Consider the following 230,686-nt stretch of genomic DNA (forward strand, 5'->3'; position numbering starts at 1 on the left):
GCAGCTTTTTTTTAATTGCACATTATTTTCTTTTTCTACCTAGACCCATTGCATTTTCCATTTTTTTAATCATTTTACTTGCAACATGATTAGCTTTAGAAGCGCCATTATCTAAGATTTCATCTAATTCAGTTGAATTAATAATTTCTTTATAACGTTCTTGCAGTGGTTTTAAACCTGCTACGACAACGTCTGCAACGTCTTGTTTAAATTCACCATAATTCTTTCCGACATATTTATTCTCTAATTCTGAGATTGATTCGCTAGTAAATGCTGAGTAAATGCTTAATAAGTTAGAAATTCCAGGTTTATTTTCTTTATCATATTTCACGATACCCTCTGAATCTGTCACTGCACTTTTAATTTTCTTTTCAATTACCTTAGGTTCATCTAATACAAAGATTGTTGCCTTTTGATTTTCATCCGATTTACTCATTTTTTTAGTTGGATCAGCAAGACTCATGATTCTTGCTGCATCTTTACTAATTCTTACTTCTGGTATTGTAAAGATATCGTTGTATTTCTTGTTAAATCGTTCAGCAAGGTCTCTTGTTAACTCTAAATGTTGTTTTTGATCATCTCCTACAGGAACCAAATGCGTTCCGTATAAAAGAATATCTGCTGCCATCAATGGTGGGTATGTTAATAAAGCTGCTGATACGCCTTCTTTACCAGATGATTTGTCTTTAAATTGCGTCATGCGTTCTAATTCGCCGATGTAGGAAATACATTGCATCATCCATCCAGCTTGAGCGTGTGCAGGTACTTCAGATTGAATAAAGATAGTAGATTTTTCAGGATCTAAACCAGCAGCAACGTAAATTGCTGATAGACTTTGTATGTTTTTTCGAAGAGCTAATCTGTCTTGAGGAACAGTTATTGCATGTTGATCCACAATACAGAAATAGCAGTTATAGTCATTTTGTAATTCAATAAATTGTTTTACTGCACCTAAATAATTACCTAATGTAATACCACCACTTGATGTAGGTTGAATACCACTAAAAATTGTTTGCATGTTATTTACCTCCTATTTGCCTTGAAAAAATAAAAAAGCGGCACAATCTCTCTATTAAATAGAGACGATTATACCGCGGTACCACTCTAGTTATTCCAATTCAGGGAATCACTCACGCATGAAAACATGCTCTCTTTTATCGTTAGAGTTACGTCGAAGCCTACTTTTGATAAACTGTTCGGTTCGAAGCTCGGAAGTCCATTCCATCAGATTACATGGCTTGTTTACACCATCCACAAGCTCTCTATACATGCAAATTCTGTGTACTACTCTTCGTCATAGCAATACTATTCTTACTATTGATAATATCTTAATTATATTCAATTTTCAAGACGTTGATACATGATTAAGAAATAATAATGAAAGTAAATGCAACAGATAAAACGATTAATGTAATGGCTGCCATTAATAACGGTTTAGTAGAAGTAAATGAATAACGTCTATATAACATCTCTTTCTTTACAGTTAATGTTTCGTCACCAGTCATTTTGGCAATTTTTTCTTCACTTAAGCCAAATACTTTTCTAATCCCATATCGAGTAATGTTGAAAAAACCACTTTGTACAATAAGTAGAAAACCACCTATTACAAATAATGTTAGTCCAATATAGAAAATAATGTTTGTCAAATGAAGGAAAAAATCTGCTGTTCCTTGAATGAAAGTTAGGATTATCGCTAAAATAATCGATGAAAATAGTGATAAAGTATAGTGTTTGGACATGTTTGTTAATGCTCCTCCTTCAAATAGAAAAAAATATTGTACGCTGTATATTGTTATACTATAATAATATTGTAAGCCATTACAAATTAACTTTACAATGAAAATAATAAATAGTTAACATTTTTATGAGTATTCAGCTAATTTTAACAAATTATTAAATTTTGTTTGTCAAAATTGTTGTAAAAATCAATTAAAAATGTATAATAAAATTTGTAGAAAATAATCGATACTTATCGAAAATTCTACTACAAAATGTCAGAATTGTATATTAATTGCTAACAATATAAGCCAACATGGAATAGCACCTAGGAGGTTTACAGCATGAACCATAAGAGTAAAATTGAGCAAATGTAATTTCATTTGAGGTTATGACATATGTAATGGAAGGATTATATAGAGTAGATAAAAATAATCAACCAATAGATGAAGTGGCAATCAATATGGGTAAGTATGGACGGAAAACCTATACTTTCCATATACGTGATAATGCTAAATGGTCTAATGGTGATTTAGTGTCTGTAAAAGATTTTGAATATTCTTTGAAAAAATCTATTGACCCAGAACACGGTTCAGAATACGCTTACATTATGTGTGATTTTCAAAATGCTGTTGCAATTAAACAAAAGAAAATACCTAATGTTCAGCTAGGTGTTAAAGCAATTGATGACAAAACGTTTCAAGTACAGTTAGAAAGTCCAGTACCTTATATCTTAAAACTTGTTACTTTCCCAACTTTTTACCCGCAAAAAGAAAAGTTTATCGAGGAACAAGGTAAAAAATATGAATTAGAAGCCAATACAGGGACTTACAATGGGCCATTCTCATTAAGCGAATGGAAACACGATGTAAGTTTTAAGTTGACTAATAATGATCAATATTGGGATAAAAGTACTGTTAAAGTTAAAAAAGCTATACAACAATACCGTAAAAGATATCCAAGCAGCTGTAGACTTATACGAAACAGGTAATTTAGATGGTTCAAATTTAGCCACCGAGTTTATAAAAAAATATAAAGACTCTAGTGAGCTTAAACATGAAAACACAATAACTGTATTCTTTTGAAAAGGTTGGGAATTATCGAATTCGAAAGTACGTACAGCATAATGGAAGACCGACCATGCAATTGCTCTGATTGATCAAAGGGGACGGGCGTTTGTAGAAATGAATATTTGAATGGAATTGTCAAGCACCAGTTTGGTGGAAATTAAACATATAAATAGGTCGATAAGTAATCATGTTTTAAATGAAAGAAGTAGTTCTGGAGAGTATATGGTAAGTCCGCATACTCTCCTTTTATAGAAAGAATTGTCAAAAAAAACAAAAACTTTTTAAAATTTACAAGGGGGTGCTGTTGTGGGACGTTACGTGCTACAAAGATTTATTTACATGTTTGTCACACTATTTTTAATTTGTACTGTTACATTTTTCTTGATGAAGTTATTACCAGGTTCTCCTCTACGAAATGCGGAGAAACTTACACCTGAACAAAAGCAAATCATTTTTCATAAGTATGGGCTAGATAAGCCAGTACCAGTTCAATATGCGAACTATATGAAAAATCTAGCAAAAGGTGATTTAGGAGTTTCATATAGATACGACAATCGTCCAGTAACGGACATGATTGTTAATCGTATTGGTCCATCTGCTCAATTAGGAGCACAAGCATTATTATTAGGTACATTTATGGGGTTAATTTTTGGAATTATCGCAGCACTTAAAAATAATACAATTTATGATTATAGTGCAACTGTTCTAGCTGTTTTGGGAATTTCAATTCCATCATTCGTATTTGGGGCAATTCTACAGTTATATCTAGCAGTAAAATTCCCAATCTTCCCAGTAGCATATTGGGAAAGCTTTGCACATACGATCTTGCCGACAATTGCATTGTCAGTATTCGTAACAGCAAACGTTGCTCGATTCTCTAGAACTGAGTTAATCGAGGTAATGAACTCTGAATATATCGTAACTGCGAAAGCAAAAGGTATTTCAAAAGTAGGAGTTATCATCAAACACGCATTACGTAATGCATTGATTCCAGTTGTAACAATTTTAGGGCCAATGGCTGTAAACTTAATGACTGGTACATTAGTTATCGAAAATATGTATGCTGTACCTGGACTAGGTTCTCAATTTGTTAACTCAATCGTAACAAATGACTACACAGTTATCATGGGTACTACCATCTTCTATAGTGCTTTATTATTAGTAGTAATTTTCTTAGTAGATATTTTATATGGAGTTATTGATCCACGAATTCGTTTAGCGGGAGGTAATAAATAATGAGTAACAACACAGCAAAAAAAATACCATCAGATTTATTCCAACCTGCCGAATTGGATTTAACGAATGCTGAAAAAATTTCTAGACCATCTGATTCATTTTGGAAGGATGCTAGAAGACGTTTTCTTAAAAACAAGGGTGCAATGTTAGGATTTACCATTTTAGGTATTTTATTAATATTCGTACTTTTCGGACCAGCGATGAGTGGTCACAAATATGATGAACAGGATTTAAAAAGAGCTAAATTACCACCTAAAATTTCAGTACTAGAAAATGTTAAATTCTTACCATTTGATGGTATAGACCAATATGGTGTTGATCAATATGCGAAGAAAAAGGTTACTGAGAACTTCTGGTTTGGTACAGATGATTTAGGTCGTGATCTCTTTACTAGAACATGGGCTGGTGCTCGAGTTTCAATCTTAATCGGTTTATTAGCAGCAACTGTTGATATGTTAATTGGTGTAACATTCGGTGGTGTTTCTGGATTCTACGGTGGTAGAGTCGATACGATTATGCAACGATTTGCAGAAATCTTAATGGGAATTCCATATTTAATCGTAGTAATCTTGTTTATCTTAGTATTCAAAAACCCTGGTATACTTTCAATCGCTTTAGCGATGGTAATTACCGGTTGGGTAAGTATGTCCCGTATCGTACGTGGTCAAATGTTAAAATTAAAAAATCAAGAATTCGTTTTAGCATCTAGAACATTAGGTGCATCAAATGCAAGCTTAATTGGAAAACATTTAATCCCTAATATTATGGGTCCAATCATCGTAATGATGATGTTCACGATTCCAAGTGCGATCTTTGCTGAGGCATTCCTAAGCTTCATTGGTCTAGGTATAGCACCACCAAAAGCATCTTTAGGATCATTAGTTAGTGATGGATTTAAGTCTTTACAAACTTTCCCTCATATAATGATTATTCCAGCGATTGTAATCAGTTTACTAATTTTAAGTTTCAACTTAATTGCAGATGGATTACGCGACGCTTTAGATCCTAAAATGAGTAAATAAAGACTGGAAGGGGAATGAACGATGAGTAAATTATTAGAAGTAAAAGATCTATGTGTCTCCTTTTATACTCATGCTGGTGAAGTCCAAGCAGTACGCGGAGTTTCATTTGATCTAAAAAAAGGTGAGACATTAGCAATCGTTGGTGAATCTGGTTCAGGTAAATCAGTTACATCAAAAGCTTTAATGGGGTTAATTCCAAACCCACCAGGTAAAATTAAATCAGGTGAAATTTTATTTGACGGAAAAGACCTGGCTAAACTTAGTGATAGAGAAATGCAAAATATTCGTGGTAAAGAAATTTCAATGATTTTCCAAGACCCAATGACATCATTAAATCCAACATTAACAATTGGATATCAGATCATGGAAGGTCTTCTTAAACACCAAAAGATGAGCAAAACTGAAGCGAAAAAAATTGCTTTAGAATTAATCAATCTTGTTGGTATTCCTAAAGCTGAAGAGCGTTTCAAACAATACCCTCACCAATTCTCTGGTGGTATGAGACAACGTGTTGTTATTGCGATGGCGTTAGCTTGTAATCCAAAATTATTAATTGCCGATGAGCCTACAACAGCTCTTGACGTTACAATTCAAGCTCAAATCTTAGAGCTTATGAAAGATATTCAAAGAAAAACTGATTCTGCAATTATCTTCATTACACATGATTTAGGTGTAGTAGCAAACGTTGCAGATAAAGTAGCGGTTATGTATGCAGGTAGAGTGGTTGAATTTGGAACTGTTGATGATGTGTTCTATAACCCTCAACACCCATATACTTGGGGACTTCTTGCTTCAATGCCAGATTTAGATAATGAACAAGCTCAGGAATTAGTAGCAATCCCTGGAACACCACCAGATCTATTAAATCCACCAAAAGGTGATGCGTTTGCACCTCGTAACCCAAATGCTTTAAAAATTGATTTTGAAATGGAACCTCCAATGTTCAAAGTGTCTGATACACATTACGCTGCTACATGGTTATTACATGAAGATGCACCAAAGGTATTACCACCTGAGGCGGTTCAGAAGCGTATCCGACGAATGAAAGAAGGTGAAGTAAATGTCAAATAAAGCAGAAAAATTAGTTGAAGTTAAAAATTTAAAACAATATTTTAATACAGGTAAAACAACTGTTAAAGCAATTGATGATGTTACATTTGACATTTATCGTGGTGAAACTTTTGGTTTAGTAGGTGAGTCAGGTTCTGGTAAATCTACAACTGGACGTGCAATCATTCGTTTATACAATGCGACAGACGGCCAAGTAATTTTCGACGGAGAAGATGTACATGGTAAGAAAAATCGTAAAGAGTTAAAGAAATTTAACCGTCGTATGCAAATGATTTTCCAAGACCCATACGCTTCATTAAATCCACGTATGAAAGTTGCAGATATCATTGCTGAAGGTATTGATATTCATGGATTAGCTCGTAACAAAGAAGAGCGTATGAAAATGGTTTATGATTTACTTGAAACAGTTGGTTTAAATAAAGAACATGCGAACCGTTTCCCACATGAATTCTCAGGTGGTCAACGTCAACGTATTGGTATCGCTAGAGCACTAGCAGTACAACCAGACTTTATTATTGCCGATGAGCCGATTTCAGCTCTTGACGTTTCGATTCAAGCGCAGGTTGTTAACTTAATGAGAAAGTTACAACAAGAAAAAGGATTAACATATTTATTTATTGCCCATGACTTATCAATGGTTAAGTACATTAGTGATCGTATTGGTGTAATGTACCATGGGAAAATCGTAGAATTAGCAGATAGTGATGAATTATATAATCATCCAATGCACCCATATACAAAATCATTATTATCAGCGATTCCACTTCCGGATCCTGATTATGAGCGCAATCGTAAACGTATCGTTTATGATCCGTCTCAACATGATTATACAAATGAAGAGCCAAAGTTACGTGAAGTTCGTCCAGGACACTTCGTACTTTGTTCTGAAGCAGAATTTAAAAACTATCAACAACTTTATAAGTAATATAGAAAAACCTAGTGAGTATTCACTAGGTTTTTTGTTATACAAAAATTGTACATGATAATAAACAAGAAATGTTATATTTGATGAGTACGTTGGAAGTGCTAAAAATGGCAGTAAAAAAGGAATAAGACTGGTCTTATTCCTCAGTTGGTTAATATGTTTTTTTGCGGAAATTTCCTTTGCCACCAACTTGTTTAAAATTGGCTGACATTTTGTTAGACATATCAACAAATTGGCTTTTTTTATTTCGGCCAAATATTTTTTCGCCTATAGCGTTTGTAAATACACCATTTAATGCAGTGATTCCAATCACTAATACTGCAACGATTGAAAGATCAATAAAATATTCGTACATTATATGTGCCTCCTAAAATGTAAGCGTTACTACTATTGTATTAGAAAGTGAAAGAATAATAAAGGGGTAATCGCGTTATTTAGTTTAATAATAAGTATATTAATAAGGTTTAAAATTTACTGAAAATTGTACACCTTTTGTATAAGTTTTTTTAAATTTTTTTACAAATTGGTCTATATTTCTAACCTACAATACGGTATAATGTGAACATATAGTGATAGATTAAACTTATTATAAATAACAAATTCTTATAAATAACATCATAATAACTATATAACTTTTTCATAAGGATAAAATAGTTAGGGGGAGAGCAATATGGTAATTTTATATAATTCACCAAGTTGTACGTCTTGTCGTAAAGCTAAAATGTGGTTAGAAGAGAATCATATTCCATATAAAGAGAGAAACATCTTTTCAGAGCCATTATCAATCAATGAAATTAAACAAATTTTACGCATGACTGAAAGTGGAACTGATGAAATTATTTCAACGAGATCTAAAATATTCCAAGAATTAAATGTAGATTTAGAGAGCCTTCCACTGCAAGATTTATATGAAATCATTCAAAAACATCCTGGTTTATTAAGAAGACCAATTATAATTGATGAAAAAAGATTACAAGTTGGTTATAACGAGGATGAAATTAGAAGATTTTTACCACGTTCAGTAAGAACATATCAATTACGTGAAGCTCAACGCTTAGTAAATGAGTAAAATTATAAACTGAATTGTGAAAAAAGATACAATTATTGATTTGCATTCTCAATCATATTGAACAAATATCTAGTCATAAAATAATAAAAAGCTGTAAAAAGTAACATTGATACTTTTTACAGCTTTATTTTTTTCACAATATTTAAGAAGGCTTTCTTCGATATCTTATAGAATTAAAATAAAAACCTATTAATAAAGTGACAAAAACGCAGAGGAGGCAAACGATTAATTCCAGATCGGTTCTTCCGTTAATGTACTGATAAATAATCGGTTCCTCAATTAACATCTTACTTGCTGTAATAGCAAGTACTGATGCACCAACAAAACTTAGAATTGGATAACGTTCTAATAACCAAAGAACAATCTTACTTCCCCAAATGATAATAGGGATTGAAATTGATAGTCCTAGAATAACAAGCGTTGGATTTCCATTGGAAGCTCCAGCAATTGCTAAGACATTATCAATACCCATCACTAAGTCCGCAAACACAATTGTTCGTACTGCATGGAAAACAGTATAGTTTTCTTTAACTGCAGACAAATTGTCGTCTTCTTGAATAATTAGCTTACATGCTATGTATAAAAGTAATATTCCGCCGATTAAATGAAGGAAAGGAACTTTTAAGACATAAATTGCTCCAACTGTTAATACAATTCGTAAAACGATTGCGGTAACACTACCAAAAATAATTGCGATATTACGCTGTTTTAAAGGCAGCTTCCTACACGCCAATGCGATAACAATCGCGTTATCTCCACCTAATACGATGTCAATTGTGACAATCATAAAGATGGACCATATGTACGGTAGATCAATCATGAATTCACCTCACTAAGTATTGTCTTTTAAACTGATTGTCCTAATAATAATAGGTATATGATGATTTTAAAAAAATAGGTGAATTTTATTTCCATAAATTGAATTCATATCATAAAATATAATTGTAGTTACTATTCGCATTTACTTTTTTTTCATGGTAAGATAGATAAAAATTTACCTTTAAGGCTAATTTTTTATTAAATGCTTAACTAAAATACTATTTCAATATTTTATATTTTTGTTATAAATACGTGTACTTTAATGAATGTAAGTATTCCATTTCGTCTAACGCAATTACTTGTTGTTCAATAAGGAGGGGGAAAACAATGGAAATTGAAAGAATCAATGAAAATACGTTTAAGTTCTCCATATCCTACTTAGACATTGAAGAAAGAGGATTCTCGAAGGATGAAGTCTGGTTAGATCGAGAAAGAAGTGAAGAGCTTTTCTGGGAATTAATAGACGAAGCACATTTAACAGAGGAATTCATTGCTGGTGGCCCCCTATGGATCCAGGTACAGGCACTAGACAATGGTCTTGAAGTTGTCGTCACAAAAGCTGTAATTTCTAAAGATGGCAAAAAAGTTGAAGTGAATTTAGGTGAAGGCGAAAAGAATTTAGAAATACCTTTTCTAAATGTAGATGATGATGATGATACTGAAGATGATGAAGAAGATGACGATATATTTGAAGTAATGGATGAAGAAGACTATGAACTCATTATGTACTTCAAAAGTTTAGAAGATTTTATCTCATTATCTCATGCAATTCAGCAAGAATCATTTGAAAGCTCATTGTATTCACACCAAGGTAATTACTATCTACATGTGAAGTTTGACGATAGTGCTTACGATGAACAGCAAATAGATTATTTATCATCAATGTTGCTTGAATACGGACATCGTTCCAAGGTAACTATACATGTATTAGAAGAATATGGTAAATTAATTCACCAAAGTACAGCGATACCACATTTTAAATCTATTTTTCCATTACTGTAATAGCCGATGCCTTAAGTATCGGTTTCTTTTCTTTTAAAAGGAGATTTATTATGCAATTTAGACTAAAAATTTTAATATTTTTATCAATAGTATTATGCATATTATACTTTGCTTCTCCATCGATTAAGTTTATATGGCTAATGAATTTTGCTTTTTTTGAGAAGTCTACTGTATTTCGAACAATTAGTATTTTATTCTCATTAACCGCAATAGGTGTATCAATTATCATTTTCCTCGAGAATAGAAATCCTGCAAGAACTTTAACATGGATTGTCATTTTAGCGATTTTTCCTGTCATAGGTTTCTTCTTTTATTTACTTTTTGGACAAAACTATCAAAAAAAGAGAGTATACAGAAAAAAAGCAATTAATGATCAAAATGCTTCTGAATTATTAAGACAATCCAACAATCTAGAGGTAAAAGAATTCTTAGCTACTCATAAAAGATTGGAGTATTTAATTAATATTGCGTCAAAGCAAAGTAATATACCAGTCACAATGAACACACAAACAAAAGTACTAACAAACGGAAGTGAAACATTTCCTAAAATAATCGAAGAGCTCAAAAAAGCCAAACATCATATTCATATTGAATTTTATATTGTAAGAGATGATGATATTGGACAGAAAATAAAAGAAGTACTCATCGAAAAAGCAATGAATGGGGTAAAAGTTCGATTCCTATATGATGCAGTTGGAAGTTGGAAATTATCACGAACATTCGTGAAAGATTTAAAAAAAGCTGGAGTTGAAATTTTAGCTTTTTCACCTGTGACAGTGCCGGTATTAAACGATACGATTAATTATCGTAATCATCGTAAGATTGTTGTGATTGATTCTAAAGTCGGTTTTGTCGGGGGATTAAACATCGGGGATGAATATTTAGGTAAGGATCAATATTTCGGTAAATGGAGAGACACTCATTTATATTTAAATGGTGAAGGTGTTAGGTCGCTACAGTTTGTATTTTTACAAGATTGGTATTATATGACAAATGAATTTATTGATGATCCTGAGTACTTTGAGATCCCAACCGAGAATATACAATCAACAGGGGCCATTCAACTTGTAGCTGGTGGACCTGATCGAAAACAAGAAGTCATTAAAGATTTGTTTTTTGCGATGATTACAAGTGCAAGAGATAGCATTTTAATTGCTTCACCTTACTTTGTTCCTGATGACGATCTGTTAACTGCTTTAAAAGTGGCTGCAAATGGTGGAGTGAAAGTAAAGATATTGATGCCAGACAGACCAGATAAGAAAATTGTTTTCTATGCATCTCGTTCATACTTTCCAGAATTATTGGAGGCAGGTGTAGAGATTTATGAATATAAACAAGGCTTCTTACACAGTAAAATATTAATTGTGGATGGAGAAGTTGCATCTGTCGGTACAGCCAATATGGATATGAGAAGTTTTCATTTGAATTTTGAAGTTACAGCATTTTTATATTTAGAAGAAAGCATTAAGCACTTAGTAAAAGACTTCCAGCAAGATCTATTAGATTCTGCCCCAATTCTTTTAAATGATTTTAAGAAAAGACCAATTTATAAGAGAATAATGGAATCGTTATCAAGATTAATGGCACCATTACTATAAAAAAAACTATTACAGGATGAACTTTCATTTTGTGGTGGTTTTTTTATTTTTTCTAAAGGCTCTGTTAAAAAAGTATTTTAATTTCCATTTCAGGTTTTTCGCTTTCCATGGGGTGCGACTTGAGCCTCGTGTGTCCACATGATGTGGATCATGTTGACACATGAAGTTCATCGCACGATTCTCGGAAAGCCAACAAAACGTCCTTATATTTTAGCATATGAAAATTCGATTTTAGAAATTTTGCAGGAGGAATGAAATTTATTGGGGAACTATTTAAGTAGAAAGGGGCGATAGAATGATCAATGCACTTGATAAATTTGAAAATCAAATAAATTTATTTGAAATGAAAAGTAGTACTAATTCATTCGAGATTAAAAAATTGGGACCATTTAAATGTCCGATCTGTAAAAATCAAGTCTTACTAAAGTCAGGAATGAAAAGAAGAGCCCATTTTGCTCATATTAGTGTATCTGAATGTGAAAATGCACGAAAAGAAAGTAAAGAGCACTATGATGGCAAATACGATCTTTATGAATACTTTAAAAGAATAGGAGGAAGGGTTTATATTGAAAAATATATTAATTCAATTAAACAGCGTCCTGACATTCTAGTAGAATTCAATAATTTTGTAATTTGCATAGAATACCAATGTTCTATCATTCCATTACAACAAATCATTGATCGAACTAAGTCTTATCATGATATTTCTATGAAAGTTTTATGGATTCTAGGCATGAACATGCATTTACCAAAATCTAAATTTACATATGCATTAAATTCTTTAGCAATTTATTGTTTAGGAAACCCCCAACATTCAACCCTCTGTTTTTACGATCCATCTAAAAGAATATTTGTGAAACTATCCTCACTAATAGCCTTTTCTCCAACTATATTTGTAGGCATGAAATCGAGTTGTAAAATTGAAAATTGTACTCCCTCACAATTAATTTCTCAAGTAAAAATAGATAAAAAAGATTTCGTCACCACATGGTGTGGATTAAAAAAGGGTTATCGCAAAAAACAACATTTATATTATAAGGGGAGCTTTTATCCACTCAAGGAACATTTATATACCCTTCAAATAGATTATTTACCAGCTGTTATTGGTGTACCTTTAGGGTGCAATTACTTATTAAATGAACATTGTATTGTATGGCAGGGGATATTATTTCTCAATTTTATCCATTCTAAAAAGATTGGTGAAATGATTTTTGAAAAAGACATAAGTGATTTTTTCTTTCAACAAATAGAAACAGGAATATGGAGAGTAAATGTAGTTAGTCATAAAGATATAAGTAATTTGGAGAACTGTGTAGAAAATTATATTCATTTTTTAGAGCAAATTGGAATCGTAAAACAGATAAAAAATGGTAAAATAATGAAGATAGCGGATGCTATTATTCCAAAATCATTCCAGCAAGCCCTGGATGAAGACAGTCTGGCAGCAAGTACTGCATTTGAATTGCTGTTTCACACTTTAACTGATAATCAGACACTGGAATGTTATTAATACTAATAATAATTTTAGGGGGATTTGTCATGCTAGAACAAAAAGCAGTTAAAAAATTACCAACTAGAAATGAAGTTCCAGTAGAATTAACATGGAAATTAGAAGATATTTATGAAACAAATGAAAAATGGGAGGAAGAATACAAAAAAGTATTAGAATTAATTCCTACATTTTCTGAATTTAAAGGTAAATTAGGTGAATCTTCATCAGTACTTTTAAATGCTTTAAAAAGACAAGATGAGATTTCATTCTTATTAGGAAAATTGTATACATACTCTCATATGCGTTATGACCAAGATACTACTAATTCAACATTCCAAGCATTAGATGATCGTGCGAAAAACTTATATACAAAGGCTTCAAGTGCGATGTCATTCTTTGTACCGGAATTATTAACGATTAAAGATGAGACATTAAATTCATATTTAGAAGAAAATGAAGAATTAAAACTGTACAAGCATTCATTGGAAGAAATTTTAAAACAGAAGCCTCACGTTCTTTCTGCCGAAGAAGAAGATATTTTGGCACAAGCTTCAGAAGTATTATCAGCGTCTTCAAATACTTTTGGGATGTTAAATAATGCAGATTTAAAATTCCCGACAATTGAAAATGAAAACGGTGAAGAAGTAGAGATTACGCACGGTCGTTATATTCAGTTTTTAGAAAGTAGTAATCGTAAAGTGCGTAAAGATGCTTTTGAAGCTGTTTATAACACTTATGATGCTTATAAAAACACATTCTCGAGTACTTTAGGTGGTTCTGTTAAAAAGAACAATTTTAACGCGAGAGTGAGAAAATATGATAATGCTCGTCATGCGGCATTAAGTAACAATGCAATTCCTGAAGTTGTTTATGATCAATTAGTATCGACTGTAAATGAGCACTTAGATTTATTACATCGATATGTAGCACTTCGTAAAAAGGCATTAAAATTAGATGAAATCCATATGTATGATCTATTTACGCCTTTAGTAGAAGAAGTGAAAATGGAAGTAACGTACGATGAAGCAAAGGATATCTTATTAAAAGCTTTAACGCCACTTGGCGATGAGTATATTGAAATATTAAAAGAAGCATACGAAAACCGTTGGGTAGACGTAGTAGAAAATAAAGGTAAACGTAGTGGTGCTTATTCTTCTGGAGCATATGGAACAAATCCATATATTCTAATGAACTGGCAAGATAATGTAAATAATTTATTTACTTTAGCACATGAGTTTGGCCACTCTGTTCATAGTTACTACACAAGAAAGAATCAACCATATATTTATGGAGACTACTCAATTTTCGTAGCAGAAGTAGCATCTACTTGTAATGAAGCAATTTTAAATGATTATATGTTAAAAAATACAGAAGACCCAAAACAAAGACTATATTTACTAAATCACTATCTAGAAACGTTTAGAGGTACTGTATTCCGTCAAACAATGTTTGCTGAATATGAACACGCGATTCACCAATTAGCTCAAAATGGCGAGGCTTTAACACCTGATTTATTAACTGAGACATATTATGAGTTAAACAAGAAATATTTTGGTGATGAAATTGTAATCGATGAATTAATCGGTTTAGAGTGGAGCAGAATTCCACATTTCTATTACAACTATTATGTATATCAATATGCAACTGGATTTAGCGCAGCTACTGCCCTTTCAAAACAAATCTTAGAAGAAGGCGAACCTGCAGTTGAAAGATACTTAGGATTCTTAAAGTCAGGAAGCTCTGATTATCCAATTGAAGTATTGAAAAAAGCAGGAGTTGATATGACTTCTTCACAGCCGATTGTAGAGGCTTTAAAAGTATTCGAAGAAATGTTAAATGAAATGGAAGAGTTATTGTTTAACCAAAAATAAATATATAGAAAATGGTGCAAAGTATTTGCACCATTTTTTTCTATATTGGAATAGAATGTGTCTAAAATGTGAAATGTTGTTCAAACGGTTGCCAAAAGGAATAATAAATTGTATTATAAAGGTGTGAATTACTTCACAAACACAAATACCCCTTTGTTGAACGTGAAAATTTCTCCCATCCCCTTGATGTTAATCTTAACATCAGAAAAAGGACCTAGCGAAAGCTAGGCCCTTTTTTCGTTTATACAATAGATTGAGAATCAAAATATTGATAATAGATATTTTCTGCTTGGACGATTTTCTTAACCTTTCGGAGTAGAATTAGTTTCTTTAATTCTAATTCGATTTGTTGATTCGTCTTTTCATATATTGTACTTAATTCATTGATGGTAACAAATGGTTGAAATTTGATAAACTCAAGTAAATCTGGAAGATCTCTTTTAATTAACTTCTCCCTATGCATCAATTCTAAAATCTTTACATAGGTTTGATAGCTTTCAAAACCATTAATTTTTAAACCTTCTTCTTCAATGTTTTCATTAAAGTATACGACACTTGGAATTTCGGTAATATTCATCTCTTTTGTAACTTTAATATCACATTGAAAAGCCTTTATGGAGAGAGGACTATGTAAATCCTCGATAAATTCATGAATATCTATGTTAATTTCTCTTGCGCATTGTATAAGAACTTCTTTATCTGTAATATCATAATCCAATAAAAAGTAATATTCTTGTAATTTTTTTAGATAATTAACTCCAGCTATACGTCCTTGAAGCTCAGCAGCTTTAATAGCAATCGCTGAATAATAAGGATATAGCTCTTTATTATCAATCCATAAATGATCATCACAAAGGATATCAGATCTGCTAGCTGTTTTTTCCCAAACGAAGGAAAGATGGGAGGGGCGTTTTTCCAACAGCTTTTTTGTTGTATAATATCGATTTACTGGAACATAAGTAGATGAAAAATATTGACCATACTCTAAATGAAACTTTTTTAGAAGAGTACTAAAATCCCAGCACGGCTTACACAGTGGATCTATGAATACATACAATTCAATCGATTTTTTTGTACAAGTCTGCTTAGGATGTATGATTGATTCAGTTTTATATTGTTTGTCATTCATATATTTCACCCTTATTGCCATTCCTTTTATCCGTTCTATAACAGGACTGGAATTTGTTATCTAAGATATAACAGCTATATTCTCTAATCGTATTGTAGCAACGGTACGCTAATATTTCAAATATGATGAACTATTATGTGCTATTCTTTATAGATTTAACAAAAAATCGATAAAAAAATAAAAAACCATATCAATCGATGATATGGTGTAGAATCCTAATTATGCAAAGTAAGACTCAGTTACTTTACGTACATAGTTTTGCGTTTCTTTAAATGGTGGAATCCCACCATATTTTTTTACATTTCCGCTACCAGCATTGTAAGCAGCCAAAGCAAGTTCCACATTGCCATTATATTGACGCAGATTTGCCTTAATCATTCGTGTGCCAGCTTCAATATTTTGTCTTGGGTCATATGGATTTGTAATTCCATATGCTTTAAAATTTAATGGCATGATTTGCATTAAGCCTTTTGCACCTGCATGACTTGATGCATTAGGATTATAATTTGATTCATGCTGGATAATTGAATGGACTAACTTTGGATCTACATCGTATTTCTTCGCCATTTCATTAATGATGTCATCAAACTGACTCTTCGTATAATCAGATTTACTATTAGCAGGTGAGATTACAGTAGAAAGTTGATTGATAACAGGCTGAACAGCTGTAGATATATTTTTACCCAATAACTGAACGACAGTTTCACCATAGCTTAATGTCGGTTGAGGTACATTAATGATTTGATTCAAATTACTAGAACTTGAACTAACATTATTTAATTCATTTGTAAATAATGAGCTAAATAATGAGCTAAATAATGAGTTGTTGCTATCCTGCTTTGATGATGATAACTGACTAACATTATTAAGTGCTTGAAGTTGAATTAACTTCTGGATGATATTTATATCCATTTTTATTTCTCTCCCATAAACCCTTGTTTAGCATTAAAAAAGCGTTTAATTTTATTTAAAGTTTTACGTTTTGGAATCTCATATTTACATAAAAGATTGATAAAATGTTTTTTACCAACTAATTCATCTGTTACTTCATATTCTAATTCATAATCCTCATGATTTAAATAAGTACTATGGTCTAAAACTAAGAGACCATTTTCATAAGGTAATTCTACTCGTCTTGTCGTTAAATCCCCTAATAAAGCTAAATTATCAATTTTGATATTTTCTTCATTAAGATACTCTTTTACTTCTCCATCAGGTATTTGACTAGTTTCGAGTATTTTCATTGCTTCACTTTCAGATAATTTTTGATGAATTTCTAAATGACCGATAGCTTGTCTAATTTTTAAAGTCAGTACAAAGGAATGGGACTTTTGTCGGATTCTGAGGGCTCCTCCGCTATTTTTTAATGTAAACGAAGGTGTTTCAAAATAATAGTTTGTTTGTTCAACGAACATTGAATCAGTAATATGAAATACATTTTGGAGTTTTGTAAATTCTTCTTTTGTTAATAAATTTTTAAATTCGATTTCAATCTCTTTTGCCATAATAATCTCCTTATTATATGTAGAATTTTTTCTGCTGAACTCACCAGTCGTCTAATTTATATTTGATATGTTACAATAGATAATGTCAAAAATGAATAAAATACATACATTAAAAAGGTTGAGGATTTACGATGAGAAAAATGGTTCAAATTAATGAAATAACATTTAATAATGAAAATGCGATGATGTTAATAATTGAAAATCATACTTTAAATTTGGCCAATTGTCATGAGGTTGGTACGATGATTGCAGATTCTGACCAAAGTTCATTACTGTATATAATAGAAGAAAATGAAGAATTTGTATATGTTACTATGCCAGTAGAGTATTGGCCAGAAATGAAAAAGGCATATGATCTAAAAAGTGAAGTATTTTTACAAGTAGGCGAAGCGAAAATCCCACTTGAAAATTGGCAAAACGAATTAACTTTTTTAGTTGAAAATGTTGATGGTAATTTTAATTATGGAGAAGAATTTGTGAAGCAAATTCAAAGTGTATTTTTAGAAGAGAAGTAAGTTGGTGGTGATTATATGAATGGTCAGTGGGAAAGTTTTTTAGCACCATATGAACAGGCAGTAAGTGAATTAAAAGTTAAATTAAAAGGGATTCGAAAGCAATTTGAAGAGTCTCATCAACATTCACCGATTGAATTTGTGACAGGCCGAGTCAAACCAATTCATAGTATTGTAAATAAGTCGATTCGAAAAGGAATTCCACTAGCAAAGCTAGAACTTGAATTACAAGATATCGCTGGACTGCGAATGATGTGTCAGTTTGTTGAGGATATTAAAACTGTAGTAGAACTCCTACGTACGCGAAAAGATTTTAAAATTATTGAAGAACGAGATTATATTACTAATAAAAAAGAGAGCGGTTATCGTTCATATCATGTAGTTGTCGAATATCCAGTTCAAACAATTGAAGGTGAAAAGAAAGTACTTGTAGAAATTCAAATACGTACACTAGCAATGAACTTTTGGGCAACAATTGAACATTCCTTAAATTATAAATATAAAGGCCAATACCCTGCAAACATTCTCGAGCGATTACAAAGAGCAGCTGAAGCAGCATTTTTACTTGATGAAGAGATGTCGCTAATTAGGGGAGAAATACAAGAGGCACAAGCTGTATTCTCGAAAAAAAACGACCAATAAGGGAAGGACGAGAAAATGAAATTCGCAATTATGTCAAAGGGTGACCAAGAATCGAATAGTCATACTAAGCGCATGAAGGATTATTTGGAAAGTTTTAATTTTAAGTACGATGAGGTTGAACCAGAAATTGTTATTTCAATCGGTGGTGATGGTACATTACTACATGCATTTCATCAATATACACATCTACTTGATAAGGTTTCGTTTGTAGGTGTTCACACAGGGCATCTTGGATTTTATGCGGATTGGGTTCCGTCCGAGGTAGAAAAATTAGTGATTGCAATCGCAAAAACACCTTTTCAAGTTGTAGAGTATCCTTTGTTGGAAGTCAATATTCGATACAATGATGGTAAGAAAGAATTGCGAACACTCGCTTTAAATGAATGTACTATTAAGGGACTTGAAGGTACTTTAGTAATTGATGTTGAAATAAAAGGTCAGCATTTTGAGACATTCAGAGGAGACGGACTTTGTATTTCCACACCTTCTGGAAGTACGGCATATAATAAAGCCTTAGGTGGAGCGATTATTCATCCTTCAATTGAGGCGATTCAAATTGCAGAAATGGCATCCATTAATAATCGGGTATTTCGAACAATCGGTTCACCACTCGTTTTGCCAAAGCACCATACATGTTTATTAAAACCTGTCCGTAAATCTAATTTCCAGATTACATTAGATCACAAAACGATCGTACATCAAGATGTTAAATCGATTCAATGCAGAGTTGCCCATGAAAAAGTGCGTTTTGCTCGATTCCGACCATTTCCATTTTGGAAGCGTGTCGTCGATTCTTTTGTCAAAGAATAAAGGTGAATGAAAATGAAACAATTTCAATTAAAATGGGAAGTAAAAACAGAACATAATGGCTTATTACTTAGAGAGTTTCTACATTTAATGGAACTCTCTAAACGAGCGTTGACAGATATTAAATTTCAAGGTGGGAAAATCTTAGTTAATGATGAAGAAAAAACAGTTCGTACAATTGTAAAAGAACATGACATCATAACGATCTTTTTTCCAATTGAAAAACCTAGTGAAGAACTAATTCCACAAGCCGTTCCATTTGAAATTGTATATGAAGATGATGCAGTATTAGTTGTTAATAAACCTTTTGGGATTTCCAGTATTCCATCGAGAGAACATCCATATGGTACATTAGCAAATGGAATCCTTCATTATTACAAACAAATCGGATTACAATCCACTATCCATATTGTAACCCGTCTAGATAAGGATACATCGGGTTTAATGTTGATTGCTAAAAATCGGTACGTACATTATTTATTCTCAAAAAATGAATTAAAAGATGTAAATCGTAAATATAAGGCAATCGTTCAAGGCGAAATGAAGGAAAGTACGGGCATTATAAATGCAAGGATTGCTAGAAAACGTGATAGTATTATTGAAAGAGAAGTGTCAGAAGAAGGACAAGAAGCGATAACATATTTTAAAGTCGTAGAAACGTTTAAAGATTTTTCGATTGTAGAATTACAATTGGAAACTGGTAGAACGCATCAAATTCGAGTTCATATGTCTTCTATAAACCATCCACTCATTGGGGATGATTTATACGGAGGATCTACTGACACATTGAAAAGACAAGCTCTTCATAGTTATTACTTGTCATTCATACATCCTATTAATAAAGATGAAATGTCGTTTGAAATAGTTCTACCTGAAGATTTAATAGATTGGCTAGATCAGCAGAAACAAGGAAATGAGACAATAATAGATTGTCAACAGTAAAATTTGTCTAATGTTTGGATATTTCATTGACATTATTAGAGTAATAGATTAACTTTATATTTGTAGTGTTTCTACCATGGGGATGGAAGAAACTAAAATATCTGAAGAGCGGGCGACGCTCTTACAGTAAAGTAGGTTCCGAAATGGTACCTACTTTTTGTTTTTCTATAGTTCATAAAAACTAAATTTTTCTTCTATGAATGGCATTGTAGAAGGAACTTGTGTAAATACATGTTCTGGATACGAATATGCTGTTAATTTACCTCCAAACACAGCACCTGTATCGATATTGATTGTATTATTTATCTCTCTCGGCTCCTTAATTGGAGTGTGACCGTATATAATTAGTGCCTTCCCACGATAGTCTTTTGCCCAATCTTTCCGAACAGGCATACCATTAGGGAGAACATCGCCGTTTATATCTCCATAGAGCACAAAGGTTTTTACATTATTTGAATGCTTACCAATCATGTCTTCACGAATTCCAGCATGACTAACAACTAATTTTCCATCATCTAATACTTGATACAAAGGTGAGGATTCATACAGTTTAATAAATGAGTTTTTATAGTGCTGACGTTCTTTTCCTTTAAGTGATTCTAATTCAGCAACTGTTGTTTCAAGGCCATGAAGAATTTTTACATTTCGACCTAAAAAGTAGCGGTAAAGCTTATTACAATGATTACCTGGTGAATAATGTGCTTTTTTGTATTTCATTACCAGATCGTAAACTACTCTCATGACACCTAAAGAGTTAGGTCCTCTGTCTGTTAAGTCTCCTACAAATACAAGCTTTCTTTCCTCGGGATGAAGTGGAACATCTTTTTCCCACTGATATCCTAATTTCTTTGTTAACTCAACAAATTCGTCATAACAGCCATGAATATCTCCAATTACATCATATTTACTCATTAAATCATTCCCTTTAAAAAATGCTTGAACCGGTTAATGGCCCAAGCAATGTAATTTTAAAATTAGTATATGCATTTATGTTTCGGTCATTCTTAATTAAGGCAACTCAAAGACAGTTTAAAAAAGAGAGGGTTTAAAGATCTGGGTATCCTGAAAATTTATCTGACTGTATAAAGTGAGGTAATAAAAAAGTATGCATTGATTTCCACTTCAGGTTGCTCGCTTTCCATGGGGCGGGCGCTGAGCCTCCTCGTCGCGTTCGCTCCTGTGGGGTCTCAGCTGTCCCGCATCTCCCATAGGAGTCGAGCATCCTTACGTTTCAATCTTTTTGTGATAATAAGCATACTCTAAGTGATTTTTTTGCTTCTAGTGTGAACCAATTTCGATATCAACTTACTGACAATTTACTTTATGATTCTTTCTTTTAGAATATTAATCGAAAAAAGAGGACTAAATTTTGCGATTTAGTCCTCTAATTATTTATCTAATTATATTCCTGTCATCTTCTACGATCATGTTAGCCTCGTCTTATGCTTGTCGGGACTGAACAGTCGCCTCCACATTTCTTGATGTCTAGTTCCGGCTCCTAGTCCCTCGAGGTCATAAGCCAAGGACCAGTAAAGGTTAAAAAGCAACCTCCACTGGTCCTCGTCTTATGCTTGTCGGGACTGAACAGTCGCCTCCACGTTTCTTAGTTAAACATATATTTATTTGTTCTTGATCTTACGTTTAGGATGAAGCCGATTGCTAGGAGGTTGGTTGCTAGTGAGCTTCCTCCGTAACTGATGAAAGGTAGGGTAATACCTGTTATCGGTAGTAGTCCGATTGTCATCCCGATATTTTGGAAGATTTGGAAGGTGAACATTCCAACAACACCTGCACAGATATAGCTTCCGAATTTGTCATTACTTTCTAATGCGATGTGGATCATTCGGTAGATCAGTAGGAAGAAGAATGAGATGACTACGCTGGCACCGATAAATCCATATTGTTCGCATATTACTGTGAAAATGAAATCTGTATGTGGTTCAGGGAAGTAAGCTTCTCCGTTATGGAACCCTTTACCTGTTAGCATACCTGACCCTGCAGCCATTAGAGCTTGTGTTAGTTGATAACCTTGAGTTGGATATTCATATGGCGCTAACCAGCCGTAGAATCGATTTAGTTGGTATTCTTGTAGAACGTGAGCTGTGAAAAATTCAAAATGGAATAAGAAAAGATAAACCATGAATGATCCTAGTGCAACCGTAAAACCAACTAAAGCAAGAATGTATCTCCAACGAATACCAGAAACTAATATCATTGTAGCAATAATTGCACACATAACCATTGTGTTCCCTAAATCAGGTTCTTTTGCAATTAGTAGTAATGGTGGTAATGATATCCCAATTATTTTAAATAGTAAAAATAAATCTTCTTTTTTACCACGAACTGAGTACGTTTCATTATGTTTAGAGATAATTGTTCCAAGAATAATGATCATAAATATTTTCATTAATTCTGATGGTTGGAAATTCCCTACACCGGGAATACTGTACCATGCAGTTGCACCTTTAATTGTCAATGCACCTGGAACATTCAGTTCTAATCCAAGTAGTAAAAGTAAACCAACACCATACATATACCAAATAACATTTTTATAACGATCAAAGTCAATGATCATAATGACGGCAATTCCAACAAATCCAATGACATACCATTTAATTTGTTGTGCGGCAAAGTTTATACTTCTAAGATTTTCAGGAAGGCTCGGTTGTGCACTTGTAATTGCAAGATAACTAATCGCAGCAATAGAAAATAGGATAAAAAGTAATTTAAAGTCAATTTGAAAGGGAGATGTACGGTCTTCCTTCATGTCCTCACCTCTCTATAATATGTTTTATTAGTATGCATTTTAAATAGCATTTTTAAATGCCGACAATCATCATTATAATTTATTTTTGTTATTAAAGGAATTCAAAACTATGAACTCATGATAATTTCATCATTTATTTCTATAATCTTCAAAAAAACCAGTAGATAACTTTACTATTTCCAATTGAAAGTATTTATGCTACTATTTTAGTATCTACTACTAATAACTAATATTAAAGGAGTGCGGATCTATGATTTCATTAAAAGGTAAAACATTTGTTGTAATGGGAGTTGCAAACTTCAGAAGTATTGCTTGGGGTATTGCACAGTCACTACATACGGCAGGAGCAAATCTAATTTTTACTTATGCAAATGAGAGACTTGAAAAAGGTGTTCGTGAACTAGCTGATAGTTTAGAAAATCCGAATACAATTCTTGTTCAGTGTGATGTAACAAGCGATGAAGATTTAGCTAAATGTTTTGCTTCAATTAAAGAACAAGTTGGATCAATTCACGGTGTGGCTCATTGTATCGCTTTTGCTAACAAAGAAGATTTAAAAGGTGAATTTGTTGATACAAGTCGTGCAGGATATTTATTATCACAAGATGTTAGTGCGTATTCATTAGTTGCAGTTGCACGTGAAGCAAAAGCAGTTATGGCTGAAGGTGGAAGTATTGTAACGTTAACTTACTTAGGTGGAGAGCGCGTAATGCAAAATTACAATTTAATGGGCGTTTCAAAAGCTGCATTAGAAGCTTCTGTTCGTTATTTGGCTAATGACTTAGGTAAGTACAATATTCGTGTAAATTCAATTTCTGCCGGTCCTATTCGTACACTTTCAGCTAAAGGTGTAGGAGACTTTAATACAATCTTAAAAGAAATTGAAGAAAAAGCTCCGTTACGTAGAAACGTAACGCAAGAAGAAGTTGGAGACTCTGCTGTATTCTTATTCAGTGATTTATCAAGAGGTATTACTGGTGAGAACCTTCACGTTGACTCTGGCTATCATATCATGGGATAAATGAATGAAAGGTGCCTTATTGTGATATCACAATAAAGGCACCTTTTTATATTTGTTTGAAGAAAATTGATTTGTCCATATAATTTATCTCGATGATCCTTTTATTATGGAATGAAGATTGATTTTAAGTGACGGAGACCGACTAATTTAATCTCACCTTTCGAGGTAATTAACTGAATGAAGTTTGAATCAATTGAATCTAATTTACCTATATATTCATTTCGTTCTCCACTATTGATAACAACCAATTCACCATTTAATTTGTTTAATTGGACATCTAAAGTTCTTGCTAAAGGTATATTGGAAGGGTTTACTGGAAGCAAATTATTGTTTAGCGTATACGGGGTTTGCTCTGTAAGGTATGGGATTAGCCATTTTAGGTGTTGAAGTGATATATACATTACTTTATAAACAGGTGAGTAAAATACAAAGTAATTATTCATGATTGTTGTGATGTAACCATGAAAAGAATGAGAATTTGTAACTTTTATTTCTACAAATATCCCTTTCGCAGCTGTTAATACTTTTCTAAGCGATAATTCGTCTTTTTCATGCTCTAACTCTTGTAGTGAAGGGACCGTACCATATGACTCCTTATTCAAACTCTCACTTACATTTTGAATGTGAAGAAGGGGGATATAAAGGAAATTCTCTCCATTGAACAGGACTAATAAGTCGTTTCCTACTTCTAATAAAATGCCTTCTACAATGTTTTTACCGGAAACTTCAATTGTAACTTGCATGTTGAGAAAATGTTTAAAGCTTGCCATTATTTTCTCCTTTCTTGAAAGATAAACCGTAAGAATCATTCATTTGTTTCTTATTTGAAGATTGATTTTCTCAAGTTTTATTGTGAACTGTGTTTGCTTTAAAATATGGCTTCCTGAAAAGTGAAGGTTCCCATATTAGATTTCATAAAGGGCGCGCGGTAAGCCCCATTGGTTCAAAGATGCGCCTTAGGGCACTCACGTGTCCCGCTACTGCCATATGAGTCTCGAACTTACTACTTTAAATAACTTGTTTTCCATCTAAGCCTGTCTAAACACAGCAATTTTTAAAAAAGTTTTCATTACATATCAACAATAATCATTGATTAAGCATAAAATAAACAAAGTATGACATATTAAAGGACTTAGTCATTTTAGTGCCTGTCTGAAATGAAAGATTAGTAAAGATTGATCATCATTTCTTATTGTTTATTTTGAAGCAATCTTCACCATTTTTATTAATGGAAGTACCACTCAAAATTAAGTATCTTGTAAAACAAATAGTATATATCATATGAAAGTTAAATGATCTAATCAAATACTTTTACTTAGATCGATAGAACGTCGTTAAGTATGATTGTAGTTGCTTTAACATAATTAGAATGGTATGTGAGAATAAATGTTAAAAAAAAGGGTCGTTTTATAAGAATAAAACGACCGATCTAAACATTATTTTCTTCTTCTTAATGTTTGGCTTGTCGTATTACTTCTTTCATAAACTTCGAATTTTTCTCCGAAACTTACACTTTTAATATGATAAGTAGCAATATAAACTAGTTCATCGTTGAAAGAAATTTCAACATAATCATTGTTTGCATCAAGAAGAATACCTTCTACTTTGTCATGGCCACCACGATTGATTTTTACCCATTGTCTAACTTGTGAATTTAATAAGTCCACGAAGCTTTCATTTGGTAAAAGCTCAATTGTATTAAACATTTCATTATAGTTAAGTTTACCTTTTGCAAATGAAGTTACGCTTTTTAAATGAGAGTATGGGAAGTAAATTACGCCTTCAGCCTCTGTAAAAAGAGCAATATGTGTTCCATATGCACCAAGTAGTAAACCTTCTTTTGATTCGTGACCTCCTCGACCAATTCTAACTCCTTTACCTACGAATACTGAGAATAACTCTTTATTCACTTTTTCATCGCTCCTTGTTTTTTCTGTGCGGTTACAATGTATTTATATGTGCCCTGTCAATTGTTTGTACTAGGATATTTGTCCAATTTCTACAAATATGTATAAAATTAGTCAATTGTCGATGGGGAAATAAACTAGAAAACGTATATGAATGCTTATTTGCACAAAAAAAATCTAACATGAGAGCTATTGTCCTCACATATATTTTATAAGAGCACACATGTGAGGGAGGAACAGCTATGGCAAGAAAAGAATCACAAGAAGGAGTAAAACCTTTGTTATATATTGCTCAACCTGACCTTGAAGAAGCCAAGCTAAATATACAACATTCCTATGTAGTCAAAGTAAATAAGCAGGAAAAGAAAGCGAAAAAAAACGATTATGTAGAGTCACATTATGAAGAAGTAGTTGATGAAGTTGAAGAAATTGAAGAAATTGAAGAAATTGAGGATGCTCAGGATGGATTAGAGAGTCCAGAAAATCAAGTGCAAGAAGATAAAGGTTGGGTAAAAAAACCTTTTAAAGCAATGACGAATGAAGAAAAAGTGTATTTCATGGTTAATAAACCACATTATATTCCTAAGGTTGAATGTCGCATCCGTACAAAAAACGATTTGTATATTGGATATATCTTAGCGTATAACGAAGGAAAAGTTGCTGTGAAGATCACTTCAAGTATCAATAATATTGAAATTCCATTAAATGAGATTGTCAGTATTCAAATGGTTGGTATATAGACACTTAAAAAGGTGGTAGATATAATAATCTACCACCCATAGTTTTTTAGTTTACATGAATTATAAATTGTTAACGTGAACGTCACGTAAGCATTGGATTGCAATAAAAGCATCTAAATCAACAGTGATACATGTGTTAGAAGCAACGAAGAAATCAGCATCAACTAGGTCACAGAAATCTTCGCGATCTTTGTTGTTGTTTTTGTTTTTGTCGTCGTCTCTGTCAGCTCCAACTAGTGCTCTTAATACTGCACAGTCATCGTCTACACTTTCAACACGGAAAACAACTGAATCTTGACAATTATTTCGTCTGTTTTTGTCATTTTTGTCATTGTCATCGTTTCTATTGTTGTCTCTGTCTCTGTCTCTGTCCCTCATGTTGTGTAGAAATGCAGGTACTCTAAATAGCTCACCATTTGGTAAAAATAGTAAGAATGGGCGAGTATTTGCAAGTGGTACATTTGGATTAGCGCCTAAGAAAGGAACATCACAACCTGTTGGGCAAGTGTTTGTTGCACAATCTTGTAATTCATTTATGAATTTTACTACGTCGCTAACGCAATTGTTGTCTCTATTCTTTTTGTGGTTGTTGTCTTTGCAACTCATCTTTTTCACTCCTTATCATTTAAGATGGATATTACATTAATATGATATTAAGGAGGAGAGAATCGGTTACTGTTGATTTTTGCTTTTTAAAGAAATGGGCTTAGTGAATTGATCTTGTGGAAGTGAAGTAAGGGTTTAGGATGAATAAATAGGTTTAAACATGGATCATTACAAGTAGAGTGAGGCTGTTAAGATGATTAGTATGACGTGGTTACTATTAGTGCTCCTTACTTTAGCCAGTTTTCGACTGACCAGATTAGTAGTTCATGATAAGATTACATCGTTTATTAGAAGGCCATTTATTGATGAAATCACGATAGAAGAAGAGGGTATTCCCGTCACTTATACAAAGATTAAAGGTAAGGGAATTCAATATTTTATTGGAGAGCTCCTTAGTTGTACATGGTGTAGCGGAATATGGTGTACTGCCTTGCTACTACTAATATATGTTCTGTTCCCAGGAGTGGGAGAAGTCATCATCATCTTATTATCAATTGCAGGTGCAGCTGGTGTAATTGAAGCATTGGTTAATAGATTAAGTTTATGATATTTGTCTGAACGATTATCTTATTCCTTCATATACTATCAAGAAAAAACTTTTTTAGGAGGGAAGCTATGTACAATCGTCAACAAGGACAACAATTAACAAGTCAACAATGGCAACAACTTCAACAACAGCAATGGCAACAACAAATGCAACAAATGAATCAGCAACAATATGCAAATCCGTATGCACAACAAGGTCAGCCGACAGGTTATGTAAAAAAATCCGGCTGTGGTTGTGGGCGAAGATCTCCTCGTTAAACTCAAACAATCATAAAAAAAGGGTGAGCTATAGAAGGCTCACCCTATACTTTTTTCTATTTTATTTAATGGTTTTCGTTAAAAAGCGTTTAATTAATCTTGATGGATATGCTTTTTTTCCTCTTCTTTTTTGAAGAATAGATAAGTATAATAATTTTCTTGCTCTCGTACAGGCTACATATAATAAACGACGTTCTTCTTCTAATTGATCCATCGAACCATTTTTTAATGATTCCAAAGCATAATCATGTGGGAAGCCACCATCGACAGCACCTAAGATGTAAACAAAATCATATTCTAAACCTTTAGAACGATGTGCCGTTAGAAGGGATATACTACCTGACTGGTTATTTTTTTGTTGTTTATATTCCTTGAACTTTGCAGCGATATGAAACGCGTGCTGGGTTAGTTCTCGAACCGTTCTAAAGTTTCTGCTGACTACTTTCAAATCCCTTAAATCATCAGAAGGTCGTTCAATTTTATTCGATTCATTTCCACGTTTTTTAATATAATCAGTAAACGCTGGACTTTCCTCAATTCTTTCGATTGCTTCAAGAGGAGAAGTCGTTTTTAAATGACGAAGAACTTTTATTAGTTTCTCAATTTTTTTAAGCTGAAACGGTGCAGCGCTATTAATTGTAGTAAACGCTTCTAAGAATGAAAGGTTTTGTAAAACACTATTCATTTTTGCCTCTTGAAATGCTTGCTGCTTAAGAAAAAATACGGGTAATATTTCTTTTAATGCAGCTTGATGGTCTTCATCTTCTATTAATAATAAGAATGAAATCATCTTTCTAATAATAGGACGATCATAAAATGAATCTCCATCTTGATCGATCGTAAACGGTAAACTCGTCGCAATTAACCGTTCAAATAGTGCTCTAGAAGCAGTATTCGTACGATATAAGATAGCAAATTGTGAAGGGTTCGCACCATTTTTAATTTTTTCTTTAATATCATTCACAATCATCGTAGCTTCTTCTTCTTCATCAAATGGGAAGAAGAAAGATGGAACCTGGTCATGATCATATTGCGCATGCATTGATTTAACAAATCGATTCTTATTTGGTTTGATTACTTCATTTGCAAGTGAAACAATCCCATGAGATGAACGATAATTTTCATTTAAATGATAAATTTTTGATCCTGGAAAATGATCTTTAAATTCTAAAATAAAGCTCGGGTCGCTACCACGGAATGCATAAATAGACTGATCATCATCACCAACAGCAGTAACATTTTGTGTATGCTGAAAAAGGATTTTTAAGATTGAAAATTGTATTTTATTAATATCTTGAAATTCATCTACTAACAGACATTTAAAGCGATTTTGATATTGAGCTAGTAATTCAGGATAATGATTAAGCATTTCAAAGCATCCTAGAAGCATGTCGTCAAAATCAAATTGTCCGTTTTCCTTTTTTATTTCTTCATATCCTTCATAAAGTGATGCAACTTGTTCTTCCCAAGCATCGGTTGGACGAATTTCGTGGGGATAAACACATGAATTTTTCCATAATCCAATTTGTTGAATCGCTTGATCATAAGCAAAAGATTTTTCATCAATTTCAAGTCTACGACCAACTTGTTTCAACATGATTTCTTTTTGAAAATCAGATTTGATAAGTCTTGAAGAGTCCCACTTGTCACGATCAAAGCGTAATAGCATCTTGTAAAAAATACTATGAAACGTACCAATTTCCATTTGTTGAATCGAGTATCCAAGATTTCTCATACGTTCTTTCATTTCTAATGAGGCTTTTGAAGTAAAGGTAACTAGCATCATTTCATGTGGCTTGATTCCTAAATTCATTAAATGCATTGCTCGAGTCGTAATAACTCGAGTCTTTCCACTACCAGCTCCAGCGAGTACAAGTAAAGGAGAACCAGTGTGAGTAACTGCATTCCATTGCTGTTCATCTAATATTATTTGATTCATTACATGTTTAGTTGCTTTTTGATCAGCACTCTCATAAGGTGGAATATGATAAAAAGGTAATCTAGCAGTAAATGTATTTTCTTCACTTTTTTCAATAGTTGCCAAAGAAGATATAGCTCTTTTTTTTGGAAGTTTAATGACACTACCTTCTATATTTGTATCAATCATTGTAGTGTTGTTGGAGTTTGTTTGAATCGATTTTTCTAATTCAAAACTTTGTTGTTTACATTCTAGGTTTTGCTCTTTATTTGTATGATAAAAATAAGGAGTTTCATAGATTGATAAAGTTAAAAATATGTTTTGTTGACAGTGTACACATTTAACTTCTCCACGAATACTAGCTTGATAAATCTCCTCATATCTTGACCTGGGGAAATCTGGTAAATAGATTGTTTGATTTTGATAGTTTGCAGTTTTCATCTTGTTCCCCCTAAAAATTAAAAGCAGACTCATCTATGTTACCAAAAAGTATTGTATACGAAAAGTGAATTCATTTAATTGGAAAAAAGTATATTTAACAGAGGAAAGAGAAGAGGGATGACATGGGATATATTCCACCTTTACATTACTCGGCTTATCATCACTATATTTCACAAAAAAATGGATATTTACATATACCTTTTATGTTTACAGAAGTCCAGAAAATAAACAGATTCAAAGAGGATCAAAAGCTGTATGCAAAAAAAGTTACTAATCATTATCAAAAAATGAAATCTGATGTTGTTTTAAATAGTTTACAGGATGATACTGCACAAAAAGTAATCAGTGAATTGACTGGTATTGGAAGAATGATTAATGTGTTGATTTGAGGATTGCCAATAATCTATTAGGAATGAGCATAAAAAAGCTATGATTCAAATAAGAATCATAGCTTTTTATCTAATTAGATTAATGTTATTTTCATTTCTGCATGAGGAATTCCTGCTTCATAAAAAATCTCAGATGAAATATGATATCCTAATTTCTCATAAAAAGGAATCGCGGATTCTTGAGCATGTAATACCAATTGAAGAATGCCGTTTTCCTTTGCAGTTTTATGAATTAAGTGCATGATGTCATTCCCAATTTGTTTTCCACGATAGTCTTTTCTTACACATATTCGTTGTACTTTGCCATTTGAATCAATTACTCTTAGACGTCCAGCTGCAATTGGTTGTTCACCATCGTATGCAACAAAATGAAAGCATTCATTGTCTAAGCCATCAAATTCTAAGTCTTTTGAGATTTGTTGTTCAACTACAAAAACTTCAGTTCGAACCTTTAAAGCATCTTGGATTTGTTCATCCGTTTTTGCAACGATTGTTTCAATGGTCATTGTTTAGCTCCCAATTTAAATGTTTCATAAACTTCCCAAGCACCATTTTCTAATTGGTAAACTAATTTAATGCTATCAATCATTTCATTGTAAGAAAATTGAATCATACTTAATTGTCCTAGAATATCACCAAATTCAGCATCTTGAAGCTGCTGACCAATTGTAATATGTGGTACAAATGCATATTCTTTTGTTTTCGGAAATGCACCAGTATGCATTTTCTCATGAAGCTCTTTTAGAGCATCAACAGGTGTAACTTTTAAATAAATGACATTATTAACAGGTGCAAAAGAACTTACTTTATTTATTTCCAATTCAAATGGCTCAATGTTACTAGCAATCTCATTTAGTTGAGAGATGATTGTTGGAAGTTGATCGTCGTTCAGCTCAAAACCACTTCGTATTGTTACATGAGGAGAAATTAAAGTATAAGCTGGATCAAAACGTTTTCTAAACTCATTTGCCTTATCTTGAACAAATTTTGATGGAAAAATAACCACGCCACATTTCATAAAAATTACCTCCTGTTTTCGATACTTTTATAGTTAATTTTAATAAATTAACGCTTTTAATGATACCAATTTTAATTATATCAAATTTTTGAAAAATCGATAAGTTTGATGAATTATTTTGCTAAACTAATTTTTAACAAGTCTTCTAATTGCTTCTCCCAATTCGTCCAAGTGTGATCTCCATCATACTCTGCATAATGTAACTCAACTGGGCATTTCGATAAAAATTCTTTTAATTTTAAACCATCTTTTATAAAATTCACCCATTGCTTGCTAGGTGTAAACACATTGTCTTCCTGCGTTCCAACAGTTTGTAAAATTGATAAAGTTGTTGTTAAAGGTTTCTGTTCTAAAAATTGAATCACATCATCATTTACAAATGGTGACTGCATAATGACTTTTCCAAAAGTATTTGGATACGTAAAGGCAGCTTGTAATGAAACAGTGCCACCAAGTGAATCACCTATTAATGTTCTACTATGTGCAAGGCCAAGTAGTGGTAAGTGATCATCTAAATAAGGTAGTAATTCTTCAGCTAAAAAACGAATATAGCTTTTCTGACCTTCCTGAGATGGATGATAAAGTGAGAATCGTTCTTTCGGGTTTGAATATGGTATTCCAACAATAATAGTAGGTTGGATTGTGCCTTCTTTCGTTAATTTTTCGATGACACGATGAACTTTGCCTAAATTAAAGTAATCCTGACCATCTTGGGCAAGTAATAAATGATGTTTTATTAAAGGAGTATATTGACTTGAGTAATAAATAGTAATTGTAACTTCCTTTTGAATATGATTACTATAAAGGGTATGTTCTTTTCTAGTTCCATTTGTTTGAATCATAAATGTCTCCTCTTCTTTTCACTAGGATGATATAATTAGATGTTACTTCATTGAAAAAATTAAGAAAAGCAAAATGTGTTACGCTTTCATAAAAGTTTATATAAAGAGGTGAAACATGAACACAAAACAGCCAAATGCAATGATTTCATTACTAATTATTTCTATCATTGCAATTTCTACATCTGCTATTTTAGCAAAATGGACAAATGCTTCTCCGTCAGTTTTAAGTATGTATCGCCTCTGGTTTACGTGTTTCTGGATGTTACCTTTTGTTTTAAAGCGAAAAACTGAATTAAAAGCTTTAGAAAAAAAAGAATATAAGTCGTTTGCATTAGGTGGTTTAATGTTAGCCATTCATTTTATCCTTTGGTATGGATCACTTGTCTTCACATCTGTTGCAAGCTCGACAATTATCCTAGCGCTTCAACCATTAGTTGCCATGATATTAGGATTTTTTGTGTTTAAAGAACGAACTTCTATTACATCTAAAATCTGTATGATCATTGCAATTATAGGCGTGTTCCTAATTGGCTTTGGTGATATCGGTTTAAGTATGACAGCATTTAAAGGTGATATTCTTTCATTTTTAAGTGTAATTGCTGCAGTACTATATTTAATGGTTGGACAAACAACCGTAAAAAATACGTCTCATTGGGTGTATAGCTTTTTTGTTTTTGCATTTTCAGCTTTATTTTTAACAATTTATAATATCATTACATTTGATAACTTTTTTAACTATCAATCGACTGACTGGCTTATTTTTATTGCTTCTGCTATTATTCCATCTTTAGCTCATATCATTAATAATTACTTATTAAATTATGTAAATGCAACGACGATATCAATGAGTATTTTAGGCGAACCAGTTGGTGCATCAATTTTAGCCTTTTTCTTACTACAAGAAATGCTATCATCATTTCAACTTGTTGGTGGTACGATTGTAATTGTGAGTGTTGCTTTATATCTATATCAACAACAAAAAGAAACCACAGCAGTGAAAACGGAAGCAAATAATTCTTCATCAGCTTAATCCAAATAAATGTTCAGTTCAAATAAACTTTCTAATCAATATGAACAATTGATTGGAAAGTTTTTTATTTTTTGGAAGAAAATAGGTAGAATATGAAATATCAATAAATTTTTATCGCCATTATTGAACCCAATCTAAGGAGAAAAAGCAAAAAATGAAAAAAAAGAAAAAGAAACCTAGAAATCCCCTTCATTATATTTTCATCGCATATATATTGATAACCATCGTATTTTCATGCTTATATTTAATGCCATTTACAAGAATTGCTGATCTTTCATTAATTGATAGTATTTTTGTATCTACAAGTGCAATTAGTGTAACAGGATTAACAACAGTCAATCTAGTTGAAACATTTAACACATGGGGAAAGTTATTATTAATGATTCAAATGGAAATTGGCGCAATTGGAATTGTCGTATTTATTAGCTATGGATTTATGATGCTAGGGAAGAAAATTACGATTTCAAATTTACTAGTGTTATCTAAAGATCAAAATCAAAGCAGTATTAAATCAATAAGAAAACTAAGTTTGTCTGTATTATATACGTCATTGATTTTTCAAATAATTGGTGGGATCTTTTTTTATAGTCAATTTAGAGAGCATTTTCAATCGAGCAAAGAAACCTTACTTGTAACTGCATTTCATTCAATCGCAAGTTTTACAAATACTGGTTTTGATTTATTCGGTAATAGTTTATATTCGTTCCAAGAGAATGCTATTGTTTTATATGTAACAGCTGCGCTTATTTTTATTGGTGGCTTAGGTTATCCCACGATTATGGAATATATCTTTTCATTTAAAAAGAAAAAGTCCTTATTTACAAAAATAAATATGAGACTTCATTTTTCATTTGTGGTGTTAGGAACCATTTTATTTTGGTTATTAGAAAGAAATCACGCATTTATTCATTTAAGTACATTTGATAAAATAACAAATTCAATCTTTTTATCAGTTACGACTCGAAATGGCGGATTTGCAACTTTAGACATAGCGAATCTTACACTTCCTGCAATTTTGATCATATTAGTTCTTATGTATATTGGCGGAGCGTCATCAAGTGCTGCCGGGGGCATCAGATTAACAACAGTATCAGTTTTAGTCGCAAAAATGATAGCAGTTATTAAATCGCAAGAGGATACGGCAATATTTAGAACAACCGTCAAACGAAGTGTGGTTGACCGTGCCTTTGTCATTGCAATGAGCTTCTTATTATTAATCTTACTTTCAACTATTATCATTTCAACGATTGAGCCATTTGCATTAGATTTAATTTTATTAGAAGTTGTATCGGCGATTACAAATACTGGACTATCATTAGGAATTACGCCAAACATACATAGTTCTACTAAATTTATTTTGATTTTACTTATGTTTATTGGAAGAATCGGTATTTTTACAATGATTTATTTTGTACTTAGAGTTGATAAACAAAATTTAAAATATATTGAGAAAGACTTGGCAATCGGATAAGGAGGAGTCGCAATGGCAAAACAATTTTTAGTCATCGGTGCAGGTAGGTTTGGTCGTGGAATTGTAAAGGAATTAGATAGATTAGGACATGAGGTCGTTGTATGTGATAAAGAAAAATCTACTCTTGAAGAGCTTGAGGAATATACAGAATACGCCGTAATCGGAGACTTACGTGAGGAAGCACTGTTAGAGGATTTAAATGTAAATCATTTTGATGTGGTGTTTGTCGCAATTGGAAGTGATCCATTAGCTTCAATCTTAATCACACGTAGATTAAAGGAAAGAAATGTATCAAGAATTGTCTGTAAAGCAAATAACCGCGAAGTTGGGGGCATTTTAGAAAGTATTGGAGCGGATTTGGTTATCTATCCTGAAGAAGAAGCAGGTCACAAAGCAGCTAGACGTGAAGCGATGAATGGAATTATTGAGTATATTGAAATTACGAAAAAAATTGCTGCAGTTGAAACAGTGATTCCAGAGATATTGATCGGTAAGACGTTAAGAGAAATTGGTTTCTCAGTAAAGTATGAAATAACTGTCGTTTTAATTATCCGAAATGGTGAACCGATTGTTACAAATATTGGTGATGTGCGATTTGAAAGTGGGGATTACATTTTTATTGTTGGTGAAAAAACGAAAATTGAACATTTCAAAAAGAAGGTCGGCTAACTTTGAACCAATCAATATCTCACATAGGAACCTTTAAACATCATAGGTGAATATACTATTTCATCTTGATATTCAATGATTGGTGGTTAAAAAGGTGACGAATGAAAGGATCGAAGTACTTGGATCATGGATAACCGCTATTGGTACAATTGCGTCCGCAATAGGAAGTACACCTTTGAGACGTTTGCAAGGCGAAGACAAGAAAAAATGGGACTACATTAGTGAACAACTGGACTTTGGTGGAAATGCATTTCAGGCTATCGGGAATATTGTTGAGGTAGCTGGAACTGATGAGTTTACATTAGAAGTAGCTGGTGAAATTATTCAAGCATCTGGAAATGTAACCGTCTTATTTAGCATTTTGACTGAAGATAATGAAGTAAAAAAAATAAATTTAAATATCGTCGGAAATGCGCAGCAAGCATTTGGTGGTTTTTTAGCAGTTATAAATGAAATTGGGGACATCATTGAACAAGGTGGCGGTGATCCGACAAATGCCTTTGGAAATTTACTTCAGTCAATTGGTAATACCCTACAAGCAATCGGTGGATTATATGATCTTGAAATCGTTAGGGAGAAAGAAGCCCTTAGTATTGACGGTGATGGTGAAACTGAAGTAGAAGTTTCTGAAGAAAGTGTTTCTAATCCTCTTAATGAACAAATAAAATTAAATGGCGAAATCAGTGAACTATTAAAATACAGTGGAAGCTGGATCCAAGCAGCTGGATCGATCCTGACAGCCGTAGCCGAGCAAAGAGTACTTGCAAAGCAAGAAGCGGAAAAAAGAGAATTGGAAAATAAGAAAAAGAAGAAACCAAAGAAGAAAAAGAAGCGTGCCTCTAGTCATTCAGATAGTAAGAAAATACAATATACAGAATTCAAAAATAAGAGCTAACAAGCTTGAGAGGTATTGGGATGTTAGTTCTATACATATAAAGCTATTTTGAAAAGTAGCAAATTTAACAGATGTAAGATGAAAATGGGGTTATTTTATGAAGGAACTAAATGGTTTAATTCAAAAAGAAAACCTGACAATATTAGGTTCGATTATTAAAATCAATCGAATGAATCAGAATATGAGTCAGCAAGCTTTAAGTGAAGGTATTTGTGTTCCGTCGTATTTGAGTAAAATTGAAAACGGTGAAGTAGTACCTAGCTTAGAAATGATAAGGTTATTGTTTGGTGAGTTAAGTATAGTTTATCAAGACGATGTTACATTTTTACAAGAAACTCGAAATCAGCTTGAACTATTTTTTGAGGAATTAAATTTAAATGGTTTTATCAAATCAGGTGAGATTTTCAAACAGCTAGAACAAAATGAAGAGCAATTAATTCATTCACCCCTCATCATTGATTACTATATGGCGAAGCTAGCTTTTTATTGTGGAAGAAAAGAACAAGACCAATACAAGAGTGCAAAGAAGACAATCCAATACGTTGAAGGATTACTGAATCGTGTTCAAAAACATAGATTTCATTTTTATGAAGCCATTAATCTTTATATTGTTGAAAAGAACCTTAATCGCTCGAAAGATGAATTAATGCTAGCTCTGCAGTCTATGGAAACCGGTCATTTATATTATTTTTTAGCAAATGTTGAATATAAGTTAGGTAGTTATTATGGAGCGGTCATCTATGCAGAAAAAGCATTACACTATTATTTGGAAGAAGTAAATATCATTAATGTGAGCTTAACTCATCAATTTCAGGGATTATTAATCTATCAATTAGGAACGAAAGACTTATATGAGCGTTTTTTTGAAAAATCGATTAGCTATGCAAAGAAAATTAATAGAAATGACATTTTATTATCAACACAAATTCTTTACACTTACATCTTAATAAAAGAGAAAAATGCTAATGCGACTGAGCAATTAAAGCAAATTTCTAGTATTGTGTTGACTGATAAAACTCAATCCGAATTCAAAAGTTACTTGTTTTTACTGGAGTTACTGCATGCAAATTGGAAGGGGCATAAATCGGAAAAATATGTGGATGTTGGAAGTCAGAGTCCGTTTCTTCAAAGATTGTATCATACTTATGAAGAATTATTTGCGACAAATACTGTAAGTAAGGAGGCATATGAAGAGCTAAAAGAATTATATGAAAAAATCGGACATCAAAATTTATTCTGTGATTGTTTGCTAGATGAATTATGGATTTCTTATGTTGAAAATAATCGACTTTATAAGCAAGCCTACTTAAAATTGAAAAAAAGTAGAATGTGAGAAACTAATCGCAAAAAATACATTTTAAAGTAAGAATTAAGCTAAGTATTTCTCACAGACACCGCGTATCAAATAACCTTTTCGTGCTCTATAATGAGTTCGAGGGGGTGGAGACAATGATTCAAATACTAAAAAATAAGAATTTCTTTTATTTTTTTAGTGGTACATTTGCTTCCAGTATTGGCGACGTGCTCTTCAATTTTGCAATCGGACTATATATTTTACATTTAACCCATTCGGCATTTCAATTATCTTTATACGGTATGATTGGTGCAGTCACATGGTTAGTCTTAACGCCAATAGGTGGAGTTTTTACTGATCGTTGGAATCGCGTAAAGATTATTTATATGACTGAATTTATTAGAGGAATAGCTGTCTTAAGTTGTGGAATTAGTATGATTATGCTCGAAGACCAACAATTGATTCTCTATATATTATATGTAACGACATTCATCATAGCAGTAAATGGTGCGTTATTTGCACCAGCATCACAAAGTTTAGTACCATCTATTGTGAAAAATGATGAACTACTAAAAGCAAATTCATTAATGTCTTTAACTTATAGCATAAAGGATGTATTTGGAATCCTATTAGCAGGCGTAATGTATGCAATATTAGGACCAACGATTTTAGTCATCATCAATGGCGTGTCATATTTACTTTCAGGCTTTGCAGCACTTTTTATTAAAGTGATTGGAAATCAGGAACAATCAGAAAGTAAAAATAATGTGTTTACTGATTTAAAGGCTGGTATTGTCTATATCGTTTCAAAAAATAAACCGATTTTATACTTACTAGTGATGGTAAACATTATCAATCTAGCGAATGGACCAATTCAATCTGTTTTACTGCCATTTTTAATGAAAGAGTTTATTAAAGCGCCGGAAATTCATTTATCATATCTTTATTCTGCGTCAGCCCTAGGTGGGGTATGTGGTACAATTGTCATCTCAAAATTAAATATATCAAATCAACCTTTTAAACTACTAAAAGCGTCATTTGGTTTGATGTTCATTGCCGTTATCAGTCAATTTATTTTTTTCCTATTATTTAAATCAAATGTATTAATTTATCCACTATACATCGCACTATTAATCGTTGTTTTCATTGGCAGTGGAATGATCAACGTATGTATGATGATCCCCATGCTAACATATGTACAAAAAGTAGTGAACAAACAATACTATGGTAGAGTTATGGCGATCTTCTCAACATTATCAGCCATCACAGCACCAATAAGTATGATGCTAGGCGGATTTTTAATCGACCAATTTAGCATTAGCAGCTTGTATATCATGTCAACTAGCATTCTACTTATTGCAATCATATTAAGTCGATTTTTTAATGAAACTGAAAACCAAAGCGTTATGGAAGAGCGGACGATATAAAAAAAGCAAGCCTGTAGCCACAAACCATAGGCTTGCTTTCTATTAAATTGCGATCTTGTCAGATAAAATAGTTTGACTTCATAATTACCAAAATTTATAATATATTTACATTCATATCATGATTCCATAGCTCAGCTGGGAGAGCACTACCTTGACAGGGTAGGGGTCGCTGGTTCAAGTCCAGTTGGGATCATAAAAAAGAATAAGCTCAAACCTTAGAGTAACAACGGTTTGGGCTTTTTTCTTGTTTAATTTTTTGGTTTTATTTAATTGAAAATTAAGTAATGTTCACATTTTGTTCACAAGGTTATTATTTTTGAAGGCTATTATTAAAAAAGGGCAAAATATCCAGAAATTGAAAGATATAATACTAGAACATAATTTCTAAATAAATTTCTTTATATTTATTTAGTAGGAATGTCTAAAAGAATACAGACGAAGTGATAGTAGAAATTTGTAATGTTTATTTTGTAGATTTAAAGAGGAGGAAAAGGCTGAGCTATAAAGATAATGATCTAATAAAAAAATAAAAAGATATTTCTTAAAGATAAGGTTTTATAAAATTAGTTGAATATAATAATAGAAATGGAAGTCAAATTAATGATAGAGAATTACTATAATGAGGAAATTGTAATATATAGCTTAGAAAACTACTCAAATATTGGATTAATCATTAAGATAACTTCAAAACAGTTTTTAAAAATAAAAATAATCCATTTTGGGTATAAAAATGGATTATTTTTATTTTTATTTCTTAGGAGTATTATATCTCAATTGAAAGAACAGAATGATTACCCATTAATCCTTACCGCAGTTCATATAAGTGAGATATTGAATGTGTCAAAACCTACAGCATATGAAGTAATGAAATTAAAGAGCTTCCCTTTACTGGAGTTCGGTAGATGTAAGAGAGTTTTGAGAGATGAGTTTTTCACATGGTTAAAAAATCCAAACAACTGATGAGAATTGATTTCTCTTTAGTTGTATTTTTCAATCGAAAGGTTATTATTTTATTTTTTAAGTCCCAAGTCAATATAAAGAAAATAAATACATTAATGTAGTGTTGTACTAAATGCAGAATCCTTTGATATTACATAAATCAGGGAATTTTTAATTTTTATCACAAGAAGAGGAAACAAGGATTAACCATTTTGTCGAACTTGCAAAAGCCTATATCTATGAGAATTATCGTGAAGACATCTCGCTCGTACAAATCGCAAACCATGTAAATCTAAATTCATTCTACTTTAGCAAAATGTTTAAAAAGAAAACTGGTGAAACATTTAGTGATTTTGTGATGAAGGTGCGAATTGAACAAGCGAAGAAGCTAATGCAGGATGACCGACTGAACTTAAAAGAAATTAATTATGAGGTTGGATATAAGGATCCGAATTACTTTAGTAGGGTGTTTAAGAAGTATGCGAATGAATCTCCGAAACAATTTCGGAGTAAGTTGATTAATAGGTAAATAGATTAGACGACTCAGGTTTGGGTCGTTTTTTTTGTAGATGTAATTGGCCAGAAGAACTCTATAATTATTGTTGGAGTAATATTAATAGAAAGTAATTATTTCAAGTAACTCTGTAACAATATTTGTACCCACCGTTATTTAAGATTAAATCTAACTATTTTAACTTATTTATTGTGAAGTTCTTTACTTAAACTAAATGGCAGTATAGTTTAAGTGAGATACTTCACAAACCGAATTGTATTTTTATATTTGTATGTCCAAATTTCAAGCTTTAAGTATTTAGTCTGTCTTAAATATGATAAATATCATAAGAAGAACGTCTAATATAAATATGATAAATGACATAGAAAGAACGTCTAATATATTAATATTAATTGGGCTGTTAGTCATGGTATAATATCTTATCCAAATATTAACAGTTTCAATAATTATTTTGTAAAAAGGAGGTTTGACTATGGCTACAATTCTAGATAAATTAGTTGAAAATAATGAGTTTCCTGTTGTATTTATTGGTGCTGGAATTTCTAAAAGATTTTTAGTGAATTTTCCTGATTGGACTAGCTTGTTAGAAGGTTTTTGGGTAGGATTAGGGCTAACAAATTTTTATGGTGAGTTCAATAATATCAGGGTTGAAATTTCAAAATCTCAGCCAGAATATACTGATAAAGAAATCGATTATTACTCAAATATAAAAATGGGAACTCTTATTGAGGAGAAATTCAACTGGGCTTTTAATAATGGCGAGGTAGTTATTAAAGAATTTACACCTAAAGATGCTTTTAGATCTAAAATTTCACCTTTTAAAAAAGCGATATCGAATCAATTTTTAACTTATAAAATAAAAGAAGAAAAACTTCAAGAGTTTGAAGTTTTTAAAAGAATGTTACTTAAAACACAAATAATATTAACTACTAATTATGATACATTCATTGAGGATGCATATAATAGTGAAAGCGATTATGAAATTACAAAATACATTGGTCAAAAAGGGTTCTTTCAGGGAACTTACGGTTATGCAGAATTATATAAATTACACGGGTCTGTAGAAAGTCCCAACGATATTATTATTGCTGAAAATGATTATGCTAAATTTGATAATAACTCAGTATTAATAAGCGCAAAAATAATTTCAATGATGATGAATTCGCCTATTATTTTTATGGGCTATTCTTTAACAGATATAAATGTAAGAAAAATTATTAAAGAATTTACTCGCTCTTTAACTGAAGAAGAAATATTAATCCTTGAGGATAGGTTAGTTTTAATAGAATATCAAGAGGGGGAGAGTGAATTTAACGAGGAAGTAATAAATGACAAGGATCTAGGGTGCAAATTAAAAGTTATAAAAACAGATAATTATGAAAAAGTTTTTAATATTATTAGCACTATAAACCAGGGGATTGCTCCAACTGAAGTAAGGAAATATCAACATGTAATTAAACAATTAATTATAGATCGTGGGAAAAAAGGGACATTAAATTCAGTATTACTTTCACCTGAAGAACTAGATAATTTAGAAGAGCATTTACAGACAAAAAACATAACCGTTGCATTAGGTGATGCTAAATACATTTTCCAAATACCTGATTTAATTACTTATTCTTTAGATTATATATCAGATATAGATGAAATAAGTAATGAAATTCGAATGCGATTTGCTGTAAATCAAAATGCTAAATCAAGATTTCCAATTCATAAAATATTGGATAGGGAATTAATTAATTCTAGTAATTTACATCCTACTGAAAAAGAAAAATTGATTCAAAAAATCGATTCTTTTTCAAATTTTATTAAACATTACAATAAAATCGTCTCATCATCCGTGTTCAATAGGGATTCTTCTAATGTAGAAGAAATAACTAGTACTGCAGCGAAGAAAGTAAATGTGTATGAAACATTATCCTTCAATATACAGCGCTTGAATTTAGAAGATTTAAAAGTATTTTTAGTAAATGAATTAGAAGAATTGAAGCAAAAAGGGGAAATAACAATGGGAACTCAACTTCGTAGACTATTGTTACTTTATGACATAAGGAAAAACAAAAGAGGCAACGCCTAACCACAAAAAGTGATTGCCATTGCCTCTCTGCTATTGCTTTAGTATTATATGTTCATTATATAAATGTTATTATCGATAGTCAATCAAAAATAATCAATTACCGCTAATTAGTGAATTGGTTATTTTTCAACCTGTGGAAAAATATCGCAGATTCATTTAATCATTTAACAACTCTATATTCAAGTATCAACCTAATCTTGATACTGCTAAGATTACATTTGGCTAATCATCTCATTTACGTTGATTATTATGTTGTTAGTAATGAATATTTCTTTGGGTTTACTAATTGGAATTATTAAGGAACGGTGTGTTCAACTAACTGGCGCGTTAGTTACATAAGAAAACTATAAAAGTCGATTTCCTAATAAGGGGGTCGTTTTTTTATAGGTGATTCGCTCAACTGTTTATATGCAAATTTTGAAAAGCCTAACAAAATTGTCACATAAAAACATAAAATGTCATTTGAATCGATGGCTAATCACTCTATCTCCCATTTAAGATATAGAAAAAAGAGATAGGATGGTGGCTAGATTTGGATCTTTCTGAAGTTAATATTGCATTATTTAGATTAATTAATGACTTAGGAAAAGAGTATTCATATTTAAACCCAATTTTCAGTTTTATTGCTGAGTATATGGTTTTTTTACTTGCATTAGGTGTTCTTATTATCTGGTTAACACGAGACAAAAACAGTAGATTAATGATCCTATGTGCAACAATAACTTTTATTTGTGCTTTTATTATCGGTAAAATATCTGGTGCATTTCATTTAAATTATCAACCATATGTAGAATTATCAGATGTAAATAAGTTGATCGAGAAAGAAAAAGATAATTCCTTTCCAAGTGACCATACAATCCTATTCTTCTCATTTTGTATTTCATTTTGGCTTTTCAAAAGAGGTTGGTCAATCTTATGGATCTTTTTAGCTATTTTAGTTGGTATCTCCCGTATTTGGGTAGGTGTTCATTATCCTTTTGATGTTATAGCAGGTATACTAATAAGCTTTGCAACTGCAACCATTATATATTTCACATTACCCAAATTAAGTATTACAAGAAATATTTTAATGTTTAATGAAAAATTCGAGGACAAATTTTTTCAACCATTAAAAAAGTCAAAAGAAAACAAAAACTACTAATTAGGGGATAAACATGAAAAAAATTTTAGTTGTAATTACGATTATGATAATAGGATTAGTAGGGATAAAAGGTTATGATCTTATACATGGTGGATTTGAAATTAAAATAAAAAATCAGACAAATAAAGAACTATCTGGTTTATATTTGACCTACGATAATATTAAATCAGATATTAAGATACCCTTAATTGATTTAAATAAAGATTATAAACTTAACGTAAATCCCTCTAAGGATATTGGTGAAAGTTCGATGAAGCTTCATTACAAAGATAACAAAGGTAAATTACATAAAGAAACTGTTATTGGCTATTTTGAAGGTGGTTATTCTGGTGATATTTTAATTAAAATAAAATCAATTGATGCAGATGGAAAGCTTAAATTCAATATTAAAGAAGATATTTCTTTGTATTAATATGTGCAATACTTCATCATTGATAGAAACCAATTTTTAAAATACCTAATTCTACTAACTGGCGCGTTAGTTGAAGATTTCGAGTTACTTATAGTAACTCGTTTTTTTATTATAAAAATAAGAATTTTAATGCACGAAGGTTGTTTATAATAGATATAATTATTTAATTCAATTAGTGAGGTACACCATGAAAAAATTTGAAAAAATGTTATTAGGGATTAATGAAGAGGATCTTAACTGTTTCGCTAATAAAGGAGATTGGTTATATATCGCAAGTAAAAAAGATTCTAAAAAGGGCCTCTTTAGATTACCAAGTACCTTTCATTACTTTGTCTCATTAAATGGAAAGCGAATGCCTTCTGAGATTGGAGTAGTAAAGAAAATTGATTGTCATATAACTGCGAGAGAATTAGCAGAGTTAGATTTTACAAGTAGAAAAATGGATGTTTCAATCATTAATGATGAGGTTATTGCAGAGTACGAATGGTTTCTGGATAAGGTAAATGCTCAACCCGAACATACACCTATGGGAGTAACTTGGTTTGAAAGGGTCTTTCCTAAAAAAGAAAAAGAATTGAGATTTCATAAGAAATTCTTTAGTGGTTTAAGTAAAGAAGAGAAAAAAGAGTTGTTTGTAGATTAATATTTCTTCTTCAACTAACTGGCGCGTTAGTTAAAATTCACCTAGAGTAGTTCAACAAAAGGAGTATTCATCATGTTTGTATATTTAGAACTGTTTGTAGTGGTTGTTATAATCCTATTACTAACATTTTTCTTCTACTTTTCTTATAAAATTATAAGAGGAAAAAAGACAATTAATTCTTGGATTACATTGATTGGATTATCTGCGTTTATATTAATTATTATTTGGCAAGTGTTAAGTGCTCTTGGTGTTGTTCGACCATGAGATAATTATGTAACTAACGAGAGCGTTAGCTTAATAGCACTATGGACTGTTTTTATCAGTCCTATTTTTTTTGAATTAAATCGCACTTTAGTTGAATATGAGAATAAGTATACCAAACTATACTATGACTGTTAAAAATGCAGCTGAATTGTACGATGATAATAGTATTCCAGGTACTTTATCACGTTAATTGGCAGTTTAAATTAGAAAGGAAAGAAGTATGCAAAAAATAATAAATTTAATAATTTTGGCAACATTTATTACGGTTTCGTATATTACTAATTCTACTTTAATTGAAATAATGGCAAGTTTATTTGGACTAATATGTGTTTACCTAGCTGCGAAAGAAAACATTTGGACCTATCCAACAGGAATTATAAATATAATTTTGTTTTTACTAATCTTCTACGATGCAAAATTATATGCAGATATGATGTTACAAGGAATGTTTTTCATATTAAGTTTGTACGGATGGGTATATTGGTTACGTAATCGTGGTGAAAAAAACGTTCGTCCAACAACAAAACTCAAATTAAGTGGATGGATCTTCGTAATAATTATGACACCTATTTTATCATTGGCATGGGGATATTTTTTAAATGAATTCACAGATGCGAGTGTGCCCTATTTAGATTCATTTATAGCAACAACAAGTGTAGTTGCTCAAGTCCTACTTTCTTCGAAGAAATTTGAAAATTGGTATCTATGGATCCTAGTGGATATTTTATCAGTTGGACTATATGCATACAAAGGTCTTTATACGATAAGCTTTACATATTTTGTGTTTTTAATCATTTGTATTTTAGGTGTTATTAAATGGAGGAAAGAATATGACAAAGGGGTTTATTCTGGGTAAGTTTATGCCACTGCACCGCGGTCACTGTCACCTTATTCAAACAGCTGTTGATACTTGTAATGAGGTCACTGTTCTCGTATGTAGTTTGCCAACCGAACCAATCGATGGAAACATTAGATATGAGTGGGTAAAAAATGCATTTCCAACGGTCAATGTTATCCATTTTAAAGAGGTTGTTCCACAAGAACCTTTAGAACATCCTCAGTTTTGGGATATTTGGACAGAAATTGTGAATCGCCATCATCCTGCGCAAATTGATTTTGTTTTTTCTTCTGAAGATTACGGATACAAATTAGCAGAATGTGTAGGTGCAAAACATATTCAAGTAGACAAAGAGAGAAAAGTATATCCAGTTTCAGGTACACTGGTACGAAATAACCCTTTTGAGGTATGGGACTATATTCCAAATCACGTAAAACCATATTTTGTTAAACGTATTCTTATTCATGGTGGTGAAAGTTGTGGCAAGAGTACGCTAACTAACCAACTTGCAAACCACTTTGGAACGATTGGAGTACAAGAGTTTGCTAGAGAATGGATCGAAAATAATAACAATGAATTTAACTATAATGATTTAATTCTTTTTGCTGAAGAGCAACATAAACAAATTGAAGAAGGCGTTCAAATTGCCAATAAACTCATTTTTGCAGATACCGATAGTATGACGACTAAAATATATAGTGAAGAATATTTTGGTGAAGTACATCCAATTGTTGACCTATTGTCAGAGAAACCAAATTGGGACCTTGTTCTATTATTGAAACCTACAATACCATATAAAGAAGAAATTCAACGAAACTTTGGTCATAAGCGTGAGTATATGCATGAACGGTTTCGAAATATATTAATTGAAAAAGGATTACGTTTTGTTGAAATTGATAAAGTAGGTGACGAGCGATTTAAGCAATCAATAGAGGCTATTGAAAAATTTTTTGATTTTAAAAATTAAATTTAAGGGATAAACTAAACAATTATTTTTACAATTTCCTTATCCATTAATTAAACTAACTGGCACTTTAGTTAAACAATAAAAAGAGGAAGATCAATTTTCGATCATCCTCTTTTTAACTATATTGCAGACTAGTTCAACAATGGCGATACTTTATCAATAATAAAAATTAGTTTAGTATTAATTTATTAAAAAGTATTTGGAGGCAATCCAATGAGTAAAGGTTTTGAATGCAAATATTGTGGAAAATTCCATGATGAGTTACCGATGAGTTATGGAAGCTCTGTACCTGATTATGTTTATGATATTCCAGAAGAAGAGCAAGAAAATCGTGTAGAGATGAACGATGATTTATGTATAATTGATGATAAATATTTTTTTATTCGTGGAAATATTGAAATTCCTGTTATAGATGCAGATCAAACATTTATTTGGGATGTTTGGGTATCATTAAGCGAAGAGAATTTTGATAAAACAACTTATTTTTGGGAGGATCCTATTAGAGAAAAGAAGTTGGAACCAATGTTTGGATGGCTATCGACAGATATTACTTGTTATCCAGAAACAATAAATTTAAAAACAATGGTTCATACTCGGACAGTTGGCTTGCGTCCAATTATTGAGTTAGAACCCACTAAACACCCACTAGCAGTAGAGCAAAGTAAAGGTATAACTGTGGAGCGAATTATACAAATCGCAGAAGAATTATGCCAATCAAAAGAACAAGACTAATTTTCCTTATCCAACTAACTGGCGCGTTAGTTCTATAAACTTTCAGAAATAAATGTTAAGTTCCAACTTCAGTATTTGTCTAATAAGTCGAATAAAATAGTGAGCATTTTACTCTATTGGAGTTAGTTATGAAAGATAATCTAGAACTATTAATAATCTCTATCTAAAATCGAAGCATTGTAATACTTGTTCAAGAGGGGAAATATATAGTAAAAAGCCACTTACACTTAATTAAATAAGTATAAGTGGCTTTTTATTAAATTCTAAAACCTTTAACCGTATCCTGTAACTCAACAGCCATTGTACTTAATACATTTGCTGAAGCAGACATTTCTTCTATAGATGCATTTTGTTGCTCAGCTGGCGGCCGCTACAGTCTGTGATTGTCCAGATGCTTCCATAGAAATTGCAGAGTTCTTTTCAACAATATGCATGATATTTAATGAACTTGCATTGACCTCTTCAAAGATAGCAGATACTTCTTGTGTTTGTGAAGAAACTTCCTCAATCATTTTAACAATATCCCTAAAGTTTTCTCCTGATTCACTTACAAGATGTATGCCATTTTTAATTTCTTGTGAACCTTCATCCATTGATGAAATTACTTTTTTCACTTCATTTTGAATTAAGATAACAAGTTCAGAAATTTGTTTTGAAGCTGTTCTTGATTGTTCTGCAAGTTTCTTTACTTCATCAGCAACAACAGCAAAACCTTTTCCTTGTTCACCGGCTCTTGCAGCCTCAATTGCAGCATTTAAGGCTAATAGATTCGTTTGTTCGGAGATTTCAGTAATGATTGTGACAATGTTTCCTATTTCATTCGATTTTTCACCTAGTCCATTAGCTATGATTGAAGTATTGTTAACGGTGTCATTGATCATATTCATTTGTTCCACTGTTTTTTCCAATACTTTATTTCCATGAATCGCTTTTTCTGTAGTAGAAAGTGAGTTATCGGCTACTGTTTGGATAGAAGTGGCTGCTTGCTCCATACCAGAAGAAATTTCTTTTACTACGATATATGCCTCTCTACTGCTGTTCTCTTGTTGTTCAGAGCCTTCTGCAATTCCAATGATTGAATCAGTAATTTGTTCAGATGCACGACTTGTTTCTTCTGCGCTTGCAGACAGTTCTTCAGATGTTGATGCTACTAATTGAGAGTTTTCAATTACTTTTACTATAATGTCTTTTAAATTAATCGTCATCGTGTTAAAGTCTTTTGCCAACTCACCAATTTCATCTTTATTTTTAATCGTTACTAGATCAATAGAAAGATTGCCATTTGATACTTCCCTCACTTGATTAGATAGAAGGGTAAGTGGATTTTTTATATTTCTTATCATTACGATAGCAATTGTGATTAAAGCAATAATAGAAAAACTTACAATGATAATTGTTACATCAAGTACACTTTTGAATTGTACTTCAGAATCCGTTGTAATTGTTTTTGCCTCTTTTTTATGCAACTTTACTAGGGCATCTAAGTCAGTTTGCATTTTATCAAATAATTTAATACCTTCATATGAAGTTAGAATAGCGTTATTTGTATCATAATTGTTACTTAATGTAAGAACCTCTTTGTTTTTAATCAGATAGTTTTGCCATTTGATTTTTAATGAGTTGAAATGTTCTCTTTCACTATTTGTAGTTAACAGTTTTTGATAATTAGTAAAAGTTGCATCTAATAATGAGATAGTATTATCTATGCTCTGTTCATATTGTGTCTTATAAGGTAGGTCTTTCGAAATAATGTGATTTTGCGTAAGGGTCATAACATGTTCAGTTAAATAATTAATATCACCAATATCAGCAATTTTAGGTGAAACACTTTTACTTAAATTACTAGTATTATTATTTAATGAATAAGCACTATAAATTGAGAACCCACTTAAAGCGACTATGATTAATAATATTGAAACAAAAGTGAGTATCAGTTTCTTTCCAATGGTCCAGTTCATAAAAAATTCCTCTCTTTTAAAAAAGTAAAATTGTAATTCATAAAATAATATCGACCAATGTGTCGAAGGTTTGAATATAATGTCGAAAAATGTAAGGGATAAGTTTGAATTCGTATTTTCACAGATACATAACAATTAGATCCAAATAGTAAAGGGGAATATAAATTATCATTTAAATCTGTCAAAATTTTATGTAACTAACTGGCGCATTAGTTGAACAAAGAAAGCAGTTATAGGCTGCTTTTTTATTTATGGATTTGGCAGTATAGTTAAGATACTAAGTTTAATTAAGGGGATTTGAATGAAACAAATATTTAGAAAAAAAACATTAATTCATGTACTTTTCATTATATTGTTATTTACAATAGCACTAATGAACTTTGAATCTTACATATTTCAATTTATTTTATTAGTTTATTTAAATTATATATTTTTACAAAAAAAGCAAAGGAAAAAAAGATCTATACTATATTTTAATTTAACGATTATTGGTTACGTTTATATTACGAACTATTATTAAGATCTAACAAAAAATTAAGCGCCTTCTTCAACTAACTGGCGCGTTAGTTACATAACAGTTCGGCTGCCTTCGCAGTCTTCTTTGTTGTGCCTTTTGGAAGGAAGTTTAATATATAAATCGAACAGAGGTATAAATTTCCAGTGTTTATCATGTAATAAATTCCTTATGATTAAATACTGAAAAGGTTAATTTTAAAATGGAGGAAAATCTGTAATGATAAAAAGAAGTAAATTATATATTATAGGAATTTCTGCATTAATAATTCTATCAACATATATCTCACCTAGTTTATCAATAAGAAGTTACATGTTTATAAAGGGACACCCTATTGTTGCCTTTAGCAAACTGGAATATATAGGTAATGATAAAATGTATGGTAAGGGTTATTACTCTGAGGGTTGGGAAGATAGACTTACTGGAAGTGGTGTAAGTTACTTTTATGCTAAGAGATCAATTATTGGAATGTACTGGGTTTCTTCTGGTTCAGGTCCATAATTAAAGAATTTATCTTATATGTAAAAGAATATACTAAAGAAAATCCTATTTAACTAACTGGCGCGTTAGTTTAATACATACGGCTACTTTAAAAGTCTACTTGTTTTGCTAAAATAGCAGTTTAGTCGATTATTTAATGATATAATATTAAAGTGTTTTAGAATTTTTAATTAAAGTATGAGGATATTAATTTGAAAATTAAAAAGATCATTATAGTTTTTCTTGTAATTATTATAACTTTTAATTTATATGAAAAATTTTTTACTAAAAGTTTGTCAATAAAGGAAGTTGAAAAATTTGCTATACAACATAAGTTGAATACAATCGGTGTTAAAAAAATAGGTAATAAAACGTTAATATTTTACGAGCGAGAAAAGGGACTAGGTTCATATGAACTAATTAAAAAGTTCGGTAAAGTTCATCAAGTTGGTTGGACAAAGTTTCAAAATAATCCAGTAATTGTTTATGGTGAGTATGATGAAATTGAAAAAGAACAAAGTTATTTTGGTGCGATCATTACTGATACTTCTATATTAAAACGAGGTGATGAATTGATTGTAACCGATATTAATGGAAAAAAGATTACCAAGAAAATAACTCCTAATGAAAAGGTCTATTTGATTAAAAATGTAAATGAGATTGAGGATTACGAAATTCAAGATATAAATAATAAAGTTATTTTTCCATATTGAACTAACTCATGCGTTAGTTGAGGATCATGAAGGGCTGTTTCGACAGCCCTTTTTATATGTTTGACGAGCAGGATTGTTACAAGGACATATAAGATATTAATAAACAGAAAATAGACGAGGGTGTGAACAAATGGATCATTGGATAGGTTACATCTTTTGGGGGTTAATTGGTTCTGGGGTATTTCTTTTTGTATGGGGTCTTTGGAAAAAATCTTGGCAATCATTGCGAATGAGTGGATTTGCTTTAATATTACCAATGCTATATTTCGGTGGTTCTCCGAGTTGGTTGAAATACCTTGCTCTGATTCCTCTTATTCCTTTTGCACTTTCTTTTTACACCAAAAAAAGAAAAATTTAAACAAAGAAAATATCAGTCTTATCCAACTAACTGGCGCTTTAGTCGAACAAAATGAGTTGCTAATTGCAACTCATTTTTTACTTTATTAAAACTTACTTAAAAAACTATTCTATATTTATAACAAAAAAATGACATCTCCAATGGTTAGTACGTCTAAGGTTTCTAACAATTGGGGTGCATTTCAAACAACTAATGCCTAATTAGTTTGTAAATAAGTAGCTTATTTGATAAGTTTTAACTTATTTTTGAAATAATCCAGTTTGAATTCAATTCACAGTATATAATTTAAGATTGGTTTAACTCCTGAATACACTCTTGAACAAGAGTAACCCCTTGGCTAACTGCTGCCCCACCACCAAATGCAGCAGTCACTCCGATAGCTTCTAGAATTTCTTGTTCAGAACATCCTTGATCAAGACATCCTTTTGTATGATAGATGATGCAATATTCATCCTGGGCATAAAGGCTAATTCCTAGCGCAATTAATTGTTTTTGTTTTTGAGATAAAGCCCCTTCTTTAAAGCATTCTTCTGTAAAAGAATTAAATTTATTTACAAAGTGAGGAAATTTCTGAGTAAACAATCCAAGTCCTTCTTTATACTTCTTTAGTGCTGATTGTGTAGTGTTTTTTGACTCATATTTCATATAATTAAAGCCCCTTTTATATTTACTAGTTAATCAATAATATTATTAGCGTTATAAATAAAAATATTAAAGTTTTATAAGTAACTTACATCCAAATAAAAAAGAAAAGGATTACTTCAAGAATTATAGAATTAATAAAAGTGCTTTCTTTGAAATTAAACTATGGGATTAATGGAGATAGACTAAATGGATAACATTTTAAAAATAGAAACGATAAATAGTGAATCATTCAAGATATTGAACGGTGAGCCCGAGTATATAAATATTGAAGAGACAGAAAACATTAATGAAAAAAATTTAGTGAATGAATTAAAAACTATAGTAGATCAAAGTCTTAATAAAGAAGTGAGAAGAATTGGTGTATTCATTAACAAATCTTCAGAGCATTACTCAAGTTGTTCAAAGCTTTTACTTGAACTAGGATTTGAACTTTATACTTCTAAAGTTGAAGTATTGAGATTATTACAAGATATCAGTAGAACAAATTATTATAAATGGCATTCTATTGCAGATACTAAGCTTTCAGAAGATGAGTTCAAAATGCTTTGGAAACAATGTATGGCTGGTTCTGAAAATAGGACATCATCATTTTCAATAGATGAGCATCTGAATTCTGTAAAAAGTCTTTTGGGACCAAATTGGAAGAAGTCTTGTATAGCCTTCTATGAAGAGAACAAACCTATTGGAATCTCAATTCCCCATATAGAGCCTGGAACATTAGACGAAGGTAGATTATTTTATTTTGGTCTATTACCTGCAGAAAGGGGGAAAGGTAGGAGTTATCAATTTCACTATCAATCATTGTGGATTTTAAAACAAATGGGAGCTACTTTTTATAAAGGAAGTACTCATGAGACAAATATAAAAATGCAAAATGTGTTTTTTAAAAATAATTGTTCAATTAAGTCACGAACCGAATCATATTATAAATATTTAAAATAAAACAAAGTTAAATGCTTAATAGAAGATTAAAATCCTTATGCAACTAACTGGCGCGTTAGTTCAAAAAAAATAGGCTGCAATGGCAGTCTATTTTTTTTGAACTTTTATAGTAAATAAAAAGTTATATTCAAAAAAACAACTAAAAACCGATAGAGTAATAGGTGGTAAAAACTGAGGGTTATTATTTTCACAAAGATTTCACTTGTTCCACTGAAAAACTTTTTACTTATTGAATTTAAGGAGAAAAAATGAAAAAATTGAAGAGTTTTATCTTAATCGCATTAACTTTGATTCTGACCTTATCAACTGTAGCTTGCGGAAAACCGATGCAACATCAGAAAAATAATAAAGAAACGAAAAGCAGATTCTCGGTCGAACAGATTTATGATCAAACAACAAAGGTAATGAAAAAAATAAAGAGCGTTTCGTTTAAAAAGATAACTGAAGAAAACAATAATGGTTGGATACAAGAATGTGAATTGAATTCTAAAATGACGATATCACCTGAAGTAGCGCTTTATGAAACGTTTTTATTTTCGGATATCACATGTGATGAAACATGTGAAACAATAATCGAAAAAACGATTGTGGATGATCAATTTTTTTTCAAAGTAGACGGGGAATGGAATACTGACACTTCTGGTATTGACGCAATTAATCAATTGCATGAAATGGTTGAGGAAAAAAGATTTCTGATGCTTATTGATAAGCAGTACCTAAAAGATGGAATTGTAATGGAAAATGATGAGTCATATATTATCCGCATGGAAAAGGACAACAAGGAGTTAATAGATGTAATAGAAGATACCATTGCGTCACAATTACTTCTAAATAAATCAGAAGAGTACCAATATGAAGTGTCCAAATTAAAATACAAAGTTATTATTGATAAAAAGTCATATCACATCCTCGGAATTAATTCATCAATGAATCTTGTCGCTAGGAAAGGTACTGAAGAAGTTAAGATTAAACTTGTTCAAAAGTCAACAGATTTTGAATATAACAATGTAAAAAAGATTAAAGTACCAGATATTCAATAAATTCTGAAGTAGTTAATGAACTAACTGGCGCATTAGTTCAATAACAAATAGAGGATGACCATTAATCGGTCATTCTCTATTTCTCTCTATTGCAAGATAATTGTATATCAATTAATAAAGGGATAAATTTCCATTGTACATTTTAATATATTCCTTATTATAGAAATATGATGAGCGCTTGACGTTAAAAGGTGGATAGAGTAATGAAAAAATGGGAAAACGTTGCACAAGGTATTGCTATAGTAATTGTACTTACACTGATTTCATTTTACTTTGAAAAAATAGGGATCTCTTTTTGGCTCAAATACATCACTATAATTATTATAATTCCTTTAGTTATGTATGTAGTATCAAAAATCAAAGTCCTCCAGAAACCAGTATCTAAGAAAAGAGGATGGCTAACTTTTACTGTAGCATCTATATTTATAATATTTATTTCTGATTTTGTTTTAAAATAAGAAAGGAATTGAAAATGAAAGAAGTCATAGGATTAATCTTTGTTTTTATAACAGGGATAATATTTTTAGGGGTCGGTTTATTTTATTTTGAGAAATTTTATATACATTATAAAGAGTTTAATGAGAATAGAATTGATCTATTTCCTTTTATTAATGATTATTGGTTTACACGAATTTTGTTCATATGTATTGGAGTCTTTTTGATTTTCATAATTCTATATTCCTTGTTCAACTAACTGGTGCGTTAGTTCAATAAGATCACGAGTCGCTTATGCGGCTTTTTTTTGTTGAATTAACTGGCAGTATAGCTCAATAAAATTTAAATATAAACCTAACAAGAATTTAACAAATTACTACGCCAGAAGGAATATCATTATATTAAATAGTATTAGACATATATATTACGGATAATGAGGGGGTTTTTATGAAATTTAGTAATTATTTTATTAGTTCGATAACAAGTCTGGGTGTTCTAATATTTACTTTGTTATTTGGCTATTTTAATTATGGAGCATACTCCTATGGATCAATATGGGGTGGATTAATTGGTTCAATTATAGCTTTTATTGTTCTAAAGAAGTTAAATATCTACTTAACTGTTAGTGCATCAATTGTTGGTGGTTTACTAATGCTTTTAATATGTAGTTTAATAATAAAATTTTTCCCTATAAGTGTGCGCGATGTAGGTGATTTAATTATGCCATTTATTAATGCGACCCTTATTTCAATAAGTTTTATTCTTTCTATGGTTACATTGACCTTTATTAGTAAATGGAGCTCAAATTTTAGTAGCAAATAATTAATTTCAAAATATTTTTTAATACTATCTTATACAACTAACTGGCGCGTTAGTTGAATATTAAGTGCAGCCATCGGCTGCTTTTTTATTTACATTTGGCAGTTTTGTGGAATAAGAAGTGTTAAAATAAAGACATAAATACAAGCAGTTATAAGGAGCAAATGATGAAAAAGTATACTTGTCCATGTTGTGGTTTGAAAACATTTTCTGAACCGAATGGTAGTTACGAAATCTGTTTAGTATGTGCTTGGCAGGATGATGGTGTAATGAATGATAATCCTGATTACTGGGGTGGTGCTAATCAGGTATGTTTAAGACAAGCACAAAGAAACTATATTAAATTTGGGGTAAGTGAGAAAAGATTTATCGGTAGGTTAGTTAGAAAGAATTACGAAAAAGATCCTTTATGGAAACCAGTGTGGGAAAAGGAATTAACACAGGGTAAAGACAAATCATTAAGTATAAAAATTGAAGGAAATATTTTAAAAAATGGCTTCCAACAATCTATAGGCATGGATGAATTTTTAGATGAATTTGTGAAATTACTTGAAAGCAATGGATGGGCTTTTGGTGGTGACATTATAAAAGGTAAGTGAACAAATATAACGATTGCAGGTGTTAGCTCAATAGCATGGGGGGCTGTAAGGAAGCACTTGTACTATTGTAGGTTTTATTAATTTAAAGAAGATAATGGTGATAAGATTTTTACTTGCATTTTTTATTTTTTTAATAATAGGTAGTTTAATTTATAATATTCTACCACATAAATATATTTTATGGTTACTAGTTATTTACCCTACACTCTATTTTGTAATTTTTGAAATAATTTTTAAATCACGAAGGAAGGATTCTTCTTACTGATGTATAGATAGAATAGGTGCTGTAATTTTAATTGATTTATTAAACTCTTATAGAACTAACTGGCGCAATAGTTTAATAACACTCGGGAGCCGATGAACGATGATCGGCTCCTATTTTACTATTTGGAAAAATAGTAAAAAAAGGAACTAAAGAAACCGATAGAATGGTGTAAAGTAATTGATTAAAGTGATTTGTAAATTATTTATTTAAGGTGTTGTTATAATGCGTAAGAGTAACAATGTTATAAGGAATCTTTTTAAAGTCTCTAATAGTAATTCACTTCGAAAAGAAGTTATGGAATGGAATTTTATCGGTCATACATATAATGATTCATTTATATTAAAAGGTATTGATATATTTGAACATGACTGGGATGAAATTGAAACAAACGCAAAAGTAATTGACCCAATATACGGAGTTGAAAAAAGATTTTCAGTCTATAAAATTAACCCTGATGGACAAGAAATAATATTTGCGGCAGGAGAATTTTCATATAATGTGTGGGGTATATACGTAAGAAAATAGAAGGCATTAAATTTGATATTAATAAATTTCTTATACAACTAACTGGCGCTTTAGTTGCATAACATAAAGGACTGTTAACAGTCCTTTTGTTGTGTAAACGGTTAGTTTGGTTTTTGAAGGATGGTTTTTACTTTCATCGAATATATAATTTATATAAAAGGAATGTTAGGAGATAAAAATAAGTGGATAATCAAAGGGTTAGAGATTCTGGCGAAACGATTATAGATTTTCTTGATAGTGTTCTTGTGGAATGTCCTCGCTGTCAAGAATTCGCTAACATAACTGGAAATCCGATAGACCAAAGACCAAAATTAACTTGTTCTAAGTGTGGATTAATAAGTATTCCCGAAATAGTAAGTTATGGAGGAAGTTCAGGCGAGTATTGTGGATTCTCATTGTGGCTAAAGTCCAATTGTTGTGGCAATATCTTATGGGTTTATAATAAAAAACACCTTGATTATTTGGAGAGTTATGTTGGAGCAGCTTTAAGAGAAGAATTTACTAATATTAATCAAAGTTTAGTAAGTAGGCTCCCATATTGGATAAAGAAATCTCAAAATAGGGAATCAATTTTAAAGTGTATTCTTAAACTAAGACAAAAATTGAATAATTGAGATCCTTATTCAACTAACTGGCGCTTTAGTTGAAGATCACGAAAGGCTGTTCACCAGCCTTTTTATTATGCTAAATGGTAGATAAGTTTAAGTGGAAAGGTGAACCATAAACGTAATCAAAAAAGAAAGAATAGAATTGTAATAAATAATGCTTCCACGTACAACACATGTTGAAGCAGTTGTGAAACTTACATTGAAAGTGTAACCAACTAATAAACTTCTGACAAACTTAATAATCCTTTGCCAAAATCAGAATAAAACCTGATAAAAGGCACGAACAGGGCAAGACTTTTTTCCGAAAAATAATAATGATTTGCTAAAAAAATTAGAATGAAAAATGTGAAAAAGCGGGTTTTGTAGTAAGGGTTTATTTTGAATATGAAAAAATGGAACGTAAGAATGTGGATTGGAGAGGGTTAGAGTAACAGGAAATTATTATTACTGAACAACGTTAAATTAAAGCAGATGGAACCGTGAATCTATAAAAGATTCTAGCTGATCCATCTGTTTTAATTTCAATCATTTTAATTATCCGATGTAATAATTCAGGTGTTAAAGTATCCATCTTATTAAATTAAGAAAGAGCTTATTGAAGAGTATGGTTTTATTCACGTTTATTTGAATCAGTTAAATTCTCTTCCTGCAACTTTCACTTATTGAATGGCAGTATTTTCAGGCGGAATATTTATATCAAAAACATAAACTATCGACCTAGGAAGAAGATCATTATAGTCCTTTCCTTTTCTCTTGAGCTCAGCAAAACATAAACAGACAAACGCTTAAGCTCTATCGGTTACTCATTATCCATTAGTGAAACCTACGATTTGGTTAATTAATTCTCTCTAGAGAAATAAATATATGCTATGTATGATGTTAATCAAGTATTGGACTACTTCAGTCTGAAGTCATTAATTGGAAAAAAATGGTTAGGCGCAGTTGTTTCTCTTTGTGTTATTTTTAATCATAGAGACTCAATTGTATTATTTCGAGTGAGGTTTTCTTTAGTAAAATAAGAACCAAAAATTCATATTTGTGGGATAAAGTGAGGTGTTCACCATGCTTGAGGGACAAATAATCAAATTCTATCGTGAACGTCAGAGCATGATGCAGAAGGATTTAGGAATTGGAATCTGTTCGAGTACACATATTAGTAAAATTGAACGAGGATTAACAGAAGTTTCTAAAGAAACGATAAACTTTCTGTCAAAGCGCCTTTGTATTGATATGGAAACAGAAATTAAAACTTACATTGGCCTAGATTCCCTTTTAAAAAAATGGCATGAATCGATCATTTTAAAATTGAAAAGAAAGGCTAAGAGAATTAAGAAACAATTAGAGGCTATTGCTCTTCTACAAATGCCGCTTATTTATCGTTCCTATAAGCTCATACTTACAAGATATTATTTATTGATAGGGCAAGTGCATCACGCTAAATCTCTAATTGCTGAAATGGACAAATGGTCTAATCTTTCACCATATGAAAAAAACATGCTTCTTCACATTAAAGGGATCAATGCATTGATAAATAAGGAATATTATAAGGCAATTTCATATTTTCAAGGAATCGATATAACTTATTACAACAACCAAGAGTACTATTATCATTTGGCTTTTGCTTATCATTCTCTGAATTCACGAGTATTGGCTTATTATTTTGCCGAAAAGTCACTGCGCTTTTTCACCGAAGTGCGCAGTCTTACGCGAATGATTGAAGCAGAAATGCTTATGCTGGTCCAAGTAGAGCGGGACGAGTTTTACGATCCAAAAGATACGGAATATCAAAGATTAATCGAGATGACCGAAAACATTGGATTAGACCATCAAAGAGCAATGCTGACACACAATCTTGCATACCAGAAAGTTCGCCAAGGAAATTATGATAAAGCTTGTGAATATTATAAACAATCTATGGACATAAAAGACCCCCATACAGCCCTTCATATAGCCTCTCTGGAAGGCTATATAAATGCATTAACGAAACAAGGAACGAAATCAACCGAAGAATTGCTCCAATTGGTGGAAAAGGGTATTGCTCTTTCTGAAGAAATAACCGATCCAATCTATATACATTTCTTCTATTTACATAAATATAATCTTCAAAACGAAAAAGAGCTTTATTACCATTACCTTGAAAAAGAAGCATTTCCTTATTATCTGAAAATGGCACATGTTCGCTTATTGGAACATTATGCGATAAAGTTGTTCGACTATCATATGGAAAAAAGCAATGTCGAAGAAGCAAATCAATACGCAGCGTATCTCGTGGAAAAATACCGTAGAAACGATAAATTTGCTTGATTTTAACTTATCATGAGAGTTGATTGTAGCTTAGGCACTTTTCTCCTTCGGGAAATTGAGGGAAATGGGAAACCTAGTTAAATGATTCACGTAAGGAATCATTTAACTCCACAGACGGTAGCACTGAGGAACTCTATCCCTCCCCATGGAAAGTAAGTGCCTGTAGCTGAAATCGACGGACAAAATTTATAGTCAAAAACAATTTGCAAAAAAATCCTAAAGAAAAACGGAAGAGTTCACTTCATTAAACGGAACCGAAAGATTTAAAAATATGTGGTAACAACACCTATACGTTCGTTTATGGGGAGAAGATGTTTTTCACGCGGAAAAAAGCATCCTCTCTTCTTTTTTATACTTTCCAATGCTCCGTATCTACACTTCTTATCCCCGTCACACAATACCTTAATTGTCAACAAATTGATTTATAACCCCAAGTCAATCTATTGAATTATAACCGTATGTCAAAATCTATTTTAATAGTACGATTAATATAGATTTGCATTGTCGTAATTTGTCAAAATATTAAAAAATATTAAAAAGTTGTAATAAAGCAGGTCGTGCCCTCCCTTAAAACCCCATTTGTCATGCTAGTCTAGCAAATATATAATTCTGTTAAAATTCAATATTACCTATTCGTTTAATCCACAGCAAGAAACAACATAACTCTACAGAATCGGTAATTGGTCTAGGAGGTGACCCGTTCATCTTGTTAGCAATCTCTTAATTTACCCTATTCAACTATGAATCATACAGTAGGATATTTCTTAACATTTGTATCTTAATTTATATCCCACTAGGGGGATGTTTGGTAAAAAAAGAAATTGAAGACTTACTAGCTGTAACATTATCCACGGCTATCGATGCTTTACAAATTGATGAACATGCAGTTAATGATGTAAGACTCATCGAAAAACCTCTTTTATAAGTAAATGGGTCAAGCAGTTAAGCGAAAGGAGAGAAAAAGATTTTTTATGTAAATTCAATCTAAATATGGAGGTATTAAACATGAAAAAAATCACCAAAAAATTGCTTGCATTGTCGACAACTTTCATACTTACCGTAAGTTCATTTGCTGCACCAGCTGGGAATTATGTTAAGGCTTATGCAAAGGACAATATTGAGACAAGCTATAACCAGGAAGCTAAAGCAATAATAGAGAATAAAATAAGTGCAGAACTTATAAAAGAATTTGTAAATAACTCTCAAACTACCTTTCTTGTAAAATTTAAGGATCAGGTAGATGCAGTAAAGGTCGCTAATGAAGCTAAGGCTAAGAATAAGCAACTATCAAATGTAAAAAAAGAGTTAGTAGTTCGTTCATCAATCGTTTCTGAATTAAAAATTAAATCTGATTCAACACAGAGAAATTTAAAGAAGTATATAGAAAAAGAAAAGAGTAAAGGAAATGTAAAGGATTATAATTCATTTTATATCGTAAATGGTATGGCAGTTACAGCAACAGAGGAAGTTATGAGAAACATAGCGGCTATGCCGGAGGTTGAAAGTATAGAACCTAATGGAATTACAAAGTTAATTGAGCCTGCAAAAACTACTGTAGCTGCTGTTCCAGCGGCTAATAATATAGAATGGAACCTTGAAAAAATTGGAGCGCCAGATGTTTGGGGTTTAGGAATTGATGGAACAGGAATAGTTGTTGGTAGCATAGATACAGGAGTTCAGTGGGATCACCCTGCATTAAAGACAAAATATAGAGGATATGACCCAGCTAATCCAGATAATCCAAATAATGAATACAATTGGTTTGATGCAACTGCAAATAATGGTTCAGCACCATACGATGATGTTGGTCATGGAACCCATACAGTAGGTACTATGGTTGGTTCAGAACCAAATGGTACAAATAAGATCGGCGTTGCACCAGGAGCAAAGTGGATAGCTGTTAAGGCGTTTACTGAAGATGGCGGAACAGATGCTGATATAATAGAAGCTGGTGAATGGATGCTTGCTCCTAAAGATAGTAATGGAGTACCACATCCAGAAATGGCTCCTGATGTTATTAATAACTCATGGGGAGGCGCTCCTGGAGTAGATGATTGGTATAAAACTATAATAACAAACTGGAGAGCAGCAGATATATTCCCAGAATTTTCAGCAGGAAATACAACCCCTTACAATCCTGGTGGACCAGGATCAGTTGCTAATCCTGCAAACTATCCAGAATCCTTTGCAACAGGAGCAACTGACATAAACAACAAGTTAGCCAATTTCTCATTAAGGGGTCCATCACCATATGGTGGAATACAAAAGCCAGAAGTTTCAGCACCTGGAGTTAATATAAGATCCTCAGTTCCAGGAAGTGAATATGAAGGTGGATGGAATGGAACCTCCATGGCAGGTCCACATACATCAGGACTTGTAGCATTATTACTTCAAGCCAATTCATCTTTAACAGTTAATGAAATGGAAGAAATAATAAAGGAAACAGCAACTCCTTGTACTGACTCTCAATATCCTGAAACCCCTAACAATGGATATGGATATGGTGTTATTAATGCATTTAAGGCTGTAACATCAGTTATGACAGGAATATCTGAGATTAAAGGCCAAGTATCAGAAAATGCCGAGGATACAGTTCTACCAACATTTAACCATATACCTGTTAAAGAGATATTCGAAGGATTGGAACAAAAAGTAAAAATAGATGTACAGGATAATGTAAGCGTTCAGACAGTTGAGCTTCAATATAAAAATAATCCATCGGATGAGTGGACAACCGTTGCAGCTGAAAGGAAGAGTGGGGACTACAAGTCAGGAAGCTATGAAGTTGTAATTCCAGCTGATAGAGTAGTAGCAGAATCAAATCTATCTTACAGATGGAGAATAGTTGACTTTGGAAAGAACGAGATTACAAGTGATATCTATACAATACTTGTTAAACCTGCAATTACAATAGGATACTTTAATGATTTTGAAACAGAAATGACAGGATGGGAAAACTACTTGGAGGCTCCATTTAAGGATCAATGGAAGTGGGGAAAACCAACAACAGGACCTAATGCACCAGCCTCGGGAGAGAAGGTTTTAGCTACTAATCTTGAAGGAACTTATTCAGAAAATGAAATAATGCTAATAAAATCACCCCCTATTGTCCTGCCAAAAGGAAGTGCTTATTTACAGTTTAAAAATTGGTATGATGTAGAAGAAAATATTGACCGTGCATTTGTTCTAGTTAAAGGTGACGAGGATGAGAATTGGTATATATTAGCATCATATGGAGGCACTAAGACAGAAGGATATTCAAATGAGGAAATAGATCTAAGCGAATACGCAGGAAAGAAAATAAATATCGCATTTGCCTTTATATCTAATGAATCCAATAATAAGCAGGGATGGTTTATAGATGATGTTAGACTAACAAACCAATCTGTAGCACCAGGTGGCACATCAGCTTTAAGCAGCAGACCTAAAGAACAGTTTAGATTAACAAGCCAATCTGTAGCATCAGGTGCAACATCTGCTTTAATCAACAGCCCAAAAGAACAAGAAATAAATTCTGTAGAGACAAATGCTAATTTAGCAGTAATTCCACTATCAGCTACAGTGTCTATTCTTGAAAATGGTCGTTCAACAAAAACAAATCCGCAAGACGGATCATATAATTTTAAGGTTAAAGAAGGTGAGTATACATTAAGAGCTGAAAAGTATGGATACTATCCACGCGATAAGAAGGTTCAAGTAGCAGCTAACCAAGTTCTTGAAAATACAAACATTACATTGGTTCCAATGTCTAAGGGAACATTAACAGGTAAAATCACTAATTCACAAACAGGAAATCCTGTGAAAAACGCTAAAGTTTACCTAATTGAGGATGCAGCAGTAGCACCAGTTACAACTGATGCAGAGGGTAATTACTCAATAGCTGGATATGAAGGTAACTATACAGTACAGGTTATAGCAGAGAACTATTTTGATGAGAGATTTACTGTAGATATTACAAAAAATGAAAATGTTACACATGATCTTCAGCTAAAACCATTTATAAATTTTTCAGGAGAGATAGGCTATGATGATGGAACACCAGAATATTCAGTGGGTCAATGGGAAGCGGGAGGTGGCTATGCAGTAAGAATGTCACTTCCGGAGGGACAGACCTCTGCAATAGTAACCTCTGGAATATTTATGTTTGATCCAACATCAGGTGGAACTACATTTAAGGTGGCAGTTTATGACACAAGTGGAAAAGATGGCACCCCTGGAAAAATGATAGCAGGGCCATTCAATGGAAATGCTATTAGAGAAGCAGGGAAATGGACAGTCGTTGATTTATCCGCGCAACAAATAGTTGTAACAGGCGATTTTTATATGGTTTTAATACAGGATAAGATGGCTCCTGTAAGTCCACTAATTTCATTGGATAAAAATTCAATAGCAGCACAAAGATCATGGCAGTTTGTAAAAGGTGGCCCATTCACTTTAGCAAATAAAGATTTTGGAAATATGATGATTAGAGCAACAGTTAAGCTTGGGGCACTAGCTCCAGTTATAACCTCACCAGTGGATAACTCATATTTAAATAATGAAAACGCAACAATAAAAGGTATGGCAGCTCCAGGAATGGACGTTCATATATTTAGCGGTGATAAGGATATAGCAAATGGAAAGACAAATGATGATGGAAGTTTCTTAATTGATGCAGTACTTCAAGAGGGAGTTAATACTCTGAAGGCAAAAACTATTACAGGAATCGGATCTACTCCTTATTCGAAGGAATTAAAGGTTATATTAGACAAGGTAGCACCAGTTGTAGAAATTACAAGCCCACAAAATAACGCTAATATAAATGATCAGGTTATAACTGTAACAGGAGCAGCTAAAGATGATTATTTAGATTATGTTGAAGTTAACGGAACAAAGACAGACATAGATTCAAATGGAAATTGGACAGCAAAGATTATGTCCAAGGAAGGGGAAAATGTAATAAATGTTGTTGCTAGAGACAAGGCAGGAAATGAAACTGCTAAGAGCATAACAGTTAATGTAAAATACTCAATACGTGAAATTAAAAATATAATGCCATCGAGTGATGTAATAATAAAGGCAGATCAAAAATTAAAGGTTGAGTTCGACAGTGAGACTGGATTAAAAAAGGCAGTATTTACAATTAACGCTCCGATTAATGGCATAACAAGTGCAGTATCTGTGCCAATAGCAAGTTTAAGCACCTTTGAAGTAGTTATGACCGAAGTAAAAGATGCAAATGGAAATGGTACTGGACACTATGAGGGCTACTGGACAGCAACTAAGAAGCTTACATTAAACGGTGCACAAATAGTGGTAAAAGTAGAAGATATTTATGGAAATTCATTAAGTTCCACGGCAGCAGGAAAGCTATATGTGAATTCCAAACCAATTAAGAAATAATTATGAAAAAATGTCAGGTATTTTGCCTGGCACTATAACCAAGAACCGGTGACGCTTCATTATGACGTTGCTGGTTTTTTTACACTTTTATAACTCTATTCTTTAGGAATAATCAAAGAAACAGGGCTAGAGAAGGGATTTTTGATTTGGGAGTTGACCAGGCATTTGTCATAAGCGTTGACAAAATCAAGCGCGGCTTTCAATTAATCATAAAATTACATTAAAAATTAAGGATATTCACTTTCTTGTTCATTAAACTGCAACATGTGCAAAAGTATCAAATCGCTAACTAATGAAGTCACATCAGGATTGAATTCTTACTGAGTGTTATTAAAATGGAGGGGTATCGGGATGGCAACTTTATTACAACAGATATCAAAAGAGATAGAGGAAAAGAGATATGAATTAGTTGATATTAATAAACGGTATGGATTTCTTCATTACAAAACCATTCAATGTAGTCAAGAGTTAGACAATTTATTAAATCAGTTATTCAAAGTAAGGTATGTTGGTTGTAGTACAAACCCATCCTATATAAAGGTTATAATGGGGGGCCAATGACTGAAGCAATGTATTATGTAAGAGGACTCTTTGAACTATACAGGGAATAAATAATACGAACTGGCGCGTTTGTTGAAGAACATGAGTAACCTATGGGTTACTCTATTTTTATTGGGATATATAGCAGAAGAGTTTATTATGGGATGTTATAATATTATTAATTAATTAATTAATTAATTATTATTGAAATGAGGTCTAGAAATAGATGGGTGAATTGGTTCCAGTCACATCAAAGACAAAAATATATTGTTGGATATCGTTAACTCTTTTTCTACTCGGTTTACTTTCATGGATTCCTTATGTGGTATTTAACGTCCAAGAACCTTTTGGAATGTTAACATTCATTCTTAATCCAGTTGGAATTTTTATAGGTTACTATGTTAAGAATAGATTTTTAGCATTTAGCAATTTAGCTATGACCTTTAGTTTTATACCTGTTGTAATATACATTTACCTCTCAAAAGGATACATTCCAATGTGAAAAAAATAGATTCACCAAATTATTGGAATTTTAAGGAGTTTTAAATGAAGAAAATTTTAATTCTATGGATCATGATTGTTTCGGGTTTGTACACTTCATGTCATATTTTATTTGGTTTTAATGAAACTCGAATCATAAGAATTATTACTGATACAATTGGTCTGATCTTTATTGTCATTATAATTTATTATTTTGCATTAAAAATAGAAGCGAAAAATAATAAATAGTATTAGTAAAAAATATTATCGGTCAAAACATACCTTTTCAAAGTTAGAATATATACTATTTAAGAATTTTAAAAAAAATTGAAGAGACAGGTGTGGAAATCTTGGATCTAGAAAGGGAAATAAATAATATTCTTTTGGGTACTGCAGTTTGTTTTAAATCTGAATTAGAACTTTTGGAATTGGGAGAATTTATATCAAATAGGATCTTTGGTGGGCTTCATTTTGGTGGATTAGACGATCACATTTGTGAAGAGATACCTGCAATTTAAATTGATGAATTTATACTGGGATTCCAAGTCATTTTGTATGGATTTCGAGAAGAACACTATTGTTTAGACTTTTCACTTTATCCATCCAGTCCAAGAATGGTAGGTAAAGATATTTTAAACTATGATTTTATTAATAATGGCTTTAGAGAACATATGAAATTCATTTTAAAACAAATTCCAGAGTTAGATGTAATGGATGAGTGAAGGAATTTAATCTACTTTAGCTTATTCAACTAACTGGCGCGTTAGTTGAACAAGAGCACAATTTTAGGTAGTAAGTAGTGTTTTATTATTATAGGATTATAAATTAAATCTACGAAACGGTTAATAGTACCCTCAAAGTCAAAGTGGCTTTGTTAATTATTCGTAATTTATTTCAACTTTTGTGAGTCTACCTTCTTTTGTGTGTGGTATAGGATTACTGTATGCAGATTATTAGTCCTTATTAGAAAAAATAAACTCATAATTATTCAACTTTAGATTAAAGGTCATAGGTTTGAAGCTATCTTTTTTGGTAGCTACTATTTTTGGGATCTGTTTTTTCCCTAACGTCATATATTTTTTAGTACACTTCCAAAATTGACAGTGTAAAATAATTAGAATACAATAAAAAAGTGAGTAACTCACTCACGTTTTTTCGAGAAAGGAAGAAACTCAAAAATGACAAAATCTAACCTTTTACCAGATATAATTTTTCGTAAGTTTAATCAAAGAAAAAATGCAAAGAAGTTAATAATGAATACTGAAAATATGATAAATGAAGAAAAGTATGTGCCGATTGGAGGTATTGAACAATGGATTACAGTTCGGGGTGAAGATAAAAGAAACCCTGTTCTTTTGTTTATTCATGGTGGTCCTGCTTCTACTTATTCCATTTTTACTCCTTTATTAAAAACATGGGAACAACATTTTACGATTGTTCAATGGGAGCAACGAGGTGCTGGGAAAACTTTTAAAAAAAATGGGAAAGAAGGCTGTGGTACAATTACGTTTAACCAGTTAATGGAAGATGGAATTGAATTATCTAGTGTAATTTGTAATCAGCTTAAGCAAGATAAAATTATTTTAATAGGCAGTTCCGTTGGGAGTCTTATCGCCACGCTAATGATCAAAAAAAGACCAGATCTTTTTTTTGCATATGTAGGGACTGATCAAAATTGTGTTGATACTGATAAACTTGGATATCAATTGGCAATCGAAGCTTTGGAACAAACAGAGAATACTAGAAATTTAGATTTTTTGAAAAAAATAGGGCCAGATCCATCAAAATGGACAATACAAGAGTATGATAAAAGAAATCAGATACTTGTTAAGACAATTAAAAATGTCCCTAATATGATTATGGATTTGATGTTGCCAGCCATGCTTTCATCGCCGCAACATAGTATGATGGATATAGTTGATATTTTTAAAGGGATGAAATTTTCAGGGAATCAATTGTTTCACGAGTTAATGAATTTTGATTATGGAATTCTGGGAAAAGAGTTTACAATTCCTTTTTTTATTTTTCATGGGGATCATGATATCATTACTCCTACTAAAAATGCAGAACGATTTTTTCAAGAGATTAATGCTCCTTTAAAAGAATTTGTATATATAAAAAACGCAGGACATTTAGCTTGCTTTGCTAGACCAGAGCAATTTTTAATAGAATTAATTGAAAAAGTAAGACCATTAGCAATGGATAGTAAGAAGTAACATGAGTAATAATGAATAAATTGGAGTGAGTTAGTTGTTAGAAAAGAGTTCTAATCTACAAGCTGATCGAAAAGAACTGATCAAGCAAGCTGCTTTAAAAAATTTTGCTCTTAATGGATATAAAAATACCAAAACAAGCGTAATTGCATCTGAAGCAAATGTTAGTGAAGGATTAATTTTTCGTCACTTTCAATCAAAAGCAGAATTGTTTTTTCAAATTATAGAAGGTTTAATGATTGAGTCTCAAATTGAATTGAGTTCGTTGTCAACTTTTCCAGGAAGTCCTTATCAACTATTAAAAATGCTAACTGAGCAAATGTTAGATGAAAATCATAAATATTCATTTATGATTATTCAACAAGCTAGGAACGACAAGGGAATTCCAGAAAAGGTTGCTGATTTATTTGCAAAATATTCCCCTGACTATTTAATTGATTTACTTATACCAATATTTATAAAAGGTCAAGAAAATGGGGAATTCGTACAAGTAGAAGATCCACGGAAATTACTAGTATGGTACTTCAATGTAATCAATAGTTTAACGATCCAAGATCAAGTCGATCCTCAGTTTGGTTTGCCTACACCTGATTTTTTGATGAAATTGTTAATAGCTTAAGAGACACCTGATATATTCAAGGCCAAGAAAATTTGTGAGAGACTGCCCCTTAAAAGTGTTATTTTATTGAAGGATGCAAATTAAAATGATTACATTATACAGACTAGCTTGATAGCTAGTCTATTTTTTGCGCATTGCATAAATTAAAGACGAATGTAAACCTACAAGTGGGTTGAACAGAGAACGGCAGTTTATGTAGATTTATGGCATGGCGAATGCGAGAAGCTAGTGTAGCAAATTGTATAGATTTAAATTCCGTTCTTTAAAACGATTGTAAAATTAATATTTTGTTTATAAAATCCTCTACTTTAGTTAAATTCCCCCAAATCTAAAAAAGAATCTTTTTAATTCATGGTTCAAGTTACTTTCTTTTTAAACAAAACCTCTAATAGTTCTACATTTTCCTTTGTTTTCTGATACTGAACATTTTAGTTTAGAAGTCAGAAAAAATATAAATTCCCCCAATTTACTACAAATACTAGCTTAAGTAAAATTATGTATATAAATCTAATTATTAAGAATATTCTTGATTATTTGGTTTGGAAAATTGTCTGAGTAAGTGATTTCCACTAATAAATTGCTCAGTCAAAAAGGGGGCCAACATGAAGTTTAGAAAAAGGTTTTTGAAAAAAATGTCATATTTGACTGTCTTCGGACTAGTCATGTCAAATATGAATTTTGTGTTAGCAGATGAAAAACCACAGCAAAACCCGTTCACAGCAAAAAATCCAGAACCTAAATCAAGTATATTTGTAACAAATAGTAAAGGTAATCCTAATTCAGCTACTTTAACAAATGAAGAGATTGAAAGATTAAAAGAAAAAGGTATTAAAAGTATCCAGGCAGCAGTTTCTAGGGATAAGAAAAAGAAACTTGCGGATATGAAAATGCTTGCGAACTTAGAAGCTCATAAGCCAGATGAGATGGTTTCAGTTATTGTTCAACTGAAGGGACAAACTGTATCTGAAATGACAGCTGAAGAAAATGTGGGAGTTAATCAACAGTCTTTAACTGATGCAAAAGATATGGTTCAAGAAGATATTGAATCGACAAAAAGTAAAATTAAAAACAAGCTAATGGGAAGTAAATCAAAGAGTAGTCATACACCAAACTTTAAACATGAATTCGAAAACGTCTTTAAAGGTTTTAGTATTAAAAATATTAAATATGAAGATATCAACTATATTAAATCTTTGCCAGAAGTAAAAGCAGTTACATTACAACAAACATTTACTCCTGCAGTTAATCAAGAGCATGATTTGACAGGAATTAAAAATCTTTGGAACGGCTCTTCTATAGGAAAACCAATCGGATATCAAGGGGAAGGAATGGTAATTGCAATCGTTGATACTGGGGTTGACTATACTCATGAAGCGTTCCCAGATCCTAAAGATATGAGTAAAGCAAGAATTAAAAAAGGGAAATTTACTCGTCCAGATGGATCAACTTCTTTGAAAGTAGTAGACGGCTACAACTGGGCTGACCAAAATAACGATATCATCCCACGTGTGGAAGATCCGACTAATGCAACTAGCTCACATGGTGTACACGTAGCAGGGATTGCAGCTGGATCTGGCCCTGTCATTAAAGGGGTAGCACCAGAGGCACAAATTATTGCAGAAAAGGTATTCTCAGACAAACAAGCTGGTGCATTAACGGAAGATATTATTAAAGGGGTTGACCATGCCTCGGCTTTAGGAGCAGATGTTATCAATATGAGTTTAGGTTCATCTTCTTCATTCGATACAAGAGATCCTAATGATCCATTAGGAATTGCGATTAGGAATGCAACAGATGAGGGGCATATTGTAGTTGTTGCTGCAGGAAATGCTTCTAATGCATATGCAGATCGATCTGGCGGTATGGGTGAAACTATCAAAATAGGACAAACTCCCGATTTAAATAAAATTGGTAACCCAGGTGTTTATATCCAGATTCATTTACAGTCGCAGCTGCAAATAATATTGTATCAAAACATACGTATAAATTTCATACAGACGAAGTTGATTTTGATATCACTGGGGAAGGTCTTGATGACTGGAATTGGCCAGCAGATAAAAACAAAGAGTATTCTTTAGTTTCTCTAGGAAAAGACAGTAGTGGAAATGAACGTATTGGAATACCAACAGATTACGATGGTTTAGATGTAACTGGCAAGGTCGTACTAATTAAGCGCGGAACAATCAGTTTTGCAGAAAAGGTAGCTTACGCGAAACAAAAAGGTGCTGCAGGTGTAATCGTCTATAATTCAAGTCCTACTCAACCAGCTCCAGAACCTCAAGGATTTGGATCGATTCCTTTTTCATTTATTAGTTATGATAATGGAAAGGCATTAGATGATAAACTTACTTGTGGTGGCGGTGATGGCCCAGTTATTGGTCCACTTAGTACATGTGGAGGAGGACCGGTTATTGGTCCACTTGATTCTTCAACTCAGAAGTCAATCAATTTTAAAATTACTGATGAGACTGTAGGCTCAGCGTTTGCTGAATCGAACCCAGGGCAACCTACAGATTTCACATCTTGGGGAACAACGAGTGATCTATTATTAAAACCTGAGGTTATGGCTCCTGGTCACTCAATTTATTCGTCAGTTAGAACGGCAGATACAACTAAGAATAATGCGTATGAGAATGAAGATGGAACGTCTATGGCGGCTCCTTATGTGGCTGGAGCGGTTGCTGATGTTATGCAAGCTTTGATAGAAAAAGGGTATAAACCAGGAACAAGAGAGTTTGCGGGATTAACAAAGAATTTAATCATGAATACATCTATTCCAGCTAAAAGAGATTATGTCAATTCGAACAATTCGATTGACCGAATTGATTATATGACAGAATACCAACCTAGAAGGCAAGGAGCAGGTATGATTCGTCCCGATCTTGCTGTGAAATCGCCTGTTGTTGTCACAGGCTCAACTAAAACTGGCAGTATTAGTTTAAAAGAAATTGACCAAGATACAGTATTTACATTAAACGCAACGAATCTTTCAAATAAATCAGTGACGTACAAATTAAATGGAACTGTGATGACGGATGATTTAAAAGATTCGCTTAAAACAAATTCAGATAACATTCGTAGTCGATATTTAGAGGATGCAAAATTATCGTTTGATTTTAAGGAAATTACAATCCCAGCAAATTCAACTAAGACAGTGAGTGTTACATTATCTTTAACAGATGCTATAGTAAAAAACACGTTTGTTGAGGGCTATATTTATTTAACCCCGACAGATTCAAGCAACCCAACTTTAAATGTTCCATATAATGGATTTTTTGGTAAATGGGATGAACCAAAAGTTATTGATACAGCAGACACAACTGATGTATGGACTCAATCAGAATTTGGTACACAATTAGCGGTTCAAACAGGTCCTTTTTATTTTGGATACGAGCAGTTATTTGGTAAACCATCTACACCAGCTCAAATTGCATTAGGTGACAAGTTTTATGCTTTTGGTCCTGAGTTCTACCCAGTACCTGCGCTTGCATTACTTCGAAGCGCACGTAACATAAAAATTGATGTTGTTGATAAGGAACATAAACTTGTGACACACATGGCAGATGAACAATGGTTTGCAAAAGGTGATCCTTATTCAGGTGGACTTCCATCTTTACTTTCAGCGGATTGGGTTTGGTATGCACATAATCAAGGACTTCAAATGCCAGATGGGCAGTATTATTTTGCGGTTACAGCAACTGCAGATGCACCAAATGCCAAACCACAACCAACAGTTTATATTCCTATGTATAAAGATACGACAGCACCAACTTTAAATATACTAAGATCAGCGAATTATGATGAAAAAACTAATCCTGAAGTGACGAATAAAAATAGCTATACAGTTCGTTGGACGATGGATGATGGAGAAGCTGGTGATGTTGACGGTAGTGTATTTCTTGCCGTAAATGGATCTGAGCCATTTACTAATTATAAGTCAGATGTTAAACAAAATGCAGACGGCACGTATGAATTGAACGTACCAGGCCTAAATGAAGGTCTTAACATTATCAATATTGCGCCAATTGATAAAGTTGGAAATTATGGTGATAGTCATACCGTTATCGTTAATAAAACAAGTAATCATGTTTGGATTGACATGTATTCAGCAACTTTAGGCGACAACGTTCCAAGTATGTACTGGACCGCTAACGTAAAACCCGGCGACAATTTTAGTTTGAATTTTAATGCAGTTGGCCGTACAGGTGCTGTGAAAAAAATTCAAGCAGTACTTTTAAAGGATTATTTCGACAATAGTACAATCATTGGAGATCCTGTAGATCTTGATTTAAATCAAGTGATGACGGAAAAACCAGCATATGGAGAATACAGTGAGTATTCAATTAAAGGAGAGTATACCGTTCCAAATGATTTACCCGCAGGTGAGTATGTTGTGAAATATGTATGTTTAGCTGAGGGTGAAAAATGGGAGGATACAGACATTCCATCAATAGGTATTGAGACATATGTAGATACAGTGGCACCAACAATTTCAGTAAATGCGAATAAAATGAAAGCATTTGTTGAAAATAGCGGCGATCCTGTTTCTCTAATGCTTAATACGACAGTGAAAGATGAAATAGCAAATTCTAGAGGCTATAAAGTAGAAGTTGCTGTTGATGGTGGTACTCAAAAATCAATGGGTAGCGTGACAACTCTTAATCGATATGAACAAACGTTCCGATATCCAGTTGTGTTAGAAAATGGAGATCACACTATCGAACTGACAACTACCGATTATATGGGAAATGCAAGCAAAATTACGTTTGATGTAAATGTTGCATCAGATAAAGTAATTGTAAAAAATGGTGAGACAGACACTGAACTTCCGATTGATGTTGTTCCATATAAAGATGCTAGTAGAAATCCAGAAATAAAACTTAATTACAATAAGACTTACCATGTAGAAAGTTTCGATCCATGGGTTGGAGGCTATCTTGTAACACCTTATGGTAACAATAAAACATGGTCAGCAAATCCAGATTTAGCCCCAATTTTATTAGTAGGAAATCAACAAAGAGTTGCGTCAACATCTTACTATCCTGACGCTATACCAGAGTGGGACTTACCATTAGGAGATGTATATACCTTTAATAATCCTGTTGGATATGATGATCCAGGTAGTATTCCACAAGGGGAAAGTACGTTCCCAGTAACGATGATTGACTATTTAGGTCATGAGACGACTATTAATGTACCTATCATCAAAAATTCGTATATACCAAAAGTGAAATTTGATAACGCGATTATTGATACAACGGGTACTGCAACATTCTTTACTTATGATTCAACGTATGATGTAAAAGGATCCATAACTGCGGTCGGAATGAATTTCTACGCTGAATGGGTCGATTGGAATCGAGCACAATCGGGAGAAAATAATTTCTATAAAAACTTATTTGATCCAACGGCTGAATGGAGAAGTGGTCCATATGACGATGCATTTAACGAAGAAACTGGCGGTAATATCCCAGAAGGATATAACAATGAACCTGGGGAAAAAACATTCAGTATGTCTACAGGTGAGTTAAAACCAGGAGCAAACTTTTTTGAAATAGATGGTGGAAGTACAATTAGTGAGAATCCTAGTCACCCATTTGCAGGGAACCATCCATTAGTTTTCAATGTGGTAGTCTATCGACTTGGAGCAGCAGAGAGTGCAGATCAACCTTTAGCAACAAAAGCAGCTGAACAGTTGAATTGGGACAAGATAAAAGGTGGTAACATAGATCAAACGAATGTGATGACTAATCTAGTGCTTCCTTTCTATGATAAAAATAATCAAGCGGAAATTAGTTGGGAAAGCAGTGATCCGAACATCATCACAAACGATGGTAAGGTATATCGTGCAGATAAGGATACTAATATTACGCTAATAGCTACTGCAACTGTAGGTGGCGCTACTGCTATTAAGACGTTTAACGTGTCAGTAAAAGCAAAAAATCTAGATGACTCATTAGCAGTTGCTGAAGATTCTTCATCTATTACTTGGGAGGTTATTCGATCAGGAAATACTGACCAAGGTAATGTATCTGAAGCTTTATCATTACCAACTAGAGGCTCAAATGGTTCACTAATTACTTGGACATCTGATGATCAAAAGCATATTACAAATCAAGGTCGAGTGTATCTACCATTATTTGACGAGGATGATGCACAGGTGGAACTTGTTGCAAAAATCACACGAAACAGCGGTATCTTATACAAAACGTTCCATCTAAAGGTCCTAAAAGATACACAAAACGTAGAAAGAACAAAAGCACTACGTGTGTATCAAGGGTTAACAACTGAAAATTTACTTGGTGCAAATACAAGTGATATGGACGTCACAAAGGATTTAACATTCCCAACAACTTTTGGAAATGACGGTGTAGAAATTCGATGGGAGTCAGATATGCCGGACGTGATTGCAAATGATGGGAAAGTGACAAGACCAGATCAGAATCAATACGTTCCAGTATTCGCTTATATTACATTAGGTGATGCAAGACTTGGAAAAACGTTTTATTTCTTTGTAAGAAGTAAAGATGCGAATGATGAACCAGCTGTTTTGGCAGCAAAATCTTCATTAGTTTGGAATCTAATCAAGCAAAATAATACAGAGCAAAAATCAGTTACTTCTGATCTAAATTTACCGACAAAAGGTACGAATGATACAACAATTACTTGGTCTTCAAGTAATCCGTTATTCGTTAAAGAAGATGGGACTATAACAAGACCATCATTTGAGTCTGGAGATCGACCTGTCGTTTTAACTGCGACGATTACGAAGGGAACTGCGAGTACCACAAAAGAATTTGCTTTAACAGTATTAAGACAAAATGATGTGGAACCACCAGTAGTTGATCCTCCAGTAAGTATTACAACAATCAATGTAGTTGATGATAACGACACAGGTATTTCTGGAACGACAGTACCTAATGCGAGTGTAATTGTGAAGAATAAAGAACTTGTTATAGGAAACGGAAAGGCAGATGCTAGCGGAAAATATTCAATTAATATTAGCCCACAAAAAGCTGGCACAGTCTTGACGGTATCGGTACAAGGTGAAAATGGAAATCTAAGTGTTTCAACAATTGTGTTAGATCGTACTGCTCCTAATGCACCAATCATTAATACGGTTGATAATAACGATAATTTTGTAACTGGTAAAGCAGAAGCAAATGCAACTATTATCATTAAAAAACTTAACAACGTGATTGGAATTGGAAAAGCAGATGCAAAAGGCTCATATCATATAAAAGTAAGTAAACAAAAAGCAGGTACAGTTCTAACAGTAGTTGCAAAAGATGAAGCAGGAATTCAGAGCGTTGCATCAATCACTACGGTATTAGACCGAACTGCACCAAATACACCAGTCATCTCAAGCATGATTGTAAGTGCAAAAAATGGTGTAGAAATGAAAGGTAAGGCAGAAGCTTATTCAACAATTGTTGTTACAATAGGAAATAAAGCCGTTGCAAAAGTAAAAGTAACAAGTAAAGGTACATTTGTTGTCAAATTACCAAAACAAATTAAAGGTACATTGACTATTACACTTTACGCAATTGATAAATCTGGTAATAAAAGTAATTACGTGAAACGAACGATAAAAATTAAGTAATTTAATTAAATAAGTAAGACGAATATGTCACAAATGAATCACCCCTTCATTTGTGGCATATTTTCGTATTATGAATGACTAATCTCACTCTTAATCGCGAACCAATACTTAATTCTATTGGATACCATTTACACTTTACTATTTATCTTTGCTTAACCACTAATAAATATTTTCTGCTTTACTTCTTATTCAATCTTTTGTTATTACTTAAAACCTATGCATTACTCGGTTCCGATCTATCGTTTATAGTGAAATAGTTAGAGTGGACCTATATTTTGTAATACTTTTCTCCCGATATTTACGATTATATAACTGAATATTCATAATATATTGTAAAAAGTATTTTAGTGTACTATGATTAAATGTAAGCGAATACATATGCCGTTGCTTTTTCCTTCCTTTTTCGGATTGAATCCCGCTCGGTATACCTTGTTCGGGAGGAAATGAAGTGTACAGTAAGGATACTATTTACATAATTGGGGATTCAAAGACCGCATCTAATAATCCAATCATGCAGCAATTTAATGCTTTCTTTATAGGACTGGTTGTTGACCGAACGTCCCATTTAATCGTTGATGCTGATTGTTCAGCTACGATTTCTTTAACTTCATCTTTTGTGAAACAATTATTCGTTGGACATTCAATGTTAGATATGGACCCTGTCGTCAATGAGATTAATACACGTTACTTTGGTTCGTCACAGAAAGCTTTAATCGTCGCCTATAAAAATGCACAGATTAAATACAAGCAAATCATTGAGTCATAATGCTGCTTTATCTATTATCGTAGATGAAATCCAGCTATTAGCAGGGCATGTCCTTTCTAATAGTTGGATTTTCATTTTTTATAATATGATTTTTAGATTATTATGCCGTCATTAGTTTGATAGTTTAATAAGTTTTATCAGGGTTATCTAGGGCTTCACCGAAGATGATCAAGAAGTCTTCGTTTAAAATAGGGAGAGGAGCTTTAACATGAAAAAGACAAAAAAATGGGTATTAAGTTTATGTGTAACAGGTACGTTACTATCAACAATGTCATTCCAAGCATTTGCAAATTCACCGGAGGAACTTCATCCTGGTGAAACTGCATATGTAGATGTATCAGTTTCAACTCAGTGGACAACCAATGGTAGATTACAAGTTAGAGATATTGATGCACCTTCTTTAAGCAATCCAGTAGATCCGTGGAAATGGTCAGCTAATATGCAGGATAGCGAGGTTCGTCGTTGGCTGACAGGTAAACTTGAAACACAAGCGGTGTATGGATCAAAAGTAGTAATTTTACAGGAAGTTGGTGACTGGGTTCAAGTAGCAGTAGAAGGTCAGCCTACCCCGCGTAATCCTTTAGGATATCCAGGTTGGATGCCAAAGAGACAATTAACAACGGATGATCGATTAGAAAATTTAAATGATGCCCCATTTATTATGGTATCTAGTCCAACAGCTTGGTTGTATGACGGAAAAGCATTACATCATCAGTTTATGGAAGTTAGCTTTAATACACGATTACCTGTCATTAAAGATTTTGGAAATGTCGTTATGGTCGCAACGCCAGATGATGGAAATAAGTTTATTAAGAAAGAAGATGTCGCAATCTATCAAAACGAAAACGAGTTTCCGGATGCAACTCCTGAAGAATTAATCAAAACTGCGAAGAAATTCCTTGGCTTACGCTATTTATGGGCAGGAGTTTCAGGTTTTGGATTTGATTGCTCTGGATTTACATATACAATTTACAAGTCATATGGTATAACGATTCCGCGAGACTCAGGCCCTCAATCCAAAAATGGTAAGGTAGTTAATAAGGATGAGATTCAACCTGGCGATCTATTATTCTTTGCGTCTAATAATGGGACTGGTTCTGTTCATCACGTCTCAATGTATATCGGTGACGGTCTAATGATTCATGCGCCTAACGCTTCTAAGAACGTTGAAATTATTCCATTAAATACTTCAGGTTATATTGAAGAATTCTCAGGTGCTCGACGTTACTGGGCAGAATAAGAGAATAGTAAAATAGAAGAATATAAAAAGGCTCCGATTGGAGCCTTTTTATATTCTTCTGAACAACTTCAAATTAGAATTTTCCAAAAGATAACTATTCATTAATAAATATATAATCAATATTGAAGCATTACTTTAAAATCATTAAGAAGTGGGAGACATGAACTCAATTTATTTTTAATAAAAATAGTTAAATGAACCATACTAACCTCTAGAGAAACTATTAGAGGTGCTTATTTTGTTCCGATTAATTTATCAAATCATCTTAATTGGTTTATGTTCCATTCTTTTTGGATTTGCTTATAACACATTTTTAATCCCTCATAAATTGGCTTCCGGGGGAGTTACAGGGATTGCTTTTATGATTCATCATTTTTTACATGTCAATACCGGATGGATTGTTTTCATTATCAATATACCATTATTTATTTTGGGTATTAAATTTCTTGGTAAAAGATTTATACTGTATACCATTTATTCTGTTGCCGTTTTATCTTTCAGTTTGAAAGTAATTCCTATCCAACCAATAACCAATGATATTCTTCTGTCATCCATAATAGGCGGTGCTCTCTATGGAATTGCTGTGGGACTTATTATTAGGACTGGCGGTTCAACAGGCGGAACGGATATCATTAGCCTGATTCTTTCTCAAAAAAAGAATACTCAGGTTGGCTTTTTAAGTGCTTGTATGAATCTTTTGGTTGTTGGTACTTCGGGGTTTATATTTGGATGGAATATCACTTTATATACGATTATAGCTATTTATGTTGCTGGTCGAGCAGTTGATATGGTTTACACAACACAAAACAAATTAACCTTAAGGATTGTTACAGAGAAGGGAGACCAGTTAATCGAAGCCCTAATCCATTTACACCAAAGAGGGATTACAGTACATAATGCTGAAGGTGCCTACTCTCATAAACCAAAAAAAGTCCTAATAACTGTGATTACAAGATTCGAACTAAGTGAAACAAAACATGCCATCAAAGTAATAGATCCAAATGCTTTTGTAAACATTTCGCAAACACTCGAAGTGATGGGGCAGTTTAGGAAAACTTAAAGTAATAGAGCCTAGTTTCAATTTTTTATAAATGAATATGTTCAATGCCAACGAATATGTTTTTTTTTTGTTAGGTGGGCTACATTGGTAGTCCACTTTTTACTTATGCCCTCTTTAAACTTTAAATTTGAGTAGATCGTTCAAACCGAGTTTGATTATACAAAAGTAAATTAAGTGAAAAAAATGTAGTAATATTAGAGAGAGAAAATCAAATTCGATAAATAAGGGGAGAGCACAATGGATAAGAGTCAGTTTAGATGGAGCAATGAACAATTACGAAAGCATGTTAGTATACTAGATGGCATTAGCGCTCCACATATTTTATTAACAAATGCAACATATTTAAATACATATATACGTGAATGGGTTAAAGCAAATATTTGGATCTATGAAGATCGAATTGTATACGTAGGAGAAAAATTTCCAGAGCAAATTGACGGTTGTGAGGTAATTGATTGTGAAGGTCAGTTTTTAGTACCTGGATATATTGAGCCTCATTCACATCCATATCAACTTTATAATCCACTTACACTAGCAAAGTACGCGGCTCAAGCAGGTACAACAACTTTAATTAATGATAATTTAACCTTTTACCTTCAATTACAACGAGATAGTGCATTTTCATTGTTAGATGCTTTTCAAAATATAAACACAAGTATGTACTGGTGGTGTCGTTTTGATGGCCAAACTGAGACACCTAATAATGAACAAATTTTTAACAATGAAGACATTTTAGCTTGGCTTAAGCGTGAAGATATTCTTCAAGGTGGTGAACTAACAGCATGGCCAAGCCTTTTAAATGGTGATGATCAAATGTTATCTTGGGTACAAGAAACGAAGAAGTTACATAAAAAAGTGGAAGGGCATTTTCCTGGAGCTTCAGAAAAGACATTATCAAAACTAATGTTATTAGGAGCTAATTGTGACCATGAAGCAATGACAGGTCAAGAGGCATTAAATCGCTTAATGCAAGGTTACACTGTATCACTTAGAAATTCTTCTATTCGTCCAGATTTAGAGATTCTATTAAAGGAACTACTAGAGTTAGGTGTACAACAATTTGACAGATTTTTCTTTACAACGGATGGTTCACATCCTCACTTTTATGAAAACGGTATGAATGATGCAATGATCAAGGTAGCTATTGAGCAAGGTATACCTTTAGTTGATGCGTATAATATGGCAAGTTATAATATTGCTCGTTATTATAATATGGAACATCTTCATGGTTCGATTGCTACAGGTAGGGTTGCTAATATTAATGTTTTGGAAAGTAAAGAGAATCCAACACCAATAAGTGTTATTGCAAAAGGAACATGGGTAAAACGTGATGGGATAAATATGAATAACCCCTCAAACATCGAGTGGGAAAAATTTCAAATTACTCCAATACAATTTAATTGGTCTTTACATATGCATGATATGGTTAACACAAGTCAAAATGGGATTGAATTAGTAAATAATGTAATTACTAAGCCTTATATTAGCGAGATGAATTTAGGCTGTGTTGAACTTTCAATTAATCATGATGAATGTTTTCTCATGCTGATTGCTAGAGATGGTACATGGAAAATCAACACTATGGTAAAAGGCTTCGCTAACCAACTTAAAGGCTTTGCAAGTTCTTATTCTACAACTGGTGATATCATACTCATTGGAAAAAATAAAAAAGATATGATAAAAGCATTTGATAGATTGAAAGAAATTGGCGGAGGAATCGTACTAATTGGAGAAATGAAAATATTACATGAGATACCTTTACCATTGACAGGAATTATGTCTAACGCAGATATGCTCTCCTTAATACAAGAAGAGAAAATGATGATAAAGTTACTTCAGGAACGAGGTTATCGATTTGATGATCCGGCATTTACACTCTTATTCTTTTCTGCAACACATCTACCTTTTATTAGAATAACACCCAGTGGATTATATGATGTGAAAAATAGAAAAGTTTTGGTAACTCCAGATAAGAGAATAGTAACAAGTGATAAAGTGAAAAATTAACTTGAATTTCATTAAGGAAAATTAGTTAAATTGAGAGGCTGTAAACCATTGGGTTCCTTGCTTTTTGTAAAGTTTATGTCCAGTAATTTGTATAAAAGGGCATTATTTTGCTTCATTGTAAAATCTATTTGTTATAAATGATCACAAAATAAATATTATATCAAGAATATAAATAAGTTGGAAAAATCATTAGATTTGAAAGATATTTATACGTGTTTGAAAATGAACCAAAAAAATTTTTGTTTACAAATTTAAACTGTAGTAGTATATTAACCAACATAATAAAAAATTAATGACCTATGATCGCTTAATCTATTTAGAGCGGGGGAACCAAATTTGTGCAAAAGCACTTGGGGTGAATCCTTTAGTAAGGTAGGGCTACTCTTAAAAGCCCGAATCCGACAGCTAACCTCGTCAGCGTGTTAAGAGAAGGTTCCTATTTGTTCGCTAAAAGACACTAGGTATCCTTGTGTCTTTTTTGTGTTCAAAAGGATTTTCGACCATAGTCATATGGAAGAAGGGGAAAATGATAAAGAAAAAACGATAAGGAAAAACGATATTATGCAAATGATTTCAATGAGTAATTATGTATATAAGTTTACTAGTTTACAAGTTGAAATGATGAGATGTCTAGTTACCTTCTAACGTAAACTTTCATACATTAGAAAATAGCAACACAAATTAAATAACCTACGATCGCTGAGTTCAATTAAGAAACACACCAGTGCCTAATTCCAGAAATAATGACTTTCTTTTTAGATTGTTTAATGTTTGAGGGAGAAGGTTACTGGTCGAAATGTTTTATGAATTGAAGCGGGGGAACCAATTTTTTTGTGCAAATGCACTTGGGGTGAATCCTTTTTAAAGGTAGGGCTACTTTTTAGGCCCGAATCCGACAGCTAACCTCGTAAGCGTGTGAAAAGGAGGTTTCCTTAATGATGTCTTTTTTTAGGCACTGGGGATTCTCCAGTGTCTTTTTGTTGTGTCTAAATTGAAAAACAAGGGGAGAAAAAATATGAAACACCCATCTGATTATATGGAAATTGGTTTATTTATTTTAGCAATCTTTGCAATTTGGTATTCCATTTCAAACTTTAGTAGTCTAAAACGAATCTTTATTGGTAGGCCTATGAGAACTTCTGAAATCAATGCGCAGCATAATAAATTGATTTGGTTTATTGCTTTACCAATACTTGCTGCGGACCTTTATTCATCTGTCTCTTACGGACCCGAGGCAGGAATCACAGAACTAATTGGACTTGGTTCAAAAGCAAGTTGGTTTATTATACCGATTACAATCGCAACAGTGATCCTTCTAGGCATACTAATTATTTCATACATTATGGGAATATTAGCCTATCCAAATGGTGGGGGAGCGTATGCAATTGCAAAAGACAATTTTAAACAACGATGGGTATCACTCGTCGCTTCAAGTGCACTTTTAGTTGATTATATTTTAACTGTAGCAGTTTCAGTCTCTGCTGCACTTGAGGCAGTAGCTTCAGCTTATCCAAGAATCGCACATTATGAAACTGTTTTAGCAATATTTTGTGTATTTATCTTATTAGTAGTTAACCTTCGTGGAGTTGCGGAATCGGCAAAAATATTTGCATGGCCAACTTTTGGATTTATGCTTTGTATGTTACTTTTAATTTTTACTGGATTTTTTGATGAATTCCAAAATGGATTTGTTCAACATCATACACCTACATTTGGTACTGTTCCAGAAGGATTGAGTATTTTAATTGTACTAAAAGCGTTTAGTTCAGCTTGTTCTGCTTTAACTGGAATTGAAACGATATCAAATGCAGTTCCAATATTTAGAGAACCAAGACAAAAAAATGCCATTAAAACATATATAGCGCTTGGGGTCATTACTTCAGTAACATTACTTGGATATGCCTACCATTTATATGTTAATGGTATTACACCAGATCCAAACGATACAATGTTGTCACAACTGATTCAGGTATACTTTGGGCACGGAATACTGTATCAAATTATCATTTGGTTTACATTTATTATTTTAATTTTAGCAGCAAATTCTACTTTTACAGGATTCTCGCAGTTAGCGGCAATTGTAGCCGCAGATGGTTTTTTACCAAGAGGATTAATGAACCGAGGGGATCGTCTAGGTTATTCAAACGGTATTATTGCACTTGCAGCAGGAGCGAGTATTCTCATCATTGCATTCCAAGCACACACGAATTCTCTGATTCCACTATATGCAATCGGAGTATTTCTTTCATTTTACGATTGCACAATTTGGATTAACAAGAAGATGGAAACGAGTGAAAGGACCAAATTGGCAAGTAAAATTAGCCATTAATTCAGTCGGCTTATTTGTTACTTCGATTGTCACTATTATATTCGCAGTTACAAAGTTCTCAGATGGTGCATGGGTTGTATTAGTTGTTATTCCGGCTATCATATTATTTTCTCTAGCAATCTATAAACATTATCAAAATGTAGCAAATGAATTAAGAATCGATTTAAGTTCCTTCAAGCCAGAAACGAATAAAGTAGTAACGATTGTATTAGTTTCAGGAACACATCGAGTTGTTCATCATACACTTTCTTTCGCAAAAAGTATGTCTGAAGACCTGATTGCAGTGTATGTTGGCTTCGATGATGAATCCATTGAAAAGATGGAAGAAAAATGGGAAGAATGGGGAACTCCTTGTCGACTAGTTGTGCTAAAGAGCCAATATAGATCAGTATTAGAACCTTTATCAAGGTTTATTAAATTAGTTGAAGCAAAAGAGCCAAGTAATCATATCCAAATTGTCATACCGCAATTTATTCCAAAAAAATGGTGGCATAATCTTTTACACAATCAAACAGCTCTATTACTTCGATTTTGGCTAATTAGACAAAAAGAAGTTGTCATTACTACAGTGCCTTATCATTTAAGAAAGTAGAGAAAAAACAGCATGGAGTTTATTCCATGCTGTTTCTATTTACTTAAAAATACAATATCATTTCATTAGCCGTCCAAGTCCAAATAGATTGTAAAAGACTAATTTATATAATATTGCAATTCAGATGTAAGAAATTTGATAAAGTGTTTTTCTATTTTAGTAGGTTTTCTATTCTTTGTGTAAATTAACCCGAGAGAAACATTTATAGGTTCATAGTTCAAAATATCAACCTCAATAATTTTTCCTTCTAATAAATAAGTATTATTTTTTATAGCAAAGTCAGGGGCAAAAGTTATGGCCATGCCTGATGAAACTGTTCTTGACAGTTCTTCTGTTTGGTTCGAAGCAAATAATATATTCATTTTTCCAAATGTATTTTGAAAATGATGAGTGAACCATTTTATATAATCCCCGTTATAAAGCACAATTTCTTGTTGAAGAATTTCTTCTGGCGTGATTGTTCTTTTTAAGGCAAACGGTGAATCACTACTTACATAAACCTTCATGGTTCCTTCGAGAATTTTCTCTAAATGTAAATTCTCTATATTTTTTAATAAATCCTCGTATATACAAATTAAGCCGATTTCAGCTTTATTCTGTTGAATATATTCAACTGTAAGTTCAGTAATATTTTCTGACATTTCAACAGTTAAATTAGCGTATAAATTCTTAAATTCCATTAATGGTTTTAGTAAATGAGTCATGAATGCTGGAATAGTAGATACGCGAAGGTTACCAGAATGTATATCCAATATTTTTCTAGCCTCATCAATTAATTCACCATATTTTAACAAAACTTCATTTGCTTTATGAATAATGATAGAACCTTCATTTGTTTGTACGACCCCAGAGCGAGATCGTTCAAATATTTTGACCCCTAGTTCTTCTTCAATCTTTTTAATATCTTGACTAACGCCAGATTGGCTTATATGAAGATTTTGCCCAGCGGTAGAAAATGATCCCGTTTTAGCGACTTCAACAAGTACTTCTAATTTTTGTATGTGCATATTGTGACCACCTTTTTTACATAAACCCTAAATTAGTAATTATGTTTAATGATGAAAAATCCTCTAATTTTAAGTATTAAAATTTGTGAACATCTTATTACAAATCTTAATTTTACTAAGTAACTTTTGAGTTATACAATTAGTTCAAATAATTCTTAATTTTCAAAATAAATAGAAAGGATGATATTTAGACAATTTAATCTTTAAATAATGTTCTCTTAATTTCCTTAGATTTGCAAGCGTTTTCTTTTTATTCAAACTGTTACATGTGATTGTGAAAATATGTAAAAATCAACTTATTTTCAAGGATTCAAACTTTTTTTAGATTGATACTTTTAAACAGTAAATATTAAGCAAACTACTAGTTAAGATGTTGAATTGGAGCGGAATACAACTAATCACAGAAATCATAAATAGTATCCTTTTACAGATTAATTCATTTATAGAGGTGGAAAACAAATGTCAAAAAAGTTTATGTTCACAAAAACAGTACCAGTGGCACTTACATTATTGTTAAGCACTACCATCACAGATGCCGCAACATATACTACTCCATTACCAGCGACAAAAATAACAACACAAAAGAATAGTTCAGTATATAAAGAATTAAACTTTGCAGATAAGCAAGATTTTGTAGACGCACATAAAGGATTTATTGCACCACTAAACAATAAACCGATAAAAAATGCAAATGGGACAGTTATTTGGGATAGTAATCGATATTCGTTTATAAAAGAGGACAAAATTGCGGCTGCAACAGTTAACCCAAGTTTATGGAGACAAGCTCAATTACAAAATACTTCAGGTCTATTTAAGGTAGTTGATGGCGTTTATCAAGTTCGTGGACTAGATTTATCAGTCATGACGATTGTTGAAGGAAAAACAGGCTTAATTGTTTTGGATACAATGTCGACAGTTGAAACTGCTAAGGAAGCGATGGAATTATATTTTGCTCATAGACCAAAACAACCTGTAAGTGCAATTGTGATTAGTCATAGTCATGCAGATCATTTTGGTGGCATTAAAGGAGTTGCAGGGTATGCAACAGATCCTAAAAAGGTTCCAATCGTTGTGCCGAATGGATTTAATGAAGAAGCATTAAGTGAAAATGTTCTTTTAGGGAATATCATGTCCCGACGTGCAGGTTATATGTTTGGTAATCTATTACCAGCTAATGAGAAAGGATTCGTTACAGCAGGTATTGGACCAGGTTTAAGTACAGGAACGTTTAGTTATATGCAGCCAACTATTGAAATAAAGGACGATGTCCAAACAATGCAAATAGATGGTCTTACGTTTGAATTTTTATTAACTGTCCATACTGAAGCTCCTGCTGAAATGCATTATTACATCAAGGATTATAAAACACTAGTAGTAGCAGAAAATACAGGACATACATTACACAATATTTATACATTAAGGGGAGCAAAGACAAGAGATGCCCTGAAATGGACAGAAGCACTTGATCAAACAATTGATTTATATGGTAAAGAAGATATTGATGTAATGGTAACTGCACATAGCTGGCCGTTATGGGGTAAGGACCGAGTAATCGAGCAATTAACAAAACAACGCGATATATATAAATATATTCATGATCAAACGATACGCATGGCAAACTTAGGATACACAGCGGATGAAATCGCAGATAAGATTAAGCTTCCTAAGAGCTTAGATAAATATTGGGCTAATCGTGGATATTATGGGAATTTAAAACAAAATGTGAAAGCTGTATATAATTTTTATTTAGGTAATTTTAGTGGAAATCCATCAGATTTGGATCCAATTCCGGAAATAGAAGCTGGAGCTAAATATGTGAAGTATATGGGTGGAGAAAAAAATGTATTGAAATTAGCGAAACTAGACTATAGCAAAGGTGAATATAGATGGGTAGCTGAAGTTTTAAAACATGTGGTGATGTCGAACCCGAAAAATACTGAAGCAAAAAACTTACTTGCTAATGCTTACGAACAATTAGGCTATCAAGCAGAGTCTTCAGTATGGCGTAACTTCTATCTTACTGGTGCACAAGAGCTAAGAAAAGGCGTTGTAAAAGATGATTCAAAACGCGCGAATCCTATGAATTTAGATATGCTAATGAATATGCCAGTTGAAGATTTTATGAATTTCTTCTCAATCAAACTGAATGGAACAAAAGCAGAGGGTAAACAGTTTACATTTAATGTGTCATTAACAGATTTAAAAACAAATTACTCAATCAATGTAGGTAATTCAGTTCTAAACTATAAAAAAGATCAGCAAGCTACAAATCCTGACGCTACATTAACAGTTGATAAAGTAACATTCTATTTAATAGCGCTTGGCTTGGCTGACATGGATCAGATGGAAACAGCAGGTAAGATTTCTATTTCAGGAAATAAACAAAAATTTAAAGAACTATTGTCACTAATGGACAAGTTTGACCCATGGCCTAATATCGTTACACCTTAATGAAGGTGAATGCTTAGGTCATAAAATGTAATCACTTTATTGATAGGCTCTGTTCATCAAAATGCTTAAGCAGCTTGTAACGGTAACAGAGTCTTTTTTTAAAAACTATTTTTAGGAGGTCTTTTTATGCAAACAGCTGTAAAAGTATTGGAATTTCCACTTTATATTGATGGGAAATGGACACCTGCAGTAAGTGGTGAAACTTTTAATGTGAAAAATCCAGCAACTGGTGAAGTAATTGCAAAGGTTGCTAAAGCTGGAAAACAGGATACAGAAGCTGCAATTGCTTCTGCTCGTAAAGCTTATGATTCAGGTGTATGGGCAAAAAAAACACCTAAAGAACGTGCACAAATTTTAATTAATTTTGGGAATAAAATAGTAGAGAACTCTCAGGAACTAGCATTCTTGGAAGCAATTAGTTCAGGTGCAACTGTAAGAAGGATTTCAAATCTTGATATTTTATATTTAGTAGATTTACTTCAACAAACTGCTAAATTTACGATGGAATATCCGTTTGTAGAGTCATTACCAGTTATCCCATTTCCAGGACCAAGCAATAATCAGGTTTGGCGCGAATCAATTGGTGTTGTAGCAGCAATTACGCCTTGGAACCTTCCTATGCTTTTAGCGATGTGGAAAATTGCACCTGCACTTGCAATGGGAAATTCGATAGTTGTAAAACCGGCATCTAATACACCACTTTCTACGCTAAAACTTGCTCAGTTAGCAACTGAAGCTGGAGTTCCAGCAGGTGTGTTCAATGTTGTATCGGGACCTGGGGCTACAGTTGGTGAAGTATTAGCTACTCATCCACATGTAGATAAAATTGCTTTTACTGGCTCAACAGAAGTAGGTCGCCACATTATGCAAATGGCATCGGAAACAGTAAAACGAGTTACTTTGGAATTAGGTGGTAAATCACCATCGATCGTTTTACCAGATGCTGATTTAGATATCGTGATTCCAGGAAGCTTATTTGGATTCTGTCTACACTCTGGACAACTTTGTGAATCTGGCACACGTCTATTAGTACATGATTCTATTTATGATGAAGTTGTTGATCAATTAGAAAAATTGGCTACTTCGATTACGATTGGAAATCAGCTCGATATGGCAAATGGAATGGGTCCTATGGCTTCTGAGCAGCAACTTAACACAGTTTTATCATATGTTGAAGCTGGAATTAAAGAAGGTGCCCGCTTAGTATGTGGTGGAAAACGTTTAACGGGTAAAGGCTATGATCATGGCTATTTCATTGAACCAACTATTTTCGCAGATGTAGACAATAAAATGAAAATTGCTCAAGAAGAAATTTTCGGCCCTGTTCTTTGTGTGATTCGTTACTCCACGATTGAGGAAGCAATTGAAATAGCGAATGATACGATCTTTGGATTAGCTGCGGGAGTCTGGTCGAAGGACGTTAACAAAGCACTTCAAGTTTCACGTGAATTAAAAGCAGGGACTGTTTGGATTAATGACTGGCACATGCTTAGAAGTGATGCACCATTTGGTGGATATAAACAAAGCGGTTTTGGCCGCGAGCTTGGAAAATATGCATTAGATGAATACACACAAGTAAAACATGTTCATGTTTCATTAACACCGGAACTAAGTCAAAAACCATGGTATGGAATTTTACTATAAGAAAAATAGATTCATAATTTAATGTTTATAAAAAATTATAGAAAAGAGTGATCCTATGGTAACGTCATTTTTTCAGTTTTCAGTTCGAACAGTTGTAAATAGTGGTGTAGGAGCACGCTCATTGTTACCTGAAATGATTAAAGATCTTGGCGGTAAAAGAGCGGTTCTTTATGTAGATAAAGGAATTACGCAAGCTGGAATCACAGATAAAATTAAGGAATTGTTCGAGGTTGTTCCTGGAGCGGTTCAGTTAGTTGGTGTCTTTGAGGATATCGAGCAAGATGCAAAAGGGGCAATTATTAACCGAGGTGCTAAATATTTTAAAGAATGTAACGGAGATGCATTAATTGCTGTTGGTGGTGGTAGTGTTTTAGACACAGTAAAAGCAATAAAATGGATGCTTCATAATAAAGTCGATGATATTCGTAATGAACTTCTTGTTGGAAATATCATGCAATTTTGGCCTGAAGCTGAGTACATTGCAATTCCTCATGTTGCAATTCCAACTACTGCTGGAACTGGAGCAGAGGTATCACCAGTAGCTGTCGTATTGAATGAAATTGCTGGAATTAAAACAAATATACTAAATCCATTTATTAGTGCGGATATGGCAATACTAGATCCTGAACTAACTGTTGGATTACCACCAAAAATTACAGCATTTACAGGTTTTGATGCATTAACTCATGCTGTTGAAGCATATTTTTCTCCTCAATCGAATCCAATGGCAGATGCATATGCACTTCAATCGATTCGAATGATTGTAGAAAATCTTCAAACAGCCGTTCATAAAGGACAAGATATCGTTGCAAGAGCAAATATGTTAATGGCTAGTACAATGGCAATCTCTGCTTTTTGTTTAACAATCAACGCAGTTCCAGTTCATAATATTGCTCATGTGTTTGGGGCAAAATTCAATATTCCACATGGACTAGCAAATGCAGTGTTATTACCAAGTGTAATGGAAACTATGGCACCTTTCTATTTAAGAAGAATTCATGGATTTGCCGACGCACTTGGAATTAGTAACCTACCAGAAAAACCTGAAGATTGTCTGAAAGTAGTTGTTGCATTCATTCAAAACTTAAGAACGAAAGTGGGACTACCTGATACATTTGCTGATTTTAATGTGAATGTTGATAATATGGCATACATAGTCGCAATGGTTCACAGTGATCCAACTGGCTTATTTTATAAAATTCCACCAGAAGTGATTGCAAAAGTTTCAATGGAAGTTTCAGGTACTAGTTTAGGCGTTTCATAATTTTAAGTAAATGTGAGGCATCATCAATTTAAATGATGATGCCTTAAGCATATAAAAGTCTATAAATTGAAATTTTTTCTAATAACTAGGAGGAAGAATTCTAATGGATTGGAATTTAAATGAGAGATTAAGTAGAGGTGCAGAAAACTATCCAAATAAAGCAGCTGTATTGTTTGAAAATGAAAAAATAACGTATAGAGAATTAAACGAGTATGTTGATCGATTAGCATGTAATTTAGCATCTAGTGGAATTAGAAAAGGTGACAAAGTTGCACTTATTTTGGGGAACTGTCCTGAATTTATCATCACATACTATGGAATTCTTCGTGCCGGTGGTGTAGTTGTACCAATCAATCCAATATATAGTCATGAGGAAATTTCATACATACTTGCTAATAGTAAAACGAAAGCTGTCATCGCACATTCATTATTAGAAACAATGATTGTTTCTTTAATGAAGGAAATGAAGTCGATAGAAAAAGTGTATTACGTAGAAACGAATCATTTAGAATTCGCTTGGGAACAATTGATTGCAGTAGAGAAAAGTGAATATGATTTTCCGTTAATTACCGAAGAGGATCTTGCAGTCATTTTATATACTTCTGGAACGACTGGTAGGCCAAAAGGTGCAATGCTTTCACAAAGGAATCTGTGTTCAAACGCAGAATCGATTGCTCAATTAACGGAATTTACAGCAGATGATCGAATCTTAGCAGTTCTGCCTATGTTTCATATTTTTTGTATGTCCGTATGCATAAACGCTCCTATCATTTGTGGAGGTACGATTGTTATCTCAGAAAAGTTTAGTCCGATTGATGTTATTAAGACAATTATGCGTGAAAAAGTAACTCTATTTGCGGGTGTACCGACTATGTATAGCATCTTATTACAATTAGAGGGTTATTCTGCTGACCATTTTAAAACACTGCGTATCTGTTTATCAGGTGGAGCGTCTTTACCGATCCAAGTACTTCAAAGATTTGAAAAAAAGTATAAGGTCAATATTTTAGAAGGATTTGGTTGTACAGAGACAGCTCCTGTTACAGCATTCAATCCTTTAAATGGGATTAGAAAAGTAGGCTCTGTAGGAATAGATATTCCAAGCGTAATGAATAAGATTGTTGATCCAGTTGGAAATGAAGTACCAAGAGGAGAAATTGGAGAATTAGTTGTAAAAGGACCAAATGTTATGCTTGGATACTTAGGAATGCCAGACGAGACATACGCTTCAATTAAAAATGGTTGGTTTCATACTGGAGATTTAGCGAAAATGGATGAGGATGGATATATTTATATAGTTGATCGAATGAAAGATATGATTATTGTGGGTGGATATAATGTTTATCCACGTGAAGTAGAAGAAGTTCTCTATAAACATCCCGCAATTATAGAAGCGGTCGTCATTGGGGTACCTGATCCAATTTTTGGAGAACAAGTAAAAGCCTTCGTTGTTCGTAATGATCATCTACTCAGTACTGATGATTTGATTGTATTTTGTAATCAACAATTAGCAAAATATAAAGTACCTAAGGAAATAGAAATTATTAATGAAATGCCTAAAAATAGTACAGGTAAAATACTACGTAGAGAACTCCGTAAATATAGCAAGACTAACTAGATAATGATATAAACACTTCAAAAAGTAAGAGGATATTTCTCTTGCTTTTTTTGTTCATTAGAAAGCTAGACTTCAAAGGAATCGTGTAGTTTGAACTAAATGTCATTTTCACGAATAGAATTTCCACATTTAGGAAAATTAATAAAGTATTATGCTTTGAAAGGAGATGTAAGAATGAATCAATCATTAACTGAACTTGAAGTTGAAAACCTCCGTCATATTATCGGGGGACATAGTACAATTGCTACTAAATTAGAAACATATGCAGAGCAATGTGCTGATCCTGAATTAAAAGCAATGCTACAAAGAGATGCTCAATCTGCAAGACAAGCACGTCAACAACTACTATCGTTCTTAGGGTAAGGAGGAAAGACAATGTTACAGGATAAAGATATGGTCAATGATTACTTAGCAGGAATTAATGCAAGTTTAACGGGTTATGCAGGATTTATAAACGAATCAAATAATCCAGAATTAAGACAAACTTTAATTCAACTTAGAAACCAAGATGAAGCACGTCAAAGAACTTTATACAATTATGCGCTAAATAAGGGCTACTATAAACCAGCAGAACCTGCACAACCAGAAGTCGTTCAACAAATTAAATCTGAGTTATCTTCTAATCAATAATCAGATATTTAAAGAATTGTGATTCCAGTACTTTATTAATGAAAATAGGAAAAAAGTTCAAACCATATTTTGGTTTGAGCTTTTTTATTGAATCTTTTAATGACAATTGAACTATGTGGAATTTCCGTCTAATACATCTAGATTATCTTTTCATTAATTAAGAGGACTTAGATAGTTTTAATGGAATGTTTATCTAATTTAAAAAACATTTAACCATGACATAATATAGTGAGGTATCATAATGAACCAGATTCGATTTAGGCGTTAACGAAAATGCAACAAGTTCAAATGGGACAGTTTACAAATGAAAAAACAATTCTTCAGTTGTTTCCTAAATTCCTAATTTACCATTAACTGCTGATAGATATGAGCTAACAGTTGATTTCAGAAACTGTGAAAAGTTCACTTGGTATTCAATAAAAAGATCTAGAACAACTACTAATCATGTAGTTGTTCTTTTTTATTTCAAATAACATTCATGATAAATTGGCTTTGAACAAAATTCCAAATTGAACCATAAATTGAAATTTATGTATATCACTCTAGACAATCGTAAACCATAAGTTTAGTAAAATGACATCTCACATCTGACCTGATTCTTTTCTATTAGATATAGGTCAACATTCAAATGGATAAGGAGAACTTTATGAGGAAGACAATTGCTGATTTATTAATCGACTCTTTACTGCAAGCAGGTGTTAAACGAATTTATGGTATTGTGGGAGACTCACTCAATGCAGTTTTAGATTCCATTCGAAAATCTAAAAAAATAGAGTGGATTTCAGTTAGACATGAGGAAGTTGCTGCTTTTGCAGCTGGTTCAGATGCTTTATTAAGCGGAAGTATTGCTGTATGTGCAGGAAGTAGTGGACCTGGAAATCTTCATTTAATTAATGGACTGTATGACTGCCATCGAAGTCGTATACCAGTTCTTGCAATTGCAGCACATATACCTAGTGTAGAAACTGGTGGGGAGTATTTTCAACAAACAAATCCTGAGCAATTATTTAAAGAATGTAGTCATTATTGTGAGACAGTCACAAGGCCAGAGCATATGCCTCGCTTGGCTACGATTGCAATGCAACATGCCATATCTCGAAAAGGGGTGTCAGTACTTGTTTTGCCAGGTGATATTGCAGCACTAGAAGATAAGGAATCAATCCCAGAACAAGTGATTCATGTTACGACACCTGTCATTAGGCCATCTAAACTAGAGTTAGAACGACTAGCAGACTATTTAAATGATGATAAAAAAATTACGCTGCTTTGTGGAGCGGGATGTGAGGGTGCGCATTCACTATTAATGCAGCTTTGTGAAAAGTTAAAATCTCCGATGGTAATTGCACTTAGAGGGAAAGAGCATCTTGAATATGACAATCCATATAATGCCGGGTTAACTGGACTAATTGGTTATTCTTCTGGATATCATGCCATTATGGATGCTGATATATTATTAATGCTTGGAACAGATTTTCCATACAGACAGTTTTATCCAAAGGATGCAATCATTTTACAAGTAGATATAAGAGCAGAGCATCTAGGAAGAAGAGCAATGGTTACCTATGGTTTATGCGGTGATGTGTCTGAGACAATACAATCATTATTACCTCTATTAAAAGGAGAGCGAGGTTCAGACCATTTAAATAAGTATGTATCTGCATATGAAAATGTTCGAAAAGATTTAGATAGTTTTGCAGTTGGTAAACCCGGACGTAAGCCGATTCATCCACAATATTTAACAAAGGTAATTAGCGACTTAGCAAGTGAAGATGCTATCTTTACATGTGATGTTGGTACGCCTACGCTTTGGTCTGCAAGATATCTACGTATGAATGGTAAAAGAAGATTACTTGGTTCGTTTAATCATGGGACAATGGCAAATGCACTGCCTCAAGCTATTGGTGCTCAAGTTGCAAAGTCGTCAAATCAAGTGATTGCTTTATGTGGAGATGGTGGATTGTCCATGCTAATGGGAGATTTATTAACATTACATCAGCATAACTTGCCTGTAAAAGTAATCGTTTTTAATAACAGTGCTCTTAGTTTTGTAGAACTCGAAATGAAGGCAGCTGGATATTTAGAGACTGGAACTAGTCTATCAAATCCTAATTTTGCAAATGTTGCTTTGGCAATGGGAATTGAAGGCATTCATGTTGAGGATCCGGCTGAATTACAATCTGCATTACAACGTGCCTTTGATCATAATGGACCATTTTTGATAGATGTAGTTGTAAATCGTCAAGAATTAGCTATGCCGCCAAAAGTAACCTTAGAGCAGGCACATGGTTTTACATTATGGACGCTTAAAGCTGTTTTAAACGGTCATGCAGATGATGTTATAGATCTTGCGAAAACGAATTTATTAGATCGCTTTCATTTATAAATAGTAAACTTATTAGACTATCTATACTAAAATAGATAGTCTTTTTAAGAACCTAGATACAGTTCGGATAAAAAAAAGCCGATTTCCTTTACAGTAAGGAAATCGGCTTCTAGTTATTTATTAAGAAGGGGAAGTATGCAGTCTTTTGGAAATTACATTAAATTATATTAATTAATGCCTACTGCACTGAATGAATTTTTAACTGAGCTAACTTCAGCAGAAGTTGCGCCATATAAATCTGATGCTGCTTGAACTACTGCTGCACGTGCTTGGCTGAAAGTTGAAGATGCAGTTAAGTAGACAGTATTTGCGCGATAGTAAATTGCAGCTAATTTATCATTTCCAATTCCCGCTACAGTTACACCGTAATGAGTGCCACCTTTTGCTAATAGGTAAGCTTGTTTATTGATGATTCCGCTGTTTGTATGAACGCCTCCATTATCACTAGTTCCAGTATAACGTTTAGAGTAATGATCAGGGTCACCATATTTTGTAGGATCACTCATAGAACGTAAAGCATCATTTGCAATAGAAGGAGTATAGATATCTTCACCGATTTCATAATCAGGATTGCTGTTCGCATAAAACTCAACTAATGTACCAAAAATATCTGAAATTGCTTCATTTAATGCGCCAGATTCATTTTGATAAATTAAATCTGAGCTTGTATCTGTAACAGCATGTGTTAACTCATGTGCTACTACGTCAACTGAACCAGATAATGGGATAAATGTAGAGCCATCTCCATCACCGTAAACCATTTGCGTACCATTCCAAAATGCGTTATTGTATCTGCTACCATAGTGAACGCTAGATTTTAATGCGCCACCATTTCCATCATAAGAATTACGTCCGAAAACATTTTTATAATAATCATAAGTTTTACCCGCATAGTAATGAGCGTCAACAGCGGCTCTATCATATGAAGCATTTAAAAGTGTGTCAACACTTGACCATAAAGAACCAGACAGACGAGTTCGATTAGCAGCATCGTATGTGAAAACGCCATTTCCTCTCGTATTATCTTGTAAATAATAATAAGATCCAGAAAGTAACATGTTTAGCGTTTTCGAATCTCCAAGTACGCCATAACCAGTTCCAGTTGTATTTGTTCCAGTTAATGTCGCATCACCTGGTTTAGCAGCAGCGGTAACCGTTTTTTGATCTTGATTACCATGTGCTTCATCAAGATCATTGTATTTATTTAAAATTTTACCTGTTGATGCTTCTATAAAATAGTTATAATTACCAGGTTTTGGAGATAGGAAATTTAAATTTACAAGATAAGCGTATGTAGCTTCATCCCCATTAGAGTATACAACTAAATCAGCTGTCGGTAATTTTTCATATTCAGGAATAAAACCAAGATCTTCTTCTGCAATTGAGATTGACTTATTCTCGTTTACTTTCTTTTCTGATTTCAGTCCCTTTTTTGAGTCAAGATCAGGTAAAACCGTTCCAGAAAATGTAGTTAAGACACCATCTTCGTTAACAACTGCTGCTTGAGTTGAACCCCATACTGGTACACCATTATACACTTGTTGCAACTTAATTGAAGTATAACCAAGATTGTCTTTTGCTTTTGATTTCACAGTGAATGATTCAGCAGAACTTTTAGAGCCTAATTTAAATTTGTCTTTGTTGGCGTTTAAATAGTCATAAACAATCGACTCAGCACTTTTTGAAGATGGCTTTGTTAAATTACCTGATACGAATTCAGGAGATCCAACTTTCTCATTGTACTTATAATCTGATAAGACATTTTTTGGTGCTGCAAATGCAGATGAAACTGATATTGAACTAACCGCTAATCCAAAAGATAATCCAATTGCCAATGTTTTTTTGTTCACTAAAATTCCTCCTATGGTTAACATTTTTGACTCAGGACACCATCGTAACATCATAATTTACATTGTTCAAACAATTTTTAATATTATGAATATTGTAAAAGTATGTCGTAAAACAGATACATTTTACGTGTGAAAATTGTTTCATTCCATAAATAGTCACGAAGTCAAAAAGGTTAATTTGGAATGCAAGAGCTATTAGTTCTGTTTTAAGTGGGGGGAATACACAAGTGATATATCAGTGAGTGTAATAGTGTTACGCTTAAAAATGGTAATAATTTACCAATTAAATATAGCTGATATAAATTGAAGATATGATATTTAGACAGTTTCAGTATTTGAAATGTGTAAAATCAACAATTTTTGCAAATGGGTAAGTGAAGTTTTAGCATGCTTTTAATTACAATCACAACTAGTAATCGCTTTTTGTTTGGACGGTATTTAATAGAAGTTAACTATAAAATCTTAAACTTTGAAAATAAGGGTTAGAGCCATTTTAGTAGAATATATTAAAATGTTATTTTATTAAATGATTAAGTCCACTAATAGTAGATTCGCCGTTTCCAATCATTTTTAACATCATAGATTACAAAGAGAAGATAGATGCTTGTTCGTTTTTATTTTGTTTCTTCTGAATGAAGGGAGTGGTCTACAATTAAAATTGCATTAATTTGTACAGAAATGTTTCCTGTACCTCCTGTTGGTGGAGGGGCAATACAAGTACTAATTGATGGTGTTACACCTCACTTAAATGCCCACCATGAATTGACTATTTTCGGAATTATACATCCCGATCTACCAGAACGGGGAGTCGTGAATGGGGTTGAATATATCCGTGTACCAAAACAGAATTATGTATTTAATATAGGAATTGAACTTTCTAAAAAGAGAGCGAAACATGAAGTGTACGATTTAGTTCACGTTTTTAACAGGCCTCGTGATTTACTAGTTTATAAGAATTCGATGCCAGAAAGTCGCTTCGTTTTAAGTCTCCATAATGAAATGTTTAAAGAAGGTAAAATTTCTTTTGAGATGGGAAATTTAGTGATTCAAGCAGTAGATCGAATTATGACAATAAGTGAATATATAAGACAAACAGTCATTGAACGCTTTCCACACGCTAAAAATAAAATCAAAGCTGTTTATTCTGGCATCGATTTGAAAAGGTATAAACCTTATTGGGATAAAGAAGTACAGGAGAAAAGAAAAGAGTTAAGACAAAAATTTGGGGTAGAAGATAAAAAGGTTGTTTTATTCGTTGGACGATTAAGTGCAGTAAAAGGCCCAGATGTTTTAATTGAAGCAATGAAAAAAGTAATGAATAAATATAGTGATTCTGTACTAGTCATAGTTGGGAGTAAATGGTTTAGCGAAGATCGAATTGATGAATATGGCTTAAAAATTAGAGAACAAGCTGAATCATTAGGTAAGGATCAAGTGATTTTTACTGGATTTGTTCCGCCAAATGATATTCCATCACATTTTTTAATTGGAGATGTTTTTGTATGCAGCTCACAATGGCAAGAACCTTTAGCAAGGGTTCATTATGAAGCGATGGGGACAGGCTTACCAATCATTACTACAAACAGAGGTGGAAATGCAGAAATTATCGAGCATATGAAAAATGGCTATGTAATAGATGATTACACAAACCCGGATGCTTTTGTTGAAGCCATTTTGTTCTTATTTTCAAATCAGGAGGCAAAAATTAGTTTGGCAAAAGAAGGACGAGCTTTCGTGGAATCCAACTTTGAATTTTCGCATGTATCTAAGCGTTTAGAAAATTTGTATATTGCTGCGATTAATCATGATAAAGAAGCAGGAGTCTAGGAAACAGTTTTTTTCGATGTCGTAAAAACTCAATAAAACTTTTAGTATAAAAAATATTGATTAAGAAAAAAAATAATCATTCAATTGAATTGGATAGAATTAAATTTCGATATCTTTGGAATGATTTAAAGCTCAAACATCTAACCATTAGAGTTTGAGCTTTTTTATTTTAGATTTTTATTTATTATTTTTAGATCCCAGCATTCCGTAATCTTTTATTGTTAAATCAACTTTATAATGAATGTTTGCTTTACTGAAATCTTCATCCCAATGATTTTTTATTTTATTCCAAAGCCTCGGTTCTTTAATTCTTAACTGATTTCCGAATCCAGCAACATCTACCTTTAATTCCTTCTGAGTTTTTTTCATTACATTTTCAACAATTCTTTGAACTTCTATTTCAGCTGCTTTTTCTATATGTTTAACATTTTTATTATTGAATGCATCTTTTAGATGTGGATTCCAATATTCTGCAATTCTGCCTTCAGATTCGATTGTTACATCGAATGTAATATCCTTGCCTTTAACATGTGGCTTAATTTTACTTTTCATTGATTCTATCTGATAATATGTTGGCTTATCTTTTTCTTTCAGATAGGCTTTCACATAACCACCTTTACCTTCTCCAGTTAACCAATTAATACCTTGTACCTCTTCTATATTTAAAAAACCAATCATTTTAGAAGTGTTTCCAATTACAGCCGCCCCATTAAACGACACTTCACCAGTAGTAGAATCTAACATTTGTAAAAGAAAGCTAGAACCTGAATTCATATTACCCCATATTTTCATTAATGTGGTATCCGATAAAACTTCTGTCGTAAATGATTGTGTTGCAATTTCTGCTATTCGTAGTGCTGGAATCACATTTTGTTCTTTTGTTTCGAGCGTTTGATCTGCTCGGCCTTTTGCAATAAATACGTGTGTACTTCCTCGAATATCTATATCTCTATAATATAAATCTGTTATTTGTCTTAATGGGGTTTCACGAGCAATTTCTTCACTAATGATAACTGTTTTTTGATGCGGTCCAAAAATGATACCTTCTCTTTTTAATGTTGTTTTCCATCCGGCAGGTTCTAGCGAATTTGCGACTGCAGACACATTAATATAAGGCTTTTGCTGTGAGGTTGGACCACCTGCTTTTTTAGCCATTGCTTCTGGTACAACATACTGAAGAGTAGATTTTATTTGTTGATCTTTATCTTTATCAATAGATGAACCAACTATAATGTTAAGTTCCTCAATTGGCTTATTGCTCCAACAACCAGTTAATAAAACTAAAATTGATAGTAACATAAAAGACAATAGTAGTGTTTGATTAAATTTTCCCATTTACTTTTTCCTTCACAAATGAAACAAATAATAAAAATATAGTTAGGGCACCAAATGTATAAAATGAAAAATTACCTAACAGATCACCCATTTTAAAGACACCGTTTATATCCTCTGGAATCATAGCAATTAAGTATATAAAAGGTATGATAACGAATAAAAAAGGATGGAAACTTTTTTTATTAAATATTTGGGCCATACCAATTGCTGCAGCAAAAAATGATACGATAAATGTGGTGAAGATTTGCATAATCCATATAACAAGTAAAATTGAATCGAATCTTTCAAAAAATAAGCCAGTTATTTCATAGCTTCGGACAAATGTAAGTACTGGCCATGTTTGAGATACGACACCAGCTACCGAAAACGATCCTACTACTGATACAACAGTAATCGTATAGAATATTAAAGGAATCCCAATACCAAAAATTGCTGCTTTCGAAGCGTTTTTTTTCTCCTTCATAAACATAAATATCACTAGCAAGATTTCAAATCCTGCAAATGAAAGAGAAGTTGTCGTTAATCCCTTTAATACAGGTTTAATACCCATTCCTAATACAGGGCGTAGATTATCAATCTCAAAAATCCCAATTCCTAAAAAAATAACGAGTAAAAAACATAAAACTGTGATTGGAAAGATAATCTCTAACATTCGAGCGATTGAATTGACTCCACCGAGCACTAAATATAGACCAATCCATAAAAATGGCATCATAACTGCCCACGTTGGAGTCCCTTGAAGTAAATATAACATTGTAGTTTCAGCCATCGAGCGTACTTCAAAAGCCGAAAGACACATATAATAGATGATGATAATCATACTGATAATGATGCCAAACCATTTTCCAACAAGTTTTTGACTAAATTGATATAATGTTTCGTTTGGAAATTTTTTGCAAAGTCTGACAATCAATAATGCAATCAAAATAATGAACAATCCACTCAAAATAATGCCAATCCATGCATCAGGAGTACCTACTTTTTCGGTTAATGTTCTAGGTAATGTTAAAATACCGGCTCCTAGTATGAAATTGGCTAGAAACATTACTACTTGATAGGTAGATATTCGATCTACAGGATTTGAGTTCATAAAAGGTTAACCCCCGTTCTATTGATTACTTCTCTCTAATCGAATTTTTTGATTGTATATTTTTTGGCCGACGTTTCATCAAGAATAATGGGCCTCTTATAATGAAATCTTTCCAATCTGAAAAGCGAAATGGAGCAGAAGGACTTAAATATGGAACGCCAAAGCTTTTTAGTTTGACTACATGGCTACAAAGTAAAAGTGAAAATAGGACGACCCCATACAATCCGAATACACTAGCGAATAACATAGAAATGAAGCGGAGCATTCGAAGTGCGATGCCAACATTATATTGTGGCAAAGTAAATGATGATATCGCTGTAACAGCTACAACGATTACCATAATAGAACTAACAATCCCAGCTTCTACAGCTGCTTCGCCAATGATTAATCCTCCAACAATACCAAGTGATTGACCGATTGGTTTTGGTAATCGTAATCCAGCTTCTCTTAGAACCTCAATTGAAACTTCCATGATTAAAGCTTCAATTAAAGGAGGAAATGGTACGCCACCTCTAGTTACAGCGATGTGAAAAACAAGCTTAGTAGGAATTAATCCTTGATGAAACGATATAAATGCAATGTATAATGATGGGGCAAATAAAGAAATAAATGAAGCGACAAATCGTAGAATTCTAATTAACGTCGCTGCAATCCATCTTTCATAATAATCTTCAGGCGATTGTAATAACATCTGAAATGTGACTGGAACAATTAAAGCAAAAGGTGAACCATCTAAAATAAGCGCTACTCTTCCTTCCATTAATGCACTCATCACTCGGTCCGGTCTCTCAGTGCTTTGCACTTGTGGGAACGGACTTAAATAGTTATCCTCGATGAGTTGTTCAATATATCCGGAATCTGGGACAGCATCAATTTTAATTCTTTTTATTCTTTTCTTTACTTCTTCAATTAATTGAGGTTCAGCAATGCCTTCAATATACACAATAACGAGCTCTTTTTTTGAAACCTCGCCGACTTCAAACCCTAGAATTGATAAATTTTGATTTCTTCCGCTACGTCGCAGTAGGGCAGTATTATCACATAAGTGCTCAACAAACCCCACTCGGGGTCCACGAACTAGAGCTTCCGAGTCTGGTTCATCAATAGCTCTTGATTTAGTTGATGCTTCACCTAATAAAAAGCATTCGGGTAAACCATCTACTAATAAACAAATAGCGCCGAATAAGACACCCGATTTTACATCATCAATTGTGTGCACTTCCTTCAAAGTACACACAGTCAAAGATTGATTCTTAATATACTTACTTAAACGCTCACTTTGCTGTTCGATGTCATCTTCTAATTGCTGCTCAGTGGCTAAAGATGTTAATCCTAACATCAATCCACCCATGATATGAGTTTGAATTAATTCAATATCACAAAGACCATCGATGAAAACAACCGCAACTTGAACAGTTGTATCACCTAATTGAAATTCACGAAATTTCACATCAGAATTATGGCCGATTTCTTTTTTTATAACTTCTAAATCGTACGTAAGATTACCCGTTAAACTTTTATCTGCCGATGTATGATTATTTGGTGTATTTTGTTCATGCTCTTGATTAAATTTGGATCTCCACCGTTTCATTTTTTATCACTCTTTCTCCATTAAATGAACCCATTTAAAAAATTTCCATAATGAAAAAGGAACGATAAAAGTGATAAAAGCTTGGATAAAAATCATGTAATCAGGAATGAAAGAAAGCAATTTTTTAAGCATTATTTGTTCCCCCAAAATGAGTAATAAAATATAAGGGTATTATTTCCTAAAGTTGGTAAAATAACCATTTTAGTTATCGTTCATTACTTAAAATGTTTTTCATTTCTGATTATGAGAATTTCACTATTTTGAATGATATTAGTCACGGTGGAGAGTCAGTCAATTGTAGAATAATTTTTCATAACGTATAGAAATCGACTGAGGGGGTAAAAGGATGGCTTGGCAACAAAATCTACAATATTTAATTGGAAGACCAGTAGGCGTATCATTAATGAATGGTCAAGGGATATCTGGTATATTATGTAATGCATACGGCGGAGAAATCTATGTAATGGAATACTTATACAAGACACAATTTGCAATGAAACATTATCCATTTCAAATGGTTCAAGATATAAACCCATTTCCTAATTGTTAAAAAATAAAGATATTGATGTAAAGAGCAAATAATAGAAAATTAATTGATCCCGTCAATTTACGTTAATGTAATTAGAAAAAAAATTAGAAGATCAAATCGCTTAGGATATGGCCAGTTTTTTATTGCTTAAAAAAGGATAATAGAAAAGAGTGAATAATGGTATCGCCGTTTAAAGACTTAGATTTACTAATTGTTTTGGAGAAAGTATATAGGGGTCATCAAAAAGTAGTAGATTTTCGCTATTTAAGAGTATAACTTTTTAGAAGTTCAAGATTTTTAAAAGGTTTTCAAAGAGTCCTCATAAAAACACACTTTGATTGGAACGGAAGGTGCTCGACTCCTATGGGAGATGTGGGACAGCTGAGACCCCGCAGGTGCGAATGCGCCGAGGAGGCTCAGCGCCCGCCCCATGGAAAGCGAGCATCCTGGAGTGGAAATCAACGCATTTCGCATTTTCTTTTTTCGTTAATGTAAAGTAGAAGGGGCGTCTCTTAGACAAATAGTCTTATGAGACAGCCCCTATTTTAAATGTTAATTATATAGTTATATAATTTTTTTACTAATTGCAGTAAGTTGAATTTTCATCTAATCCAAGTTAAGTTTTAATATTTTTATAGTCTTTAAACCAGTCTGTGAATTTAATTAATCCGTCCTCGATAGAAGTTTGAGGTCGATATTTTATGTCATTAACTAATTGTTCAATATCAGCATATGTTTCAAGAACTTCTCCGGGATTCATTGGTAATAACTTTAAAATTGCTTTTTTGCCTAATTGTTCTTCTATTAACTGAATAAAGTAGTCTAATTTTACAGGTTTATGATTACCGATATTATAAATTTTATAAAACGAATCAGACTCCTTAGGTGGACCATTATTTATAATCCGCATGACTGATTCTACAACATCATCAATATACGTAAAATCTCTTTTCATATTCCCATAATTATACACTTCGATCGGCTGTTGATTGATGATGGCATTAGAGAATTTAAACAGTGCCATATCGGGTCTACCCCAAGGTCCATATACTGTAAAGAAACGTAGTCCAGTAGTAGGAAGTTTAAAAGTATGACTGTAAGTATATGCCATTAACTCATTCGCTTTTTTTGTAGCAGCATATAAACTAATTGGATGGTCTACTCGGTCATAAATTGATGAGGGAATGTGTTTATTATTTCCATAAACTGAACTAGATGATGCATAGATCAGGTGACTGATTTTATGGTGTTTACAGCATTCTAGAATATTTGCAAACCCAACGAGATTCGATTGAATATAAGACTCGGGATTTTCGATGCTATATCGAATACCTGCTTGTGCTGCTAAATTGATAACAATCTCAAATTGATATTGTTCAAATAGACTTTCTACCAATTCTTTATTGTCTATTGAACCTTTCACAAAGTGGAACTTTTGGTATTTCTTTAGCATATTTAATCTATCATATTTTAATGTTACATCGTAATAATCATTTATATTATCGATACCTATTACTTGGCAACCTTCCTCTAATAAGCGACGAGATAGATGAAATCCAATGAAACCTGCACAACCAGTAATAAAAATGAGTCTATTAGTATTCTGTATGATTTGAATTACCTCCTTACCTAATAACCGATAACATATCATATGTAGTTTAAAGGACGAGGTTCTACCGCTTGGAAAAATATGCAAATAACTATGAAACCACATTTTAGGCAGTGAAATTTTTTGATTAAAATGATTTAGCCCTCACAACACTTGTACTAATTCATATTATTACATTAGGTCTATACTGGCTTAGAGCTCAAAGAGATGAGTAAAATAAAAACATTTCACTTTTGAAATGTTCATTTTTTAATGGGCTTTAAATAAGTAGGAGGGAGAATTTGGAAAATTTAATAATTGAACCATGGGATGTCGACGAACTAACTCATGAGTTTTACGTACCTGAGTATATAGAAGCGATTGGCATTGAAGTGTTAAAGGAATATGATCTTCAAGTTAACAGTATGCAAGTTGTTACTACAAAACCAGATAAAGGTGGAGCAATTTGGAAGATAGAGACAAATGCTGGCCCAAAAAGTTTTAAGCTTTTACACAGAAGACCAACTAGAAGTATGTTTAGTTTGGGTGCTCAAAAGTATTTGGTTGAAGTACAAGAGGCTCGAGTTCCAGCTATCATTAGAACAAAAAATGGTGAGGAATATGTAGAAGCAGGTGGGAAATTATGGTTTGTGGCAGAGTGGATTGAAACGTTAGCTCCAGTGTCAAAAGATTTAGTTGGGGCAAAACAGCTATGCTACGCATTAGGGGAATTCCATCGTTTAAGCAAAGGCTATGTTCCACCTAGTCAAGCTGAAGTAGCGTCAAGATTACACAAATGGCCAAAAAGTTATGAAAAAATATATTCAAAAATGAATTGGTTCCGAACTGTAGCATTAGCTTATGAAGAAATGCCAGCAAGTCAGGCGTTATTAAATGTAGTTGATATGTTTCAGGAACAAGCAGCAAAAAGTATTGAAGATCTAAATCAATCTCAATATTTTGAAATGGTAAATGAAGGAAATGCAAACTGGGGATTAGTTCATCAGGATTATGGTTGGTCAAATGGTCAAATGGGACCAAATGGCATGTGGATCATCGACCTTGATGGAGTAGCATATGACTTACCTATTCGTGATTTAAGAAAGTTAATATCTGGAACAATGTCAGATTTATTTGGATGGGATGTTAATTGGGTTAGAGAAATGATTCAGTCCTATCATGAAGCGAATCCTATTTCTCCAGAGTTATATGAGGTATTAATGATTGATTTCTCATTACCAAATGAATTTTATAAAAATATTAAAGAAGTTCTATATGAACCAGAACTATTCTTAACTGAAACGACAATTCAATTAATTCAATCAATTGTTGATCTGGAGCAGTCAAAATGGGCTACTTTAAATGAAATAAGAAATGACTGGAGTGATAAATCATGAAGATATTAATGGTTTGTACAGAGAATCTTCCGGTACCTCCAGTTTTAGGTGGAGCGATTCAAACCTATATTTCAGGAAGTTTACCTTATTTAAGTAAAAGTCATGATATAACAATTATGGGAATAAATGACCCAACACTACCAGATGAGGAAATAATTGATGGAGTGAAATACATTCGTGTTCCTGGAAAAGTACTTGAATTGTATCGTGAAGGTGTCGTTGAATATATAAAATCAAATCAATTTGATTTAATTCACATTTTTAACCGACCTCGATTGGTTTTGCCAATTCGAAAAGTTGCTCCTAATGCAAAAATAACTTTGAGTATGCATAACGATATGTTTAATCTTGGTAAAATCGATCCAGAAGAAGCTAAGTTAGTAATTGAAGAAGTTTCCAATATTGTAACTGTCAGTGACTATGTAGGGAATGTAATTCGCGAACTCTATCCTGAGGCTTCTAATAAGATTAAAACAATTTATTCAGGAGTAGATTCTGATAGATTTTTACCTGGAAATAATTCGAAAATGAGTGGAATTAGAGATACGCTTAGAAGAGAATATGGTTTAGAGAATAAAACAGTCATTTTATTTGCGGGTAGACTTTCTGAAAATAAAGGAGTAGACCGTTTAATTAGAGCTCTACCACAGCTATCGAAAACATTTAAAGATTTAGCATTGGTCATAGTAGGGAGTAATTGGTTTAGCCAAAATAATGTAACAGATTATGTAGCATATATTAGAGCAATCTCAAAAAAACAGGAAGTTCCAGTCGTAACTACAGGATTCGTTTCACCATTTGAAATGCAAAACTGGTTTGCTGTTGCTGATATATTTGTTTGTACTTCTCTATGGCAAGAACCACTTGCGAGAGTTCATTATGAAGCAATGGCAGCAGGACTTCCTATTGTAACAACAGCAAGAGGTGGTAACCCAGAAGTTATTATACCTGGTGAAAATGGATTAATTGTTGAAAATCCAGAAGACCCTAGTGAATTTGCAACAAAAATTACAGAGATTTTATCAAATAAATCATTAATGAGAAGTATGAGTAACAGAGGTAGAGAACTAGCAGTTTCTAAATATACCTGGAGTCGAGTAGGAAATGAGATTTTAGACGTATGGAATAGATCAGAGTTTGTTTCTGCTATTAATTCGGAGCAATTAGAACAATATGAATCTAAATTGGTCTTTAAAACAGCAGCTCCTGTACAAACAAACAAAAACATTCCTACAGTATCTGAGGAAAACCAAGTTAACGAGAATAACGAAATTAAAGAAATCAAGATTGAAAAAGAACTAGAAACAGTGGGTAAACAGCCTATCCAGGAAAGAGTCATAGAAACAGTGGGTAAACAGCCTATCCAGGAAAGAGTCATAGAAACAGTGGGTAAACAGCCTATCCAAGAAAGTGTATTAGAAAAAGTTGCAATGGTGCAATCATTCGAGGAAAAAATCTTAGAAGCATTAGTAAAGCAATCTATTCGAAGCAATAAGGTACAAGGGAAGCAGACTGTTCATATCCGAGAAGTAACGAATGTTAACCCAAGAACACTAAGAAAAATTAGAAGCATAACAGATCGGGTGACTGCAAATACGAACGCGGTTGTCGAAGTGAAAGATGTTAATACAATGAAAGAAACAAAAAATGAACTAAATACACAAATTAATCATCAAAAAGGACTAAGAAAAATTTCGAGTGTTACGGAACAGTATAATAAGAAGTTTATTTCTTAGAAAATATAAAGAGCTTGTATTCTTACATGCTCTTTTTAGTATGTTTTAAACAGTTAACTTTCTATTTTAATTATGGTCGATCATGCCATTTTATGATAATAGGAAGAATGTACATATAGTAAATAAATAGTAGAATGACTATTACGGCCATTGGCCAGCTTTTTTTGAGCATAAATATCACCTCATTACCTTTAGTATGCAAATTTTTTTACATAATTATTCAATTCAACTCATTTTAAGATGGACAATTAACAAGTATATTGCAAATAACCTACTAAATTTATTACATAGTAGGTAATTGCAATAGTAAATTATTTGTCCATATATGAGAAACGTCTACTAGGTATACATTGAACTTTCAATATTAATAGGCTTATATGGTGTCCAAAATTCCAAATTTACATATACAGTATTATTGAACAAAGATTTGGAGGCAACCATAGATGAAAATCCGAAAGGCTATTATTCCCGCCGCCGGTCTCGGGACTCGTTTTTTGCCGGCAACGAAGGCACAGCCGAAGGAGATGCTACCAATAGTTGATAAACCAACTATTCAATATATTGTTGAAGAAGCAGTCGCATCAGGTATTGAAGAAATCATCATAATTAGTGGTAGGGGAAAAAGATCCATTGAGGATCATTTTGATAAGTCTTACGAGCTTGAAGAAGCGCTACTACGCAAAAACCAATTAGAAGAATTAAAGGAAATTCAGAAAATATCAAGCATAGTCAAAATCTTTTATGTCCGTCAAAAGGAGCCAAAAGGTTTAGGTGATGCAATATTATGTGCAAGAAGCTTCATAGGTGATGAACCATTTGCTGTATTGTTAGGTGATGACATTGTGTTGTCTTCAACCCCGTGTCTAAAACAAATAATAAATGTATTTGAAAAACATAATAGCTCAGTAATTGCTGTTCAAGATGTAGCTGATGAAGATGTTAGTAAGTATGGCATTATTAAACCAAAAAATATAGAAAATGATGATGATTTATTTCAAATTGAATATTTAGTTGAAAAACCGAAAAAAGAGATTGCGCCATCAAATTATGCTATTATGGGTCGATATATTCTAACTCCGGAAATTTTTGAAATATTATCGAGACTTCCTGTTGGACAAGGATGTGAATTGCAGCTAACGGATGCCATCAATGAATTGAATAAAGAACAAAAGGTCTTGGCATATAACTTTGAGGGAAGACGCTATGATATTGGTAGTAAAATAGGATTTATTATGGCAACGATTGATTTTGCAATTCATAGAGATGAAATAAAAGAGGAAGTCATTGCATTCTTAAAAGACATAATTGAAAAAGAATACTCCCTAAATAGGGGGAATGAATAAAATGAAAATTGCTATTTTAGGTACGGGCTATGTAGGTTTGACGACTGGTATTTGTTTGTCTGAAATTGGCCATTACGTTACATGTATTGATATAAACGAGCAAAAAATAAAGAATCTTCAAGTTGGAATCTCACCGATTTACGAACCAGGACTAGACGAACTACTTGTTAAAAATACTTTAGAAGAAAGATTATTTTTTACAACGTCATTTAGCGAAGGTTTGGAGTCAGCAGAGATCATCATTATTGCTGTTGGAACACCACAAAGAAATGATGGTGCTGCAGATCTATCATATCTAGAAGATGCGGCCGCTCATATTGCAACACATATTCAAGCAAATACAGTTGTTGTTATTAAAAGTACAGTTCCAGTTGGGACGAATGAATTTATTAAAGATTTAATTCAAAAAAACTGTCCAAAAGAGATATCGTTTGAAATTGTTTCTAATCCTGAATTTTTAAGACAAGGTTCTGCTATTAAAGACACAATGAAAGCCGATCGCATCGTAATAGGAAGTGAAAACGAGCAAGCTAGAGAGAAGATAAAAGAGATGTACAAACCGTTAAATGTGCCGTTTATCATGACCAATATACGAAGTGCAGAAATGATTAAATATGCTTCTAATGCCTTCTTAGCAAGTAAAATCAGCTATATTAATGAAATTTCTAACTTATGTGAAGCAGTTGGAGCAAATGTTGAAGATGTTGCAAAAGGAATGGGGAAAGATTTTCGAATTGGTGAAGCATTTTTACATGCAGGTATTGGGTATGGTGGATCGTGTTTTCCAAAAGATGTAAAAGCATTACTTTATACAGCCAAGTTAAATGGTGTAAACTTTGGATTTTTAAATGAGGTTATTGCAATAAATGATCATCAACATGAGTTGCTCGTTGAGAAAGCCTCAAAACGTTTTGGATCATTAGCCGGGAAGAAAATCGCATTATTAGGTTTATCGTTTAAACCAGAAACGGATGATATGAGAGAGGCTCCTTCTATTAAAATATCTCATGCTTTACTGACATTAGGTGCAAAAGTCAGCGCTTATGATCCAGTTGCAATTGAAAATGCAAAACATATATTAGGTGAAACGATAGAATATGCATCATCTGTTAAGGAAGCAGTGAATAACGCAGATGCAGTGTTCATTGTTACCGAATGGAATGAATTTAAAGAATTAGATATAAAAAGTTTAACACAGAGCATGAAAAATCCAATTATTTTTGATGGTAGAAATTGTATTCTAGAATCTAAGTTAAGAGACTGTAAAACAGTAGAATACTATCCTATTGGAAAACCATCGATTTTGATAAACATAATGTAAATTCATCATACTCAATCAGTCTGAATCTCTTGTTTTTTGTACTTTGTTTAAAGCAAAAACGACTTCTAATAGATAGGAGTCGTTTTTATTTTCAATATTTTTTATGGTGTGTTTTTAATGGGACGATAAACATTTTTTAAAAACTTTTTCAAAAGTAGTGGAAGAATTTTTTTTCGACGGTTGACGAGTCTACCAACAATTGCTTTTTTTTCTTCTTTTGAAACCATCCAATCTTCAGGAATACATTCAACAATTTCTTCTAATAAAAGGACTGGAACAGTTTGAATAATATTTAAATGTTTTTTAAACTCTTTCTCATCTTCAATAAAGCCCACCATTAATTGGTGTGTAGCACTCTTCATAATTTTCTGAGGCAAATTTTCTATTTCCGGAATTAACCAACTGTAAGAACCAAAAACCTCTGCATGATCAATAATCCATAAATGATAGTTATTCGAGTCTTCCTCATGCAATAGAATATTTTTTCGTGTTCGGTCTTCATTATAAAGCCAGTAATCAAATAATATGATTCCTGCAAGACTTCTAGCATTTACGATATGTTGAATTGTTGAAACTTGATGGCCGTCCTTGCAGTTCGGTACATATAACGAAGCAAATTGATACTGAGAATTATTGATTACTTCTTCCGTTAAATCAGGAATTTCGGATGAAAATTCAACTGGAATTTGGACAATTTGAGCGAATGGAATAGGCAAATCTAAATATCTAGCTATGCAATATGCAATCCATTCATTGGGTAATGCTTTTTCGAAGCCAGTGTGAAAGTACTTAACAACATAATCTCTGCCATCACTAAAAGTAATTAAATACGAATTCGATTTACCCTCAAGTTTTTTGACAAAGGAGACTGGCTCAATCATCGTACTTCACCCCATCCTCTTTTTGCCCAATTTGTAAAAGTATTTGAAGATAAATATCGGCAACTTTTTCGATTGCAAAATGTCGATCTACGTGCCTTGTTGCTGCTTTGGACATTTTTTCGTGATGAACTGGATTATCTAAAACAGAATAAATTTTCTTAACAGCGTCTTGCACATCATGGCCACGATACAATTTTCCAGTTTTTCCGTTCATAACAAGTTCCGATATTGGCATAATGTTTGAAGCAACAACTGGAACACCACATGCCATGGATTCTATAAATGTATTTCCAAATGATTCAGATTTAGTTGTAGCTAAAGAACATCCTCCAGATTGAAGCACCTTTGCATAAACATGAGGCATTTGTTGATAGGGAATGACTGGAAACCATTTAATGATATCAGTCAGATTCTCTTCCTTCCATGTCATGGCAAATTCCTCTCTTTGTACACTTTGTGCGCCACCTATCAACCATATTTCAATATCTTTCCGTTCACTATTAATTGTTTTCGCTATTTCTACGAGCATTGGCCAATTTTTGCGCTTATCAACTCTCCCAATCCAACAAACCACTTTCTTATCTTTAGGTAGAAGCGGTTCGTTTTCAAAATCTATTTCATTTTCTGCTAATGGACGAAAAAAAGACGTGTCGACGCCATTGTAGATGACATTGATCGGGATGTTATCAGTTAAGATAGAAACTAATCTTTTTTGATAATTAGAAGGAACAATAATGGAAACAGGCTCAATTGTTCTAAACTTTTTTAAATGTGGCTGCAGTTTAATTAATTCTGGTGTCCGAGCTTCAACAATAACAGGACCTTTATAATTTGCTTTTCGAATCCATTTATAAGCGGCCCCCGTATCTACTACAATGATTGCATCATAGGCATTGTTTTTTATGATATCAATAATTTTATTTTCATCTTTCGTTAAATAAACAGTAGCAACATCTTCCATAATGTGAAGTCCACCGTGGTCTGTTGTGTAAAGGAATTCGGTTTCAATTCCATATTTTTTAAAATAAATTGCCCGGTTCCTCCAACCAGCATTTACTCCTCCAACTGTTAAAAGGCGCCAGATTACAAGGACTTTCAAATTTTTCCCTCCTCATTTAACTGGTTTCATATGATCTATAACTGAACAGTACCAGTATTCGATTTAAGTTTCCAGAATGTTTTCAAACTATCATTTTGTTAACCATTTGTGGTTGAGCAATTCACTACCCACGGTTGGCTATTAAATTGTATAGAAGTCCTAATTTATTTAATTCAATTTTTATTAATTTGTAAGGGCATGTGACTAAAAAAAAGAAATTTAATCAACGAATGTACTATGTTTCTATCTTTAAAAAATAAGAAGGGGGTTAATGAATAGGTTGATTAATAATCTGAAAATTAAAAATGTATTTGTTTTATGTATGAATTATGATATTGTATAAATAATAAATGAAGGATTAACTGCAAAATTATTAAAGAATGAAGTTAAAACTTCAGAGGTGGAAGGATTATAATCATGGAACAAATATCATTTAAATTGTTAGTAAAAGAAAAATTTTCTCAGCTTTCACCCGGACAAAAGAAAGTGGCTAATTATATGATTGAGCATTTGGAAGAAAGTGCTTTTAAAACTGCTTATCAAATTGGTAAAGAGGCAGATGTTAGTGAAACAACTGTCATAAGGCTTTCATATGCGCTATCGTTTGAAGGGTTTAGTGATATGCAAATCAATATTCAAAAACAATTTCTTCAAATGAATAAATCAGATATCACAAATGGGGAAATGAAGAAAGAGGAACAAAATAACGAAGATACATTTTCAAAAGTAATTGAAAATGAAGTAAATATTTTAAGAAATTTATTGGAACCTTCAAATGTCCAAGAAGTTTGGAAAGCTGTTGATGCATTAATGAATGCTGATCAAATTTTAATTGTTGGTCATCGAATTTCACATGTTGCTGCATATTGGTTTTCTAGCACGTTAAGCTCTTTAAGGGAAAATGTTTATTTATGTACGCCGGCAGGAGATTTTTATGAAAAATTTAGTAATTTAACGAAGCAATCAGTTGTTGTTGCATTTTCTTTTCCGCGTTATGCAAAAGACACCCTCACGATATGCGAATGTACAAAAGAGCATGATATTCAACTAATTTCGGTGACTGATCGATTATTGTCTCCTATCGGACGAATTGCTGATATTGTCTTAACTACTGAAGAAAACGTTGAGAGTGGAACAAATTCGATTGCATCAGTCATTAGTCTATTAGATTTAGTCATTGCAGGAATTTATAAAAAAGATCGAAAAAAAGTTCAATCATATCAACAGAAATTAGAAAAGCTTTATTCAAATTATGAGGTATTTATTGAATAAAGCTTTTAAAGAAGGAGGCTATTAAAATATGAATCCAATTGAATATATTGATCTACATAAAAACGCCATTCTAGAAACATATCATGACTTACATTCGTTAGCCGAACCGAGTTGGGGGGAAGAACAAACCTCTAACTATATTAGAAATAGATTGGAAGAAGCAGGTTTCCATGTTAAGACTTTTCAAACTCATTATGGGCTGATTGCTGAACTAAAAGGAGAAATAGAAACAGTCGTTGCGGTTAGAGCAGATATGGATGCTTTAGTACAAGAAGTAGACGGAGTTGTAAGAGCTAATCATTCTTGTGGACACGATGCACATAGCACAATGGTACTTTACACTGCACTTGCACTCGCATCAAGTGGTATAAAGCCAAAACATACGATTCGGTTTATATTTCAACCTGCAGAAGAAAAAGGTGAGGGAGCACTTCAAATGATGGAAGATGGGGCTTTAGAGAATGTCATTTCATTATTTGGTATTCACGTTCGTCCAAAGTCGGAAGTTCCATTTTTACATGCATCACCAGTCATTATTCATGGGTCTGCTGAAACGATCAGAGGCACATTTAAAGGTCGTCAAGCACATGCCTCTCGTCCACAAGATGGAATTAATGCAATTGAAATGGCTACTTTACTTGTCATGAAATTAAAGGCATTAAAAATTGAAACTGACACACCTTTTTCAATAAAAATGACGCAGCTTCAAACAGAAAATGAAGCATCAAATGTCATACCTGAAACAGCTACATTTACTCTTGATGTACGTGCGCAAACAAATGAAGTGATGGAAATATTAAACGAAACTGTTACTTATATTTTTAGCGAAATCATGGATGAGACTAAGGGGACAATGACTTGGTCAATGGAAGAATTTGTACCAGCGGCCGTTTTACATGAAGGTGCAACGGAGATTGTCGCAAGAGCGATTGCTGACATTCTTGGCGCTAAATATGTAGTTCCTAAGTGTATCTCTAATGGTGGTGAGGATTTCCACTTTTATACAAACAGATATCCTAACATTGCTGCAACAATGATTGGATTAGGGTGTGATCTCAATTTTGGTCTACATCATCCACAAATGAATTTTAATTTAGATGCGCTTCATTATGGTACCAAAATATTAATTCAATCAGTGTTAATAGCATTAGAAGAAAGCACGACTTTAATCTAAAAAAGAGGTGAAATGATGCAAAATGGAACAAATATTTCTCAACCGACTTTGAAAACAAACACTGCACCAAATCATTTAGATCGTAAATTAAAAACGAGACATCTTTCTATGATCGCGATAGGAGGAACAATTGGTACAGGATTATTTTTGGCAAGTGGATCAATTATTCATACTGCTGGACCTGGTGGGGCGTTATCAGCCTATTTAATTGCTGGTATAATGGTTTACTTTTTAATGACAAGCTTAGGAGAAATGGCAGCATTAATTCCAATCACTGGTTCATTTAGTACGTATACATCAAGATTTGTTGATCCAGCGTTAGGCTTTGCGGTTGGATGGAACTATTGGTATAACAATGCAATAGTTGTTGCACTCGAACTGGCAGCGTCTGCCATTATTATGAAGTATTGGTTTCCATCAGTCCCTGGAATCGTATGGAGTATGATTTTCCTTTTACTGATTTTTGGTCTAAATATTTTAACTGTAAAAGGGTATGGAGAATCAGAATTTTGGTTTGCGATTATTAAAGTAATTACAATTATTATCTTTATTACTGTAGGACTCCTTATGATATTTGGCATCATGAATGGACATACTTCAGGATTTGATAACTTTACTAATGGTGAGGCTCCATTTAAAGGAGGATTTCTATCAATCATTAGTGTGTTTATGGTCGTTGGATTTGCTTTTCAAGGAACAGAATTAGTTGGGATTGCTGCTGGCGAAAGTGAGAATCCGAGAAAAAATATCCCTAAGGCAATCAAACAAATTTTCTGGCGTTTGCTTTTATTTTATGTCCTTGCGATTTTTGTTATTGGGTGTCTAATTAGCTATAATGACCCACAATTATTAAGCTCTGATATTGAAGATATTGCGGTGAGTCCTTTTACACTTGTATTTAAAAATGCTGGAATTGCTATGGCTGCATCTGTCATGAATGCTGTTATTTTAACGTCTGTATTGTCTGCTGGAAATTCCGCATTGTATGGTGCATCAAGGGTTGTGTGGGTTCTAGCAAAGGAAGGGAAAGCACCTGCATTTCTAAAAAAAGTAAATTCTAATGGCATTCCTACAAATGCAATCTATTTATCTACAATCATTGGGATGGCTGCTTTTCTTACTTCACTTTTTGGAGAAGGGACAGTATATACATGGTTATTGAATGCTGCTGGATTATCAGGTTTTCTTTCTTGGTTAGGAATTTCAATTACACATTATCGTTTCCGAAAAGCATACATAGCGCAAGGGAGAAAATTAAGTGATTTACCATATGTATCAAAATGGTATCCATTTGGACCAATTGTTGCAACGATTCTTTGTGTCATCGCAATACTTGGTCAAAATTATTCTGCATTCACTGGTGGACAAATTGATTGGTATGGTATTTTTGTTTCTTATATTGGCTTACCATTGTTTTTATTAGCTTATTTTGGTTATAAAATCTTGAAAAAAACAAAAATGGTTCCTTTAAAACAAGCAGACTTTAGTCAAGAATAATAAAAAATCAAAGGGGGATCTTCATGACTAAGACAAATCAGATTACCATTCGTTCCCTACAATTAATTGAAGAACTTGAAGAAGTTAGAAAACTAGAATCCTCAATTTGGGGAGAGAATGATTCAATTCCAACACATCAAACGTTAACTGCTGTAAAGAATGGTGGACTTGTTTTAGGTGCCTACGATGATCAGAAACTAGTTGGATTCCAATATAGCTTTCCTGGATTCGATGGTAATTCACTTTATCTTTGTTCACACATGTTGGGAATCGATAAGGCATATCGAAATAAAGGGATTGGAAACCTACTTAAAATTGCACAACGTGAAGAAGCGCTTGAACTTGGTTATTCTCTTATCACATGGACCTATGATCCCCTAGAAAGCGTGAATGGTTATTTAAATATTGCTAAACTTGGTGGGATTTGTTGTCATTATGTTGAGAATTGTTACGGAGAGATGGATGATCTACTTAATAATGGTATTCCATCAGACCGTTTCCTTGTAGAATGGCATATCAGAAAAGATACAAAAAATGGTAAGCAATTAGATGACATTGAATTAAATCAAGTATTACTTGAGTCAGTTATGCAGTGGAACCTAAACGAAGAAGGATTTCCGGTGCCAAGTAAACAATTAACGAAGATAGAGAAAAAGCTTGCATTTGTTGCTATTCCAAAAGATTTTCGATCAATAAGAGATCATAATCTTCAACTTGCACAAGAGTGGAGAATGATAACGAGGTATGTATTCACGAAGTTATTTTCAAATGGTTGGAAGGTCATTGATTTTCATAAGAATGACAAGTCCGAATTACCCGTTCAATTTTATGTATTAAGTAAATAGAATAGGAGAGTTTTAACTATGAAAATTAAACAAGTCATTTTACGCCATATGAAGCTAGATTTATTACATCCATTTACAACAAGCTTTGGAACTGAATATGACCGAGAATTCATTTTAGTTGAAGCAATTAGTGAGGATGGAATTTCTGGTTGGGCTGAATCAGTTGCGATGTTAGATCCTTTATATAATGAGGAAACAGTAAAAACAAATCGTCATATACTTGAAGATTATTTAATTCCGATTGTATTAAATAATGAAATCTCGCATCCTAATGAACTATCAGAAAAGTATTTTGCTCATATTCGTGGGAATTATATGGCAAAGTCGGCAATAGAAGGTGCAGTTTGGGATCTATATGCTAAGCAGGAAAATATTTCGCTTTCAAAAGCACTAGGTGGAACAAAAAAAGAAATTGAAGTTGGAGTTAGTATTGGGATTCAAGACAGCATAGATGCAACAATAAATATAATACAATCACGTTTAGAAGAAGGCTATAAGCGATTTAAACTAAAAATCAAGCCAGGTTGGGATGTTGAATTAATAGATAAAGTACGTAAAGTTTATCCGGATATTCCATTAATGGCTGATGCAAACTCGGCTTATACTTTAGCTGACCTTGAGCATCTAACAGCATTAGACCTATACAATTTAATGATGATCGAACAACCATTAGCTTATAACGACATTATTGATCATGCTGAGCTTCAGAATAGAATGGAAACAGCTATTTGTCTTGATGAAAGCATCCATTCATTAGACGATGCGAGGAAAGCTTTAAAACTAGGAAGTTGTAAAATTATTAATATCAAAGTTGGAAGAGTCGGTGGTTTAACACAAGCAAAGAAAATTCATGATTTATGTCTTGAAAATGGAATACCTTTATGGTGCGGTGGGATGCTAGAATCTGGTATTGGAAGAGCACATAATATTGCAATTACCTCCTTACCAAACTTCATCTTACCTGGCGATACAGCCGCATCTTCACTATACTGGTCAGAAGATATCATTAAACCAGAGGTAACAGTAGTAAATGGCATCATTAAGGTACCAAGCTCTCCAGGGATTGGATATGAGCCAGATATTGAAAAAATTAATAAGTATACAATCTCAAAAAAATATTTGTAGCATAAAAAAACAAGGGTTAAAAGTCTATAAACTTCTAACCCTTGTTTTATTTTAGTTTTTCTTCGTTTTATCCTTTGTTCGGTCTTTTATCACTTTTTTTAATGTTTGGAATTCCTTTTCATAGTATTTTTCATTATAATCTAATATCCCATTTCCATAACGAACTTGCTCGTACGCATGTAGAAGGTCTTGATGTTGTTGGAATTCAGCACGTTGAAACCATTCATTTAAGGTCTCGTGTTCATGCCTACTAAGATCGTGTTTTTGTGCAAATTTTTGAAGTTGGAATATTAATTTGCGAATATGCTCTGATGGGGCAGAATAATTGAAAAAACGTCTTTTTATTTTTGTGTTTTCTTTAAATGTAAGTTGGTCAATTTCTAGTGGTGGTTGTTGTAAAGTTTGTTCAACTTTTATGAATTTAAACTTATATAAATAAATGGCAATCACAATACAGATTAAAATGAAAATAATCAACCAAGACCAAGAAGGTATATCGGATATGAAGCTGTTATCTTTTTGTGTCTGTGGTAGTTTAACTAGATTTTGCCTTAGCTCTTCTTCTTCTCCCTTAAGTTTAGGTTGAAGATGAATATCTTCTAAGAGATTGAATAAAGGGGCTGCCATAAAGCCTACTAATTTGAGTAAACCATCGAGTAATTTAACAATTCCCCATTTCACCGTAGGAATAAAGACAGTTACAATTGAAGCTAAAATTACCGCAATTGAAAGGGCTCCGAATAAGCCATTCACATTTTTAAGCGCATCTTTATGAACCGCTTGCTGTAAAAAACGTCCAAAGCTAAAAAGGACTGTAAAACCAATCGAAATCCCATACAGCACATTTATATACGAATAATTTACAATCCAACCATAAAATAATATGAAAAGGCCACTGCAATAGAATAGAACTTGAAATTGATGCCTTTCTTCGATCCAAAGCGATGAATCAATTGAAAATGATTTCATACGGAAAAATAGAAAACTAGCACATGCGATCGCTGTAATTTGATCGAGTCCGAGAACATATCCGATTCCACCTGCTACGATTCCGGTAAGGAAAGGGATTAATTGTGTTACTTGTTTTTGCCGTAGAATGAAAAATAAACTGATATTTCCTACCAAACAAACACTAAGAAAGCTGAATAAAGGTGGAAGTTGATTTGATGAAAAATTAAATAAGCATAAAAGAAGATATACATATAAGCATTCTAATGAAAAATAATAATTAGGAAGTATACGTTTAATCATAATGTACCTCTCATTTTCCTCTTACTTGAAACAAAACGATCGTCAAAGTGGTACGATTGAAGGATGTTGTTCATCATCTTGAAGATAGTAAACTTTTTGTCCTCTTTTTTGCATTTGAGCGAAAGAGCGATCACCCTCACGCCCAAAAGGGCCACATAGGATTACGACAGGTGATTTTAGTTGTTGTTTTTCTACAAAATGTAATAGTTTTGAAATCGGTTGAGTACTTCTTTCACGATTTATACGAGCAAGTATTTCAAAGGTTTTTCCTAATTGTGTTGATCCCCCACCTACTGGTAAGTGATAAACTGGAATGCCACTTTCCATGTTCAAATTCAGTACAATTTCGTATTCAATATTCTTTAAAGTAGCGTATCTAGCCATATAAGCTATATTACTAGCAATTGAATCAAGATTTTCTATCACATTCATACGATAATTCGGTAAGTCTATATCACGTAAATTAATGATAAAAGTCCATGAGTATTCAGCAGTCCTCTCAAATACCTTCGTTTGTAAGACTTGAGCCTTTGCACTTTGTTTCCAATGAATTCGTTGGAAAGGGTCAGAATAAACATAGTCTCTAGTACCAATTGGAGCTAAAACATCCTCGAACATACTCGAAGAGGATGAAAAGTAACCATATGATTTTGTAGCGATTAACTGTTTAATTTTAGGTACAGGAATTAGAGTAGGATATATGACAATTTCTTGATGCAAAAATGGGATATATAATAGTTCTACATAACCTATTCCAAAGAAATTCGTAACAGTGATTTCCAGTGACTTCACTCTAGTAACGCCTCTTTTTACAGCGGTTAGAGGAAGCGAAACTTGTACACTTTCTTTCCCTTTAATTTGAAAAGGTATAGTCAACTCTAAATCTCTTTTATCTGAACTTGAGCTTGAATGTAAATTAGGACCTTCAATAATGGGTTCTAATTTTATCCGAAGAGTTGCATGTATGATTGGTAGTCTACTAAGTTGAGTGAATTTAAGTGGAAGTTTAAATTCTTCTCCAACAGAAACTTTAATTGATTCCTTGTTATTTTCAATAACAAGATGATCTGAAACATGTTGTAAATAATATTTGCCCATCCAACTCATGACAATTAAGAGAGTGCCTAGAAACATTAATAAATATGAAGATTGATAGAAATTGATAATCAGAAAGAAGATACCAATTACAGATAATCCATCTAATGAATTTCTTCCAAAGACTTCTTTTTTCCAAATCATTATTTATTCGCTCCGGCTTCAACAGGTACAGCTACATTTTTTAAAATAGAATCCAGCACTTGGACATTATTCTTTTTCAAAGAGCCTTCCAACGTTAATACTAAACGGTGTGCCAACATATAAACTGCAACATCCTTTACATCTTGGGGAGTTACATATGTTCTAGTGTTTATAAATGCTCGGCCTTGAGCACATCTCATCAATGCAAGTGTTCCTCGGGGACTTACACCCATTTGAATATCCTCGTGTTGGCGAGTTTCCTGAACAATACTTAAAATATAATCTTCAACCTCATCGGAAATATGTATATTTTTAACTTCCTGTTTAATTTGAGTAATTTCATCTAAAGTAAATATTTGATTCAAATTTGAAAAAGGAGAATTTGTTCGATGTGTTTGCATCATTTTCTTTTCCTCTTCAAAAGTAGGGTAATCAAGTTTGATTTGCATGAAGAATCGATCCATTTGCGCTTCTGGTAATGCGAAAGTACCTTGCTGAGATTCAATAGGATTTTGTGTAGCAATAACAATAAAAGGTGTTGGAAGTGAAATCGTTTCGCCATCGATTGTAACTTGGCGCTCTTCCATCACTTCTAGTAGACTTGATTGTGTTCTAGGGGTAGCACGGTTAATTTCATCAGCTAATAATATATTTGTCATTACAGGGCCAATTCTAAGTTGGAATTCTTGATGTTTTGGATGAAAGAATTGAATTCCTGTAACATCACTAGGTAATAAATCGGGTGTGAATTGAATTCTCTTAAATAATCCGTTGATCGTTTTAGCGAAGCTCTTTGCTAACTGAGTTTTACCTGTACCTGGAACACTTTCTAGTAAAATATGGCCATCATTAATAAGTGCAATAAAGATCATTTCTACAACTTCATCTTTACCGATTATGACTTTACCTATTTCGCTTTTTAGCTGTGATAACTTTTCAGAAATATTCATTTTACTCTCCTTTAATCTACTTGATCGTATCTTCAATACAGTGTTGAATATTATACAAAATATTCCAATTTTTTCGTCTTAAATATATTGTATAGGTATTTTGAAAGGTAGTCTATTTAAAAAATAATTGAAATCGAGGTACAGAATTTTAAAATACATTGATTTTAATAGAATATGATTAATATATTACTAGAAAGATTGAAAATATTTCATAAAAGTTGTACATTTTAAATTGGTAAAAAAATTGGAATATCTTGCCGATAATAATATTGATTCATCTTGAATGGAAGTATATATTGGAGAATCAATTCACACAGTTCAAATCGCATAAAAGTTAATTCTGTAAAGTAATCTTCCATTTTTTTATAAAATTATTGTCAGACTTTTATTGGAGCGAAGATCATATGAACAACCCTATTAATTGTGAAAGATGCTTTTCCTTAACGGTTCAAAATGGAAAAAGTAAATTATGTCAAAAGTGTCAGAAGATAGACAATGCTTGGTTAGAGATTGTATTAGATTATTTAAGAAAAAGAGAAAATCGAACTGCTACGATTGTGCAAGTGTTGAATGCTACACTTGTGAATGAAGAGTGGATCTATGATTGGGTTAGACAAGGGAAAATATTGCAGAGGCATTTTCCGAATATTGGATTGCCTTGCCCAAAGTGCGGTGAGAATTTGACTGATGGTGTTTCGTTATGTCCAAGCTGTTCGGGTAGTTTTGTAAAGGGCTTGGAGGAAGTAAAGGAAATTGAAGGACTTCAAGGAGATAAACATACAGCTACTTATTTTAAAAGAAATGAGTAATGGTTAGAAGAGTCTATTGTAGGCTCTTTTTTTGTTTTTGGGGGCTGTCTGGAAAAGAAGAGTGTTGAATTCCACTGCAGGTGCTCGCTTTCCATGGGGTGGGCGCTGAGCCTCCTCGAAAAAAGTAGGCATGCTAAAACCTCGACGTCCTGTCGTAACGCATGCATAACCCACTTCCTGTGGGCCTCCTGCGTGGGTCTCAGCTGTCCCGCATTTCTCATAGGAGTCGAGCACCTTCCGTTAAAGACTTTAAAAAAGAAGAGAGTTGATATACTAACAATCTTTTAAAAAGCTCCTTCATAGACATTTTGTCAAAAGAGCAAATTTAAGATGCAATCACTATATTTCCTTAGTTAACGATTCTAAAGGGGAAGCTTATATTTGTATAATAATAGATACCTAGTAATTTTAAATAAAAATTAGAATATTCTATACAATTATAGTTTTAAAAATTCAAAATTAACAGTTAATTATTATTCTAAGATTATTACTTTAATTTTTTGAATATTCGCCGATACATTTAAATGTAAAAGTAGATAGATATTGTTGTAATTAGGGGGAAGTATGGATGAAATGGACAATTGGTCGGAAATTAATATTTTCATTTATTCTAATATTAGTTATTATTTTAACGCTTAGCGCTTTTTCAATAACAAGTACATTTAGACTAAACAATAATACAAAAGAAGTAAGTAAAGAAGTTTTACCAAAGGTAGAGTTGATTGGGGAAATCAATTATATTGCAGAACATATTTTAAGTACGACTCAAAAGCATATGTTAAGTGATGATGAGTCTTATAAAAGAAAATATGAGTACGAATTGGAAGGTCAATATAAATTAATTGATCAGGCGTTTGCTGAATATAAAAAATTACTAGAAACAAAAGAAGAAAAAGCATTATTCGAAAAACTACATATTGAATGGGATGATTTTGTAGAAAAGAATGCAGAAATTCTTGAGTTAAGTAATAAGATGGATACAAAAAATGCTGTTTTGACATCATTTAGTGGAACAGCTCTATTTGATAAAATGCATACTGACTTAGATGCATTGATTAAAATGCACCAAAAACAAAGTAAGCAAATTAATGAAGACAGTAATAAAGAATTTACAAATGTTACTTACACAACTTTAATTAGTGTAATCGTTGCGTTTGTACTGACTATTTTAATCGCAGTTGTGTTAATCAGAAGTATTCGAAAGCCTTTAACAAAATTATCGACGCAAGTAAAGGAAGTTGCAGAGGGTAATCTTATACTAGAGCCTTTGAATATTAAAAATAAAGATGAAATTGGTGAATTAGCAAGTAATGTTAATACGATGACAGCTAATTTAAAAGAACTAATTGAAAGTGTTGTATATAATTCACAATTAGTTGCTTCAACATCAGAGGAATTGTCTGCAAGTGCAGAAGAAACAAGTAGGGCTTCTGAGCAAATTACAAGCTCGATCATTAACATTGCAGAAGGTGCTGAACAACAAGAAAAAAGTAGTTTAGAAGCCTTTACAGTTGTAAAAGAAATTTCAACAGGAATGGAACAAGCTGCTTCATCAATTCAAACAGTAGCGGAAAATTCACTTTCTACTTCTGAAAAAGCAGTTTATGGTAATAAAGTTTTAGTAAAAACAGTTAATCAGATGAACATGATTCATGATACGGTCAATAACACATCAAATATTGTTAATTCACTTGGCGAAAAGTCCGATGAGATTGGTAAAATTGTTACAATCATCACCGAAATTGCTGAGCAAACAAATTTATTAGCGCTAAATGCTGCAATCGAAGCTGCGAGAGCTGGCGAACAAGGTAAAGGATTTGCAGTTGTTGCAGACGAGGTTAAAAAACTAGCTGAACAATCTAGATCAGCAGCGGGACAAATTTCTGGTTTAGTAGGATTTATCCAAAATGAAGTCAAAAAAGTAATTACTTCAATGAATGAAGGTTCGATTGAAATTAAAAACGGTATTGACCTTGTGTCTGAATCTGGCGAAAACTTCAATCATATCGTTAAAATGATTGAAGAAGTATCTGCACAAACTCAAGAAGTATCTGCAATATTTGAGCAAATTAATGCTAGTTCACAAAGTATCATTAGTATAGTAGAAACAACTTCAGAAATTTCAGCAGAGGCATCAGGACAGTCACAAAGTGTGGCAGCTGCAGCTGAACAACAAAACGCTTCTATGGAAGAAATGTCTGCATCAGCAGATATTCTAAGTAAAATGGCAGAAGAGTTACAAGATACTGTTAAAACCTTTAAAGTATAATAAACATCACAGTCACTCATTTTCAAATGGGTGACTTTTTTGCGTAGATTTAGGCGGATTTTGATTTAATAGCTTTACGAAAAATAAAAGAGGGTCGATAATAAGAAGTGACGATGAAATAAACGCTACTATAAACAAGCAACTTAATAAAAAAAGTCTAATAAAAATAAAAATAGAATCCACTTACACTAGGAGAATCATCTTGAAAAAATTACTTCTCATGAGCACATTGTTACTTTTTATTCTCATTTATATAAAGAAAGAATATTTCTCCAACGAGCCAATTCAGAATCAAGCAATACACGAAGAAAAAAAAGATTAAAAAAATACCAACTTCTGAGCAAAAGCCTGAAAGTGAAAAACCGATTGTATCAAAAGCAACAATTGGAGCAATTGGAGATATACTGATTCATAATGAAGTTTATGAAGATGCGAAACAAAAAAATGGTTCATATAATTTTCATAAAATGTTTAAAGAAGTTAGATCGACAATGCAAAAGCCGGATATTCTTGTTGCAAATCAAGAAACTATGATTGGTGGGGAAAAACTAGGGTTATCAACCTATCCAGCGTTTAATAGTCCCTATGAAGTAGGTGATGCTTTAAAGTCTGCAGGTGTAGATGTTGTGACGCTTGCTAATAATCACTCACTTGATCGAGGAGAAGTAGCCATTAAAAGTGCAATATCTCACTGGGATCATATTCATATGCCGTATACTGGGGTATACAAATCAAAGGCAGACCAAAATAAAATTAGAACTTTAACAAAAAATAATATTCGATTTGCTTTTCTTTCATATACTTACGGGACAAATGGAATCCCAGTACCAAAAGGGAAAGACTATTTAGTGAATTTAATTGATAAACAGAAAATACAACAAGATGTTCAAAGAGCAAAAACAGTATCAGATGTAGTTGTTGTCTCGATGCATTGGGGAAATGAATATGAAAGATTGCCAAATCAATTTCAGAAAGATTTAGCGAAACAATTAGCGGATATGGGCGTTCAAATCGTAATTGGAAATCATACACATGTGTTACAACCACCAGCTTGGGTGACAGGTAAAACTGGTAATAAAGCTTTCGTATTATATTCTTTAGGAAACTTTTTATCAGCGCAGGATGAGTTATATGAACTAATTGGTGGGATCGCATCAATAGATGTCGTGAAAACGAAATATAAAGGTGTAGAAAAAATAGAATTAACAAATCCAAGTTTTACACCAACCTATAATTACTACTACAAAAATAAAAACTTTAAAATATTACCATTACAAAATATAAGTGAATCCTACCTTGTATATGGGGAGGGAAGATATAAGAACATCAAATCACACATGAGAACTTATATAAAGGATTTACATTTTGTGGAGCCCGTTAAAAATTAAATGCTCTCCACTAATAGATTGTTGCTTTGGGATTTGAATAATCAACTAACCATTCTTAAGTTAGCAACATTGACAACCTAAATAAAATAGGATTATAAAAAATTTCAAATCTATTGGAAAATCTATTTTGAATTGTTCCATTCAAAATAGATTTTTCTTTTTTTATCGAATAAAACTCTATTTATCAAGCATTACTAAAGCAATCTCAAAAAAAATAAAAAATTTTTTTTTTTTTGCAGGGTTTAATAAAAATGCTTCGTCTAATGTTATGAAGAGGAAAAGAGGTGATACAAAGTGGAGTCAGATGAGCAATTGGTAGATAGTATTTTAAACGGCAATCAACAACATTTTAGAGAACTAATTTTAAGGTACCAGTCTCGCGTGTTAGCAGTTGCCCTAAAAGTTACAAATAATCAAAAAGACGCAGAAGATATCTCGCAAGAAGTCTTTCTTCAATTGTATCGATCTCTTGGAAACTTTAACGGAGATTCTAGTTTTTCAACTTGGATTTATCGAATAACAATGAACAAAGCGATTGATTATAAACGAAAACAAGATAGGCAACTCGAACAAGAACCAGAAGATGTTATTTCATCATTACCTGAAACAAATCGTTTATCGCCAGAAGAAGCGTTATTAAAAAATCTAGATAAAGAACTAATTCATTCATATTTAATAGAATTGCCACAAGCTTATAGAGATGTATTAAAGTTATATTATTTTGACGAACTTTCATATAGTGAAATCTCAATGAAATTAAATGTTGCAGTGAAAACAGTTGAATCTCGTTTGTATCGAGCCAAACGTTTAATAAAAGACAAGCATAGAGGAGGGATCATTTGAAACACTTAACGACTGAACAACTTATTTCTTATCAATTAAAGGAGTTATCAAATAAAGAATCTCAACTTCTTGAACAGCATTTAGAAAGCTGCTCTGCATGTCAAAATGAATTAATCCTACTTGGCGAGCTTCATGAAGATTGGATGAACCCTACAAATTTAGAGCTTTCAGATGAGATGTTTGAAGAGATTATGATGAAAACAGAAGAAATGAATAAAGAAGTAATAAAATCAGAGCAACATTCAAAGCTTCATCATAAAAAGCGTTCGAATTCAAAATTAGTACGACTAGTTCATTTATCTCTTGCTGCAGCGGCAACTTTTTTATTTTTCCATTTTCAATTAGAAAAACAAATTACTAAGTCTAATCAACAAGTCGTTCAAACGATCGAACAAACTTCTAATTTATTAGAAAAAAGCGAAAAAGTGAATTTCACCATACCAAAAATTTGGAAAGGAATGAGTAAATAATGGAAGAAAGAACTTTAAAAAAACGTAAAATGGGGGTTTATATTTTATCCTTTTTACCTGGTCTAGGGCATTTTTATTTAGGACTAATGCAACGTGGATTGCAATTCATGCTACTTTTATTTGGCGCTATTTTTATGACACATATGGTTGAGATGTTTGCATTCTTTATTCCAATCATTGTGTTTTATAGTTATTTTGATGCGCTTCAATATCATAGTAAATACCGTGAAAATGAAGAACTAATTGATGAGCCTGTATTTAAACAAAATTTATTAAGAGTAAATAAAGCTGTAATCGCATGGATCTTTATCGGTTTTGGAGGTTTATCATTATTAGAAAACTCAGCAGATTATTTACAACTTAGTATAGATTTTAATATTCTATATAAAATCATTGTGAGCGCGGTATTTGTCATTATTGGGATTCGAATTTTAATTGGAAAACCTAAGGAGGAAGTATGAAGAATTGGAAAGTTGGCTCTATAACGGCAGGAGTCCTATTAATAGCAATTGGGATACTATATTTTCTTCAGAATTTTATTTCTCTTCCATATACAAAACTACTACTTAACGCATGGCCAATTGCTTGTATTTTATTAGGCATTGAGATATTAGTCTTCCATTTAATTAGAAAGGAAGATTCACTTAGATTTAGTTGGTTTAGTATTATATTATTAATTTGCGTTATGTTTGCATCAATTGCATTTAATTTTGGTCATATTGCTATAAAACAATTAGGAATAAATTTAAAATCTACAACTGTTGATATAAATGAAGAACAAAACATTCCGAATGATATAAATGAAATCATCATCGATGCACAAGATGGACAAGTGAATGTTCTTGGTACAAATTCACAAGCTTTAAAAGTAAATGGTAGTATGAGAATTCCAACTGACAATAAAAAGGATTCGAATGGTCAGCTTGAAGATTACTTCTCTATTAAAAAGCTCGGTAACAAATTATATGTAAAATGTGAAGAAGAAAAGTATTCATTCATAACATTTCATGATTCAGAAGCTAAATTAAACATAGAATTACCAAAAGACATTAGCACAAAGATAAACGTTGATAATGGTTCTATTGATCTACAAAATAAATCAAATAAAACAGAAGTAGAAATTGATGATGGCGAAATGAAACTAGAAGACGTTTCTGGTTACCTAATCGCGAGTGCAAATAATGGATCAATTACAGTACGAAATGTAGAGTTAAGTGATAACAGTAAGATAACAACAGATGATGGTGCTGTTGATATTGAAAACATAAAAGGAAAACTAGATGTAAAAGTTGCAAATGGATCAATCAGAGTAAATAAAGCAAATGTAACAGAAGAGAGTCAAGTTACGACAGAGGATGGTAATATTTCAATAATGAATATTGTAGGATCAATCGACATGACCTCAAGCCAAGGTACAATCAATCTTAGTCAAGCAAACTTAAAGGATCGTAGTAAGATTACAACAGAGGACGGAAATATAGATATAGAAGATTTTATTGGTGAGCTTTTTGCGAAAACAAGTAATGGTTCAATTACAATAGATGAAGCTAATTTAATAGGTAATAGTCAGATTACTTCAGAAGATGGTAATATTCAATTGAATATGAGTAAACAGCAAGATGTTACAATAAAGGCTGAAAAAGAAGATGGATCATTTGAAGGTAATATAGGGTGGAAATCGAACAAAAATGAAGAAGAAAATCAAAAACAAACAGTTATTTTAGGCGAAGGTACCTATCAATTATTTATTAAAACATCAAATGGAAACATTACTGTAAATAAATGATAGATTATAAGGTTTAAGATTCATAATACAAAATAAAACCCAAGCATTTAGCTTGGGTTTTATTTTTATTTGTTTAAAGCATCAATTATTGTTTTTGTATTCCATTCCATCATTTTATAATAAGTGTCGCCTTCCTCACCAGGTTTACCTAAAGAATCAGTAAATACTGTACCTACGATTGGCGCACCAGTTTCTCTAGATACAGTTTCCATACTTCTTGGATCAACACTTGTTTCAACAAATAATACTGGTACTTTTTTAGTATTGATTAGATCCACTACATTTTTTATTTGGCTTGGTGTACCTTGACCTTCAGAGTTAATCTCCCAAATATATCCAGATTGTAAATTGTAAGCTTTACTAAAATATTTGAATGCACCTTCACTAGTAATAAGGAATCTTTTATCCTCTGGAATTTTACTTATTGCTGTAATCGTTTCAGCATGAAGCTTTTCAAGCTTAGTAATATATCCATCTGCATTTGTTTGATAATAGTTCTTATTCTTCGGATCCTCTTTTATTAAACCATCACGTATATTTTTGGCATAGATGATTCCATTTTGAATATCTAACCATGCATGTGGATCAGTTTCACCCTCAAGTCCATTTGATTCTAAGTAAATGGGTGTTACGTTTTTACTAACCATATAAACTGGTGAGTTCTTATCTGATTTATTCGAGCTTTTTAATAGTTTTTTAAACCATGAATTGCCTTCCTCTAAGTTTAACCCGTTATAAAATACGATATCTGCATCGGTTGTTTTCATTAAATCCTTTGGAAGTGGATCATATTCATGAGGATTTGAACCAACTGGCGCTAAACTATGAATCTCAACCTTGTCACCACCAATATTTTTGACAATGTCATAAATAATTGAATAAGTAGTCACAACTTGTAGTTTTTTCTTATCGTTATTTGAATCCTTTGAGCAAGCAGTAAATGCTAGAAGGAAAATAAGAAGTAGTGGTAATAATATTTTTTTAAATTTCAAGAATGATTCCTCCTTTGTGATTACTTCTCCATCGATAAATTTGTTTTATTTTTCCTTGCTTTCATTAGCTTCCAAATTAATCCTTGAGAAGGAGAAAAGAAGAATGCCATTGCAAATAAAAATGCTGCTACAAGTACAATTGTTGCACCAGATGCTAAATTGTAAGTAAAACTAAAGTAAAGGCCAATGACCGAACAAATTACACCGATTGAAGCCGATAAATAAATCATGACCCATAGACGGTTTGTTAATAAATAGGCGGTTGCAGCTGGTGTAATTAACATCGCAACGACTAAGATGATTCCTACTGTTTGAAGTGATGCAACTGTAACCAGTGTTAGAAGCACCATTAAACCATATTGAATCAATTTAATCGGTAGCCCATAACTTTGAGCCATTGTTGGATCAAATGTAGATACTAGTAATTCCTTATAAAATAAGTAGACCAGACTAACGACAACGATTCCAATGCAGATTGTAATCCACATATCAGATGAACGAACCGATAATACATTACCAAATAAAATATGATACAGGTCTGCACTACTCTTCATAAAAGTGACTAGTATAATTCCCACTGCAAACACGGAAGTAAACATAATACCAATTGCCATATCATGTTTTATGCGACTATTTTGACTAACAAAACCAATGCCAATCGCTGTAAGTAAACCAGTTGCAACGGCTCCAATAAAGAAGTTAAATCCTAGCATATAAGAAATTGCTACGCCGGGTAAAACGGCATGAGAAATTGCATCTCCAATTAACGCCATCCCTCGTAGGACGATAAAACATCCAATTACTCCACAAATAATCCCTACAATAACTGATGTGAGTAAAGCCTTTTGTAAGAAATCATATTGCATGATGGCTTCTATAAAATGTAATACACTCATGATAAACTTACCTTTGCCCTTTCTTTAACATAATAAGTTTGATTAGAATATGCTTTTGAAATGATTTCTGGATCAAGTACTTCATTTACAGTCCCATATTCTACAAGACTACGATTCAGTAATAATAAATCATCAAAATACTTTTCTGCTTTACTTAAATCATGGTGCACGACAATAATCGTTTTCCCTGAATTTCTAAGTTCTTTCAAGATTTTGATAATTGTTTCTTCACTAGTCACATCAATACCAACAAATGGTTCATCTAAAAATAAGATGTCAGTATTTTGTACTAATGCTCTTGCTAAGAATACTCGTTGCTGTTGACCACCTGAGAGTTCACCAATTTGACGATTTTTAAAACTTTCCATTCCAACTTTTCTTAAACATTCAACAGCCCAATCTTTATCTTCTTTTTTAGGTTTCTTAAAAAATCCTAGGTTAGGATAAGTGCCTAATAAAACAACATCTAATACTGTTATTGGAAAATCCCAATCAATATCGCTTCTTTGTGGGACATAAGCAACAAATTTTCTGAAATTGCGAATCGACTGTCCAAAAATGCTAATAACCCCAGTGTCTCTAGGAATTAATTCAAGAATCGCTTTCATTAATGTAGATTTACCGGCACCATTTGGACCGATAATCCCTACTAATTTTCCTTTATCAACTTCAATTGAAACATTTTGAATAACTTGATTTCCTTGATAGGAAACGTAAAGGTCCTTTATTACTAATGCTTTACTCAATATTAAATCCCCCTTTTTTTACCTCGTCTATCTATTTTGCATTTGTGCAACTTTTTAAGTAAAAAAATTTGTCCTCTTAAAATTGTTGATGATAAGAAGAATATATTCGGTTAAATAAAAAACATGTGTAAAAAGTTGCGTTAAGGAAACTTTTTTATGTTTAATGAAATTTTAATTGTTCAGTACTACTTTGTAAAGAAAATACATTCATATTTACTCAATTTTTTTAGTTTAATAGTTTATCTCAAGTTTTGGTAACTTTATTTTAGCTTGAATCAAGTAAGGCTCATCAATTACAATTTACATAATGAGAAATTTTAAAATTATAAAAAACTAATCATTTTTTAATCTATAAATAATCTTATGAAAATCGTTTAGAAAATGTGCTATAAGATTTTTTAAAACTAATGATCAGTGGCTTGTACTGGTATTAGTTTTTCTACATAAAGTTGTGTTTAAAAAGTGACTAAAAATAAAGGAGAACGAATATTTGTATAAAGATAATAATCTTATCATTCGGCCGATCATAGAAGAAGATTTAAACAGGCTTTGGGAATTAATGTATAAAGAAGAATCACCTGAATGGAAAAAGTGGGACGCTCCATATTTCGAGCATAAGGCAAAAACATATAATGAATATTATTCAAAAAGATCTGAAGAGCTGAATCAAGACGCGAAATGGGCTATTCTGATTGATGGGAATGTAATTGGTACTGTAAGTTATTATTGGGAACACAAGCCTTCAAATTGGCTCGAAATGGGAATAGGTATTTATGATTCGGATTATTGGAGTGGCGGAGTGGGAACAAGAGCACTTCGACTATGGATCAATCACTTATTTGAGACAATGCCCCTTGTTAGAGTAGGGTATACGACGTGGTCTGGTAATCATCGAATGATGAAAGTCGGAGAAAAACTAGGAATGACCTTAGAAGCAAGATTAAGAAAATGTAGGTATTACGATGGGAAATACTATGATTCTATTCGAATGGGAATATTAAGAGAAGAGTGGGAAGAATTTATTAAAAATGAATCACAAAGAAAGAGTCAACTCAAATGTTGACTCTTTTTACTTAATTTAAGGCAAGTGTACTGATTTTATATGGGAAAGTTTCAAGTGGATAATCTCACCACTAGCTACAAAAAGCGTGACGATATTATTTTCGACTTTATTTACGAGACCAATCTTCATTGGGTCACTCCCACCATCAAATACGACAAGTTTCCCTTCTTCTTTTCTAAGCTGGTTTTCAAAAGAACGATGTAATGAAGTATGTGAAGGATTAACAGGTAGACTTTCATTTGTGAGATTATATGGAATGACTCTATGATTATATGGTGTGATCCATTTTAAATGGGAGAGGGAAATATACATTGTTTTAAACACTGGTGAGTAAAAAACCAGATAATCACTCAAAACGCTGATAATGTAACCATGAAAACTAATATTTCCTGTCACGTAAATTTCAGAAAAAATACCTTTAGCATTTATTAAAATCTTTCTATAGGAGATTGATTCTAATTCCTCACCAATTGAAGGTTCAATTGGATCATCAATTTTTTCTTTTAAATTTTGACTAAGATACAACATATGAACATGCATCCAAGGGATATAGTAATATTTCATACCATTAAATATCACTAATACATCTTGACCTAAATCTGTTAAAATTCCTTCGAAAATTTGGTCTCCGGATAATTTTACTGTAACTTGTTTCCCAAGTAATGTTGCTACATCACTCACTCTAATCTCCTCCTAGAGGTAAAAACGAAATTCTTTTAATGTGCGAAGATTAATTGTACCCAATAATATAATAGAAACAGTGATACAAGTGTAGTAAGAGGGATAACAATTATCGTGACGCTTATATAATCCTTCCATTTTACTTTAATTTTATTTTGTTTTAGAATGTGCATCCAAATTAATGATGCAAGTGTACCAATTGGTAACAATAATGAGCCCATATCACTTCCGATAATATTAGCAAGATAAATCGTTTTTAAAGTAACTGGATCTAAGCCCATTTCTGTTAAGGTAATTGTGCCAATCATTAGCGCAGGGTGATTATTAAATAGATTTGATAAAAGTGAAACTAATCCTCCCATAATAAAGCTTGCTTGGAATAATCCCTGATTGACTATTGGTTCACATATGCTTACTAAAAATGAAGTTAGACCGGCATTGTGCAATCCATATATGATGACATACATGGAGAATGCAAACAGTAAAATTTGCCAAGGTGTCTTTTTTAGAATATCGATGGGGTTTGTACGTAAGTGGTACCATCTCCAAATTAATAGTATGAGTGAACCTAGTACAGCTACTAACTCTATTGGGATTGACAGAAAGGATGCGACAAATAATAAACATCTCATCAAAAACACAAAAGCTAGTACTTTTAACATGAATTTTGTACGTTTTCTTTTTGTCTCAACTGAGATTTTACCCTTTAAAGGATGAAAATTTTTGATGAAAAATGATTCTTCGATATCATCTGTAGAAGTTGGTAGGTTAGCAGGTAATTTTTGTTTTAAGACTAGATACATTATAAAAGACATAAATAGTAAGCCTAAAGTAGCAGGTACAAACATCATTGCCGTATGCATGTAAAGAGTCATGTGTACGATTTTTAGTGCGATTAAATTGACGATATTACTAACTCCGATGGGAGCACTTGAAGCTGTAGCGATTAATGCGCCACTTAGAAGATAAGGAATTTGTTGATGTGGTTTTAGTCGAAGGTTCTTTAATAAAAGAAGTAATATAGGAGTAGTTATTAAAATGCTTCCATCATTGTTGAATAGTAACGTCATTAAAAAACATAATAATTGAATATACCAATATAGTCTGTATCCTGAACCTTTTGCTAAGGTTGCCAATCTAGCAGCAGACCAATGAAAAAAACCGAAGCTTTCTAATATAACCGCCATAACAATAGTTGCAATGATGGTAATTGATGCTCCGCCAATTTTACTAATGATATCAAGTAGGTCATAACCAGTTACAATTCCTGTTGCTAAAATGATCAGCGCTCCAATTGTCGCAGGCCAAGCCTCATTAATTCCTTTTGGCCTCCAAAATATGACTGCCATCGTCATGATAAATACAAAAGCAGTCACTACAATTTCAAAATTCATTTTTATTCACCTTTCTTTACAAGGAAGTTTTGTTTTGACACCTACTTGTCCGATTAATATACTAATATTCAATTTTATCAAACTTGTACTTAGTTACTTGTCTAATTTTCTAAGATTGTATGTTTGTCCAGATAGTATAAATACCCCATAAAGATAGTTGTCTATTATGTGAAACGCCTAGAAAATGTGTATAAAAACACAAAAACCAGACTAGTCAGCTACGCTAGTCTGGTTTTTGGATATTTTATTTCAAAATAACATTTAGTTAATCAAAACATCTTTTTCCATTTACATAATAACTATCTTCTCGAAATGTAGAAAATGCAATTTCAAATTCAGGTATTTTTAAAGACTGGATATATTTTGTGATGGATGCTGAAAATAGATCTCTCGTTTCTAGGCCTCTTTCAAACCATTTTACTTCTATAAAAGGGAAGACTTCTATGACTTTACCATCGAATATTGAAGTAGAATGAAGACATTCAAGAACAAAATTATCTGTTCCACATTCACATATTTCTGCTAATTCATCTACTAATGGTTTACTTATTTGGCAAATATCTTCTACATTAAATCCTCTAAATAATAGTTGCGGCATAATCATTACTCCTTACTTACTATAATATGGAATTAATTATAACGAAAAAAAGTAATGAAAAGCTAATGCTAAAATGAAAATTATATAAAGTGCCTGTGCCGTCTCATTAATACCAATTTTCACTAGGGAGTTTGGCACATTCTTCAGTAATCAACATTGTGTAAATTCAATGATACAAATACCAATCTCTATAAAAAAGTAGGTTATTAAAAGAAAAAAATATAATTGCTATTGATAATCATTTTCAATTGTGTTATTCTAATCTCATATAGAAGTTTTAAGTATAAGCCATTGTTTTTAAATGTTCTTGGATTGGTCCTAATTTTGGATTCAACCCTAGAGCCCCCAAACCCTATAGAAGAGGAAAATGTGCTAGGACATCTATTTTCCTCTTCACCCTAATTGCCTGTACAAAAACGCAGATTATCTGCGTTTTTTTTTTGTGTTTGTAGAATTTATAAAGAGATTTTGAAGAAGATATCATCCTTTAAATTATCTAAATATTATACTAATTTATTGTTTTTAAAATTTTAAACTTTAGAATAAAAATTTAATGTGAATCTAATATTTGTCTAAAATGTGAACGTTGTGAAAAAGGTAACATAAGGGTTGAACACTTGCTATATATAGGATTAAGAAGGTTTTTGATAAATGGAATTATGTCTAAAATGTGAACACTAATTTTTAAAGTTCAAATTGCTAATTAATTGTTTGTTTTTTTATTTAAAGTATTTTACTATAACTGTGGATATTGTTTGTCATTACAGTGACAATTTATAAACATACTTAATTTGCATTCTATTTTAGAATCGTTTTTGAACTTTTACTTAATTTAGAGGAAGGAAGAATGAAATGAAAAAATTTCTAATGAGCATCATGGTTATGATGATTGCGGTCATTATGGGTGCTTGTGAAAAAATAGCCGTTCTTGATCCAAAAGGACCTGTTGCAAAAACACAAGCAGATACAATTATTTTTTCGATGTTGATGATGTTAGGGGTATTATTAGTCGTTTATATTCTATTTATTGTCATTATTAATAAATATCGTGCTAGTAAACTACCAGAAGATTATGAGCCTCCTCATGAAGAAGGAAGTAAGTGGCTTGAAATTATTTGGACAGTTATACCGGTTGTGATCGTAACTATTTTATCAGTCGTAACGGTAAAAACGACAACAGCTGTTGAAACTGTACCAAAAGGACATGAAAATGATAAAACGCTTGTCATTTATGCTAGTTCATCAAACTGGAAATGGCACTTCTCATATCCAGAACAAGGGATTGAAACAGTTAACTATGTGAATATTCCTACAAACAGACATGTAGAATTCCGTTTATATTCTTTCGGACCAATCACTAGTTTCTGGGTTCCACAATTAGGTGGTCAAAAATATGCAATGAGTGATATGGTTACAAAATTGAATTTTGTTGCTTCAAGTGAAGGTTCATTCATAGGGAAAAATAGTAATTTCAATGGTGAGGGCTTTGCTGGTATGGAATTTGAAGTATTAGCAATGAACGATAATGAATTTAATAGCTGGGTTACTGATGTAAAAGAAACAGCACCTGCTCTAACAGAAAAAGAGTTTGATAAATTACTAGAAATAGAACATTTAGGTAGAAAAACCTATACTTCTACTCATTTAGAATTTAGACCAGCTCCAGAAGGTGAAAATGCTGGCCATCATCATGGTTCATCAGATAGTGAAAGTGGTACACATGACCACCACGAGATGGATATGGACATGGAGGGGGATAAATAATGGGTTTCAAATGGGATCACTTTTTTGTAACAGGTGAACCAATGATTTATGGAGCAATGGTAAGTATTGTTTTAGTATCACTTGCTATTGTAATTGGTTTAACCAAATTTAAAAAATGGGGTTATTTATGGACTGAATGGTTAACAACAGTTGACCATAAGCGAATTGGTGTTATGTATATATTATGTGCACTATTAATGCTGTTCCGTGGAGGGGTTGATGCATTATTAATGCGAGCTCAACTTGCGGGTCCAGATTTAAAAATTTTAGATGCTCAACATTATAATGAGATTTTTACAACACATGGTCTTATTATGATTCTCTTTATGGCAATGCCGTTCATTATCGGTTTAATGAACATCGTTATTCCTCTTCAAATTGGGGCAAGAGACGTAGCATTTCCATATTTAAATGCAGTTAGCTTCTGGTTATTCTTTGCTGGAGCAATGTTATTAAATGTAAGTTTCATCATCGGTGGTTCACCTGATGCAGGTTGGACAGCATATTTCCCACTAGCCGGTAAAGAATTTAGCCCGGGTGTAGGGAATAACTATTATGCAATTGCACTACAAATAGCTGGTTTAGGTACATTAATGACCGGTATTAACTTTATTGTAACAATCTTAAAAATGCGTGCACCTGGTATGACATTAATGAAAATGCCGATGTTTACTTGGAGTATCTTAATTACAAACGTTATTATTTTATTTGCATTCCCAGTATTAACAGTAGCTCTTGCTTTAATGATGTTTGATCGTATGTTTGGAGCTCAGTTCTTTACAATGGCAAATGGTGGAATGGATATGCTTTGGGCAAACTTGTTCTGGATTTGGGGACATCCTGAAGTTTATATCGTAATTCTTCCTGCATTCGGTATTTATAGTGAGATTATTTCAACCTTCTCTAGAAAAAATTTATATGGTTACAAGAGTATGGTTGTTAGTATGATCGCAATCTCAGCATTAAGCTTCGTTGTTTGGGTTCACCATTTCTATTCAATGGGTCAAGGCGCAATGGTAAATGGTTTCTTTAGTATTACAACAATGGCAATTAGTATACCTACGGGTGTGAAAATATTTAACTGGTTGTTCACAATGAGAAAAGGTAAAATCGAGTTTACTGTTCCTATGCTATACGCATTAGCTTTTATTCCAATCTTTACGATTGGTGGGGTAACAGGCGTAATGCTTGCGATGGCAAGTGCGGATTATCAATATCATAATACGATGTTCTTAGTAGCGCATTTCCATTATGTATTAATCCCAGGTACTGTATTTGCGGTTATCGCTGGATTCTACTATTGGTTCCCAAAAGTATTTGGATTTAAATTAGATGAAAAAATCGGTAAGATTACCTTCTGGTTTATTACAATTAGCTTTAACGTTACCTTCTTCCCATTATTCATATTAGGATTAAAGGGTATGACTCGTCGTACATTTACTTATAGTGCAGAGTCAGGTTTTGGTCCGTTAAATCTTGTTGCAACAATCGGTTCAATTGGATTAGCAATCGGATTTATCTTACTTGTTTACAATATTTATTACAGTGTACGTTATGCACCAAGAGAAACAAACGGAGACCCTTGGAATGCTAGAACATTAGAGTGGTCTACAAGTAGTCCAATTGCTCCTTATAATTTTGCTGTAATTCCAACAATCGATTCATTGGATCCATTCTGGAAGAGCAAAAAAGAAGGCACATCCTTACTAAAAGGTGAGATTAAAGATATTCATATGCCAAGCAATAGTGGGATACCGTTTATTTTAGGTGCTGCGTTTATGGCATTTGGTTTCTTCTTAATATTTGAATGGTGGGTACCAACAATTATCTTCTCAATTCCAATATTGATTTGCTTAATTGCTCGTTCATTCCAACGAGATCATGGATTCCACATTCATAAAGAAGAAGTTATAGAAACAGAGAAAAAATTACGAGGTGATCAATATGAAGAGCAAGCCTCTGTATAGTTTAGGTGAAGAAAGTTCTAATCGAATTTTAGGATTTTGGTTATTTCTTGGAGCAGAAATTGCTTTATTCGGTACATTATTTGCTGTTTATTTAACATTAGCAAACAATACTGGTTCTGCACCGACACAAAAAGAATTATTTGAAATGAATGGTGTGATGATCGAAACGTTCGCACTATTAACGAGTAGTTTTACAATTGGTTTAGTTGTTAATGCAATAAAACTAAACCATAAAAAAGCATTTATGAGCTTTTTGATCATTACTTTGGCATTAGGTGCTATCTTCCTTGGTGTTGAGATAACAGAATTTTTCACTTATGTACACGAAGGAGCAACTCTTCAAAGCAGTGGTGCACTATCTAGTCTATTTGTTCTCTTAGGAACTCACGGTGCGCACGTTACGTTCGGTATGTTCTGGGGTATTGCCATTTTAATTCAGACATATCGTGAAGGAATTACAGAAACTACAGCAAATAAAACATTTATTTACTCGTTATACTGGCATTTCTTAGACGTAGTTTGGATCTTTATCTTTAGCTTTGTTTATGTGAAAGGACTGATTGGATGAGTGCACTATTTCCAAAGCAACAAGTGGTTGGCTTCATCCAATCACTTGTGCTAACGATCATTGCATTAAGTGTATATTTTTTAGACATTCCATATCGTATTTCATTGATCATTTTAATCGTAACTGCTTTATTACAAGGTGGGTTACAATTGATTGTTTTCATGCATATGGGTGAGAATGAAGATAAGTCTGTATTATATCTTAATTTAGGTTATGCATTATTTGTAGCCGTAACAATCGTATTTGGAACGCTCTGGACATTGCTTTGGGGTTGGTAAATAAAGAAAAGCTCTTCTATCTAGAAGAGCTTTTTTTGCATATTAATTTGATAATTTTTTCTCTCTATCATTTGGAAGCATATAAGCAACTAAACCTAATAAAGGTAAATAACTACATAAATTCATTACAAATGTTAAGCTTGTTGCATCTGCTATAACACCTAGTAGAACAGCTCCTAATGCGCCCATTCCAAATGCTAAGCCCACGATTAATCCACTAACTAATCCTACCTTACCAGGTACAAGTTCTTGAGCATATACTACGATGACACTGAAAGAACTTGAACTGATGATACCGATTAAAAATAAGATTGGAATGACTGCAATTAACGAAACATGAGGCAGTAATAATGCTAATGGGAAGGTCCCAACCAATGAAAATAATATCATATTTCGTTTTCCAAATCGATCTGCTAAAGTTCCACCGATAAACGTACCAATTACACCAGAAATCATGAAAATAAATAAATATAATTGCGTACTTTTAATTGATAATCCATAGCTATTAATTAAGTAAAATTGATAATAATTACCGATTCCAGCAGAATACCAAGAACGAGCAAATGTAATGAAAATTAAAAGGATAATTGCAAATTTTACAGCTTTGGTAATAGATTTACCTTCAGTTTTCATTTGAGCTTTATTTTTTTGCGGAATAAAGTTTTCATTTAGCTTATTTCGATACCATATTGATACATATATTAATACGCAAATGCCGATTCCAGCTAAAATGGTAAACCATGCTGCTCCTTTTTGACCAAGTGGTACAAATATAAGAGCTGTAAAAATAGGAGCAAGAGAATTACCTGTATTACCACCTACTTGATAGATGGCTTGAGATAAACCTCTCTTTGAACCAGAAGCTAAATAAGCAACTTTAGAACCTTCTGGATGGAAGATAGCAGAACCAAGTCCAATTAATAAAACCGATAGTAATACGACGATTAAATTCGGTGCGAAAGCTAAACAAAGCATACCAAGTAAGCTTGAAGCCATACCAATCGGAAGTAAAAATGGTGAAGGTTTACGATCAGAAAAAATCCCAAATACAGGTTGCATCACAGAAGAAGTCATATTGAGAACGAAGGCAATGAAACCAATTTCTGTGTAGGTTAGATTCATTGTCTTTTCTAAAATCGGAAAAATCGCTGGGACTACAGCTTGCATTGAATCATTTAATAAATGACCTAAACTAATAGCAAGTAAAATTTGATACATTGTACTTTGACTAACAACATTTGATTTAACTGCTGGTTGCATTAAAACCCTCCTTTCGTCTGAAATAATCATAAACTAATCTTCAAAAAATTTACATAATTTTGCCTGCGAAAACTTCCATTCAATTTATTGCAGCATTATAATAGAGAGAATGAAAGCGTAGACAAACGCTATGGAGAGTAAAATGGAAAAATACACAAGTGATTTAAAAAAATATATAATTGAACACAAAAATGATTTGAATCGACCAGCGATGGAAGCTTATATGAAACATAAATTTCTATTTTTAGGTATTAAAGCGCCTGAGAGAGTACAATTAACTAAGCAATTTATAAAATTGAACGGTGCTCCATCTGACCTAAAAATAATTCGAGAGATTTGGGATTTAGACGGCAGAGAATTTCAATATATAGCTTTAGCCTTACTCGATCGCCAATATAAAAAAGCTGAAAAAGAGCGAATACAATTTTATGAAAGTTTAGTTGTAGATAAATCATGGTGGGATACTGTTGATATCTTAGCTGGAAGGTTAATTTGTTTTCATTTTCTTACATATCCTGAGTTGATAGAAGAATATGCAGAAAAATGGATACAATCAGAAAATATTTGGCTAAATAGAGCAGCAATCCTTTTTCAAATGAAATTTAAAGATAAGACTGATCAAGAAAGACTATTTAGATACTGTCAATTAATGTCTAATTCAAATGAGTTTTTCATTCAAAAAGCAATTGGATGGGCTTTAAGGGAGTATTCCTACATAAATGGGTATGCGGTTGAAAACTTTATTCAAAACACAAATCTAGCAACATTAAGTAAAAGAGAAGGTATGAAGAATATTGATAAATTAAGGAAACAATAATCTGTCGATTTTCCGGGAAATATCTTAATAAGGTAAATACATTTATTCATTCTAAAAGTAGTCGCTTTTTGGATTAGAAGATGTGAATACAGAAGTTGAGTACAACAGAAGGTGAGATACTTCTATGGGAGATGTAAAATACACTTCTCTAACAGGGTATTTACTTAAATAATGTTACTAAAGTCAGGTTGAGTCAAGTGTATGAAAAAGTTATAATAAATTCATTCTTGATAATGAATACAAATTAAAGGGAATATAGGGAGAAAAGATGAGATTTAGATTATTAAAAGTCATAAAGTGCTGTCTCTGTATTTTGTTACTATGTTGTTTTTTCATTCAAAAAAATGCTCAAGCTGAAGAAATTAATCTATTTAGTGATAAGGCTATTACAATCCTTGCTGATAGTGGTGAAGTAGTTTATGAAAAGAACGCTAGTGTAACTGATTTTCCGGCGAGCACAACAAAGGTAATGACTGCAATCATTATGATGGATCATATAAAGGAAAATGAAGCAATAACGATGTCAGCAAGAAGTTTACAGGAAGAGAAAAGTAATTCACAAATTCTTTTTTCTGAGGGAGAAAAACTGGATCGTAATACTGCATTAAAGACAATGATGATTTTAAGTGCAAATGATTTAGCATACGCGATTGGGGAAACAGTTGCGGGTGATATGAATTCTTTTGTTAAAATGATGAATGAGAGAGCTAAGAAAATCGGTGCTAACAATACTCATTTTACAAATCCAAACGGTTTGCATAATGATAATCATTACACTACTGCATATGATTTAGCTTTAATCGCGAAAGAAGCTTTGAAATATCCACTAATCATTAAAGCTATGGGTACGAAAGAAGCTCATATTACTACTTCCAAACAAATGAATAAGTATATATTCAATAGAGGTAATATGTTTACAAATCCTTATTTCTTAGCAGGGAAAACGGGGTATACAAATACATCTAGGAATACCTTAATCGAAATTGATCAAAAAGATGGTCAAAAAATCATTAATATATTATTACGTTCATCGAAGCCACAGTATTTAAATGATATTAAATTATTAGATGCATATGCTTTTCCAAGAATTTATAAAAAGGTCATTGTAAAAGAAGAGGATTGGAAAAAAGAAATAAAAGTTAAAGACGAAGTTATTCAAACAAAAATTAGTGCGGATTTATCGTTCCTGACCGCAAAAAATCCAAATACGAAATACGAAGTTAGTGTAAAAGAAGAAAATGCGTTAGCCACTTTTTATAAAAAGAATGGTCTTCATAAAAATCAAAAAATTGGAAAAGTTGAAGTTTTATCAGATGGGGAACTAGTAACAACGGCAGATTTGTTAACAGCCAAATCATACGACCGTCCAACAGTGTTCACCATAAATACATTAGTAATTGCGGGGATTATAATCGTCTTTTTTACAATCGTATTGTTTACAAGACCAAGAAGAAAAAGAGTATATATAAAAAGTCGAACGTAATGAAACGTTCGACTTTTTTATTAAAAGAATATGTTAAGAATTTGATAAAAAATGGCTGCTACAGTTGCTGAAATTGGAATCGTAATAACCCAAGTAATCACCATTCGTTTTGCTGTGCCCCAGTTAACATCTTTTACACGTTGAGCTGATCCAACACCCATAATAGATGAAGAAATAACGTGTGTCGTACTTACTGGTAAATGTAATGCAGTAAATGTGAAAATAATTGCTGCAGAAGATAAATCAGCTGCTGCCCCATTGATTGGGCGAATTTTCATAATTTTACCGCCAACAGTTTTAATGATTTTCCAACCACCTATTGAAGTACCTAAAGCCATTGCTGTAGCACAGGCGATACGTACCCAAAGAGGAACATCTGAACCTGGTGCAACTTCATTCGATGCAATCAGGGCAATCATGATAATTCCCATTGCTTTTTGTGCATCATTCGTTCCATGAGTGAACGATTGTAATGCAGCAGTGAAAATTTGAACAATCCTAAAACCTTTATTCGTTTTAGAAAGGTTTGAACGCTTGAAGATCATAGCTAGTATTGTCATGACAATAAAACCAACAGTTATTGCAATAACTGTTGGTTTTATTGTCATGACAATAAAACCAACAGTTATTGCAATAACTGGTGAAATTAATAAAGCCTGAATAATTTTAATGAAACCTTCCGCTTCTAATGCTCCAAAACCTTTTGCTGAAATAGCAGCACCTGCTACTGCACCAATAATAGCATGTGAAGAACTACTTGGAATTCCGTAATACCAAGTTAATAAGTTCCAAAAGATTCCGCCAAGTAAAGCAGCAATTACGACTACTAGTCCATTTGTACCTTCAATTGTTACAGGATCTACAATACCATTCGTAATCGTTTTAGCAACACCTGTGAAAATAATAGCACCAAGGAAGTTCATACCAGCTGCCATAAGAATAGCTGTTCTAGGCTTTAGAGCTTTTGTAGATACTGAAGTCGCAATTGCATTTGCATTTGCTGTATCATGAAACCCATTGATAAAATCAAAAGCTAAAGCAAAGATAACAACTAATACCGTAAGTAAAAATAAGTGTTCCATTTAACTACTCCTTACGCATTACGCATGATAATTTGTTCAAGAGTGTTGGCTACATCTTGTGCACTATCAGCAATAGATTCTAACATTTCGTAAATTTCTTTGTATTGAATAATTTTAATTGGATCTTTTTCATTCATAAATAATTGTTTAATTGAAGTACGTAATAACTCATCACATTGTGATTCGTAATCCTTAATTTTAATCGCATGAACACGGATCTCTAATAATTTTTTATTAGAAAGTAATTTTACGGATTCTAAAATTTCTTCAACAGCTTTATGTAAAATATTAACGAATTTTACCATATACTCGTCTGCACCTGTAATTGAATACATTTCAAAGCGAGCAGAACAATGTTCAAAGCCATCTAATACATCATCCATCATCATTGCTAATTGAAGAATATCTTCACGCTCAATTGGAGTAATGAAAGTTTTATTTAATTCAACAATTAGTGAATGGATGAATTTATCACCTTTTGTTTCGTATTCTTTCATTTCTTGTGAAAATTTCTTTAAGTCACTTGCATTCTTGATTTTAAAGTCAACGTAATATTTTGAAGATATGTGCAAGTTATCAGCAATACCTAAAAGCTTCTCAAAGAATACATCCTTTTTTTGTCCAAAAAACATTATGATTCCTCCAAATAAAACATATAGTTTATTAATTACCTTCACAATACTCATTAATAGTATGTCTAAATTAGCAATGAAAAATGTCGAATAAAGTAAAGGCTACGTTAATAATAATAATTGGTTTTAAAAATTAATCAATTAAAAAGATATATTATATTTACAAATTTACAATATCTTTACAATTCCTTAACATAATTAATAATTAAGATTTACTATTATTTACTTTATTTAAGTAATTTATTAGCATAAAATTAATTAAAAATGTACGTTTAGACTAAGGGGAGTGACGATTTGATTGATTCGGTAGTTGATGTAGAGGGGAACGTAAATAAAATAGTAAAGAAACAAAGAGCTTACTTTCATGCAGGATCTACAAAAAGTAGGGAAATTCGAATTTCGCAACTAAAGAAACTTTACAATTCAATTGTAAAGAATGAAGAGAAAATAAAAAATGCACTACATTTAGATTTAAATAAATCCGAATTTGAAGCTTATTCTACTGAAATTGGTTTTACTTTAAAAGAAATATCAGAGGCGATTAAAAATCTTGAAAATTGGATGAAACCAATTAGAGTAAAAACTCCAATTACCCATGTCGGCACAAAAGGTAGGATTTATCGAGAACCATATGGTGTTACATTAATTATTTCCCCTTGGAACTACCCTTTTCAATTAACAATGACGCCATTAGTAGGTGCAATTATTGGTGGAAACACAGCCATTATTAAACCATCAGAACTAACACCAAACACATCAAACATCATAGACCAAATGATACGTGAACTTTTTAATGAGGAATATGTCGCCGTTGTTCAAGGTGGTGTAGAAACGAGTACAGAATTACTTAAACAGAAATTTGATTTCATCTTCTTTACTGGTAGTGTACAGGTTGGGAAAATAGTGATGGAGGCTGCTTCAAAGCATTTAACTCCTTTAGTTCTTGAATTAGGTGGAAAAAGTCCTACAATTGTTCATCATGATGCCAATCTTAGTGTTACAGCTAAAAGAATTATTTGGGGTAAATTTACAAACGCTGGTCAGACATGTATTGCACCAGATTATATATATGTACATGAAAAGGTAAAGAACCAACTAATACAAGCCATGAAACAAGAAATTGTTCAATTTTATGGAAATCAACCTCTTGAAAATGAAGATTATACAAAAATTGTAAGCGAAAGACATTTTAATCGTTTAATAAATTTTTTAAAAGATGGAAAAGTAGAACATGGTGGTCAATCAGATTCAGCTTCACATAAAATTGAACCGACGATTCTTTCAGATATTTCATGGGAAGCATCAATAATGGACGAAGAAATATTTGGACCAATCCTACCGATATTAACCTACCAAGAATTGGATGATGTCATAACTGAAATTAATCAACATCCAAAGCCTTTGGCGCTTTATGTATTTACAGAGGATAAATCAATATCAAATCAAATCATCGAACGAGTACCTTTTGGCGGTGGGTGTATCAATGATACTTTATATCATATGGCTACTCCGTATTTACCGTTTGGTGGCGTTGGAGAAAGTGGTAGTGGGAGCTATCACGGTGAGTACAGTTTTAAAGCTTTTACACATGAAAAAAGTGTGCTAGTACAAACCACGAAAATTGACCTAAAGATTCGATATCATACTACAAAAAACGCTTTACGGTTTATTCGTAAATTGTTAAAATAAAAACTAAATACAACTTCGTTTTTTAGCTCCTTGCAATAAGGGGCTTTTTATATGTCGAAAAAATTTACTTACTAAAACGACTTGTTAGATTGGACGGGAAAATGAATAATATAATCGAAATTGATGAAGTAGTTAAAGAATTTAATGATAATAAAGTCATATTACCTCTATCGTTATCTATTTATTCGGGTGAATTTTTAACGATTCTAGGCCCAAGTGGTTGTGGAAAAACAACGCTTCTACGGATGATAGCTGGTTTTGAAGAACCGTCTTCAGGTGTTATTAAGCTTAATGGGGGAGTCGTTAATAATTTACCTCCATATAAAAGGGACATAAATTTAGTATTTCAGCACTATGCGCTGTTTCCGCACATGAATGTTGAAAAAAATATTCAATTTGGTTTGAAAATGAAGGGGATTTCATTAGCAGAACAAAAAACTCGAGCTGAAGAAGCGATGAAATTAACACAATTGACCGAGTTTAGAAGTCGTAAACCGCATCAACTTTCAGGTGGCCAACAGCAAAGGGTTGCGATTGCCCGTGCCATCGTAAACAATCCAAAAGTGTTGTTACTAGATGAACCACTTGGAGCTTTAGATTTTAAATTAAGAAAAGATTTACAAAGAGAGCTTAAAAATCTTCAAAGAGAGTTAGGGATTACATTTATTTATGTAACTCATGATCAAGAAGAAGCTATGAGTATGAGTGATCGAATTGTTGTCATGAATAACGGAAAAATTGAGCAAATTGGTACGCCAAAAGAAATTTATCAAAATCCGGCAAGTAAATTTGTAGCATCCTTTATTGGTGAAAATAACTATTTTCATAAAGATGAACAGTTAATTGCAGTTAGACCAGAAAATATTAAAATCTCACAGTCACCTGTTGGGAAACATAAAGGAATCATCAAAGATATTGAGTATGTTGGTACACTTAACAAGATTTATATTGAATTAAAAGGTGAAGAGAATACAGTGATTGTTTATCAAATGCCTGATCAGACGAATCTATCTCGATATGAAGAAGTTTACATTCATTGGAAATTGGAAGATGAGGTGATCATGTATTGAAGTTTGGAAAATACATCATTACACCTTCAATTATTTGGCTAATTGTCTTTTTTCTAATTCCATTATTGTTCATTTTTAAATTTGCTTTTATGAAAAATGGAATGTATGGACAAATTGAAAACGTCATTACATTTGAAAATATAACTAAAGTTTTTGACCCATTGTATTTAAAAGTATTATGGACAACTTTTTGGATTGCAGTCGTAACGACGATCATCACTTTATTGATTGCGTACCCTTATGCATATACAGCTACAGTTGTCAGTGAAAAATGGCAAAGGATGCTATTACTACTAATAACAATTCCTTTTTGGATTAATTTTTTAGTACGATCTTATGCACTTATTGTGATTTTTCGTTCTAAAGGTATTATTAATACACTACTATTAAAACTAGGGATTATTAATGAACCTTTACAATTACTTTATAATATGCCATCAGTCATAATGGGAATGGTCTATACATTATTACCATTTATGGTTTTACCAATATTTGTGGCAATCGAACAGTTAGACCACCGCAAGTTAGACGCAGCAAATGATCTTGGAGCGACGCCATTTCAAACATTTTTCCATGTAACCTTGCCATTAACAATGAAAGGTATATTTGCAGGTAGTATTTTAGTATTTGTCGCTTCATTTGGAATGTTTGTCGTATCTGATGTAATGGGTGGATCAAAGGTTGCTTTAATCGGAAATGTCATCCAAAATCAGTTTTTAGGAGCAAGAAACTGGCCATTTGGATCAGCGCTTTCAATTTTCTTAGTGATATCTTCAATTGGATTAATTGGCCTTTACTATTTAGCGACTAAAAATATTGGTGCTGAAAAAAGTGGAGGTGAAAAATAGGTGAAAAAGAAATTACTAATAGGATTTTCTACAATTGTTTTAACTTGCTTATATTTACCTATTTTGGTCTTAATTCTTTTTTCATTTAATAAATCAAGAATAAATGCCGAGTGGTCTGGTTTTACTTTCCAATGGTATTTAAATTTATTCGATAACCCTCAAATTGTTGATGCGTTTATCAATAGTTTACTTATAGCGATTATTACAACGATTTTATCGACAATACTAGGTACGATATGTGCGTTAGCATTACATAAATATAAGTATAAATTTTCAAAGTTAATTAGTGGTCTAATTTATTTACCAATTGTTGTACCTGATATTTTAATGGGAATTGCATTATTAATTTTGTTTACTAATTTTCATTTTGAATTAGGAAGTATGACAATCATTATTGCACATGTAACGTTTTGTATATCCTATGTTGTAATACTGCTAACGGCTAGACTATCAGGTATGTCAAAGGATTTAGAAGATGCAGCAAGTGACTTAGGAGCGACCCCGTGGCAGACATTTAGATATATTACTTTACCAGCTATAATGCCCGGCATTATTGCATCGGCTCTTCTAAGCTTCACATTAAGTATTGATGATTTTGTGATTAGCTTTTTTGTATCTGGTCCAAGTTCAACTACATTACCAATTTATATTTATGGAATGGTTAAAAAAGGTGTCACACCTGAAATTAATGCGATTTCTACTATACTTATCGTAACAATTATTGGTTTAATGGTTCTATCTGAGGTATATCGTACTAAAGGGATAAACACAGAGAATACGAAGAAAAAGTCTTATATAGTTTAAAATGAATAAGGAGATTATCTAAGTGAATAAATTTAAAAAAGCGGCTAGTTTACTTTTTTCGTTTGGATTAACAGGTTTATTATTGTCAGCTTGTTCAGTTGGAAAAGAAGAACTGAATATATACAGTTGGGCAGATAATTTTGATCAAGAAGTATTAGAGTCATTTGAAAAAAAATATGATGTCAAAATTAATTATCAACAATTTGCGAGTAATGAAGAATTGTATGCAAAATTAAAGGCGGGTGGGTCTAATTATGATGTGATTCAGCCTTCAGATTATATGGTAAAACTAATGATTCAACAAGATATGTTGGTGAAATTAGATAAGGATAAAATGCCAAATCTAAGTAATATTGCTCCAGAATTTACGAACCAAGAATTTGATCCAAAAGGTGATTATTCTGTTGTTTATACTGGTGGATTAACAGGAATTGCGTATAATCCTAAATATGTAAAAGAGGAAATAGATAGCTGGGAAGATCTATGGGACCCGAAGTACAAGGGACATGTTACTTTATTAAATGATAACCGTGAAGTATTTGGAATGGGTTTAATAAAAAATGGATATTCCAACAGTTCATTAAATGAAGATGAACTATTAACTGCTTTTAATGATTTAAAAACAGTAACACCAAATCTTTTAGCATTTGATACAGATACAGTAAAACAAAAGTTTATCACGGAAGATGCTTGGATTGGTCAAGTGTGGTCTGGGGATGCAGCATATATTCAAAAGGAGCTTTCAAACATTAAATGGGTCGTGCCAAAAGAAGGGTCATCAAGATGGGCTGATACATTTGCGATTCCAAAAGGTTCAAAGCAAAAGGAATTAGCAGAAAAATTTATCAATTATATGTATGACCCTAAAGTTAGTGCGAAAAATTATGAGTCAATCGGATACTCTGATCCAAATATGAAAGCTGAGCAATTTCATTCTGAAGAATACAAAAAGAATCCTTTCATTAATGTAACAGCAGAAGAAACGAATCGTACAAATTGGATTAAAGATGTAGGAGATCTGACTGAGCTTTATGATAAATATTGGACGGAATTAAAAACTGGTCAAAATTAATAAGAAGGCTATCTCATTAGAGATAGCCTTTCTTTAATTAGAAAAAATTTTGTTCAATAAAAAGCGGAACTGCTCTCTTTCAGATTGATCAAGGTTTTCAATTAGAGAAACCCATAAAACTTGTCTTGTTGCAGAAAGTTCTTCAACTATTTGGATTCCCTTTTCTGTTAATTCAAGCCAAGTTACTCTTCGATCTCTAAAATCTCTTTTTCTTTTTACTAACTCATTGCTAACCATTTTATTTATTGCTGTTGTAATCGCTCCAGAGGATAAGCCAATTTGCTTACCAAGTTCCGTTGATGTCATTTGTTTATTTTTATATAAAAGATGTAACAATAAATATTTTGGTGAAGTTAATGAATTGGTAGATTCTTCTTCACTAGCTTTTTGCCAAGTTTTTCGAACTTGTATTAAAAGCTTCGTTAAGTCATCAACTAAAAGCTTGTCATGTTCATTTAACATATTGTACTCCAATTCTTGTATCTTCTTTTCACTTACTCATGAATAAACTTTTCTCATAGAGTTTTACGAATAGGTTACCAATTTATAGGTGATTTTGCAAGAAACTAGTCTGGTTAATACGATTTTATAAAATTTGTCAAGTTTTGGTTGTATATTAACTATGGTAATTTGTAAATAGTATGATAAAAGACATTGGTAGGGGTGAAGTACAGTGTTTAAGTATTTTAAGTTTAAAATAAATGATACTGTTCAATTTGCGAAGAACGATGGTCATTTCTACCGAGTAATCGGATATCGAATAGAAAAGAGTATTTATTTAAATGATGAATACAATAGCATTATATATGAACTTTTACGAGAGTTTGATGGCCTTCAGGTTGATGCTGAAGAAGATGAATTAATAAGTGTTTCAAATTTTGATGAATTTTACGGATCAATGTTTGAGAAATTAGGGACTTTTACAATTAAATTTGCAAAGAAACAAGAAGAAATCAGTAAAGAAAAAGAAGTATTGGCTAATTCGGTCGACGAACTATTGGATAAATATAATGATTATCGTAGACTCGCAATGCTTTTTAAGGATTGTTTGTACGATTTAGCTGCTGAAAATGTATTAAATGAATTAGAGGATTATGCTGATACAAAAAAAGATTACACGCATTAAGCGTGTAATCTTTTTCCATTTGTAGTTTTAATGGATACGGACTTTGTAAAATATTTACTTTCGTATACGAGTTCAGTTACTTTTGCACATATACCAACTGATAAAATTGTATAACCTACTTCATTCCAAGATAGGTAACTTAATGAAAAAAGAAGGATACAAGCATCAAAAATAAAGTATACTTTCCCAATAGAAATATTTGATTTCTTACTCATTAAAATCGTTATTAAATCATCTCCACCAGTCGCTCCACCGAACTTAAGAATTAAGCCAAGTCCAAAACCAGCAAAAACTCCCCCTAAAATTGCAGGAATAAAAAGATGATTTTCAAAATGTAAGGTGACCGTAGATGTTTTTTCTATGATTGAATAAAAAATTGAAAAAGAAACTGCACCAATAAAGGTATTAATCAGTAATCTTTTACCGAGAAAAAAACCAGCCATTAAAATAATGGGAATATCTAAAATTAATGTTGTTATTGATGGTGAAATATTAAAAGAATTTTTTACTAATAGCGCAATTCCTAGAAAACCACCTTCAGATAAATTGTTTTGAAAATGAAAATGGTATAAAGAAGTTGCTAAAATAAATGAACCAATCAAAATCATTAAGGTCTCACCCAAACGATTGTTTATCATTGTTATTTCCTCTTTTCGTAGTTAGTAGTTTAAAAAGTTCATTACTTAAACTAACTACGTACAAATAGCTTTTCGTAGTTAGTTTAAAAACTCCCTAACTACTACGCTATATGTCATTGAAGAAATAACATAATCGCCTGTCAACCATAGTTTCGCCTACCTTCAGTTTTATTTTAGAGTTCTATTCGTTCTCTAAATAAAAACTGCTAAGTGTAGGATAGATCTTTACGTTGCCAAATGCTCCTTCGAGCAATCATGGTTACACGTCCTTTTTTCCAGTTTTGTTAGAAAAAATCTAACAGATAAAACAAGTTCATATGAACTTATTCTTAATCTTATCATATGTTGTAAAGTTTGAAAAAAAGAAAAGATTTAACAAAAACTTAAAATTACAAAAAATAATGCAAACTACATTCGTGAAATTATTCACAAAATATACATAGCTTTTTCTTAATATGAGCGTTATATTGTATGTGTGGAGGTTGAACTAATACATACATGTGAAACTTTTCACATATTTTAGATTGATAGTGGGACGTAATTTGTTTTATATGGACTAAAACAGTCCACATTTGAAGGAGGACTACTGATGACCGTTCAAGAGAAAGAAAGAAAAGACTTGGTTAACGCTTCAACTATTGTAAACGAATTAGTTATAAAAGGACAAATAGCATTAAAAGAATTTGAAAACTATGAGCAAGATGAGATTAATAAAATTGTTCATTCAATGGTACTCGCAGGATTAGACCAGCACATGAGATTAGCCAAAATGGCGCTAGATGAAACTGGGAGAGGGGTATATGAAGATAAAATTATTAAAAACTTATTTGCAACCGAATATATATGGAATTCAATTAAAAATAATAAAACGGTAGGCATTATTAATGAAGATAAACAAACAGGGATTATAGAAATAGCTGAACCAGTAGGGGTAATTGCTGGTGTAACTCCTACAACGAATCCAACCTCTACAACACTGTTTAAAGCCATTATTGCGATAAAAACTAGAAATCCAATTATTTTTGCTTTTCACCCTTCAGCTCAAAAATGTAGTCGAGAAGCAGCTAGAATCGTTCATGAAGCAGCAGTAAAAGCAGGTGCACCTAAAAATTGTATTCAATGGATTGAAGAGCCATCAATAGAAGCTACTAAAAGCTTGATGAATCATGAAGGGGTAGCACTTGTTTTAGCAACAGGTGGAGCTGGTATGGTAAAGTCAGCTTACAGTACCGGGAAGCCGGCTTTAGGAGTTGGCCCTGGTAACGTACCATGTTATATCGAAAAATCAGCAAATAAAAAGTGCGCAGTCAATGATTTAATCCTTTCAAAAACGTTCGATAATGGTATGATTTGTGCTTCTGAGCAGGCAGTCATCATAGATGAGGACATTTATGATGAAGTAAAACATGAACTGAAGGAAAACAAATGCTATTATGTATCAAAAGAAGAGAAGAAAAAATTAGAAAGTCTTGTAATTAACGAACAAACATGTGCTGTTAATAGTGATATTGTAGGGAAATCTGCTTTTGAAATTGCAAAACTTGCAGGAATAGATGTTCCAGTGGATACAAAAATCTTGATAGCTGAATGTTTTTCCGTTGGTGAAAAAGAACCACTAACAAGGGAAAAGTTAAGTCCTGTATTAGCTGCTATTAAAGTGAAAGGATATGAAGAAGGATTTAAACGTTGTGAAGAAATGTTAGAGTTAGGTGGGTTAGGACACTCAGCAGTAATTCATAGCGAAAATGAAGAAATTCAAAGAAACTTTGGACTTAAAATGAAAGCTTGTAGAATTATTATTAATTCACCATCGTCACATGGGGGAATTGGAGATTTGTATAATGCATTTATTCCTTCACTTACGCTCGGGTGTGGTTCTCACGGTAAGAACTCAGTTTCATCAAATGTATCAACAGTACATTTATTAAATATTAAAAAGTTAGGCAGACGAAATACAAATATGCAATGGTTTAAACTGCCACCTAAAATTTACTTTGAAAAGTATTCAACAGGGTATTTAGAAAAAATGCCAAATATTTCAAAAGCCTTTATTGTGACAGATGAAGCGATGGTCAAACTAGGTTATGTCGACATCATTAAATATTATTTGGAAAAACGGGAAAATAATGTTCAGATTGAAATATTTTCTGATGTCGAGCCTGACCCTTCAGATCATACTGTTTTTAAAGGTGCAGAAAGAATGCAATTATTTCAACCAGATACAATTATCGCATTCGGTGGTGGTTCTGCAATGGATGCTGCAAAAGGTATGTGGATGTTTTATGAATATCCGTCGACTTCATTTGATGGCCCAAAACAAAAGTTTCTAGATATTCGTAAACGTTCATATCAATATCCTAAGTTAGGTCGTAAGGCGAGCTTTGTCGCAATTCCAACGACTTCTGGGACAGGTTCAGAAGTCACTCCATTTGCAGTCATTACAGATAATGAAAAGAATATAAAGTATCCATTAGCGGACTACGAATTAACGCCAGATGTAGCAATCATTGATCCTCAATTTGTATCAACTGTTCCAAAAAGTATTACTGCAGATACGGGAATGGATGTTTTAACTCATGCGATAGAAGCATATGTAAGTGTTTTAGCAAATGATTATACAGATGGATTAGCCCTTCAGGCGATTAGATTAGTATTTAACTATTTACCACGAGCTTACCATGATGGCTCAGATTTTGAAGCGAGAGAGAAGATGCATAACGCTTCTGCTATTGCGGGAATGGCGTTTGCAAATGCATTCTTAGGAATCAATCATAGTTTAGCACATAAAATTGGAGCAGAATTCCATATACCACATGGGCGAGCAAATGCTATTTTAATGCCACATGTCATTCGTTATAACGCAAAAAAACCTACTAAATTTACAGCATTTCCAAAATATAAGTATTTTGTAGCTGACAAACGATATGCTGAAATCGCCAGAACCTTAGGCCTACCGTCTTCAACAACTGAAGAAGGAGTTGAAAGCTTGATTGAAGCTGTTTGCAGTTTGGCAAAAGAACTAAACATTAATATGAGTATACAGGCACAAGGTGTGAGTGAAAATGAATTCACAGAAAAAGTATCATATTTAGCTGACCGGGCTTTTGAAGATCAATGTACAACAGCTAATCCAAAACTTCCGTTAGTAAAAGAGCTTGAAGAAGTGTATTTGAACGCTTTTATAGGCATTTAACTAAAGGTTAAAAGGAGCTTGCAAATTATGTAGGCTCCTTTTTTGTGGACTATACATTTGATATAATATCTATATCGAAAGTATGGGTGAGTAAAAAATGAATGGAAATAAATATGGTTCATGGTGTGAAACGATCATATCCGAAAAAAATGAGAATCAAACAATCGAACACTATTTAAAAAACTTCTGGCATTTTCCTAAGAAATTATTACATGAATTACGAATGGAGAAAGGCGTAAAACTAAATGGTGAACTAAAGGCTTGGAATACAGCGCTTTCTACGAATGATCGATTAGAAATCAATATCTTTAAAGAAGAAGATTACGGGGTAATACCTCAAAATCAATCGATAGAAATCTGCTATGAAGATGATCATTTATTAATAGTAAATAAACCTTTTGGTGTGGATACACATCCAAATGAGGCTGGACAATTACATACATTAGCAAATGGTGTGGCATATCATTTTGAACAATCTGGTTTAAAAACAAAGGTTCGCCATATCCATCGTCTTGATAAAGATACAACTGGTGGAGTCGTATTTGCAAAGCATGCATTAAGTAGTGCAGTTCTTGATGGGCTATTAAGCCAAAGAAAGATAAAACGGACATATACAGCAATTGTAAGTGGGAATGTAAAAGTAAAAGAAGGTACAATTAATGAACCAATTGGTCGAGATCGTCATCATCCTACAAGGAGAAGGGTTTCATTAAAGGGAGATAAAGCAATTACTCATTTTAAAAAAATCAACTATAATTTAAAGCAAAATATAACAATTTTACAGTGTCAGCTAGATACTGGTAGAACACATCAAATCCGTGTTCACTTAAGTCACTTAGGACATCCAATTATAGGAGATACATTGTATGGAAGTAAATCTAGATTGTTACAACGTCAAGCTTTACATGCAAGTAATGTTCAATTAATTCATCCATTTACAAATGAACCTCTCTCAATTGACATTCCTTTTCCAGCAGACATGAGACAGATACTAAATGAGAAGTGAGATGAGTGAAAATGATTTTAGAAGTAATTGCAACAAACGTAAAAGATGCTATTGATGCACAGAAATTTGGTGCAAACCGAATTGAATTAGTTAGTGGAATTGCAGAAGGGGGATTAACGCCTAGTTATAGTACCATAAAGAATGTTATTAAAAATGTTACTATTCCAGTTCATGTAATGATTAGACCACATAGTCGCTCTTTTACATATGATCAATACGATGAAGAAGTAATTTTAAGTGATATTGATATCTGTAATGAACTTGGTGCTAGTGGTATTGTTTTTGGTGCATTAACAAAAGAAAAATCAATTGATGAAAATCTTTTAGGCAAAGTATGTAATCGAACAAATGGAATGAATTTTACATTTCATAGAGCAATTGATGAAGCAAATGATATAATTGCAGCCTTTCATATATTGAATCAATACCCGGAAATTACACATATTCTTACATCAGGTGGAATGAATAGTGCGATTGATGGTGAAGAAGTTATTAAGCAAATGAATGATTTAACAAAACAATCAAATATTAAGATAGTAGCAGGAAGCGGGTTATCCATTTATAATGTTGCCAATTTTATTCAAAAAACGAATATAAACGAGGTGCATTTTGGTTCTGGCGTTAGAAAGAATCAATCATCTATTGAAAAAATCGATTCTTATATGATGGAAAAACTAATTGAGCAATTGAAAAATCATGATTAGACAAAACAAAAAAGTAGTCCACTTGAAGTGGACTACTTTTTATTTTAAATGTTTATACTATTATTTACCGATGAATTGTTGAGTCCAAGTGTTTGCTCTTGAATCATAACCAACACCAATTTGAGTTAAGTTAGGATTTAAGATGTTAGCACGGTGACCAGCACTGTTCATCCAAGCAGTTACAACCTCTTGAGGAGTCTTTTGACCTTTAGCAATGTTTTCTGCTGCATAGCTATAAGAGATTCCGAATTTTTTCATCATATCAAATGGTGAACCGTAAGTTGGACTGTTGTGGTCAAAGTAGTTTTTATCAGTCATATCTTGTGATTTAATACGAGCTACTTTTGATAATTCAACATTTAAAGTAAATGGTTTTAAACCATTTTTAGTACGTTCAACATTAGTTAATTCAAATACTTTATTTTCATAAGCATTTAAAGCTGTTGAAGTTGATGGTTTTTCTGCTTCTGGTGTTGCTGGCTTTTCAGCAGGTGTTGATGGTTTAGCCGGTGTTGATGGTTTTTCAGCAACTGGTGGTGTCGTTGGTTTAGCCGGTGTTGATGGCACAGTAGGTTTTGTAGTAGAGTTATTTGAACTAGTAGCTGGTTTTGATTGTGCTTCTACTTGCTGTTTAATTGCTTCCTGTAACTTAGCCATATCGATACCAAATTTTGATAAATCAATTTTACCATTAGTAGTATTTAAGCTTGGTAGATTGAAGTAACTAAATAATACATTATTTAAATCAATATTTTGAGTGTATGGTTTTGTTTCCTTAGTTGTAATTGTATCCGCGTTTACTGCAGTTACAGGAGCACCCACTAGTAGAGTAGCAGCCAATGTTGATAATGTAATAACTTTTTTCATGTCTTATTCCTCCATTTGTTTGGTTATTGTCTCGCTGTACAAGTAATACTTTAGCATGAAAACGTGTGACATAATTATGGGAAAAAATGGAGAACGAAATATGAGGATTTTTTTGGAAAGGTAGAAAAAAGGACTTTTTGGCTAAATGCCTAATATATTAACTATCTTAGTAGATTCATAAAGTTGATCAGTCAAAATAAATGTATAAAATTTCCACAAAAAAAGTGAGAGATTGCGAAAACACGAGATTTTTACATTACAATAGTGGAAGGAATATCCAATTTTGTTTTAGTTCAGTTACGATTGTAATCATTCTGTAAAATATGTATTGAGGGTGAATCATTTGAAATTGTTTGTTGATGATACAAGACCAGTACCATACGGATTTTTACTAGCTAATTCAACTGATGAAGCAATATCATTATGTGTACAACATCATTTTGATCTAATATCGCTAGATTTTAATTTAGGATTTAGAAAAAAGACGGGTTTAAATTTTATGAAAGAGTTTATTGATAGAGGATTATATGTTGCACATATCAATATTCATAGCGATGATCTAATCGGTGTTCGTTATATTATAGAAGAAATCAATTCAGCTATTATAGAAGGAAAACTAAATAAAGAGATGATGATTACGAGGATTAGTTACTAAAAGGACACTTTCATTTAAAGTGTCCTTTTATATAGAAGAAACTATTTTAATGATGGGTATTTTGGTGAAACAACCCACGAAACTACTGACTCTCGTATTAGACTTTAAAATAGTTTATGTCACAACAATATGCTTTTCAATCACGTGTTCATGATCTTGATAGTATTTAGTTAAAGTAGGTAAGATTTTTATAAAGTCAGGACATGTAATATTTGATCCTTTTAAATCATTTAATGTATTTGAGCAATCATACTCTGAATAACAATTAAAATAAGAAAGAACTTCTTTTTCTACTTTGAGCATTTTTCTAATTTTTGAAAAGGAGAGAATCGGACTAACAATTTTGATTGGAATTGTACCAAGTGTTGTTTTATTTAAATAAATAGAGAGCATTTCTTTATAAATGTCTTGAACAGGATATGGTGTTGGATCAGTAATTTGATATGTTTTATTTATTCCTACTTCTTGTTGACTTAAATAGTACACAGCATCTATTAAATAATTAATCGGTATGAAGTTGCCAGTAGCGTTATCTCTACCTAATTGCGGGATAAAGGGTAAGAATCGAAGCTTAGAAAAGAAATTTAAAATAAAATATGGCCCATCAAATTTAGATGTTTCACCAGTTTCGGAATGTCCTACGACAATTCCAGGTCTAATAATCGTAATAGGAAGTCTGCTTTTTAATTTCTCCACTTCAATTTCTGCATAATATTTTGTTTCCTCATAGAAGTTTTTAAAGGATTGGCCCATTATTAATTCTGATTCAAGGATTTTTCCTTCTCGTTTTCCAGACACATAACTCGTACTAAAATATGTATAGCGACAAAGTTTTTTTAATGAAAGTGCAAAATCATTTACATTTATTGTTCCATTTACATTCACTTCATATGCGATTTGTTTAGGAACAGCCAAGTCATATATAGCAGCTAAATGAAATAAATCTGTCACTTCATTATGTAATTGAATCAGCTTAGTTGAATCGATTCCTAAATGTGTCTTAGTAATATCCCCTTCAATTAGTTCAATCTTAGAGAGATGTGAAGATGGAAATTTTTTATGTAAATCATGTAATGTATTTTGACAATTTTCTAACATACTTGGGAGAATTAAAAGGTAAATTTTGTGAAAAGAAGTGTCTGAAGTTATTATTTTTTGAACCAAGTTTTGAGTAATAAACCCCGGGAAACCAGTAATAAAATAGGTTTTTGTGTTCATAAATACCTCCTAGTCAATTGGTAACATTATAATGATATTTCGCATGAAAAGAGAATTTTCCTTTTTATTACTTTAATTTGTTGATACAAAATGGTATTAATGACAAAAAAGAAGCTCATCGGAAAGGATAAGCTTCTTTTCTGAAGATGTTATTTTTAGGTTTGTAAGTTTAAAGACAGAAGTTGTAATCAACTAAGGCATTCTAAAATAGCTACAAACTATTAGAAAACAGCATCTATATTATTTTACAGATTTCTTTAAGTCTTCTGCTACAAACTCTACATTTGTACCAACAACGACTTGAACGTTTTTATCATCTAATTTAATAACGCCACGAGCACCAGCTTTTTTAAGAAGTGACTCATTAACTTTTGATGTGTCTTTTACTTGTAAACGTAAACGAGTAGTACAGTTATCAATATTTACTAAGTTTTCTTTACCACCTAAACCTTGTAGGTATAAAGAATCACCAATTTCAGTTGTTACTTCGTCAGTATCAACTTCCTCGTCTTCACGACCAGGTGTTTTAATATTAAATTTAATAATTGCAAAGTAGAATACGATGAAATAAATAACTGCAAAGACTAATCCAATTAGAATTAGTAAAATTGGTTTTTGTGAAATATTAAAGTTTAACACATAGTCAATGAAACCAGCTGAGAATGTGAAACCAGTTTTAATTCCTAAAGCATTAACAATACCCATTGATAGACCAGTTAAAATTGCATGGAATGCATATAAAACTGGAGCAATAAACATAAATGCGAATTCGATTGGCTCAGTAATACCTGTTAAGAATGATGTTAATGCAAGACCTAAGAACATACCAGTTACAGCTTTACGTCTTTCAGGCTTCGCCGCAGCAATCATTGCGATCGCAGCTGCTGGTAGACCAAACATCATGATAGGGAAGAAACCAGTCATAAATGCACCCGCAGTTTTATCACCAGCGAAGAATCTGTTTAAATCACCATGCACTAATTTGCCAGCTGCATCTGTAAAGTCACCTAAGTTAAACCAGAAAATAGTATTTAATACGTGATGTAAGCCTAATGGAATTAGAATACGGTTTAAGAAACCAAATACCGCAGCTCCAATTGCACCAAGATCGATAATCCAGTTACCAACTGAGTTAATCGCATCTTGAATTGATGGCCAAATATATCCAAATAAACCAGCTAAAATTAGCATAACAGCGGATGTAATAATTGGAACGAATCGACGTCCACTGAAGAATCCTAACCATTCAGGTAATTTAATACCACTAAATCTGTTGTATAGTAGACCAGCAATAACCCCGGCAATAATACCACCAAGAGCGGCCATGTTAATATCTTTATTAATAGAAGTTGCACCTGCCGTCAGTACAAAGTAACCGATTGCACCTGCAAGACCAGCAGCACCATTTCCATCTTTAGATATACCAATTGCAACACCAATTGCAAAAATTAATGCTAAATTTGAGAATATCGCATTACCGGCAGCAGCCATAAACGGGATATCAAGTAAATCAGGTTGTCCAAAGCGCAGTAGTAAACCGGCAGCAGGAAGGACAGCGATTGGTAGCATTAGTGCTTTACCAATACGTTGTAAAAAACTAAGCATAATTTCTCCTCCAAATTATCAATTTTTGTTTACGCTTTCATTATAAACGCAAACTTATAAAGTTGTCTATACAACTAGTTAATATTATTCTTACTTTTTCTGGAAAAAATTAAAAAATAATAGGGAAGAAAAGATTCTCCCCTATATTAAGCCATTTTATATAATTTTATGTTAATTAAAGACCTTTTAAATGACTTTGCGCTTGCGCAATTAGACGTTTTGTAATTTCTCCACCTACAGAACCATTTGAACGAGCCGTTGTATCAGATCCTAATGTAACACCAAATTCATTAGCAATCTCATATTTAAATTGATCAAGTGCTTGTTCAACGCCTGGAACTAACAATTTATTATTTGAACGTGCCATGATTTTCACCCCTTCTGTAAGTAATGACTTACATTTATATATTTTACATTTAGGGTTATATCATGCTTGGAAAATACAGTCATATTAGGATTAAGTTAACTTTTTGACTAATGCAGAGCCTTCTACTACCAAGACATTTTCCTGATTATATACATTAGTCTGGAGTGTTAATAACCTCTTATCATCACGTTTTTTTAATACTTTTACAGAAACAGTAATTGTATCGTTAATTTTAACTGGTGCTTTAAAGGAAACTTCTTGCGATAAATAAATCGTATTTTTGCCTGGGAGTTTTGTACCAAGTACCGCAGATATAAAACTACAGATTAACATGCCATGTGCTATTCTTTCACCGAAAATACTCTCTTTTGCAAAATCATCAATCAAATGAATCGGATTTACATCTGTTGAAATTGCTGCATATTGTTCTATCATATCGGCAGTTATTTTGACTTGAAAATTAGCTTTGTCACCAACTGAAATCGAATCAAAATGAATTTCGCGTACATTTTTTGCACTTTCAAAAATATTCATTTTGTTTCATCCTTTCTTAAGTTGAAATAACTACTATTTCAAGCAAAGGTTTGCAAAATTATAATTTTGAGAATGTGAAATCTTTAAATTGTTTCGCCCATTCTTCCTGACTTTTTTGGAATTGTTGTAAATAATTTGTCCAGTTAGTCAAATTTGGAGTGTCGAAAGGTTGTTTAAATAATTGTTGGAAGTATTGCTGTTGTTGGTTAGTAATTGTATTCATTGATTGGAAAAAAGCTTGATACGGGTTTTGATTAATGTTAGACCAATAAGATTGAAATGGTGCAAATTGCTCAAATAATTTCTTCCAAGTTTGATCATATGCATCTTGATTAATTGATGGTTTAATTTCGTTTACTAATTTAACCATTTCTTGAAATTGTTCATAAGATTTTTTTTGTTGGTTTTGTACTTGTTCATTTAAGTTTTCCCATTGTTTTGCTTGTTCTTGCAATAGTGATTCTGTCCACTGTTGAATTTGCAGTTGATTATCTAATAAATACTGTAGCATTTTTTGAAAGTTCTCAGCTGCTTGTTCCATTTGAAGATCGATTGTTTTTTCAGTCATCACGATATTCCTCCAAAAATTTATTATTGAATGCAAAAAGCATGTTCAATCTTTTTTGAATTTTTCATCAGAATTGCTAAATGGGAAAAAAGAACTTGTATAAATCGAGAAGAATGTTTGAAGCATTTGCTGATATTGAGTAAAAGAAGAGTGGCAAGTTTTTAAGTACTCTTCACCAGCTTGTGTAATGGAATAAATTCGCTTAGCGGGGCCATCATTTCCATGCTCCCAACTTGATTGAATATAACTTTCTTTTTCTAATTGTCTTAATATCCGGTAAACGTTGCTTGAGTCAAGCGTTGTAAATCCTAAATCGAATAGAACTTGCATTAATTTATATCCATGCATATTCCATTGCTTAAGACTAAGAAGTAGAAAGGGAACTAAAAAGTTTTTTGGTAAAGAAATTGTATCGACATTTTCTTTTTGGTTTTTATTTTTTTTGTCTTGATCATTAGTTGTCATAAAGTAATGTCCCCCTCTATAACGTAGTAATGTAATCGTACCATAAGTGTAATTTACACTTAGTACAATTTATTGTCAATATTTTAAGAATATATCGAATTTTAAAAACAAATTTCGACAGTCGCTGTAGAAAAATAACGAAAATATTGAATTGTTTGTCAATAATTTGTTTTCTATACTTAAAGATGAGTGAGGAGGATGAACTTATGTCAGATCAAAACATAACTGATCCATTAAAAATGTGGAAACAGTTATATGATGTTAACGAAAAATACTGGGGAAAAATGATGAACGATGTGGTCCAAAAAGAAGAATTTTCTGAATGGATGGGAACTGTACTAGACTTTAATCTTTATTGTAAAAAAGTCATGAATGACCAATCTAAAACATTTTTGGAAGCTTCAAACATTGCATCGAAGGAAGATATTGCGAATGTTGCAAGCTTGGTCATAAATTTGGAGCAGAAAGTCGATACAATTGACGACCATTTATTCGATCAAGCTGGAAATGAATTGGATACAAGTGCATTAAAAAAAGATATGACAAAATTAAAGTCTGAAACAAAAGCGATACATCAACAAATTAATGAATTGAAAACATCTTTGACAAGCATTGAGAAACTTTTACAGCAATTAACAACAAATAAATAATTGGGTAAAAAGGAGAATGATTCATGGATTTAGTAAATCGTGTAGCGATCGTAACAGGTGGAGCAAAAGGTATTGGGAAAGCTATTGCATTTTCATTGGCGAGAAAAGGAGCCAAAGTTGTTATTAATTATAATAGCAGCGAGCAAAGTGCAAAAGCAGTCGTTGATGAACTAAAATCAGAAGGATATGAAGCGCTAGCTGTTCAAGCAAATGTAGCTGAATTTGAGCAAACAAAAGCACTAGTTGAGCGCACGATTGAACATTTCGGACGTTTAGATATTATTGTAAATAATGCTGGTATCACAAGAGACCGTACTTTCAAAAAGCTGAGTGAAGATGATTGGCATGAAGTAATTAACGTAAATTTAAGTAGTGTATATAATACTTGCAACGCTTCATTACCACACTTATTAGAATCTGATAATGCAAGAATTATTAATATCTCCTCAGTAATTGGTCAAGCAGGTGGTTTTGGTCAAACGAACTATTCTGCTGCAAAAGCCGGAATGATTGGATTTACTAAATCATTAGCTATTGAATTAGCAAAATCAAACATTACTGTCAATACTGTTTGCCCAGGTTTTATCGAAACTGACATGTTAAGTGAAGTCCCTGAAAATGTAAAAGAACAAATTAAAGCCAAAATTCCTAAAAGACGTTTTGGTACAGCAGATGAAATTGCAAAAGCAGTTCTCTACTTATGCCAAGACGGTGAATATATAACTGGTCAACAAATTAATGTTAATGGTGGCCTATACGTATAATTTCTCGATTTTACTAGAAAAAGGGGGAATAGTGTGTTTAGTTCACAGCCATTAGAAGCGACAACTGAATCATTTCCACAAGGGTTGAAAGAATCTTATAAAAGATTAAAAAGAACAGCTGATATTCTCATTAAAGATGGAGACCCATTAGTAGGGCAATCACCTAAAGAGGTTATTTGGACTAAAAACAAAAGTAAACTGTATCATTACATTCCAACAGCGAAAAAAGTGAAAAAAACGCCTATTTTATTAGTGTATGCATTGATTAATAAACCTTATATACTCGATCTAACAAAAGGAAACTCATTTGTAGAATATCTAGTAAATGAAGGTTTTGATGTATATCTATTGGACTGGGGAACGTTCGCACACGAAGATCGTCATTTGAAGTTTGATGATATAGTGTATGATTATATTGCGAAAGCAGTAAAGAGAGTATTAAGGTTCTCAGGAGCTAGTGAATTATCAATCCTGGGCTATTGTATGGGCGGTACTTTAACTAGTATTTATGCTGCACTTCACGAGGATGCTCCAATTAAAAACTTAGTCTTTTTAACGAGTCCTTTTGATTTCTCTGATACTGGTTTATACGGTTCATTTTTAAATGAAAAGTACTTTGCGCTTGATAAAGCAATCGATACTTTAGGGAATATCCCACCAGAGATGATTGATTTCGGTAATAAAATGCTGAAGCCAATTACAAACTTTGTAGGGCCGTATGTAACATTATTAGATAGATCAGATAATACTGCTTTTATAAAGTCATGGCAGTTAATGCAGAAGTGGGTAACTGATGGTATTCCTTTCCCAGGTGAAGCTTATCGCCAGTGGATTCGTGATTTTTATCAACAGAACAAGTTGTTAAAAGGCGAATTAGAAATTAGAGGTAAAAGGGTAGATGTATCAAAAATTAAAGCAAATGTATTGAATATTTCTGCTACAAAGGATCATATTGCGATGCCTTGTCAGGTTGAAGCATTAAACGAACATATTTCAAGTAAAGACAAACAATATGTATCAATACCTTCTGGGCATGTATCAATTATGTTTGGTCCTGCTTCGCTAAAAACAACATATCCGACAATCGGAAAGTGGCTTAAAGAAAGATCTTAATAAACCACAAAAATTGATATTGAAGTAAATCTCACTTAAAAAAGTGGGGTTTTTTTCTTTGTTATGACAAAAACTAATAATTATGATGTAAGAGAAAGGAGTTCAAAGTGAATATAAAAAGCGGTTTATTATATTGGCCAACAACTTTTCGTCATCATCATGTGGAGTACGGTCCATTAGAAGAGAATATAGAATGTGATTATGTAATAGTAGGCAGTGGAGTATCGGGGGCTCAAAGTGCATATTTTTTAAGTAAGTATGGTGCTAGTGTAGTAGTAGTAGATAAACGAAAAATAGCGCATGGGAGTACAATTGCTAATACGGGTTTAATACAATATACAAATGATAAGCCATTATTTGCTTGTATTGATTCATTTGGTAAAGAAGTCGGAGTCCGCTTTTATCGCCTCTGCTTAGAAGCTGTAAAAGGTATTGAAGAAATAACAAAAAACTTAGAGATAGATGCAAATTTTATAAGAAGAAAAAGTTTGTATTTTGCAAGTGATCTAGCTGGAAAAGAAATGCTAGAGGCTGAATATAAAGCATTAGTAGAAAACGGTTTTCCAGTAGAAAAATTTTCAAAAGAAGATTTAAAAAATAAATATCATTTTGAAAAAGAAAGTGCATTATTTACTTCAAATGATGCAGAGATAAATCCGTTTAAATATGTTCATGGAATCCTTCAATATGTGATAAAACGGGACGTTAAGGTATTTAGTGAAACCGAAGTGAAAAGCTTAATCGGGACAAAGAATGGTGTTGAATTGTTTACAGATAGGCATGTTTCTATAAAAGCAAAGAAAGTCATATTTGCAAGTGGATATGAGTCAATAGAATTAAAAAAAGACAAAAATGCAGTACTTTCTTCTACTTATGCAATTGTAACTGAAGCATTTTTAAAGAAGGAGGCATGGTATGAAAATAGTTTAATTTGGGAGACAGCAAGACCCTATTTATATTTACGAACGACAGTTGATGGAAGAATAATCGTTGGGGGTTTAGATGAATATACGATAATTCCAGAACAAAGAGATGCAATGTTACATCATAAAAAAGACCAATTATTAAAAAGTTTAATTGAACTATTTCCAATATATAAAGATATAAAGATTGAATATTATTGGACAGGTATATTTGGCAACACTCATACTGGCTTACCAATGATTAGGCAGTATCCAGAATATCCAAATTGTTATTTTTTAATGGGATTTGGTGGGAGTGGTATGATTTACTCTTATATTTTAGCAAAAATAATATGTGATTTGGTCACAACTGGATTTAACCCAGATGCTCATATATTTATGAAATAAGTATTAATTATGGTAATTGTGAATAAAAAGCTTGAAATAGTAAGAAAATTTAATAGGTACTAAATATACAGGAGTGTAAATAATGGGATACCTTGAAATATTAAATGAATTATTCTTTGGGTATATTGCTCTTTTTATAGTCGTTAAAATACTTGGTAAAACGCAAATTAATCAAATTACCCCTTTTGATTTTATCTCAGCTCTTGTACTAGGTAATATTTTGGGAGATGCAATTTATGATGATAAAGCAAATCTTCCTCATATATTATTTAGTATTTTTACATGGAGCGCTTTGATCTTTATTACTGAAGTGATTACCCAAAAATCACGTCGTGCAAGGAAGGTTCTAGAGGGGGATCCATCAGTCGTTATCAAAAAAGGGATTATCCAATGGAATGAACTAAAAAAAAATCGATTAGATATCGATCAGCTATTACAATTACTTAGGGCAAAAAGTGCATTTTCTGTTAACGAAGTTGCATATGCAATTTTGGAGAATGATGGTTCTGTTAGTGTCTTAAAAAAGTCGAGCTATGATGCTGCAACAAAGCAAGATTTAAAAATTAATGCAGAAAAGGCGATCATGCCAATGGTCATCATCAGTGATGGCAAGATTATTGAAAGGTCTCTACACTCATTGAAAAAGGATGAGAAATGGGTGCATAAAAAATTAACCGAAGCAAATTTAACTTTAAAACAAGTTTGTTTTGCAGAATGGGATTCTAAACAATTACATTTACATACGTATTAAAAAGGTAATCTGTATAATACAAAATTTTTGAATTAAATATAAAGGGATGAACTAACATGAAATATTATATTTATAATTGTTTTGGAGGTACACATTCTTCACCTTTAGCTGCAGCATATCATTTAAATAAATTACCAAAGGATCGTAAGCCAACAGATAGTGAAGTCAAAAACGTAGATTTATTTAATAAATTAAAGCCAAAAGATGGTGGGAAACTATATTACCATGGTGAGGATGAAAATGGAGATAAAGTATATACGGTTGCAAGACGATATACGAAAAATGTAAATGCAGCAATTGAGAGCTTAGGTATGCTTTTACTAAATAATGACGACAAAATTATTTTATCAAATACATCACCGACAGTTCCTCTAGCAATGACTTTAGGTGGATTTACTTCTAGATTTTTAAAAATTGATTTTATTGGCGTACCTTTACTTGTATTAGGTGCAAAACAAACTTATATAAATTTAATTAAATTAGTTGAAAATACAAAGAATTATCAACATTTGGCTGTTGAGAAAGTAACGACATTAGATAATAAAAATTTTAATAAGAACTAAAACATGGACGTATTCAATACGTCCAATTTTTTTTAATATGGGATTTTTAAAACATCTATATCATTTTGAATTAAGTCATTTATTTTATAGGCAGAATATTGACCTTTTTTAGCGATAAAATTGAATAATTCCTCTAAGCTCAGAATGCTCAGAAGTGGCAGTTTCAGTAATAGCATGAGCATACATTTTAATTAACGTTTAGACGCAGATTATAAATCCTCTGCAAACATTTCACTAGCATATTGCTCTTTTCGTATCCCTTTCTCCAATTGTAATATTACTTATATACTTTAAGAATATGATTTTCTATTTTTTTAATTGAAATAATATATAATTTCTTTTAATTCTTTATCAGTCATTAGTTTTGAATGGCTCTTTAGTTTCAAAAGATAATATGTCGTTGCCGCTAGGATTTCGTGTAATTCTAAGGTTTCATGCCATGCTAATGTTTAAATGCCACTCTATATGTATTCTAAATTAGGTGAAAAAACACCGATCGGAAACGATGAGAATTGTATTTGGTTTGGTGTGGATGATAGTAAGTAGAGTTCGGATTTGATAATATGGAAGAAAAAGAATGGTAGGGAAAATATATGTATGTTGAAAGTGTAATTCATCAATTAAGTTTCTCCGTAGATACTGTAATTCAAATAATCGATAGTTTAAGCGACGATGACTTACATGATCGACCAATGGCGAACAAAAGATCAATCGGTGAGTTAGTACAACATTTGTGTGAACTAATGTCAGCAGATATATTTATAAGTAATAGTGCAACAAAAAATGAAATGGAAACATTTTATGAATCAGTAAAATGTCATACGATTGTGGAATTAAAAGCTTTGTTACTGAGTGGAAGAGAGCAGCTCGTCAACACTTATAGACTTTACAATGAAGAGGAACTAATGCAAAAAAAGTCATCATATTGGGGAGTAGAATATACAAGATTTGAATGGTTACTTGAAATTTTAGTCCATTTTACGCATCACAGGGCACAATTACATACATTAGTAGTTTTGAAAAATGGAGATATGCGAGTTTCTTTATTTGAATAGTATAGGCGATGGAAAACGAAAACAGATAAAGGAGAGGGGAGAAATGGATTCCATTTCCCATCCCCACATCTTTAATCTCTTGTTTCGTGCTGTGGATGCATAAATTGCTTTCCAGGTTCTCTATCTAATTTTTTAGATTCAATGATAGCTGAATTTTCTGCTGTTGCCCATCCAATATCATTTGTTGGGTGGACCCATTCATCTCCAGCCATAACAGCAGGATCAACCTCATCGGACCAATTATTTAAAGGAGAATTTGGCGAACTGTATTTACTATCACCAATGACAACACCTTTTGAATTGATAAATGGTTCCTCCATTTTGACATCGGTTCCTTTAAAAGAAGGAAAGTTAGAAATATGCGGTAAAGTTTCATTCAATACCGGAGATTCAATTTTTTTGTTTTCTTTTTTTCTGTTCATTTTATCACCTCGACTTACAAATATTATTAGCTTTTAAGTGAATTCAATTCAAAAGAACAAAACAAAAGGACAATACCATAAAAATGGTATTGTCCTTATTCATTACACTTCTAATGTGAAAAATGATGGTTTTAAGGTTTTTGGTGAAAAGAATATTAACATTGCATATGAACCGGTTCTATATTCATTCGTTTGTAAGAAATGTTCAATATCAAATGAAAGTAGTTCAACCATAGTATGTTTATATAATTCTTTTTCATTTAAGTTAAGAGCTAAGAATTCTTTACTTAAAAATTCTGGTTGCTCAAGTATTTGTTTATATATTTTTTTTGAAAAATCATTGTCAGTACTTTCGTCCCACCACGGTTTTCGAGGTTTGTATTTATGATTTAAGTAATAATCTACTTTCATAATATCTTTTGTGATTTTTTCATTTTTGATTGAAAAATGGTTTAAGAACTCATCTAACCTTTTAAATAAATCTTCTAGCTGATGGCCTATTCGTGACCAACCACGTTCTTCCCAATATGAACCAAATAATTGGAAGAAATCAAATGGGCTTTCGAATTCATTTTCGATTAAATACTCAATTGTATTATTTGTTCTATGGTCATTCCAGTATTTTTCTAGAACATCCTCTACTTGCTTAATTTTCACGATATCATCAAAAGATAGAATATTATTACCTAACACCTCGTATGGTGCATAATCCATGTATACATAGTCATGTTCATGTGCTCTTAATCGGACACCAGTGCCTCGAAGCATTTTTAGGAATCCAAGTTGAAGCTCTTCTGGACGAAGTGCAAAAACATCATTAAACGTTTGTCTAAACGATTGATAATCTTCCTCCGGTAAGCCTGCAATTAAGTCTAAATGCTGGTCAATTTTTTCGCCATCTCTAACGAGTGTTACTGTACGACATAGTTTTTCGAAATTCTGTCTTCTCATAACGAGTTCATTAGTAGCGTCGTTCGTAGATTGAACACCAATTTCAAATCGGAATAAACCTTTAGGTGCATTTTCATTAAGAAATTCAATTACTTCAGGTCTCATAATATCGCCTGTAATTTCAAATTGAAATACCGTACCTTCTACATGCTCATCAATTAAGAATTGGAACATATCCATCGCGTAGCTTCTACTTATATTAAATGTTCGATCAACAAACTTAAATACTTTTGCACCATTTGCCATTAGATAACGAATGTCGTCTTTAATCACTTCACGATTGAAATAACGAACACCTACTTCAATAGAAGATAGACAAAACTGGCAATTAAATGGACAGCCACGACTTGTCTCAATATATTGAATTCTTTTACTTAGAAAAGGTAGGTCTTCTTTAAAACGATAAGGCGATGGAATGGTTGTTAAATCTAATTTTTCAGTTTGAGGTCTAACAATATTTAAGCCGTTATCTCTATAACCAATTCCAGAAATCTTCGGAAAATCTTCTCCATTGTCGATCGCTTTGATTAGGTTTTTAACTGTAATTTCTCCTTCACCAACGACAACAACGTCAACTTCCTTTACTCGATCCAACCAGTATTGAACATCATAACTTACTTCAGGTCCTCCGATAAAAATCGTAACATTAGGGTCTATTTTTTTGTACATTTGAATGACTTCAATCGTTTGTTCGATATTCCAAATATAACAGCTAAATCCAACTATTTTTGGTTTCTTCTTATATAAATCAGTAATGATATTCATACTAGGATCTTTAATTGTATATTCAGCAAGTTCAATTTCATATTCTGGCTGAGCATAAGCTTTTATATATCGAATACCTAAATTCGTATGAATATATTTTGCATTTAATGTTGCTAATACGACTTTCATTTACATACCTCGTTTTTTATTTTGGCCCCACATCTGTCATATGCTTTTTGTTTGTAGCGGGTTCATATTTATCTTACAGTTTTAATAAACAATCAAACATTTAGAATGGAGCCTTATTTTTAGTCGTCTTATTTTATCACAAATTTAAAGAATTTCTAAATGTCTTTACTGTTAAATCCAAAAGCTATTTAGAAATGCAGTTTTCGTATCTATTGTGGCTTTAGAAGAATTCGTTAGTTGATTACAATTCCAGGTTGCTCACTTCCGTGGAGCGTGAGCTAGAGCATCTTCGAAAATGGTGGGCTCACTAAAACCACGACGGCCTAAAAGTTGATGTTAATGGTAGTTACGAGATTCACGCGGAGAATATAATCATATGTGAAAACCTCCAATATTTTTATTGCAGAAAATCTGTAGAATCAACTACGTAATTATCACATTTGTATGATGAATTCATATAATTTACTAAATGCAAAAAAGTTTCCTTAAGGAAAGAAAGGACACAATCATGAATCGAAAAATAGTGTTTTTTACAATTTTATGTAATAAGTTTGGGGTATTGTCAAAACAAGAAGTAAAAAAAGTATTAAATCAATAAAGATTATCAGAAAAAGAATGTTGATGTAAATTATTGGAGTTTGTTCATTTATTTAGAACTATTGACAATGAAGTTGGATGCATGACATAATTTCATTAAATAGTAAGAATAGTTTGAATTTTCAAAGGCATGCCAATAGATAGTCTAACTAAATGGAGGTGTAAGAATGAGTTTATTCTTAGAACAGTGGAAGAAACTTGCAAATATTAAATGTGACTTGGCAAAGCGGGATTGGTTTTATGGTACAAGTGGGAATTTATCAATGAAAATTTCTGATGATCCATTATTATTCCTTGTAACAGCAGATGAAAAAGATAAAAGAGCGCGATGTGATGAAGAATTTATTGTAGTTAATAACCAAGGGGAGCCAGTTTTTGATACGGTATTAAAACCCTCCCTTGAAACATTAATTCATGCCAATATTTATGAAAAGACGTCTGCTGCATGTGTGTTACACGTACATACGGTTGACAATAATATTATTTCTGAACTGTTTGGAGATGAAGGCAAAGTAGAGCTTGAAGATAATGAAATGATTCATATCATAACAGGTTCCTATACAAATAGCAAAATTACGATTCCTATTATTGAAAATGCACAGGATATGGAAGCGTTTAAACGTTCCTATACACCATTTCTAACGAATGATTATGGAGCAGTACTTGTTAGAAATCATGGAATAACTGTATGGGGGAGAACGCCTCTAGAGACGAAGAAATGGTTGGAAGGAATTGAGTTCCTCATTAGCTTTAAAGTTAAAATGATGATGATACAGGGCCATAAAATTAAAGCTGGAAATTAATATATGTAAAGCTAAAAATGTAATGAAGGATGTATTTCATTATATTTTTAGCTTTTTTATTGGCACCGTTAATAGTAATTGTTGATTTTAGCTAAATACAATCAGAGTAAGAAAGAGAATAGCTGGTTAAAGAGTAATTTGGGATGGAAGGTTCGAAGACTCCTATGGGAGATACGGAAAACTTGAGACCCAGGAGGGCACAAGGTAGGCATGTTAAAACCACGACGTCCTGTCGTAACGCATGCATGATCCACATCGTGTAGACCGGGAGGCTTAGGGTCGTCTAACGCCCCATGGTAAGCGACGTACCTGGAATGGAAATAAACATTCTTTTTTAACAGGGCCTTATATTTAATAATTGAACTTATAGTCTTGTGTACTTGATCATTAAAATTTTAAAAAATTATGAATAAAGTAGAAATGAAAAATGCAAAATTACTTGTTTAAAAATTATACATATTTATCGTGAAAATCAACAAACTTCTATATTTATACTAAAATTTAATGTTTTATTGAATTTATGGTAAGATTATATCAAATTTAATCAATATAAGAAGGAATTCGTTGAAAGTCGTCTAATTAATAAAGATAAGAAGAACTATTTTATATAATTGTAAAAAAACCTACTAAGTAAGTAAACTTAGTAGGTTTCATCTTGTATCACTTTAGAAATATGAGATAAAATGAATAGTAGACAAAAAAATACTTTCTATTATTAAGTTTATTTATTAACAACAATCCTGCGGAAGGGAAATAGTGTAAATGAATGAATCTCAACTCAGCCATTTATTATTATCAATCTCATTAAAAAGAGAAGAAATGGTATTTTTTGCGGAAACTAGAGGTTTGAATGAACAACTTACATTAAGAGCCAGTCAAGAATTAGATGAGCTTATTATTTCATATCAGAAAAACTCTCAAGGAATATCGGGCCGTATTTTATCATCGAAAAACCGTAATATGAAACAATAAGGTAATCATAAAATAGATGGAGTATTTAATTGGAATTAAAGGAGTATTAGAATGAATGAGACGAATAGAGATGAAATAGAACTTTCATTAAAACTATTTATTGTATTATCTCGAGCGCATCGAAAAATAAATGACTCTGCCAATAAATCAATTGCAGAATTTAATCTAAATCCGACTGAGTTTGCTGTTTTGGAGCTATTGTACCATAAAGGCAATCAGCCACTTCAGCATATTGGTGAGAAGATTTTAATTGCGAGCGGAAGTATTACTTATGTAGTCGATAAGTTAGAGAAAAAAGGGCTTGTTGTACGTAATCCATGCAGTGCTGATCGAAGAGTCATATATGCAGAGATTACAGATAGTGGAAATACTTTAATGAATGAGATATTCCCAATACATGAACAATTCTTACATGAACAAATGAGTGATCTTTCAAACGAGGAGAAAAATTTCTTAATTCACTTGTTAAAGAAAATCGGATATCATGGAACAAATGAAAAAAGCTCACTTTAGATGAGCTTTTTCCATTGTCATTATTTCGTATTTGGGTTCGTGTTACTTGGAAGAACTAAAATTTCAACACGTCTATTTTTTGCTCTTCCTTTTTGTGTATGATTACTTGCTATTGGTTTATATTCTCCATAACCCTTTGCACTAAATGATTGTGGTTTTAATTTTTTATTTTCCAACATGATTTTCATAAAGTTTACAGCACGTGTAACACTTAAATCCCAGTTGTCTTGAAACAATTCATTTTTAATCGGTACATTGTCTGTATGTCCTGAAATTATAACGCTTAATGGTGGGTTTGAGATCAATAAATTAGAAATTTGTGTTGCAATGCTTCGTTCACTTGTTCTAACAATCGCACTCCCTGAATCAAATAAAACGTCGTTTGTAATTGTGATTAATAAGCCTTCATCAGTTAATTCAGTTTTTAGACTACCTTGAAGTTTATTATTTTTAATATATTGTTCTACTTTTTTTTGTACTTCTTTTAGTTCTTTTTGAGTAGTTTCTCCATTACCTTTATTATCTTTTTCATTTGAACTACCTTTAGGATTTTCTTGAGGGATTGTCTCAGTCGGGTAATTCATAACGCCAGTTCCGCCATTGAAAATGGTTGTAAAGGAATCAGAGATTTGTTTAAACTTAGTTGCGTCAACACTACTTGAAGCAAATAGAACGATAAAAAGTGCTAATAATAAAGTCAGTAAATCCGCGTAAGGTATTAACCAACTTTCATCAATATGCTCCTCGTGATCTTCATGTTTTTTCTTTTTACTCATCAGCTTTCTCTCCTGAGTTGATTAACATACGTTCTTTAATTGGTAAGTATACTGCTAATTTTTGTTCAATTAATCGAGGAGGTTGACCTTCTAATACTGATAAAATACCTTCAATCATAATTTCTTTTCTTTTCACTTCTGCTTTAGATTTACGCTTTAATTTGTTTGCAAATGGATGCCACAAAACATATCCAGTGAAAATACCCATTAATGTTGCAACGAAAGCAGCTGCGATCGCATGACCTAGTAAATCAGTGTCACTTAAATTACCAAGAGCAGCTATTAATCCGATTACTGCCCCTAAAACTCCTAGTGTCGGTGCATATGTTCCTGCTTGTGTAAAGATTAAAGCACCAGCATGATGACGTTCTTTCATTGCATCTATTTCTTCGTCAAGAACATCTCTAATATATTCTGGTGATTGTCCATCAATTGCTAATGTTAAGCCTGACTTTAAGAATGTATCTTCAATTTCATTTAATTTTGCTTCTAATGCTAAAAGCCCATCTCTTCTAGCTACAACAGCTAAATCAGAAAATAATTGGATGACATCTAAAACACTTTCTTTTTCTTCTTTACCAAATAAAATTTTAAATAATGCGGGTATCCTTTTTAATTCACTCATCGGAAATGCGATTGCAACGGCTGCAATTGTTCCAAGAATAATAATTAAGATCGCTGCTGGATTCGCTAATACAGCAGGCGAAACTCCTTTTAATACCATCCCAACTCCAACTGCAATAAATCCTAATATAATACCTATAACCGAGCTTTTATCCATATCCCCAAAATTCCTCTCTCTCTATAAAATCTTTATGTGTTTGTAAAATTATGTCGCTAAATCTGTTTTATTGTATAAAAATGTTACTTTTCATTTAGAATTATTGTAATTATTCTAAAAAGAAACGAAAAGGTCATATAGTATCATTTTTTTTACAACAAAACTCATCTTCTATATTACTATCGGATAAAATTAATACTTATCTAGTCATACGTTAATAATTTTAAATTTTCAGAAATTAGTTTAAATTATGGTTTTTTTACTAGACTTTTTTTTATATAATAGCAATATCACACAAAATGGAGGGATAATCATGAGTTTCCAAGATTACCAATACATTAGACCCAATATAAAAAATTTCGGAGAAGACTTTAAAAAACGATTACAAAATTTTTATGATGCTTCAACAGTTTTTGAACAAGAGTTAGCAATGAATGAAATTAATGACTTAAGAAATGAATTTTCTACAATGGAAAATATTTGTGCAATTCGTCATTCTATCGATACAAATGATAAATTCTACGAAGATGAGCAAGCTTTTTTCGATGAGAATACGCCAATTGTTCAATCATATGGTCAGCAATATTATAAAGCGTTGATTAGTTCACCTTTCAGAGAGCAATTAGAAGAAAAGTATGGTAAACAATTATTTGCATTAGCTGAATGTGAAGTGAAAATTTTAAGTGAAGAGGTAATTCCAGATCTACAAGAAGAAAATAAATTGACGACTGAATATGGTAAATTGGTTGCCGCAGCAAAGCTACCTTTCTACGGAGAGGTGAAAACATTAGCGCAAATTTCAGCTCATTTCGAGGATAAGGACAGAGAAGTAAGAAAAGTTGCTTATGATACATACTTTGGTTATTTCTCAAAAAACCAGGATAAATTTGATTTAATTTTTGATAAGTTAGTAAAAATTCGTTCTAGTATTGCAAATAAATTAGGATTTTCTAACTTTGTTGAATTAGCGTACGCTCGAATGTTAAGAACAGATTATAATGCAAGCGATGTGAAAAAGTTTAGAGACCAAGTTTATGATACGATTGTACCGATTGCTACTGAATTAAGGGAGCGTCAGGCAAAGAGAATTGGTGTAGATGAGCTTTACTATTATGATGATAAATTCGAGTTTGTAACAGGAAATGCAACACCAAAAGGTAGTCCAGAGTGGATTATTGAAAACGGTAAAAAAATGTACGATGAATTATCAAAAGAAACAAGTGAATTTTTCCAATTCATGCTTGATGAAAATTTATTGGATTTAGTTGCGAAAGAAGGAAAGCAGGGAGGAGGCTATTGTACTTATATCCCTAACTACAAAGCACCTTATATCTTTTCTAACTTTAATGGAACTTCAGGAGATATCGATGTTTTAACGCATGAAGCAGGTCATGCTTTCCAAGTTTACGAGAGTCGTAAGTTTAATACGCCAGAGTATTATTGGCCGACATATGAAGCTTGTGAAATTCACTCAATGAGTATGGAATTCTTTACTTGGCCGTGGCAAGAAAACTTCTTTAAAGAGGATACAGAGAAATATTACTTTACTCATTTAAGTAGCGCTGTTACATTCATTAGTTATGGTGTAGCGGTTGATGAATTTCAACATGCAATCTATGAAAAACCAGAATTAACCCCTGAGGAAAGACATGGTCTTTGGAAAGAATTAGAAGCAAAATATTTACCTCATCGCGTAAATGATGGCAATAGCTATTTAGAAAAAGGTGGCCTATGGCAAAGACAAGGTCACATTTACCAATCACCTTTCTATTATATTGATTATACATTAGCTCAAATTTGTGCATTGCAATTCTGGAATAAAATGCATGAAGATCGTGATGCAGCGTGGTCTGACTATGTTGGCTTATGTCAATTAGGAGGCAGTAAATCATTTTTAGGTCTAGTAAGTGAAGCAAAACTAGAATCACCTTTTAATGAAGGAAGTATCGAAAAAACATTAGCACCGGTCAAAAAATGGTTAGATGGGGTTAATGATCATAACCTATAATAAGAAAACTCCGATTCGCTCTTTTGAATCGGAGTTTTTTATTATGAAAAAAGAGAAAGTAAGGGTACAGGTGCCCTATACTTCGTTTTCATTAAATTGGCTAACATTACAAACCATTTTACTTTCTATTGACCTTTACCCGTTAACAATTGTCGATTTATCTTTTTTAACTTTATTCTTCTTTTTTCGTGAGAAGAATAATTCATATACTACTGGGATAAATACTAACGTTAATAAGGTAGATGATGTTAATCCACCTATAACTGTAATGGCTAATCCTTTTGAGATTAAAGTACCTGTTGATGTTGTCAGTGCTAAAGGTAATAATGCAGCAATTGTTGCAAATGCCGTCATTAATATCGGACGAAGACGTGTTTTACCACCTTCAATGATCGCTTCACGGAGTGGTAATTGCTTTTGATCAATATTTTGACCAATGCGATCAACTAATACAATTGCATTTGTAGTAACGATTCCAATTAACATTAATAATCCTATCATTACACTGATAGACAATGGCTCGCCTGCAATAAATAGCGCAACAAATGATCCAATCGGAACAAATACAAGAGCAGAGAGAATGATAAATGGAATTCTAGCCTTACCGAAAGCAATTAACATTGTTAAATAAACTAATCCGATCGCTACACCCATAGCAACCCCTAAATCTTTAAAGGTTTGCATTGTATCGTCGCTTCCGCCACCACCTTTAAGTGATACATCAGATGGTAGGTCGATTTCTTTTTTTACACCATTTACAACATCATTTGTTACTTTTGCGATATCCTTCCCTTTAATTTGAGCAGAAACCTTCGCATATACCTTGCCATCTAATTTTTGAATCGTAGAATAAGTTTCGACTGATTTAACATCTGCAACATCAGATAGTTTAACTGGTCCAAGTTTACCGAAAAGAGTAATCTTTTTAATATCTTCAATAGATTGTAATTCTTTATTATAAGTAATCTGAACATTTTGGTCTTTACCATCAATTTTTAAAGTGCCTAAACTGATAGGATTTGTTTGATCAGCTACCAACCCTAAAATGTAACCTGATGAGATTCCATTTTTTGAAACTTTCTCTTCATCAATGGAAACAATAACTTGTTTTTGTTTTTCTGAGAAATTATTTGTTACATATTTTAAATCATCATTGTCTTTCATGTATTCTTCAACTTTTTTTGCACTTTCTTGAAGAGCTACTAAGTTATTTGAATACAAGTTTATATCAACATTATTATTGGAAGGAGGACCACTTGATGAATTTTCCTGTAATCCAACTTTTGCGCCTTTTACTTCTGATGTAGCTACTTCTTCCATTTTACTTTTAGTTTCTTTAATAAAAGTATCTACATCTGCACTGTCTTTCAGGTTAATAAAGTAACTTGCTTTATTTTCAGTCTTTAATCCTGTCATAAAGTCACGACTACCAACCCCAGTAGAGATTTCTTTTACTTCATCCATTTCTAAAAACATTTTTTCTAATTTTAAAGAAACATCATTTGTTTTTTCAATTGAAGTCGAAGAAGGTAACTCTAATTGTGCAATAATCGCTCTAGATGCTTCATTAGGGATAAATGTAAATCCAAGTCTGCCAACTAATGAAAATGAACCAAGAAGTAATACAATCGCTAAAACAATTACAATCCATTTACGGTTTAATGACTTTTCAATTAATTTGCCATACCAAATTTGAAGCTTTTCCTCTTTTTCCTCAGGTGGTACTTTCTTAAATGAATAACGAGCAAGAATTGGCACAATTGTAATGGAAACCAATAAAGAAGCCAGTAATGAAAAGACGATCGTTAAGGCAAATGGTAAGAAGATTTTGCTAGTAAAACCGCCAACTACTCCAAGTGGTAAAAATACAACGATTGTCGTAATGGTTGAAGACGTGATTGCTTTTAGAATTTCTTTTGTTGAAGAAAGAATTAATTCATTTGACATGCCTTCTTTTGATTTTCGAATACGACGGAAGATGTTCTCTATGACAACAATGCTATCATCAACTACGCGCCCAACGGCAACTGCCATCCCACCTAGCGTCATAATATTTAAAGTAATATCCAATTCTAGTAAGAAGATTGATGTAATTAATAATGATAATGGAATCGAAATAATTGCGATAAAAGTTGCTCGGACATTTCGTAAAAATAATAACACTGCAATCGAAGCAAATACTGCACCTAGCAAGCCTTCCTTTACAAGTGATTCAACAGATTGTTTTACACCTTCTGCAGAGCTATAACCTACTTTATAAGAAACTTCTTTCTTATACTTATTGAGTACGTTTATCACTTTATCTGCTACTGCTACTGTATTTGCATCTTGTTTTTTAGTAATCGCCATAGAAATCGAATCTTTTTCGTTATATCTAATTAGTTCATCTTGAGAAGTAATCGATTCAATCTTAGCTACATCACTTAATAAAACTTTTGGTTGTACTGTTTGTGATTCATTAGGAGTTGTGCCAAAGGATGTAATTTGTAGTTCTAGATCTTTCAATTTTTGAATGGTATCAAGTTTTTCCTCAATTCGAATAGGAACTTTAATATCACCATCAGTAATTTTTCCAGCAGGGAATGAAAGGAATTTTGCGTTAATCTGGTCTTTAACGGTTGATAAAGAGAGCCCTAATTTTGCGATTTTTTCTTTATCTAATTCAATAGATAGGGAAGTCGATTTTCCCCCACCAATAGAGACACTGTTTACACCTTCGATTTTGTTTAATGCAGGAACAATTTCCTCATCTAAAACCTTTTCAATATTTGAACCTTCTTTTGAAAATACTGAAAGATAATAGATTGGGAAGGAGCCGAATGAAAAACGATCAACTTTTGATGTTACATTTTCAGGTAGGCCAGCTTCCTTAAGAGTTGAATTAATTTGTTGTTCCACTTTATCCATGTCTGTATTAAATGGAAATTCTAAATTAATGACAGAAACACTTTCAAATGACGAGCTTGATAAAGTTTTAATACCCTCAATTGATTTAAAAGAAGTTTCAAGTTTCGTCGTAATTTGTTCATTTACATCCTCTGGTGCTGTTCCAGGGTATACTACTTGAACAGAAATAGCCGGAAATTCAATATCTGGAAGCTCCTCAACCTTTAATTTTGAATAAGAGTACAACCCACCAAATATTAATAAAAATGAAATAATAAAAACAGCTACTGAATTTTTTAAACTAAACTTTGTTAAAAAGTTCATTCAATACCTTCCTTTCTAAATTGAGGTGAATAAATCAATCGTCATTAACAAAATGAATTTTTGAAGTTCACCAAATTTCAAATGCTATTTTTTACATGTGAATTTTGTCTAAAATATGTAAAAATGAAAGATTACATATAATCTACAATTTTGTGAAAGGATAAAAAACGAAATTACTTAAGGGGGTGGAATGATGACAAAATCTAAAAGTGAAAAAGAACGTTTTTGGAATGAAAGAAAAACGAACCAACAACCACATGAGAAAGTAAAATCTTTTAAAGAATTGGACAAAGAAACTAAATAATATAATATTGCTCCTTTCAATTTTTTTAGTTTTGGTTTTATGTCCAAATCTGAAATATTTATCCAATTTACTCACATTAACAAATGTAATCATAAAAAAAAGTCCCGTGATGCACACGGGACTTAAGGATGATTTGAAACGCTTATTATTTTACAAAATTCAAAAAAATGTAGAAGTATGTAAGTACGGTTTCTATTATTTTGTTATTCTCTAAAATACAACAAAACATACAATTTATAATCTGTTTAGTTTATTAATCTCAACAAGAGGTAGTAACTGACTATTTATTATTAAATTAAAATGTTACTCCGACCACGAAATGCGCTTGTTAAACGTCATCTATTGAACAATTATTCTGCGGTTCTTACAATTTTATAATTTTTATGGTTAACAACTGTAAGCGGTTCCATTTCTAAATCTCTAAAGTTTTCCATTATCGATATGTCTACTATGACAGAATTTTTATTCACTTTTTGAACTCTTCCTTTTAACCCTTGTTTAAACTCAATGATATTTCCAGCTTCTGCAATTTTCATGAGCGTATCTCCTAATAAAAAGTTTTCATTTTACACCTTCTATAATGCATGAAAACGGTTTAAAGGTAAAGAGAAAATTGAATATTTTTTACAATTTAGTCAATTTAAATTCAAAAATATGTTTAAAAATTACAAGAAGGGTAAAAAATGGATGTAGCACTTTTTGGAGGTTACTTTCTTGAAGAAATGGATTGAAGATTTACAGTATGATTTAGAAGAAGAAATAAAAGAATTTGTTGGCAGTAATACTTTGATTGGTGATCCTATTTTATTTTTTGATCAGATCATTGTCATTCCAGTTTTTGAAATGGTCGTTCTACTAGGTGAGGGACATGCAAAAGCTCAATTTGAATGTCTTGGTACTGGATTGGAATTAATACCAAAAGCATTTTTAGTCATAATTGATGGAGAAATTGAAGTCATTCTACTTAAGAATGAAGATTCAAATGTATTTGTCACAGAGAAAGTTTTAGATGTAACAATTTAGTTTTCATATAGTAATATCTTTGATAATGTTAGATGGAAGCATTATAACAGTAAGATCTATTATTAAAGGGTGAGAATATGGAACAAAATGAAATGCTGAATGGTATTGAACAACTTAAAAACGGTGAAATTGCACAAATATTGATCAAAAAAGAAGATTTTTTAACATTTAGACAAATTATTGTGAATCGAGAGGACTTTAAACACTTCCGAGGAATTGCTCAGCATGGTGGCGATGTAATTTATACATATATAGAAGAAGCTAGAAGTTAACAAATATTTAAAAATATATAACTTTTTAAGAAGTACTCAAGAAACCTATTGCAAAAAAAAAAAGTTTTTTTGACTTTTTTCTTGTTTTGCAAGGCGTTTATGGGTATTTTTTTTATGTTTCTCGGTATGGCTCAATTGACAAAAAAATCGTTTTACACTTTATTGCACTCTTCTCCATAATTTGTTAAATTTCTCTTATTGTTTCATTCTGAGTGAGATTGTCGAAATGTTTATTTTCACATTTAGGAAACTATATATTGTGTTTGTTCTAAAAAGGTAATACAATATGTAGGTATATAACATGAGATTTTTAAATATTCATAAAATATTCTTACATATAAAATGAGGTGATCCTATGGTGATAGTTTACAGTTCAATGACTGGCAATGTTAAGCGTTTTGTCAATAAAATTAGAATGCCGTCAATTCAAATAAAAGATGGACTAAAAATCGAAGAACCTTATATTCTTGTAACCTACACTACTGGATTTGGAAGTGTTCCAGATAATGTACATCATTTTTTGGAGAAAAATTCAAATTATCTAAGAGCAGTAAGTGCAAGTGGCAATCGAAACTGGGGAGATATGTTTGCAGCCAGTGCAGATAAAATCGCCAAAACATATAACGTACCGGTCTTGTCAAAATTCGAAATGTCAGGGACAAGTCGTGATATACAATATTTTCTTGAGGGAGTGGAAAAGCTTGAGACATATTGAGCTGAATAATGAATTAACAATTAAAAAGGATGGTTTTTTTGATCTTGAAAAAGATAAAGAAGCGTTACTTTGTTTCCTAAAAGAAGTAGAAGATAGAAAAATTCAATTCTCTTCTGTTAAAGAACGCTTACAGTATATGACTCAAGAAAACTATTATTATCAGGTAGAATTAGAATACTCCCTTACTGAGATTGAAAGAATGTATGAACTAGTTTATCAAGCTGGATTTACTTTCCAATCATATATGGCAGCATCTAAATTCTTTAAGGACTATGCATTAAAAACAAACGATGGAAAGTTTTATTTAGAAGGATATGAAGATCGAATTGCGATCGTTGCTCTTTATTTAGGACGAGGCAATATTGATAAAGCATTAAATTTGGCGAAAATGATGATTCAACAAAACTATCAACCTGCTACTCCGACATTCTTGAATGCTGGTAGAAGTAGAAGAGGTGAAATGGTTTCATGTTTCTTACTTGAAATGGATGATAGTTTAAACTCAATTGGTTTTCAAATTAATACAGCAATGCAGCTTTCTAAAATTGGCGGTGGCGTTGCACTGAATTTATCTAAGCTTAGAGCACGTGGAGAACAAATCAAAGAAATTGATAACGCTGCAAGTGGTGTTGTTCCTGTAATGAAGCTATTAGAAGATTCATTCTCATATGCAAACCAGCTTGGCCAACGTAAAGGTGCTGGTGCAACATATTTAAATATTTTCCACTGGGACGTAATTGAGTTTCTTGATACGAAAAAAATTAACGCCGATGAGAAAAGTCGAATTCAATCTTTATCGATTGGATTAATTGTTCCAAATAAATTCTTTGAACTTGCAGAAAAAAATGAGCCATTCTATGTATTTGCACCTTATACGGTTTACAAGGAATACGGCATGCATTTAGATGATATTGATATTGATGAAAAATACGATGAACTTCTAAATAATGATAAAATTAAAAAGAAAAAACTTGATTTATCAGCTCGTGATTTATTAGTTAAGATTGCGGCAATTCAACTTGAATCTGGTTATCCATACTTAATGTATAAAACAAACGCGAACAACCAGCATGCTTTAAAAGATATTGGCGAAATAAAAATGTCAAATCTGTGTACTGAGATTTTTCAATTACAAGAAACATCTGAGATCAACAATTATGGATCAGAGGATGTAATCAATCGTGATGTTAACTGTAATTTAGGTTCATTAAATATTGTGAATGTAATGGAAAATAAAGCAATTAGAGAATCAGTTCATGTTGGAATTGAAGCATTAACGGCTGTATCTGATATGACTGAAATTGAAAATGCACCTACTGTTAAAAAAGCAAATGATGAACTTCATTCTGTTGGTTTAGGTGCAATGAATTTACATGGTTACTTTGCAAAGAATGGAATTGCTTATGAAAGTGAAGAAGCAAAGGATTTTGCACGTACATTCTTTATGATGATGAACTATTACTCAATAGAAAAGAGTATGTTTATTGCAAAAGAAACTGGAAAAACATTTAAAGACTTTAATAAAAGTGAATATGCAAAAGGTACTTATTTTGAAAAGTACAAAATACAATCTTTTGAACCGAAAACAGAAAAAGTAAAAGAATTATTTAATGGAATTTATATTCCGAATGAATTTGATTGGGTTACATTAAGTAAGCAAGTACAAGCATATGGTTTATACAACAGCTACCGCTTAGCAATAGCTCCTACACAATCAATTAGCTACATTCAAAACGCTACTTCTTCAGTTATGCCAATTGTAAATGTAATTGAATCTAGAACATATGCAAATTCAACAACTTATTATCCAATGCCTTATTTATCACAAAAAAGCTTCTGGTATTACAAGTCGGCTTACGATATTAATCAATACAAATTAATTGATCTAATTGCTGAAATCCAACAACATATTGATCAAGGAATCAGCTCTATATTATATGTAAATAGTGATATTTCAACCCGAGAACTAGCAAGATATTATATCTATGCTAATAAAAAAGGCTTGAAAAGCTTATATTATACGCGTACAAGAAAATTGAGTGTGGAAGAGTGTATTAGCTGTTCAGTCTAATCAATACTAAAAAGCACAAAATGTATAGAAAATATAACGATGATATGAAAATTTAATGAGTAAGTCTTTGGGAAGCTCGTATATAGAGAATGTTATTGATACTACATCTATATATTCGGGCTTTCTTTAGTGAGTAGGGGGTCATTTTAGATGAAAGCTGTAAACTGGAATAAAAAAGAAGATGATTTTAGTTTAGTATTTTGGAAGCAAAATTTATCACAATTTTGGACTGAAGAAGAGATTGTTGTTTCGTCAGATAAGAATACATGGAATACACTTACAAAGGACGAGCAAGATACGTTTATAAAAGTGTTGGGTGGATTAACTTTATTAGATACAAAACAAGGTGGAGAAGGGATGCCACTTATTTTAGTACACTTGAAAAATTTACAAGCGAAAAGTGTACTAGCATTTATGGGTGCAATGGAAGAAGTCCATGCGAAAAGTTATTCACATATTTTTACAACGCTTGCAACTGAAGATGAAATTGATCACCTTTTTAAATGGATCGATGAACATCCAATCCTAACGAAAAAATCTGAGTTGATTTCTTCATATTATTTAAATTTATTAAAGCGCGACGTATCTTCAGAAGAATTATATATGGCAATGGTAGCTAGTGTATTTTTAGAGAGTTACTTATTCTATAGTGGATTTTTCTATCCGTTATACTTAGCTGGCCAAGGAAAAATGACGGCAAGTGGTGAGATAATTAACCTGATTCTACGTGATGAAAGTATTCACGGCGTATTTGTAGGTATACTTGCACAACAAATTTATGATGAATTTTCAGATGAACAAAAAGCTCGACTATATAAAGAAACCATGTCATTATTAGTTCAGTTATATGATATTGAATTGCAATATACCGCAGAAATTTATGAATCTATCGGTTTAGTTGACGAAGTAAATAAATTTATTCGTTACAATGCAAATAAGGCATTAATGAATTTAGGATTCGAAGGATATTTTGATGAAGAAGATATTAATCCTATTGTCTTAAATGGACTAAAAACTGATACAAAGAATCATGATTTCTTCTCTGTAAAAGGAAACGGGTATGTAAAAGCAGTTACAGTGGAAAAATTGACAGATGAGGATTTTATTTTTGAATTTTAAACATGTTGGGAAGTATGAAATATGAAGGCATTAGTTTTTAGAGAGTTTGGTTCGTCAGATGTATTAACGTATGAGGAAATCGCTAAACCAACGATTTCAGATGATGAAGTATGTATTCAAATGAAAGCTGTTGGAGTTAATTTTGCAGATATCTATCGTCGTAAAGGAAATTATCATTTAGCAGGGAATCCACCTTATATTTTAGGTTATGAAGGTTCTGGTATTATTTCTGAAATTGGATCTTCAGTAACGGGATATAAAGTAGGTGATCGAGTAGCTTTTGCTGATGTACCTTATGCAAATGCAGAATATGTTGCAGCGAAAGAAACGCATATTGTACCAATCCCTGATGAAATTAGTTTTGAAATTGCAGCATCTGTTATGCTTCAAGGTTTAACTGCACATTACTTAGTCAATGACAGTTATCAAATTAAACCAGGTGATACTGCACTTGTTCATGCAGTTGCAGGTGGTGTAGGTCAATTACTTACTCAGATGATTAGATTAAAAGGTGGAGAGGTTATCGGATTAACTTCTTCAAATGAAAAAAAAGAAAAAGCACTTTCTATTGGTGCTAGTGAAGTACTATTATATAACGAAGATTGGGTTTCATTAACTAAAGGATTAACGAAAAAGAAAAACGGTGTAGACGTAGTATATGAATCTGTTGGTTCGACCATTATGAATAGTTTTGAAGCAACAAAAGTTCACGGAACAGTTGTTTTTTATGGAATGGCCGGTGGAGACCCAGTTCATATTGATCCTAGAATGTTAATGGATACTTCAAAAACATTAACAGGTGGAGATTTATGGAATGTTCTTGTTTCGAAAGAAGAAAGAATAAATAGAAGTAAAGAATTGTTTAATTGGATTGCAACGAAACAAATAAATGTTCAATCCCCAACTATTTTCTCATTAAAAGATGGGAAGCTTGCTCATGAATTGTTAGAAAGTCGTAAATCAACTGGTAAAATCATTTTAACTGTTTAAAGAAATTTTTTATTTTCCTCTTATATGTAAGATAAAGGGGGAGAAAAAAATGGAGCTTTGGATCAGTATGATAAAAGAAGTTGGATTTCCAATTGGAGTTACACTTTATTTACTATATCGTATAGAACAAAAACTAGATCATGTGATTTTATCCATAAAGGAATTACCAAATCAAATGTATCATTAATAAAGAATAACATTAGCCATTTTGCTGTTGCAGAATGGTTTTTTTTATATTTAGGCTTTACGGTATTCAACTATCTTTTTTAACAGACCATATATAAAAAAAGAAAAAAATAGCATCAAGAGATGCTATTTTTTATTGTCATGATTAATTGGTAAAGAAATCGTAAATTCTGTTCCATTACAACTACTAGCAGCAGTTATAAATCCGCCGTGATTTTGTATTAATTTTTTTGTAAGTGATAATCCTAGTCCAGTACCCTCATCCTTTGTAGAATAGAAAGCATCAAATATAAATGGTAAAACAGTCCTAGGTATACCACAACCATTATCTTTAAAAATAATCACTATTTCATCATCAATCACATGAGTTTCAATTGTAATGAGTAGATTTCCGTCTTTCTTAGCGTCCAATGAATTATGGAAAAGGTTAAGAAAGACTTGAACAAGTTGATTTCTATCAAAGAAAACTTTATATTTATGTAATTCTTCAGAGAGGTTATACCTTATATCAACATTATTGATGACCGTTTCACTAAAAAACAATTGTTTTATATAGTTTAAGAGAAAATCGTTTAAACAAACTGGTTCAGGCTTATAAGGGGCATTTTTCGTGATCGATAAAAAGTCTGTAATGATGCCGTTTGCACGATCTAATTCAGGGATTAATAGGTCATTAAATAATTGTTTGATTCTCTCGGGTGCTTCATCTTGAACAAATTGAAGATATCCTCTAACAGTCGTAAGTGGGTTACGTACCTCATGGGCAATACCAGCGGCTATTCTACCAGAAATGGCTAGTTTCTCGGAATCTCTAGCATCATTTAAAAAATGAAATATACCAATAACACTTTCAATTTGATTATTCATATCACGAATAATCCTTGTATTCACGATTCCATAGTTTTTATTTAAAATCTCGTGATGATAAATTTCTTTTCCTGAATAAAGCGTGTTAAGAAGTGCAATTTCCTTATCTTCAATTCTTAGTAATTCTCTTATATGTTTACCTACGTATTCATCAATATTTACTTTAAAGTCTCTGGCACATTGTTCATTATAAAACTGAATGATGCCCTTGGGATCTATAAATAGAATATGATGTGGGATGGCATCAAAGATTGTTTGAAGAATTTCTTTATTTTTTAACATGAATGAAGAAAAGGTAGTAGTAATTTCATCTTGAAATTCAGTTCTATTGAATGATAATGAATGTTTATTAATTAAATTTAAATAATTTTCTGAAAAAAATGAACCTGGTGTAATCGAAGAAATAATCTTTTCATAAATCTTTACTTTTTCCTCTAATTTAGCAACTTTAGCTTTTAGATCATTTACGGTGTCCGTATTCATTTACACTATACTCCTATTTCTACTAAAATAAGTTTATACTAAACATAATTATATCAAATAATTCTGTTTATTTTTATTGATATTAGTAATAATTATATAATAAAAAATGTTTTATGGGAGCGGTTTATGGAAATTAAAATTGGCGTAACTGGATGGGGCGATCATGAAAGTTTGTACCCTGAACGTATCCATTCATCAAAAAAACTCCGACAATACTGCAATCACTTTCCAATAGTAGAGATCGATTCATCCTATTATAGTATTATGCCACAATCAAATTATCAAAAGTGGGTGAATCATACAACGGCTGATTTTTCATTTGTCGTTAAAGCATACGGTGGAATTACTGGACACGCTAGACAGAATTATTCAAAGGAAGAACAAATAAAATTATTAAAGCCTTTTCTTGATTCAATTCAACCTTTAATTGAAAACAATAAACTAAAGGGTGTCCTCTTTCAATTTCCACCTTGGTTTAATTGTAAAAAGGAAAACGTGGAATTTTTAAGAACAATTAAAAATGAGCTAACATCTGTCCCAGCAATATTGGAATTTAGGAATCAATCTTGGTTCTTTCCACAATATGCTGACCAAACACTATCCTTTATGAGTGAAGAGGGGTGGATCCATTCAATTTGTGATGAACCTCAATCTGGAATGGGAAGTATACCAACTGTTTTACACCCAACAAACAAAGAGCTAACATTAATTCGATTTCACGGAAGAAATGTTCACGGATGGAATCATAATGGACAAGAGAACTGGCGTGAGGTTAGATATTTATATCGATATAATCGAGAAGAACTCAGTGAGTGGGTCGATAAACTGGAAATTTTATCAAAACATACGAAAGAAATATGTATTCTATTTAATAATAACTCAGGTGGAGATGCAGCTGATAATGCGAAGGAATTAATGAAGCTGCTTGGTATTGAATTTGGTCCATCCTCAACCGAGCAGCTTGAATTGTTTTAATTTTAATTGGCTAATTTCTATAGGATTTTTACTTTTTGGATTTAAAAATACAAAGACAAAAGTTAAGTTTAATTTGATTTACGTAATAAATAAATAGCACTTATGTTAATCAGTAAGAATGCAACAAAGGCTAACATAGGAATCGTTATAAAACCAAATAAATTTAAGTAATCACCAGTACAAGGAACCGGTCCACATTGTGTGGCAGATTCTTTCATAGCAGGTACTTTTTGGATTAGGATATGATAAATCGAAATAAACATACCTATCACTGATAATGGCAAGATATAAACAATGTCCCTTACTTTATTTTTATAAAACGCAATTCCGATGATAAAAACAATAGGATACATGAAAATACGTTGATACCAACATAAAGAACAAGGGGTCCAGTGATTAATAATTGAAAATGATAAACTACCTAGTGTTGCTATAATACTCACAACCCAAGTAAAAAATAAGATTGATTGATTTTTTTTCATAAACTACCTTCCTAATATTAAAATTGTTAGTACTATCATTGTACAATCGTTTATGAAAAATGTGGAATAAAACAACATATAAAAGCTTCATTAAATGAATAAAAAAACCTGGAATTCATGTCCAGGCTTTTTTTGTTCATTTTTATTTAGCGATTGCAGCGTCTAAAGCGATTTTGATCATATCATTAAACGTTGTTTGTCTTTCCTGTGCTGAAGTTTCTTCACCAGTAAAGATATGGTCACTTACAGTTAATACCGTTAATGCATCAACATTATATTTGGCAGCAATTGTGTATAATGCAGTCGTTTCCATTTCTACTGCTAATACACCATAATCTCCTAATTTTTGTACCATATCCATGTTTTCTCTATAGAAAACATCTGCTGTTAATACATTACCAACTCTAACGTTTAAACCTTGATTTACTGCACCATCATATGCCTTCTTTAACAGATCGAAGCTAGCACATGGTGCATAGTCAAAACCAGGGAATGTTAGACGATTCATATTAGAATCCGTACATGTTGTCATTGCAATAATAACGTCACGAACTTTAACGTCTTTTTGAATTGCACCGCACGTACCTACTCGAATTAATTTTTTTACGCCGTAACTATTAATTAACTCGTTAACGTAAATACCAATTGAAGGGATCCCCATTCCAGTACCTTGTACTGAGATTCGTTCACCTTTATATGTACCAGTAAACCCAAGCATTCCACGAACTTCATTATAGCAAGTAACGTCTTCTAAAAACGTTTCTGCAATATATTTAGCTCGTAAAGGATCTCCGGGTAATAATATTTTGTCGGCTATTGCGCCTTGTTCTGCTCCAATATGTACACTCATTGTAAAACCTCCTAAAAAATCTAAAATAGATAAACTATCTGCACTCACACTTATTTAGTTTTTACATTTCAAATAAAAAACATTCTCAATTGAACTGATACTTAAAGGAAAAAAGATAGATCACGTAGTACTTATTAAGTATAGAATATATGAAAAACAAAATAATCCAGTTTAGATAATTTATGGGAAAGTTTTATTATTACATAAGAAACAAAATAATGAAAGAGGTTACAAAAAAAAGTCGATTTTCAATAAGTAGCGCATATTTAGCGAGTGAATATGAAACTTCTAAAGGGAACCGAGTTCAGATGAAACCAAGATAAAATTGATAGATTGAACAATCAAAACCATATTAGAAACATCCTTCAAAATTGAAAAAACAAATCTATTTGGTAAGAAAGCATGGTTTATGAAAACAAAATATCAGATTACTTTTAAAACTTTCCAACCTAAAAATCATGAAATTGTCCAAGTCTAATATGTAAAATATGTTAGTTCTATATATAAAGGAGAATAAGAAATGAAATTTAGATATATAGCAACTTTATGCGTAGGTATATTAGTTTTCTTAATTTTAGGTAATAGTTTATTGAAAGGTAATAGTCGTTTATCTAACGGTAATAGTAAAACGAGTGAAATACTTGTACAAAAAGTAAAATGGGATTTAGGTGTCGGAAAGGATTCACAGGAAGTAAAAATTTATGCTAAGTCAATGAGTATAGCACAGCGTGAGAAAATCAAACTTTATATTAGCTCAGATCATCTTGATACATATAAAATTATCGAGCCTGTTTATAAAGGGAATAATCGTTTTGCATTTAAGTATCCTTTTAAAAAAAAATCAACATATTATATTAGTGCTTACTTAAATGAACAAACAATTGGTTCGAAGATATTTCAAGACGATAAAGAAGTTGATTTAGAGCTATACCCAACTTCAATTTTAACGATGAAACAACCAAAATATCATGTTACATTACTGTTTAACTCGTTACAAACAAAAAAGAATAATGTCCTCACCTTTCATTTTAATCAGTTTAAAAGTCATCATCCTAGATTAAAAAATCATCAAATTTATGTTGTAAGTGAAGATGGCTCATTTTTTAAATCTCTAACAAACACTTCTAAAAAGACTAAGCTAAAATATGAATTAACCTTCCCGACAGAAGGGATGTATGTATTATTTTATGAATTTGAACTAAACAATAAAAAAGAGTACTTTCATTATATAATAGATGTAAAAGACAAAGTAAATTAAGGAGTCAATGATGCACAACATACTTAACAATTCTAAAGTTTTTGTATTTGATTTAGATGGAACCCTATATGATGGAACAGATCATTATGATTACTACGCAAATCTTTTATCAAAAGAAATAAGTGAAAATAAAAGGGATCTTTTTCTGAAGGATTATCAAAAAATAAAAGACATGGACCATGCATTAACAATAGGAAAGGTATATGATTCAGAATTGGATTATATTATTACACTTGATCCAATCACGATGAAGCCGATTCAAGTACATACATGGGACGGACAACTAGTATCAAGAGAGAAATTACCGAAAAATTATGATGAACAAAATCTTTTTAATTTACCATTTATTCCTGTTGGTGATGGATGGTGGCTACCACTTGTAACTAGTTACCATTACGGTGCAAGAGATGTGTATCATTGTTATGATCGAACAAAAGAATATATGGCTACAAGTGAATTTGTTATACCTTATATAAAAGGTTTAAAAGAAGCCTTGCAATCAGTTAAACATGAAAAGCATTTAGTGTTGTTAACAAATTCGGATCGAGAGGATGTTACAAGATTACTGAAACTTCTAGGTTTAACAGATCTTTTTGATTTAGAAATTACGGATGGGAAAAAACCATTAGAAACAGAGAAACATCTGAAAAATATCTTAAAAGAATATAATGTAATGCCACATGAAGTTGTTTCGATTGGAGATAACTTTATGAATGAAATTTCACCAGCTTTAAAGCTAGGGATGCATGGAATCTATATTTCAAATCAGCCGTTTGAGCAATTTAGTGAGACATTATTAGTTGTTAATCGGTTAGAAGACATATTTAAAACGCTGTGATCGATTGCAGCGTTTTTTTGTTTTTATTGATTTAGTTTCAAGGAAAATTTAATAAATTGTTATTAGCATTATACATACTTTTGTTTTTACAAAGAGAAAATAATAGTAGGAGGAAGTGAAATGGACATGAAAAAGAAACGATATTCTCTACTGCTCTGTCTATTAGTCCTTTTTACAACTTTTTTAGGTGGAGAAAAAATTGATGCTAGGTCAGTGAATTATGGATATATTACTCATCCTTTACTAGTCTATTTTTTTGATGTAGGTCAAGGTGATAGTATTTTTATGAATCTACCTAATGGAAAAACAGTGCTGATTGATGGTGGAGATGTTGAACATGGGAATGCAGTCATAAAAAAATTGAAAAAACTACATATTGACAGAATTGATTTGTTAATCAGTACACACCCTGATATTGACCATATTGGTGGCTTGTTAAAAGTAATGAATCAAATAAAAATTAAAGCGATCTTAGATAGTGGAAAAAAGTATAATTCACATTCGTATTATCTATATAAGAAGGAAGCTTTTCAAAAAAATATTCCAATACAAATCGCAAAAACAAATGACAAAATAGAGTTAGATCCTAATATCGATATGACTGTATTAAATAGTGGAAAACCATCTAGAACAAATAATGATAGTTCAATTGTTTTAAAAGTGGCTTATGAAGAAATTTCAATTTTATTAACAGGTGATATTGAAAGTAAGGCCGAGAAACGATTAATCAAAAATGAAAATATTGATGCACAGGTACTAAAAATTCCACATCATGGTTCTCGTACGTCAACGTCAGAATCATTTCTATTTGCAGTAAACCCATCTGTAGCAATTCTTTCGTATGATAAATTCAACATATTCGGACATCCTCACCGATCTGTCATGAAACGATTAAGGCATTTAGGGATTAAACAATTTGCCACTGTAGATTATGGTGACATTGAATTATCAACAAATGGAAAAAAATTATATATTGAAAAAGAAGAAGTATTAGTGAATCCATAGTGGTTTGATATGTACTTTTTCTTTTTTTTGGCTGATTTCCTTATAGTTGCTTTTTTAGAATGTGTTTGTTGATTACAACTCCAGGATGCTCCCTTTCCGCGGGGCGTGAGTTGAGCCTCCTCGGCTAGCCTGCGGGGTCTCAACTTTCCCGCATCTCCCACAGGAGTCTCGCACCTTCCGTTGTAATCAACTTTCATTTATAAAGTCGTTCTATTAAAGATAAACAAAATTCACAATATAATAAACTCGTTAGGTAGTATAGACAACTAGGTGTATATATCATAAAATAAAAAAGTAAGAAAGTAATCAATCAAACTATATCGAATCAGAATGTGATTTAGGAATAAGTAAACACTATTTTCTAAATTAAACGATGATGTAGATCCCTCGTATAAGGAGGAGGAAATGATTTGAAGTCAATTATTAATGTGAAAATTTATACTGGTAAAGAAGTAATTGAAAATGGATTTATTCGTTACGAGGAGAAAATAATTTGTATCGATCGAATGGAAAAATTCGTGGAGCAAGATGAAGAAATAGTCGATGGAACTGGAACAATCGTAATTCCAGGTATGATTGATATTCACATCCATGGTGCTTATGATGTAGATGCTATGGATGCAAATCCTAGTTCAATCTTAAAGATGAGTAAAGAAATGATGAAAGAAGGAGTTACGACCTTTTTTCCAACAACGATGACTCAATCTCACTCAAATATCAAAAATGCTTTAAGTGCTTTAAAAGAAGCAAAAGAACTTGGTGGTCACTTTGAATATATACACTTAGAGGGGCCTTTCGTAAATAAGAAAAGAGCAGGGGCGCAACCCCTTGAGTATATTGTAAATCCTGATGTGGATTTATTTAAAAAGTGGCAAGACACTGCAGGTGGACTCATTAAATTAGTTACTTATGCACCTGAAGTAGCAGGAGCAAAAGAGTTAGAACAAGAACTTCAAAAAACAGGTGTTATTGGAACAGTCGGGCATTCTGATGCTATTGGGGCAGATTTTGCAGATAGAAAAATTACCCACGCAACACATTTATACAACCAAATGAGACCAATGCATCACCGTGAAGTCGGTACAGTTGGTCATGTTTTACTTGATGATCAGGTTATGGTAGAAGTTATTCCAGATGGAATTCATATTCATCCGGATATGGTTAAACTTGCTTACCGTTTAAAAGGTGCGAAAAAAATTAGTGTCATCACCGATGCGATGAGAGCAAAGGGTTTAGCTGATGGTGAGTATGAATTAGGTGGTCAGCCGGTATTTGTAAAGGAAAAAAGTGCAAGATTAGCCGACGGTACTTTAGCAGGCAGTATTTTAAAAATGGATGATGCATTTAGAAATATAATGAAATTTACAGGCTGTACCCCTGAAGAAGCAGTTCAGATGACATCGGTAAATCAAGCTGAGGAATTTGGATTAGTCAACAAAGGCGCATTAGAGGTAGGAAAAGATGCGGATTTTGTTCAAATGACGACAAAATATTATGTAATTGATACAACCAGACTTGGTAAATCTATGGATGAGGTGAAATAAATGAACGTAATCGTAGTAAAGAATGCAGAAGAAATTGCGAAAGTTGCATATGAAAAAATAGTAAAATCTTTTGAGGGTAAACAGGAATTTACATTAGGATTGGCAACTGGAGGATCACCTCTTGGGATTTATGACTTATTCCGTCAACACAAACCAAATGTATCACACGTAATGACAGTAAACCTTGATGAGTATGTAGGATTAGCAGAAGATGATCAAACGAGCTACCACACATATATGGCTGAGCAACTTTTTAATCACTTACATTTTAAAGAGAACCATTTACCAGATGGAAATGTAAAAGACCTTGATGAGGCATGTAAAGAATATGAAGAGTTACTTGAAAAACATCCAGTTGACCTACAGTTATTAGGATTAGGTGAGAATGGTCACATTGGTTTTAATGAACCAGGTACGCCTTTTAATACGCCAACACATATCGTTGAACTGACAGAATCTACTCGAAATGCTAATAAAATTTATTTTGAAAATGAAGAAGATGTGCCTACACATGCGGTAACGATGGGAATAGGATCAATTCTTCGTGCTAAAGAAGTTATCTTAATTGCTTCTGGTATAAAAAAAGCAAAGGCAGTAAAAGAGATGCTTCATGGGAAAGAAGATATTGGTTGTCCAGCAACTGCACTTCAAAAACATAGCAATGTAACAATTGTAGTTGATGAAGAAGCATACTCACTTTGCGAAAATAAATGATGTTAGATAAAAATTCTCCACTACCGATTTACTTTCAGATACAAGAGTTTCTAAAAAATAAAATTAACTCAGGGGAATGGTTACCTGGTGAACGCATTCCATCTGAGCAAGCATTAAGTGAGATGCTAAATGTTAGCAGGATGACGATTAGGCAGGCTTTAAATAATCTAGTTAAAGAATCATTAATCAGTCGAAAACGCGGAATTGGAACATTTGTATCTGTTAAGGATGGTATTGAGGTAGAGGAATCTTTAAAGTTTTTAAAAAGTTTTTCAGAAGATATATCTTCAATTGGCTTAACACCAACAAATCAATTATTAGGTTTTTCAACTATGGAAGCTGATGAGTATTTAGCCGAAGTTTTATCAATTGATATTGGTTCTGAAGTTTTTAAGATAGAGCGATGTCGCCTAGCAAATGATCAACCAATTGCGATTGAAACCACGTATATACCAAAAAATTTAGTGAATAGAATTGATGAGCAGGTGCTTAATCATTCTTTATATGAATATTTTGAAGTTTCACTTGGTTATTCAATTGAAAAAGCGACAAAATGGATTAAAGCTTCGTTAATGTCAGAAAGTGATGCGAGTGTTTTAGAAGTAACAGAAGATTCGCCTGCATTAGAACTGCATCAAATTACGTATATCAATGGCGACATACCATTAGAATATGTTAGTTGTATTTATCGTGCAGACCGCTATCGATTTACGATTGATATCGAGCGAACATAATAAAAAGGGGTGCTTTTAACAGCACCCTTTTTCGTTATGTTTATTGCATTTGACTTGCTATTTTAACAGCTTCAGAAACAGAAGGAACAACATAAGCAGCGTGTTTTTTTACAGCATCATCAGCATTTTCCATTGCAAAGCTATTTGGTGTTAATTCAAACATTGAAATATCATTATAAGAGTCACCGATACAAGCAATTTCTTCTGGTTTAATGTCCAATTTATCAATTAAAATTTGAATTGCAGAACCCTTACTTACATTTGCTGGAACAATATCTAAACAATTTTTTGCTGAAATAAATGAAGTTATATATTCTGGAAGTTCTTTTTGTAGTTCAGCTTGTAATTCAAGTAGATCATCATCTTCACCAATGACTACATATTTTTTAGGCGTAATACTATTACCTAAATCTTCTTTTAATGTTTTTAATTCAACAGCTTTCATGCTTGAATTTTTCTCAATTTCATGAACAAGATCCGTTTTTTCTTCGATATAATATGTAGTGTTATCAGCAACATATGTTAAAAATTTATTCGAAGATATCATGTCATATATTTTGCTGACAACTGTTGGATGGAAAGTAGCATCTAATAATGCCTCACCATCGTTTGAATAAATATAAGTTCCATTCATACTAATTCTATGGAAATTACCTTCTAATCTTTCCATAATCTCGACGATTTCATAATCTAATCGACCAGATGCAAAACAAAGAATTACACCTTGATTTACAAGCTCTTTTAATGCCTCAACATCGTGTTCAAAGAGTTTTCCATGGTGGAACATTGTACCGTCTAAATCACTTACAAATAATTTAATCATTGTTTTTTTACACCTACTTGTTATAATTTTTTACTTTTATATTCTATCCTACTATATTAAAGATGCAAAACATTTGAATATTTTTTGTATAAAAATTATTCTTTTAACTTCAATATTTCTTTAAACTATTTTTCTAATATTGTGTTATGATAATAAAGCTAATTTTTAAAATGGGGGTGGTATAGAGAAATGTCGGAGTTCTATACGATTAAAAAAGTTTTAAATAATAACGTTCTTATTGCTAAAAATTCAGACCACCCAGAGGTGATCCTTTTAGGTAAGGGCATTGGTTTTAATAAAGCAAAAGGCGATCAAATATTAGATGGTGTAGTTGAGAAAATGTTTGTCTTAAAAGATGAGCAGAAACAAAAACAGTATAAATCTTTAATTGGCATTATGGATGAAAAGTTAGCTGGTACATTGCAACAAGCTATTTATATCATAGCAGAGAAGACAGGAAGTTCGTTAAACGAGCAAATTCACATTGGATTAACAGACCATTTAATATATGCGATTAAAAGAATTCGTGAAGGCTATATTGTTGAAAATCCATTCCTACAAGAAACAAAAGCGATGTATCCTGAATATTTTAAAATTGCCGAAGAAGTAATTGAATTAATTAATAATGAAATAGATATCAATTTGCCAATCGAAGAAGTTGGATTTGTTACACTGCATATTGTAAGTAATTTATCTAAAGAAATCGTATCGGATGTAAATAAGTTTTCACTGATCATTAAAGAATTAGTTAAATATATAGAAGAATATTTAAAAATTGAAATTGATCGAAATAGTATTCATTATTCTAGATTAGTACGTCATTTACGATTTCTAATTGATCGTATATCACATGGTCAATCTTCAGATGAATCGCCAGCTCTTGCCATAATTCTTAAAAAGGAATATCCGGTATGCTATGATTTAGCATGGAAAATACTAAAATCAATTGAAAGTTCTTTAAACAAAAAAGCTAGTGAAGCAGAAGTAATTTATTTAACAATACACTTAGAAAGACTTGTTCAAAGTAAAATAAAAAAATAAATTAGTACTTTATGCTTGTTTTTTTTTTTAGACGTAGATATAATGAAAGCGAAATCATAACAAATAACTGAATAAAGTACACATTAATACGTGTTACTGATTCGATCAGGCATGAGTAGAAAATATGTGAATGAATTAATCTGGGTAGGGGAAAATATATCCTGATTAGGTTTCAATCACTTTTCTATCTCATGCCTTTTTGTTTTGGATAAAAGGAGGATAACAATGTTTAAGAAAATCTTTGGCGTTTTACAAAAAGTTGGTAAAGCATTAATGTTACCAGTTGCAATTCTGCCAGCTGCCGGATTATTACTTGCATTTGGTAATGCATTTCAAAATCCACAAACATTAAAGTATTTACCATTTTTAGATGCATCATGGTTCCAATTAGTTGCAAGAGTTATGGAACAATCAGGTGACATTATTTTCGGAAATCTTTCGCTATTATTTGCAGTAGGGGTTGCTGTAGGACTTGCTGGTGGTGAAGGTGTAGCAGGTTTAGCTGCTATTGTTGGTTTCTTAATTATGAATAAAACAATGAGCGTTTTCAAAGACGTTGGACAATACATTGTTTTAGACAAAGCTTTAAATATTGCAAAATTTGATGATCCATCTTATGCATTTGTATTAGGTATTCCTACATTACAAACGGGTGTTTTCGGTGGTATTATTGTCGGTATTCTTGCTGCATGGGCATATAACAAATACTTTGAAATTGATTTGCCTTCTTACTTAGGATTCTTTGCTGGAAAGCGTTTTGTACCAATTGCAACTGCAGCATTTTCAGTTTTACTTGGTATTTTAATGTGTTTCATTTGGCCACCAATTCAACATGGTCTGAACACATTCTCTCACAATATGATTGATGCGAACTTAACATTATCTGCATTCATTTTTGGTGTAATTGAACGTTCATTAATTCCATTTGGTTTACATCATATTTTCTATGCTCCATTCTGGTTCGAGTTTGGTTCATACACTGATAAAGCAGGTCTAGTGGTACACGGAGATCAAAAAATCTTCTTCGCTCAATTAAAAGACGGTGTAGATTTAACTGCTGGTACATTCATGGTAGGTAAATTCCCATTCATGATGTTCGGTTTACCAGCAGCAGCTTTAGCAATGTATCATGAAGCAAAACCAGAAAATAAAAAAATCGCTGGTGGTATTTTAGCATCAGCAGCATTAACATCATTCTTAACTGGTATTACAGAACCAATTGAGTTCTCATTCTTATTTGTTGCACCAGTATTATTTGGAATTCATGCGATTTTTGCTGGTCTATCATTTATGATCATGCAAATTTTAGATGTGAAAATCGGGATGACTTTCTCTGGTGGATTAATCGATTACTTATTATTCGGTGTTCTACCTAATAGAACTGAATGGTGGTGGGTAATCATCGTTGGTTTAGTTTTAGCAGTTATTTACTACTTTGGTTTCCGTTTTGCAATCAGAAAATGGAATTTAAGAACGCCAGGTCGTGAAGATGCTATAGCAGAAGAATCAACAAATGATACACCTGTAAATGAATTACCATATGAAATTTTACAAGCTTTAGGTGGAAAAGATAATATCTCTTCATTAGATGCATGTATTACTCGTTTACGTGTTCAAGTAAATGCAAAAGATGAAGTAAATAAAGATCGACTGAAAGCATTAGGTGCTGCAGGGGTACTTGAAGTTGGAAACAATATTCAAGCAATCTTTGGACCTAAATCAGATACATTAAAAACACAAATTAAAGATATTATGACAGGGAAAAGACCTGTTGTGACGAAAGAAGAAAATAAAGTAGTAACAAATAATCCATCTACTGATGAAGAAATTATTAATCCAATTGAAGGAGAAATCATTCCAATTACAGAAGTACCAGATCAGGTATTTTCTGGAAAAATGATGGGTGATGGTTTTGCAATTATTCCTTCAGAAGGTACTGTTGTTTCTCCTGTAGATGGTGAAATTGTAAATGTATTCCCGACTAAACATGCGATTGGTATTCTTTCAAAAGGTGGAAAAGAAATCTTAATTCACATTGGTATCGATACTGTAAAATTAAATGGTGAAGGATTCGAAGTACTTGTTGCACAAGGGGATAAAGTTACGAAAGGTCAACAATTAGTAAAAGTTGATTTACACTTTATTCGTGAGAATGCACCATCAACGATCACTCCTATTGTATTTACGAATTTATCTGAAGGACAAGAAGTTGTCATTGAAAAATCAGGTAAGCAAGGTAAAGGTGAAGTTGGGATCATCAAAATTAAGTAAAATTATCGAAAAATGTTAACAAATTGAAAGGGGGTGTATAGTTGACACTATGCACCCCTTTTAATAAAATATTCTTAGTAGGCCAAATGTCTATACCAAAAATGTAAAATGTATCACAAAGGAGATAAATATAATGGAAAAAACGTTTAAAGTAACAGCAGATTCAGGAATTCATGCACGTCCAGCTACATTATTAGTAAATGTTGCAGGTAAATTTAACTCAGATATCAATCTTGAGTACAATGGCAAAACAGTTAATTTAAAGTCAATCATGGGTGTAATGTCTTTAGGAATTCAACAAGGTACTGAAATCAAAATTACTGCAAACGGTGACGACGCTGATCAAGCTTTAGCTGCAATCGAAGAAACAATGAAAAAAGAAGGCCTAGGCGAGTAATGTCTTTACATATTAGTGGAATCGCAGCTTCTAGTGGTATTGCGATTGCTAAAGCATTTCGCTTAGAAAATCCTGAATTAAATATCACGAAGAAGCAAATTTCAGATGTTGATGCTGAAATTTCTCGTCTTGATCATGCAATTCAAATTTCTAATACCGAATTAGAGAAAATTCGTGATCATGCGAATGCTGAACTTGGTGAAGATAAAGCGGCAATTTTTTCTGCTCACATCCTTGTATTAAATGACCCAGAACTTGTTAACCCAGTAAAAGACAAAATTAAGTCTGAAAATGTTAATGCAGAATATGCAATGAATGAAGTAGCTTCTATGTTTGTTCAAATGTTTGAAAGCATGGACAATGAATATATGAAGGAACGCGCAGCTGATATTCGTGACGTAACGAAACGTGTAATGGCACATATTCTTGGCGTTACAATTTCGAACCCTGCGAATATTACTGATGAAGTCATTATTATCGCTGAAGATTTAACACCATCTGATACAGCACAATTAAACCGCAAATACGCTTTAGGTTTTACAACTGATATCGGTGGACGTACTTCACATTCTGCAATTATGGCTCGTTCACTTGAAATACCTGCTGTTGTGGGTACAAAGGAAGTAACAAGCAAAATTGAAAATGGTGTAATGGTAATCGTTGACGGTTTAGACGGTCACGTGATCGTTGACCCTTCTGAAGAAGAACTTGCTGAATATAAGGCGAAAAAAGAGAAATTCGAACTTCAAAAGCAAGAATGGGCTAAATTGAAAAACGAACCAACTGTAACAAAAGATGGACATCATGTAGAACTAGTTGCTAATATTGGTACACCAAACGATGTTGAAGGTGTAATCAATAACGGTGGTGAAGGTGTAGGTTTATATCGTACCGAGTTCCTTTATATGGGACGAGACAATTTCCCGACCGAAGAAGAACAGTTCGAATCGTATAAAACAGTTCTTGAAAGTATGGGTGAGAAACCGGTAGTTGTTCGTACATTAGATATCGGTGGAGATAAGGAATTATCTTACTTACACTTACCAAAAGAAATGAATCCATTCCTTGGATATCGTGCTATTCGTTTATGCTTAGATCAAAAAGAGATTTTCCGTACACAATTACGTGCATTATTACGTGCAAGTATTTATGGAAACTTAAAAATCATGTTCCCAATGATCGCAACTCTTGATGAGTTTAGAGCAGCAAAAGCTGTTTTAATTGAAGAAAAAGAAAAGCTTGTCGCTGAAAATGTAAAAGTTTCTGAGACAATTGAAATTGGTATGATGGTAGAAATTCCTGCATCTGCTGTATTAGCTGATGTATTTGCTAAAGAAGTAGACTTCTTTAGTATCGGAACAAACGATTTAATCCAATACACAATGGCTGCAGACCGTATGAACGAACAAGTTTCATACTTATATCAACCATATAATCCATCTATTTTAAGATTAGTTAAAATGGTAATTGATGCTGCTAACAAAGAAGGAAAATGGGCAGGAATGTGTGGAGAGATGGCAGGAGACGCTCTTGCAATTCCATTATTAGTTGGACTTGGCTTGCACGAATTCTCAATGAGTGCAACTTCAATTCTTCCAGCTCGTAGCCAAATGGCAAAATTATCAAAAGCTGACATGGAGAAATTAGCTGAAAAAGCATTATCAATGTCAACAGCAGAAGAAGTTGTCAAATTAGTAAATGAAATTTAATTAAAAAACAACAGGGAAGCCTGTTGTTTTTTGTTTGCATGTTTTAAATAATTTGCTGATTTTCTAATAATCAAAAAGGACTCTGTTTGAACAGAATCCTTTCATTATTAAACTAAATTAAATTAAATCCAAATTGACATTTCTTCTGCTGAGAATCGAGACGTTGGATGACCAGCTACTTTTTCTTTACCGATTGCGATTAACATTGTTGGGATATAACGAGTATCAGTTAGGAAATTATCTTTAAATGCTTGCTCGTTAAATCCACCGATTGCACATGTATTCCATCCTTTTGCAGTAGCAGCAAGAATTAATTGCATACCTGCTAATGATGAGTTAAGAATGCCTTGTTCACGATTACGTTGCTCGGTAGAGTATGCGCCTATAACATTTGCTTTTAACTTATCTTTCGCTTCCTGTGACATATATCCTGCTTTAACAGCTGGATCAAAAACTGGATCAACATTTTTTGCTGATTCTGTATCTGCTAATACTGCAATGACACATGACGCATCTTTAATTTGATTTTGGTGGTATGCAACAGGTAGTAATTTACCTTGCGCTTCTTCTCCGTGGAATACCACGAATTTCCAATGTTGTAAATTCCAAGCAGATGGTGCTTTCATTCCAGCATTTAGTAGCTCTGTTATTTCACTCTTGCTAATTTCTGTTGTTCCATCGAATGCACGAGTGGAATTACGTTCTTGAATCATATCAAAGAATTGCTCATTTTTCATGTAAGGTATCCTCCAAAATTCATTATGTATGTTGTATTAAAATGTACTTTATTTAATATAGAGACTAACAATATTAGAGTCAACAAATACGCTCTGAATTACTCTAGAAATTATATTTGAAGCACAAACAGTTTTATTTTTTAATGTAAAGTTTAACATGAAATGGTTTTGTAAAATGATGACAACTTTAAAGTGTTTCAGCTTTTGTATTCACAAAATTTATGTTAGTTTTATGAGAGGAATAGAAAAAGGAGAGATATGAAATGAAACTAAATGATCTTCATATAGGCTTTATTGGAATTGGTGTAATGGGGAAAAGTATGGCAAAACATTTAATCAATGCTGGAGCTACTTTACATATTTATAATCGAACAAAAGAAAAGGCAATGGAATTAATAGAATTAGGTGCTATGTGGCACGAAACGCCTAAAGAATTAGCTCCTAACTGTGATGTTATTTGTACGATGGTCGGTTACCCTGCAGATTTGGAAGAAGTTGTTTTTGGAGAAAATGGTTTTATTCAATCAGCGAAGCCAGGAACGACGTTAATCGACTTTACAACTTCAACACCTACATTAGCTAAAAAAATTGAAGAAGAAGCGATTACACGAGGAATGAAGTCATTGGATGCTCCAGTATCTGGTGGGGATTTAGGGGCAAGAGAAGCTAAATTAGCGATCATGGTTGGTGGTGAAAAAGCAACCTTTGATGAAATGCTTCACATTTTCAATGTGCTTGGTCAAAATATTGTATACCAAGGTAAGTCTGGAAGTGGACAACATGTTAAGATGTGTAATCAAATCGCGATTGCTTCAGGTATGCTTGGAGTATGTGAAGCACTAGCCTATTCAAAAGCTGCTGGGTTAGATGGAGAAAAAGTATTAAGTAGTATTTCTACAGGTGCAGCAGGAAGCTGGTCTTTAAGTAATTTAGCACCACGCGTATTAAAAGGGGATTTTGAACCAGGCTTTTATATTAAACATTTTATAAAAGATATGGGGATCGCAATTGATGAAGCAGAAAAAATGAAATTGAATCTTCCAGGACTTTTACTTGCTAAAAGTTGCTATGAAGAACTTTCTAAAAAAGGGCTTGATGAAAAAGGAACTCAGGCATTGTATATGCTATACGACCCATCACATCACGTTCAATAATTTTTACGAATTGAGGTTTACAAGTGAAGAATTTTCAACTGGCAAAGTTTTATCAAAGATTAAGTGCGTTTATTTTAGATACATTTATTGTCTCTATCTTATATGGAATCATTATCGCATTAATTACAATGAAACCGGCCAATATTTTAAATAGATTTAACGCTACTTCAGGAAATTCAACAATTGATATTTTCATTATTATGATGTTACTGATCGTATTGTTAGTGATCATACCAAAGTTTAATAAAGGAATGACATTCGGACAAAGATTCTTGGGCATAAAAATGATAAAAGATAATTATGAAGAAACAAATATTGGGACATTTTTACTTCGTTTCATTTTTATCTTTACGTTCTCAGTGGCATTTTTAGGTATACCATTACTTGTAAATGTGTATTTAATGTTATTTAGAAGAGACCATAAAACAATCCAAGACTTGTTATTTAAAACTAGTGTCATTCAAACTAAATAAAGTGTACCAAAATATAACTAAATTAAGAACAAAGAGGAACAATTCGTTTATGGTTTGTTCCTCTTTTTTTGCTTTTATATAAATGCGCTTGTATTAAAAAGGTCTCTTAGTGTCTGATAATAACACATAAAGGAGATGAGGGAAGACTAAAGTCCCCGCAGGCCTGCCGAGGAGGATCAGCTAACGCCTCACGGAAAGCGAGCATCCTGAAGTGGAAATTAACGCATACTATTATTTTAAAAGGGGCTCTCATAGTCAAATTGACTTATGTGAGCCCCTAATCAAACTATTGATATTTAGTGAAACACTATCTTAAAGTTGTTATAAATGCCTCTAAACGATCACATGCTAGTTTTAATTGTTCCATTGAATATGCATATGACAAGCGAATAAATGAATCACCATATTCAGAGAATGCTTCCCCAGGAATGACAGCTAAATTTTGCTGTTCTACTAGTTTTAGTGCAAATTCCATGGAAGGAATATTAAATTCCTTAATTGATGGAAATAAATAAAATGCACCACCAGGCTTAATACAAGGTAACCCCATTTGTTGTAATCGATCTAACATATAATCTCTTCTATTTTGATATTCCTTTGCCATTTCAATAGGGGAATCAATACACTCTGTTAATGCACTAATTGCTGCAAATTGAGAGATTGATGTAGCGCATGATACATTATATTGATGAACTTTTAATATTTCTTGTGCTAAATAAGAAGGTGCGAATAAGAATCCAATTCTCCAGCCGGTCATAGAGTGAGATTTACTCAATCCATTTATAACGATCGTTTTATCTCGCATTCCAGGAAAACTAGCAATTGATAGATGTACTGAATCAAATGTCAGTTCACTATAAATTTCATCAGATAGAATGAAAATTTCTTTTTTAGAAAGATAGGTTGCTAAATTTTCAAGTTCTTCCTTTGTTAACGTTACACCTGTTGGGTTATTTGGGTAAGGTAGAACGATACATCTAGTATTTTTATTAATATATTGTTCTAAAAGTTCAGGTGTAATTTTAAACCCATGATTTGAAGTGTCAACAAATACTGGTTTTGCGCCACAAGTCGTAATAATTGGTGCATAACCAGGGTATATTGGAGCTGGTAAAATAACTTCACAGCCCTCGGTTAAAATCGTACGAAATGCAACATCAAGAGCTTGACTTGCCCCTACAGTTACGATTACTTCGCTGGATGAATCGTATGTTAGCCCATATTTTTGCTTAACATAATTAGAAGCTGCTTCTCTAAGTACAGGTAGACCAGCGTTAGGTGTGTAAACTGTTTGATTAGAAGAAATGGCTTTAATTGCTGCTTGTTTGATTGGCTCAGGTGTTTGAAAATCTGGCTGTCCTAATGTTAATGCAATGACATTTTCATATTTTTCAATTTGTTGGGCAAATTTTCTAATACCAGAGATTTGTATTTGCTTTACATTATCGTTAATAAAACTTTTCATATTAAATCCCTCTACTCATATTGTTTTATATTAAAATAAATTATGCGATTGATAATATCAATGAAATTTCCTTCATTTTACCATATAATGTTTAAAAGTATGTCTGTTTAAGTAATTATGTTGTTTGATTGATTCGTTAAAAGAAGGTGCTTACAAATGCTACAAATTATTGGGATGAATAAAAATAAAGTAATAGAAAGAAATATTTCACTAGAAGAAGCTAAATCTTCAAAATATACATGGTTTTGGGTGGATATGAACGAGCCAACCCAGGAAGAGATTCAATTACTAACAACTGAATTTAAATTTCATCAACTGGCAATTGAAGATTGCTTGGAGTATGTTCAAAGACCAAAGCTAGATTATTATGAAGGATATCATTTTTTAATCTTACATGAGTTACAAAAGTTAGACTTGGAAGAAACTGAAATTGACATATTTGTTAGTGATCATTTTGTTGTCACATTTCATATGCATCGAAGCCCAATCATTTCTCAAGTTTTAGAAAGTGTACATACAGATCGCAGAGCCACAAAAAGTCCATTACATTTAACACATCGAATAATTGATGAATTAGTAGATAGTTATTTCCCTCTAATGTATCGGTTAGAAGATGAATTAGCCGATTTAGAAGTCGATCAAATGAAAAAACAAGTACATAATGCAGTTGAACGTTTATATGATATTCGAACAGATTTATCCAAACTAAGAAGAACAATTCTACCAACAAGAGACTTATTATACCGAATTTTAAACTCAAACCGTTTTAAAGATATCTCAGAACATCGTATTTATTTTGAAGATATCCATGATCATTTAATGAAATTATCTGATATGATTGAAGCAAATCGTGATTTAGCATCCGATATTCGTGAAAGCTATTTTTCACTAAGTTCAGAAAAAATGAATGGAATTATGAAGACTCTTACAATCATTTCTTCATTCTTCTTACCATTAACTTTTATTGTAGGTTTATACGGAATGAATTTCCATTATATGCCTGAACTGACTTGGAAATATGGATATTTATTTGTATTAGTGATTATGGGATTTGTGACTCTACTAATGTACATATTTTTTAAAAGAAAAGGTTGGTTTTAAGTCGCCGAGTGGGGATACTTGGCGACTTTTCATATATTTTAGGATACTTTGTAGGAATGTGGCATTCTATGTAGAAATCTTTTTTTGAATTATTTGTATTAATAATTAGAAGATTAAATAACTATGATATAATTTGTTGAAAGAAGGCTTATGGGGGTCACGGAACATGCTGCAATTAAAAGATTTATTAATACAATTTGCAATCATTATCATTCCGGTCTTTTTATATGAAATGTTTTGGTTAAGTAGATATCACAATACAAGTCCGAAACAAAATAGATTACTAGTTGGATTATTATCCCTTTTAAATATTTTTATTTGTTTACTCTATCCAATTCAAATAAGTGATAGTATGGCAATCACATTTAGTATTTTATTAATGTACTCAGCTATTTTATATGGTGGTAGAGTAATTGGAATCATCGTTATATTTGCTAAACCATTATTCATGTACTTGCTATATGATATCTCAGTATTGAAATGCTTTCCGTTTGAACTCATTTCATGTATTTTACCATTGATTGTATCTCCACAATGGGTTAGTTTTTCAAGACGTAAAAAATTTGCTTTAAGTATACTAATGCCTATTTTATATGCAATCTGTATTATATGTTTGTTGTACTATGAAGCTACGTTAAATGGGGTAAAAGAATATCAATCTGAACAAACAATCCTTTCAGTTTGTATATTTTTTACAGTTTTAACGATTACGATGTTATTCCATGTGTATTTAAGAGAGTTTTTATTTGAAAACGCAGAAATTCGAGTTCAAATGCAAAAATCTGAGAAATTAAATATGGTAAGCGAACTTGCGGCAAGTGTAGCACATGAGGTTCGAAACCCATTAACAGTTGTAAGAGGGTTTATACAATTAATTGAAAATCAAGAGAGTGGCACAAATAGGGAATATATGAAGCTTGTCTTAACAGAATTAGACCGAGCAGAAAATATTATTTCCGATTATTTAAATCTTGCAAGACCACAAATCGAAGAGAAAAAAATTATAAACATGACTGAGCAGCTAAATGAAGTGACAACCTTAATGTCGACATATGCTTCACTACAAGGTGCATTTCTACAAGTGAATGTGACAGAAAAAATGTTTACGATTGGTGATAGAGCAAAGATTAAGCAAGCCATTATTAATATATTAAAAAATGGTGTAGAAGCAATAAAGGAAACAAAAGGATATATTAAAATTGAAGCAAACATAGAAAAAGTGAGAGATCGTGAATATATCCGGATTGTAGTGAAAGACAATGGAGTTGGAATGTCGAGAGGCCAATTAGATCGACTAGGACAACCATTTTACTCATTAAAAGAAAAAGGAACAGGTCTAGGCTTAATGGTAACCTTCAGTATCATAGAAGCACATAAAGGTACAATAGAATATTTAAGTGAAGAAGGAAAAGGTACAGAAGTACATATTTTATTACCAGCCTATCATATGGAAGAAGAAAATACTGAGGAATTATAGAGAAGGAAATTCTTCTCTCAGTGTGTAAACTAAGTACGAAATTTAGATTACGAGCCTGAGAGTAGGAAATCCTTCTCTTTTTTTGTTTATTTAATTACTTTTGGTTTTATAAAAAAGGATTTTAAAGAGCTTTTCCAATCTTTTTCTTTCGAAGCAGCTACCATTTTTTTAGTTTCTTGCATTTCTCTAATCATTCTCATTAATTGTGCATCACGGCTAACTTCTCTTACTTGTATCTCCTCAAACATTTGTTCAAGTTTTTCATCTTTTTCTTCAATAACCGATGCCAGTTCTTGAAGTTCTTCGCTTTTTTCTTCTACAGAATGCAGTATCTTTTCCAGCTTTTGATCCTTCAAGAGATTTTGTTGAATTAACGTTTGATTTTGCTGCAAAATTAACTCATTTTGATTGGCTAAATTTGATATTTGGGACATGAATTCTTCAAACATAATTTGATTAGAGTCAGGTGCTGCATGTAATTCAACTAATTTATGCGAATTTGCTTGTACATCATTTTGTTCTAATTCCGTCTTGTTCATTGCAGCATGAAACGATTGATCGACCGTTTCATTATGATTAGTATCGTACTTACTAGTTATATCTAATTGTTCAATTGAATTATGTAGTTGTTCCTGGTGAAGATCGTCTTGTTCAACTAGATTATTCGAAGACATTTGATGAACAACTTCTTCATTGATTGAAGAAGCCGAAACAATTTGCTCAGCTACATCTTCGCAAGTTTTAGAAGCTACTAAATCTGTAGCCAGATCACCATGATTAGGAGGTAGGTCGAATTGATCAGTGGATTCAAAACGAGTCGATTGAACCTCGTTTTGAACAGCGGTGTCATGAATGTTTGATGATTCTTCAAGTTGATCATTTCTTTTAACAATTTTTAGATGATCCAAGTTTTGATCAGCTTCTACCTTGATATTATGTAAGGAATGGTCTATTGAATTAGTGGATTCATTATTGTTTAAAGAAGCCTCAGTCATGCTAACTACTTCATTTGTATATGAGGATTCCTCAATTTGCCCAGAAAGATCAATATTATTTGATGCTGTTTCGATGTGATCAAGGCCTTCAATAGATAGCTGAGTTGAATGACCTACTTCATCCATTGATTCTGCATTTTGTATGTGATTTTCTAAACAATTTTGTACGGCCAAAGGAAGATTTTGATGTTTGCTATAATTCTCTAGCACTAATTGGATCAGTGTGACGTCTTGTTCTGAGTACATACGTGTATTCTGATTTTTAGTAAACTGATAAGCTTCTTTTTCTAATTGTTTACTAATATCTCTCACTAGAGATTTACCAATTTTTAGTTTTTTAGCAATGTCCTTACTAGTTAAAATTCCTGACATTTGTAATCCTCCTGAAAAAGATGTGTTTTAAGAAGATTCAATAAACAGTCAAAATTTTCCTACTAATCCGTTTTAAAATAATTCTACAATCTTTAACAAAGTATTAACGTTTCTTAAAATTTGAATCAGTAAATGGTGAAAAAAAGAGAATATTAGAATGAAAATTAAAAAATACTACGTTCAATAGAAGGATGACATGAAAATTATTCTTATTTTTAAAGAGAAATCTGGCATGCTAAATAAAAAAAGATAGTTGAAAGTATTTGGGTTCTCTTCGTGGGTGAAAATAAAAAAGTTCGAACACGAGGTACCTGAACAATTTAACACGATATTGCCTTTTTAAGACTTGCTATTTAGACAGTATTTTATGAGTGCACTTAAGATAAAGAATGAGATTGAAACGGAAGGCTGTTCGACTCCTGTGGGAATAGCGGGAAGGTTGAGACTCCGGAGGCTTGCCGAGGAGGCTCAAGCTCACGCCCCACGGAAAGCGAGCAGCCTGTAGTGGAAATCAACGAAATTATATTTTATAAAATAAATTGTTTGAAATTAATATGTGACTTAATAAAAAGGCGGCCTCATGTCAAATTGACATATGAGACAGCCTCTTTTTAAAAAGAATGAAAGCCTATTTTGTCTTCTTGGATTTTTCTAATCCAGCTTTCTGTAATAAAGCTTTTTGAGCTTGTCCTTTTTTCCCAAGATAATTATGTTTAGCACCAAAGTACAAAATAAATAAAAAGGACGCTACATTAACGACTGCATCAATTTGCTCATTGTTAAAAAATTCAAAACCAAATGACTTTAATAGTAATTGAAGTGAAACTAGGAAACCAGCAAGATATCGTAAAATATCTTCCATATCATTATTTTCAAACATATTCATCACCTCCTATTACTACCTTATGTAAGGCTTGTACAATTGGTGAAAAAATATCATTCATTTATATCAAATAGGTAGGAATTCCAATTGAGGTAGAAGTGATTTAGTCATTATTAATCAAGATGAGTAAAGAATCTATCAAACTTTTATTTATAATTCTATTAAAAAAGTACCAAAATAAACCGATTATTTAAGTGAATAGTATCTATAAATTGTATTTACTATTTTCAAATGGAATTGTTAGGATGAATGGTTTATATTATAAAATTCAATTTGCACTAGTATTTATAAATAAATTCAAGTAAAGGGAAGGTTAACTGTCATGGAACAAAATCATGGAATTTTAATGGACAGCGGTACAAATGAATTAGAAATCGTAGAATTTACAATTGGCCAAAGTAAATTTGGGATTAATGTAATAAAAGTACGTGAAATCATTAATCCATTACCAATTACACCAGTGCCAAGATCTCATCCAAATGTTGAGGGGATTATTGAGTTAAGAGGAGAAGTATTACCGGTTATTAATGTAGCGGATGCGATTGGTTTTCCTCCATCAAATGAGCCAGCGTATGATAAGTATATCGTTACAGAGTTTAATAAAACGAAAATGGTATTTCATGTTCATACTGTTTCTCAAATTCACCGTATTTCATGGGCTCAAATTGAAAAGCCAAATGAAATGTATCAAGGTTTAGAAACGCAAATTACTGGAGTTGTAAAACATAAAGGTGAAATGATTCTTTTATTAGATTTCGAGAAAATGGTAGTTGAAATAAATGAAGAAACTGCTATTTCAAAGAAAAAATTAAATCATTTAGAACAAAGAGAAGTATCTAAGAAGCCTATTTATATAGCTGAAGATTCACCTTTATTACGAACTTTAATTAAAGACACTTTAAAAGAAGCTGGTTACGTAAATACATTATTCTTTGAAAATGGTAAAGATCTATTTGAAGATATTTCAAGTAATATTAACAGTGGTAAGAAATTAACTGATTTTGTTAAGTTAATCATTACTGATATCGAGATGCCTCAAATGGATGGACATCACTTAACAAGAAAAATTAGAGAAGATAAAGTTTTAAGTGAGTTACCAATTATCATTTTCTCTTCACTAATTACAGATAGCTTAAAACATAAAGGTGATCAAGTAGGTGCAACAGCGCAAGTAAGTAAACCTGAAATAGGAGAACTTGTTCAATTAATTGATAAATATATCCTATAAATAAAAATGGGAATCAATATAGAACCTATAAATTAGGTATATATTGGATTCCCATTTGATATATTTATTTCATTTGTTACTAGGTAATCAAAGCTTATTACTTATCAAGTTTGCCTTTGTTTTTACGTATTGGTTCACTTGGAAATGTAAACGTCGAATTACTTAAAAATGCTGAAGGTCTGAATTGTTGCCCGGGGTTATTTCTTCGATGGTTATATCCAATCTTCAAATCGCTATTCGTTTTAACCTTTACGATGCCTAAGTAATGATGCAGAATTTTTTTAGCATAGCTTAAAGACATAGATACTTTTGGGTTTCGATGTGAATTTTCTAATACGCCTAAGTGTGGAAGAAGTTTAAAATCTTCTTTTAAAGGTGGGATATGAAAGAAAAAATCTCCACATGCAATTAATACATCAGATTGTTGTTTACTTGACCTGGGGTTATTTGAAAAATGCAATCCTACTTTCTTAGCAATCCCTTTTTCAATCAGCTTAAGTATAGCTTGTCTTTTTAATGAATAAAGTTCACTAGGATCTAAAGCAGTCTTAGCATGCTTATTTACAACAAATATTGCCTGAAATATTTCTTCATTTGAATAAACTGGTTTATTCAGGCTTGGATCTTTCGGTTTCATGCTTCTGTATAACCTCCAATTAATAAATATGTTTATATTATATCCTTAGATTAGATTTTTTCAAAATTTATCAAGAAATGTTTTGATGAATAAAAATAAAGCTAACCGTAACAGTATTCGAAACGATTAGCATTTTACCTTTATTTGCAAGTCATTTATTTATTAATATGGATAGCCTATATTACCAGGTGTGTTTCCAGGTAAGTATGCATTAGAGTTAATTGGTGGTGGATATGGTTGTTGATATTGTGGGAATCCTCCTCCATAAGGTGGGAATCCTCCTCCATAAGATGGAAATTGTCCGTAAGGTGGGCATCCTCCATAAGGTGAGCATGGATAGTATGGTGGTCTAAAAGCTAATGCACCTAAAGCAAAACCTCCAGCTAATCCTCCGAGTAGAGGTAAAAGTGGAAAAAATGGGACAAAACGCTGTTCGTTTCGGTCGTAATAGTATGCTGGAGCATGACCATTTCTATATAGGTAGTGCTGATCTATATGTGGAAAATGTTGATGATACAAGTCTTAACCTCCTCTCAAGTCTTCGTTACAGTGTATGGAGTTTGTCACGAACTTGAGCAAGTACCCAAAAAATTAGGTAACCAACCTAGGTAAAACTATTTATAAATATTCCGCCTAAGTTGAATTACCTATTTTCACATGATAGTAAATGGAATATAGTAAGAATATAGAATAGGAAAAATGACATCATTTGAGATATTTCATCAGGATTCTTTAAATTTTTTAAAAAAGGATGCATATGATGGACACTTCTGTAAAAACAAATAAAATTCAAAATTTAGATCAAACAATGATTAACGCTTTACTTACATCAATAAATGATCTTCTTTTCATCATGAAAGTAGAAGGAGATAATTTTTTATATCATTATGCAAATGATCAAGCTATAAAACACGCAGACCTTTTTAATAGAAATTTTATTGGAAACACCATTCAAGATGTCATGCCAAATGAAATTGCAAAGAAGCTTATTGAAAGCTATCAAATTACAAAAAGGTCAAAACAAGCTTTATGGTATAACGATCAGTTAATAATTGAAGGTAAAAAATTATATTTTGAAACAGTATTATCACCAATACTAGATGATGAAGAACAATGTACATTTATTGTCAGCGTAACGAGAGATGTTACATTATGGACTGAAGAAACAAATGAAAAACTAGAAAATGAATTAAGATACCGTTCTTTATTTGAGCATAATCTTGATAGTATTCTCATGCTTGATAGTAATGGGTATATCAAACAAACAAACCTGTCTACATATCATGTATTAGGATATAGAGATAAAGAACTAAAAGGAAGACATATTTCTAGTTTGATAGATCGTAAAGACTCTGACGAACTTGATAGAGTACTTTCCTCAACTTTACTAGGCGTATCAACTGAAATTAAAAATACGGTCCTTGTAAATAAAAATGGCCATTATTTAAAAAGCCATATCAAATGTATCCCAATTATGTTTGATGATGAGATTAAAGGAATTTACTTAATAATTAGGGATACAACATCTGTAAATGAAAAAGAGAATTATTTATTCTTCTTATCACAAAGAGATCAACTGACTGGTTATTACAAGCGAGATATGTATACAAGCCTCATGAATCAAACAATACATGATAGTGAGATATTAAATAGCGGTGTTGCATTATTAATAGTAAATATAGATCGTCTTAAAATTTTTAATGAATCATACGGTTATGAAGTTGGAGATTTTATTATTGAATTAGTTTCAAAAAGAATCAAATCAATTGTTGAAAAAACAACTGAAAAAAGTTGTCCGCTAATTCGTCACAGCGGTGATGAATTTATGATTATTTACGAAACGAAATCAAAAGACAACATAAAAAAGTTAGCTGAACGCATAATCGAAGGAATTAAAGTGCCAATTAAAATACCGACTTATGATGAAAAACTAATTATTTCATCTACGATAGGGATTAGTTCTTATCCAAAAGACGGGAATTCTAGTGATATTTTATTAAGAAATGCTGAAAGGGCTTTACTAGCATGTAAAGAAAATGAACGTGGCTCTTATTCTTTCTATGATAAAGCTTATTCTACGATTACTCAAAAGAAATTAAATCTAGAAAACTTATTAAGACAATCACTTGAAAAAGATGAGTTAGAAATTGTATATCAACCACAAATATCATTACATGATCAAAAATTGATTGGTCTTGAGGCGCTGCTTAGATGGAAGCATGATAAATTAGGTTATATACCACCAAGTGAGTTTATACCTATTGCAGAGCAATCACATTTAATTATTGATATAGGGAATTGGGTATTTAAACAAGTTGCTAAACAAATCAAAGTTTGGCTAGATCAAGGTTTTAATGTTAAAAAAGTTGCTGTTAACTTATCTGCAAAACAATTTTATACAGGTGAAATCGAACAACATATTTCAGAATGTTTGAAAATTTATGATATTCCTGGAGAGCTTTTATCGGTTGAGATTACAGAGAGTTCAATGGTAAACCGTGAACAAACTGCATCAATTTTACAAAAGCTCAAAAACTTAAAAATTAAAATCGCTGTTGATGATTTTGGAACAGGGTACTCTTCATTAAGCTATTTAAAAGATTTTCCTGTAGATATGTTAAAAATTGATAGAAGCTTTATTCAATCGGTCGTTCAAGATAATCGAAACGCAGCCATCGTAACAACAATTATTAGCCTAGCACATTCTTTGGGTATAGATGTTATTGCTGAAGGAGTAGAAACAATTGAACAAATCGAATTTTTGAAGAAAAAACATTGCTTAAAAGCTCAAGGTTATTACTTTAGTAAACCAGTAACTCCGAGAGAGATTGAACAAATATATTATTAATCAAAAAGGGCGTATTAAGATGAACTGTCTTAATGCGCTCTTTTTAATTCGATTGAGACGATTTCAGGAGGTGTTAAAAATCGAAATGGTAGTTTGGTTGTACCTATTCCATTCGATACGATTAAATACCGTTCAAATTGGTTAGAAAGATGATATAGACCGCGATTATATTTTTTTGCATATGGAGGCATCAACAAGGACTGGAAAAAAGGTACATATAACTGACCACCGTGGCTATGTCCTGAAAGCTGTAAATTGATGGGGAATTTTTTTGTTATTGCTGCGATATCAGGTTCATGTGCAAGAACAATTGTAAAAGAATCCTTTTGTATGCCATTAAGTATTTTTGTATATTCTTTATTTCCTAACATATAATCATCAAGACCTATAAAAGAAATCTTTTCATTTTGTACATAAAATGTCTTTTCTTCGTTTTTTAATAAGATAAATTCGCTACTTTTTAAGAGCGCTTCATATTGTTCGGTAAAATAGCCACCATGATCGTGATTACCGTAGACTGCTAATTTTCCTCGAGTTGCTTTCATTTCTCTTAATAACGATAACACTTCATTCTGATAAGTAAATTTTCGTATATCGCTTATTAAATCTCCCGTAAATACGATAAAATCAGGCTTCATTTTATTTACCTTCGTGACAATCTTTCTTAATTGATCTATATCTTTTTTATGACTTAAGTGTGTATCTGAGATTTGTACTATTTTTATCATAGGTTCATGTTTTAGTTTATGAGGAATCGTATAATGCTTTGTTAACAAAACATTCGGTTCTATAAAAAGTCCGTAACTGCACAAACAAATACATATCAAGATAATCTTTACAGTTTTACTAAACAATTTACCACTACCTTTTTCAATGGGAAAATAAGCTACTTATTATATTAAATAGTTTAATAGTTAAAAATATTCTCAAAATAAATAAATGTTGATACACTAGAGAAAAGAGATAGGAGGAACTATATTGAAGAATAAAGTTGTCATTGTTACTGGTGGCTCAAGTGGTATGGGAAAAGCGATGGCCACACGCTTTGCGAAAGATGGCGCAAATGTTGTTATTGCTGGAAGAGATCTAGACCGTTTAACTGTAGCTAAAAGTGAGATTGAGCAATTTGACGGTCAAGTTTTACCTGTCGTAATGGATGTAAGAGAACCAGATTTAGTAAAAAAAATGGTAAATGAAGTTGATACTGCCTTTGGTAGAATTGATTTTTTAGTTAATAATGCGGCAGGAAACTTTATTTGCCCAGCAGAAGACTTATCAATCAATGGCTGGAACTCAGTGATTAATATCGTATTAAATGGTACTTTTTACTGTAGCTCTGAAGTAGGTAAATATATGATTCAAAAAGGGATTAAAGGCGCAATGACAAATATTATTGCAACTTACGCTTGGGACGCAGGTCCTGGGGTCATTCATTCAGCTTCAGCTAAAGCAGGTGTTTTAGCAATGACAAGAACACTTGCAGTAGAATGGGGTAGAAAATACGGTATTAGAGTTAACGCAATTGCTCCTGGACCAATTGAAAGAACTGGTGGAGCAGAAAAGCTATGGGTTTCCGAAGAAATAGCGAAAAGAACAATCAATAGTGTACCGTTAGGAAGACTAGGTACACCTGAGGAGATTGCAGGACTTGCAGCATATTTATTTTCAGATGAGGCTGGCTATATTAACGGTTCATGTTTTACAATGGATGGAGGTCAGTCATTACATCAATATCCTTTCTAAAAAGGAGGTAGTTTATGGATCCTTTAGATGTAATCAGTAATTTAGATAAAGTCATTCCTTATTATCAGCCGATTTATGGTGCTGATACGCAAAGCTGTGTAGGAATTGAAGTCGTAGGAAGAATGAACTTAGATAATATACATAGTCTAGAGTTTTTCTTTTCCAATGATTTAGTTCCAGATGATTATCTACTTGAAGTAGACAATCATATTTTAATTCAGTCCCTAGAAGAAGCTGTTCGATCTAATTTTAAAGGTAGTATTTTCATTAACCGTCATCCTTCAGCTTTATTAACCGATGATCCTGAAAGCTTGCTATCAATTTTCCATGCTTATGAAGCAAAAGGGATCAAGTTAAGTAATATTGTGATTATTTTACAACATCAGTTATTCTACGGTTTTGAAAAGGAATTAAAAAATCTCATTACATATTATCAAACATATGGTATTAAATTTGCGATTAATAGTGTGAATGATAAGTTAATAAATCTTGAGAAACTTCGCTATTTATCACCTGATATTATCAAGATAGATTTTAAAATGGTGCAACAATTACACACATCATCATTCCAAGATTTATTACATTCTGTCATTTATGTTGCCAGGAAAATAGGTGCATCAATGTATTATGATGGAATCATTGATTCACTTCAATTAAGAAATGCATGGAAAAATGGTGGAAGATTTTATCAAGGAGCATATTTGTGTACTCCACAACCTACGATTAAGAAACTGAATCAAGAAAGTGAACAATTAAAAACTGATATCGTGAAATATATTCGTGGGGAAAAATCAAAATTAATTGCATTAAGAGATATGACGAATTTAATTCACCAAAGAATAGAAGTTGCCATTAATAAATATCAAATTAATTCAGATTTGGATGCATTTTTGCTGAAGATTTCTAGCGAATTAAATTCTTTTTGTTTTAGAATGTATATTTGCGATGAAGATGGCTTTCAACAGTCCTCTAACTTATTTAAGTTGTATGGAGAGCAGTGGGAGCTTCAACAAAAATATAGGGGTAGGAATTGGAGCTGGAGGCCTTATTTTTTAGAAACAATCCTAAAAATGCAGTCAAACGATCATGGCATATTATCTGATATGTATCGTGATATTGAAACTGGTGAAAAAATAAGAACATTTTCATATCCATTGGAGAATGGTAGCTATATCTATATTGATTTAAGCTATGATTTCTTATTCAAACATAATGAATTACTTTTTTAACGAATAAGTGACTGTCTTAAATATAAGCAGTCTGAATCTCTTTGCTTTTGTACTTAGTTTATAAACTAAAGTGACTGTCATATTTAAGGCAGTCACTTTAATTGTTTTAGGAGATTATTTTACAATAAGAAGAATCATATTTGAAGCTTTGTAGATAGGCTTGTCAACTTTTGTAAGAAAGAACCGAACGAAAATTGTAGTGAAAACGATTTCAAGGATGTTACGATAATGAAGAGAATATTAGATGAATGAACTGAGGGAGGATTTAGTGTGAAGGGACTCATATCGAAAGTTCTGATCGTATCGTCCATCATGTTTTTTGCATTCCACTATATCGGAGTAGGGTAATCCAAAATTCCTTATAATATCTTTCACATATTTCAAACCAAAACATGAAAAAAGACCATTCCTAAAAACTAGTTTAACTAATTTTTAGGAATGGTCTTTTTATGATTTATTTAATTATTTGCAAGGCAGCTTCTATTTGTTCCATCTGTACACCACGTATTACTTCATTATGAATGATTAATGTTGGTGTCGAAAACGAATCTAGTTCAAACATCATTCTTTTTTTTGCATTTTCATCTTTTGAAACATTATATTCCACGTATGATATATTTAATTCTTTGAAGTAATTTTTCAGAAATTCACAGGGTGGACAGCCATCTTGAGTAAATAATTCAATTTGCATAAACTTTCATCCTTTTAAAAGTTATTTTTACTTAAATAATTTAATTTAATCTTAATATTACATATAAAATTGAAAGATATAAAGAATTTTGTTTTATCACTGTGTGAATCAATTAACTTTAAGCTTGTATTTATTTACAAATACAAGTATCCTTATTAGTGGACACTTACATAACTAATATCTATTGTAAAATTTTTGGATAGAAATTGTAAGAAAGTATAACCTATATTTAGGGAATGACACATGGTAGAAAGGAGTTCTAATATGTCTTTATTATCAGGAATTTTAGAACGCTTAGAAAGCTTAATACAACAATCAACGAACGGTGAAGTTGCACAGAGATTTTTTGAAGTTAATGGCGAAAGAAAATGTAGTGTAAAGTATTCAGAAAAAAATGCTTTTGAATTAGAAGTATTTAGACAAGGTGAAAAACCACAAACTTTTCCATACGATAACATCGATATGCTGGCGATTGAAATATACGAACTGATTTCTTAATAATTGTCATGAAAAAACAAGCGAAAGCTTGTTTTTTTTTGTTTAAAACATATTGAAATAGATAGGTCGTGCTAATCCCACTTCAAGTTGAATACATTATTATGTATTGATCATGAAAAAGGGAGGTTATGATTGTGAATGAAGATCAGTATAGATTTTATAATGTTAGTGAAAGAAACCTAAGTTTTGATCAAGTCGTTTCCAGGCTATATCATTTTGTAAAATGTGATCCAAATAAACAATACCGCCTTTCGATTGGAACTGACTCACAGGTTCATAGTAATGGAACTAAATTTATCACAGCCTTACATTTACACAGAGTTGGAAATGGGGCTTGGGGGTGCTTACATACTTGTTGGCATCAAAGGAAAATTAGAAATTTAAAAGAAAAGATATTTCTTGAAACAATGTATAGCCAAGAAATTGCATTTCTACTAACTCCATTTCATTTAGAAAAAATCTTTAGTCCACTCCATGAAAATGCTAACTCAAATAACTTTAGTTTTGAAATTCATTTAGACATAGGTACCTCAGGATTAACAAAGGAATTTATTCAAGAAATGACGTCAAAAGTTAGTGCGATGGGGATTATTCCAAAGATCAAACCAGATTCATACACAGCTTTTAGTTATGCAAATAAATTTACAAAATAATAAGTTTAAGATGAATAAACATTGATTAAAATGAAATTTAGGAGGGATTGATGAATGCAAAGTGAACAACATTTCACAGAGGACGAGTTAAATTTATTAGTTGATACTGTAATGAAGCAAAATTATGCGATTGAATTAATTTCATCTCAAATTACTGATATAGAAAATGGACTAATGGATGCTGGTGATGATCAATATGAGAGACTTATTCATTTGTATCAAAAACTTAGGGATTTGGGTTTATGAATTATCATAGAATTAAACGTATCGATAAATCTTATGATTATCGATACGTTTTTTTAATTTTTATTGTATTCCTGGTGCATTGGAAAGCGCCTTTAAATCTGATAAGATAGTATTTGGGACTAGTTAATCAGTGTCCTAGAATGTAAAAATGTTGAATCGTTTGGATGTTTAGATTAGGACGTTTATCTCTATTTCGTTAAGTTGAGATTTTCAATGATTAACAAGTCAGGTAAAGTGACGAAATTCTTTCTGTTTATGGAAGATAAGAAAAGTACTAGGTGCTTTTAAAATAGGGGGACGATCTTTTGATTAGTATTGATGGACAACAATTTTTTGAACATAAAGTTGAGGAAGTTATCATATCTAGTGAAAAAGTTGCGCATGTTCAAATAGGAAACAGCCTAGAACATGCCTTATTAGTGCTTACTAAATCAGGATACTCTTCGATTCCTGTATTAAATCCAAAATTTCAATTACAAGGATTAGTTAGCACAGCGATGATTTTAGATGGTATTTTAGGATTAGAAAGAATTGAGTTTGAACGTTTAAGTGAGATGAAAGTAGAGGAAGTAATGGGTAAAGAAATCCCGCTATTATATACAACCGATACGATTGCAAAAGGGTTAGAGCTAGTCATAGATCACCCATTTGTATGTGTGGTAGACAAAGAGAATACATTTGAAGGTATTTTAACTAGAAGAGTCATATTAAAACAATTAAGCAAAAACATTAGAAGATACAATAAACAATAGAGTCAAAAAAAGTAGGTCATCAATGATTGACTTACTTTTTTTATCATGTTTCTAGTTCGAGGTGAACAATGCAAATTGATGATATTCGTTTAATGATTACTTTAGCAGAAGAGAAGAATATGAGAAAAGCGGCTGAACGATTATTTGTATCACAACCTGCTCTAAGTCAAAGATTACAAAATTTAGAGAAACAGATGGGTAGTGAACTATTTATTCGTTCCCAAAAAGGTTTGATTATTACTGCGTCTGGAGAAATAATATTAAACTATGCTAAGAGAATGGAAGAAACATATCAAAATATGCTAGAACAACTTCAAATATTAAAATCAGATATCTCCGGCACATTAAAGATTGCAGTTTCTTCAGTTGTAGCGCAGTATTGGTTACCACCTGTATTAAAACGATATGTATCACAATACCCAGATGTCCAAGTTTCACTCTTTACTGGTTGGAGTAGTGAAATTACGAATCGTTTATATGAAAATGAAGTCCATCTTGCAATTGTAAGGGGAAATCAAAATTGGTTTGGTGAAAAAGAATTGCTATTTTCGGATGAACTTCTGTTGGTAGATTCAAAAAAACATGAATTAGCAGATTATAAAGAAATCGGGCGACCATTTATTCAGTTTAAGAGTAATTCTAATTACTATCAATTAATCCAATCATGGTGGTATGAACACTTCAATTCCTTACCTAAGCATGAAATAGTTGTTGACCAAATTGAAACTTGTAAACAATTCGTCTTAAACGGTTTAGGATTTGCAATTTTACCTTCTACAGTCTTACATGATGTGTTTGATGAAAATATTATCAAAACTCCTTTAATTACAAAGGAACATACTCGTTTATTTAGAGATACATACTTACTCTATAATAGAGACGCAATGAAATTAAAACAAGTTGAAGGTTTTATTGAGTCAATCCGAAAAAAAATTTGAAGATACGTTCACAAAATCTTGCTTGTTAGATACTAGTTTTGATAGAGTAATCTTATTGAGATTCTTAAGGAGGCAACAAAATGAAATTAATGGATGCAAACGAAATTATTGCTTTTATTGCTAATAGTACAAAGAAAACACCTGTAAAGGTTTATGTAAAAGGTCAATTAGACAAGCTTACGATCTCTGAATCAGTACAAGCGTTTATTTCTCAAAATTCAGGCGTGTTATTCGGTGAATGGGATGATGTAAAAGTTATTCTTGAAGGGCAAAAAGAATACATAGAAGATTATGTAGTAGAATCAGATCGTCGTAACTCAGCAATTCCTTTACTAGATTTAAAAGGAATCAAAGCTCGTATCGAGCCTGGTGCATTTATTCGTGACCAAGTAACAATTGGAGATAATGCAGTTATTATGATGGGTGCTGTTATTAACATTGGAGCTGTTATTGGAGAAGGAACAATGATTGATATGAATGCAGTGCTTGGAGGACGTGCAACAACAGGTAAAAACTGTCACGTTGGGGCAGGAGCTGTTTTGGCAGGCGTTATTGAGCCACCGTCAGCAAACCCAGTTATCCTTGAGGACAATGTTTTAATCGGTGCAAATGCAGTTGTATTAGAAGGAATTAGAGTTGGAGAAGGCGCTGTAGTTGCTGCAGGTGCAATTGTAACAGAAGATGTTGCACCATATACAGTAGTAGCAGGAGTTCCAGCTAGAAAAATTAAAGATATTGACGATAAAACGATTTCAAAAACTGAAATCATTCAAGCTTTACGTAATTTAAATCAATAAGGTTATCTTGTTAGTTGGATAAAGCGTAGAATAATAATTCTACGCTTTTTTTCGGAGGTGTTGTAAATGGAAACATTCGTAAAAATAAGAAGAGATTTACATCTAATTCCTGAATTAGGGTTTCAAGAATTTAAAACTCAAAGCTATTTGCTTGAATATTTATCAACGCTAAACCAAGAGAGGATGATCATTCAAACTTGGAGAACTGGTATATTTGTAAGAATAAAGGGTACAAATCCAAGTAAGACAATTGGCTATCGGACTGATATTGATGGCTTGCCAATGACTGAAGCAACTGGATTGTCGTATGCTTCTACTCATGAAGGTAGAATGCACGCATGTGGACATGATGTACATATGAGTATTGCTTTAGGTGTTCTAACGAATTTAGTAGATCATCCGATAAAAGACGATGTTGTGCTTATTTTCCAGCCTGCAGAAGAAGGACCTGGTGGAGCTGAACCATTACTAAAAAGTGAAGAATTTACTTCATTTAAGCCGGATCGTATTTATGGCTTACATATCGCACCAGAGTATCCAGTTGGCACGATTGCCACAAGAGCTGGCATGTTATTTGCACATACTTCAGAACTATTTATCGACTTTCATGGATTAAGTGGTCACGCTGCATTTCCACATTTAACAAATGATATGATTGTTGCGTCAAGTCATTTTATTACCCAATTACAATCAATTGTTTCAAGAAATGTGAATCCATTAGATAGTGCTGTTATTACGATTGGTAAAATAACAGGTGGTACCGTTCAAAATGTAATTGCAGATCATGTGAGAATCGAAGGAACAATGAGAGCTTTAAGTGAAGAAGCAATGAAAAAATTAAAAGAGCGAATTCAAAGTCTTGTCAATGGATTTCAAGAGAGCTTTCAGTGTAAAATAGAAGTAGATTTTGGAAGTAATTACTATGGCGTCATAAATGATGAAACAATTACGAATGAATTTTTTGATTTTGCGAGACAATATGACGGTATTCAAGCAATTGAATGTAATGTAGCAATGACTGGGGAAGATTTTGGTTATATGACAAAAGAGATTCCAGGGATGATGTTTTGGATTGGTGTTGATTCAAAGTTCGGATTACATCATCAAAAGCTAAACCCAGATGAAAATGTCATTCCACTTATGATTCAATTCATCTCTGATTTTATTGGAAAAAAAGCTTGAAAATAGTTTTCAATTAATAATAATTATTATTAAATATTGACTTTAAAAAGGTAGTTTAATATAATATTATTTGTATGATTATTAACTACATAAATTATTGGAGGTAAATATAATGGCAGAACGTTTAGTAGGTAAACAAGCTCCACGCTTTGAAATGGAAGCAGTATTACCAAACAAAGAATTTGGTAAAGTAAGTTTAGAAGAGAACATGAAAAACGATAAATGGACAGTATTATACTTCTATCCAATGGACTTCACATTTGTATGTCCAACAGAAATTATAGCTATTTCTGATCGTTATGATGAGTTTGAAGATTTAGATGCTGAAGTTGTTGGTGTATCAACTGATACAATCCACACTCACTTAGCTTGGATTAACACAGACCGTAAAGAAAACGGCTTAGGTCAATTAAGATACCCATTAGGCGCTGATACAAATCACGTTATTTCTCGTGACTATGGCGTTTTAATTGAAGAAGAAGGTATCGCATTACGTGGATTATTTATCATTAGCCCAGAAGGCGAATTAATGTACCAAGTAGTTCACCATAACAACATTGGTCGTGAAGTTGATGAAGTATTACGTGTACTTCAAGCTTTACAAACTGGTGGACTTTGCCCAGCTAACTGGAAACCAGGACAAGCAACTCTATAATTAATCAATAATGTAATACAAATGAAAAGGTCTAACATACTGTTAGGCCTTTTCAATACATAAGAAGAAAAGTGGAGGCGGCTAAGCTCTGCCACGGACAAGCCTAGGGCAAAAACTTAGGTGGCTTGTTACTTTTAGTCAGGAGGAAGAATAGATGAGATTACGCTCACCAATGCCAGAATTAAACGGTGCGACAGCAGTTTTAAATAAAGAAGTTCAAAAAGAGGATTTAATCGGTCAACAACCAACACTTATTCATTTTTGGTCAGTAAGTTGCCACTTATGTAAGGTAGCTATGCCAAATATTAACGCATTCCGTGATGAATATAAAGATCGTTTAAATGTTGTTAGTGTACACATGCCAAGATCTGAAGACGATTTAGATATTGATAAAATTAAAGAAGTTGCAGAAGAACATGGGATTACACAAACAATTTTAGTAGATAACCAACATACAATTACGGACGCATTTGAAAATAAATATGTTCCATCTTATTATGTGTTTGATAAAACTGGTGCGTTAAGACATTTCCAAGCTGGTGAAGGTGGAATGCCGATGCTAGAAAAGCGTGTTAACCGTGTATTAGACGAAGCGGCTAAAGTTGAATAAATAAGTTAGAGAGACTTTAATTTAGTCTCTTTTTTTTGTGAAAAGGATTCGATTCTATGTAAGATTTAATGGATCTGACCTTTTAAAATATAATAATAAATAGATGTAATTGTCTTTTATCGGTATAATAAAGAGAATAACGATTATATCGTGGAAGTTTTTTAGGAGGAAATGTTTTGGAAATACAAACGATCGCAATTTTTATATTATGGTTGTTTTTATATGCCTACATGATTATTGCTTCTATTGATTTTGGTGCAGGATTTTATGCGTTTTACGCTATTTCAAGAAAAGAAGAGCCTAAATTGATTGGTTTGATAAATCGTCATTTATCATCAATCTGGGAATTGGCCACATTATTTTTTATTTTCTTCTTTGTAGGTGTAGTAGGTATATTTCCTCGAGTTGCATATTATTATGGGGTACCTCTTTTAGTACCTGGAAGTGTAGCAATGATCTTATTAGCGATCAGGGGATCGTTTTATACGTTTCAACAATACAGTGGGAAAAAAAGCCAATATTTCTTGTTGTTATATGGAGCAACGAGCTTGTTAATACCAGTTACTTTATCTACGGTTCTAACAATATCTGAAGGCGGTTTTATTTTAGAAAATGGCACAGATATTAGATTTCATCCAATAAAACTAATTACAAACTTTTATTCTTTATCGGTTATGCTATTAGCTGTATGTTCGGTATTGTTTATCAGTGCAATGTTTTTAATTTACTCTGCAAAACTAGTAAACGATGCTGAGTCCGAAATAAAATTAAGGAAATATGTTCTTGTATGGTCGGTACCAACAATCTTTTCAAGTATTATCGTATTTGCATCTATGAAGTTACATAATAGTGTTCACTTTGAAAGAATGCATAATGTTTGGGAATATTTTTTAATTTCACTAATTTGTTTTGGAATTGCGATTACATTCATTATAAAAAGAAAGCGATATGGCTTAGCTTTTATATTAGTGTTGATGCAATATTTCTTTGCGTTTTTTGGATATGGAGTCAGTCATATGCCTTTTATACTATATCCTTATCTTAGAATTGAAACAAGTTTTGCAAAAAGTAGTTTAGCTTTCATATTAATTGTTTTCTTTGTGTTATTTCTGTTGATTATTACAATTTACTTTATC

Annotated in this window: 215 protein-coding genes, 1 tRNA gene, 2 pseudogenes, 2 riboswitches and 1 other annotated feature (1 of these 221 running past the window's edge); of the genes and pseudogenes, 152 read left to right on the forward strand and 66 right to left on the reverse strand. The window is 32.4% G+C overall.

What is annotated here, in order from left to right; genetic code table 11:
- Window positions 1-22 precede the first annotated feature (22 nt).
- Window positions 23-1,018 (reverse strand): tryptophan--tRNA ligase, encoded by a 996-nt coding sequence (gene trpS / locus ABID96_RS05245; RefSeq protein ID WP_192601126.1) that lies wholly within the window; start codon window positions 1,016-1,018, stop codon window positions 23-25.
- Window positions 1,019-1,075: 57 nt separating this feature from the next.
- Window positions 1,076-1,307: a binding site (T-box leader), on the reverse strand.
- 57 nt (window positions 1,308-1,364) lie between these two features.
- Complete coding sequence (locus ABID96_RS05250) at window positions 1,365-1,739, reverse strand: DUF3899 domain-containing protein (protein ID WP_192601127.1); 375 nt, start codon at window positions 1,737-1,739, stop codon at window positions 1,365-1,367.
- A 368-nt stretch (window positions 1,740-2,107) separates the two neighbouring features.
- Between ABID96_RS05250 and ABID96_RS05255 the strand changes: the two genes are divergently transcribed.
- The 5 genes from ABID96_RS05255 to ABID96_RS05275 all read left to right on the forward strand — a co-directional run bounded on the left by ABID96_RS05255 (window position 2,108) and on the right by ABID96_RS05275 (window position 7,040).
- Window positions 2,108-2,707, forward strand: a complete 600-nt coding sequence (locus tag ABID96_RS05255; RefSeq protein WP_192601128.1) for an ABC transporter substrate-binding protein — start codon at window positions 2,108-2,110, stop codon at window positions 2,705-2,707.
- A gap of 385 nt (window positions 2,708-3,092) precedes the next feature.
- Window positions 3,093-4,022: an oligopeptide ABC transporter permease gene (opp3b, locus tag ABID96_RS05260; protein ID WP_192601129.1), complete on the forward strand. Its 930-nt coding sequence runs from the start codon at window positions 3,093-3,095 to the stop codon at window positions 4,020-4,022.
- On the forward strand, window positions 4,022-5,044 hold the full coding sequence (gene opp3C, locus ABID96_RS05265) for an oligopeptide ABC transporter permease (RefSeq protein ID WP_192601130.1): 1,023 nt from the start codon (window positions 4,022-4,024) through the stop codon (window positions 5,042-5,044). Before opp3b ends, opp3C begins: the two co-directional genes overlap by 1 nt.
- A gap of 21 nt (window positions 5,045-5,065) precedes the next feature.
- Complete coding sequence (locus tag ABID96_RS05270; protein ID WP_192601131.1) at window positions 5,066-6,115, forward strand: ABC transporter ATP-binding protein; 1,050 nt, start codon at window positions 5,066-5,068, stop codon at window positions 6,113-6,115.
- On the forward strand, window positions 6,105-7,040 hold the full coding sequence (locus ABID96_RS05275; protein ID WP_192601132.1) for an ABC transporter ATP-binding protein: 936 nt from the start codon (window positions 6,105-6,107) through the stop codon (window positions 7,038-7,040). Before ABID96_RS05270 ends, ABID96_RS05275 begins: the two co-directional genes overlap by 11 nt.
- 151 nt (window positions 7,041-7,191) lie before the next feature.
- On the opposite strand, the gene ABID96_RS05280 is transcribed toward ABID96_RS05275, so the two are convergent.
- The gene (locus ABID96_RS05280) at window positions 7,192-7,395 is read right to left on the reverse strand and encodes a hypothetical protein (RefSeq protein ID WP_087999978.1); all 204 of its coding nucleotides are present in this window, start codon (window positions 7,393-7,395) and stop codon (window positions 7,192-7,194) included.
- A 315-nt stretch (window positions 7,396-7,710) separates the two neighbouring features.
- Between ABID96_RS05280 and spxA the strand changes: the two genes are divergently transcribed.
- Window positions 7,711-8,109, forward strand: coding sequence for a transcriptional regulator SpxA (gene spxA, locus ABID96_RS05285; RefSeq protein WP_192601133.1), 399 nt, complete (start codon window positions 7,711-7,713; stop codon window positions 8,107-8,109).
- 142 nt (window positions 8,110-8,251) lie between these two features.
- Here the strand turns inward: spxA and ABID96_RS05290 are convergent, their stop codons facing one another.
- The gene (locus ABID96_RS05290; protein ID WP_192602020.1) at window positions 8,252-8,926 is read right to left on the reverse strand and encodes a TerC family protein; all 675 of its coding nucleotides are present in this window, start codon (window positions 8,924-8,926) and stop codon (window positions 8,252-8,254) included.
- A gap of 329 nt (window positions 8,927-9,255) precedes the next feature.
- On the opposite strand from ABID96_RS05290, the gene mecA reads away from it, so the two are divergent.
- The 4 genes from mecA (at window position 9,256) to pepF (ending at window position 14,891) form a co-directional block, all read left to right on the forward strand.
- Entirely contained in the window at window positions 9,256-9,930 is a 675-nt protein-coding gene (mecA, locus tag ABID96_RS05295; protein ID WP_192601134.1) for an adaptor protein MecA, read from the forward strand.
- Between the two features lie 50 nt (window positions 9,931-9,980).
- Window positions 9,981-11,528 (forward strand): cardiolipin synthase, encoded by a 1,548-nt coding sequence (cls, locus tag ABID96_RS05300; protein WP_192601135.1) that lies wholly within the window; start codon window positions 9,981-9,983, stop codon window positions 11,526-11,528.
- Window positions 11,529-11,823: 295 nt separating this feature from the next.
- On the forward strand, window positions 11,824-13,038 hold the full coding sequence (locus tag ABID96_RS05305) for a competence protein CoiA (protein WP_192601136.1): 1,215 nt from the start codon (window positions 11,824-11,826) through the stop codon (window positions 13,036-13,038).
- Window positions 13,039-13,067: 29 nt separating this feature from the next.
- Complete coding sequence (gene pepF, locus ABID96_RS05310; RefSeq protein WP_192601137.1) at window positions 13,068-14,891, forward strand: oligoendopeptidase F; 1,824 nt, start codon at window positions 13,068-13,070, stop codon at window positions 14,889-14,891.
- A gap of 241 nt (window positions 14,892-15,132) precedes the next feature.
- Here the strand turns inward: pepF and ABID96_RS05315 are convergent, their stop codons facing one another.
- The 3 genes from ABID96_RS05315 to ABID96_RS05325 all read right to left on the reverse strand — a co-directional run bounded on the left by ABID96_RS05315 (window position 15,133) and on the right by ABID96_RS05325 (window position 17,525).
- Window positions 15,133-16,020 (reverse strand): DsbA family protein, encoded by an 888-nt coding sequence (locus ABID96_RS05315; protein WP_192601138.1) that lies wholly within the window; start codon window positions 16,018-16,020, stop codon window positions 15,133-15,135.
- 219 nt (window positions 16,021-16,239) lie between these two features.
- Window positions 16,240-16,932: a lytic transglycosylase domain-containing protein gene (locus tag ABID96_RS05320; RefSeq protein WP_192601139.1), complete on the reverse strand. Its 693-nt coding sequence runs from the start codon at window positions 16,930-16,932 to the stop codon at window positions 16,240-16,242.
- A 2-nt stretch (window positions 16,933-16,934) separates the two neighbouring features.
- Window positions 16,935-17,525, reverse strand: coding sequence for a CYTH domain-containing protein (locus tag ABID96_RS05325; RefSeq protein ID WP_192601140.1), 591 nt, complete (start codon window positions 17,523-17,525; stop codon window positions 16,935-16,937).
- Between the two features lie 131 nt (window positions 17,526-17,656).
- Between ABID96_RS05325 and ABID96_RS05330 the strand changes: the two genes are divergently transcribed.
- The 4 genes from ABID96_RS05330 to ABID96_RS05345 are packed head-to-tail and all read left to right on the forward strand — an operon-like array spanning window position 17,657 to window position 20,428.
- Window positions 17,657-18,040, forward strand: a complete 384-nt coding sequence (locus ABID96_RS05330; RefSeq protein WP_192601141.1) for a UPF0738 family protein — start codon at window positions 17,657-17,659, stop codon at window positions 18,038-18,040.
- Window positions 18,041-18,055: 15 nt separating this feature from the next.
- The gene (gene yjbM, locus ABID96_RS05335) at window positions 18,056-18,679 is read left to right on the forward strand and encodes a GTP diphosphokinase (protein WP_192601142.1); all 624 of its coding nucleotides are present in this window, start codon (window positions 18,056-18,058) and stop codon (window positions 18,677-18,679) included.
- 15 nt (window positions 18,680-18,694) lie between these two features.
- The gene (locus ABID96_RS05340) at window positions 18,695-19,489 is read left to right on the forward strand and encodes an NAD kinase (protein WP_192601143.1); all 795 of its coding nucleotides are present in this window, start codon (window positions 18,695-18,697) and stop codon (window positions 19,487-19,489) included.
- A 12-nt stretch (window positions 19,490-19,501) separates the two neighbouring features.
- Window positions 19,502-20,428, forward strand: a complete 927-nt coding sequence (locus ABID96_RS05345) for an RluA family pseudouridine synthase (RefSeq protein ID WP_192601144.1) — start codon at window positions 19,502-19,504, stop codon at window positions 20,426-20,428.
- Between the two features lie 165 nt (window positions 20,429-20,593).
- Here ABID96_RS05345 and prpE read toward each other — a convergent pair whose 3' ends face one another.
- Window positions 20,594-21,340, reverse strand: coding sequence for a bis(5'-nucleosyl)-tetraphosphatase PrpE (prpE, locus tag ABID96_RS05350; RefSeq protein WP_192601145.1), 747 nt, complete (start codon window positions 21,338-21,340; stop codon window positions 20,594-20,596).
- A 691-nt stretch (window positions 21,341-22,031) separates the two neighbouring features.
- Window positions 22,032-23,195: an FtsW/RodA/SpoVE family cell cycle protein gene (locus ABID96_RS05355; protein ID WP_192601146.1), complete on the reverse strand. Its 1,164-nt coding sequence runs from the start codon at window positions 23,193-23,195 to the stop codon at window positions 22,032-22,034.
- Between the two features lie 250 nt (window positions 23,196-23,445).
- Here ABID96_RS05355 and fabI point away from each other — a divergent pair, with 250 nt between their 5' ends.
- On the forward strand, window positions 23,446-24,216 hold the full coding sequence (gene fabI, locus ABID96_RS05360) for an enoyl-ACP reductase FabI (protein WP_087999993.1): 771 nt from the start codon (window positions 23,446-23,448) through the stop codon (window positions 24,214-24,216).
- A gap of 104 nt (window positions 24,217-24,320) precedes the next feature.
- Here the strand turns inward: fabI and ABID96_RS05365 are convergent, their stop codons facing one another.
- Window positions 24,321-24,986, reverse strand: coding sequence for a DUF2642 domain-containing protein (locus ABID96_RS05365; RefSeq protein WP_192601147.1), 666 nt, complete (start codon window positions 24,984-24,986; stop codon window positions 24,321-24,323).
- A gap of 666 nt (window positions 24,987-25,652) precedes the next feature.
- Complete coding sequence (locus ABID96_RS05370) at window positions 25,653-26,126, reverse strand: DUF2642 domain-containing protein (RefSeq protein ID WP_087999995.1); 474 nt, start codon at window positions 26,124-26,126, stop codon at window positions 25,653-25,655.
- Between the two features lie 239 nt (window positions 26,127-26,365).
- On the opposite strand from ABID96_RS05370, the gene ABID96_RS05375 reads away from it, so the two are divergent.
- Window positions 26,366-26,863: a CotO family spore coat protein gene (locus tag ABID96_RS05375; protein WP_192601148.1), complete on the forward strand. Its 498-nt coding sequence runs from the start codon at window positions 26,366-26,368 to the stop codon at window positions 26,861-26,863.
- A 60-nt stretch (window positions 26,864-26,923) separates the two neighbouring features.
- Here the strand turns inward: ABID96_RS05375 and ABID96_RS05380 are convergent, their stop codons facing one another.
- Window positions 26,924-27,469 carry a CotY/CotZ family spore coat protein gene (locus tag ABID96_RS05380; protein WP_192601149.1) on the reverse strand — a complete coding sequence of 182 codons (546 nt, stop codon included), beginning with the start codon at window positions 27,467-27,469 and terminating at the stop codon, window positions 26,924-26,926.
- Between the two features lie 193 nt (window positions 27,470-27,662).
- On the opposite strand from ABID96_RS05380, the gene ABID96_RS05385 reads away from it, so the two are divergent.
- Together ABID96_RS05385 and ABID96_RS05390 are read left to right on the forward strand one after the other, a co-directional pair.
- The gene (locus ABID96_RS05385; protein WP_087999998.1) at window positions 27,663-28,016 is read left to right on the forward strand and encodes a DUF1360 domain-containing protein; all 354 of its coding nucleotides are present in this window, start codon (window positions 27,663-27,665) and stop codon (window positions 28,014-28,016) included.
- 68 nt (window positions 28,017-28,084) lie between these two features.
- Entirely contained in the window at window positions 28,085-28,273 is a 189-nt protein-coding gene (locus ABID96_RS05390) for a cytochrome C oxidase subunit III (protein ID WP_087999999.1), read from the forward strand.
- A gap of 61 nt (window positions 28,274-28,334) precedes the next feature.
- On the opposite strand, the gene ABID96_RS05395 is transcribed toward ABID96_RS05390, so the two are convergent.
- Window positions 28,335-30,632, reverse strand: coding sequence for an ATP-dependent helicase (locus ABID96_RS05395; RefSeq protein ID WP_192601150.1), 2,298 nt, complete (start codon window positions 30,630-30,632; stop codon window positions 28,335-28,337).
- A 122-nt stretch (window positions 30,633-30,754) separates the two neighbouring features.
- Here ABID96_RS05395 and ABID96_RS05400 point away from each other — a divergent pair, with 122 nt between their 5' ends.
- Window positions 30,755-31,021 carry a hypothetical protein gene (locus ABID96_RS05400; protein ID WP_192601151.1) on the forward strand — a complete coding sequence of 89 codons (267 nt, stop codon included), beginning with the start codon at window positions 30,755-30,757 and terminating at the stop codon, window positions 31,019-31,021.
- A 74-nt stretch (window positions 31,022-31,095) separates the two neighbouring features.
- Here ABID96_RS05400 and ABID96_RS05405 read toward each other — a convergent pair whose 3' ends face one another.
- The 3 genes from ABID96_RS05405 to ABID96_RS05415 all read right to left on the reverse strand — a co-directional run bounded on the left by ABID96_RS05405 (window position 31,096) and on the right by ABID96_RS05415 (window position 32,881).
- A complete protein-coding gene (locus ABID96_RS05405; RefSeq protein ID WP_192601152.1) occupies window positions 31,096-31,527 on the reverse strand; it encodes a GNAT family N-acetyltransferase in 432 nt (143 codons plus the stop codon).
- Window positions 31,524-32,039 (reverse strand): YjcG family protein, encoded by a 516-nt coding sequence (locus ABID96_RS05410; protein ID WP_192601153.1) that lies wholly within the window; start codon window positions 32,037-32,039, stop codon window positions 31,524-31,526. The genes ABID96_RS05405 and ABID96_RS05410 overlap by 4 nt, the downstream gene beginning before the upstream one ends.
- Before the next feature lie 113 nt (window positions 32,040-32,152).
- Window positions 32,153-32,881 carry an alpha/beta hydrolase gene (locus tag ABID96_RS05415; RefSeq protein ID WP_192601154.1) on the reverse strand — a complete coding sequence of 243 codons (729 nt, stop codon included), beginning with the start codon at window positions 32,879-32,881 and terminating at the stop codon, window positions 32,153-32,155.
- A 115-nt stretch (window positions 32,882-32,996) separates the two neighbouring features.
- Between ABID96_RS05415 and ABID96_RS05420 the strand changes: the two genes are divergently transcribed.
- The 17 genes from ABID96_RS05420 (at window position 32,997) to ABID96_RS05500 (ending at window position 48,194) form a co-directional block, all read left to right on the forward strand.
- On the forward strand, window positions 32,997-33,911 hold the full coding sequence (locus tag ABID96_RS05420; RefSeq protein WP_192601155.1) for a DMT family transporter: 915 nt from the start codon (window positions 32,997-32,999) through the stop codon (window positions 33,909-33,911).
- 154 nt (window positions 33,912-34,065) lie between these two features.
- Window positions 34,066-35,382 (forward strand): potassium transporter TrkG, encoded by a 1,317-nt coding sequence (locus ABID96_RS05425; protein ID WP_192601156.1) that lies wholly within the window; start codon window positions 34,066-34,068, stop codon window positions 35,380-35,382.
- A gap of 12 nt (window positions 35,383-35,394) precedes the next feature.
- A complete protein-coding gene (locus tag ABID96_RS05430) occupies window positions 35,395-36,051 on the forward strand; it encodes a potassium channel family protein (RefSeq protein WP_192601157.1) in 657 nt (218 codons plus the stop codon).
- A 94-nt stretch (window positions 36,052-36,145) separates the two neighbouring features.
- Entirely contained in the window at window positions 36,146-36,946 is an 801-nt protein-coding gene (locus ABID96_RS05435) for a DUF6944 family repetitive protein (RefSeq protein ID WP_192601158.1), read from the forward strand.
- A 97-nt stretch (window positions 36,947-37,043) separates the two neighbouring features.
- On the forward strand, window positions 37,044-38,279 hold the full coding sequence (locus tag ABID96_RS05440; protein WP_192601159.1) for a helix-turn-helix domain-containing protein: 1,236 nt from the start codon (window positions 37,044-37,046) through the stop codon (window positions 38,277-38,279).
- A gap of 116 nt (window positions 38,280-38,395) precedes the next feature.
- The gene (locus tag ABID96_RS05445) at window positions 38,396-39,667 is read left to right on the forward strand and encodes an MFS transporter (protein WP_192601160.1); all 1,272 of its coding nucleotides are present in this window, start codon (window positions 38,396-38,398) and stop codon (window positions 39,665-39,667) included.
- A gap of 120 nt (window positions 39,668-39,787) precedes the next feature.
- A tRNA-Val gene (locus tag ABID96_RS05450) sits at window positions 39,788-39,860 on the forward strand.
- 407 nt (window positions 39,861-40,267) lie between these two features.
- Entirely contained in the window at window positions 40,268-40,627 is a 360-nt protein-coding gene (locus tag ABID96_RS05455) for a hypothetical protein (RefSeq protein WP_377896716.1), read from the forward strand.
- A 214-nt stretch (window positions 40,628-40,841) separates the two neighbouring features.
- A complete protein-coding gene (locus ABID96_RS05460) occupies window positions 40,842-41,135 on the forward strand; it encodes a helix-turn-helix domain-containing protein (protein ID WP_377897030.1) in 294 nt (97 codons plus the stop codon).
- A gap of 457 nt (window positions 41,136-41,592) precedes the next feature.
- Window positions 41,593-43,197, forward strand: coding sequence for an SIR2 family protein (locus tag ABID96_RS05465; RefSeq protein WP_192601161.1), 1,605 nt, complete (start codon window positions 41,593-41,595; stop codon window positions 43,195-43,197).
- Window positions 43,198-43,729: 532 nt separating this feature from the next.
- A complete protein-coding gene (locus tag ABID96_RS05470) occupies window positions 43,730-44,338 on the forward strand; it encodes an undecaprenyl-diphosphatase (protein ID WP_192601162.1) in 609 nt (202 codons plus the stop codon).
- 13 nt (window positions 44,339-44,351) lie between these two features.
- Window positions 44,352-44,750 carry a hypothetical protein gene (locus tag ABID96_RS05475; protein WP_192602074.1) on the forward strand — a complete coding sequence of 133 codons (399 nt, stop codon included), beginning with the start codon at window positions 44,352-44,354 and terminating at the stop codon, window positions 44,748-44,750.
- 187 nt (window positions 44,751-44,937) lie between these two features.
- The gene (locus ABID96_RS05480) at window positions 44,938-45,393 is read left to right on the forward strand and encodes a hypothetical protein (RefSeq protein WP_192601163.1); all 456 of its coding nucleotides are present in this window, start codon (window positions 44,938-44,940) and stop codon (window positions 45,391-45,393) included.
- A gap of 72 nt (window positions 45,394-45,465) precedes the next feature.
- Window positions 45,466-45,657: a hypothetical protein gene (locus tag ABID96_RS05485; RefSeq protein WP_192601164.1), complete on the forward strand. Its 192-nt coding sequence runs from the start codon at window positions 45,466-45,468 to the stop codon at window positions 45,655-45,657.
- 220 nt (window positions 45,658-45,877) lie between these two features.
- Window positions 45,878-46,513: a nicotinamide riboside transporter PnuC gene (gene pnuC / locus ABID96_RS05490; RefSeq protein ID WP_192601165.1), complete on the forward strand. Its 636-nt coding sequence runs from the start codon at window positions 45,878-45,880 to the stop codon at window positions 46,511-46,513.
- A complete protein-coding gene (locus ABID96_RS05495) occupies window positions 46,488-47,462 on the forward strand; it encodes an AAA family ATPase (RefSeq protein ID WP_192601166.1) in 975 nt (324 codons plus the stop codon). The genes pnuC and ABID96_RS05495 overlap by 26 nt, the downstream gene beginning before the upstream one ends.
- Before the next feature lie 213 nt (window positions 47,463-47,675).
- Complete coding sequence (locus tag ABID96_RS05500; RefSeq protein WP_192601167.1) at window positions 47,676-48,194, forward strand: DUF2199 domain-containing protein; 519 nt, start codon at window positions 47,676-47,678, stop codon at window positions 48,192-48,194.
- 356 nt (window positions 48,195-48,550) lie between these two features.
- Here ABID96_RS05500 and ABID96_RS05505 read toward each other — a convergent pair whose 3' ends face one another.
- The gene (locus tag ABID96_RS05505) at window positions 48,551-50,152 is read right to left on the reverse strand and encodes a methyl-accepting chemotaxis protein (RefSeq protein WP_377896719.1); all 1,602 of its coding nucleotides are present in this window, start codon (window positions 50,150-50,152) and stop codon (window positions 48,551-48,553) included.
- A gap of 733 nt (window positions 50,153-50,885) precedes the next feature.
- Here ABID96_RS05505 and ABID96_RS05510 point away from each other — a divergent pair.
- The 3 genes from ABID96_RS05510 (at window position 50,886) to ABID96_RS05520 (ending at window position 52,217) form a co-directional block, all read left to right on the forward strand.
- Window positions 50,886-51,167: a hypothetical protein gene (locus ABID96_RS05510; protein WP_087999063.1), complete on the forward strand. Its 282-nt coding sequence runs from the start codon at window positions 50,886-50,888 to the stop codon at window positions 51,165-51,167.
- 191 nt (window positions 51,168-51,358) lie between these two features.
- Window positions 51,359-51,859 (forward strand): hypothetical protein, encoded by a 501-nt coding sequence (locus ABID96_RS05515; protein WP_192601169.1) that lies wholly within the window; start codon window positions 51,359-51,361, stop codon window positions 51,857-51,859.
- 130 nt (window positions 51,860-51,989) lie between these two features.
- Window positions 51,990-52,217 (forward strand): hypothetical protein, encoded by a 228-nt coding sequence (locus ABID96_RS05520; RefSeq protein ID WP_192601170.1) that lies wholly within the window; start codon window positions 51,990-51,992, stop codon window positions 52,215-52,217.
- A gap of 285 nt (window positions 52,218-52,502) precedes the next feature.
- Here ABID96_RS05520 and ABID96_RS05525 read toward each other — a convergent pair whose 3' ends face one another.
- Complete coding sequence (locus ABID96_RS05525; protein ID WP_192601171.1) at window positions 52,503-52,862, reverse strand: carboxymuconolactone decarboxylase family protein; 360 nt, start codon at window positions 52,860-52,862, stop codon at window positions 52,503-52,505.
- 186 nt (window positions 52,863-53,048) lie between these two features.
- Between ABID96_RS05525 and ABID96_RS05530 the strand changes: the two genes are divergently transcribed.
- The 23 genes and pseudogenes from ABID96_RS05530 to ABID96_RS05640 all read left to right on the forward strand — a co-directional run bounded on the left by ABID96_RS05530 (window position 53,049) and on the right by ABID96_RS05640 (window position 85,230).
- Window positions 53,049-53,804, forward strand: coding sequence for a GNAT family N-acetyltransferase (locus ABID96_RS05530; protein WP_377896720.1), 756 nt, complete (start codon window positions 53,049-53,051; stop codon window positions 53,802-53,804).
- Window positions 53,805-54,052: 248 nt separating this feature from the next.
- Complete coding sequence (locus ABID96_RS05535) at window positions 54,053-54,844, forward strand: DUF6612 family protein (protein WP_192601173.1); 792 nt, start codon at window positions 54,053-54,055, stop codon at window positions 54,842-54,844.
- Window positions 54,845-55,047: 203 nt separating this feature from the next.
- On the forward strand, window positions 55,048-55,302 hold the full coding sequence (locus ABID96_RS05540; RefSeq protein WP_192601174.1) for a hypothetical protein: 255 nt from the start codon (window positions 55,048-55,050) through the stop codon (window positions 55,300-55,302).
- A 424-nt stretch (window positions 55,303-55,726) separates the two neighbouring features.
- Window positions 55,727-56,101 (forward strand): hypothetical protein, encoded by a 375-nt coding sequence (locus tag ABID96_RS05545; protein WP_192601175.1) that lies wholly within the window; start codon window positions 55,727-55,729, stop codon window positions 56,099-56,101.
- A gap of 164 nt (window positions 56,102-56,265) precedes the next feature.
- Window positions 56,266-56,520 (forward strand): annotated as a pseudogene (locus ABID96_RS05550) (CPCC family cysteine-rich protein); the annotation flags it as partial.
- A 664-nt stretch (window positions 56,521-57,184) separates the two neighbouring features.
- The gene (locus ABID96_RS05555) at window positions 57,185-57,487 is read left to right on the forward strand and encodes a hypothetical protein (protein WP_377896722.1); all 303 of its coding nucleotides are present in this window, start codon (window positions 57,185-57,187) and stop codon (window positions 57,485-57,487) included.
- 182 nt (window positions 57,488-57,669) lie between these two features.
- Window positions 57,670-58,101, forward strand: coding sequence for a hypothetical protein (locus ABID96_RS05560; RefSeq protein ID WP_192601177.1), 432 nt, complete (start codon window positions 57,670-57,672; stop codon window positions 58,099-58,101).
- Window positions 58,102-59,157: 1,056 nt separating this feature from the next.
- Window positions 59,158-60,399, forward strand: coding sequence for a helix-turn-helix domain-containing protein (locus tag ABID96_RS05565; RefSeq protein WP_192601178.1), 1,242 nt, complete (start codon window positions 59,158-59,160; stop codon window positions 60,397-60,399).
- Window positions 60,400-61,404: 1,005 nt separating this feature from the next.
- Window positions 61,405-65,781, forward strand: coding sequence for a S8 family serine peptidase (locus tag ABID96_RS05570; RefSeq protein ID WP_192601179.1), 4,377 nt, complete (start codon window positions 61,405-61,407; stop codon window positions 65,779-65,781).
- Between the two features lie 351 nt (window positions 65,782-66,132).
- Window positions 66,133-66,342, forward strand: a complete 210-nt coding sequence (locus ABID96_RS05575; protein ID WP_192601180.1) for a Spo0E family sporulation regulatory protein-aspartic acid phosphatase — start codon at window positions 66,133-66,135, stop codon at window positions 66,340-66,342.
- Between the two features lie 525 nt (window positions 66,343-66,867).
- Window positions 66,868-67,050, forward strand: coding sequence for a hypothetical protein (locus ABID96_RS05580; RefSeq protein WP_192601181.1), 183 nt, complete (start codon window positions 66,868-66,870; stop codon window positions 67,048-67,050).
- 101 nt (window positions 67,051-67,151) lie between these two features.
- Window positions 67,152-67,319, forward strand: coding sequence for a hypothetical protein (locus ABID96_RS05585; protein WP_192601182.1), 168 nt, complete (start codon window positions 67,152-67,154; stop codon window positions 67,317-67,319).
- A gap of 33 nt (window positions 67,320-67,352) precedes the next feature.
- Complete coding sequence (locus tag ABID96_RS05590; protein WP_192601183.1) at window positions 67,353-67,523, forward strand: hypothetical protein; 171 nt, start codon at window positions 67,353-67,355, stop codon at window positions 67,521-67,523.
- Window positions 67,524-67,979: 456 nt separating this feature from the next.
- The gene (locus tag ABID96_RS05595; protein ID WP_192601184.1) at window positions 67,980-69,017 is read left to right on the forward strand and encodes an alpha/beta fold hydrolase; all 1,038 of its coding nucleotides are present in this window, start codon (window positions 67,980-67,982) and stop codon (window positions 69,015-69,017) included.
- Between the two features lie 34 nt (window positions 69,018-69,051).
- Window positions 69,052-69,633 (forward strand): TetR/AcrR family transcriptional regulator, encoded by a 582-nt coding sequence (locus ABID96_RS05600; protein WP_192601185.1) that lies wholly within the window; start codon window positions 69,052-69,054, stop codon window positions 69,631-69,633.
- A gap of 602 nt (window positions 69,634-70,235) precedes the next feature.
- Window positions 70,236-71,711 carry a S8 family serine peptidase gene (locus ABID96_RS05605; protein WP_377896726.1) on the forward strand — a complete coding sequence of 492 codons (1,476 nt, stop codon included), beginning with the start codon at window positions 70,236-70,238 and terminating at the stop codon, window positions 71,709-71,711.
- 41 nt (window positions 71,712-71,752) lie between these two features.
- Entirely contained in the window at window positions 71,753-77,236 is a 5,484-nt protein-coding gene (locus tag ABID96_RS05610) for an immunoglobulin-like domain-containing protein (protein WP_377897031.1), read from the forward strand.
- A gap of 448 nt (window positions 77,237-77,684) precedes the next feature.
- Window positions 77,685-78,002, forward strand: a complete 318-nt coding sequence (locus ABID96_RS05615) for a DUF3870 domain-containing protein (RefSeq protein ID WP_192601187.1) — start codon at window positions 77,685-77,687, stop codon at window positions 78,000-78,002.
- Between the two features lie 208 nt (window positions 78,003-78,210).
- Window positions 78,211-79,242, forward strand: coding sequence for a C40 family peptidase (locus ABID96_RS05620; protein ID WP_192601188.1), 1,032 nt, complete (start codon window positions 78,211-78,213; stop codon window positions 79,240-79,242).
- Window positions 79,243-79,480: 238 nt separating this feature from the next.
- Window positions 79,481-80,302 (forward strand): YitT family protein, encoded by an 822-nt coding sequence (locus ABID96_RS05625; protein WP_377896728.1) that lies wholly within the window; start codon window positions 79,481-79,483, stop codon window positions 80,300-80,302.
- 237 nt (window positions 80,303-80,539) lie between these two features.
- Window positions 80,540-82,309, forward strand: coding sequence for an adenine deaminase C-terminal domain-containing protein (locus ABID96_RS05630; protein ID WP_192601189.1), 1,770 nt, complete (start codon window positions 80,540-80,542; stop codon window positions 82,307-82,309).
- A 294-nt stretch (window positions 82,310-82,603) separates the two neighbouring features.
- Window positions 82,604-82,745: riboswitch (cyclic di-AMP (ydaO/yuaA leader) on the forward strand.
- 351 nt (window positions 82,746-83,096) lie between these two features.
- A riboswitch (cyclic di-AMP (ydaO/yuaA leader) is annotated at window positions 83,097-83,238 on the forward strand.
- Window positions 83,239-83,324: 86 nt separating this feature from the next.
- On the forward strand, window positions 83,325-84,638 hold the full coding sequence (locus ABID96_RS05635; RefSeq protein ID WP_377896729.1) for an APC family permease: 1,314 nt from the start codon (window positions 83,325-83,327) through the stop codon (window positions 84,636-84,638).
- Window positions 84,601-85,230, forward strand: coding sequence for a hypothetical protein (locus ABID96_RS05640; protein ID WP_377896730.1), 630 nt, complete (start codon window positions 84,601-84,603; stop codon window positions 85,228-85,230). The genes ABID96_RS05635 and ABID96_RS05640 overlap by 38 nt, the downstream gene beginning before the upstream one ends.
- A 98-nt stretch (window positions 85,231-85,328) precedes the next feature.
- Here ABID96_RS05640 and ABID96_RS05645 read toward each other — a convergent pair whose 3' ends face one another.
- A complete protein-coding gene (locus ABID96_RS05645; protein ID WP_192601191.1) occupies window positions 85,329-86,237 on the reverse strand; it encodes a LysR family transcriptional regulator in 909 nt (302 codons plus the stop codon).
- A gap of 459 nt (window positions 86,238-86,696) precedes the next feature.
- On the opposite strand from ABID96_RS05645, the gene ABID96_RS05650 reads away from it, so the two are divergent.
- The 7 genes from ABID96_RS05650 (at window position 86,697) to poxB (ending at window position 96,227) form a co-directional block, all read left to right on the forward strand.
- Window positions 86,697-88,688: an alkyl/aryl-sulfatase gene (locus ABID96_RS05650; RefSeq protein ID WP_377896732.1), complete on the forward strand. Its 1,992-nt coding sequence runs from the start codon at window positions 86,697-86,699 to the stop codon at window positions 88,686-88,688.
- Between the two features lie 126 nt (window positions 88,689-88,814).
- Window positions 88,815-90,332 carry an aldehyde dehydrogenase family protein gene (locus ABID96_RS05655; RefSeq protein ID WP_192601192.1) on the forward strand — a complete coding sequence of 506 codons (1,518 nt, stop codon included), beginning with the start codon at window positions 88,815-88,817 and terminating at the stop codon, window positions 90,330-90,332.
- A gap of 55 nt (window positions 90,333-90,387) precedes the next feature.
- Entirely contained in the window at window positions 90,388-91,596 is a 1,209-nt protein-coding gene (locus ABID96_RS05660) for an iron-containing alcohol dehydrogenase (protein WP_192601193.1), read from the forward strand.
- Window positions 91,597-91,699: 103 nt separating this feature from the next.
- A complete protein-coding gene (locus ABID96_RS05665) occupies window positions 91,700-93,214 on the forward strand; it encodes a long-chain-fatty-acid--CoA ligase (RefSeq protein WP_192601194.1) in 1,515 nt (504 codons plus the stop codon).
- 174 nt (window positions 93,215-93,388) lie between these two features.
- Window positions 93,389-93,577: a hypothetical protein gene (locus ABID96_RS05670; RefSeq protein ID WP_088000042.1), complete on the forward strand. Its 189-nt coding sequence runs from the start codon at window positions 93,389-93,391 to the stop codon at window positions 93,575-93,577.
- Window positions 93,578-93,589: 12 nt separating this feature from the next.
- Window positions 93,590-93,844, forward strand: coding sequence for a spore coat protein (locus tag ABID96_RS05675; RefSeq protein ID WP_088000043.1), 255 nt, complete (start codon window positions 93,590-93,592; stop codon window positions 93,842-93,844).
- 646 nt (window positions 93,845-94,490) lie between these two features.
- Window positions 94,491-96,227, forward strand: a complete 1,737-nt coding sequence (poxB, locus tag ABID96_RS05680) for a ubiquinone-dependent pyruvate dehydrogenase (protein WP_192601195.1) — start codon at window positions 94,491-94,493, stop codon at window positions 96,225-96,227.
- A gap of 167 nt (window positions 96,228-96,394) precedes the next feature.
- Here the strand turns inward: poxB and ABID96_RS05685 are convergent, their stop codons facing one another.
- Complete coding sequence (locus ABID96_RS05685; protein WP_192601196.1) at window positions 96,395-98,077, reverse strand: M4 family metallopeptidase; 1,683 nt, start codon at window positions 98,075-98,077, stop codon at window positions 96,395-96,397.
- A 678-nt stretch (window positions 98,078-98,755) separates the two neighbouring features.
- Between ABID96_RS05685 and ABID96_RS05690 the strand changes: the two genes are divergently transcribed.
- Window positions 98,756-99,904 (forward strand): glycosyltransferase family 4 protein, encoded by a 1,149-nt coding sequence (locus ABID96_RS05690; protein WP_377896735.1) that lies wholly within the window; start codon window positions 98,756-98,758, stop codon window positions 99,902-99,904.
- A gap of 177 nt (window positions 99,905-100,081) precedes the next feature.
- On the opposite strand, the gene ABID96_RS05695 is transcribed toward ABID96_RS05690, so the two are convergent.
- The 4 genes from ABID96_RS05695 to ABID96_RS05710 are packed head-to-tail and all read right to left on the reverse strand — an operon-like array spanning window position 100,082 to window position 104,052.
- Window positions 100,082-101,239, reverse strand: coding sequence for a Ger(x)C family spore germination protein (locus ABID96_RS05695; protein WP_192601197.1), 1,158 nt, complete (start codon window positions 101,237-101,239; stop codon window positions 100,082-100,084).
- Window positions 101,226-102,329 (reverse strand): GerAB/ArcD/ProY family transporter, encoded by a 1,104-nt coding sequence (locus ABID96_RS05700; protein WP_192601198.1) that lies wholly within the window; start codon window positions 102,327-102,329, stop codon window positions 101,226-101,228. The genes ABID96_RS05695 and ABID96_RS05700 overlap by 14 nt, the downstream gene beginning before the upstream one ends.
- Window positions 102,330-102,354: 25 nt before the next feature.
- Entirely contained in the window at window positions 102,355-103,920 is a 1,566-nt protein-coding gene (locus tag ABID96_RS05705) for a spore germination protein (protein ID WP_192601199.1), read from the reverse strand.
- A gap of 6 nt (window positions 103,921-103,926) precedes the next feature.
- On the reverse strand, window positions 103,927-104,052 hold the full coding sequence (locus ABID96_RS05710) for a hypothetical protein (protein WP_088000052.1): 126 nt from the start codon (window positions 104,050-104,052) through the stop codon (window positions 103,927-103,929).
- Between the two features lie 214 nt (window positions 104,053-104,266).
- Between ABID96_RS05710 and ABID96_RS05715 the strand changes: the two genes are divergently transcribed.
- Window positions 104,267-104,470 (forward strand): hypothetical protein, encoded by a 204-nt coding sequence (locus ABID96_RS05715; RefSeq protein WP_192601200.1) that lies wholly within the window; start codon window positions 104,267-104,269, stop codon window positions 104,468-104,470.
- 595 nt (window positions 104,471-105,065) lie between these two features.
- Here ABID96_RS05715 and ABID96_RS05720 read toward each other — a convergent pair.
- On the reverse strand, window positions 105,066-106,100 hold the full coding sequence (locus ABID96_RS05720) for an NAD-dependent epimerase (protein WP_192602027.1): 1,035 nt from the start codon (window positions 106,098-106,100) through the stop codon (window positions 105,066-105,068).
- Window positions 106,101-106,339: 239 nt separating this feature from the next.
- Between ABID96_RS05720 and ABID96_RS05725 the strand changes: the two genes are divergently transcribed.
- From ABID96_RS05725 to ABID96_RS05740, 4 genes are all read left to right on the forward strand, one after another.
- Entirely contained in the window at window positions 106,340-107,434 is a 1,095-nt protein-coding gene (locus ABID96_RS05725) for a CotS family spore coat protein (RefSeq protein WP_192601201.1), read from the forward strand.
- Window positions 107,431-109,170 carry a glycosyltransferase family 4 protein gene (locus ABID96_RS05730; protein WP_192601202.1) on the forward strand — a complete coding sequence of 580 codons (1,740 nt, stop codon included), beginning with the start codon at window positions 107,431-107,433 and terminating at the stop codon, window positions 109,168-109,170. The genes ABID96_RS05725 and ABID96_RS05730 overlap by 4 nt, the downstream gene beginning before the upstream one ends.
- 443 nt (window positions 109,171-109,613) lie before the next feature.
- Window positions 109,614-110,513 carry a UTP--glucose-1-phosphate uridylyltransferase GalU gene (gene galU / locus ABID96_RS05735; RefSeq protein ID WP_192601203.1) on the forward strand — a complete coding sequence of 300 codons (900 nt, stop codon included), beginning with the start codon at window positions 109,614-109,616 and terminating at the stop codon, window positions 110,511-110,513.
- Between the two features lies 1 nt (window position 110,514).
- Window positions 110,515-111,834, forward strand: coding sequence for a UDP-glucose dehydrogenase family protein (locus ABID96_RS05740; RefSeq protein ID WP_192601204.1), 1,320 nt, complete (start codon window positions 110,515-110,517; stop codon window positions 111,832-111,834).
- Window positions 111,835-111,935: 101 nt separating this feature from the next.
- Here ABID96_RS05740 and ABID96_RS05745 read toward each other — a convergent pair whose 3' ends face one another.
- Window positions 111,936-112,715 (reverse strand): HipA family kinase, encoded by a 780-nt coding sequence (locus ABID96_RS05745; protein WP_192601205.1) that lies wholly within the window; start codon window positions 112,713-112,715, stop codon window positions 111,936-111,938.
- Window positions 112,708-113,814, reverse strand: coding sequence for a glycosyltransferase family 4 protein (locus tag ABID96_RS05750; protein WP_192601206.1), 1,107 nt, complete (start codon window positions 113,812-113,814; stop codon window positions 112,708-112,710). Before ABID96_RS05750 ends, ABID96_RS05745 begins: the two co-directional genes overlap by 8 nt.
- A 417-nt stretch (window positions 113,815-114,231) precedes the next feature.
- Here ABID96_RS05750 and ABID96_RS05755 point away from each other — a divergent pair, with 417 nt between their 5' ends.
- From ABID96_RS05755 to menC, 5 genes are read left to right on the forward strand one after another with little or no spacing between them, the layout of a single operon-like run.
- Entirely contained in the window at window positions 114,232-115,086 is an 855-nt protein-coding gene (locus ABID96_RS05755; protein WP_192601207.1) for a MurR/RpiR family transcriptional regulator, read from the forward strand.
- Between the two features lie 28 nt (window positions 115,087-115,114).
- Entirely contained in the window at window positions 115,115-116,260 is a 1,146-nt protein-coding gene (locus ABID96_RS05760; protein WP_192601208.1) for an amidohydrolase, read from the forward strand.
- Between the two features lie 15 nt (window positions 116,261-116,275).
- Complete coding sequence (locus tag ABID96_RS05765) at window positions 116,276-117,757, forward strand: amino acid permease (RefSeq protein ID WP_192601209.1); 1,482 nt, start codon at window positions 116,276-116,278, stop codon at window positions 117,755-117,757.
- A 23-nt stretch (window positions 117,758-117,780) separates the two neighbouring features.
- Window positions 117,781-118,602, forward strand: coding sequence for a GNAT family N-acetyltransferase (locus tag ABID96_RS05770; protein ID WP_192601210.1), 822 nt, complete (start codon window positions 117,781-117,783; stop codon window positions 118,600-118,602).
- A gap of 18 nt (window positions 118,603-118,620) precedes the next feature.
- Complete coding sequence (gene menC, locus ABID96_RS05775; protein ID WP_192601211.1) at window positions 118,621-119,727, forward strand: o-succinylbenzoate synthase; 1,107 nt, start codon at window positions 118,621-118,623, stop codon at window positions 119,725-119,727.
- A gap of 51 nt (window positions 119,728-119,778) precedes the next feature.
- Here the strand turns inward: menC and ABID96_RS05780 are convergent, their stop codons facing one another.
- Genes ABID96_RS05780 through ABID96_RS05790 form a run of 3 tightly spaced genes read right to left on the reverse strand, consistent with a single transcriptional unit; the run spans window position 119,779 to window position 123,167 of the window.
- On the reverse strand, window positions 119,779-120,978 hold the full coding sequence (locus ABID96_RS05780; RefSeq protein WP_192601212.1) for a DUF4129 domain-containing protein: 1,200 nt from the start codon (window positions 120,976-120,978) through the stop codon (window positions 119,779-119,781).
- A gap of 42 nt (window positions 120,979-121,020) precedes the next feature.
- Window positions 121,021-122,217, reverse strand: a complete 1,197-nt coding sequence (locus tag ABID96_RS05785) for a DUF58 domain-containing protein (protein ID WP_192601213.1) — start codon at window positions 122,215-122,217, stop codon at window positions 121,021-121,023.
- Entirely contained in the window at window positions 122,217-123,167 is a 951-nt protein-coding gene (locus ABID96_RS05790; RefSeq protein WP_192601214.1) for an AAA family ATPase, read from the reverse strand. The genes ABID96_RS05785 and ABID96_RS05790 overlap by 1 nt, the downstream gene beginning before the upstream one ends.
- Window positions 123,168-123,571: 404 nt before the next feature.
- Between ABID96_RS05790 and ABID96_RS05795 the strand changes: the two genes are divergently transcribed.
- The 7 genes from ABID96_RS05795 (at window position 123,572) to ABID96_RS05825 (ending at window position 130,732) form a co-directional block, all read left to right on the forward strand.
- On the forward strand, window positions 123,572-123,976 hold the full coding sequence (locus ABID96_RS05795) for a hypothetical protein (protein WP_088000067.1): 405 nt from the start codon (window positions 123,572-123,574) through the stop codon (window positions 123,974-123,976).
- A 568-nt stretch (window positions 123,977-124,544) separates the two neighbouring features.
- Entirely contained in the window at window positions 124,545-126,245 is a 1,701-nt protein-coding gene (locus ABID96_RS05800) for a HAMP domain-containing methyl-accepting chemotaxis protein (RefSeq protein WP_192601215.1), read from the forward strand.
- Window positions 126,246-126,652: 407 nt separating this feature from the next.
- Complete coding sequence (locus ABID96_RS05805; protein ID WP_377897033.1) at window positions 126,653-127,633, forward strand: CapA family protein; 981 nt, start codon at window positions 126,653-126,655, stop codon at window positions 127,631-127,633.
- A 294-nt stretch (window positions 127,634-127,927) separates the two neighbouring features.
- A complete protein-coding gene (locus ABID96_RS05810; protein WP_192601216.1) occupies window positions 127,928-128,476 on the forward strand; it encodes an RNA polymerase sigma factor in 549 nt (182 codons plus the stop codon).
- On the forward strand, window positions 128,473-128,946 hold the full coding sequence (locus tag ABID96_RS05815; protein ID WP_088000070.1) for an anti-sigma factor family protein: 474 nt from the start codon (window positions 128,473-128,475) through the stop codon (window positions 128,944-128,946). Before ABID96_RS05810 ends, ABID96_RS05815 begins: the two co-directional genes overlap by 4 nt.
- A complete protein-coding gene (locus ABID96_RS05820) occupies window positions 128,946-129,407 on the forward strand; it encodes a hypothetical protein (RefSeq protein WP_192601217.1) in 462 nt (153 codons plus the stop codon). Before ABID96_RS05815 ends, ABID96_RS05820 begins: the two co-directional genes overlap by 1 nt.
- Window positions 129,404-130,732 carry a DUF4097 family beta strand repeat-containing protein gene (locus ABID96_RS05825; RefSeq protein ID WP_192601218.1) on the forward strand — a complete coding sequence of 443 codons (1,329 nt, stop codon included), beginning with the start codon at window positions 129,404-129,406 and terminating at the stop codon, window positions 130,730-130,732. The genes ABID96_RS05820 and ABID96_RS05825 overlap by 4 nt, the downstream gene beginning before the upstream one ends.
- A gap of 65 nt (window positions 130,733-130,797) precedes the next feature.
- Here the strand turns inward: ABID96_RS05825 and ABID96_RS05830 are convergent, their stop codons facing one another.
- Genes ABID96_RS05830 through ABID96_RS05840 form a run of 3 tightly spaced genes read right to left on the reverse strand, consistent with a single transcriptional unit; the run spans window position 130,798 to window position 133,366 of the window.
- Entirely contained in the window at window positions 130,798-131,724 is a 927-nt protein-coding gene (locus ABID96_RS05830; RefSeq protein WP_192601219.1) for a metal ABC transporter substrate-binding protein, read from the reverse strand.
- Window positions 131,725-131,744: 20 nt separating this feature from the next.
- The gene (locus ABID96_RS05835) at window positions 131,745-132,620 is read right to left on the reverse strand and encodes a metal ABC transporter permease (RefSeq protein WP_192601220.1); all 876 of its coding nucleotides are present in this window, start codon (window positions 132,618-132,620) and stop codon (window positions 131,745-131,747) included.
- Complete coding sequence (locus tag ABID96_RS05840) at window positions 132,617-133,366, reverse strand: metal ABC transporter ATP-binding protein (protein ID WP_192601221.1); 750 nt, start codon at window positions 133,364-133,366, stop codon at window positions 132,617-132,619. The genes ABID96_RS05835 and ABID96_RS05840 overlap by 4 nt, the downstream gene beginning before the upstream one ends.
- 490 nt (window positions 133,367-133,856) lie before the next feature.
- On the opposite strand from ABID96_RS05840, the gene ABID96_RS05845 reads away from it, so the two are divergent.
- Complete coding sequence (locus ABID96_RS05845) at window positions 133,857-134,429, forward strand: GNAT family N-acetyltransferase (protein ID WP_192601222.1); 573 nt, start codon at window positions 133,857-133,859, stop codon at window positions 134,427-134,429.
- A gap of 15 nt (window positions 134,430-134,444) precedes the next feature.
- Here the strand turns inward: ABID96_RS05845 and ABID96_RS05850 are convergent, their stop codons facing one another.
- From ABID96_RS05850 to ABID96_RS05860, 3 genes are all read right to left on the reverse strand, one after another.
- Window positions 134,445-135,110, reverse strand: a complete 666-nt coding sequence (locus ABID96_RS05850; RefSeq protein WP_192601223.1) for a DUF2642 domain-containing protein — start codon at window positions 135,108-135,110, stop codon at window positions 134,445-134,447.
- Between the two features lie 35 nt (window positions 135,111-135,145).
- Window positions 135,146-136,504 (reverse strand): arsenic transporter, encoded by a 1,359-nt coding sequence (locus ABID96_RS05855; RefSeq protein ID WP_192601224.1) that lies wholly within the window; start codon window positions 136,502-136,504, stop codon window positions 135,146-135,148.
- 265 nt (window positions 136,505-136,769) lie between these two features.
- Window positions 136,770-137,102, reverse strand: coding sequence for a DUF1904 family protein (locus ABID96_RS05860; protein WP_192601225.1), 333 nt, complete (start codon window positions 137,100-137,102; stop codon window positions 136,770-136,772).
- A gap of 852 nt (window positions 137,103-137,954) precedes the next feature.
- Here ABID96_RS05860 and qoxA point away from each other — a divergent pair.
- Genes qoxA through qoxD form a run of 4 tightly spaced genes read left to right on the forward strand, consistent with a single transcriptional unit; the run spans window position 137,955 to window position 141,679 of the window.
- Window positions 137,955-138,866: a cytochrome aa3 quinol oxidase subunit II gene (qoxA, locus tag ABID96_RS05865; protein WP_192601226.1), complete on the forward strand. Its 912-nt coding sequence runs from the start codon at window positions 137,955-137,957 to the stop codon at window positions 138,864-138,866.
- The gene (gene qoxB / locus ABID96_RS05870; RefSeq protein WP_192601227.1) at window positions 138,866-140,833 is read left to right on the forward strand and encodes a cytochrome aa3 quinol oxidase subunit I; all 1,968 of its coding nucleotides are present in this window, start codon (window positions 138,866-138,868) and stop codon (window positions 140,831-140,833) included. The genes qoxA and qoxB overlap by 1 nt, the downstream gene beginning before the upstream one ends.
- The gene (locus ABID96_RS05875) at window positions 140,811-141,401 is read left to right on the forward strand and encodes a cytochrome (ubi)quinol oxidase subunit III (RefSeq protein ID WP_088000082.1); all 591 of its coding nucleotides are present in this window, start codon (window positions 140,811-140,813) and stop codon (window positions 141,399-141,401) included. The genes qoxB and ABID96_RS05875 overlap by 23 nt, the downstream gene beginning before the upstream one ends.
- Window positions 141,398-141,679: a cytochrome aa3 quinol oxidase subunit IV gene (qoxD, locus tag ABID96_RS05880; RefSeq protein WP_192601228.1), complete on the forward strand. Its 282-nt coding sequence runs from the start codon at window positions 141,398-141,400 to the stop codon at window positions 141,677-141,679. Before ABID96_RS05875 ends, qoxD begins: the two co-directional genes overlap by 4 nt.
- A gap of 42 nt (window positions 141,680-141,721) precedes the next feature.
- Here qoxD and ABID96_RS05885 read toward each other — a convergent pair whose 3' ends face one another.
- Complete coding sequence (locus ABID96_RS05885; protein WP_192601229.1) at window positions 141,722-142,939, reverse strand: MFS transporter; 1,218 nt, start codon at window positions 142,937-142,939, stop codon at window positions 141,722-141,724.
- Window positions 142,940-143,081: 142 nt separating this feature from the next.
- Between ABID96_RS05885 and ABID96_RS05890 the strand changes: the two genes are divergently transcribed.
- Window positions 143,082-143,756, forward strand: coding sequence for a DNA alkylation repair protein (locus ABID96_RS05890; RefSeq protein WP_192601230.1), 675 nt, complete (start codon window positions 143,082-143,084; stop codon window positions 143,754-143,756).
- Between the two features lie 268 nt (window positions 143,757-144,024).
- Entirely contained in the window at window positions 144,025-145,239 is a 1,215-nt protein-coding gene (locus ABID96_RS05895; protein WP_192601231.1) for a D-alanyl-D-alanine carboxypeptidase family protein, read from the forward strand.
- 20 nt (window positions 145,240-145,259) lie between these two features.
- On the opposite strand, the gene ABID96_RS05900 is transcribed toward ABID96_RS05895, so the two are convergent.
- The gene (locus ABID96_RS05900; RefSeq protein ID WP_377896742.1) at window positions 145,260-146,321 is read right to left on the reverse strand and encodes an inorganic phosphate transporter; all 1,062 of its coding nucleotides are present in this window, start codon (window positions 146,319-146,321) and stop codon (window positions 145,260-145,262) included.
- A gap of 11 nt (window positions 146,322-146,332) precedes the next feature.
- Window positions 146,333-146,953 carry a DUF47 domain-containing protein gene (locus tag ABID96_RS05905; protein ID WP_088000088.1) on the reverse strand — a complete coding sequence of 207 codons (621 nt, stop codon included), beginning with the start codon at window positions 146,951-146,953 and terminating at the stop codon, window positions 146,333-146,335.
- Window positions 146,954-147,250: 297 nt separating this feature from the next.
- Here ABID96_RS05905 and ABID96_RS05910 point away from each other — a divergent pair, with 297 nt between their 5' ends.
- The 5 genes from ABID96_RS05910 (at window position 147,251) to ABID96_RS05930 (ending at window position 152,436) form a co-directional block, all read left to right on the forward strand.
- Complete coding sequence (locus tag ABID96_RS05910) at window positions 147,251-148,642, forward strand: aldehyde dehydrogenase (protein WP_192602029.1); 1,392 nt, start codon at window positions 147,251-147,253, stop codon at window positions 148,640-148,642.
- 101 nt (window positions 148,643-148,743) lie between these two features.
- Window positions 148,744-149,712, forward strand: a complete 969-nt coding sequence (locus ABID96_RS05915) for an ABC transporter ATP-binding protein (protein WP_192601233.1) — start codon at window positions 148,744-148,746, stop codon at window positions 149,710-149,712.
- The gene (locus ABID96_RS05920; RefSeq protein WP_088000090.1) at window positions 149,709-150,560 is read left to right on the forward strand and encodes an ABC transporter permease; all 852 of its coding nucleotides are present in this window, start codon (window positions 149,709-149,711) and stop codon (window positions 150,558-150,560) included. The genes ABID96_RS05915 and ABID96_RS05920 overlap by 4 nt, the downstream gene beginning before the upstream one ends.
- Window positions 150,561-151,364, forward strand: coding sequence for an ABC transporter permease (locus ABID96_RS05925; RefSeq protein WP_377896744.1), 804 nt, complete (start codon window positions 150,561-150,563; stop codon window positions 151,362-151,364).
- A 22-nt stretch (window positions 151,365-151,386) separates the two neighbouring features.
- Window positions 151,387-152,436, forward strand: coding sequence for a polyamine ABC transporter substrate-binding protein (locus ABID96_RS05930; protein ID WP_192601234.1), 1,050 nt, complete (start codon window positions 151,387-151,389; stop codon window positions 152,434-152,436).
- A gap of 33 nt (window positions 152,437-152,469) precedes the next feature.
- On the opposite strand, the gene ABID96_RS05935 is transcribed toward ABID96_RS05930, so the two are convergent.
- A complete protein-coding gene (locus tag ABID96_RS05935; protein ID WP_192601235.1) occupies window positions 152,470-152,898 on the reverse strand; it encodes a MarR family winged helix-turn-helix transcriptional regulator in 429 nt (142 codons plus the stop codon).
- Window positions 152,899-153,109: 211 nt separating this feature from the next.
- Here ABID96_RS05935 and ABID96_RS20780 point away from each other — a divergent pair.
- Window positions 153,110-153,299, forward strand: a pseudogene (locus ABID96_RS20780) (histidinol dehydrogenase); the annotation flags it as partial.
- A 259-nt stretch (window positions 153,300-153,558) separates the two neighbouring features.
- Here ABID96_RS20780 and ABID96_RS05945 read toward each other — a convergent pair.
- Window positions 153,559-154,200, reverse strand: coding sequence for a YitT family protein (locus tag ABID96_RS05945; RefSeq protein ID WP_192601237.1), 642 nt, complete (start codon window positions 154,198-154,200; stop codon window positions 153,559-153,561).
- A gap of 589 nt (window positions 154,201-154,789) precedes the next feature.
- On the opposite strand from ABID96_RS05945, the gene adhE reads away from it, so the two are divergent.
- The 3 genes from adhE (at window position 154,790) to ABID96_RS05960 (ending at window position 159,103) form a co-directional block, all read left to right on the forward strand.
- The gene (adhE, locus tag ABID96_RS05950) at window positions 154,790-157,393 is read left to right on the forward strand and encodes a bifunctional acetaldehyde-CoA/alcohol dehydrogenase (RefSeq protein ID WP_192601238.1); all 2,604 of its coding nucleotides are present in this window, start codon (window positions 154,790-154,792) and stop codon (window positions 157,391-157,393) included.
- A 97-nt stretch (window positions 157,394-157,490) separates the two neighbouring features.
- Window positions 157,491-158,399 carry an RluA family pseudouridine synthase gene (locus tag ABID96_RS05955; protein WP_192601239.1) on the forward strand — a complete coding sequence of 303 codons (909 nt, stop codon included), beginning with the start codon at window positions 157,491-157,493 and terminating at the stop codon, window positions 158,397-158,399.
- An 11-nt stretch (window positions 158,400-158,410) separates the two neighbouring features.
- Window positions 158,411-159,103, forward strand: a complete 693-nt coding sequence (locus ABID96_RS05960; protein WP_377897035.1) for a copper homeostasis protein CutC — start codon at window positions 158,411-158,413, stop codon at window positions 159,101-159,103.
- Window positions 159,104-159,163: 60 nt separating this feature from the next.
- On the opposite strand, the gene ABID96_RS05965 is transcribed toward ABID96_RS05960, so the two are convergent.
- Complete coding sequence (locus tag ABID96_RS05965) at window positions 159,164-159,970, reverse strand: CAP domain-containing protein (RefSeq protein WP_192601240.1); 807 nt, start codon at window positions 159,968-159,970, stop codon at window positions 159,164-159,166.
- A gap of 343 nt (window positions 159,971-160,313) precedes the next feature.
- On the opposite strand from ABID96_RS05965, the gene ABID96_RS05970 reads away from it, so the two are divergent.
- Complete coding sequence (locus ABID96_RS05970; RefSeq protein WP_192601241.1) at window positions 160,314-160,625, forward strand: cyclic-phosphate processing receiver domain-containing protein; 312 nt, start codon at window positions 160,314-160,316, stop codon at window positions 160,623-160,625.
- 114 nt (window positions 160,626-160,739) lie between these two features.
- On the opposite strand, the gene ABID96_RS05975 is transcribed toward ABID96_RS05970, so the two are convergent.
- From ABID96_RS05975 to phaQ, 6 genes are all read right to left on the reverse strand, one after another.
- Window positions 160,740-161,843: an SDR family oxidoreductase gene (locus ABID96_RS05975; RefSeq protein WP_192601242.1), complete on the reverse strand. Its 1,104-nt coding sequence runs from the start codon at window positions 161,841-161,843 to the stop codon at window positions 160,740-160,742.
- 240 nt (window positions 161,844-162,083) lie between these two features.
- Window positions 162,084-163,448 (reverse strand): N-acetylglucosamine-specific PTS transporter subunit IIBC, encoded by a 1,365-nt coding sequence (nagE, locus tag ABID96_RS05980; protein ID WP_192601243.1) that lies wholly within the window; start codon window positions 163,446-163,448, stop codon window positions 162,084-162,086.
- A 175-nt stretch (window positions 163,449-163,623) separates the two neighbouring features.
- Window positions 163,624-163,815: an alpha/beta-type small acid-soluble spore protein gene (locus ABID96_RS05985; RefSeq protein WP_088000101.1), complete on the reverse strand. Its 192-nt coding sequence runs from the start codon at window positions 163,813-163,815 to the stop codon at window positions 163,624-163,626.
- A 90-nt stretch (window positions 163,816-163,905) separates the two neighbouring features.
- Window positions 163,906-164,349: a MaoC family dehydratase gene (locus tag ABID96_RS05990; protein WP_192601244.1), complete on the reverse strand. Its 444-nt coding sequence runs from the start codon at window positions 164,347-164,349 to the stop codon at window positions 163,906-163,908.
- A gap of 58 nt (window positions 164,350-164,407) precedes the next feature.
- Window positions 164,408-164,920 carry a hypothetical protein gene (locus ABID96_RS05995; protein WP_192601245.1) on the reverse strand — a complete coding sequence of 171 codons (513 nt, stop codon included), beginning with the start codon at window positions 164,918-164,920 and terminating at the stop codon, window positions 164,408-164,410.
- Between the two features lie 42 nt (window positions 164,921-164,962).
- Complete coding sequence (gene phaQ, locus ABID96_RS06000; RefSeq protein ID WP_192601246.1) at window positions 164,963-165,382, reverse strand: poly-beta-hydroxybutyrate-responsive repressor; 420 nt, start codon at window positions 165,380-165,382, stop codon at window positions 164,963-164,965.
- 206 nt (window positions 165,383-165,588) lie between these two features.
- On the opposite strand from phaQ, the gene ABID96_RS06005 reads away from it, so the two are divergent.
- The 7 genes from ABID96_RS06005 to ABID96_RS06035 all read left to right on the forward strand — a co-directional run bounded on the left by ABID96_RS06005 (window position 165,589) and on the right by ABID96_RS06035 (window position 171,588).
- Window positions 165,589-166,032 carry a DUF2730 family protein gene (locus ABID96_RS06005; protein WP_192601247.1) on the forward strand — a complete coding sequence of 148 codons (444 nt, stop codon included), beginning with the start codon at window positions 165,589-165,591 and terminating at the stop codon, window positions 166,030-166,032.
- A gap of 23 nt (window positions 166,033-166,055) precedes the next feature.
- Window positions 166,056-166,796: a 3-oxoacyl-ACP reductase gene (locus ABID96_RS06010; protein ID WP_192601248.1), complete on the forward strand. Its 741-nt coding sequence runs from the start codon at window positions 166,056-166,058 to the stop codon at window positions 166,794-166,796.
- Between the two features lie 33 nt (window positions 166,797-166,829).
- A complete protein-coding gene (phaC, locus tag ABID96_RS06015) occupies window positions 166,830-167,909 on the forward strand; it encodes a class III poly(R)-hydroxyalkanoic acid synthase subunit PhaC (protein WP_192601249.1) in 1,080 nt (359 codons plus the stop codon).
- A gap of 107 nt (window positions 167,910-168,016) precedes the next feature.
- Window positions 168,017-169,219 carry an NAD(P)/FAD-dependent oxidoreductase gene (locus tag ABID96_RS06020; protein WP_192601250.1) on the forward strand — a complete coding sequence of 401 codons (1,203 nt, stop codon included), beginning with the start codon at window positions 168,017-168,019 and terminating at the stop codon, window positions 169,217-169,219.
- An 82-nt stretch (window positions 169,220-169,301) separates the two neighbouring features.
- Window positions 169,302-169,970: a DUF421 domain-containing protein gene (locus tag ABID96_RS06025; protein WP_192601251.1), complete on the forward strand. Its 669-nt coding sequence runs from the start codon at window positions 169,302-169,304 to the stop codon at window positions 169,968-169,970.
- A gap of 56 nt (window positions 169,971-170,026) precedes the next feature.
- Window positions 170,027-170,533, forward strand: coding sequence for a DUF3189 family protein (locus ABID96_RS06030; protein ID WP_192601252.1), 507 nt, complete (start codon window positions 170,027-170,029; stop codon window positions 170,531-170,533).
- 593 nt (window positions 170,534-171,126) lie between these two features.
- Complete coding sequence (locus ABID96_RS06035) at window positions 171,127-171,588, forward strand: DinB family protein (protein WP_192601253.1); 462 nt, start codon at window positions 171,127-171,129, stop codon at window positions 171,586-171,588.
- Window positions 171,589-171,659: 71 nt separating this feature from the next.
- Here the strand turns inward: ABID96_RS06035 and ABID96_RS06040 are convergent, their stop codons facing one another.
- Together ABID96_RS06040 and ABID96_RS06045 are read right to left on the reverse strand one after the other, a co-directional pair.
- Complete coding sequence (locus ABID96_RS06040) at window positions 171,660-172,010, reverse strand: DUF3905 domain-containing protein (protein WP_088000113.1); 351 nt, start codon at window positions 172,008-172,010, stop codon at window positions 171,660-171,662.
- A 102-nt stretch (window positions 172,011-172,112) separates the two neighbouring features.
- Window positions 172,113-173,855: a B12-binding domain-containing radical SAM protein gene (locus ABID96_RS06045; RefSeq protein WP_192601254.1), complete on the reverse strand. Its 1,743-nt coding sequence runs from the start codon at window positions 173,853-173,855 to the stop codon at window positions 172,113-172,115.
- Between the two features lie 764 nt (window positions 173,856-174,619).
- Between ABID96_RS06045 and mtnB the strand changes: the two genes are divergently transcribed.
- The 3 genes from mtnB to ABID96_RS06060 all read left to right on the forward strand — a co-directional run bounded on the left by mtnB (window position 174,620) and on the right by ABID96_RS06060 (window position 176,740).
- The gene (gene mtnB, locus ABID96_RS06050) at window positions 174,620-175,255 is read left to right on the forward strand and encodes a methylthioribulose 1-phosphate dehydratase (protein WP_192601255.1); all 636 of its coding nucleotides are present in this window, start codon (window positions 174,620-174,622) and stop codon (window positions 175,253-175,255) included.
- Window positions 175,256-176,017: 762 nt separating this feature from the next.
- Complete coding sequence (locus ABID96_RS06055; protein WP_192601256.1) at window positions 176,018-176,227, forward strand: aspartyl-phosphate phosphatase Spo0E family protein; 210 nt, start codon at window positions 176,018-176,020, stop codon at window positions 176,225-176,227.
- A 51-nt stretch (window positions 176,228-176,278) separates the two neighbouring features.
- The gene (locus ABID96_RS06060; RefSeq protein ID WP_192601257.1) at window positions 176,279-176,740 is read left to right on the forward strand and encodes a MarR family winged helix-turn-helix transcriptional regulator; all 462 of its coding nucleotides are present in this window, start codon (window positions 176,279-176,281) and stop codon (window positions 176,738-176,740) included.
- 20 nt (window positions 176,741-176,760) lie between these two features.
- Here ABID96_RS06060 and motB read toward each other — a convergent pair whose 3' ends face one another.
- Both motB and motA read right to left on the reverse strand, forming a co-directional pair.
- Window positions 176,761-177,516, reverse strand: coding sequence for a flagellar motor protein MotB (gene motB, locus ABID96_RS06065; protein ID WP_192601258.1), 756 nt, complete (start codon window positions 177,514-177,516; stop codon window positions 176,761-176,763).
- Complete coding sequence (gene motA / locus ABID96_RS06070) at window positions 177,509-178,297, reverse strand: flagellar motor stator protein MotA (RefSeq protein ID WP_192601259.1); 789 nt, start codon at window positions 178,295-178,297, stop codon at window positions 177,509-177,511. Before motA ends, motB begins: the two co-directional genes overlap by 8 nt.
- A 313-nt stretch (window positions 178,298-178,610) precedes the next feature.
- Here motA and ABID96_RS06075 point away from each other — a divergent pair, with 313 nt between their 5' ends.
- Window positions 178,611-180,305 (forward strand): M3 family oligoendopeptidase, encoded by a 1,695-nt coding sequence (locus ABID96_RS06075; protein ID WP_192601260.1) that lies wholly within the window; start codon window positions 178,611-178,613, stop codon window positions 180,303-180,305.
- A gap of 135 nt (window positions 180,306-180,440) precedes the next feature.
- Here the strand turns inward: ABID96_RS06075 and ABID96_RS06080 are convergent, their stop codons facing one another.
- Complete coding sequence (locus ABID96_RS06080) at window positions 180,441-183,515, reverse strand: efflux RND transporter permease subunit (protein WP_192601261.1); 3,075 nt, start codon at window positions 183,513-183,515, stop codon at window positions 180,441-180,443.
- Between the two features lie 193 nt (window positions 183,516-183,708).
- On the opposite strand from ABID96_RS06080, the gene ABID96_RS06085 reads away from it, so the two are divergent.
- The gene (locus tag ABID96_RS06085) at window positions 183,709-183,819 is read left to right on the forward strand and encodes a DUF6254 family protein (protein ID WP_219732201.1); all 111 of its coding nucleotides are present in this window, start codon (window positions 183,709-183,711) and stop codon (window positions 183,817-183,819) included.
- 350 nt (window positions 183,820-184,169) lie between these two features.
- Here ABID96_RS06085 and ABID96_RS06090 read toward each other — a convergent pair whose 3' ends face one another.
- Window positions 184,170-184,355, reverse strand: coding sequence for a YkvS family protein (locus ABID96_RS06090; RefSeq protein ID WP_069035503.1), 186 nt, complete (start codon window positions 184,353-184,355; stop codon window positions 184,170-184,172).
- A 178-nt stretch (window positions 184,356-184,533) separates the two neighbouring features.
- On the opposite strand from ABID96_RS06090, the gene ABID96_RS06095 reads away from it, so the two are divergent.
- The 7 genes from ABID96_RS06095 (at window position 184,534) to ABID96_RS06125 (ending at window position 190,196) form a co-directional block, all read left to right on the forward strand.
- Window positions 184,534-184,842: a hypothetical protein gene (locus ABID96_RS06095; protein ID WP_192601262.1), complete on the forward strand. Its 309-nt coding sequence runs from the start codon at window positions 184,534-184,536 to the stop codon at window positions 184,840-184,842.
- 77 nt (window positions 184,843-184,919) lie between these two features.
- On the forward strand, window positions 184,920-185,114 hold the full coding sequence (locus ABID96_RS06100; RefSeq protein ID WP_192601263.1) for a hypothetical protein: 195 nt from the start codon (window positions 184,920-184,922) through the stop codon (window positions 185,112-185,114).
- 355 nt (window positions 185,115-185,469) lie between these two features.
- Window positions 185,470-185,829 carry a class Ib ribonucleoside-diphosphate reductase assembly flavoprotein NrdI gene (gene nrdI, locus ABID96_RS06105; RefSeq protein ID WP_192601264.1) on the forward strand — a complete coding sequence of 120 codons (360 nt, stop codon included), beginning with the start codon at window positions 185,470-185,472 and terminating at the stop codon, window positions 185,827-185,829.
- Entirely contained in the window at window positions 185,816-187,900 is a 2,085-nt protein-coding gene (gene nrdE / locus ABID96_RS06110) for a class 1b ribonucleoside-diphosphate reductase subunit alpha (protein ID WP_192601265.1), read from the forward strand. Before nrdI ends, nrdE begins: the two co-directional genes overlap by 14 nt.
- A gap of 150 nt (window positions 187,901-188,050) precedes the next feature.
- Window positions 188,051-189,019, forward strand: a complete 969-nt coding sequence (gene nrdF, locus ABID96_RS06115) for a class 1b ribonucleoside-diphosphate reductase subunit beta (RefSeq protein ID WP_192601266.1) — start codon at window positions 188,051-188,053, stop codon at window positions 189,017-189,019.
- Window positions 189,020-189,040: 21 nt separating this feature from the next.
- On the forward strand, window positions 189,041-190,009 hold the full coding sequence (locus tag ABID96_RS06120; protein WP_192601267.1) for a quinone oxidoreductase family protein: 969 nt from the start codon (window positions 189,041-189,043) through the stop codon (window positions 190,007-190,009).
- A gap of 49 nt (window positions 190,010-190,058) precedes the next feature.
- Window positions 190,059-190,196 carry a YvrJ family protein gene (locus tag ABID96_RS06125; RefSeq protein ID WP_192601268.1) on the forward strand — a complete coding sequence of 46 codons (138 nt, stop codon included), beginning with the start codon at window positions 190,059-190,061 and terminating at the stop codon, window positions 190,194-190,196.
- A 125-nt stretch (window positions 190,197-190,321) separates the two neighbouring features.
- Here ABID96_RS06125 and ABID96_RS06130 read toward each other — a convergent pair whose 3' ends face one another.
- On the reverse strand, window positions 190,322-191,545 hold the full coding sequence (locus ABID96_RS06130; RefSeq protein WP_192601269.1) for a two-component system sensor histidine kinase NtrB: 1,224 nt from the start codon (window positions 191,543-191,545) through the stop codon (window positions 190,322-190,324).
- Between the two features lie 126 nt (window positions 191,546-191,671).
- Between ABID96_RS06130 and ABID96_RS06135 the strand changes: the two genes are divergently transcribed.
- Window positions 191,672-192,520, forward strand: a complete 849-nt coding sequence (locus tag ABID96_RS06135) for a DUF72 domain-containing protein (RefSeq protein ID WP_192601270.1) — start codon at window positions 191,672-191,674, stop codon at window positions 192,518-192,520.
- Between the two features lie 68 nt (window positions 192,521-192,588).
- On the opposite strand, the gene ABID96_RS06140 is transcribed toward ABID96_RS06135, so the two are convergent.
- Together ABID96_RS06140 and deoD are read right to left on the reverse strand one after the other, a co-directional pair.
- On the reverse strand, window positions 192,589-193,002 hold the full coding sequence (locus tag ABID96_RS06140) for a disulfide oxidoreductase (RefSeq protein ID WP_088000132.1): 414 nt from the start codon (window positions 193,000-193,002) through the stop codon (window positions 192,589-192,591).
- A gap of 142 nt (window positions 193,003-193,144) precedes the next feature.
- On the reverse strand, window positions 193,145-193,852 hold the full coding sequence (deoD, locus tag ABID96_RS06145) for a purine-nucleoside phosphorylase (RefSeq protein ID WP_088000133.1): 708 nt from the start codon (window positions 193,850-193,852) through the stop codon (window positions 193,145-193,147).
- A gap of 520 nt (window positions 193,853-194,372) precedes the next feature.
- Between deoD and ABID96_RS06150 the strand changes: the two genes are divergently transcribed.
- The 6 genes from ABID96_RS06150 (at window position 194,373) to ABID96_RS06175 (ending at window position 199,945) form a co-directional block, all read left to right on the forward strand.
- On the forward strand, window positions 194,373-195,110 hold the full coding sequence (locus ABID96_RS06150) for a hypothetical protein (RefSeq protein ID WP_192601271.1): 738 nt from the start codon (window positions 194,373-194,375) through the stop codon (window positions 195,108-195,110).
- Window positions 195,111-195,120: 10 nt separating this feature from the next.
- The gene (locus tag ABID96_RS06155) at window positions 195,121-195,948 is read left to right on the forward strand and encodes an HAD family hydrolase (RefSeq protein WP_192601272.1); all 828 of its coding nucleotides are present in this window, start codon (window positions 195,121-195,123) and stop codon (window positions 195,946-195,948) included.
- Window positions 195,949-196,068: 120 nt separating this feature from the next.
- The gene (locus ABID96_RS06160; protein ID WP_192601273.1) at window positions 196,069-196,953 is read left to right on the forward strand and encodes a ComEC/Rec2 family competence protein; all 885 of its coding nucleotides are present in this window, start codon (window positions 196,069-196,071) and stop codon (window positions 196,951-196,953) included.
- Between the two features lie 410 nt (window positions 196,954-197,363).
- Entirely contained in the window at window positions 197,364-198,497 is a 1,134-nt protein-coding gene (nagA, locus tag ABID96_RS06165; RefSeq protein ID WP_192601274.1) for an N-acetylglucosamine-6-phosphate deacetylase, read from the forward strand.
- Entirely contained in the window at window positions 198,498-199,211 is a 714-nt protein-coding gene (gene nagB / locus ABID96_RS06170; RefSeq protein WP_192601275.1) for a glucosamine-6-phosphate deaminase, read from the forward strand.
- Window positions 199,211-199,945, forward strand: a complete 735-nt coding sequence (locus tag ABID96_RS06175) for a GntR family transcriptional regulator (RefSeq protein WP_192601276.1) — start codon at window positions 199,211-199,213, stop codon at window positions 199,943-199,945. Before nagB ends, ABID96_RS06175 begins: the two co-directional genes overlap by 1 nt.
- Window positions 199,946-199,985: 40 nt before the next feature.
- On the opposite strand, the gene ABID96_RS06180 is transcribed toward ABID96_RS06175, so the two are convergent.
- Complete coding sequence (locus ABID96_RS06180; RefSeq protein ID WP_192601277.1) at window positions 199,986-200,768, reverse strand: HAD family hydrolase; 783 nt, start codon at window positions 200,766-200,768, stop codon at window positions 199,986-199,988.
- 189 nt (window positions 200,769-200,957) lie between these two features.
- On the opposite strand from ABID96_RS06180, the gene glcT reads away from it, so the two are divergent.
- From glcT to ptsP, 4 genes are all read left to right on the forward strand, one after another.
- The gene (gene glcT / locus ABID96_RS06185) at window positions 200,958-201,809 is read left to right on the forward strand and encodes a glucose PTS transporter transcription antiterminator GlcT (protein ID WP_192601278.1); all 852 of its coding nucleotides are present in this window, start codon (window positions 200,958-200,960) and stop codon (window positions 201,807-201,809) included.
- Window positions 201,810-202,034: 225 nt separating this feature from the next.
- Window positions 202,035-204,080, forward strand: coding sequence for a glucose-specific PTS transporter subunit IIBC (ptsG, locus tag ABID96_RS06190; protein WP_192601279.1), 2,046 nt, complete (start codon window positions 202,035-202,037; stop codon window positions 204,078-204,080).
- A gap of 133 nt (window positions 204,081-204,213) precedes the next feature.
- Window positions 204,214-204,477: a phosphocarrier protein HPr gene (locus ABID96_RS06195; protein WP_088000142.1), complete on the forward strand. Its 264-nt coding sequence runs from the start codon at window positions 204,214-204,216 to the stop codon at window positions 204,475-204,477.
- Window positions 204,477-206,186 (forward strand): phosphoenolpyruvate--protein phosphotransferase, encoded by a 1,710-nt coding sequence (gene ptsP, locus ABID96_RS06200; protein ID WP_192601280.1) that lies wholly within the window; start codon window positions 204,477-204,479, stop codon window positions 206,184-206,186. Before ABID96_RS06195 ends, ptsP begins: the two co-directional genes overlap by 1 nt.
- 122 nt (window positions 206,187-206,308) lie before the next feature.
- Here ptsP and ABID96_RS06205 read toward each other — a convergent pair whose 3' ends face one another.
- Window positions 206,309-206,923: a nitroreductase family protein gene (locus ABID96_RS06205; protein WP_377896749.1), complete on the reverse strand. Its 615-nt coding sequence runs from the start codon at window positions 206,921-206,923 to the stop codon at window positions 206,309-206,311.
- Window positions 206,924-207,186: 263 nt separating this feature from the next.
- Here ABID96_RS06205 and ABID96_RS06210 point away from each other — a divergent pair, with 263 nt between their 5' ends.
- Window positions 207,187-208,077, forward strand: a complete 891-nt coding sequence (locus tag ABID96_RS06210) for an NAD(P)-dependent oxidoreductase (RefSeq protein ID WP_192601282.1) — start codon at window positions 207,187-207,189, stop codon at window positions 208,075-208,077.
- 23 nt (window positions 208,078-208,100) lie between these two features.
- Window positions 208,101-208,550 (forward strand): RDD family protein, encoded by a 450-nt coding sequence (locus tag ABID96_RS06215; RefSeq protein ID WP_192601283.1) that lies wholly within the window; start codon window positions 208,101-208,103, stop codon window positions 208,548-208,550.
- Between the two features lie 307 nt (window positions 208,551-208,857).
- Here the strand turns inward: ABID96_RS06215 and ABID96_RS06220 are convergent, their stop codons facing one another.
- Window positions 208,858-210,015, reverse strand: a complete 1,158-nt coding sequence (locus tag ABID96_RS06220; protein ID WP_192601284.1) for an aminotransferase A — start codon at window positions 210,013-210,015, stop codon at window positions 208,858-208,860.
- A 156-nt stretch (window positions 210,016-210,171) separates the two neighbouring features.
- Here ABID96_RS06220 and corA point away from each other — a divergent pair, with 156 nt between their 5' ends.
- Both corA and ABID96_RS06230 read left to right on the forward strand, forming a co-directional pair.
- Window positions 210,172-211,116, forward strand: a complete 945-nt coding sequence (gene corA / locus ABID96_RS06225) for a magnesium/cobalt transporter CorA (RefSeq protein WP_192601285.1) — start codon at window positions 210,172-210,174, stop codon at window positions 211,114-211,116.
- Between the two features lie 166 nt (window positions 211,117-211,282).
- Window positions 211,283-212,593, forward strand: coding sequence for an ATP-binding protein (locus tag ABID96_RS06230; RefSeq protein ID WP_192601286.1), 1,311 nt, complete (start codon window positions 211,283-211,285; stop codon window positions 212,591-212,593).
- Window positions 212,594-212,679: 86 nt separating this feature from the next.
- Here ABID96_RS06230 and ABID96_RS06235 read toward each other — a convergent pair whose 3' ends face one another.
- Window positions 212,680-213,960: a DUF3967 domain-containing protein gene (locus ABID96_RS06235; RefSeq protein WP_192601287.1), complete on the reverse strand. Its 1,281-nt coding sequence runs from the start codon at window positions 213,958-213,960 to the stop codon at window positions 212,680-212,682.
- Between the two features lie 628 nt (window positions 213,961-214,588).
- Window positions 214,589-214,840, reverse strand: a complete 252-nt coding sequence (locus tag ABID96_RS06240; RefSeq protein ID WP_192601288.1) for a phage holin — start codon at window positions 214,838-214,840, stop codon at window positions 214,589-214,591.
- Window positions 214,841-215,165: 325 nt separating this feature from the next.
- Between ABID96_RS06240 and ABID96_RS06245 the strand changes: the two genes are divergently transcribed.
- The gene (locus tag ABID96_RS06245; RefSeq protein WP_192601289.1) at window positions 215,166-216,071 is read left to right on the forward strand and encodes a chemotaxis protein; all 906 of its coding nucleotides are present in this window, start codon (window positions 215,166-215,168) and stop codon (window positions 216,069-216,071) included.
- Window positions 216,072-216,168: 97 nt separating this feature from the next.
- Here ABID96_RS06245 and ABID96_RS06250 read toward each other — a convergent pair whose 3' ends face one another.
- A complete protein-coding gene (locus ABID96_RS06250) occupies window positions 216,169-216,708 on the reverse strand; it encodes a YkyB family protein (RefSeq protein ID WP_192601290.1) in 540 nt (179 codons plus the stop codon).
- A 162-nt stretch (window positions 216,709-216,870) separates the two neighbouring features.
- Complete coding sequence (locus ABID96_RS06255) at window positions 216,871-217,227, reverse strand: hypothetical protein (protein WP_192602075.1); 357 nt, start codon at window positions 217,225-217,227, stop codon at window positions 216,871-216,873.
- Between the two features lie 241 nt (window positions 217,228-217,468).
- Between ABID96_RS06255 and ABID96_RS06260 the strand changes: the two genes are divergently transcribed.
- Window positions 217,469-219,556, forward strand: coding sequence for an EAL domain-containing protein (locus tag ABID96_RS06260; RefSeq protein ID WP_192601291.1), 2,088 nt, complete (start codon window positions 217,469-217,471; stop codon window positions 219,554-219,556).
- A gap of 29 nt (window positions 219,557-219,585) precedes the next feature.
- Here the strand turns inward: ABID96_RS06260 and ABID96_RS06265 are convergent, their stop codons facing one another.
- A complete protein-coding gene (locus ABID96_RS06265; protein WP_192601292.1) occupies window positions 219,586-220,410 on the reverse strand; it encodes a metallophosphoesterase in 825 nt (274 codons plus the stop codon).
- A 124-nt stretch (window positions 220,411-220,534) separates the two neighbouring features.
- Here ABID96_RS06265 and fadH point away from each other — a divergent pair, with 124 nt between their 5' ends.
- Complete coding sequence (fadH, locus tag ABID96_RS06270) at window positions 220,535-221,299, forward strand: 2,4-dienoyl-CoA reductase (RefSeq protein ID WP_192601293.1); 765 nt, start codon at window positions 220,535-220,537, stop codon at window positions 221,297-221,299.
- A gap of 14 nt (window positions 221,300-221,313) precedes the next feature.
- Window positions 221,314-222,528, forward strand: a complete 1,215-nt coding sequence (locus ABID96_RS06275; RefSeq protein WP_192601294.1) for an EAL-associated domain-containing protein — start codon at window positions 221,314-221,316, stop codon at window positions 222,526-222,528.
- Window positions 222,529-222,982: 454 nt separating this feature from the next.
- On the opposite strand, the gene ABID96_RS06280 is transcribed toward ABID96_RS06275, so the two are convergent.
- Window positions 222,983-223,219: a glutaredoxin domain-containing protein gene (locus tag ABID96_RS06280; protein ID WP_192601295.1), complete on the reverse strand. Its 237-nt coding sequence runs from the start codon at window positions 223,217-223,219 to the stop codon at window positions 222,983-222,985.
- Between the two features lie 264 nt (window positions 223,220-223,483).
- Between ABID96_RS06280 and ABID96_RS06285 the strand changes: the two genes are divergently transcribed.
- The 10 genes from ABID96_RS06285 to ABID96_RS06330 form a co-directional block, all read left to right on the forward strand.
- Window positions 223,484-223,717 (forward strand): YkuJ family protein, encoded by a 234-nt coding sequence (locus tag ABID96_RS06285; RefSeq protein WP_088000159.1) that lies wholly within the window; start codon window positions 223,484-223,486, stop codon window positions 223,715-223,717.
- 134 nt (window positions 223,718-223,851) lie between these two features.
- Window positions 223,852-224,370 (forward strand): ribonuclease H-like YkuK family protein, encoded by a 519-nt coding sequence (locus tag ABID96_RS06290; protein ID WP_235821440.1) that lies wholly within the window; start codon window positions 223,852-223,854, stop codon window positions 224,368-224,370.
- A gap of 54 nt (window positions 224,371-224,424) precedes the next feature.
- A complete protein-coding gene (gene abbA / locus ABID96_RS06295) occupies window positions 224,425-224,616 on the forward strand; it encodes an antirepressor AbbA (protein WP_088000161.1) in 192 nt (63 codons plus the stop codon).
- A gap of 305 nt (window positions 224,617-224,921) precedes the next feature.
- On the forward strand, window positions 224,922-225,368 hold the full coding sequence (cbpB, locus tag ABID96_RS06300) for a cyclic-di-AMP-binding protein CbpB (RefSeq protein ID WP_192601296.1): 447 nt from the start codon (window positions 224,922-224,924) through the stop codon (window positions 225,366-225,368).
- A 68-nt stretch (window positions 225,369-225,436) separates the two neighbouring features.
- Window positions 225,437-226,306 (forward strand): transcriptional regulator CcpC, encoded by an 870-nt coding sequence (locus ABID96_RS06305; protein ID WP_192601297.1) that lies wholly within the window; start codon window positions 225,437-225,439, stop codon window positions 226,304-226,306.
- Window positions 226,307-226,386: 80 nt separating this feature from the next.
- Window positions 226,387-227,103 (forward strand): 2,3,4,5-tetrahydropyridine-2,6-dicarboxylate N-acetyltransferase, encoded by a 717-nt coding sequence (dapD, locus tag ABID96_RS06310; protein ID WP_192601298.1) that lies wholly within the window; start codon window positions 226,387-226,389, stop codon window positions 227,101-227,103.
- A gap of 66 nt (window positions 227,104-227,169) precedes the next feature.
- The gene (locus ABID96_RS06315) at window positions 227,170-228,285 is read left to right on the forward strand and encodes an N-acetyldiaminopimelate deacetylase (protein ID WP_192601299.1); all 1,116 of its coding nucleotides are present in this window, start codon (window positions 227,170-227,172) and stop codon (window positions 228,283-228,285) included.
- 112 nt (window positions 228,286-228,397) lie between these two features.
- Window positions 228,398-228,940 (forward strand): peroxiredoxin, encoded by a 543-nt coding sequence (locus ABID96_RS06320; RefSeq protein ID WP_192601300.1) that lies wholly within the window; start codon window positions 228,398-228,400, stop codon window positions 228,938-228,940.
- Window positions 228,941-229,094: 154 nt separating this feature from the next.
- Window positions 229,095-229,550 (forward strand): TlpA family protein disulfide reductase, encoded by a 456-nt coding sequence (locus tag ABID96_RS06325; RefSeq protein WP_192601301.1) that lies wholly within the window; start codon window positions 229,095-229,097, stop codon window positions 229,548-229,550.
- 176 nt (window positions 229,551-229,726) lie between these two features.
- On the forward strand, window positions 229,727-230,686 hold the 5' portion of the coding sequence (locus ABID96_RS06330) for a cytochrome d ubiquinol oxidase subunit II (protein WP_192601302.1). Its footprint extends 78 nt past the window's final position; 960 of the gene's 1,038 nt are visible here — the first part of the coding sequence; its start codon is at window positions 229,727-229,729; the stop codon falls past the right edge of the window.

This window comes from Gottfriedia sp. OAE603 (assembly GCF_040543965.1).
GTDB classification, from domain to species: domain Bacteria; phylum Bacillota; class Bacilli; order Bacillales; family Bacillaceae_G; genus Gottfriedia; species Gottfriedia solisilvae.

Excerpts from the sequence above, each read along its gene's own strand:
- ABID96_RS05630 (WP_192601189.1), top strand. The coding sequence starts at position 80,540 with ATGGATAAGAGTCAGTTTAGATGGAGCAATGAACAATTACGAAAGCAT.
- ABID96_RS05720 (WP_192602027.1), bottom strand. The coding sequence starts at position 106,100 with ATGATATGTTATCGGTTATTAGGTAAGGAGGTAATTCAAATCATACAG.
- ABID96_RS05320 (WP_192601139.1), bottom strand. The coding sequence starts at position 16,932 with ATGGATATAAATATCATCCAGAAGTTAATTCAACTTCAAGCACTTAAT.
- motB (WP_192601258.1), bottom strand. The coding sequence starts at position 177,516 with ATGAGTAAAAAGAAAAAACATGAAGATCACGAGGAGCATATTGATGAA.
- ABID96_RS06210 (WP_192601282.1), top strand. The coding sequence starts at position 207,187 with ATGAAACTAAATGATCTTCATATAGGCTTTATTGGAATTGGTGTAATG.
- ABID96_RS05740 (WP_192601204.1), top strand. The coding sequence starts at position 110,515 with ATGAAAATTGCTATTTTAGGTACGGGCTATGTAGGTTTGACGACTGGT.
- ABID96_RS06005 (WP_192601247.1), top strand. The coding sequence starts at position 165,589 with ATGTCAGATCAAAACATAACTGATCCATTAAAAATGTGGAAACAGTTA.
- ABID96_RS05875 (WP_088000082.1), top strand. The coding sequence starts at position 140,811 with ATGAAGAGCAAGCCTCTGTATAGTTTAGGTGAAGAAAGTTCTAATCGA.
- ABID96_RS05340 (WP_192601143.1), top strand. The coding sequence starts at position 18,695 with ATGAAATTCGCAATTATGTCAAAGGGTGACCAAGAATCGAATAGTCAT.
- ABID96_RS06220 (WP_192601284.1), bottom strand. The coding sequence starts at position 210,015 with ATGAAAAGTTTTATTAACGATAATGTAAAGCAAATACAAATCTCTGGT.
- ABID96_RS06175 (WP_192601276.1), top strand. The coding sequence starts at position 199,211 with ATGTTAGATAAAAATTCTCCACTACCGATTTACTTTCAGATACAAGAG.
- galU (WP_192601203.1), top strand. The coding sequence starts at position 109,614 with ATGAAAATCCGAAAGGCTATTATTCCCGCCGCCGGTCTCGGGACTCGT.
- ABID96_RS05765 (WP_192601209.1), top strand. The coding sequence starts at position 116,276 with ATGCAAAATGGAACAAATATTTCTCAACCGACTTTGAAAACAAACACT.
- ABID96_RS06135 (WP_192601270.1), top strand. The coding sequence starts at position 191,672 with ATGGAAATTAAAATTGGCGTAACTGGATGGGGCGATCATGAAAGTTTG.
- phaQ (WP_192601246.1), bottom strand. The coding sequence starts at position 165,382 with ATGACAACTAATGATCAAGACAAAAAAAATAAAAACCAAAAAGAAAAT.
- ABID96_RS05835 (WP_192601220.1), bottom strand. The coding sequence starts at position 132,620 with ATGAGTGTATTACATTTTATAGAAGCCATCATGCAATATGATTTCTTA.
- ABID96_RS06205 (WP_377896749.1), bottom strand. The coding sequence starts at position 206,923 with ATGAAAAATGAGCAATTCTTTGATATGATTCAAGAACGTAATTCCACT.
- ABID96_RS05890 (WP_192601230.1), top strand. The coding sequence starts at position 143,082 with ATGGAAAAATACACAAGTGATTTAAAAAAATATATAATTGAACACAAA.
- ABID96_RS05745 (WP_192601205.1), bottom strand. The coding sequence starts at position 112,715 with ATGATTGAGCCAGTCTCCTTTGTCAAAAAACTTGAGGGTAAATCGAAT.
- ABID96_RS05425 (WP_192601156.1), top strand. The coding sequence starts at position 34,066 with ATGAAAAAAAAGAAAAAGAAACCTAGAAATCCCCTTCATTATATTTTC.
- ABID96_RS06195 (WP_088000142.1), top strand. The coding sequence starts at position 204,214 with ATGGAAAAAACGTTTAAAGTAACAGCAGATTCAGGAATTCATGCACGT.
- ABID96_RS05440 (WP_192601159.1), top strand. The coding sequence starts at position 37,044 with ATGAAGGAACTAAATGGTTTAATTCAAAAAGAAAACCTGACAATATTA.
- ABID96_RS05675 (WP_088000043.1), top strand. The coding sequence starts at position 93,590 with ATGTTACAGGATAAAGATATGGTCAATGATTACTTAGCAGGAATTAAT.
- ABID96_RS05495 (WP_192601166.1), top strand. The coding sequence starts at position 46,488 with ATGACAAAGGGGTTTATTCTGGGTAAGTTTATGCCACTGCACCGCGGT.
- ABID96_RS05935 (WP_192601235.1), bottom strand. The coding sequence starts at position 152,898 with ATGTTAAATGAACATGACAAGCTTTTAGTTGATGACTTAACGAAGCTT.
- ABID96_RS06060 (WP_192601257.1), top strand. The coding sequence starts at position 176,279 with ATGAATGAGACGAATAGAGATGAAATAGAACTTTCATTAAAACTATTT.
- qoxD (WP_192601228.1), top strand. The coding sequence starts at position 141,398 with ATGAGTGCACTATTTCCAAAGCAACAAGTGGTTGGCTTCATCCAATCA.
- ABID96_RS05755 (WP_192601207.1), top strand. The coding sequence starts at position 114,232 with ATGGAACAAATATCATTTAAATTGTTAGTAAAAGAAAAATTTTCTCAG.
- ABID96_RS06275 (WP_192601294.1), top strand. The coding sequence starts at position 221,314 with ATGGATCCTTTAGATGTAATCAGTAATTTAGATAAAGTCATTCCTTAT.
- ABID96_RS06155 (WP_192601272.1), top strand. The coding sequence starts at position 195,121 with ATGCACAACATACTTAACAATTCTAAAGTTTTTGTATTTGATTTAGAT.
- ABID96_RS05960 (WP_377897035.1), top strand. The coding sequence starts at position 158,411 with ATGATTTTAGAAGTAATTGCAACAAACGTAAAAGATGCTATTGATGCA.
- ABID96_RS06090 (WP_069035503.1), bottom strand. The coding sequence starts at position 184,355 with ATGAAAATTGCAGAAGCTGGAAATATCATTGAGTTTAAACAAGGGTTA.
- corA (WP_192601285.1), top strand. The coding sequence starts at position 210,172 with ATGCTACAAATTATTGGGATGAATAAAAATAAAGTAATAGAAAGAAAT.
- nrdF (WP_192601266.1), top strand. The coding sequence starts at position 188,051 with ATGAAAGCTGTAAACTGGAATAAAAAAGAAGATGATTTTAGTTTAGTA.
- ABID96_RS06245 (WP_192601289.1), top strand. The coding sequence starts at position 215,166 with ATGGAACAAAATCATGGAATTTTAATGGACAGCGGTACAAATGAATTA.
- ABID96_RS05665 (WP_192601194.1), top strand. The coding sequence starts at position 91,700 with ATGGATTGGAATTTAAATGAGAGATTAAGTAGAGGTGCAGAAAACTAT.
- spxA (WP_192601133.1), top strand. The coding sequence starts at position 7,711 with ATGGTAATTTTATATAATTCACCAAGTTGTACGTCTTGTCGTAAAGCT.
- ABID96_RS05860 (WP_192601225.1), bottom strand. The coding sequence starts at position 137,102 with ATGCCGCAACTATTATTTAGAGGATTTAATGTAGAAGATATTTGCCAA.
- ABID96_RS05555 (WP_377896722.1), top strand. The coding sequence starts at position 57,185 with ATGCGTAAGAGTAACAATGTTATAAGGAATCTTTTTAAAGTCTCTAAT.
- adhE (WP_192601238.1), top strand. The coding sequence starts at position 154,790 with ATGACCGTTCAAGAGAAAGAAAGAAAAGACTTGGTTAACGCTTCAACT.
- ABID96_RS05345 (WP_192601144.1), top strand. The coding sequence starts at position 19,502 with ATGAAACAATTTCAATTAAAATGGGAAGTAAAAACAGAACATAATGGC.
- ABID96_RS05405 (WP_192601152.1), bottom strand. The coding sequence starts at position 31,527 with ATGACCATTGAAACAATCGTTGCAAAAACGGATGAACAAATCCAAGAT.
- ABID96_RS05620 (WP_192601188.1), top strand. The coding sequence starts at position 78,211 with ATGAAAAAGACAAAAAAATGGGTATTAAGTTTATGTGTAACAGGTACG.
- ABID96_RS06140 (WP_088000132.1), bottom strand. The coding sequence starts at position 193,002 with ATGAAAAAAAATCAATCAATCTTATTTTTTACTTGGGTTGTGAGTATT.
- ABID96_RS05315 (WP_192601138.1), bottom strand. The coding sequence starts at position 16,020 with ATGAATGACAAACAATATAAAACTGAATCAATCATACATCCTAAGCAG.
- ABID96_RS05895 (WP_192601231.1), top strand. The coding sequence starts at position 144,025 with ATGAGATTTAGATTATTAAAAGTCATAAAGTGCTGTCTCTGTATTTTG.
- ABID96_RS05270 (WP_192601131.1), top strand. The coding sequence starts at position 5,066 with ATGAGTAAATTATTAGAAGTAAAAGATCTATGTGTCTCCTTTTATACT.
- ABID96_RS06035 (WP_192601253.1), top strand. The coding sequence starts at position 171,127 with ATGTATGTTGAAAGTGTAATTCATCAATTAAGTTTCTCCGTAGATACT.
- ABID96_RS06100 (WP_192601263.1), top strand. The coding sequence starts at position 184,920 with ATGGAACAAAATGAAATGCTGAATGGTATTGAACAACTTAAAAACGGT.
- ABID96_RS05820 (WP_192601217.1), top strand. The coding sequence starts at position 128,946 with ATGGAAGAAAGAACTTTAAAAAAACGTAAAATGGGGGTTTATATTTTA.
- ABID96_RS05795 (WP_088000067.1), top strand. The coding sequence starts at position 123,572 with ATGAACAACCCTATTAATTGTGAAAGATGCTTTTCCTTAACGGTTCAA.
- ABID96_RS05520 (WP_192601170.1), top strand. The coding sequence starts at position 51,990 with ATGGATCATTGGATAGGTTACATCTTTTGGGGGTTAATTGGTTCTGGG.
- ABID96_RS06285 (WP_088000159.1), top strand. The coding sequence starts at position 223,484 with ATGTCTTTATTATCAGGAATTTTAGAACGCTTAGAAAGCTTAATACAA.
- ABID96_RS05400 (WP_192601151.1), top strand. The coding sequence starts at position 30,755 with ATGGGATATATTCCACCTTTACATTACTCGGCTTATCATCACTATATT.
- ABID96_RS05710 (WP_088000052.1), bottom strand. The coding sequence starts at position 104,052 with ATGCTTAAAAAATTGCTTTCTTTCATTCCTGATTACATGATTTTTATC.
- ABID96_RS05500 (WP_192601167.1), top strand. The coding sequence starts at position 47,676 with ATGAGTAAAGGTTTTGAATGCAAATATTGTGGAAAATTCCATGATGAG.
- ABID96_RS05255 (WP_192601128.1), top strand. The coding sequence starts at position 2,108 with ATGACATATGTAATGGAAGGATTATATAGAGTAGATAAAAATAATCAA.
- dapD (WP_192601298.1), top strand. The coding sequence starts at position 226,387 with ATGAAATTAATGGATGCAAACGAAATTATTGCTTTTATTGCTAATAGT.
- ABID96_RS06125 (WP_192601268.1), top strand. The coding sequence starts at position 190,059 with ATGGAGCTTTGGATCAGTATGATAAAAGAAGTTGGATTTCCAATTGGA.
- ABID96_RS05545 (WP_192601175.1), top strand. The coding sequence starts at position 55,727 with ATGAAATTTAGTAATTATTTTATTAGTTCGATAACAAGTCTGGGTGTT.
- ABID96_RS05760 (WP_192601208.1), top strand. The coding sequence starts at position 115,115 with ATGAATCCAATTGAATATATTGATCTACATAAAAACGCCATTCTAGAA.
- ABID96_RS06025 (WP_192601251.1), top strand. The coding sequence starts at position 169,302 with ATGGGATACCTTGAAATATTAAATGAATTATTCTTTGGGTATATTGCT.
- ABID96_RS06230 (WP_192601286.1), top strand. The coding sequence starts at position 211,283 with ATGCTGCAATTAAAAGATTTATTAATACAATTTGCAATCATTATCATT.
- ABID96_RS06040 (WP_088000113.1), bottom strand. The coding sequence starts at position 172,010 with ATGAACAGAAAAAAAGAAAACAAAAAAATTGAATCTCCGGTATTGAAT.
- ABID96_RS05530 (WP_377896720.1), top strand. The coding sequence starts at position 53,049 with ATGGATAACATTTTAAAAATAGAAACGATAAATAGTGAATCATTCAAG.
- ABID96_RS05305 (WP_192601136.1), top strand. The coding sequence starts at position 11,824 with ATGATCAATGCACTTGATAAATTTGAAAATCAAATAAATTTATTTGAA.
- ABID96_RS05380 (WP_192601149.1), bottom strand. The coding sequence starts at position 27,469 with ATGAGTTGCAAAGACAACAACCACAAAAAGAATAGAGACAACAATTGC.
- nagB (WP_192601275.1), top strand. The coding sequence starts at position 198,498 with ATGAACGTAATCGTAGTAAAGAATGCAGAAGAAATTGCGAAAGTTGCA.
- ABID96_RS05575 (WP_192601180.1), top strand. The coding sequence starts at position 66,133 with ATGGCAACTTTATTACAACAGATATCAAAAGAGATAGAGGAAAAGAGA.
- pepF (WP_192601137.1), top strand. The coding sequence starts at position 13,068 with ATGCTAGAACAAAAAGCAGTTAAAAAATTACCAACTAGAAATGAAGTT.
- ABID96_RS05645 (WP_192601191.1), bottom strand. The coding sequence starts at position 86,237 with ATGCACATACAAAAATTAGAAGTACTTGTTGAAGTCGCTAAAACGGGA.
- ABID96_RS06055 (WP_192601256.1), top strand. The coding sequence starts at position 176,018 with ATGAATGAATCTCAACTCAGCCATTTATTATTATCAATCTCATTAAAA.
- ABID96_RS05700 (WP_192601198.1), bottom strand. The coding sequence starts at position 102,329 with ATGAACTCAAATCCTGTAGATCGAATATCTACCTATCAAGTAGTAATG.
- ABID96_RS05650 (WP_377896732.1), top strand. The coding sequence starts at position 86,697 with ATGTCAAAAAAGTTTATGTTCACAAAAACAGTACCAGTGGCACTTACA.
- ABID96_RS06160 (WP_192601273.1), top strand. The coding sequence starts at position 196,069 with ATGGACATGAAAAAGAAACGATATTCTCTACTGCTCTGTCTATTAGTC.
- abbA (WP_088000161.1), top strand. The coding sequence starts at position 224,425 with ATGCAAAGTGAACAACATTTCACAGAGGACGAGTTAAATTTATTAGTT.
- ABID96_RS05595 (WP_192601184.1), top strand. The coding sequence starts at position 67,980 with ATGACAAAATCTAACCTTTTACCAGATATAATTTTTCGTAAGTTTAAT.
- ABID96_RS06120 (WP_192601267.1), top strand. The coding sequence starts at position 189,041 with ATGAAGGCATTAGTTTTTAGAGAGTTTGGTTCGTCAGATGTATTAACG.
- ABID96_RS05385 (WP_087999998.1), top strand. The coding sequence starts at position 27,663 with ATGATTAGTATGACGTGGTTACTATTAGTGCTCCTTACTTTAGCCAGT.
- ABID96_RS05670 (WP_088000042.1), top strand. The coding sequence starts at position 93,389 with ATGAATCAATCATTAACTGAACTTGAAGTTGAAAACCTCCGTCATATT.
- ABID96_RS06075 (WP_192601260.1), top strand. The coding sequence starts at position 178,611 with ATGAGTTTCCAAGATTACCAATACATTAGACCCAATATAAAAAATTTC.
- ABID96_RS05915 (WP_192601233.1), top strand. The coding sequence starts at position 148,744 with ATGAATAATATAATCGAAATTGATGAAGTAGTTAAAGAATTTAATGAT.
- ABID96_RS05455 (WP_377896716.1), top strand. The coding sequence starts at position 40,268 with ATGATAGAGAATTACTATAATGAGGAAATTGTAATATATAGCTTAGAA.
- ABID96_RS05790 (WP_192601214.1), bottom strand. The coding sequence starts at position 123,167 with ATGAATATTTCTGAAAAGTTATCACAGCTAAAAAGCGAAATAGGTAAA.
- ABID96_RS05580 (WP_192601181.1), top strand. The coding sequence starts at position 66,868 with ATGAAGAAAATTTTAATTCTATGGATCATGATTGTTTCGGGTTTGTAC.
- ABID96_RS05395 (WP_192601150.1), bottom strand. The coding sequence starts at position 30,632 with ATGAAAACTGCAAACTATCAAAATCAAACAATCTATTTACCAGATTTC.
- ABID96_RS05705 (WP_192601199.1), bottom strand. The coding sequence starts at position 103,920 with ATGAAACGGTGGAGATCCAAATTTAATCAAGAGCATGAACAAAATACA.
- ABID96_RS06045 (WP_192601254.1), bottom strand. The coding sequence starts at position 173,855 with ATGAAAGTCGTATTAGCAACATTAAATGCAAAATATATTCATACGAAT.
- mecA (WP_192601134.1), top strand. The coding sequence starts at position 9,256 with ATGGAAATTGAAAGAATCAATGAAAATACGTTTAAGTTCTCCATATCC.
- ABID96_RS05410 (WP_192601153.1), bottom strand. The coding sequence starts at position 32,039 with ATGAAATGTGGCGTGGTTATTTTTCCATCAAAATTTGTTCAAGATAAG.
- ABID96_RS05445 (WP_192601160.1), top strand. The coding sequence starts at position 38,396 with ATGATTCAAATACTAAAAAATAAGAATTTCTTTTATTTTTTTAGTGGT.
- ABID96_RS05415 (WP_192601154.1), bottom strand. The coding sequence starts at position 32,881 with ATGATTCAAACAAATGGAACTAGAAAAGAACATACCCTTTATAGTAAT.
- ABID96_RS05480 (WP_192601163.1), top strand. The coding sequence starts at position 44,938 with ATGAAAAAATTTGAAAAAATGTTATTAGGGATTAATGAAGAGGATCTT.
- deoD (WP_088000133.1), bottom strand. The coding sequence starts at position 193,852 with ATGAGTGTACATATTGGAGCAGAACAAGGCGCAATAGCCGACAAAATA.
- ABID96_RS05355 (WP_192601146.1), bottom strand. The coding sequence starts at position 23,195 with ATGAAGGAAGACCGTACATCTCCCTTTCAAATTGACTTTAAATTACTT.
- ABID96_RS06315 (WP_192601299.1), top strand. The coding sequence starts at position 227,170 with ATGGAAACATTCGTAAAAATAAGAAGAGATTTACATCTAATTCCTGAA.
- ABID96_RS06320 (WP_192601300.1), top strand. The coding sequence starts at position 228,398 with ATGGCAGAACGTTTAGTAGGTAAACAAGCTCCACGCTTTGAAATGGAA.
- ABID96_RS05280 (WP_087999978.1), bottom strand. The coding sequence starts at position 7,395 with ATGTACGAATATTTTATTGATCTTTCAATCGTTGCAGTATTAGTGATT.
- yjbM (WP_192601142.1), top strand. The coding sequence starts at position 18,056 with ATGAATGGTCAGTGGGAAAGTTTTTTAGCACCATATGAACAGGCAGTA.
- ABID96_RS06280 (WP_192601295.1), bottom strand. The coding sequence starts at position 223,219 with ATGCAAATTGAATTATTTACTCAAGATGGCTGTCCACCCTGTGAATTT.
- poxB (WP_192601195.1), top strand. The coding sequence starts at position 94,491 with ATGAGGAAGACAATTGCTGATTTATTAATCGACTCTTTACTGCAAGCA.
- ABID96_RS05375 (WP_192601148.1), top strand. The coding sequence starts at position 26,366 with ATGGCAAGAAAAGAATCACAAGAAGGAGTAAAACCTTTGTTATATATT.
- ABID96_RS05855 (WP_192601224.1), bottom strand. The coding sequence starts at position 136,504 with ATGAATTTTGAAATTGTAGTGACTGCTTTTGTATTTATCATGACGATG.
- ABID96_RS05955 (WP_192601239.1), top strand. The coding sequence starts at position 157,491 with ATGAATGGAAATAAATATGGTTCATGGTGTGAAACGATCATATCCGAA.
- ABID96_RS05905 (WP_088000088.1), bottom strand. The coding sequence starts at position 146,953 with ATGTTTTTTGGACAAAAAAAGGATGTATTCTTTGAGAAGCTTTTAGGT.
- ABID96_RS05535 (WP_192601173.1), top strand. The coding sequence starts at position 54,053 with ATGAAAAAATTGAAGAGTTTTATCTTAATCGCATTAACTTTGATTCTG.
- trpS (WP_192601126.1), bottom strand. The coding sequence starts at position 1,018 with ATGCAAACAATTTTTAGTGGTATTCAACCTACATCAAGTGGTGGTATT.
- pnuC (WP_192601165.1), top strand. The coding sequence starts at position 45,878 with ATGCAAAAAATAATAAATTTAATAATTTTGGCAACATTTATTACGGTT.
- ABID96_RS05275 (WP_192601132.1), top strand. The coding sequence starts at position 6,105 with ATGTCAAATAAAGCAGAAAAATTAGTTGAAGTTAAAAATTTAAAACAA.
- ABID96_RS05570 (WP_192601179.1), top strand. The coding sequence starts at position 61,405 with ATGAAAAAAATCACCAAAAAATTGCTTGCATTGTCGACAACTTTCATA.
- ABID96_RS05780 (WP_192601212.1), bottom strand. The coding sequence starts at position 120,978 with ATGATTAAACGTATACTTCCTAATTATTATTTTTCATTAGAATGCTTA.
- qoxA (WP_192601226.1), top strand. The coding sequence starts at position 137,955 with ATGAAAAAATTTCTAATGAGCATCATGGTTATGATGATTGCGGTCATT.
- ABID96_RS05690 (WP_377896735.1), top strand. The coding sequence starts at position 98,756 with ATGTTTCCTGTACCTCCTGTTGGTGGAGGGGCAATACAAGTACTAATT.
- fabI (WP_087999993.1), top strand. The coding sequence starts at position 23,446 with ATGATTTCATTAAAAGGTAAAACATTTGTTGTAATGGGAGTTGCAAAC.
- ABID96_RS05660 (WP_192601193.1), top strand. The coding sequence starts at position 90,388 with ATGGTAACGTCATTTTTTCAGTTTTCAGTTCGAACAGTTGTAAATAGT.
- qoxB (WP_192601227.1), top strand. The coding sequence starts at position 138,866 with ATGGGTTTCAAATGGGATCACTTTTTTGTAACAGGTGAACCAATGATT.
- ABID96_RS05420 (WP_192601155.1), top strand. The coding sequence starts at position 32,997 with ATGAACACAAAACAGCCAAATGCAATGATTTCATTACTAATTATTTCT.
- menC (WP_192601211.1), top strand. The coding sequence starts at position 118,621 with ATGAAAATTAAACAAGTCATTTTACGCCATATGAAGCTAGATTTATTA.
- ABID96_RS05635 (WP_377896729.1), top strand. The coding sequence starts at position 83,325 with ATGAAACACCCATCTGATTATATGGAAATTGGTTTATTTATTTTAGCA.
- ptsG (WP_192601279.1), top strand. The coding sequence starts at position 202,035 with ATGTTTAAGAAAATCTTTGGCGTTTTACAAAAAGTTGGTAAAGCATTA.
- motA (WP_192601259.1), bottom strand. The coding sequence starts at position 178,297 with ATGGATAAAAGCTCGGTTATAGGTATTATATTAGGATTTATTGCAGTT.
- ABID96_RS05485 (WP_192601164.1), top strand. The coding sequence starts at position 45,466 with ATGTTTGTATATTTAGAACTGTTTGTAGTGGTTGTTATAATCCTATTA.
- ABID96_RS05975 (WP_192601242.1), bottom strand. The coding sequence starts at position 161,843 with ATGAACACAAAAACCTATTTTATTACTGGTTTCCCGGGGTTTATTACT.
- mtnB (WP_192601255.1), top strand. The coding sequence starts at position 174,620 with ATGAGTTTATTCTTAGAACAGTGGAAGAAACTTGCAAATATTAAATGT.
- ABID96_RS06325 (WP_192601301.1), top strand. The coding sequence starts at position 229,095 with ATGAGATTACGCTCACCAATGCCAGAATTAAACGGTGCGACAGCAGTT.
- ABID96_RS05900 (WP_377896742.1), bottom strand. The coding sequence starts at position 146,321 with ATGGAACACTTATTTTTACTTACGGTATTAGTTGTTATCTTTGCTTTA.
- ABID96_RS05250 (WP_192601127.1), bottom strand. The coding sequence starts at position 1,739 with ATGTCCAAACACTATACTTTATCACTATTTTCATCGATTATTTTAGCG.
- ABID96_RS05825 (WP_192601218.1), top strand. The coding sequence starts at position 129,404 with ATGAAGAATTGGAAAGTTGGCTCTATAACGGCAGGAGTCCTATTAATA.
- ABID96_RS06240 (WP_192601288.1), bottom strand. The coding sequence starts at position 214,840 with ATGTTTGAAAATAATGATATGGAAGATATTTTACGATATCTTGCTGGT.
- ABID96_RS05365 (WP_192601147.1), bottom strand. The coding sequence starts at position 24,986 with ATGGCAAGCTTTAAACATTTTCTCAACATGCAAGTTACAATTGAAGTT.
- ABID96_RS05990 (WP_192601244.1), bottom strand. The coding sequence starts at position 164,349 with ATGAATATTTTTGAAAGTGCAAAAAATGTACGCGAAATTCATTTTGAT.
- ABID96_RS05985 (WP_088000101.1), bottom strand. The coding sequence starts at position 163,815 with ATGGCACGTTCAAATAATAAATTGTTAGTTCCAGGCGTTGAACAAGCA.
- nrdI (WP_192601264.1), top strand. The coding sequence starts at position 185,470 with ATGGTGATAGTTTACAGTTCAATGACTGGCAATGTTAAGCGTTTTGTC.
- ABID96_RS05510 (WP_087999063.1), top strand. The coding sequence starts at position 50,886 with ATGATAAAAAGAAGTAAATTATATATTATAGGAATTTCTGCATTAATA.
- ABID96_RS05945 (WP_192601237.1), bottom strand. The coding sequence starts at position 154,200 with ATGATAAACAATCGTTTGGGTGAGACCTTAATGATTTTGATTGGTTCA.
- ABID96_RS05330 (WP_192601141.1), top strand. The coding sequence starts at position 17,657 with ATGAGAAAAATGGTTCAAATTAATGAAATAACATTTAATAATGAAAAT.
- ABID96_RS05525 (WP_192601171.1), bottom strand. The coding sequence starts at position 52,862 with ATGAAATATGAGTCAAAAAACACTACACAATCAGCACTAAAGAAGTAT.
- ABID96_RS05475 (WP_192602074.1), top strand. The coding sequence starts at position 44,352 with ATGAAAAAAATTTTAGTTGTAATTACGATTATGATAATAGGATTAGTA.
- ABID96_RS06260 (WP_192601291.1), top strand. The coding sequence starts at position 217,469 with ATGGACACTTCTGTAAAAACAAATAAAATTCAAAATTTAGATCAAACA.
- ABID96_RS05430 (WP_192601157.1), top strand. The coding sequence starts at position 35,395 with ATGGCAAAACAATTTTTAGTCATCGGTGCAGGTAGGTTTGGTCGTGGA.
- ABID96_RS06010 (WP_192601248.1), top strand. The coding sequence starts at position 166,056 with ATGGATTTAGTAAATCGTGTAGCGATCGTAACAGGTGGAGCAAAAGGT.
- prpE (WP_192601145.1), bottom strand. The coding sequence starts at position 21,340 with ATGAGTAAATATGATGTAATTGGAGATATTCATGGCTGTTATGACGAA.
- glcT (WP_192601278.1), top strand. The coding sequence starts at position 200,958 with ATGTCGGAGTTCTATACGATTAAAAAAGTTTTAAATAATAACGTTCTT.
- ABID96_RS06180 (WP_192601277.1), bottom strand. The coding sequence starts at position 200,768 with ATGATTAAATTATTTGTAAGTGATTTAGACGGTACAATGTTCCACCAT.
- ABID96_RS05885 (WP_192601229.1), bottom strand. The coding sequence starts at position 142,939 with ATGCAACCAGCAGTTAAATCAAATGTTGTTAGTCAAAGTACAATGTAT.
- ABID96_RS06250 (WP_192601290.1), bottom strand. The coding sequence starts at position 216,708 with ATGAAACCGAAAGATCCAAGCCTGAATAAACCAGTTTATTCAAATGAA.
- ABID96_RS05655 (WP_192601192.1), top strand. The coding sequence starts at position 88,815 with ATGCAAACAGCTGTAAAAGTATTGGAATTTCCACTTTATATTGATGGG.
- cls (WP_192601135.1), top strand. The coding sequence starts at position 9,981 with ATGCAATTTAGACTAAAAATTTTAATATTTTTATCAATAGTATTATGC.
- ABID96_RS05565 (WP_192601178.1), top strand. The coding sequence starts at position 59,158 with ATGCTTGAGGGACAAATAATCAAATTCTATCGTGAACGTCAGAGCATG.
- opp3C (WP_192601130.1), top strand. The coding sequence starts at position 4,022 with ATGAGTAACAACACAGCAAAAAAAATACCATCAGATTTATTCCAACCT.
- ABID96_RS06235 (WP_192601287.1), bottom strand. The coding sequence starts at position 213,960 with ATGTCAGGAATTTTAACTAGTAAGGACATTGCTAAAAAACTAAAAATT.
- ABID96_RS05505 (WP_377896719.1), bottom strand. The coding sequence starts at position 50,152 with ATGAACTGGACCATTGGAAAGAAACTGATACTCACTTTTGTTTCAATA.
- ABID96_RS05695 (WP_192601197.1), bottom strand. The coding sequence starts at position 101,239 with ATGGGAAAATTTAATCAAACACTACTATTGTCTTTTATGTTACTATCA.
- ABID96_RS06305 (WP_192601297.1), top strand. The coding sequence starts at position 225,437 with ATGCAAATTGATGATATTCGTTTAATGATTACTTTAGCAGAAGAGAAG.
- ABID96_RS06030 (WP_192601252.1), top strand. The coding sequence starts at position 170,027 with ATGAAATATTATATTTATAATTGTTTTGGAGGTACACATTCTTCACCT.
- ABID96_RS05730 (WP_192601202.1), top strand. The coding sequence starts at position 107,431 with ATGAAGATATTAATGGTTTGTACAGAGAATCTTCCGGTACCTCCAGTT.
- ABID96_RS06080 (WP_192601261.1), bottom strand. The coding sequence starts at position 183,515 with ATGAACTTTTTAACAAAGTTTAGTTTAAAAAATTCAGTAGCTGTTTTT.
- ABID96_RS05800 (WP_192601215.1), top strand. The coding sequence starts at position 124,545 with ATGAAATGGACAATTGGTCGGAAATTAATATTTTCATTTATTCTAATA.
- ABID96_RS06085 (WP_219732201.1), top strand. The coding sequence starts at position 183,709 with ATGACAAAATCTAAAAGTGAAAAAGAACGTTTTTGGAATGAAAGAAAA.
- ABID96_RS06150 (WP_192601271.1), top strand. The coding sequence starts at position 194,373 with ATGAAATTTAGATATATAGCAACTTTATGCGTAGGTATATTAGTTTTC.
- ABID96_RS05465 (WP_192601161.1), top strand. The coding sequence starts at position 41,593 with ATGGCTACAATTCTAGATAAATTAGTTGAAAATAATGAGTTTCCTGTT.
- ABID96_RS05540 (WP_192601174.1), top strand. The coding sequence starts at position 55,048 with ATGAAAAAATGGGAAAACGTTGCACAAGGTATTGCTATAGTAATTGTA.
- ABID96_RS05390 (WP_087999999.1), top strand. The coding sequence starts at position 28,085 with ATGTACAATCGTCAACAAGGACAACAATTAACAAGTCAACAATGGCAA.
- ABID96_RS05325 (WP_192601140.1), bottom strand. The coding sequence starts at position 17,525 with ATGGCAAAAGAGATTGAAATCGAATTTAAAAATTTATTAACAAAAGAA.
- ABID96_RS05785 (WP_192601213.1), bottom strand. The coding sequence starts at position 122,217 with ATGATTTGGAAAAAAGAAGTCTTTGGAAGAAATTCATTAGATGGATTA.
- ABID96_RS06130 (WP_192601269.1), bottom strand. The coding sequence starts at position 191,545 with ATGAATACGGACACCGTAAATGATCTAAAAGCTAAAGTTGCTAAATTA.
- nagE (WP_192601243.1), bottom strand. The coding sequence starts at position 163,448 with ATGCTTAGTTTTTTACAACGTATTGGTAAAGCACTAATGCTACCAATC.
- ABID96_RS05965 (WP_192601240.1), bottom strand. The coding sequence starts at position 159,970 with ATGAAAAAAGTTATTACATTATCAACATTGGCTGCTACTCTACTAGTG.
- ABID96_RS05770 (WP_192601210.1), top strand. The coding sequence starts at position 117,781 with ATGACTAAGACAAATCAGATTACCATTCGTTCCCTACAATTAATTGAA.
- ptsP (WP_192601280.1), top strand. The coding sequence starts at position 204,477 with ATGTCTTTACATATTAGTGGAATCGCAGCTTCTAGTGGTATTGCGATT.
- ABID96_RS05605 (WP_377896726.1), top strand. The coding sequence starts at position 70,236 with ATGAAGTTTAGAAAAAGGTTTTTGAAAAAAATGTCATATTTGACTGTC.
- ABID96_RS05715 (WP_192601200.1), top strand. The coding sequence starts at position 104,267 with ATGGCTTGGCAACAAAATCTACAATATTTAATTGGAAGACCAGTAGGC.